This window comes from Leptolyngbya sp. FACHB-1624, from assembly GCF_047649235.1.
Taxonomy (GTDB): domain Bacteria; phylum Cyanobacteriota; class Cyanobacteriia; order Leptolyngbyales; family Leptolyngbyaceae; genus Leptolyngbya; species Leptolyngbya boryana.
On the sequence record NZ_CP180258.1, the window covers coordinates 1,845,491 to 2,076,176 of the forward strand.

At 47.3% G+C, this 230,686-nt stretch carries 207 protein-coding genes and 1 tRNA gene (1 of these 208 only partly in view); 96 read left to right on the top strand and 112 right to left on the bottom strand.

Going from position 1 to position 230,686, the window contains the following annotated elements; all coding sequences use genetic code 11:
- On the top strand, positions 1-454 hold the final stretch of the coding sequence (uvrC, locus tag ACMUEV_RS08545; RefSeq protein WP_017289506.1) for an excinuclease ABC subunit UvrC. 1,526 nt of this gene lie to the left of the window's left edge; 454 of the gene's 1,980 nt are visible here — the last part of the coding sequence; its start codon lies off the left edge, out of view; its stop codon occupies positions 452-454.
- A 470-nt stretch (positions 455-924) separates the two neighbouring features.
- Here uvrC and ACMUEV_RS08550 read toward each other — a convergent pair whose 3' ends face one another.
- Positions 925-1,626, bottom strand: coding sequence for a PHP domain-containing protein (locus tag ACMUEV_RS08550; protein ID WP_017289505.1), 702 nt, complete (start codon positions 1,624-1,626; stop codon positions 925-927).
- 365 nt (positions 1,627-1,991) lie between these two features.
- Here ACMUEV_RS08550 and ACMUEV_RS08555 point away from each other — a divergent pair, with 365 nt between their 5' ends.
- Positions 1,992-2,834, top strand: a complete 843-nt coding sequence (locus tag ACMUEV_RS08555; protein ID WP_190647619.1) for a sensor histidine kinase — start codon at positions 1,992-1,994, stop codon at positions 2,832-2,834.
- Here the strand turns inward: ACMUEV_RS08555 and ACMUEV_RS08560 are convergent.
- Both ACMUEV_RS08560 and ACMUEV_RS08565 read right to left on the bottom strand, forming a co-directional pair.
- Positions 2,812-3,513: a response regulator transcription factor gene (locus tag ACMUEV_RS08560; protein WP_017289503.1), complete on the bottom strand. Its 702-nt coding sequence runs from the start codon at positions 3,511-3,513 to the stop codon at positions 2,812-2,814. The genes ACMUEV_RS08555 and ACMUEV_RS08560 overlap by 23 nt on opposite strands.
- A gap of 27 nt (positions 3,514-3,540) precedes the next feature.
- Positions 3,541-4,488 (bottom strand): glycosyltransferase, encoded by a 948-nt coding sequence (locus ACMUEV_RS08565; RefSeq protein WP_017289502.1) that lies wholly within the window; start codon positions 4,486-4,488, stop codon positions 3,541-3,543.
- 33 nt (positions 4,489-4,521) lie between these two features.
- Between ACMUEV_RS08565 and ACMUEV_RS08570 the strand changes: the two genes are divergently transcribed.
- Positions 4,522-5,016, top strand: a complete 495-nt coding sequence (locus ACMUEV_RS08570; RefSeq protein ID WP_190647621.1) for a TIGR00725 family protein — start codon at positions 4,522-4,524, stop codon at positions 5,014-5,016.
- A gap of 72 nt (positions 5,017-5,088) precedes the next feature.
- Positions 5,089-5,349, top strand: a complete 261-nt coding sequence (locus ACMUEV_RS08575; protein ID WP_017289500.1) for a hypothetical protein — start codon at positions 5,089-5,091, stop codon at positions 5,347-5,349.
- A 130-nt stretch (positions 5,350-5,479) separates the two neighbouring features.
- Here ACMUEV_RS08575 and ACMUEV_RS08580 read toward each other — a convergent pair whose 3' ends face one another.
- From ACMUEV_RS08580 to ACMUEV_RS08590, 3 genes are all read right to left on the bottom strand, one after another.
- Complete coding sequence (locus ACMUEV_RS08580; RefSeq protein ID WP_190647624.1) at positions 5,480-7,630, bottom strand: CHASE4 domain-containing protein; 2,151 nt, start codon at positions 7,628-7,630, stop codon at positions 5,480-5,482.
- A 139-nt stretch (positions 7,631-7,769) separates the two neighbouring features.
- Entirely contained in the window at positions 7,770-7,976 is a 207-nt protein-coding gene (locus ACMUEV_RS08585; RefSeq protein WP_190647626.1) for a hypothetical protein, read from the bottom strand.
- 1,054 nt (positions 7,977-9,030) lie between these two features.
- Positions 9,031-9,453, bottom strand: a complete 423-nt coding sequence (locus tag ACMUEV_RS08590) for a hypothetical protein (RefSeq protein ID WP_190647630.1) — start codon at positions 9,451-9,453, stop codon at positions 9,031-9,033.
- Positions 9,454-9,611: 158 nt separating this feature from the next.
- Between ACMUEV_RS08590 and ACMUEV_RS08595 the strand changes: the two genes are divergently transcribed.
- Entirely contained in the window at positions 9,612-9,815 is a 204-nt protein-coding gene (locus tag ACMUEV_RS08595) for a hypothetical protein (RefSeq protein ID WP_190647632.1), read from the top strand.
- Between the two features lie 121 nt (positions 9,816-9,936).
- On the opposite strand, the gene ACMUEV_RS08600 is transcribed toward ACMUEV_RS08595, so the two are convergent.
- Together ACMUEV_RS08600 and ACMUEV_RS08605 are read right to left on the bottom strand one after the other, a co-directional pair.
- Positions 9,937-10,551: a hypothetical protein gene (locus tag ACMUEV_RS08600; protein WP_190647634.1), complete on the bottom strand. Its 615-nt coding sequence runs from the start codon at positions 10,549-10,551 to the stop codon at positions 9,937-9,939.
- Between the two features lie 68 nt (positions 10,552-10,619).
- Entirely contained in the window at positions 10,620-10,817 is a 198-nt protein-coding gene (locus ACMUEV_RS08605) for a hypothetical protein (protein ID WP_190647636.1), read from the bottom strand.
- 163 nt (positions 10,818-10,980) lie between these two features.
- Here ACMUEV_RS08605 and ACMUEV_RS08610 point away from each other — a divergent pair, with 163 nt between their 5' ends.
- Complete coding sequence (locus ACMUEV_RS08610) at positions 10,981-11,253, top strand: hypothetical protein (protein WP_190647638.1); 273 nt, start codon at positions 10,981-10,983, stop codon at positions 11,251-11,253.
- 39 nt (positions 11,254-11,292) lie between these two features.
- Here the strand turns inward: ACMUEV_RS08610 and ACMUEV_RS08615 are convergent, their stop codons facing one another.
- Positions 11,293-11,703 (bottom strand): nuclease A inhibitor family protein, encoded by a 411-nt coding sequence (locus ACMUEV_RS08615; protein ID WP_190647640.1) that lies wholly within the window; start codon positions 11,701-11,703, stop codon positions 11,293-11,295.
- A 59-nt stretch (positions 11,704-11,762) separates the two neighbouring features.
- On the opposite strand from ACMUEV_RS08615, the gene ACMUEV_RS08620 reads away from it, so the two are divergent.
- Both ACMUEV_RS08620 and ACMUEV_RS08625 read left to right on the top strand, forming a co-directional pair.
- On the top strand, positions 11,763-12,629 hold the full coding sequence (locus ACMUEV_RS08620; RefSeq protein WP_190647643.1) for a DNA/RNA non-specific endonuclease: 867 nt from the start codon (positions 11,763-11,765) through the stop codon (positions 12,627-12,629).
- Between the two features lie 420 nt (positions 12,630-13,049).
- A complete protein-coding gene (locus ACMUEV_RS08625) occupies positions 13,050-13,784 on the top strand; it encodes a hypothetical protein (protein WP_190647645.1) in 735 nt (244 codons plus the stop codon).
- Positions 13,785-13,965: 181 nt separating this feature from the next.
- On the opposite strand, the gene ACMUEV_RS08630 is transcribed toward ACMUEV_RS08625, so the two are convergent.
- From ACMUEV_RS08630 to ACMUEV_RS08685, 12 genes are all read right to left on the bottom strand, one after another.
- Positions 13,966-14,163, bottom strand: coding sequence for a hypothetical protein (locus ACMUEV_RS08630; RefSeq protein WP_190647647.1), 198 nt, complete (start codon positions 14,161-14,163; stop codon positions 13,966-13,968).
- Between the two features lie 923 nt (positions 14,164-15,086).
- On the bottom strand, positions 15,087-15,296 hold the full coding sequence (locus tag ACMUEV_RS08635) for a hypothetical protein (protein WP_144056294.1): 210 nt from the start codon (positions 15,294-15,296) through the stop codon (positions 15,087-15,089).
- Between the two features lie 83 nt (positions 15,297-15,379).
- A complete protein-coding gene (locus ACMUEV_RS08640; RefSeq protein WP_017291273.1) occupies positions 15,380-15,799 on the bottom strand; it encodes a helix-turn-helix domain-containing protein in 420 nt (139 codons plus the stop codon).
- Between the two features lie 31 nt (positions 15,800-15,830).
- The gene (locus ACMUEV_RS08645) at positions 15,831-16,340 is read right to left on the bottom strand and encodes a hypothetical protein (RefSeq protein WP_017291272.1); all 510 of its coding nucleotides are present in this window, start codon (positions 16,338-16,340) and stop codon (positions 15,831-15,833) included.
- A gap of 3 nt (positions 16,341-16,343) precedes the next feature.
- Positions 16,344-17,027, bottom strand: a complete 684-nt coding sequence (locus tag ACMUEV_RS08650; RefSeq protein ID WP_190647653.1) for a hypothetical protein — start codon at positions 17,025-17,027, stop codon at positions 16,344-16,346.
- On the bottom strand, positions 17,014-17,220 hold the full coding sequence (locus tag ACMUEV_RS08655; protein ID WP_190647649.1) for a hypothetical protein: 207 nt from the start codon (positions 17,218-17,220) through the stop codon (positions 17,014-17,016). Before ACMUEV_RS08655 ends, ACMUEV_RS08650 begins: the two co-directional genes overlap by 14 nt.
- 148 nt (positions 17,221-17,368) lie before the next feature.
- Positions 17,369-21,640, bottom strand: a complete 4,272-nt coding sequence (locus ACMUEV_RS08660) for a tape measure protein (protein ID WP_415354755.1) — start codon at positions 21,638-21,640, stop codon at positions 17,369-17,371.
- A gap of 2 nt (positions 21,641-21,642) precedes the next feature.
- Positions 21,643-21,822 (bottom strand): hypothetical protein, encoded by a 180-nt coding sequence (locus ACMUEV_RS08665; protein WP_190651129.1) that lies wholly within the window; start codon positions 21,820-21,822, stop codon positions 21,643-21,645.
- Positions 21,822-22,499 (bottom strand): hypothetical protein, encoded by a 678-nt coding sequence (locus ACMUEV_RS08670; protein WP_190651131.1) that lies wholly within the window; start codon positions 22,497-22,499, stop codon positions 21,822-21,824. Before ACMUEV_RS08670 ends, ACMUEV_RS08665 begins: the two co-directional genes overlap by 1 nt.
- Positions 22,500-22,541: 42 nt before the next feature.
- A complete protein-coding gene (locus ACMUEV_RS08675) occupies positions 22,542-22,730 on the bottom strand; it encodes a hypothetical protein (protein ID WP_190651133.1) in 189 nt (62 codons plus the stop codon).
- Positions 22,731-22,834: 104 nt separating this feature from the next.
- On the bottom strand, positions 22,835-23,365 hold the full coding sequence (locus ACMUEV_RS08680) for a hypothetical protein (RefSeq protein WP_190651135.1): 531 nt from the start codon (positions 23,363-23,365) through the stop codon (positions 22,835-22,837).
- A 41-nt stretch (positions 23,366-23,406) separates the two neighbouring features.
- Positions 23,407-23,628, bottom strand: coding sequence for a hypothetical protein (locus ACMUEV_RS08685; protein WP_190651138.1), 222 nt, complete (start codon positions 23,626-23,628; stop codon positions 23,407-23,409).
- Positions 23,629-24,133: 505 nt separating this feature from the next.
- On the opposite strand from ACMUEV_RS08685, the gene ACMUEV_RS08690 reads away from it, so the two are divergent.
- The 13 genes from ACMUEV_RS08690 to ACMUEV_RS08750 all read left to right on the top strand — a co-directional run bounded on the left by ACMUEV_RS08690 (position 24,134) and on the right by ACMUEV_RS08750 (position 34,982).
- A complete protein-coding gene (locus ACMUEV_RS08690) occupies positions 24,134-24,430 on the top strand; it encodes a hypothetical protein (RefSeq protein WP_190651140.1) in 297 nt (98 codons plus the stop codon).
- A gap of 281 nt (positions 24,431-24,711) precedes the next feature.
- Positions 24,712-25,698, top strand: a complete 987-nt coding sequence (locus tag ACMUEV_RS08695) for a ParM/StbA family protein (RefSeq protein ID WP_190651142.1) — start codon at positions 24,712-24,714, stop codon at positions 25,696-25,698.
- A gap of 376 nt (positions 25,699-26,074) precedes the next feature.
- Positions 26,075-26,404, top strand: coding sequence for a hypothetical protein (locus tag ACMUEV_RS08700; protein ID WP_190651144.1), 330 nt, complete (start codon positions 26,075-26,077; stop codon positions 26,402-26,404).
- Complete coding sequence (locus tag ACMUEV_RS08705; RefSeq protein WP_190651145.1) at positions 26,401-26,556, top strand: hypothetical protein; 156 nt, start codon at positions 26,401-26,403, stop codon at positions 26,554-26,556. The genes ACMUEV_RS08700 and ACMUEV_RS08705 overlap by 4 nt, the downstream gene beginning before the upstream one ends.
- A complete protein-coding gene (locus ACMUEV_RS08710; RefSeq protein ID WP_190651147.1) occupies positions 26,553-26,969 on the top strand; it encodes a hypothetical protein in 417 nt (138 codons plus the stop codon). Before ACMUEV_RS08705 ends, ACMUEV_RS08710 begins: the two co-directional genes overlap by 4 nt.
- Positions 26,970-26,980: 11 nt before the next feature.
- On the top strand, positions 26,981-27,847 hold the full coding sequence (locus ACMUEV_RS08715; protein ID WP_190651149.1) for a hypothetical protein: 867 nt from the start codon (positions 26,981-26,983) through the stop codon (positions 27,845-27,847).
- Positions 27,848-27,913: 66 nt separating this feature from the next.
- Entirely contained in the window at positions 27,914-29,743 is a 1,830-nt protein-coding gene (locus tag ACMUEV_RS08720) for a hypothetical protein (protein WP_190651151.1), read from the top strand.
- A 187-nt stretch (positions 29,744-29,930) separates the two neighbouring features.
- Positions 29,931-30,104, top strand: coding sequence for a hypothetical protein (locus tag ACMUEV_RS08725; protein ID WP_017291252.1), 174 nt, complete (start codon positions 29,931-29,933; stop codon positions 30,102-30,104).
- Positions 30,105-30,303: 199 nt separating this feature from the next.
- A complete protein-coding gene (locus ACMUEV_RS08730) occupies positions 30,304-30,594 on the top strand; it encodes a hypothetical protein (RefSeq protein WP_017291250.1) in 291 nt (96 codons plus the stop codon).
- The gene (locus ACMUEV_RS08735; protein ID WP_017291249.1) at positions 30,595-30,873 is read left to right on the top strand and encodes a GIY-YIG nuclease family protein; all 279 of its coding nucleotides are present in this window, start codon (positions 30,595-30,597) and stop codon (positions 30,871-30,873) included.
- Between the two features lie 156 nt (positions 30,874-31,029).
- Entirely contained in the window at positions 31,030-31,224 is a 195-nt protein-coding gene (locus ACMUEV_RS08740; protein ID WP_190651153.1) for a hypothetical protein, read from the top strand.
- Positions 31,225-31,434: 210 nt separating this feature from the next.
- Complete coding sequence (locus tag ACMUEV_RS08745; protein ID WP_190651156.1) at positions 31,435-34,662, top strand: DUF3987 domain-containing protein; 3,228 nt, start codon at positions 31,435-31,437, stop codon at positions 34,660-34,662.
- Complete coding sequence (locus ACMUEV_RS08750) at positions 34,659-34,982, top strand: hypothetical protein (protein WP_190651158.1); 324 nt, start codon at positions 34,659-34,661, stop codon at positions 34,980-34,982. The genes ACMUEV_RS08745 and ACMUEV_RS08750 overlap by 4 nt, the downstream gene beginning before the upstream one ends.
- A 1-nt stretch (position 34,983) precedes the next feature.
- On the opposite strand, the gene ACMUEV_RS08755 is transcribed toward ACMUEV_RS08750, so the two are convergent.
- From ACMUEV_RS08755 to pyrH, 6 genes are all read right to left on the bottom strand, one after another.
- Positions 34,984-36,093 carry a hypothetical protein gene (locus tag ACMUEV_RS08755; protein WP_190651160.1) on the bottom strand — a complete coding sequence of 370 codons (1,110 nt, stop codon included), beginning with the start codon at positions 36,091-36,093 and terminating at the stop codon, positions 34,984-34,986.
- A 357-nt stretch (positions 36,094-36,450) separates the two neighbouring features.
- Positions 36,451-36,522 (bottom strand) — tRNA-Lys (locus ACMUEV_RS08760).
- A gap of 135 nt (positions 36,523-36,657) precedes the next feature.
- The gene (locus ACMUEV_RS08765; protein ID WP_190651169.1) at positions 36,658-38,280 is read right to left on the bottom strand and encodes a PRC-barrel domain-containing protein; all 1,623 of its coding nucleotides are present in this window, start codon (positions 38,278-38,280) and stop codon (positions 36,658-36,660) included.
- Between the two features lie 9 nt (positions 38,281-38,289).
- A complete protein-coding gene (locus ACMUEV_RS08770; RefSeq protein ID WP_190651171.1) occupies positions 38,290-38,469 on the bottom strand; it encodes a hypothetical protein in 180 nt (59 codons plus the stop codon).
- 312 nt (positions 38,470-38,781) lie between these two features.
- Complete coding sequence (gene frr / locus ACMUEV_RS08775) at positions 38,782-39,303, bottom strand: ribosome recycling factor (RefSeq protein ID WP_206753990.1); 522 nt, start codon at positions 39,301-39,303, stop codon at positions 38,782-38,784.
- A gap of 13 nt (positions 39,304-39,316) precedes the next feature.
- Entirely contained in the window at positions 39,317-40,045 is a 729-nt protein-coding gene (gene pyrH / locus ACMUEV_RS08780; protein WP_017289493.1) for a UMP kinase, read from the bottom strand.
- A 153-nt stretch (positions 40,046-40,198) separates the two neighbouring features.
- On the opposite strand from pyrH, the gene purL reads away from it, so the two are divergent.
- The 3 genes from purL (at position 40,199) to ACMUEV_RS08795 (ending at position 44,921) form a co-directional block, all read left to right on the top strand.
- Entirely contained in the window at positions 40,199-42,526 is a 2,328-nt protein-coding gene (gene purL / locus ACMUEV_RS08785) for a phosphoribosylformylglycinamidine synthase subunit PurL (protein WP_190651174.1), read from the top strand.
- Positions 42,527-42,619: 93 nt separating this feature from the next.
- Positions 42,620-44,101 carry an amidophosphoribosyltransferase gene (purF, locus tag ACMUEV_RS08790; RefSeq protein ID WP_190651177.1) on the top strand — a complete coding sequence of 494 codons (1,482 nt, stop codon included), beginning with the start codon at positions 42,620-42,622 and terminating at the stop codon, positions 44,099-44,101.
- 106 nt (positions 44,102-44,207) lie between these two features.
- Complete coding sequence (locus ACMUEV_RS08795; protein ID WP_017289490.1) at positions 44,208-44,921, top strand: hypothetical protein; 714 nt, start codon at positions 44,208-44,210, stop codon at positions 44,919-44,921.
- 5 nt (positions 44,922-44,926) lie between these two features.
- Here the strand turns inward: ACMUEV_RS08795 and ACMUEV_RS08800 are convergent, their stop codons facing one another.
- From ACMUEV_RS08800 to ACMUEV_RS08845, 10 genes are all read right to left on the bottom strand, one after another.
- The gene (locus ACMUEV_RS08800) at positions 44,927-45,349 is read right to left on the bottom strand and encodes a hypothetical protein (protein WP_190651179.1); all 423 of its coding nucleotides are present in this window, start codon (positions 45,347-45,349) and stop codon (positions 44,927-44,929) included.
- A 3-nt stretch (positions 45,350-45,352) separates the two neighbouring features.
- Positions 45,353-46,726 (bottom strand): GH1 family beta-glucosidase, encoded by a 1,374-nt coding sequence (locus ACMUEV_RS08805; RefSeq protein WP_190651181.1) that lies wholly within the window; start codon positions 46,724-46,726, stop codon positions 45,353-45,355.
- The gene (locus tag ACMUEV_RS08810) at positions 46,719-46,910 is read right to left on the bottom strand and encodes a hypothetical protein (protein WP_017289487.1); all 192 of its coding nucleotides are present in this window, start codon (positions 46,908-46,910) and stop codon (positions 46,719-46,721) included. The genes ACMUEV_RS08805 and ACMUEV_RS08810 overlap by 8 nt, the downstream gene beginning before the upstream one ends.
- Positions 46,891-47,844, bottom strand: coding sequence for a PhoH family protein (locus tag ACMUEV_RS08815; RefSeq protein WP_017289486.1), 954 nt, complete (start codon positions 47,842-47,844; stop codon positions 46,891-46,893). The genes ACMUEV_RS08810 and ACMUEV_RS08815 overlap by 20 nt, the downstream gene beginning before the upstream one ends.
- A 29-nt stretch (positions 47,845-47,873) precedes the next feature.
- Positions 47,874-49,148: a histidine--tRNA ligase gene (gene hisS / locus ACMUEV_RS08820; protein ID WP_190651183.1), complete on the bottom strand. Its 1,275-nt coding sequence runs from the start codon at positions 49,146-49,148 to the stop codon at positions 47,874-47,876.
- A gap of 167 nt (positions 49,149-49,315) precedes the next feature.
- Positions 49,316-50,695 (bottom strand): FAD-dependent oxidoreductase, encoded by a 1,380-nt coding sequence (locus ACMUEV_RS08825; protein WP_190651185.1) that lies wholly within the window; start codon positions 50,693-50,695, stop codon positions 49,316-49,318.
- Positions 50,671-51,711, bottom strand: coding sequence for a threonine-phosphate decarboxylase CobD (gene cobD / locus ACMUEV_RS08830; RefSeq protein WP_190651187.1), 1,041 nt, complete (start codon positions 51,709-51,711; stop codon positions 50,671-50,673). Before cobD ends, ACMUEV_RS08825 begins: the two co-directional genes overlap by 25 nt.
- Before the next feature lie 34 nt (positions 51,712-51,745).
- A complete protein-coding gene (locus ACMUEV_RS08835) occupies positions 51,746-52,039 on the bottom strand; it encodes an HU family DNA-binding protein (RefSeq protein WP_263970850.1) in 294 nt (97 codons plus the stop codon).
- 708 nt (positions 52,040-52,747) lie between these two features.
- Complete coding sequence (locus tag ACMUEV_RS08840; RefSeq protein ID WP_242044412.1) at positions 52,748-53,455, bottom strand: Uma2 family endonuclease; 708 nt, start codon at positions 53,453-53,455, stop codon at positions 52,748-52,750.
- A 4-nt stretch (positions 53,456-53,459) separates the two neighbouring features.
- Positions 53,460-55,079 carry a DUF6930 domain-containing protein gene (locus tag ACMUEV_RS08845; RefSeq protein WP_190651191.1) on the bottom strand — a complete coding sequence of 540 codons (1,620 nt, stop codon included), beginning with the start codon at positions 55,077-55,079 and terminating at the stop codon, positions 53,460-53,462.
- A 126-nt stretch (positions 55,080-55,205) separates the two neighbouring features.
- Between ACMUEV_RS08845 and ACMUEV_RS08850 the strand changes: the two genes are divergently transcribed.
- The 7 genes from ACMUEV_RS08850 (at position 55,206) to ACMUEV_RS08880 (ending at position 60,831) form a co-directional block, all read left to right on the top strand.
- Entirely contained in the window at positions 55,206-55,631 is a 426-nt protein-coding gene (locus tag ACMUEV_RS08850; protein ID WP_317135188.1) for a HesB/IscA family protein, read from the top strand.
- Positions 55,632-55,703: 72 nt separating this feature from the next.
- Complete coding sequence (locus ACMUEV_RS08855; RefSeq protein ID WP_190651193.1) at positions 55,704-56,126, top strand: tetratricopeptide repeat protein; 423 nt, start codon at positions 55,704-55,706, stop codon at positions 56,124-56,126.
- A gap of 402 nt (positions 56,127-56,528) precedes the next feature.
- Positions 56,529-56,735: a hypothetical protein gene (locus ACMUEV_RS08860; RefSeq protein ID WP_017289476.1), complete on the top strand. Its 207-nt coding sequence runs from the start codon at positions 56,529-56,531 to the stop codon at positions 56,733-56,735.
- A 96-nt stretch (positions 56,736-56,831) separates the two neighbouring features.
- Positions 56,832-57,074, top strand: coding sequence for a hypothetical protein (locus ACMUEV_RS08865; RefSeq protein ID WP_190651195.1), 243 nt, complete (start codon positions 56,832-56,834; stop codon positions 57,072-57,074).
- Between the two features lie 269 nt (positions 57,075-57,343).
- Positions 57,344-58,552: a sulfite exporter TauE/SafE family protein gene (locus ACMUEV_RS08870; RefSeq protein ID WP_190651197.1), complete on the top strand. Its 1,209-nt coding sequence runs from the start codon at positions 57,344-57,346 to the stop codon at positions 58,550-58,552.
- Positions 58,533-59,048: a hypothetical protein gene (locus ACMUEV_RS08875; RefSeq protein WP_190651199.1), complete on the top strand. Its 516-nt coding sequence runs from the start codon at positions 58,533-58,535 to the stop codon at positions 59,046-59,048. The genes ACMUEV_RS08870 and ACMUEV_RS08875 overlap by 20 nt, the downstream gene beginning before the upstream one ends.
- A gap of 55 nt (positions 59,049-59,103) precedes the next feature.
- The gene (locus ACMUEV_RS08880) at positions 59,104-60,831 is read left to right on the top strand and encodes a succinate dehydrogenase/fumarate reductase flavoprotein subunit (RefSeq protein ID WP_190651201.1); all 1,728 of its coding nucleotides are present in this window, start codon (positions 59,104-59,106) and stop codon (positions 60,829-60,831) included.
- An 18-nt stretch (positions 60,832-60,849) separates the two neighbouring features.
- On the opposite strand, the gene ACMUEV_RS08885 is transcribed toward ACMUEV_RS08880, so the two are convergent.
- From ACMUEV_RS08885 to ACMUEV_RS08895, 3 genes are all read right to left on the bottom strand, one after another.
- On the bottom strand, positions 60,850-62,904 hold the full coding sequence (locus ACMUEV_RS08885) for an MASE1 domain-containing protein (RefSeq protein WP_017289470.1): 2,055 nt from the start codon (positions 62,902-62,904) through the stop codon (positions 60,850-60,852).
- Between the two features lie 297 nt (positions 62,905-63,201).
- Positions 63,202-63,414 (bottom strand): DUF2839 domain-containing protein, encoded by a 213-nt coding sequence (locus ACMUEV_RS08890; protein ID WP_017289469.1) that lies wholly within the window; start codon positions 63,412-63,414, stop codon positions 63,202-63,204.
- 51 nt (positions 63,415-63,465) lie between these two features.
- Positions 63,466-64,980, bottom strand: a complete 1,515-nt coding sequence (locus ACMUEV_RS08895) for an ATP-dependent DNA helicase (RefSeq protein ID WP_190651203.1) — start codon at positions 64,978-64,980, stop codon at positions 63,466-63,468.
- A 201-nt stretch (positions 64,981-65,181) separates the two neighbouring features.
- Between ACMUEV_RS08895 and psbU the strand changes: the two genes are divergently transcribed.
- Entirely contained in the window at positions 65,182-65,589 is a 408-nt protein-coding gene (gene psbU, locus ACMUEV_RS08900) for a photosystem II complex extrinsic protein PsbU (RefSeq protein ID WP_017289466.1), read from the top strand.
- Positions 65,590-65,671: 82 nt separating this feature from the next.
- Positions 65,672-67,300, top strand: coding sequence for an L-aspartate oxidase (nadB, locus tag ACMUEV_RS08905; RefSeq protein ID WP_190651205.1), 1,629 nt, complete (start codon positions 65,672-65,674; stop codon positions 67,298-67,300).
- A gap of 13 nt (positions 67,301-67,313) precedes the next feature.
- Here nadB and ACMUEV_RS08910 read toward each other — a convergent pair whose 3' ends face one another.
- Positions 67,314-69,071 carry an ATP-binding protein gene (locus tag ACMUEV_RS08910; protein ID WP_199329486.1) on the bottom strand — a complete coding sequence of 586 codons (1,758 nt, stop codon included), beginning with the start codon at positions 69,069-69,071 and terminating at the stop codon, positions 67,314-67,316.
- A gap of 190 nt (positions 69,072-69,261) precedes the next feature.
- Between ACMUEV_RS08910 and ACMUEV_RS08915 the strand changes: the two genes are divergently transcribed.
- Together ACMUEV_RS08915 and ACMUEV_RS08920 are read left to right on the top strand one after the other, a co-directional pair.
- Positions 69,262-69,684, top strand: coding sequence for a DUF1348 family protein (locus tag ACMUEV_RS08915; protein ID WP_190651207.1), 423 nt, complete (start codon positions 69,262-69,264; stop codon positions 69,682-69,684).
- A 110-nt stretch (positions 69,685-69,794) separates the two neighbouring features.
- Positions 69,795-71,309 (top strand): hypothetical protein, encoded by a 1,515-nt coding sequence (locus ACMUEV_RS08920; RefSeq protein ID WP_190651209.1) that lies wholly within the window; start codon positions 69,795-69,797, stop codon positions 71,307-71,309.
- 103 nt (positions 71,310-71,412) lie between these two features.
- Here the strand turns inward: ACMUEV_RS08920 and ACMUEV_RS08925 are convergent, their stop codons facing one another.
- Positions 71,413-73,344, bottom strand: coding sequence for an ATP-binding protein (locus tag ACMUEV_RS08925; protein WP_190651211.1), 1,932 nt, complete (start codon positions 73,342-73,344; stop codon positions 71,413-71,415).
- Positions 73,345-73,472: 128 nt separating this feature from the next.
- On the opposite strand from ACMUEV_RS08925, the gene ACMUEV_RS08930 reads away from it, so the two are divergent.
- The 7 genes from ACMUEV_RS08930 to ACMUEV_RS08960 all read left to right on the top strand — a co-directional run bounded on the left by ACMUEV_RS08930 (position 73,473) and on the right by ACMUEV_RS08960 (position 84,384).
- Complete coding sequence (locus ACMUEV_RS08930; RefSeq protein ID WP_190651214.1) at positions 73,473-73,868, top strand: GPW/gp25 family protein; 396 nt, start codon at positions 73,473-73,475, stop codon at positions 73,866-73,868.
- Between the two features lie 104 nt (positions 73,869-73,972).
- Complete coding sequence (locus tag ACMUEV_RS08935) at positions 73,973-76,174, top strand: putative baseplate assembly protein (protein WP_242044413.1); 2,202 nt, start codon at positions 73,973-73,975, stop codon at positions 76,172-76,174.
- A 13-nt stretch (positions 76,175-76,187) separates the two neighbouring features.
- Positions 76,188-77,189 (top strand): phage tail protein, encoded by a 1,002-nt coding sequence (locus ACMUEV_RS08940; RefSeq protein ID WP_190651216.1) that lies wholly within the window; start codon positions 76,188-76,190, stop codon positions 77,187-77,189.
- The gene (locus tag ACMUEV_RS08945; RefSeq protein ID WP_190651218.1) at positions 77,149-78,486 is read left to right on the top strand and encodes a hypothetical protein; all 1,338 of its coding nucleotides are present in this window, start codon (positions 77,149-77,151) and stop codon (positions 78,484-78,486) included. Before ACMUEV_RS08940 ends, ACMUEV_RS08945 begins: the two co-directional genes overlap by 41 nt.
- Entirely contained in the window at positions 78,479-79,540 is a 1,062-nt protein-coding gene (locus ACMUEV_RS08950; protein WP_190651221.1) for a c-type heme family protein, read from the top strand. The genes ACMUEV_RS08945 and ACMUEV_RS08950 overlap by 8 nt, the downstream gene beginning before the upstream one ends.
- A gap of 31 nt (positions 79,541-79,571) precedes the next feature.
- On the top strand, positions 79,572-81,710 hold the full coding sequence (locus ACMUEV_RS08955) for a hypothetical protein (RefSeq protein ID WP_190651223.1): 2,139 nt from the start codon (positions 79,572-79,574) through the stop codon (positions 81,708-81,710).
- Complete coding sequence (locus ACMUEV_RS08960) at positions 81,703-84,384, top strand: hypothetical protein (RefSeq protein WP_190651225.1); 2,682 nt, start codon at positions 81,703-81,705, stop codon at positions 84,382-84,384. Before ACMUEV_RS08955 ends, ACMUEV_RS08960 begins: the two co-directional genes overlap by 8 nt.
- Before the next feature lie 67 nt (positions 84,385-84,451).
- Here ACMUEV_RS08960 and ACMUEV_RS08965 read toward each other — a convergent pair whose 3' ends face one another.
- Positions 84,452-84,661: a Nif11-like leader peptide family natural product precursor gene (locus tag ACMUEV_RS08965; protein ID WP_017289452.1), complete on the bottom strand. Its 210-nt coding sequence runs from the start codon at positions 84,659-84,661 to the stop codon at positions 84,452-84,454.
- 182 nt (positions 84,662-84,843) lie between these two features.
- On the opposite strand from ACMUEV_RS08965, the gene ACMUEV_RS08970 reads away from it, so the two are divergent.
- The gene (locus ACMUEV_RS08970) at positions 84,844-87,120 is read left to right on the top strand and encodes a substrate-binding domain-containing protein (RefSeq protein WP_190651227.1); all 2,277 of its coding nucleotides are present in this window, start codon (positions 84,844-84,846) and stop codon (positions 87,118-87,120) included.
- Between the two features lie 201 nt (positions 87,121-87,321).
- On the opposite strand, the gene ACMUEV_RS08975 is transcribed toward ACMUEV_RS08970, so the two are convergent.
- Positions 87,322-89,427 (bottom strand): hypothetical protein, encoded by a 2,106-nt coding sequence (locus tag ACMUEV_RS08975; protein ID WP_190651228.1) that lies wholly within the window; start codon positions 89,425-89,427, stop codon positions 87,322-87,324.
- 234 nt (positions 89,428-89,661) lie between these two features.
- A complete protein-coding gene (locus ACMUEV_RS08980) occupies positions 89,662-91,377 on the bottom strand; it encodes a tetratricopeptide repeat protein (RefSeq protein WP_190651229.1) in 1,716 nt (571 codons plus the stop codon).
- 94 nt (positions 91,378-91,471) lie between these two features.
- On the opposite strand from ACMUEV_RS08980, the gene ACMUEV_RS08985 reads away from it, so the two are divergent.
- From ACMUEV_RS08985 to rpsN, 4 genes are all read left to right on the top strand, one after another.
- A complete protein-coding gene (locus ACMUEV_RS08985; RefSeq protein ID WP_242044415.1) occupies positions 91,472-92,731 on the top strand; it encodes a pentapeptide repeat-containing protein in 1,260 nt (419 codons plus the stop codon).
- Between the two features lie 178 nt (positions 92,732-92,909).
- On the top strand, positions 92,910-93,998 hold the full coding sequence (gene rseP, locus ACMUEV_RS08990; RefSeq protein ID WP_017289446.1) for an RIP metalloprotease RseP: 1,089 nt from the start codon (positions 92,910-92,912) through the stop codon (positions 93,996-93,998).
- Positions 93,995-94,681: an endonuclease III gene (gene nth / locus ACMUEV_RS08995; protein ID WP_190651233.1), complete on the top strand. Its 687-nt coding sequence runs from the start codon at positions 93,995-93,997 to the stop codon at positions 94,679-94,681. The genes rseP and nth overlap by 4 nt, the downstream gene beginning before the upstream one ends.
- Positions 94,682-94,752: 71 nt before the next feature.
- Entirely contained in the window at positions 94,753-95,055 is a 303-nt protein-coding gene (gene rpsN, locus ACMUEV_RS09000) for a 30S ribosomal protein S14 (RefSeq protein ID WP_026148789.1), read from the top strand.
- A 66-nt stretch (positions 95,056-95,121) separates the two neighbouring features.
- Here rpsN and ACMUEV_RS09005 read toward each other — a convergent pair whose 3' ends face one another.
- Positions 95,122-95,451: a hypothetical protein gene (locus ACMUEV_RS09005; protein ID WP_017289443.1), complete on the bottom strand. Its 330-nt coding sequence runs from the start codon at positions 95,449-95,451 to the stop codon at positions 95,122-95,124.
- Between the two features lie 78 nt (positions 95,452-95,529).
- Here ACMUEV_RS09005 and aat point away from each other — a divergent pair, with 78 nt between their 5' ends.
- The gene (gene aat, locus ACMUEV_RS09010; protein ID WP_190651234.1) at positions 95,530-96,108 is read left to right on the top strand and encodes a leucyl/phenylalanyl-tRNA--protein transferase; all 579 of its coding nucleotides are present in this window, start codon (positions 95,530-95,532) and stop codon (positions 96,106-96,108) included.
- A gap of 9 nt (positions 96,109-96,117) precedes the next feature.
- On the opposite strand, the gene ACMUEV_RS09015 is transcribed toward aat, so the two are convergent.
- Genes ACMUEV_RS09015 through ACMUEV_RS09025 form a run of 3 tightly spaced genes read right to left on the bottom strand, consistent with a single transcriptional unit; the run spans position 96,118 to position 98,459 of the window.
- Positions 96,118-96,660 (bottom strand): Uma2 family endonuclease, encoded by a 543-nt coding sequence (locus ACMUEV_RS09015; RefSeq protein WP_190651235.1) that lies wholly within the window; start codon positions 96,658-96,660, stop codon positions 96,118-96,120.
- Between the two features lie 26 nt (positions 96,661-96,686).
- Positions 96,687-97,493: a DUF3598 family protein gene (locus ACMUEV_RS09020; RefSeq protein WP_190651242.1), complete on the bottom strand. Its 807-nt coding sequence runs from the start codon at positions 97,491-97,493 to the stop codon at positions 96,687-96,689.
- A gap of 9 nt (positions 97,494-97,502) precedes the next feature.
- Complete coding sequence (locus ACMUEV_RS09025; RefSeq protein ID WP_199329488.1) at positions 97,503-98,459, bottom strand: cell division protein FtsX; 957 nt, start codon at positions 98,457-98,459, stop codon at positions 97,503-97,505.
- Between the two features lie 173 nt (positions 98,460-98,632).
- Between ACMUEV_RS09025 and def the strand changes: the two genes are divergently transcribed.
- From def to ACMUEV_RS09045, 4 genes are all read left to right on the top strand, one after another.
- Positions 98,633-99,196 carry a peptide deformylase gene (def, locus tag ACMUEV_RS09030; RefSeq protein WP_017289438.1) on the top strand — a complete coding sequence of 188 codons (564 nt, stop codon included), beginning with the start codon at positions 98,633-98,635 and terminating at the stop codon, positions 99,194-99,196.
- 57 nt (positions 99,197-99,253) lie between these two features.
- On the top strand, positions 99,254-99,457 hold the full coding sequence (locus ACMUEV_RS09035) for a hypothetical protein (protein ID WP_017289437.1): 204 nt from the start codon (positions 99,254-99,256) through the stop codon (positions 99,455-99,457).
- A 150-nt stretch (positions 99,458-99,607) separates the two neighbouring features.
- On the top strand, positions 99,608-100,957 hold the full coding sequence (locus ACMUEV_RS09040) for a PrsW family glutamic-type intramembrane protease (RefSeq protein WP_017289436.1): 1,350 nt from the start codon (positions 99,608-99,610) through the stop codon (positions 100,955-100,957).
- A 133-nt stretch (positions 100,958-101,090) separates the two neighbouring features.
- On the top strand, positions 101,091-102,023 hold the full coding sequence (locus ACMUEV_RS09045; RefSeq protein WP_017289435.1) for a hypothetical protein: 933 nt from the start codon (positions 101,091-101,093) through the stop codon (positions 102,021-102,023).
- 77 nt (positions 102,024-102,100) lie between these two features.
- On the opposite strand, the gene ACMUEV_RS09050 is transcribed toward ACMUEV_RS09045, so the two are convergent.
- The 10 genes from ACMUEV_RS09050 to ACMUEV_RS09095 form a co-directional block, all read right to left on the bottom strand.
- On the bottom strand, positions 102,101-102,925 hold the full coding sequence (locus ACMUEV_RS09050; protein WP_017289434.1) for a hypothetical protein: 825 nt from the start codon (positions 102,923-102,925) through the stop codon (positions 102,101-102,103).
- A gap of 58 nt (positions 102,926-102,983) precedes the next feature.
- Positions 102,984-104,108: an iron-containing redox enzyme family protein gene (locus tag ACMUEV_RS09055; protein ID WP_190651326.1), complete on the bottom strand. Its 1,125-nt coding sequence runs from the start codon at positions 104,106-104,108 to the stop codon at positions 102,984-102,986.
- A 218-nt stretch (positions 104,109-104,326) separates the two neighbouring features.
- Positions 104,327-108,361: a non-ribosomal peptide synthetase gene (locus ACMUEV_RS09060; RefSeq protein WP_190651244.1), complete on the bottom strand. Its 4,035-nt coding sequence runs from the start codon at positions 108,359-108,361 to the stop codon at positions 104,327-104,329.
- Entirely contained in the window at positions 108,348-111,647 is a 3,300-nt protein-coding gene (locus tag ACMUEV_RS09065) for a non-ribosomal peptide synthetase (RefSeq protein ID WP_190651245.1), read from the bottom strand. Before ACMUEV_RS09065 ends, ACMUEV_RS09060 begins: the two co-directional genes overlap by 14 nt.
- Before the next feature lie 14 nt (positions 111,648-111,661).
- Positions 111,662-113,536, bottom strand: coding sequence for an AMP-binding protein (locus ACMUEV_RS09070; RefSeq protein ID WP_190651246.1), 1,875 nt, complete (start codon positions 113,534-113,536; stop codon positions 111,662-111,664).
- 267 nt (positions 113,537-113,803) lie between these two features.
- Positions 113,804-116,092, bottom strand: a complete 2,289-nt coding sequence (locus ACMUEV_RS09075; RefSeq protein ID WP_199329490.1) for a Tex family protein — start codon at positions 116,090-116,092, stop codon at positions 113,804-113,806.
- 46 nt (positions 116,093-116,138) lie between these two features.
- Complete coding sequence (locus ACMUEV_RS09080; protein WP_190651248.1) at positions 116,139-116,810, bottom strand: hypothetical protein; 672 nt, start codon at positions 116,808-116,810, stop codon at positions 116,139-116,141.
- 155 nt (positions 116,811-116,965) lie between these two features.
- The gene (locus ACMUEV_RS09085; protein WP_190651249.1) at positions 116,966-117,325 is read right to left on the bottom strand and encodes a DUF86 domain-containing protein; all 360 of its coding nucleotides are present in this window, start codon (positions 117,323-117,325) and stop codon (positions 116,966-116,968) included.
- Positions 117,312-117,692 (bottom strand): nucleotidyltransferase family protein, encoded by a 381-nt coding sequence (locus ACMUEV_RS09090; RefSeq protein ID WP_242044418.1) that lies wholly within the window; start codon positions 117,690-117,692, stop codon positions 117,312-117,314. The genes ACMUEV_RS09085 and ACMUEV_RS09090 overlap by 14 nt, the downstream gene beginning before the upstream one ends.
- A gap of 158 nt (positions 117,693-117,850) precedes the next feature.
- Positions 117,851-119,422: a peptide ligase PGM1-related protein gene (locus tag ACMUEV_RS09095; RefSeq protein WP_415354756.1), complete on the bottom strand. Its 1,572-nt coding sequence runs from the start codon at positions 119,420-119,422 to the stop codon at positions 117,851-117,853.
- A gap of 84 nt (positions 119,423-119,506) precedes the next feature.
- Here ACMUEV_RS09095 and ACMUEV_RS09100 point away from each other — a divergent pair, with 84 nt between their 5' ends.
- Positions 119,507-120,046 (top strand): 5-formyltetrahydrofolate cyclo-ligase, encoded by a 540-nt coding sequence (locus ACMUEV_RS09100; protein WP_190651251.1) that lies wholly within the window; start codon positions 119,507-119,509, stop codon positions 120,044-120,046.
- A gap of 46 nt (positions 120,047-120,092) precedes the next feature.
- Positions 120,093-120,281: a hypothetical protein gene (locus ACMUEV_RS09105; protein ID WP_190651252.1), complete on the top strand. Its 189-nt coding sequence runs from the start codon at positions 120,093-120,095 to the stop codon at positions 120,279-120,281.
- A gap of 261 nt (positions 120,282-120,542) precedes the next feature.
- Here ACMUEV_RS09105 and ACMUEV_RS09110 read toward each other — a convergent pair whose 3' ends face one another.
- The 6 genes from ACMUEV_RS09110 to dnaN all read right to left on the bottom strand — a co-directional run bounded on the left by ACMUEV_RS09110 (position 120,543) and on the right by dnaN (position 125,661).
- Positions 120,543-121,535 carry a hypothetical protein gene (locus ACMUEV_RS09110; RefSeq protein WP_190651254.1) on the bottom strand — a complete coding sequence of 331 codons (993 nt, stop codon included), beginning with the start codon at positions 121,533-121,535 and terminating at the stop codon, positions 120,543-120,545.
- A gap of 395 nt (positions 121,536-121,930) precedes the next feature.
- Positions 121,931-122,854, bottom strand: a complete 924-nt coding sequence (locus tag ACMUEV_RS09115) for a phosphoribulokinase (RefSeq protein ID WP_017289421.1) — start codon at positions 122,852-122,854, stop codon at positions 121,931-121,933.
- A 97-nt stretch (positions 122,855-122,951) separates the two neighbouring features.
- Complete coding sequence (gatC, locus tag ACMUEV_RS09120) at positions 122,952-123,242, bottom strand: Asp-tRNA(Asn)/Glu-tRNA(Gln) amidotransferase subunit GatC (protein ID WP_190651256.1); 291 nt, start codon at positions 123,240-123,242, stop codon at positions 122,952-122,954.
- Between the two features lie 24 nt (positions 123,243-123,266).
- The gene (locus ACMUEV_RS09125) at positions 123,267-123,788 is read right to left on the bottom strand and encodes a photosystem I assembly protein Ycf3 (RefSeq protein WP_017289419.1); all 522 of its coding nucleotides are present in this window, start codon (positions 123,786-123,788) and stop codon (positions 123,267-123,269) included.
- Between the two features lie 83 nt (positions 123,789-123,871).
- Positions 123,872-124,408 (bottom strand): hypothetical protein, encoded by a 537-nt coding sequence (locus ACMUEV_RS09130; RefSeq protein WP_190651258.1) that lies wholly within the window; start codon positions 124,406-124,408, stop codon positions 123,872-123,874.
- A 116-nt stretch (positions 124,409-124,524) separates the two neighbouring features.
- A complete protein-coding gene (dnaN, locus tag ACMUEV_RS09135) occupies positions 124,525-125,661 on the bottom strand; it encodes a DNA polymerase III subunit beta (protein WP_017289417.1) in 1,137 nt (378 codons plus the stop codon).
- Between the two features lie 555 nt (positions 125,662-126,216).
- Here dnaN and ACMUEV_RS09140 point away from each other — a divergent pair.
- Positions 126,217-127,470 carry an FtsX-like permease family protein gene (locus ACMUEV_RS09140; protein ID WP_190651260.1) on the top strand — a complete coding sequence of 418 codons (1,254 nt, stop codon included), beginning with the start codon at positions 126,217-126,219 and terminating at the stop codon, positions 127,468-127,470.
- A gap of 362 nt (positions 127,471-127,832) precedes the next feature.
- The gene (locus ACMUEV_RS09145) at positions 127,833-128,642 is read left to right on the top strand and encodes an ABC transporter ATP-binding protein (RefSeq protein ID WP_190651262.1); all 810 of its coding nucleotides are present in this window, start codon (positions 127,833-127,835) and stop codon (positions 128,640-128,642) included.
- 175 nt (positions 128,643-128,817) lie between these two features.
- Here the strand turns inward: ACMUEV_RS09145 and ACMUEV_RS09150 are convergent, their stop codons facing one another.
- Positions 128,818-129,447 (bottom strand): class I SAM-dependent methyltransferase, encoded by a 630-nt coding sequence (locus tag ACMUEV_RS09150; RefSeq protein ID WP_415354757.1) that lies wholly within the window; start codon positions 129,445-129,447, stop codon positions 128,818-128,820.
- Entirely contained in the window at positions 129,444-130,592 is a 1,149-nt protein-coding gene (locus ACMUEV_RS09155) for a site-specific integrase (RefSeq protein ID WP_190651266.1), read from the bottom strand. Before ACMUEV_RS09155 ends, ACMUEV_RS09150 begins: the two co-directional genes overlap by 4 nt.
- Before the next feature lie 290 nt (positions 130,593-130,882).
- Here ACMUEV_RS09155 and hemH point away from each other — a divergent pair, with 290 nt between their 5' ends.
- The gene (gene hemH / locus ACMUEV_RS09160) at positions 130,883-132,049 is read left to right on the top strand and encodes a ferrochelatase (RefSeq protein ID WP_017289411.1); all 1,167 of its coding nucleotides are present in this window, start codon (positions 130,883-130,885) and stop codon (positions 132,047-132,049) included.
- On the opposite strand, the gene ACMUEV_RS09165 is transcribed toward hemH, so the two are convergent.
- From ACMUEV_RS09165 to ACMUEV_RS09215, 11 genes are all read right to left on the bottom strand, one after another.
- Entirely contained in the window at positions 132,038-133,348 is a 1,311-nt protein-coding gene (locus tag ACMUEV_RS09165) for a sensor histidine kinase (protein ID WP_190651267.1), read from the bottom strand. The two genes, hemH and ACMUEV_RS09165, sit on opposite strands and share 12 nt — an antisense overlap.
- Before the next feature lie 97 nt (positions 133,349-133,445).
- Positions 133,446-134,561 (bottom strand): DNA-processing protein DprA, encoded by a 1,116-nt coding sequence (gene dprA, locus ACMUEV_RS09170; protein WP_190651269.1) that lies wholly within the window; start codon positions 134,559-134,561, stop codon positions 133,446-133,448.
- A gap of 126 nt (positions 134,562-134,687) precedes the next feature.
- Entirely contained in the window at positions 134,688-135,314 is a 627-nt protein-coding gene (locus ACMUEV_RS09175; RefSeq protein WP_190651271.1) for a DUF2301 domain-containing membrane protein, read from the bottom strand.
- A 29-nt stretch (positions 135,315-135,343) separates the two neighbouring features.
- Positions 135,344-135,577 (bottom strand): gas vesicle protein GvpG, encoded by a 234-nt coding sequence (locus ACMUEV_RS09180; RefSeq protein WP_017289407.1) that lies wholly within the window; start codon positions 135,575-135,577, stop codon positions 135,344-135,346.
- Positions 135,578-135,582: 5 nt separating this feature from the next.
- Positions 135,583-136,320, bottom strand: coding sequence for a GvpL/GvpF family gas vesicle protein (locus ACMUEV_RS09185; RefSeq protein ID WP_190651274.1), 738 nt, complete (start codon positions 136,318-136,320; stop codon positions 135,583-135,585).
- 14 nt (positions 136,321-136,334) lie between these two features.
- Positions 136,335-136,769, bottom strand: a complete 435-nt coding sequence (locus ACMUEV_RS09190) for a gas vesicle protein K (RefSeq protein ID WP_190651276.1) — start codon at positions 136,767-136,769, stop codon at positions 136,335-136,337.
- A gap of 3 nt (positions 136,770-136,772) precedes the next feature.
- Complete coding sequence (locus ACMUEV_RS09195) at positions 136,773-137,135, bottom strand: gas vesicle protein (protein WP_051077878.1); 363 nt, start codon at positions 137,133-137,135, stop codon at positions 136,773-136,775.
- Between the two features lie 35 nt (positions 137,136-137,170).
- Positions 137,171-138,550 (bottom strand): gas vesicle protein GvpN, encoded by a 1,380-nt coding sequence (gene gvpN, locus ACMUEV_RS09200; RefSeq protein WP_190651278.1) that lies wholly within the window; start codon positions 138,548-138,550, stop codon positions 137,171-137,173.
- Between the two features lie 16 nt (positions 138,551-138,566).
- Entirely contained in the window at positions 138,567-139,595 is a 1,029-nt protein-coding gene (locus ACMUEV_RS09205; protein ID WP_190651280.1) for a hypothetical protein, read from the bottom strand.
- Positions 139,596-139,662: 67 nt separating this feature from the next.
- Positions 139,663-139,881 carry a gas vesicle structural protein GvpA gene (gene gvpA, locus ACMUEV_RS09210; RefSeq protein ID WP_009768191.1) on the bottom strand — a complete coding sequence of 73 codons (219 nt, stop codon included), beginning with the start codon at positions 139,879-139,881 and terminating at the stop codon, positions 139,663-139,665.
- A gap of 198 nt (positions 139,882-140,079) precedes the next feature.
- Positions 140,080-141,873 (bottom strand): AAA family ATPase, encoded by a 1,794-nt coding sequence (locus tag ACMUEV_RS09215; RefSeq protein WP_190651282.1) that lies wholly within the window; start codon positions 141,871-141,873, stop codon positions 140,080-140,082.
- 161 nt (positions 141,874-142,034) lie between these two features.
- Here ACMUEV_RS09215 and ACMUEV_RS09220 point away from each other — a divergent pair, with 161 nt between their 5' ends.
- From ACMUEV_RS09220 to ACMUEV_RS09245, 6 genes are all read left to right on the top strand, one after another.
- The gene (locus ACMUEV_RS09220; protein ID WP_190651285.1) at positions 142,035-143,885 is read left to right on the top strand and encodes an ArsA family ATPase; all 1,851 of its coding nucleotides are present in this window, start codon (positions 142,035-142,037) and stop codon (positions 143,883-143,885) included.
- 84 nt (positions 143,886-143,969) lie between these two features.
- Positions 143,970-144,839: a 6-carboxytetrahydropterin synthase gene (locus ACMUEV_RS09225; RefSeq protein ID WP_190651287.1), complete on the top strand. Its 870-nt coding sequence runs from the start codon at positions 143,970-143,972 to the stop codon at positions 144,837-144,839.
- Positions 144,840-145,409: 570 nt separating this feature from the next.
- A complete protein-coding gene (gene pilM, locus ACMUEV_RS09230) occupies positions 145,410-146,501 on the top strand; it encodes a type IV pilus assembly protein PilM (protein ID WP_017289398.1) in 1,092 nt (363 codons plus the stop codon).
- Complete coding sequence (locus ACMUEV_RS09235; RefSeq protein ID WP_017289397.1) at positions 146,502-147,392, top strand: PilN domain-containing protein; 891 nt, start codon at positions 146,502-146,504, stop codon at positions 147,390-147,392.
- Positions 147,389-148,267: a hypothetical protein gene (locus ACMUEV_RS09240; RefSeq protein WP_017289396.1), complete on the top strand. Its 879-nt coding sequence runs from the start codon at positions 147,389-147,391 to the stop codon at positions 148,265-148,267. The genes ACMUEV_RS09235 and ACMUEV_RS09240 overlap by 4 nt, the downstream gene beginning before the upstream one ends.
- A 51-nt stretch (positions 148,268-148,318) precedes the next feature.
- Complete coding sequence (locus ACMUEV_RS09245; protein ID WP_190651288.1) at positions 148,319-150,850, top strand: type IV pilus secretin family protein; 2,532 nt, start codon at positions 148,319-148,321, stop codon at positions 150,848-150,850.
- Positions 150,851-151,143: 293 nt separating this feature from the next.
- On the opposite strand, the gene nrdJ is transcribed toward ACMUEV_RS09245, so the two are convergent.
- Positions 151,144-153,474 (bottom strand): ribonucleoside-triphosphate reductase, adenosylcobalamin-dependent, encoded by a 2,331-nt coding sequence (gene nrdJ / locus ACMUEV_RS09250; RefSeq protein ID WP_017289394.1) that lies wholly within the window; start codon positions 153,472-153,474, stop codon positions 151,144-151,146.
- A 384-nt stretch (positions 153,475-153,858) separates the two neighbouring features.
- On the opposite strand from nrdJ, the gene ACMUEV_RS09255 reads away from it, so the two are divergent.
- On the top strand, positions 153,859-154,992 hold the full coding sequence (locus ACMUEV_RS09255) for a hypothetical protein (protein WP_190651290.1): 1,134 nt from the start codon (positions 153,859-153,861) through the stop codon (positions 154,990-154,992).
- A 138-nt stretch (positions 154,993-155,130) separates the two neighbouring features.
- Here the strand turns inward: ACMUEV_RS09255 and ACMUEV_RS09260 are convergent, their stop codons facing one another.
- On the bottom strand, positions 155,131-157,713 hold the full coding sequence (locus ACMUEV_RS09260; RefSeq protein ID WP_190651292.1) for a cyclic nucleotide-binding domain-containing protein: 2,583 nt from the start codon (positions 157,711-157,713) through the stop codon (positions 155,131-155,133).
- Positions 157,714-158,055: 342 nt separating this feature from the next.
- On the opposite strand from ACMUEV_RS09260, the gene ACMUEV_RS09265 reads away from it, so the two are divergent.
- Both ACMUEV_RS09265 and ACMUEV_RS09270 read left to right on the top strand, forming a co-directional pair.
- Complete coding sequence (locus ACMUEV_RS09265; RefSeq protein ID WP_190651294.1) at positions 158,056-158,859, top strand: glucose 1-dehydrogenase; 804 nt, start codon at positions 158,056-158,058, stop codon at positions 158,857-158,859.
- Complete coding sequence (locus tag ACMUEV_RS09270) at positions 158,828-159,739, top strand: SMP-30/gluconolactonase/LRE family protein (protein ID WP_190651296.1); 912 nt, start codon at positions 158,828-158,830, stop codon at positions 159,737-159,739. Before ACMUEV_RS09265 ends, ACMUEV_RS09270 begins: the two co-directional genes overlap by 32 nt.
- Positions 159,740-159,783: 44 nt before the next feature.
- Here the strand turns inward: ACMUEV_RS09270 and ACMUEV_RS09275 are convergent, their stop codons facing one another.
- The 10 genes from ACMUEV_RS09275 to ACMUEV_RS09320 form a co-directional block, all read right to left on the bottom strand.
- Positions 159,784-160,707, bottom strand: a complete 924-nt coding sequence (locus ACMUEV_RS09275) for a YihY/virulence factor BrkB family protein (protein WP_190651298.1) — start codon at positions 160,705-160,707, stop codon at positions 159,784-159,786.
- A gap of 99 nt (positions 160,708-160,806) precedes the next feature.
- The gene (locus ACMUEV_RS09280; protein WP_190651300.1) at positions 160,807-161,739 is read right to left on the bottom strand and encodes a transglutaminase family protein; all 933 of its coding nucleotides are present in this window, start codon (positions 161,737-161,739) and stop codon (positions 160,807-160,809) included.
- Positions 161,740-161,874: 135 nt separating this feature from the next.
- A complete protein-coding gene (gene rbfA, locus ACMUEV_RS09285) occupies positions 161,875-162,246 on the bottom strand; it encodes a 30S ribosome-binding factor RbfA (RefSeq protein ID WP_190651302.1) in 372 nt (123 codons plus the stop codon).
- Positions 162,247-162,300: 54 nt separating this feature from the next.
- A complete protein-coding gene (locus ACMUEV_RS09290; protein WP_017289386.1) occupies positions 162,301-162,507 on the bottom strand; it encodes a DUF751 family protein in 207 nt (68 codons plus the stop codon).
- 31 nt (positions 162,508-162,538) lie between these two features.
- Positions 162,539-163,753 carry an IS110 family transposase gene (locus tag ACMUEV_RS09295; RefSeq protein ID WP_017289385.1) on the bottom strand — a complete coding sequence of 405 codons (1,215 nt, stop codon included), beginning with the start codon at positions 163,751-163,753 and terminating at the stop codon, positions 162,539-162,541.
- A 479-nt stretch (positions 163,754-164,232) separates the two neighbouring features.
- Entirely contained in the window at positions 164,233-164,898 is a 666-nt protein-coding gene (locus tag ACMUEV_RS09300) for a hypothetical protein (RefSeq protein ID WP_242044419.1), read from the bottom strand.
- Entirely contained in the window at positions 164,883-165,143 is a 261-nt protein-coding gene (locus ACMUEV_RS09305; RefSeq protein WP_242044420.1) for a hypothetical protein, read from the bottom strand. Before ACMUEV_RS09305 ends, ACMUEV_RS09300 begins: the two co-directional genes overlap by 16 nt.
- 15 nt (positions 165,144-165,158) lie before the next feature.
- Positions 165,159-165,644, bottom strand: coding sequence for a hypothetical protein (locus tag ACMUEV_RS09310; protein WP_242044422.1), 486 nt, complete (start codon positions 165,642-165,644; stop codon positions 165,159-165,161).
- 30 nt (positions 165,645-165,674) lie between these two features.
- Positions 165,675-166,055: a hypothetical protein gene (locus ACMUEV_RS09315; RefSeq protein WP_347277605.1), complete on the bottom strand. Its 381-nt coding sequence runs from the start codon at positions 166,053-166,055 to the stop codon at positions 165,675-165,677.
- 204 nt (positions 166,056-166,259) lie between these two features.
- Positions 166,260-166,514, bottom strand: coding sequence for a helix-turn-helix domain-containing protein (locus tag ACMUEV_RS09320; protein WP_190651306.1), 255 nt, complete (start codon positions 166,512-166,514; stop codon positions 166,260-166,262).
- Positions 166,515-166,760: 246 nt separating this feature from the next.
- On the opposite strand from ACMUEV_RS09320, the gene ACMUEV_RS09325 reads away from it, so the two are divergent.
- The 4 genes from ACMUEV_RS09325 to ACMUEV_RS09340 all read left to right on the top strand — a co-directional run bounded on the left by ACMUEV_RS09325 (position 166,761) and on the right by ACMUEV_RS09340 (position 169,680).
- A complete protein-coding gene (locus tag ACMUEV_RS09325) occupies positions 166,761-167,024 on the top strand; it encodes a hypothetical protein (protein WP_190651308.1) in 264 nt (87 codons plus the stop codon).
- Positions 167,025-167,103: 79 nt separating this feature from the next.
- Positions 167,104-167,397 carry a hypothetical protein gene (locus ACMUEV_RS09330; RefSeq protein ID WP_190651309.1) on the top strand — a complete coding sequence of 98 codons (294 nt, stop codon included), beginning with the start codon at positions 167,104-167,106 and terminating at the stop codon, positions 167,395-167,397.
- Positions 167,394-167,621, top strand: a complete 228-nt coding sequence (locus ACMUEV_RS09335; protein ID WP_190651311.1) for a hypothetical protein — start codon at positions 167,394-167,396, stop codon at positions 167,619-167,621. The genes ACMUEV_RS09330 and ACMUEV_RS09335 overlap by 4 nt, the downstream gene beginning before the upstream one ends.
- Before the next feature lie 148 nt (positions 167,622-167,769).
- Positions 167,770-169,680, top strand: a complete 1,911-nt coding sequence (locus tag ACMUEV_RS09340; RefSeq protein ID WP_190651313.1) for an AAA family ATPase — start codon at positions 167,770-167,772, stop codon at positions 169,678-169,680.
- Positions 169,681-169,856: 176 nt separating this feature from the next.
- Here ACMUEV_RS09340 and ACMUEV_RS09345 read toward each other — a convergent pair whose 3' ends face one another.
- From ACMUEV_RS09345 to ACMUEV_RS09390, 10 genes are all read right to left on the bottom strand, one after another.
- Complete coding sequence (locus ACMUEV_RS09345) at positions 169,857-170,051, bottom strand: hypothetical protein (RefSeq protein WP_190651315.1); 195 nt, start codon at positions 170,049-170,051, stop codon at positions 169,857-169,859.
- A complete protein-coding gene (locus ACMUEV_RS09350; RefSeq protein WP_190651317.1) occupies positions 170,014-170,478 on the bottom strand; it encodes a hypothetical protein in 465 nt (154 codons plus the stop codon). Before ACMUEV_RS09350 ends, ACMUEV_RS09345 begins: the two co-directional genes overlap by 38 nt.
- Before the next feature lie 88 nt (positions 170,479-170,566).
- Positions 170,567-171,169 carry a hypothetical protein gene (locus ACMUEV_RS09355; RefSeq protein WP_415354758.1) on the bottom strand — a complete coding sequence of 201 codons (603 nt, stop codon included), beginning with the start codon at positions 171,167-171,169 and terminating at the stop codon, positions 170,567-170,569.
- Positions 171,169-171,780 carry a hypothetical protein gene (locus tag ACMUEV_RS09360; RefSeq protein ID WP_415354759.1) on the bottom strand — a complete coding sequence of 204 codons (612 nt, stop codon included), beginning with the start codon at positions 171,778-171,780 and terminating at the stop codon, positions 171,169-171,171. The genes ACMUEV_RS09355 and ACMUEV_RS09360 overlap by 1 nt, the downstream gene beginning before the upstream one ends.
- Positions 171,780-172,229, bottom strand: a complete 450-nt coding sequence (locus ACMUEV_RS09365) for a hypothetical protein (protein WP_415354760.1) — start codon at positions 172,227-172,229, stop codon at positions 171,780-171,782. The genes ACMUEV_RS09360 and ACMUEV_RS09365 overlap by 1 nt, the downstream gene beginning before the upstream one ends.
- Positions 172,226-172,507 carry a hypothetical protein gene (locus ACMUEV_RS09370; RefSeq protein WP_415354761.1) on the bottom strand — a complete coding sequence of 94 codons (282 nt, stop codon included), beginning with the start codon at positions 172,505-172,507 and terminating at the stop codon, positions 172,226-172,228. Before ACMUEV_RS09370 ends, ACMUEV_RS09365 begins: the two co-directional genes overlap by 4 nt.
- A 3-nt stretch (positions 172,508-172,510) precedes the next feature.
- Complete coding sequence (locus tag ACMUEV_RS09375; RefSeq protein ID WP_316426554.1) at positions 172,511-173,041, bottom strand: hypothetical protein; 531 nt, start codon at positions 173,039-173,041, stop codon at positions 172,511-172,513.
- Between the two features lie 121 nt (positions 173,042-173,162).
- Positions 173,163-173,996, bottom strand: a complete 834-nt coding sequence (locus tag ACMUEV_RS09380; RefSeq protein WP_415354762.1) for a hypothetical protein — start codon at positions 173,994-173,996, stop codon at positions 173,163-173,165.
- The gene (locus tag ACMUEV_RS09385; protein WP_415354763.1) at positions 173,996-176,527 is read right to left on the bottom strand and encodes a hypothetical protein; all 2,532 of its coding nucleotides are present in this window, start codon (positions 176,525-176,527) and stop codon (positions 173,996-173,998) included. The genes ACMUEV_RS09380 and ACMUEV_RS09385 overlap by 1 nt, the downstream gene beginning before the upstream one ends.
- A 66-nt stretch (positions 176,528-176,593) precedes the next feature.
- Positions 176,594-176,896, bottom strand: a complete 303-nt coding sequence (locus ACMUEV_RS09390; RefSeq protein ID WP_017290561.1) for a hypothetical protein — start codon at positions 176,894-176,896, stop codon at positions 176,594-176,596.
- 137 nt (positions 176,897-177,033) lie between these two features.
- Between ACMUEV_RS09390 and ACMUEV_RS09395 the strand changes: the two genes are divergently transcribed.
- Positions 177,034-177,480: a hypothetical protein gene (locus ACMUEV_RS09395; RefSeq protein ID WP_190652928.1), complete on the top strand. Its 447-nt coding sequence runs from the start codon at positions 177,034-177,036 to the stop codon at positions 177,478-177,480.
- A 317-nt stretch (positions 177,481-177,797) separates the two neighbouring features.
- Here the strand turns inward: ACMUEV_RS09395 and ACMUEV_RS09400 are convergent, their stop codons facing one another.
- Complete coding sequence (locus ACMUEV_RS09400) at positions 177,798-181,409, bottom strand: PAS domain-containing protein (protein WP_190652929.1); 3,612 nt, start codon at positions 181,407-181,409, stop codon at positions 177,798-177,800.
- A 593-nt stretch (positions 181,410-182,002) separates the two neighbouring features.
- On the opposite strand from ACMUEV_RS09400, the gene ACMUEV_RS09405 reads away from it, so the two are divergent.
- The gene (locus tag ACMUEV_RS09405) at positions 182,003-182,860 is read left to right on the top strand and encodes a DNA adenine methylase (protein WP_017289362.1); all 858 of its coding nucleotides are present in this window, start codon (positions 182,003-182,005) and stop codon (positions 182,858-182,860) included.
- 30 nt (positions 182,861-182,890) lie between these two features.
- Here the strand turns inward: ACMUEV_RS09405 and ACMUEV_RS09410 are convergent, their stop codons facing one another.
- Positions 182,891-183,697, bottom strand: a complete 807-nt coding sequence (locus ACMUEV_RS09410; protein WP_017289361.1) for an ABC transporter permease — start codon at positions 183,695-183,697, stop codon at positions 182,891-182,893.
- A 177-nt stretch (positions 183,698-183,874) separates the two neighbouring features.
- Between ACMUEV_RS09410 and ACMUEV_RS09415 the strand changes: the two genes are divergently transcribed.
- The 5 genes from ACMUEV_RS09415 to ACMUEV_RS09435 all read left to right on the top strand — a co-directional run bounded on the left by ACMUEV_RS09415 (position 183,875) and on the right by ACMUEV_RS09435 (position 190,604).
- Positions 183,875-184,588 carry a hypothetical protein gene (locus ACMUEV_RS09415; RefSeq protein ID WP_190652930.1) on the top strand — a complete coding sequence of 238 codons (714 nt, stop codon included), beginning with the start codon at positions 183,875-183,877 and terminating at the stop codon, positions 184,586-184,588.
- A 34-nt stretch (positions 184,589-184,622) separates the two neighbouring features.
- The gene (locus ACMUEV_RS09420) at positions 184,623-185,210 is read left to right on the top strand and encodes a DUF3172 domain-containing protein (protein WP_017289359.1); all 588 of its coding nucleotides are present in this window, start codon (positions 184,623-184,625) and stop codon (positions 185,208-185,210) included.
- A gap of 516 nt (positions 185,211-185,726) precedes the next feature.
- Positions 185,727-187,583 (top strand): response regulator, encoded by a 1,857-nt coding sequence (locus tag ACMUEV_RS09425; protein WP_190652931.1) that lies wholly within the window; start codon positions 185,727-185,729, stop codon positions 187,581-187,583.
- Positions 187,584-187,601: 18 nt separating this feature from the next.
- Complete coding sequence (locus ACMUEV_RS09430) at positions 187,602-189,551, top strand: ATP-binding protein (RefSeq protein ID WP_190652932.1); 1,950 nt, start codon at positions 187,602-187,604, stop codon at positions 189,549-189,551.
- Positions 189,552-189,635: 84 nt separating this feature from the next.
- Positions 189,636-190,604, top strand: a complete 969-nt coding sequence (locus ACMUEV_RS09435; RefSeq protein ID WP_190652933.1) for a hypothetical protein — start codon at positions 189,636-189,638, stop codon at positions 190,602-190,604.
- A gap of 37 nt (positions 190,605-190,641) precedes the next feature.
- Here ACMUEV_RS09435 and ACMUEV_RS09440 read toward each other — a convergent pair whose 3' ends face one another.
- Complete coding sequence (locus ACMUEV_RS09440; protein ID WP_190652934.1) at positions 190,642-192,831, bottom strand: SLC26A/SulP transporter family protein; 2,190 nt, start codon at positions 192,829-192,831, stop codon at positions 190,642-190,644.
- 396 nt (positions 192,832-193,227) lie between these two features.
- Between ACMUEV_RS09440 and ACMUEV_RS09445 the strand changes: the two genes are divergently transcribed.
- From ACMUEV_RS09445 to ACMUEV_RS09495, 11 genes are all read left to right on the top strand, one after another.
- The gene (locus tag ACMUEV_RS09445) at positions 193,228-193,704 is read left to right on the top strand and encodes a chemotaxis protein CheW (RefSeq protein ID WP_017289354.1); all 477 of its coding nucleotides are present in this window, start codon (positions 193,228-193,230) and stop codon (positions 193,702-193,704) included.
- Positions 193,677-194,915, top strand: coding sequence for a CheR family methyltransferase (locus tag ACMUEV_RS09450; RefSeq protein WP_190652935.1), 1,239 nt, complete (start codon positions 193,677-193,679; stop codon positions 194,913-194,915). Before ACMUEV_RS09445 ends, ACMUEV_RS09450 begins: the two co-directional genes overlap by 28 nt.
- Positions 194,916-194,917: 2 nt before the next feature.
- Complete coding sequence (locus ACMUEV_RS09455; protein WP_017289352.1) at positions 194,918-196,525, top strand: methyl-accepting chemotaxis protein; 1,608 nt, start codon at positions 194,918-194,920, stop codon at positions 196,523-196,525.
- Entirely contained in the window at positions 196,525-197,217 is a 693-nt protein-coding gene (locus ACMUEV_RS09460; protein ID WP_190652936.1) for a chemotaxis protein CheW, read from the top strand. Before ACMUEV_RS09455 ends, ACMUEV_RS09460 begins: the two co-directional genes overlap by 1 nt.
- Positions 197,218-197,221: 4 nt before the next feature.
- Positions 197,222-199,921, top strand: a complete 2,700-nt coding sequence (locus ACMUEV_RS09465) for a hybrid sensor histidine kinase/response regulator (RefSeq protein WP_190652937.1) — start codon at positions 197,222-197,224, stop codon at positions 199,919-199,921.
- A 5-nt stretch (positions 199,922-199,926) separates the two neighbouring features.
- Positions 199,927-200,949, top strand: coding sequence for a chemotaxis response regulator protein-glutamate methylesterase (locus ACMUEV_RS09470; RefSeq protein WP_190652938.1), 1,023 nt, complete (start codon positions 199,927-199,929; stop codon positions 200,947-200,949).
- Positions 200,950-200,955: 6 nt separating this feature from the next.
- On the top strand, positions 200,956-202,446 hold the full coding sequence (locus ACMUEV_RS09475; protein WP_190652939.1) for a response regulator: 1,491 nt from the start codon (positions 200,956-200,958) through the stop codon (positions 202,444-202,446).
- A 210-nt stretch (positions 202,447-202,656) separates the two neighbouring features.
- Positions 202,657-205,281, top strand: a complete 2,625-nt coding sequence (gene alaS / locus ACMUEV_RS09480) for an alanine--tRNA ligase (RefSeq protein ID WP_190652940.1) — start codon at positions 202,657-202,659, stop codon at positions 205,279-205,281.
- Between the two features lie 197 nt (positions 205,282-205,478).
- Positions 205,479-206,141, top strand: a complete 663-nt coding sequence (locus ACMUEV_RS09485; protein ID WP_190652941.1) for a DUF924 family protein — start codon at positions 205,479-205,481, stop codon at positions 206,139-206,141.
- Between the two features lie 483 nt (positions 206,142-206,624).
- Positions 206,625-207,851, top strand: a complete 1,227-nt coding sequence (locus ACMUEV_RS09490) for a hypothetical protein (protein ID WP_190652942.1) — start codon at positions 206,625-206,627, stop codon at positions 207,849-207,851.
- 54 nt (positions 207,852-207,905) lie between these two features.
- Positions 207,906-209,213, top strand: a complete 1,308-nt coding sequence (locus ACMUEV_RS09495; RefSeq protein WP_190652943.1) for a hypothetical protein — start codon at positions 207,906-207,908, stop codon at positions 209,211-209,213.
- Here the strand turns inward: ACMUEV_RS09495 and ACMUEV_RS09500 are convergent.
- From ACMUEV_RS09500 to ACMUEV_RS09510, 3 genes are all read right to left on the bottom strand, one after another.
- Positions 209,192-209,794, bottom strand: coding sequence for an NAD(P)H-dependent oxidoreductase (locus ACMUEV_RS09500; protein WP_190652944.1), 603 nt, complete (start codon positions 209,792-209,794; stop codon positions 209,192-209,194). The genes ACMUEV_RS09495 and ACMUEV_RS09500 overlap by 22 nt on opposite strands.
- Positions 209,795-209,906: 112 nt before the next feature.
- A complete protein-coding gene (locus tag ACMUEV_RS09505; protein WP_190652945.1) occupies positions 209,907-212,624 on the bottom strand; it encodes a PAS domain S-box protein in 2,718 nt (905 codons plus the stop codon).
- A 182-nt stretch (positions 212,625-212,806) separates the two neighbouring features.
- Positions 212,807-214,267 carry a leucyl aminopeptidase gene (locus tag ACMUEV_RS09510; protein WP_190652946.1) on the bottom strand — a complete coding sequence of 487 codons (1,461 nt, stop codon included), beginning with the start codon at positions 214,265-214,267 and terminating at the stop codon, positions 212,807-212,809.
- A 189-nt stretch (positions 214,268-214,456) separates the two neighbouring features.
- Between ACMUEV_RS09510 and ACMUEV_RS09515 the strand changes: the two genes are divergently transcribed.
- The 4 genes from ACMUEV_RS09515 (at position 214,457) to ACMUEV_RS09530 (ending at position 220,075) form a co-directional block, all read left to right on the top strand.
- Complete coding sequence (locus ACMUEV_RS09515; protein WP_190652947.1) at positions 214,457-216,664, top strand: transglycosylase SLT domain-containing protein; 2,208 nt, start codon at positions 214,457-214,459, stop codon at positions 216,662-216,664.
- 259 nt (positions 216,665-216,923) lie between these two features.
- Positions 216,924-217,925 (top strand): multicopper oxidase domain-containing protein, encoded by a 1,002-nt coding sequence (locus tag ACMUEV_RS09520; protein ID WP_017289338.1) that lies wholly within the window; start codon positions 216,924-216,926, stop codon positions 217,923-217,925.
- A 121-nt stretch (positions 217,926-218,046) separates the two neighbouring features.
- Complete coding sequence (locus ACMUEV_RS09525; RefSeq protein ID WP_017289337.1) at positions 218,047-219,048, top strand: helix-hairpin-helix domain-containing protein; 1,002 nt, start codon at positions 218,047-218,049, stop codon at positions 219,046-219,048.
- A gap of 82 nt (positions 219,049-219,130) precedes the next feature.
- Positions 219,131-220,075, top strand: a complete 945-nt coding sequence (locus ACMUEV_RS09530; protein WP_190652948.1) for an FTR1 family iron permease — start codon at positions 219,131-219,133, stop codon at positions 220,073-220,075.
- 86 nt (positions 220,076-220,161) lie between these two features.
- Here ACMUEV_RS09530 and ACMUEV_RS09535 read toward each other — a convergent pair whose 3' ends face one another.
- Together ACMUEV_RS09535 and ACMUEV_RS09540 are read right to left on the bottom strand one after the other, a co-directional pair.
- On the bottom strand, positions 220,162-221,091 hold the full coding sequence (locus ACMUEV_RS09535; RefSeq protein WP_190652949.1) for a patatin-like phospholipase family protein: 930 nt from the start codon (positions 221,089-221,091) through the stop codon (positions 220,162-220,164).
- A 237-nt stretch (positions 221,092-221,328) separates the two neighbouring features.
- Positions 221,329-223,626, bottom strand: a complete 2,298-nt coding sequence (locus ACMUEV_RS09540; protein WP_190652950.1) for a glycoside hydrolase family 31 protein — start codon at positions 223,624-223,626, stop codon at positions 221,329-221,331.
- A 149-nt stretch (positions 223,627-223,775) separates the two neighbouring features.
- Between ACMUEV_RS09540 and ACMUEV_RS09545 the strand changes: the two genes are divergently transcribed.
- On the top strand, positions 223,776-224,276 hold the full coding sequence (locus ACMUEV_RS09545) for an orange carotenoid protein N-terminal domain-containing protein (RefSeq protein WP_190652951.1): 501 nt from the start codon (positions 223,776-223,778) through the stop codon (positions 224,274-224,276).
- 78 nt (positions 224,277-224,354) lie between these two features.
- Here the strand turns inward: ACMUEV_RS09545 and ACMUEV_RS09550 are convergent, their stop codons facing one another.
- The 3 genes from ACMUEV_RS09550 to ACMUEV_RS09560 all read right to left on the bottom strand — a co-directional run bounded on the left by ACMUEV_RS09550 (position 224,355) and on the right by ACMUEV_RS09560 (position 227,000).
- The gene (locus tag ACMUEV_RS09550; RefSeq protein ID WP_190652952.1) at positions 224,355-225,557 is read right to left on the bottom strand and encodes a sensor histidine kinase; all 1,203 of its coding nucleotides are present in this window, start codon (positions 225,555-225,557) and stop codon (positions 224,355-224,357) included.
- Between the two features lie 50 nt (positions 225,558-225,607).
- On the bottom strand, positions 225,608-226,444 hold the full coding sequence (ylqF, locus tag ACMUEV_RS09555; protein WP_017289331.1) for a ribosome biogenesis GTPase YlqF: 837 nt from the start codon (positions 226,442-226,444) through the stop codon (positions 225,608-225,610).
- 157 nt (positions 226,445-226,601) lie between these two features.
- Positions 226,602-227,000: a universal stress protein gene (locus ACMUEV_RS09560; RefSeq protein ID WP_017289329.1), complete on the bottom strand. Its 399-nt coding sequence runs from the start codon at positions 226,998-227,000 to the stop codon at positions 226,602-226,604.
- A 114-nt stretch (positions 227,001-227,114) separates the two neighbouring features.
- Between ACMUEV_RS09560 and ACMUEV_RS09565 the strand changes: the two genes are divergently transcribed.
- The 3 genes from ACMUEV_RS09565 to ACMUEV_RS09575 all read left to right on the top strand — a co-directional run bounded on the left by ACMUEV_RS09565 (position 227,115) and on the right by ACMUEV_RS09575 (position 229,800).
- Positions 227,115-228,320 (top strand): phosphoglycerate kinase, encoded by a 1,206-nt coding sequence (locus ACMUEV_RS09565; RefSeq protein ID WP_190652953.1) that lies wholly within the window; start codon positions 227,115-227,117, stop codon positions 228,318-228,320.
- 69 nt (positions 228,321-228,389) lie between these two features.
- A complete protein-coding gene (locus tag ACMUEV_RS09570; RefSeq protein WP_190652954.1) occupies positions 228,390-229,166 on the top strand; it encodes a TrmH family RNA methyltransferase in 777 nt (258 codons plus the stop codon).
- 28 nt (positions 229,167-229,194) lie between these two features.
- On the top strand, positions 229,195-229,800 hold the full coding sequence (locus tag ACMUEV_RS09575) for a Uma2 family endonuclease (RefSeq protein ID WP_190652955.1): 606 nt from the start codon (positions 229,195-229,197) through the stop codon (positions 229,798-229,800).
- 73 nt (positions 229,801-229,873) lie between these two features.
- On the opposite strand, the gene ACMUEV_RS09580 is transcribed toward ACMUEV_RS09575, so the two are convergent.
- Complete coding sequence (locus ACMUEV_RS09580; RefSeq protein WP_190652956.1) at positions 229,874-230,563, bottom strand: hypothetical protein; 690 nt, start codon at positions 230,561-230,563, stop codon at positions 229,874-229,876.
- Between the last annotated feature and the right edge of the window lie 123 nt (positions 230,564-230,686).

A 230,686-nucleotide genomic window follows, 5' to 3' on the forward strand; every position in this document is an offset into this window, starting at 1 on the left:
TTCAGCGGTCGTCAAAGTACTGCGCGAGATGAACCTGCTCGAAGACATCAAAGTGATTAGCTTGGCGAAACAGCGAGAAGAGATTTTCTTGCCGGGTGAATCTCTCCCACTTGAAACCGAAGCAGAACAGCCTGGAGTGCAGTTACTTCGACGATTACGAGATGAAGCACACCGATTTGCAGTCAGCTTCCATCGTCAGCAACGCACAACTCGAATGCGACGATCAAGCTTAGATGAAATTCCCGGCTTAGGTCATCATCGGCAAAAGCTACTTTTAGCGGAATTTCGATCAATTGATTACATTCGCGAAGCAAGCCCTGAGCAATTAGCCACGGTTCCAGGAATTGGGATGGCGATCGCAAAGCAAATCTATCAATATTTCCATCCCAGTGATGAAGGAATCGACAACATTCCAGAAGCTGAACATTCTACAAACTCTGAAGTAGCTTCCTAAAGCAGCGATTTCTGACATGAAACATCGCTGAAATCTCACTGAAATCCCTGTGTCCTGATTGCTCGGTTACCAATCAAAGTGGCAATGAAAAGTCAATGAAAAACTGAGTTACGACTGAACCTTACATAAAGATTCATATCGAATTGGTAACTTAGATTACTTTTTAATTGCGACCATAGCGATCCTGATACTGTTAAAGAACTCGTTAAGACACAGGAAAACAAATATGCAGACTTCTAAGAAGCACTTGGGTCAATCTGTGGGAATGGCTGTGTTGTTTGCTATGGCTTGTATGATGCTGGTTACGTTTATGTCTCGCATGGGCTAAGTTCTTGCAAACCTAAAGCGCTGCATTTCAACATCACAAGTCTTGATCTTCATTAATTTTCTAGAATTTTCTAGCAATATTTCTCATAATTTAACGGGCAGAAGCATTTTCAAGTTGCTTTTGCCCTTCGCAGTCTTTAAGCCTACAATCTCTGCAATAAGCTCATGCCATGTGTATCTGTCCCACAGGTACTGAGCAACTGATACTGAGATTGCAGCTTTGCGACTCGGTAAGTTTCCTTCGGGCTAGGAGTCCAAGGCTTTGGATTGTTGTAGGCGTAGAACGTTTCCACGCCATCGATGCCAATCATTGCCGCCGCCGGAATTAATTCATCTGCCGATCGACGATATCGAGCTGGATGCGCCAAAACTGCGATGCCGCCTGCTTGTTGAATTGCCCCAACCACATTCACTGCATGAGCACGATCTCCTTGGGGAGCAACCCCGGTAAAATAAGACGCGATCGCAGAATGCCCTGGATTAAACGCAAACCCTAAAATATGAACTTCCGTATCGAGCAATCTAGCCGTAATTTCCGTTCCCGTCCATAACTGGGGAACCGCAAATCCCAAAGCCTGCTGCGCCTTCAAATAACGCTGAGCCGCTTGATTTCCAGAGATCTGATGGTGATCCGTAATTGCAAACCCTTGGAGAGACAAATCGATCGCCTGTTGCGCCAACGCTTCAGGAACTAACTGCCCATCTGAATGCTTGGTATGCATATGGAAGTTATAAGTACGCGGACAGCTTTCCGCTGTCAACGAAGCAAACACCTTTCTGAGAGCCACCGCATCTTGCGCGGCTGGAACGTCTACAATCGAACCGGGAGCAAGATAAGCAGCCATAAATCGCCTCAAACATTACTGGCAGGTTACGGGACTATATCTAATGTAATGTACAGCTTAAAAAAACGTTTCAGTAATCGATACCTAAGTCATTGAGTATAACTGATGTCATTGATTACTCTCATCAAAAAACTGTCACAGAAGGGATTTCAGCCCATGTACATTCAATGGTAGATTGCATACACAATCCCCCTAGTTGCATTTATTGATGTGTAAGTTCCTGTCCGCGAGAGTACTTCGGTAAGCAAGTTGCGAACATTTCGCACCCTATCCGAAGTCTCTGCGTCGGCTAATTGATCCGCCCCCTCAATCCGCCCTCGCAACGGCAAATCGGCTGATTTTGGTTGAGTTCCCTGAAAACGTGAATGATTTCTAGTCCGAGTAATAATGGGTTTTCCCAGCAGTTAGATGCCATTCGGCAACGTATTGCTGTCATTCGAGATCGAGTGTTATCGCAGTCTAATTTAAGTCTGTCCAGTGAGATTCACGAAGAGTTCCAGTCTGCGCTCAACGTGCTCGAAAGTGCTCAGACGGTGATTCAGCAAGCAGAAACGAGTTTAGACGTTGCTCAACTTCGAGCGTCTGTGCGAGAAAAAGAGATTTTACTGCGTGAGATTCACCATCGGGTGAAAAACAATTTGCAAGTCGTTTCGAGTTTGCTCGATCTACAAGCAATGCGAACACAAGATCCGACTGTGCAAACGATCTTGCGAAATAATCAGAGCCGGATTCGATCGATCGCGCTCGTTCACGAACGGCTTTCTCAGTCGAGTCAGATAACTCGAACCAATTTAGGCGAATACATTCAGAGCTTGACGGCAATTCTAGTGCGAATCTATGCGATCGAACCAAATCGCATTACCTTCCGGACTGAAATTCAAGGAGAGATTGAACTCTCCTCAAATCGAGCCGTTCCGGTCGGGTTAATTTTGAATGAGCTTGTTTCCAACGCTCTGAAACATGGCTTAGCGGGGGAATTTGGAGAAATTACCGTTTCATTGCGAATTACAGATGCTCAGATCACACTGATTGTCAGCGATAGCGGGGAGCGGTTTCCAACCGACTTAGATTTGATGTCGCCGCGATCACTGGGTTTTCAGTTGATTAATTCACTTGTACAGCAAATCGACGGCATTCTCACCGTCAGCCGCATTCCGAATACGATGATTGCCGTTCGATTTAGTGCTAATGACTTGCAGGAGTCGTAAGCCCGTGTTCTAATGCGAATCTGACTAATTCGGTGCGGCTATTTGTTCCCGTTTTGCTAAAAAGACGGCTGACGTATTTCTCGACATTACGAACGCTGGTGTCGAGCCGACGGGCGATTTCTTTGTTCATCAAACCATCGACGACGAGATCCAAAACGCTCTGCTCTCTCGGAGTAAAGTCAAGTTTCATCGGCGCGGGCGTTTGCGCGATCGCGCCCCGCTGCATCAAAATTGCTCGAATTTCTGCAATCTGGCGCGAGAGTTCTGCAATATCTGCATCACTATCGCCACTGGAGACTTTCGCGGCTGCGCGTTGTTTGAGAATTCGAGTGACGATCGCAACTAGCTCATCTGGATCAAACGGTTTGGGTAAATACGCATCACAGCCTGCGTCATAGCCTTGAATGCGATCGTTGGTCATCCCCCGCGCCGTCAGAAAGATCACAGGTAAGGTTTCAAATCTGGGATCGTCGCGGAGTTGCTTCAGGAATTCCAAGCCACTGACCTGCGGCATCATAATGTCAGTGATTACGAGATCGGGCATCACACGCTGAACAGTGTCCCAGCCCTCACGGGCATTACTGGCAGTATGCACGGTGTAGCCACTGTCTTCGAGATAGGCTTGCACTGCTTCTCTGAGTCCAGGCTCATCATCGACTAATACGAGTTGCTCCGGCATTGTTGATCCCTCTGACACGTTCGCTTTTTAATTTAACGAATTTTGGGGCTGTTGTATCAATGGCTCGATTGTGTGTGCTTGTGGTGAGAGGGTTGCTTGTCGCTGCCCTTGGGCACGGGCATGAAGACAGAACAATCCGATCGGAGTGTTAATCAAATCGACAAACGCCGCTTTGCCTTTGATTAAATTCAGCGTTGCGATCGGAAATTCTTTCAAAATCCAACGCAGCAATCGATATCGATATTCTCCAAACTGGGGTTCGCGCATTAAATCGATGCCATGTAAGTCATGCAGATAGCGATTTGAACGTCCATATCTGCGCCATTGGCTTTGCAGTTCGGAGAACGTCGTACGATGACGGTGACGAACGATCGCAGTTTCAGCAAAGCGCAGTTGCCAAGCCGTCTCGCGCAGAATGCGCCAACAGATATCGGCATCGCCACCCGTTGTCAGGTAGGGGCGGAATAATCCAACTTCTTTGAATGCTGCGGCACGAATGGCAAGATTTGCAGTTTGTCCGTAAGCGCAGAAAGGATGATTGAGCGTGTGTTTTTGAGACAGGGTTTCTTGTCGATCGGCGTATTGTTCTAATAATGTATTGCCGGGTAATGCTTTGATTTCGCCTGCAACGAGTCCGACAGCGGGATCGCAAAATGGCTGAATCAAATCTTCTAGCCAATTGGGTTCGGGACGGCAATCTGCATCCGTAAAGGCAAGAATTTCACCTTTGGCGTTTTGAATTCCGAGGTTTCTTGCGGCGTAGGAGCTTTGAATTTCGGATTGCTTGAGCGATCGTAGTCTTGGATCTTCAATCTCATTTAATAATTCTGCCGTACGATCGTTGCTATTGTTATCTACCAATAAGCACTCAAAATTAGCATATGTCTGCGCTTGTAGGCAGGCGAGGAGCGGCGGTAAATCTGCTTCACCGTTATAAATTGGCACAATCACAGAAACAAAGGGTAAAAAGCTCATGCCAAGTTCTCAGAATTCGATTCTGATGTCAACATGCCCAAAACAATCATTGGGGTAATGGGAGCGGGCGAACATGCAACTCCGCTCGATCTGCAAAATGCTTATGAACTGGGTCAGCGCATTGCTGAAGCAGGTTGGATCGTGCTGAGTGGGGGGCGCAATGTAGGGGTGATGGATGCAGTCAGCCGTGGGGCAAAAAGTCGTGATGGATTGACGATCGGGATTTTGCCTCGGATCAATTCTGCGATGTCAGACGCGATCGACATTCCGATCATCACGGATATGGGCAACGCGCGAAACAATATTAATGTGCTGTCGAGTCACGCAATTGTCGCCTGTGGAATGGGAGCGGGAACAGCTTCAGAGATTGCTTTGGCGATTAAAGCGGGTAAGCCTGTGATTTTAATGACAGAAGATCTGCCAGCGCGGGAATTTTTTCGATCGCTCAATCCAAATTTAGTCAGCATTGCAGAAACAGCCGCGATCTCGCTGGAACAACTGAAAGTGATTCTCTCTACACAAAAATAATCGTGTCCTACTTTTCGCCTACTAGGGTAGACATTAGGATAGGGGTGCACCTCTATCGTGTAGGGCTGAATCGTGACGAACAATCCAGACCAAAGAAAAGAAGAGTTCTTTTATCCAACCGCACACTATCGAGGAGAATTCACACCTGAACGCCTCGCATTTAACGCAAACTTACAGGAATTTGCTCAGCGCGTATCGTTACTCTGTGGTTTGGAAACTTCAGGCAAGATTCCTCCAGGAGACGCTTATAAGCAGATCAAAGAATTATGGCATCAGCTAAAGGAGTCTAAGAAAAACTTGCTTGATCAAACTAGCGGATCAGAAGAGAGTTAGAACCTTCAAAAACTAAGATGGCGATGACTTCTGAAGCATCGAACTCGGTTCGTCCTCAGCATAAGAAGTCATCGTCCACCAAGCTTATTTAAGACAGACACTAGCGCGAGACGCAAGACTACCCAACATCTCAGACGGCAGAATTCGGGGGCAAGCATTTGGGAAGTCCGATGATAAAGGTCGTGCCCTGCCCAAGCGTTGAGTCACACGCTAACGTTCCGTCATGCTGTTCGACAATAATTTGATAACTCAAAGATAGACCTAACCCAGTTCCTCGCCCTACAGGTTTCGTGGTGAAAAACGGATCGAAGATTCGACTTCGGACTGCTTCGGACAAGCCCACACCCGTGTCTCTAATAGCAATCTCGATCTTGTCATTGTTTTGGCAACGGGTGCGGATCGTAATCGTGCCAGCGGGATTATGAGTTTTCAATGATGAAGCCTCATTCGATTGAGCGGCGATCGCTTGTCTAGCGCCGCTTGCCTCCTCAATGGCATCGATCGCATTCGCCAGAATGTTCATAAAGGCTTGATTCAACTGCCCAGCGTAACATTCAACCAAGGGCAGTTGCCCGTAATCCTTCACAATTTGAATCGCTGAATTGCTCCCCTTCACGGTCAATCGGCTCTGTAAGAGCAACAAAATACTATCGATACTGGTATGGATATCAACTACTTTGACTGTCGCTTCATCTAGCCGTGAGAATGTTCTGAGTGATGTCACAATCTCCTGAATTCGCTCGGCTCCGGTTTTCATCGAGGTGAAGGCTTTGGGCAAGTCGGTGATCACGAATTCTAGATCGAGCGATTCGATCGCAGATTGCAAAGATGGGGGAGGAGTGGAATACTCCTGTTGATATAAGCGCAATATCTGCAAGAGGTCGTCAACGTAATTTTTGGTATGCTCGAGGTTGCCGTAGATGAAACTAACGGGATTGTTAATTTCATGGGCAATGCCAGCGACGAGCTGCCCCAAGCTGGACATTTTTTCACTCTGCACTAACTGCATCTGCATCTGCTGCAACTCCGATAGCATTTGCTCTAAAGAGTGCGTCTGGTGTCTCAATTGCTCTTCGGATTGTCGCAGTGCGTCCTCGACTCGCTGTCGCTCCCAGATCTCGCCCTGCAACTGTTCCACGACCGTTTGTAGTTCCCCATTGGTCTGTGTGACTTGATCGAGTGCTGATTTTGTTTCTCCTTGGGCTTGCTCCAGCGTTTCCAGCAGTTCATTGATGTTCTGGGTCAAACTCGAGATTTCATCCTGTCCTGCTCCGGTCAGTCGGTGAGCCAAGTTTTGACTGATGCGAATACTATTGACACCGCTACTTAAACGAAGTAGGCGAGACAAGACTAACTGTTCCGAGAGAAAGATGGTGATGCCCCCGAACGTAATCCCAAGGAGAACGATCGCGATCATTAGCTGCTGTTGGCTTTTTGCTGCTTCCTGATAGAGCTTGCGAGGAATCTTAACCTGAAGGAGAAGCGCAGGTTGGTTACGCAAATCCGTTACTCGCCCGTAGCCGACAAGCGTTGTTTCAGTCAACGGATGAATAAGAATGGGATTCTGTGCGGAGAGCGCGGAACGAGCCGCCGCCGCATCGGCTGGGAGATTTGAACTCTGAAGGGAGTAGATCTGGAGGGGAAAGCGAGTGATTTTAGATAAATTGGTAATGGCTTCTGCATCAATGTAGCGACCGAAGATAAGCGCGCCTCGTACAGGACCTTTCCTCTCGGAAGTTAGAATCGGCTGACATGTGATTAGCATCGGACCTTCTGGCAGCACAAGAATCCCGGTCATAGCTCCTTTTGTCTGAGCCTGCTCGAGAAGTAACTGATTCGTAAACAGTTTGGGCAGTCCTGCGGGGATGGGTTGGAAGTGCTTGGTCTTCAGATCGAACCCTGTCCCGTAGACGGTTCGACCTCGTGTATCGATGAATAGCACCAAGTTAACCTTCAAGTTTGTCAGTTGCTCAGGAATTAGGTTGGATTTGCGGTAAGCCTCATTGCGATCTTGAATGAATTGGTAGGTATCATCCCAAGCCGACCAATCACTGTAGCGCACCGTGAAGGCTTCTTGGTCTTTGGCGAAGACATTGAAAACACCTTGGAGCGATTCCCGAGCGCTTTGTTCTTCAGCAATTTTGAGGCTACCCAACAGGATGGTAGATGAGGCGAAGTAGACGACTCCGGTTAAGCTCGCAAGTGTGAAGCTCAAAACCAGTAGGGTTTTCTCACGCAGCTTCAACTTATTGAGGAACCGGATCGGAGGAGACTTCATCATACCGCTGGGTTTTAATGCTTCCTTAGCGATTGGCTTGATTGACAACGAACGAGCGCCCTAATTAGAGCAGGAACATCTCAATTAGACTCAGTTCTACTCAAGCAGAGAGAGCAACTCTATCTCTACAAGATGAGCTTTGTCAGACCAAGCCCCAGTTTTTGCTCAGGTTGACGCTTCGCTGTAGCCTAAATGGACGAAATGGAGTTGCAATGACCGCGACAGCGGTTTCCTTCCCAGCCAAGAATTCCACTCCTGCATCCCGTTCTAACATTTGTAAAAATTTTGCTATGTTGGGATAAAAACGGGATGAGTAGCGCGATCGCTCAGAAATCAAAGTTTCTTCCACACCGATTTAGAAGCGCTGCCCTATACAAAACTAAACCTATACGAAATTAAAAAAGCGCCAGCAAATCAATTCTCTGAATCTTGCTGACGCTTTTCTAAATTAAGTACCCAAAAACTAGACTGAAAAGTTTTATCCTCTTTTCATGCAGGCTTTAAGGATTATGGGTCGCCCGGGATTCGAGCCGGAGGACAAGCGGGTAAAGAGCCTATTCAGTGGAGGTTTTATAAATCCTGAATCCTATGTACTTAAAAACGTGCTTAGAACTAAGACAGAGTAAATAGAGTAAGAAAGATAGAAATAGTGTCTACAATGTCTACAGTTATTATATTTATTTCTACATCCTATATATATCAATACTTTCAGCTATCTAAAACTGTAGACACACCCTGTCTACAGTTGTCTACAGTTTTGGAGTAGAATCGCTGAAACCTTTACACAGCAACGTTTTTAGTGTGTCTACAGTTTTGTCTACAGTTTTTTTTTTTTTGGCAACTCAACCCCTTAGTCGGACAAGGTTGACAACCCGGTTCAGTAATGGCGGCAAGTGCTTGATCGGGGATGGTATCCCCGGAGAAAAGCTTTTATGCGGCACCGTCGAACCGCGTCCTACAAGGGTTTCAGTTAACCTGGAAGGCTTTGTGCAGCACCTTGCATCCACGAATCAGCGAGGAATCTCCTACGTCACAAATTTGAGCAGCGCCCCGAATTGTGCGTTTTGCAATTGTTGAATTCAGCGGCAAGGTCACTCCCAGTCGTCCAGGGTTTCCACCTTCGATCTCTCAACTGGTTGTTCGTTCTTTACCTTCTGGCTCTTGCCCGGAGCAAAGGCGTTTTTACAGAACGAGCAAAAGAAAAATGCTCCCGATAACCACAGGATCGGAACACCAATTAATAGAGGGCTGAAGAACAGTCCAACGATCAGGCAGATCATCCCCCAAGTGAAAAGCATTGACGTGCCCCTGTCTAAATCGCAACGCTCTATCTTGCCGCCCCTGCCTGGGTGCGATCGTAAAGTGATGGTGAAGTTTCGGAATTTCTACGCTGGCTTCCGGTTTCAACCTGGGTCAGTATTCTCGCTTTTCCTTCTTTCAAGTTCTTCAAGAAGTTGCTGAAGGAATCGAGAGTGGCTTTCGTCTTCGGACAGTATGCGTATACTGCGACTGACGTACATCGATAACCCATGCTCGTCTGTTTTTGGCGACAAATTAGCGACCATGTACCGAAAGTCCTTGTCCGGCTCTTTTCGTTTCCTACCCCTTGTTGGAAACTCGTGAATTTCTTCGATTGCGTAGGAAATGAAGAGTTTTTCTGGCGTAAGTTCTGGGGCGACTGCTTCTGATATCTGTTGACCAAGCTCTAGTAGTTTGGCTACTGTTTTTTCGTAGAGAAATTTGTGGATTTCTGCGTCTTCCTTCAACTTGACGTACTCGTCAAGTTTTGCTCTCAAATCCGCATCAATCTCTTTTATGTCTTCCATGTCGCAATCCTTCGGCTGGCAACAAATCAAGATTATCGACTAATAACTGGCGCTGCTACGGTAGGGGCATCGTCAAAAAAAAACAAGACCGTAGATTTTGCGATCGCACTTCCAAGTCTCAATCTGGGAATCCTGAAGCCGTTCCCTACGACACAGCGATGAAGAATTCCCCGTGGCAAGTAAGACCGAGTGTTTTGATTCCGGCGTTGGCAGTCATCATCCCTTCAACGATTGTGCTTGTCGTGGCGGGCTGTCTTGCCTATCATCCGGTGCGCATCTGGTTAGCCGATGGGTATTGGTGTGTTCGATTCTCCCCGTCTGGTACAAGAACGATTCTCTACGGCTCCGAATGTGATCGATGAAGATTGGGAATTCTGAACGGGCAACGCACTGCTAGTTTTAGACCGTGAAGAAATTACTGCTCTTGTCTGCGATCTCGTTTGTGTTGTTTGCGCCCTCGGCGATCGCTCTTTGCATCATCGGTTAACTGCTCAAAAACTCTTGAATCACTGCAAGGACTTCCTTACCCGTTTCTGCATCCCACTCTTCCCAAACCACAAGCGGTGGGTGTTGCTCAAAGATCAATGCCAGGAAATAAGCGTTGCCATCATCATGATCTAGATACCTCCGCAGTTCGACCCGTTCCAGTTCGTCGAGGGCATACTGCTGCATCTGCCTGCTGAGCAGATGCTGGCAACGGTAGCGCAACCGATTTTCCCCTTTGTCAAAATCGAGTTGAACGACTCTGAGCGCAGGGGCAAGGAGCCATAGCCCAGATCCTAGAATCAGCGGCAAGCCAATCCCTGCATTCACTTGCTGGTGGAGCTTTTGCTCAAAGGTGGGTTGAGATGCGGTCATCCTGATCAACCCGACCGACATCGGACTCGTTAAAGTCTGCGCTGGGGCGAGGTGAAGCATTTGCTTGTGCTGCGGGTCAACGAGAGTCAACAGGTCAGCATGTTGCCCAGAGCTTATATAAAGAAATAAGAACAAGGCAGTCCACATCACAGCAAACAGGGTGTGCCAAATTCTCTCGACTCGATGCGGTTGGAGTTGTAGGGTCAGCTTCTTGGAGTTGTGCCGCAGGATTGTGAGCATAAGAAGGACTCGTCTGAAGTGGAGGAGTCAGGCGGAACCCAGTCGCGAGATAAGGGAGCAGTCCAGTGCTAAGGGACAAAATGAGATTCATCTACCACCACAGCAGCAACGACTAAAGTTTGGCGATCCACATCTACATCGATCACTGCCCATGTTGCCCGTCTGCCCCGCTGTCTCAGCGCAGTCTCAATGGCTTGCTCGGTCTCTTCGACTGAATCTTGCACTTTGATTTCAAGCTGGACTGACTGTTCGTAGATAGGAGACATGGCTTGGAATGAGAACTATAAGAGTGATCCTACCGAGAGCGGGTGAGGAAAGCAAGCCATAGAGACTGAATCTGCGCTCCTTCTGCTAAATGTTGTTTAGAAAACAAGGAATTGATACATTTCTCCATAAGCTGTAGATATACAGAGATGCAGAGGTTGTGATATGCGGACAAAATCAGCGACAACCAAGGAACTGCTGGATCAAGCAAAGGACTGGGGATTTGTTGTGGGGGAAACTCCACAGGGAAGCTTACAAATCGGTTGTTCTGCATCAGTGCTGTGGAGGCTAGAACACAGGCAGCTTCAGAACCAATGGATTCTTGTGGTACGAAACGTGCCTCAAATTCGATTCTCGTCCACGGAAGCGATCTCGTTTCTCGCTCGACTCGACCTAGTGTCGGGGAGACTATCTCAGCAGAGTGAAAAGGTAGCGTAAGTAAACAGCATTGCGTCAAGGAATGCGGGATCGCTGTGCTCAAGTTTCAACAACCTGGGTTGCAATTCCTATCACGTTTTCCTCACTCAGCCCCACCACATATACATCTATTTCTACCGCTCCGACTCGGTACACCTTGAGGTCTGTGAGATGCTCTCTGAGGATCGAAAGCAGCGCTCGATATTTTGCCGCAGTTTCTCGTTCTTCTTCCTCAAACCAGTCCTGCTCAGTCACGACTGGAGCAAAGAACTGATCCACCTCGACCACTTCTACCGGAGTGGTCTTTGAGTGCTGCGTCTGCTCTAGAAGCTGTTCGTTCGACGGGATCACCCCTCCATTCTTCCAACAGAAAACCTGAATCGGTGCATCGGTTTCACTCATCCACATCAAGTTCTCGGTCAGTTCTTTCAGCACTGTAACTAACTCGCAGCTTTGATAATTTTCTTGCATAGATTTATACAATTCCTTCTACAATACTCGTGCAAAGCGTTGCAATCAGGGAGTTTGAGATGTTCATTAATGTGTTCCAGACGACAAAGATTAGAAGACGGGCTTCTGTCTGGATCTTCAGTATTCTACCCTTCGCATTCATTCTCATTCAGCATGGTATCTCCGAAGCCCGCAACAATGGCAGTATTCATCTGATTCTGGGAACGCCCACGGCTGCCACAATTGACCCAATGAATGAAAATGATTACCTGCTGCTGCGGCGGCAATATGCTTTGTCTTACAACAACAGCCAGCGCATTGCAAACTGGGTGAGTTGGCAGTTGAATGCGTCCTGGCTCGGTAATGTTGATCGCTGCTCCAGTTTCAGCCCCGACCCTGACCTCCCGAAGAAGTTTGTTGCGGTTCGCCCGACCGACTACACAGGCAGTGGTTTTTCGCGGGGGCACATGACGAGATCAGGGGATCGTTCAGCTAGTCAAAGCGACAACTGTGCGACCTTTTATATGACGAACATCTTGCCGCAAACCCAAGACAATAACGGTGGTCCTTGGTTGGAACTCGAAAACTACTCCAGGGAATTGGCGCAGCAGGGCAAGGAACTCTATATCATTGCGGGCGGCAATGGCAAAGGTGGAAAAGGCGTGAAAGGTTTCGCCACTGAGATTGGGAAGAACAAAGTGACGGTTCCGGCAACGCTGTGGAAAGTTGTCGTCATCCTCGATCGCCCCGGCTTAGGGAATCGCGGAGTGAATGAGAAAACGCGAGTGATTGCGGTGAACATGCCCAATGTTACGGGTATTGCCAACAAGAGCTACAAGGACTACTTAACGACTGTAGATGAGCTTGAGAAGCTAACGGGATATGACTTTCTCTCGGATGTGCCGGAAGCGATTCAAAAGGTGATTGAAGCGAAAAAGGATAACTAGCTGTCGAGTCAGGTCTATACTCTAGCCAACCTAGTCATTGGGTTTTATCAACTTCAGCACTAAGCTGTTCAACCCACTTTAAATGGGTTGCCTTTTAGGAACTTCTGCGGACGGACGCAGAAGCGCAAATCCACTAGAAACGCTGAAACCTCTTTCATAGATAGAGTTTCAGCGTTTTTTGCATGAACTAAATCCGAAATCCCAGTCTCACGAGTTTCTTAAGCTGTAGCCGCCATACTACACGTAATACAAAACTCAGCAAGTCCAAATTTAGTCCAGGCATGTAGTACGAGATTTGAGACTCAGATTAAGACTGTGAGATATGCCAATGACTTGCTTCCCAAAAAACATCATGTTGTTTAAGCAGCAGCATAATGACATAGATGCGGTGGATAGATAAGGATGTGAGGAGGAAATCTGATGACACGAGGAATTCTAGCAAGGTTGAGAAAGTTACCTGCATGGCTAAAGCGATTACGTGATGCAGGTATGGAAGAAAAATCAAAGCTGCCTGGGTTTATTGCTCCCTTGTTAGAGCCAAAGCTAGACGAGATCGTGGATGATCCAGTTGTGAAGATGATTCCGGCACTAAGCTCTGCTGTTAAGATTGCTGAGGCAGGATTGAGTGTTAGGGATCGCCTCTTCCTCAAAAAGATTGAACGTTTTCTCTCCGGACTAGAGCCGACCGCAGGGCTAGAGGCTCAGCGCTTTGCTGAAGAAATCAGAAATGGAAATGTTCAGGCATCTCGGACTGCCCAAACTTTGCTTCTTGCACTTGATAAGGCTGATGATCTTGATAAAGCACCAATCCTCGCAGCACTTTTTCAAGCCTTTCTTCGAGGAGAGATTAGCAGTGCAGAATTCCGCCGACTAACAGCAGCAGTTAACTCAGCGATCATAGACGATTTACGGGAGCTTGCCGAACTTGGTCCAAATCCCGTTGGTGACGCAAAAGAGCGCTCCGAGCTAATTGAAGCACTGAATCACACTGGACTCACTGGTTCGGCATCTGATTTCACCTTATTGATTGATGGTGGACCCACGCTCGATCAAGCTATCCCACCGCTGGGCAAAACGTTTGTACGTATTCTAGAAAGACAAGGGCAGGCTGGGCAAACAACAGGCGAATCTGCAAGTTCAGTAGACGAAGCCTGAAACTTGTTGAAAGCAGACATAACGCCACACGTCATCATTGAGCAGTACTTGCCAGAGTCACGGGAACCACGGCAGCAATTTTGAGCAAAAGCGCAGAAGTTTACAGAGTCTCGAATGAGCGGCGAATCTGCCGCTCAACGTGAGAAGCAATTAGAGCAGCCGCACAGCAAGCTGTCCGAACCTACTTAGAAGCTTCGATCAACTTCGTCAACAGAAACACAAATACGCAGATGAAGGCAAGAACAGCAATTGATCCGCCCTGTTTGATCAGTTCGACCGCCACAGGTGATGAATCAAGTTGGGTCGTTAGAGGAACTTCGACGAGAGAGCGCGAAGTATTCGGATTCTCTTTTTGATGAAATGCTTTAAAATCGGACATAGAAAAGTTACCTCCTTTGGGGGCTAATGTTGGAGAGGTGGTTAAATGGCTTCGCTGGCTGGTAACCGCCTCTTTGATTTTCATCCTATACTCGAAACCTGAAAAATTTTGTTCTGGTTTGATTTTCTAATATCAATTCGCTTCTTTTTTCGTCATATTTAGCAGAAATCCTCAACCTAAAAGTGCTCAAATATTAATTATAAAAAATACGCTTATCCCTTGCGTGACATAGCTTTGAGCAGTTATTTTTTATATTTTGTATAGTTCTTGTCCAATTTGCGACGTGTCGCAAATCAATTTACGACACGTCGCAAATTTGGATATTTATTGACGATATCTAATTTCGTTTGAATGCCTTCAAATATAAAGATTTCAGTTGATTTATTAATGCTTGCCAAATTTACGACGTGTCGTAAATTTGGATATTTATTGACGATATCTAATTTCGTTTGAATGCCTTCAAATATAAGGATTTCAGTTGATTTGTTAATGCTTGCCCAATTTACGACGTGTCGTAAATTTGGATATTTATTGACGATATCTAATTTCGTTTGAATGCCTTCAAATATAAGGATTTCAGTCTATAAGTTTTTCATATACAAAGCAGAAAAGCCTCGGAGGGATTTCCGAGGCTTTTCTCTTATTTGTCCAACAGCGCAACCGCAGGCTGAACAATTTCGCGTAGATACCGCCCAAAATCGAAATTGCCGAGTAGATCATAAATCTCGTCACAAACATAAAAGCGATATCCCCAAAGCCCGGCACAGACGATTCTCAAGGGGGCGATTCCCTGGATTGTCCAAAATGCGGATCAGGAAATATGAGATTTGAGGGCAAAACCGAAATTAGGAGTGATGAGAGCCAAGGTCAGCGCATCTTCTGCAAAGCTTGCAAGAAAAAATCAACAATTGGGTTGATACTGTCTACCCCAGTTCCGCACTATTGGAATCCCGACAGATTCCCAGTTCCGCACCATCAAGGGATGAAGCGTCGTCAACGTCACGGTTCTTGCCACCGTCTTCAGGATCGCATTGAGGTTCAGGACAAGCAGATCTTTGTGACGCTAAAAATTCATCCATTGGCATAATTCTCTCTGCTAACTCTCTGAGAATTAATGCCGTGGCTCTACTCATTCTGAAAGTCATTAAATCCTCCCGATTAAGAGACGGCATCTATCTTGTCGCCTAAAGTCTACCAAACGTCACAGTTCTTGCCGCTAAGACTTGCTACCTCGGCTATTGTCCGGCAGCATGACAACGACTTGCCCGTGAGATTCTTCGGCAGGCGTAACCGTGACACTGCCGGGGGATGTTGGCGGATTCAAGATTTGATGCGCTCGGAAAATTCGATCGACGACGGCAAGCTTATCTTGCGTTTCCTCGGCAGTTCGCAGAAGTCGCCCCAGTTCATCTAAAGCCGACACAACTAGCGCTGCCGACTCAGATCGAGCTTCTAGTAGCGTTGAGGAGATCGCATCGTCATGTTCTGCCAAAAGACCTGAAAATTGAGCCTTCCAACGCGATACCGTCCGCTTTGGAACTCCTAGTTCTTGTTCGATTTCCGAATAGCTTCTACCCGCGATTAGGGCGCGGACAACAGCTAATTGTTGATCGGTAATGTTTTTTCTTTTCGCCATAGCCAAATCGAGCCAAATCAAGCCAATTGTTCTAACTCAAACTAATTTCAAAACCGCAATCTGCAAGAATCGCGTTCAATTCTTCAGTCTCGGTTTGGGAGAAATCTTCTGGCATCCCAGCGCGAACCACTGAGAGCGCAAATAGCAGATCATCAACATTTCGGCTCGTCCCCAGCGCAAACAGCAGCAATGACCAGGCGTTGACGGCACTGGTTAGCATTGCTTTGCCGAACAACGGCGTTCCCCGCAGTCTTGCTTGAAGCTGTTCCCAGTCCGCGTGCGCCGGATTGAGTTCTGCAATCTCTTCTGGCGTTGCACCTTCCTGCCATTGCATTCCATCGAATTTGGGGCGATACAGTCCTGGAGTAGGATGCAGTTCAGTGCAATCGTACGGAACTGGAGGCACTGAAAATTCTCCTGTCTCCGGATCGTGGGGAAGTCCTAAGACAATTGCTTCTTCGATATTTTCGGGGATTTCCATGACTAATGGCTCAGCCAAAAATCCCTCGGCATCGAACTTGTAAACTTGTTTCGTAATCATCGTCTAAACCTCGAAGCGAATCCCATCTAAAACAACAAAAGCCGTCGCGGGTGGACTTCCTGAGCCTGTGAAAGTGAACACAATTGAAACATCACCTGACGAAGCAATGTCTATAACTGCTGGAACCGTATCCATGCTTACAAAGCGTCTAGTTGCGGACGGTCGGTAGCCAGTAGGCAGTGTGAAGATCACGCTATTTGCTGGAGTTGTTTTAGTTGCAACGCCCTGTAAAACAACAGCACCAGTCGGGAGTTTGCGATATGCGATCGTTGGGAATCCCCCGCCTGTACTGGATGTCCAGCCATTGATAAGAGCCGCAGTCTGCCACGATGGATTATTTGCGATCGCAGACTGAACAAAAGCGCAGTTTGCAATCTGCGTAGTATTCGTCCCTGCCGCTGCCGTGGGAGCCGTGGAAACACCTGTCAGTGCGGCATTGTTCGCCGTAGCCATACCGTCGTTCGTTGTGTCGCCATAACCGACGACAACCCACGCATTGTTCGTTGAATTTCGCCTTTTGATCGTTGCAGGCGATGTCGAAGTATCCACCCATCGTTGAAACGGGTATGTGATTGGCGGCTGACTGTTCCCGGAAAATTCCGTAATCAACGCCTGAAATAAATTGTTCATGTCCGCCCGAAAAGACGGGAAATTCTGATCATCAATTACGCCATCATGCGTTGCCATTTTCGCCGCCCTCCCACAAATAAATCGCCTTCAGATATTCGGCTTGAGCCGCCCGGATGTTTTCTCGCAGGAATGCGGCGAACTCTAGATCGCCTTGTAATTCAGCCTGGGCGATTTTATTTTGAAGCTGTTGTTCTTGCTCAGGACTGAGACGCAGGACTGCCGGGGGAATTCTTGCAAATTCTTGTGCCATAGATTCCAGTCAATACATAATCAATACTTTAAGTCTACAAACAAATATATAAGATAAGCTTATATGAGCAACTGAAGTGTCTAAGATACAGTCGAAGGAAAAAGCCGCCGTAGTCCTTTGAGGATTGCGGCGGCTTTTCTTTGTAGACTCACCAGAACTGTCCGCCCTGTCGCTTCTGGCGGATGATTTCATCGTTAACGGTCGCTCTGACCGCTTCTGACAGGGATTTCGGATCAATGTTGCTGTCGCTGCCAACTGTGACCGGAACGTTGATGATTGTCTGCCCTGAGCTACCCCCTGGTACGATCGTTGCGATTCCCCCAACGTCCCCGCCCATCGCAAAGTTGGCAACGCTGCCGATTCCGTTCGGGAATAACTTGCGGTATGCCATCGCCTCAGTGATGTTCAAGACCTTCTCACCAGGGGTCAATGCCGCCAGAATCGAGTTGGAGCCTTCCCTCTTGAGTGCAGCCGAGATTTCACCGTAGCCACTTCTGAATGAGTTACCGCCGATCGCTGGCACGTCGCCGCCAGATGCAAAGTTCAGAATGGGCGAAGCGATATCGGGAATGCCTGCAAATCCTCCACCAATGCCGCCGAACAGTTTCCCAAACAAACTCGTAAACAGTTTGTTTACTGCCAGTTGCGCGAGGTTCTGAAGCAACGATGAGATCATATCTTTGAACGCATCGCCGACAGATTTAGTACCCTGCCACATCTCAGTCACGAAGCTCTTAAACGGCGGCAAAACATCGTCATTAATAATCTCGCGAGTTTCGTTGAACTGCTGATTGATGCTCGCTAGATTCACAGCGTTAAGCTGCTCTGCTTGATCCGTCAAATCTTTCAGGGTTAGCCAAGAAATCTTGCCCTGCTCATGCAGTTGCTTTAATCCGTCGATCTGATCCTCGAAGCGCAGAGCTTCTTTCAGTGAAGCCTCCTCTCGCTGCAATTCACGGGTGTCACCGCCGATCAGGTTGCCGAAAGAAATCTGACCTTGCAGCAATCCCAGCCGCCCACTGGCTAGAGTATTGCGGCGTTCCCCGCTGGCAGAGATTTGATCGATGCGCTGTTGCTTCTGGCGTTCCTTCTCTGCTTGCTCCTCTAATGCGCTGGCGCGTTCGATGGCGCGTTTCTGCCCCTCATCTAGCCGTTGAAGATTCGCTTCATTGCGTCCGATAATCGCGCTCAGTTCGGCACTGGGAGCGACCGCCGCAAGTTCCTTGGCAGATTTCAAGGTTTCGTTGATGCGCTGCTTCTGGGACTCATACGCCGCATTAATAGAGTTCAGATTTTTGATGTGTTGAATCGCTGGTGAGTCGCCATTTTCGTATTGATTCGCCATCTCGAAAACAGCATCGCCGCCTTCGTTCGTCGCCTTAGTTAGCTTTTCCAGCGACTCAGTAACCTTGTTCGCCCATTCAGCTTTGGGAGCCTCCGACAGGCTTGATTTCAAGCTTTCCAGTGAAGCAATATATTTTTTCTGATTCTCGATCGCTTTGCTGTAATCGATTCCGCCCTCGGCTCCATCCTGAACCTTGGCAGTTCTAGCGGCAATTAGATCAGCAAGGTCATCCTTCGCCTTCTGAATCTGATCCTCTGCGGCGCGGTTCTTCTGGGCGATCTGGGCTTGATTTTGAAGTTGTGACTTGAGTTCAGGATTTCGAGTTTTAGAGATCGCGGATTCGGACTCAGCATCTTCTCGCTGTCGCTGCAATGCCAGGTCACGGTCACGCTCTAACCGCGCACGGTCTGTCGCTTCCTTATCCTTGGCTCTGCGCTTTGCGAGAAGTTCCCGCGCTTCTTTCGCTGCCTCTTGCTCTGCCTGCAAGTCGGTGAGGGCATTGCTGCCTGCTGCTGTTCCCTGTGTCGGGGAATTAATTCGCTTGTAGCCGAGTAGGAACGAAGGGTCAATCGACTGCCCATTCTTCGATGCTCCTAAATGCAAATGTGGACCGGTTCCGTCGCCTGAGCTACCAGTTTTCGCAAGAATCTGTCCAGCCTTAACCTGTTCCCCGACCTTGACTAAATTTTGAGACAAGTGGGCGAAGAATGCCGTTGTGCCGTCCTTGAACGCGACTTCGACTAATCTGCCGTACCCGCCGAATTCGCCGTCCTTGCCCTGAGTGCCACCAGAACGAATTACCTTGCCGTCCATCGGACTAACAACGGGCGTTCCTATGGGTGTTCCCAGGTCAATACCATCGTGAAAACGAATGCCGCCTCTCGTAGGATGCTGACGATTGCCATAACCACTGGTAATGGGGAAATTTCCGATCACCGGATAAATTTTTTCTTGCTGCTGTTGCGGCGGCGCGGCATTGAAATCAACGCCTGAAACGCCTTTCGATGTTTCAGTAGAAATAGATCGAGACGATGTGTTGATGCCGCCAGAAGCCGAGCTATTGTCACTCATAGCGCCGCCTGACTGGGGAGCATTGCCGCTTTGATTGAGATTGCCTAACTTTGCTGCGATCGGTTTGTAACGCTGCAAGACTGACAGCGTATAATCCCGAATACTTGGATAAGACTCGCCGCCATAGCTTTGCGGTGTCGGGTCATCGTATAAGCCTTGCTGCCCTGAGTACCACTCAGACGCGACCTTACGAACTGCAATATCTTCATTCCCACCAGAAGAATTCATCGCTGTTCTAAACATCGTCGCCATCTGATGATTGGCGATCTTTGTTTGCAATTTTGGGTCATTCAGGAACTCATCAGGGGAAACCTCTCGACCTACCGCCGCTTTACTCCATGACGGAAGATTATCAGGCATGATCTGGTACAAGCCAAGTGCGCCGCTCTTGGTGTTTACAGCCCTGTGATCGCCACTGGACTCCTGACCCATGATCGCGTCTCGCAATGCCGCCGCCTTCGAGTCTGGGCGTTCATTCCCGGTCTGCTTAAGGTCTGAACTCATACCTGTGGCGTTCGCCATTGTGCTGACGATGCCCTGCCAAGTTGTCAGCACTGACTTGGAATAGTCCAGAAACTTATTCACGCCTTCAAGCAGGTTCCCAGAGCCATAGAGAACTTCATTGGATTTTCTCAGCCATTCATTCCAGGTCTTGAGGTTCCCTGCAACTTCGCCACAGAATCGAACCACGTCTGCAACAATCTTTCCGAAGTCTGCGATCTGGGCAATCCCCTGTTTGATTGCATCTGGATTCTTTTCAAGATACTGCAGGAGACGTTCAGCCTCGGCAACTAGCGCCTTCATTCCGGTCGTTAGTAACTCATCCAGCGCGGAGCCAAGCAACTTTGCATACTGGGGATTTTCCTTGAGGAAGTCTGCGAACTTAGTCGCCTCGGCATTTAGCGCATCGAACGCTGTTGAGTTCTGAATTTCGGCTAGAGTCTGGGCAAGGAACTTTGCGCTGGCAGTTGTCGCAGGCTGCAATCCCTTGCCAAGATTCTCTTGGAGCTTTTCGATTTGATTCTGCAAATTCGTTGATGCAGCCGCCGCAGTGTTGAGTGCCGCAGGAACAGCACTGCCCATTTCTTTGTTGATTTGCCGTGAAAACTTCGTCAGGGCATCGGCTCCGACCTGCCCTGACTCAACCATCTTGGTAAACTGCTGGACAGAAACGCCCATCGCACGGGCAAAGATTTGGATCGCCGATGGAAGGCTTTCACCGAGTTGCCCACGTAATTCTTCCATCGACACGATATTTTTCCCCGCCATCTGACTGACAGCTAGGAGTGAATTTTTGATTTGTTCGTTAGACAGTCCGAGAGTTCGACCTGCTTCGACGATCGAGTAAAAAATGTTTCTCGTTTCCTGTCCTTCTAGCTGCGTTCCCTTCGTCGATGCTGCCAGACTATTGAATCCAGGAATCAGCGTCGTCAGGCTGTATCCCAGTTGATCAGAAGCATCGCGCAGAAACTTAATGTTCACCACGGCTTCCTGGGAGTTGCCGCTGACATATTTCAATGCAGTCGTCAGTGCTTCGATCTTGTTCGCCTGTCCAACTGAATCCCCAATAAAGCTAAATCCGCCGCCAACCATCCCAGACAAGGATCTAAAGATTTGCTGCCCAACTCCCTGAAAGATGCCGTTAATAATGTTCTGGAGTGCGCCTGTACTGGCTTTGAGAGATTGCTGGATTCCGTTGGAGATACCGTCGCCAATCTTCTTGCCGTGGGATTGATGCTGCGACGAATTCCCAAGGGAATCTTCAACGGCTTTAGATGTTTTTGATCGAGCATTCTTTAGCGAAAACTCAATCCCGATCACAACACTGTCGCCAATCTGCTTGCCTTTGCCGCCGAAATCGCCGCTAAAAGCCAGTTGAATCGACTTATTGATAGACTCTGACTTCTGCTTAGCAATGCGCTCTGATGCCTCGATTTCGGCTTTGAGCTTTGAAGCATCCGCTGTTAGCTCAAGCTCTAATCTGCCAAGGGAATTGTCGGACATGGCTATTCGATGATGTTTTTATAGTTTTGAATAAATGAGCCAAAGAAAATCCCGAAGTGAATTACGCAAAGCATTACAGCAATGCGTTTTTCTTCGGGACTGCCAGTCTCCAGTCTTTCAATCTGGATACTGGCATGAGCGATCGCGTTAAGGATTCCGGGGTCAAGATCTTGCTCTTTCATCAGACGATCCGGATGTTTCCGTTTTGAACATTTTTCAGATAGCCGCCCTGCTCTGACCATTCAGCTTCAAGCTTGCGTGTGAAGTTGCGATTCATCGCTTGAGCTTTGGTGATCTGAGTCGTTCGCTTCGGCGCTGGCGCTGGCTTTGCTGTAGGCGCTGGCTCTGCTTGTTTTGGTGCAAGGAATTCCTGAATTTCGGCAACGTGCTGCACTGCCTTTGAATTATTAACAACGATTCGCCCATCTCTAATTGCCGTCAAAATCTCGGTTCCAGCCGCTCGCATGAATCGGCGATCGTTGAGTTGAGCCTGAGACACATACAGAACATCAGGGGTTGCCGCTGCCCTGGGCGCTGGCGAAGAATCTTGCTGAGTTTGGGAAGGCGCTGTTGATTCTGCATTTGCTGCGTTGCGAGCTGCAAAGTTGAAGAAATGCTCCTCGACTTCAGGAGATTTTCGCTCACGACCCACGTAAAAATCTGCAAGCCGTCCTCCAATCGTGATTTGGTGGTCTTCCGTCAAGACGATTTCACTTTGTCGCGCCCGCTCCCAGAACTCAGGGAATTTCTCTGACTGCCCTCCGTGCCTTGCATAAGCGCGTTCAAGGACGATCTGAGCATATTGCTGAGTTAGCTGCTCGATCTGCTGTTCCGTCGTCAATTCTGTTTGCTCTGACATAAGCCGCGTCTAATAATCTATATCTATATTCTATGAAAAATACTATAAGATAGGCTTATCAGAAGCGATTTCTGTTTCGCTCGGATGAAGCCCAACGTCTACAAAGAAACGACGATACCCAGCAGGCATCGTCGTTTCTTTTTCGGGAAAGGCTTGTATCCTTTTCTTGGTGATAAATTCTCTGAAAAGCCGTGCCTGGGCGACTGGGCGCGGTTTTTTGGTTTGAGCCACTTGCCGGAGCCAGTAAGTGCGGCGCTAACTGCTGCACAAAGCGTTATTGGAATCGCAATAACGCTTGCCCTAACTAGGTTTCAGGGTGCTGCACCAGTGCAGCGCTAACCCGCTTCTCTCCATCCGAATCGCCGCAAAAGTTTGATGATGCTTGGAAGATGTCCATCCTCAGTCGCTTTGCGAAAATCACTCTTGCTGCCAGTTTGCTCGTGTCCTAGCGCGATCGCATTCTCAATTTCTGTCGCAAGCTGGCAGCCTAAAAATTCGTAGACCTGCTCACGGGAAACCCCTTGCGATGCCAACAGTCGAGCTTTGCGAAGATCGTCTTGCGTCGGGGCGGGGAGCGAGGCTAGGTAGTCGTGCAGTGAATAATCGCAGCGGTGAACCTGAACATCGCTATCAAGAAGCCAGAACTTCAAATCGGAGCGCTCAAAGCCAAAAACTTGAACTTCCTCGTCCGAGATCTTAATCAAGACTGAATACTCAACCCAAAAATTCAGTGGGTCGTAATTTTCGATGAAGCTTGGCAAATTATCCAGGACTCTCCAGCGGATGTTTTCGGGAAAACTCTGAAGCCATTGCTGGATTTCTGGGCGTTGAAGCCAAGCTGAGATGTGGGAGTGGAGTGGGTTCACGATTCAGTATCCTCCGTCTTGGGTAGTGCTTAGGGTTGTCATTAATTAGCACCATCCTTTCTGGAATACTCCTTGTCTCGTTCTGTTAGATTTCCCTCTTTGTCTAGATATCCCAGGCTTTTAAGGGCATCTGTCAGCAGTGCGTTCACTACATAGTTGTCACTGCGATCGTCCTTGGTTGCGATTCTCGCGATCGCTTCCAAGCAGTTCTCATCAAGACGATACGACACCTTCTTTTTAGCCATTACCAACAGTTCGTTCATTTTTCGCTCCTACTCATTAAACATTACATCTCCCATCCTAATCCACTTGTCCCACATTGTCGGACAAGTTGACTTATAACTTTCAAGGGTTTCAATAAGAAAATTTGTCCGACATTTACACACAATGTCGGACAACGTGCGCTACATTAAATATGTGAGCGAGGCGAATAGGTTGCTGGGTGAACCGAAACCCAGGCAGAGACTACATAGCTGTGAGAAACGAAACGCTTCACTCTCCTGAGTTTGGATATTTCAATGACCTATTTCGACGGCATTTTTTATTACTGCATCGAATCTGATACGGGGTTTTGCCGTGTTGAGGATCGATGGGATCGACTCGAAGTTTGCACCGAGGATTCATTGCAAGAGGCTCTTGCTGTGACTGGCTCCAGCTTCGATGATTTGATGCCTGCTTAGAGATTTCAGAGATTGCCTTTGCTTATTCCGCAAAGCGATCCTCTGGATTCTTCCAGTACTCACTCAACTCATTTCAGGAGGCATTCAAATGCTCACTCTATTAATTGGTTTGTCGCTTGGAGCTTACCTCTCGCGCAGAATCACATTTCATGTTGACGACTTCGATCAAGCATCTACAACACTCGACTACAAAACGATTTGGGAAAACATAGTTGCATTCTTTGCGGCAATCGGCTTCGTCTGCAACTGGGGGATTTCAACTGGGCGCAAAACTCGGAACTACTTCAACAACGTGCTTTCGCCTTGGCTAGAAGGATTCGGAATCAACATCAAGATTCCAGCTCTGCAACTTCCTACGATGCCCACAACGGCGCAACTCGATTAGCCAAATCAAAAGGCGCGATGCCTTCCACAGCAAAATCGCGCCTAGCTCAACAACCGTCAAATCATTGAGGTAACTCTATTATGCTGAAAAGCTTTCTACTTCTGGCTGTGCTTGGAGCTTGCGCCTTTATCTACCTAAGTCCCGCGAAGTCGCAAACCAAGCAGGCTCCACAAGATCGTCCGCCGATCACGAGCCTTGACGCGAAGCGTTAAATCTCTCAACTGGCTCTGACTCAAGGTTGGAGCCATTTTTTTTGTTCATATCAATAACAGGAAAGCATCATGGCTTCAACAATGACTGAACTGCAGAAAATCAACCGAAACTATCAGGCAATTCGTGAAACTCTCTGCGTTAATCCCGGCAACCGCTTTACCGAGTTCATTAATCCCAAAGGTCAAATCATCCGGCTACCCTCGGTGGTTCGCGATTTTGACCTGAGCTTTGAAGATTATCCGCAACACAACGACTCGACAGTAGTAATTGAGCGTGGCGATCGAGTCTACGCAGTAGGCTCACTGGCAAAATCTCTGAAAGGTAAAGCTGCATTCGACAAAGGCAAGATCGCAATGATGGCTGACTTGGTTTTTGCGGCACTGGAGCCAAATCAAGGCATGGATATCCTGCGGATCGAAAACCTCATGATTGCAGTACCAGATGCGCGAAACGATGAAGCAATCAAAGCTGTGAAGTCTCTCGAAGGCACTCACGACTATAAGCGCAATGGCAAGGATTTAATCGTCACAATTGCCAAAGCGACAGCGATCGAGGAAACAGCAGCGGCTTATCGCTATGGCATCCGAAACGGTTTGTATCAATGGACGGGCGCAATCAACGGCGTAATTGATTTTGGCGGCGGCACAAGTTCAGGACGGCTCTACGCTCCAGATGGAACACCAATCCGAGAAGCATCAATCACCCTTCCAGGAACAAACGCGCTAGGACATAGCATCCAAGCAAGGCTTCTGAAAGCTACCGGACAATCAGCAGGCATCGGCTCAATTCTGGACGGGATTGAAAACGGAACCTATACGACTGGGTGTAACGGTGTAAGTTTTGCGGCTCATTTCGATGGATGTGTTGAGGAATGGTTAGACAATATTCGCAGCACTGCGCGAGGGCAATGGGCGGCATACTTCGCTGATTTGGGCGAGGTTTTGCTAGTTGGCGGTTCTGCTCCACTAGCGACCGAGATTGAGCGATCGACAAGCGGACGTTTCAAGATTGCAGAAAACCCGCAAGACATCACGATCAAAGGGATGTCTTTATGAGCCAAAAGAAAAACAGTGTTCAGCTAAGCGCTACCGCAATTGCAAGACTTCAAAAGTTAGTTGACTCAGGCGAGTACTGCTCAATTGATGACGCTGCTAATCATGTCTTGATGACTGCTCTAGGCAGTACCAACTGCGTAGCGACTGATTCTGGACTCAAAAACATGAGTACTCACCAGTACTCACCAGTACTCACGAAAAACGAACCTGAACCAATACCGAATGAGGCGAGTACTGGCAACGCAAAGGCTAACCCTTCCAGTAAACCGCCTCCATTTGCAGGACTTTGACACGCAAAAGCCGATCACTTTGCCCTAGGAAAGTTCAGTGATCGGCTCCACTCCCACAACTACAAAATCATCGGAGCTTTTTCATTATGAAGCCTGACCTGAGTTATTACTCTCAATCACTTGCAGATGCCCTTGCCCCGACCTTCGGCGACAGGCTAGAACAACTTTTCTACATTGAGAAGGTTCAGTTAGTCGGAGCGATCGGAATGTGGATTTCATTCCGCATTGACGGAGAAATCGACGACGCAAGTTTTGGTGATTACGTTGAAGAGTTCACGCTAATCAATCCATCTTTCGATGCTTGGGACATTGCAACAATTCACACGAATTTTAGAGTTCCAGATGACGCAATGCCTTTACTCAAAGCGCTTGTGGCTCAACTTGATCAGCGTATCTGGATGGAGCAAGAGTCATGAGCAACTATCACCGTGATGACGGCTCGATGATGAGCGGAATTTTCGTATTTGGCTGTGTCCTGCTTGCTTTCATTTCTGGCTATTGGGTACGCGACCAGGGCGTTCGATTCAAGATTGATGTTCCCGCGATCGAGCAACGGAGGGCGAAATGACTTTGCACAAACAACTCTACAAAGGCTCTCGAAACCTGGGTATCGGGTTACTGCTATTTTCTGCTGTCATTGGTGGCACTCAGCTATTCATCAAAGCAGGTAAGCAGCACCAAACCGACCTACGAACCTCTGAGATTGAGCAGCGCGCCCAAATTGCAGAGAAGCAAGCCGATGCACAAAACCGAGAGGCTACTGCATTTCAGAAAGCAGATCAGTTGAACATTCATCGCCTGATTATCAACGATGTCGGACGAGAGCAAATCAAGCCAGGGCTTCCATTTTGGAAAACGCAACCGACTCAAACTCGACTGATTTTCGACAAGTTCGAGCGCTGTGCAGGGATCTGGAAGGATCGCAAATTCACACCAGATACAACCGTTTGCAATAACCCTGATCACCCATTACTCAAATAGGAGCAACACTCATGGCACTTCGGAATGCTCAAAACAACTCAACTCAGCCCAAAGCCACTGGGTCAGATTCAACTCAGCCCAAGCCGAATCACAACACTGAACCGACTGCTGATGAGGTATTCGGTTCGATGGCTGATTCGATCTCGTGGTTCTTCTCCCGTCCAGCCGCCCTTTACAAATGGTGTACGGCTCCAAAGGGAGGGCAGAGAATCTTTCTCGGTTCAATGGCGATCTACTTCTGGTTATGCTCTGCCGAGTCTTATTGGCAAGCACTCGCTATCGGTAATTACTTCTCTAAGACGGGCAAGTTTGATGGCTCATACATTGCTGAAACTCACCCGTCATTCATGCCGAAGCCGTTCAGCCCTAACAATGGCAGTATTCAAAATATTGGCATTGCATTCGCTGATCCAAACTTCTACGTGACGGGCATTATCTCGATCGTCATTCTGGGAGTTCAAGCCAACTTGCAGCGCGGTAAAAAGTCTGTTGCCAAGGCAAGGCAGGACTATGAATCGGTGAAGAACTTCCGAGTGGGTGACGTTCCAAAAGAAGCGATCGACGTGGTGAAGATTGAGGCGAAAGCCTACAAGGAAGCAGGCACAGCTAAGCACAAGAAGATTGCGGGTACTGTCCGAGCTTCCTATGTTGTGGACATTGCATCAGCCGTCGCACCGCTTTATCGGTTCATGTTCCTTAGTCCTAGCGCGTTCGTCACTTGTGCAATTTGGACTTACATCAATGTGTTTGTCGCAGAAAAGTTTGTGGCACTGTGGCAAGCCAACGAGGACATCGTGAAGGCTGAGGGAGAGTCGAAGCGATTCCCCAAAGTACTGAACTTTAGAAAACCTTCTGCCAACAAATCTGAATCTGCATAGATACGACAAAGGGGAGCCATCACACTCCCCTTTTTTCCATTCAAGTTCCCCGGTGAGGTAAATCAAATGGCTCTAGACAAGTTTAATCCTCAATTAATGCACGATGATCAGCTTCTCCCTGCAACCTTGCTGGAGATGGGCGACACGCTCAACTTCATCGAAACCCGTAAACATACCCTACGCAATGAGATCAAGACATCCAAGATTGATGCTGGAGTGGGCAAGGTTTCAGGGCTTACAGGAATTGCAGGAGGGAGCGCGCTACTCATCCTCAGCAATCCATTAGGCTCTCTTGTTGTCGCGGGTGGCGCGGTTGCTTATTCAATGGCTGTATTCGCTCAATGGCTACAGACTGGCAAGCTGCAACTGATGCCACTGTCCAGCAAGACCCAAGCAGAGCGCGATATTGAGTTATCCGGTTCGACCGAAACTGGAAACGCTTACGATGTCGCTGCAATTCAAGGGCAGCGAGATTCGATTCGAGAGGATGCTGCCTACTTGAGCGATCGCGAAAAGATTGAGTATGAATTGCTCCACTTCTCACCAGAAGGCTTGCTATCGGCAATGAACCATGTTCACCCGACACAACGATGGGCTTGCTATCAGTTCCTCATTGATGCTTTTCTTGCGGGTACGATTCAGAGCTACTTTGCGAATCCTCAAGCATTGCGAGATGTTCTAGGCAATCCGCAAATCTATACAAGCCATCTACCAGAAGCGTCGAAGCGATTCCCTCAGTACGGATTACAAAGCGCAGGTGCAATCGTAGGGGATGAAGCGAGAGCATCATTCCAACCCCCGCAGATTGGCTCCAGTACCCGCTTAAACGCGGTAGAGGTGCAATCATCGCCAATGATTCAAAGTGTCGCTTCTGTGGCTCAAAAACAGGCATCAGAGGACATTGCGAAATCTCTCGCTGAACATCTGCAATCGACTTTGATCGTCGGTCAACCAGGGGCGGGTAAAGGACTCACAATCGCGTATGCAACTCGCTGGATTAAACAGTTACACCCTGATTGCCAGATTTGGGCGATTGATCCTAAATCAGACCCATCAGAGGTCGATTACTGGAAATCATGCGATCGATTACTGCAATGTCCTATTCGTCCATTTACGCCTGCTGAGGACATGGAAGCTATCCAAGACGCAATCGATAACTTCATTGCAGAGTTTCAAAACTTGCATGCACCAATGAAGCTTCTGATTTTCGATGAAGCCTTGGCGGTGAAGGAAAAGACCGGGCAGTGGTTCAAGGGACTGATGGCAGGATTCAACGCGCTGTCTTCGATGGGACGGAGTTCTAAACAATATGGATGGTTGGTTTCTCAATCACCTAACACTAGCGACTTTGGCATCAGTGGCGGAACTCGCAATGTTTACAGACGGGTGTTGTTATTAGCGAAATCGAATCAAGGTTTGATTGCCAATCGCTCGACTTTCTTCTCTGGTGAACCGACTCAATCCCAATTGAACGAAACCGGACGAGTGTACTTTGACTCGATTACAAATTCGTGGGGAATCACTCCGGTTTATCACGATTTAGTTCGAGATGTTCCTGCTAAATCAGAACCCAAAATAGAGCCAAAATCTCGCAGGATTTCGCTCGAATCTTTAATGCAATCGACTGAAGCCGAACACCCAGTTGAGCAGTTCTATCATGGTGACTCAATGCCATCTGATGACACGGAATCTGACTCATCAGAACTCGCAATCAGAACAGAAATCAAGCGATTCTTACTGGCGAATGGTGAAGGATCTAAACCTCGTGATTTGTCCGCTAGAGCGAGAAAGCCTGTTAAGGGAATGTCTACCGATGACATCAAGCTTTATCTGGATGTAATGACGCTCGAAAGTGAAATCTACGAGATTGACGGAACCTTCTTTGCTAACAGTTAGCAGCCTCCTGTATCACTGTATCGGCTGTATCGAAACGCCCTGTATCGGCACTGTATCGACGAAGATACAGGCGATACAGCCGATACGATACAGCGATACAGTCGATACGATACAGAATCCGATACAGACGATACAGAATTAGATCTCGCTACAATCAAGCTATCAAGTTATCAGGAGAAATCCCAAAATGCACACCAAATTCAAACAGAAGCTAATTGCTCAAGGATGGCGATTCAAACGTTTTGCGAAAGGCTCACATCAGCTTTGGAGCCATCCAGAACGAGGCATTGTTTCGATCAGCGTTAACGCTGCAAGAGGACAAATCTCAAAAGCAATCGAAGCAAAATTATTTGGGTTTTGAACTATGAAGAAAGACGATGATCAGCTTGTACTAATCGAGACAAAACCGGAAGAACCAAGCGTTCTAAGACCGGGACAAAAGTTGAAGCGCTGGCGCGACAAAAAACCTCGCTGCGTAGCGAAGAAAGATTGAATAATGTGTGAATTCCCGAACAAGATACTCGGATGTTTTGAGGTGAAATTTATGTGGATTAAAGACGATGAAAGTTTCGGAAATTATCAACATTCTTGCAGACAAGAGCTTTCAAAATATTGAACTTTGCAGGGACGGAATCCTGGCTTCAACAGGGTTAGATTGCGGCGCATATGGAATCACAATCCAACCTGAAGCGGAACTACTGCGAATCACTCTCTGGGAGGCATGGAGCGGAAGCGCGATCTCTGATCGCCTCTACCAGGATTTGAATCAGGCGATCGCAGAATTAATGCTCTGTGCGGCGATCGATTTGGCGATCGAGAGCGAAGAACTTTCAATGATTTCGGAGCGCTGAATGATTTATTTGTTAGAAAGCAAAAGACAGGCGGCTTTGAAGATCGGCATCACAAACAATATCGATCGACGGCTCCAGCAGTTGCGGACTTCCTGCCCGGACTGGGAATGCTTGAGGATCGTTGATTTGGGGTCGCTAGCAACCGAGGGAAGAATCGAAGCGAAAATCATTGAAACATTTAAGTTCTACTCGATCGGCGGCGAATTATTTAGGTACTCGCTCCGGTTGTTAGGTGATATTGGACGACTTCTGACTTCTTATGAGCAGGGCGAGGTTTGAAGTAAAGCCGTCTACCCCTGGACGGTACGAAATGTTTCGCAGTGTTCAGGGGTAGACGGCTTGATCCAAAATCAAACTCAAAAGATTTTTTTTTGAGTTGTTGTTACTCCTCACGGAAAAGTCCGTAAGTTTATCTCAGTGAGCTAACTAATCACTATGAGCAACAAGAAAACAACAACAGCACGGCATGATGGTGGGTCGCCCGTGACCCTATCAAAAGCAGACATGGAACTGATCGACGGAATGTTTCCCGAACTGAAGAAGCGTTCCGAAAAGGTAAGACTCGCAATCGGTCTAGCAAAACAATTCATTGATCAAAATTCTGATCGGATCAGCATTATTGTTCTTTAGCGCTAGACTCGAAACAATCATGGCGCGATGCTGTGAAAAATATTTACCTTACCTTACCCGTCTGGATGAGTGAGCGCGATGCCGCCAACGGGAGCCGACCAACATATCGGCAAGGGCGATTCTGAGGAATTGCCCATTGAAAAACCCGCCTTAGCTAGAAATTTCCAGAGACAGCTAAGAGCGGGTTGAGAAAAAACTTTCGTAACACACATGAATACTAACTCAACTCTAGCGCAAGAGCAAGGTTCCTTTGACATTCGGAACTTCCTCGATCGACTCAATCCAGTAAAAGGCAAGAAAGATCGCTACTACTGCCCAGTCTGCAATGGCAACAATCTCACAATCAATCCCAACACTGGCGCGTATCAGTGTTGGAATAGCTGCGAGAATCACGACATCCGCGAAGCAATTGCCCCCTGGAAGGACAAACAGCAAGAAGCTAAACCAGTTCGCCCCAAAGCAAGCCGCGCATGGACGTATACGGACGTTGATGGTAAGCCGTCGATCCGCACACGCCGCGTTGATGACGGCGAAGGTGGGCGGAAGATCTGGCAAGAGTATCTCGTTAATGGACAGTGGGTTGCTGGCAGCAAGCTTAATGATGATGCCAAGGAACCACTCAAGAAAGCACTCGCCCTGTATCGCCATCAAGAAATCAAAGCGGCGATCGCAGAAGGTAAGACAATCTACTTCGTTGAAGGTGAAGTCTGCGCTGATGCAATGTGGAAGCTAGGACTTCCGGCAACAACTTCGATCGGCGGAAGTGCATCGCTCGACAAGTACGGCGACTACTCCGAGTTACTTAAAGGCGCATCGCTAGTAATCTGCCCAGACCGCGATCAAACAGGCGTTAAGTACGCTGAAGCGGTCGAAGCAATGTATCCGGGTGCTAAGTGGCTCTATGCCTTCCCTGAGTCGCCTTTGTGGAAAGCGCTGCCGAAAGACAAGGGCTTGGACGTTGCGGACTGGATTGAGTCTGGCGCATCCGTTGAACAGATTGTTGGCGCGGTTGAGGAAAAGCGGAATCTCGGTAGTAAGGCGAAAGCGCAAACAGCTACGGAGGTGCTGTCGATCGAACAGGTTCAAGCCGAAGTTAATGATCTGTGCGAGCAATCCCTGTCGAAATCCGATCTGACTGTAAAAATCCTATCCCTGGCAGAGCGAAGCGGACGGCAAGCAAACCATGTTTGGTCGCTTTACTATGCCTGCGAAGAGGACGCTAGTAAGGCTGAAGAAGTCAGTAACGTCAACGAACTTCTAGAACTACAACAGTCCACTCTCAAAGCAAAAGACATCTTGCACCCGGTATTGGCGGAACTTATCGAAAAAACAGCGAGAGCAATGCCAACATCTGGAGCGTGGTTGTTGTCTACTCTGTTCCCGGCACTAGGCAGCATGATGGGTAAGGGTCAGAGATTAGTCATCAATCCAGACTCGAAATATGTTGTTAGCCCGATTTTCTGGGTCGTGATTATCGCCAAATCGGGACGCAAAAAGACTCCCACGCAGAGCGCGATCATCAACCCCCTCTTTGAGATGCAGTTGAAGGCAAACAAGAAATTCGCCAAGGAAAAAGAGGCGTACCAAAAGGCTTGTAAACAAGCAGCAAAGGGTGGATCGGATGAAGAGATCACACTTCCGGTGAAAGAACGATTCGTGGTTACCGGAGCAACTCCTGAAGGATTAAAAAGAGCGATCTCCGAAAGCCCAAACCTACTGCGCTATACTGACGAACTCAAAGGAATGTTCTCCTTCGATCAGTACAAAAAGAGCGGTTCTGAAGAAGAGTTCTACCTGAGCCTCTTTAACGGAAAGCCCGATTTTGAGGAACGCGCAGACGCTGATCGATGTACAGCGACTGACTACTCCTGCGTCGGAATTACTGGATCGATCCAATGGGGGGTTCTTGAAAGGCTTCAAGCAAAACGCGGATTCAATGACGAAAACGGGCTGATGTCGCGATTCTTATTCTGCTGCGAGGATGCCCCGCTAGGCTACATCACACGAGGAAATGGAGACAATCCCGTTCAACAGCTAGAGATCGTCCTGGAGGATTTGTATGGTGCGTTGCGCGACATGAAAGAACAAGATTACCTCTTGTCTGATCAGGCATGGGATTTATGGGAAGCCTGGCAACATCACCTAACCAAACTTATCAACGAAGAAGTCCACGAGGGACTAGAGCTTGTCTATCCGAAGATCGAGACCTACACGGCACGATTCGCGCTGCTGCTACACGTCGTCAATGCAACACTTGACAGCAAAAGACCCGCCCCTGTTGTTTCTGCTGAAACTATGCAAAAAGCAATCCTGCTTGGTCAGTACTATCTAACCCAAGCGAAGATTGTTTACGGCACAAACGACCCTGAATCCGAACAAGACAAACTACTGACGAAAATCCTTGAACTTGGACGCAAAAAAGGCACTCTTACCGCTCGTGAGGCATCACAAGGAGTTAGAGCGCTTCGGGATCAGAAATACACCCCCGCACAAATCCGCGAACTGTTTACAAGACTTGTGGAGATGGGTCACGGAACGATCGAGGGAGATGGCGGCAGAATGAAGTGGGTTTATGCAGCACAAAAGGCTGAAGCGCCAAAATCCACTAAAGAGACGAAGCCAGAGATCAAAGAAGCGGAGCATCCATACAGGCGGATTATCGAAAAGTGGGTGATAGACGCAGGGCTGACGGTGGACGAAGCCAGGGAACTGCGCCGGAAGCTTTTTGGTGAAAAGTGGAAGCGATGGAAACAATACACTCCAGATCAGATGGAGCAACTGAAGAAAGCAATTGTGGAGGCAGGAAGCCAGAAGAGAAGCCAGAGCGCAACGCAAGAAGAAGGGCAGGTTTCTGGTGGATACACCCTTTCACCTGAGCAACTGGCGGAGATTAGGGCTGAAGCGGCGCTTCACGACAGAATCCTTCCGGCAGTAATTGAAACGTACCGACAGGAGTGTAGAGAGTCCGGCAAGAAGCCTGGAAAAATTGATTATCACAGATCGATTGTGAGAAATGGGTTCGTTCAGCTTGCAGCCGATGGGGTCAACGTGCAGCAAGTGACATATCGTTACTTTGAGCATCCTTGCAGAGGAGTCGAGGTCGCTTCAATGACTGATAGTGATTGGAAAGACTTAAAATCACTAAACGAGGAGCTTTTCCCTACCTCGCCGGAGTTGAAAAAAGCCAGAGAAGGAACGCTGGAAGAGTACAAGGAATTCCAAATTGGAGATCGTGTTGAGGTTACGATCGAAAAACTCCCATCGGGACAAGAACCCTTAATCAACAAGGACAAAATCGGCGCGATAGGCAAGGTTACTGGATTTGAACCTGGCAATCAATGGTTCCCTGAATGGCTAAGCATCGTCGTCACGATGCAGGACGGCTCAACAGAACGCTATACGGAGTTCTACCTGAAAAAGCTTGAGGTGACAGCATGAGCGCACCTTTACCAGCAGAACTCAAGGAATTTATGCGGAAACTCGCTAGAGAAGCCGTCAGAGAAGTGATGATCGAAATGCTCGGAGGAGTTCAACCAAACACACCTGATCAATGGATAGATCTTGAAGACGCATGGGAGAAGCTTGGCTACCCAAGCTACAGCGCTCTCTACAAAACAGTTCAGTCTGGGCTATTCCGAGAAGGCAAAGAGGTACGCGATCGCAGAAAACCAGGTGCAAAGAACGCAAAATGGCAGATCAACATTGAACTTGCCAATAAGCGATTAATGCAAGCAGGCGAGAAGCGTTCTAGACGCTAATTCAGGGGACGATCGGCGGTTTTGGTCGATCGTCCTTCGCCATGATTCGACGGGCGGTTTCCTGGTTCTGCTTAAGGCTGATATGCCTGTGGTAGCGCTTCAAATGAATATCTGGGCTATGTCCCATCAAAGCAGCAGCAGTCGTCGGTTGGAAGCCAAAATTGACGGCTCTGATTCCATAGGCGTGACGTAGTGCATAGGGTGTAAACGGAATTTTGTATCGACGGAATTGCCGCGCTACCCGATCACCTAATTCCCCTTGTTCATAAATAAGATCGGCATCCTGAATTTTTGGTCGCTGGACATTTCTCAAATCAAACTCGTTAATCCATTCAGGGTAGAGTGCTTCAAAAACAAGTCTCTGCCCTGTTTTCCCTTTGAGGACAAACAAACCATCGTCGCGCCATTCACAGAAGAACGCTTCATGATCTCGCAGTCCAAACGCAGCCATTGCACCATAGATCCACTTCCAGCCAGGACTGCGGATACTGCGCCAATAACGAACGATATCCTCGTCAGAAGGGATTTCACGGGGCTTAACCTTTGACGAGCCGTAAGAGCCTCTGTACTGCCGTAGATCGGCTTCCAGTCCAATATAGTCAGCCAGTTTTTGAAGTTTATTGCAGGTTTCGAGGCGAACGCGGGAATCACGCTCGGTCCTGAAGACGAGTCTCAACATTGCGTCAAGATTCAAAGGCTTATCTTGGTCCAACCTTCTGTAGATTTCTTGATAGTCGGTCTTCCATGTCTTCTCAGACAGCGAATGAGTCTCGAAATAATGTCTCTTGAATTCATCGACCCACGATCGCGCAGTGCGATTCTCTGGCAAACGATCGCTGTTAATATATTGGCTCCAGTCAAATTCTTTTGATATCAGGCGAGAACTCAACAACCTCGCTTCATTCTCTGCTCGCTTAAATCCCGCCTCAGTTGCGGGTAGACGCAGGGAGATCTTCTGTTGATAGGGTTTTGGGCGTTCACTACCAGGCTTAGGCGGCAACGTTGCTTGTAACCAGAGCGTGTTCTCACGAAGGTAGACCCGCGCCTTGCAACGACTCTCCTTCAGCCGTTGATTCACGGCTTCGAGCGTGTATTCGAGTTTCGCAGACATAATTCCCTAAAACTGTAGACAGAGATGTGAAATCCTACAATTCTTGCATAGCAAGGATTTCAACCGTGTAGACACAAACTGTAGACAAACTGTAGTCAGGTGTAGACGCATTTATGTCTACACCTGAAACATCCACACAGCAACGGATACAGCCTCTAAAACACAAACTGTAGACACTGTAGACACTTTCTATAAGAGATATTTCAGAATATCAGGTAGGCAAGAGAGGCTTAAACAGAGGTTCTTAAAATCGTGCTTAAATCTCTGGAAAATTTGGACGATTCTAGGACATTTCAGGGATTGCCTAGGATTGCATTGAAAAAGCCCTAGCTGTTTAGGACTAGGGCTTTATCGGTATGGGTCGCCCGGGATTCGAACCCGAGACCAGTCGGTTAAAAGCCGAATGCTCTACCGCTGAGCTAGCGACCCGCTTGTTGCTCAACCTTAGCTAGAATAGCACATTGTTTTAAGATTTCAATCAAAAAGATCGACTTTTTTGAAATGCAAAATTTTACGGGCAGCGAGAAGTCGGAGTTTGGTCAAACTCCGACTTTGATGCGATCGCTAATTCACTTGGGGAACGCCATTACCGGAACGGGCATGTTCTCGCTCTAGCGATGCGATGCCGACCTCTGGGGCGCGGAGTTCCTCTTCACGAATAGTCGGCTCTTTGGTGTAGACCGAACTCAGCAGAATGTTAATCACTCCACTGTCTTCGGCTTGCCGAATCGCCTTGTGAGTAATAATTTCACCCACATTCAAAATCACATTGTCTTGCGCATCTAAAATCACGCGATTGACAGGACGACCTAAAGCCTGTTCAACTCGATTGCGATGAATCGCTTTCTGACTGCGCCCTTGATACTCTGCAAATTTTTCTTTGGTGTTATTCCAAAGCGTTCTGAGATTTTCACCTGCGATCGCAGCTTCTTGCTGAAATTGACTGGTCGCCAACGATGCCTCTCGCTGAAATTGGTGTTTTGCTAAGGTCAAAGATTGGTTCGTATTGCCGCGTAGAGCTTCTGTTGGCTGCAATCCTACTGCATCGAGAAGCGTGATTTCTTGCCCTGCGGCGGTCGCTCTTTGAATCACAATGTCTGTGACGATTTGCCCCGGAGCGACGATGATTGCACCCGTGTCGGAGCGAATCATGCGATCGGCACGTCGCCCTTTCGCTTGCTCAAGTCCCAATCGCGCTGTGAAACTTGAGAGGCTTTCATTCGCTCTCTGACTAAGGCTCTGAAACCCGGTGTTGACACGATCGCTAATCTCTTGAAATCCTGTACCGACGCGCTCATTCACATCCTGAAATCGACGATTGAAATCAGGGGTCAAACTGCCACCCGTCGCCCGATAAAGGTCGTCTAAGGCATCCGCGAGACGAGCATGTTCTGCAATGTCGATCGTAATCACCTGATCTTTCGCAACGAGCAATTGTCCTTGATCTGTAAAAACGTCTCGATCGACGGTTTTGCCAATGATGTAGGCGAATTGTTCATCTGGATCAATGAAGCGATCGCGCAATCCGTGCGTTGCAGATTGCAGTCTCAAATGAGCTGCTTCTGAGCCTTGTTGAATTTGTTGATTTGCTGCTTGCGCGGCTGCTTGAATTCTTTGTCCTGCAAGTTCAGACGATTCTTGCACGCGAGTCGATGCAGTTTGCATTGCGCCTCGAATTCCACCGACTTGCTCTTCCATTAATGCCGCAGTTTCAGGCGGAACAAACGTCACATCTTCGCCGATCCGCAGCGTTTGGGGAGCAGGAATAAATGATCGACCAGAATAAGCATCCGCAAAAATCCCACCCGAGGCTTCATATCCCTCGATCGCACCAGTTTGCTCATCAAAGAAGAAATCGACAACCGAACCAAGGAACTGCCCATCGGTTGTGACAATTCGCGTGCCTTTGAGAATAATATTGCGATCGAGAACTCGATAAATCTGCTCACTATGTTTTGCAGAAATAATGTCATCTCGACTTGAAATAATTAAAGTATCCGTTCCAATCGCTCGGATTGCTCCCAACTCGATCACTTTTGCGGAGTGAAATAATCCCGCTTCTTCTACCAATACACCTAACAAGCGATTCGTTTCTTGATCAAAAACTAGATCGTGAACCCGTGCCACTCGCTTTCCTGTATCAAAAGCGATAATGCTTTTATTTAGAATGTCGCTACCTTTTCTCATGATTTCCTTTTAAATTTCAGAAGGTTCTTCCGTCTGGCTAATCATGGGAGAGGGAGTCGTGCGCCCAAAACCTGGCACGACATTGATATAGCCAAAATATTCGAGTGAAACTGCCGCCGCCGCCGCAAGAATTGCAATCAACGTGAGCGCTGGAGTTGGATTTGAACGTTTCCCAATAAGACGTGGCATTGTTATAGTTTGAAAGATGAGCTACTAAATAAAAAAGCAAGCTTTAAGCCGATTAATTCAGATACTCTTAGTGTATTTTCTGATTGATTTCTTGCCGTCAATCGACTGATATAAATCATTAGAAAGATGCACTCTATCTAGAAGTAGAGATTGAATAGAGTAAAGTTTTTTTACTGGCTTAGAGTTTGATTCCCTTGATTTAGAAAAGGAGAAGGGAGGCTTCAAGGCTTGTTCCGACCACATTTATCTCAATAAAAAAAGGAGGGATCGCCGAACAATTCAGCGGTCGCTCCTTTCATCACAAAATTCTCACTAAACGGTCGTAATATCTTTTTCTTTCTCTGCTAAAACCTTATCGACTTCAGCAATATATTTGTCCGTCAGCTTTTGAATCTTATCTTGAGTATCACGGGCTTGATCTTCAGAGATTTCTTTTTCTTTCTCCTGTTTCTTCACCGTATCGACTCCATCGCGGCGGATATTGCGAATTGAGACTTTGCCTGCCTCTGCATATTTTGCCGCTAGCTTCACCAATTCCTTGCGTCGATCGCTCGTCAAAGGTGGGATATTCAATCGAATGGATTGACCATCATTATTCGGAGTCAACCCAATATCTGAGAGCGAAATCGCCTTCTCGATCGCATTCATACTGCTGCGATCGTACGGCTGAATTTGAATCGTCGTCGCATCGGGAGTCGAAATATTGGCCAACTGCTTGAGCGGCGTTTCCGATCCGTAGTACTCGACCGTAATCTTATCCAGCAGGCTTGAATTCGCGCGACCGGTGCGGATTGTATTAAAATCGCGACGCACCGCATCGATCGCCTTTTTCATATGGTCTTCTACATCAGCAAACTTCACAAAAACCTCCGACAATCGTTCCGATAGATTCTCCTGCGACCGCCCGCTTGATGTTGCCCCGCACAGACAGGTCAAAGACAATGATAGGAATATCGTTATCTTTGCACAACGCGATCGCGGTACTGTCCATCACCTTTAGATCCTGTTGCAAAACATGCGAATAAGTCAAACTCTTAAACCGCTTCGCGTCTGGATTCTTTTTCGGGTCAGAATCGTACACCCCATCTACCTTTGTAGCTTTAAACAGCACTTCTGCATTAATCTCTGCGGCTCTCAGTGATGCAGTAGTATCCGTCGTAAAGAACGGATTTCCTGATCCGGCTCCAAAAACCACGACTCTTCCTTTTTCCAAATGTCGAATCGCGCGGCGACGGATATACGGTTCCGCGACTTCTTGCATCGCGATCGCAGTCTGCACACGGGTTGGAATGCCAATTCGTTCTAACGCATCTTGCAGCGTCATTGCATTCATTACCGTTGCAATCATTCCGATATAGTCTGCGGTGGCGCGCTCCATCCCGGCTGCTGCACCCATCATGCCTCGAAAAATATTTCCACCGCCGACCACGATCGCAACTTCAATGCCTTCGTTTACGAGTTCTGCCACTTCCTCAGCGATACCATGAACTACGGCAGGATCAACCCCATATGAAAGCTCTCCCATTAGAGCTTCCCCGCTAAGCTTCAGCAGAATCCGCCGATACGTGACTCCCATGTATTTATTTTTTGTCGTAGTTGTGTCCAACTAAAGATAGCAGTTGATCGGAATTTTGTGATCCCTTTGTCAATCTTTAACTCGATCGAGAATTCACGCAAACTCGTCTGCCTTGCCATAGAATAAGTACCTGTTCTTTCCAGGCTAGGGTTTATGTCTGTCCTGTCATCTGCGCCGTTCTCCGCTGCCGAAATTGCATCTGAAGGGATTCAGCCCGAAGAGTATGAAGAGATTGTGCGTCGGCTCGGTCGCCATCCAAATAAAGCTGAACTGGGAATGTTCGGGGTGATGTGGTCGGAGCATTGTTGCTATAAAAATTCGCGTCCATTGTTGAAGCAGTTTCCGACGGAAGGAGCACGAGTTTTAGTCGGCCCCGGTGAGAATGCAGGAGTCGTTGATTTGGGCGACGGGTTGCAGTTGGCATTTAAGATTGAGTCGCATAATCACCCATCGGCAGTCGAACCTTTTCAAGGCGCAGCAACCGGGGTAGGCGGGATTCTGCGAGATATTTTTACGATGGGGGCACGCCCGATCGCGCTTTTAAATTCGTTGAGATTTGGATCGTTAGAGGATGCTCGCACACGTCGGATTGTCAATGGTGTCGTCGCTGGGATCTCCCATTACGGGAATTGCGTCGGGGTTCCGACGGTCGGCGGAGAAGTCTACTTCGATCGAGCTTATTCAGGAAATCCCTTAGTCAACGTGATGGCATTGGGATTGATGGAAACGACTGAGATCGTCAAATCAGGTGCGAAGGGTTTGGGAAATCCAGTTTTATATGTGGGATCGACGACCGGACGCGATGGCATGGGTGGAGCAAGCTTTGCGAGTGCCGAGTTGAGTGATGAATCGATGGACGATCGACCCGCTGTGCAAGTTGGAGATCCGTTCTTAGAGAAGTCTTTGATTGAAGCTTGCCTAGAAGCATTTAAAACAGGTGCAGTCGTTGCGGCTCAAGATATGGGAGCCGCAGGAATTACCTGTTCAACTTCCGAAATGGCGGCAAAAGGGGGAGTGGGCATCGAATTGGATCTCGATTTGATCCCAGTTCGAGAAACCGGAATGGTTCCGTATGAGTATTTACTTTCTGAATCGCAAGAGCGAATGCTGTTTGTTGCAGAGAAAGGAAGAGAACAAGAACTGATTGATATTTTCGAGAAGTGGGGACTACATGCAGTTGTCGCGGGGAAAGTGATCGAAGAATCGATCGTCAGAATTCTCTTCCAAGGTGAAATTGCTGCCGAAATTCCCGCAACCGCTCTTGCCGACAATACGCCGATTTACCATCGCGAATTGCTCAGCGAACCGCCTGAATATGCTCAAAAAGCTTGGGCTTGGACAGTTGAGAGTTTGCCGGATGCTACAACTCAAGGCATTCTGGGTCACAGTTGGAATGAGGTTTTGGGAAAAGTTCTGAAGTCACCAACGATCGCTTCTAAACAGTGGGTCTATCGCCAATACGATCACCAAGTTCAAAACAATACTGTTTTACTTCCCGGTGGTGCAGATGCCGCAGTCGTCAGAGTTCGACCGTTAGCAGATTCCACGTCCTCATCGGTGACACCGAATCCGGCTGCACTCACGAAGGGCGTTGCAGCAACCGTTGATTGCAATCCTCGCTATGTTTACTTGCATCCTTATGAAGGTGCAAAAGCGGCAGTTGCAGAAGCAGCGAGAAATCTGAGTTGTGTCGGTGCAGATCCGATCGCAATTACCGACAACTTAAATTTTGGTAGTCCAGAAAAGCCGATCGGATATTGGCAACTGGCAGAAGCGTGTCGCGGATTGTCCGAAGCCTGCCGAGAATTTGAAACTCCCGTCACTGGCGGCAACGTTTCGCTATACAACGAGACCCTCGATTCTCAGGGCAACCCCGAGCCAATTTATCCGACTCCAGTTGTGGGAATGGTCGGATTTATTCCCAACCTCGATCGCATTGCTGGACAAAGCTGGAAACAAAATGGCGATGTCATTTACCTACTCGGTTCCGATGCGTTGACGTTGGGTGGATCAGAATATTTAGCGATCGTGCATCAAACCATTGCTGGAAAGCCCCCGATCGTGGATTTTGATTTAGAGCGAAAAGTGCAAGCCGTTGTGAGATCAGGAATTCGCAGTGGATTAATTCAATCCGCACATGACTGTGCAGAAGGAGGAATCGCGATCGCACTTGCTGAATCGTGCTTTGGCAATCAACTTGGAGCCACGATCGACCTTGCCGCAACCGACGCGCGGCTGGATCAAGTCTTATTCGGAGAAGGGGGAGCGAGAATCTTAGTTTCGGTTCAAGCTGACTCGGTTGCAGAATGGGAAGTGGTTCTTCAGAAAGAAGTCGGCGACCATTGGCGAAAACTAGGAACTGTAGGTGGGGATTCCTTGAAAATATCGATCGCCCAAAACCTAGTTATCGACGCTAGGATCTCAGAACTATTCGCAGAATGGTCAAGTGCGATCGAGAACGGACTTGACCCTAACGAATAGTCCGAACCGTTGTGTGAGATATTTAAGACAATGTTAAGGATTGGGAAAATTCTTAGCGTTCCGATTGCTGTCTAACTACGCAAAACCAAGCCTATGTTGCCTGATGACACGTTTTCTGTAGATCCTGCTGAGCAACGTCCCGACAAACCGGAAGAAGCTTGCGGGGTGTTTGGGGTTTTTGCTCCAGGCGAGCCTGTCGCAAATCTTGCCTATTTTGGGCTGTTTGCGCTACAGCATCGCGGTCAGGAATCTGCCGGAATTGCTACGTTTGAGGAAGGAGATGTAATTCATCTCCACAAGGATATGGGGTTGGTTTCGCAAGTCTTTAATGAAACCAAACTCAAGGATTTGCCAGGATATTTAGCGATCGGGCATACACGCTATTCGACAACGGGATCGAGTCGCGTGGTTAATGCTCAGCCTGCACTCGCAAAATCGCGATTGGGAACGCTAGCATTAGCGCACAATGGAAATTTAGTGAATACCAGCGAACTCAGAGCCGAGCTAGCTGAGACGAATCATGACTTCATCACCACAACCGACTCCGAAGCGATTGCATTAGCGATCGCTGAAGAAGTGAATCGAGGCAACGATTGGGTGAAGGGAGCGATCAATGCGTTCAAACGCTGTCAAGGTGCATTTAGTTTAGCGATCGGGACTCCAGACGGCATGATTGGCACTCGTGATCCCAATGGGGTGCGCCCGCTAGTGTTAGGAACATTGGCACAAGAATCTCACGATCAGCCCTTGCGATATGTGCTGGCTTCAGAAACTTGCGGACTCGATATTATTGGAGCCGATTACGTTCGAGATGTTCAACCCGGTGAACTGGTCTGGATTACCGAAAATGGCATTGAGTCGATTATGTGGGCAGAACAGCCTGTGCGCAAGTTGTGCATTTTTGAAATGATCTACTTTGCGCGTCCCGATAGTGTGATGCACGATGAAACTTTGTATAGCTATCGGTTGCGGATCGGGCGGCAATTAGCAGCAGAATCGAATGTTGATGCTGACATTGTGATTGCTGTGCCGGATTCGGGCGTTCCTGCTGCGATCGGGTTTTCTCAAACGTCTGGAATTCCTTATGCAGAAGGTTTGATCAAAAATCGCTATGTTGGTCGGACTTTCATTCAACCGACTCAAGGGATGCGAGAAGCCGGAATTCGCATGAAGCTCAATCCGCTCAAAGATGTGCTTGCTGGAAAGCGGGTGATCATTGTCGATGATTCGATCGTGCGCGGAACCACCAGCCGCAAGATTGTGAGAACCTTGCGCGATGCAGGAGCGATCGAGGTACATATGCGGATTTCTTCGCCGCCTGTGACGCATCCTTGCTTCTATGGCATTGATACTGACAGTCAGGATCATCTGATTGCAGCAACAAAATCGATCGAGGAAATTGCGAAGCAGATCGAAGTCGATTCATTGCAGTATCTCAGTTGGGAAGGGATGTTAACTGCAACCCGCGAGAACCCGGAGGAATTCTGTTCAGCGTGTTTTACCGGAGACTATCCGATCGCGATTCCGGAGACGATTAAGCGATCGAAGTTGATGCTGGAAAAAGCTGCAAAATAAAGCAACCTACTCTGAGGTTTGTGCAACCTCAGAGTAGTTAAAATCTTTCTTGATCGAGAATCTGCATGGTACACTGACCAACAATTCGTAGTGACAGTCGGCATCTATGCAAGTTCAATTTAGGCTCGCTGGGAATCTTGTTGTAATTGGATTGTTAGGCGGATTTTTTGCCGCATCTGAGGTACAGGTGCAATCCCAGACCTTACCACCCCCCCCAAATGTTCCTGTCTTTCCTCCCAGTGCGCCTTTACCCTCTGTCAATCCTGCACCGATCATTGTCCCCCCTCGGATACCTGATAGTCCTCCAGCACCCAATGATCGAGTCTATGCTCCTCGCATCAACTCAGTGCAGCCGATCAGGGGTCAGTTCCGGATCTACATCGATAGCGCCAGTCCATTCATCTTGCAGCAGGCAAGGATGATTCAGCCGGATGCTTTTTTTCAGAACCTTGCAGGGCGACGGGTGATTCAAGCAGGACTGTTTACGGATGAAATGAAAGCTCGTCAGCAGCTTTCAAGATTCGCAGCCCAGGGACTTGAAGCTCGAATCTCAACGCGATCGCCGCAATCAAACTTTGAACCCTCGGCACCTCAGCGCGGTTACTATGCGATTGTGCCTGGGAATCGCAGTGAAGTTGAGGAATATCGAGAGCGTGCTGTGCGTTTAGGAGTGACGCAATCTATCTTGCAATTGCGCGATCGCCCTCGCGGCTTACATCTCGCAGTTGGCCCTTTTGCCAATCGCAGCGAGGCAGAACAGGTCGTTCAGTATTTGCGCGATCGCGGCAGTTTGGATGCAAGATTGTTTTACGATCGCTAACAATGCTACATATACATTGCCATGACCCAACCGAGTCCCAGTCCCATCCATGTAACAATGATCAGGACTGCTAAAGATGCAAAATAGCTGAATTCTGCTGTTTGGAGATCAATGCGTACTAATGCTTCTGCACACAGAACCATAATCACTGGGATGAAAATTTTAAACCAGTTGAGCAAGATCGAGGCAAAGGCTGCGAGCATGAGCAATGACAGAAATGCGATCGTGTCCGAGCGAAACCATTTGGTCAGGATCTTTTCAGAGTTTGTGAGGGGACTCATCAACATCAGTGCGAGGAAAACGCCCAAAATTGCAGCAGAAATGATGGACGACCAAAGATGCGAAGTTGTGATGATCAATTTGCTAAAGATCGCATAAGCGATCAAGAGCAGCGATGCTGAAAGCCAAGGAAACTTTCTCACAAGCATGGATTAGACCACTCGATTTTGACGAATACACTCAGCGTACCAGTGATAACTCGATTTCGGAATTCTCTGCTGAGTCTTGTAATCGACATAGGTGATTCCAAAGCGTTTATCGTAGCCGTATGACCATTCAAAATTGTCCATAAAGCTCCAGATAAAGTAGCCCAATATGGGATAGCCTTCGATCGCGGCTCGATGGACGCTTTGCAAATGCTGACGCAGGTAAAGAATACGATCGAGATCAAACACTTCTCCCCGAGCGGTCAGATCATCTTGAGCGGCACATCCATTTTCTGTAATAAAGAGCGCTAAATCAGGACGATTCAACGTTTCGCTCACATGGCGAATTCCCCAATACAAACACTCTGGCACAATCTGCAACCAAGGCATATTCAACGCTGGATAGTTTTTCGGAAAGTTAATCCATTCACAGCCTTGCCAATTGTCAGCAGCCCGAATGTAAGTTCCGGTGTAAATATTTAATCCCAGAAAATCGAGAGGTTGGTGAATCGTTTGGAGATCACTGTCTCGAATATCTGGAGCATCATTTTTCAATTGTTCTAACAATGCGGAACTATATTCACCTGTTAATGCTGGATAGATAATGCCACCATTGCCAGCGTGATAAGGAAATGCTTTCTTTGCCGCTTCGATATGTTCGGGAGATTCATAAAGCGGAACCGTTACGCCAAAATTATCGACTAGCCCGATCGAGCAAGATTTCGGAGAATTAGCACGAATCGCTTGACACGCTAATCCATGCGCCAGTAAAGCATGATGAGAGGTTTGCCAAACTTCTTTTTTCGATCCGACTTTGGTTCCAGGAGCATGTTGAGGCGTTTTTGCTACGCCATATCCCATGTGGGTAAAGCAGGTGATCTCATTCAGCGTCATCCAGTTTGTAATGCGATCTCCCAAGTTTGACACCACGACTTTCACATACTCTGCAAAGTCTTGCGCCATTTCTCGACTGCGCCAGGAGCCGTATTTCGTTTCTAATGCTTGGGGACTGTCCCAATGAAATAACGTGGCGTAGGGGGTAATGCCGTGATCGAGCAAACAATCAACTAATCTGCGATAAAAATCAAGCCCTGCCTGATTCACAGCACCGCGTCCGTCGGGCACAATTCGAGACCAGGAAATACTAAATCGATAGGTCTGGACTCCCAGTTCTGACATCAGTTTGATGTCGTCTTTGTAGCGATCGTAATGTTCACAAGCGATCGCGCCCGTTTGTCCTTGAAACGTTCTGCCTTTGGTCGCGCTGAATGTGTCCCAAACGCTGGGCTTACGTCCATCGCGATCGACTGCGCCTTCAATCTGATAGGCAGCAGTCGCGGTTCCCCACTGAAATCCGGTTGGAAATTGCTGGCTAGTCATGTTGATTGAGTAAAAGAACGATCGCTAAAATTGCAGTCGGAGATAACACTGCAAATAATACATTCAATGTCGTGGGCGGAATCTCTGCAAATGGAGCGAGATATTTAATCACGATCGACAAGATTAAAGATGCGACCATGACTTTGACAATCACAGCCAGCGTATCAAGTTTCGTAGCGTTCATAAGCTTCGACAATTTTTTGAACAAGTGAATGGCGCACAACATCTCCTTTCGAGAGATTACAGAATGCGATCGACTCGATCGGTTTCAAAATCTTCTGTGCCATTGCTAAACCCGATTCTTGATGCATCGGCAAATCGGTTTGAGTCAGGTCGCCTGTGACCACCATTTTCGATTTAAATCCAAGTCGAGTCAGCAGCATTTTCATTTGCGCTGGCGTGGTGTTTTGTGCTTCGTCAATGATCACAAAAGCATTGTTTAGAGTTCGACCGCGCATATAAGCGATCGGAGCCACTTCAATAATCCCACGCTCCATCAAACCGCCGATCTTCTCCGGTTCGACAAATTCATAAAGCGCATCATAAAGCGGTCGCAGATATGGATCAATTTTCTGCTGCAAGTCTCCAGGCAAAAAGCCCAATCTTTCGCCTGCTTCAACAGCGGGACGGGTCAGGATCAGGCGCTCATATTGATTCGACAACAGCGCTTGAATCGCCATAACGGCTGCGAGATAAGTTTTTCCTGTTCCGGCAGGTCCAATACAAAACGTCAGATCATGCGATCGAATTGCCTGAATATACTGTCGCTGCCGAAATGTTTTGGCTCGAATCGCTTCGCCGCGTCGAGTTCGTCCTAGCACGTCCTGCTGAATCGTTTGCAATTCGCCTTCTTGATGCGTATCGAGCGCATGTCGAGCCGTGAGAATATCGACACTAGAAACCGCTTGTCCTTTGCTCCACGTATCTGCCAGCGATTCGATCAGCCGTTTGACCAGATCGACCTGATTTTTGGTTCCCGTAATCAGGAGATCTTGACCGCGCATCACCAGCTTTGCGCCAGTCTGATGAGCTAGCGTTTTCAAATTGTCTTCTTGATTGCCAGAAAGCGCGATCGCACTTTCTGGATTCGGCAGTGAGAACGTAATGGTTTCGACCATGCAATCCTAAATAAGTACTCTGTCTCAGTCTAGGCGTTTTCCTCGAATTGTTGCCGTAGTGTTGCAGGATTATTCATTAATTCAGATTGGGTGATCTCGCTTTGCGCTCCAGATTTTAACCATTTCAATTGAGCCGTGCCATTTTCCGCTTCTGAATCTCCGAGAATCAAACATGCGATCGCACCCGATCGATCGGCACGCTTAAACTGTTTTCCAAAGGCGCTGCCGCTCATGTCTAACTTCACGGTAAAGCCAGAACGACGCAAAGAGTGAGCAAGGTTCAACGCTTGAGCTTCAGCTTTCTCACCACGCGAAACAACATAGAGATCAACAGGATTTACAACAGATTGCTGAATTTGCTGCAATAAGATCACTAATCGCTCTAATCCCATTGCCCAGCCGACCGCAGGCGTTTCTGCTCCGCCTAACTGTGAAACTAATCCGTCATATCTTCCACCCGCACAGACAGTGGCTTGTGCGCCTAAATCATCGGATTGAATTTCAAACACAGTATGCGTGTAGTAATCTAATCCACGCACAAGCCGAGCATTGATATTACAAGCAATACCTAAATCTTGGAGTAAGGCTTGAACGCGATCGAATCTCTGCTGCGATTCTGAACTGAGATAATCCAAAATACTCGGCGCACCCTGCAAAATCTCTTGAGTTTGTTTGTCTTTCGAGTCCAGAATTCTCAACGGATTCTTGGTAAGCCGATTTTGAGAATCTGGATCAAGTTTCTCTTGGTAAGGGGTGAGATATTCAATCAATGCGGTTCGATACGCTTGACGATCGTTCGCATCTCCGATCGAATTCAATTGCAAGGTGAGATTTTTTAAGCCAACTGATTGCAGAATATCTGATGCGATCGCGATTGCTTCTGCATCTGCTCTTGCATCTGCACTGCCTAAAACCTCAACGCCCAATTGATGAAACTGCCGTTGCCGACCCGCTTGCGGACGCTCATACCGAAACATCGCGCCTAAATACCATAAACGCTGCACATCTCCTTGAGTGTGCATTCCATGTTCGATATAGCTACGCACTACACCTGCTGTTCCTTCGGGGCGTAAGGTAATTGAGCGATCGCCTCTGTCTTTGAAGGTGTACATCTCTTTTCCGACAACATCAGTTGTCTCACCAATGCCACGTTCAAACAGATCGGTTTGTTCAAAAATCGGGGTGCGAATTTCTTGATACGCTGCTCGCCCTAAAATCTCTCGTGCGATCGCTTCTACTCGTTGCCAATTTCCAATTTCTTCTGGCAAAATATCTCGCGTTCCGCGAGTCGCTTGAATACTCATATCAAAACTTGATCCGTTTAACTCACTCGCGAAATTCCCTAGCAGTCAGAGATTAGCGCTAATTCCTGACATATCTTATGACAATTCCTTGCCCGGTTTACACTTTCATCAATCCTGTTCGATGTGTAAATAGGCGTGTCTAGTAGTTGAACACAATAAATTGACAACTACTTCACCCGTCCCCGCTGCCAAGCCAAATAACTTTCTCGCAAATCCTGTAAGAACTGATTGCGGGTTGAGGCTTGCCATTCTTGAGCCGCATTACGCAATACTTCTGACATGGCAGGAGACGCAGGAGAAAATCGCTCGAAGCATTGCACCTTCAAATTCTCGGACATTGCCAGGGAAATTGCATTGATCATCTCGATCGCTCCCGATCCGACAATATGCGCCCCCAAAATCTCACCACTCCGCCGCACAATCAACTTACACAGCCCTGTTGTCTCTCCGGTAATTTGTGCTTGTATCAAGGGGCTAAACGGTTGCCGCAATACCAAAACATCTTTACGATAACGTCGATGCGCTTGCGACTCGTTTAAGCCAATCCAAGCGCATTCAGGTTCAGTCGCCACGGATTGAATTGCTCGATCGTAATCTACTTTGAAAATCGGTAGAGATGTCAGATTTTTCAGAACTACATCCGTTTGATAGCGGGCGATCGATTGCACTGGATGCGCGATCCAATAAACTCGCGGATGATTGGTTTGTAAGCGATCGTTGAGTTGGATCGGTTCGTAAATCTCCATTGCTTCGAGATTCAGATCTGAGATCATAGGTTGCCAACCAACCGTGACAAGTAATTCATCTGCCTCGATCGTATAGTTCTCAATCTCGATCGCTTTTTTTGGACCCACTTGCTGAATTTGCTTGATATGCAGCGCATTAATGATGCGAATCCCTTCAGCTTCTAGAGCCGCTTGAACTAAGAAAGCGGCTTCTGGATCAGCCATCGTCAGCAAATGAGGTTGACGCAGCAGCATCGTGACTCGCGACCCCAAGCGGGCATAGAGCTGCGCAAACTCTATCCCAATTGGATCATCGCCAATAATTGCGATCGATTCTGGCACTTTGAGCAAAAGCTGATCCGCCGTCAGATAATTAACACTTGATAAGCCAGGTGGATCAGGAATGGCAGATCGATAATCTTTTGCAATCAAATAGGCGGATGATCTCAAAAGTCTCCCATTTACGACAAATCCGGTCTGTGGCTTGCGACAGAACTCGCCTGCACCTGGAATAAATTCAATCCCTAAAGTAGCTAATTTTGCCGGATCATAGAATTCTTGATGCGATCGATCCACCACATTCATGTAGTGCTGGATCGATTCAAACGAAAGCGATCGCACCTCAGAATTAAAAAAAGAACGGGAACGATTCACTTGATCCAACTTCTTAGTCAAGTTGGAGAGAATATGCACGTGGGGAAATTTTGGCTGACAATTTTGCGCCACAATTGCGACTCTGGCGCGCTTTCGTGCTGCTGCGATCGCAGCATAAATTCCAGTTTCTGAGTATCCAAGGATTACGACATCATATTCAGCAGACATGTGCTTAGCCCATCGATCAATCGTTGATTTTCCGAGGTGAGGCGTACTGCAACTCGAAAATAGCGATCGCCTAATTCCGGAAAACTAAGACAATCTCGAATAAGCATCTTATCGTGTTCGAGCAGGTGTTTCTGTAGTTCTGAAACTGAACACTCCGATTTGACTAAATAGAAATTCGCGGCTCCGAGGTGTGGAGATAAGCCTGGAATTTGATTTAATCCTTCAAATAACTGTGGACGCGCCACCTGTAGCCAGTCAAATGTTTGTTTCTGGAACTCAATATCTTGGAGCACTGCCTCTGCTGCTTTTGCTGCCAAAATATTCACTGACCACGGATCACGCCGCTCTTGCCAAATTTTCAAGCGATCCGGATGAGCAATTGCATAGCCAAATCGTAATCCTGGCAAACTGTAAAACTTTGTCAGCGATCGCAAAATCACTAAATTTGGATACTCTTGCACGTCTCCAATCAAACTTTGCGATTGGTCGGGCGGCAAGAAATCCATAAAGGCTTCATCGACAACCACCAGTTCAAATCGGTGCAGCTTCTCTAAAATCCACGATCGATCAAACAGGTTCCCTGTGGGATTGTGTGGATTATTGAGCAATAGACCTGCATTCCCGGTGAGATCTGCCTCGATCGGACATGTTTTTATCTCAGCACCAAAGGCTTTCAACGCGCGGAAATAGTCCCCAAACGCTGGAACAAACAAAACGGTATTCGCCAATTCTGCTAAATCCCAACAGGCCCAGGTAAGCAACTCAGCCGAACCATTACCGGGAAGAATCCAATCCGGGGAAAGCTGGTGGATCTGAGCTAGCATCGATCGCACCTGCTGATAATTTGGATCGGGATAATCCCGCAGTAAAGGCAATGCAGCTTGGATCGCTTCAATTGCCGATCGCGGTGTTCCTAACGGGTTAATACTGGCAGAAAAATCAAGAATTGCATTGGGGGAACAGCCAGCGAGACGTGCTGCCCAAGATAAATTTCCCCCATGTGCTGGACGAGCCAATGATTTTACCTGCCTGTTTCTATCGGATTGAAATTTATTCCGGAGCAACTTTTTCTTTGAACAGTTTACCTGCCGAAAATGCAGGCACGCGAGTTGCAGGGATTTCCATCTTATCGCCAGTTTTGGGGTTACGTCCTTCGCGCGCTTTACGTTCGCGGGATTCAAACGAGCCAAAACCAACCAAGGTCACTTTATCACCTGACGAAACTGCCTCAACGATCGTTTCGATCGCTGCGGACAAGACTGCATCAGCTTGCTTTTTCGTGACACTTGCTTTTTCTGCCACTGCATCAACGAGTTCACCTTTGTTCATAGCCTTTCTCCTCAGAGAGTGATGAATGTTTTGTTTGTCTCAAATGAGACTGTTTTGTCGAATGCCGAAGATCGAATTCAGATCGGCTGAAACTCCGATTCTCTCGAAATTTCAATTGCTCATTCTATAGTCTGTTTCAAAAAAGTGAACGTCCGAAACGACTAATTTGTATGGATTTTAGGAACTTTTTTCTATTTTTTCAGTTTTAGCTGAGTATTTGTACCCAAAAAATCAGATTTCCTGATCAAACGTTGCTGAAGTTTAACGATTTTGCAATATTCATCAGCGATCGAGCGCGATCTTGATTCTCAAGGTTTCAGTCTCACGTGAGACAAGCTCGGCGCAAAATTTATTGGCAAATCAGCGATCGATTGGAGTGGGAAGTTGGGAGTGAGGAGTGGAGAGATAGGGAAAATCTGAAATCTATAGTTGCCGATTTCCATCTCGCCCTTCCGAAAAGTAAGTAGGTGGGTGTAATTCAACATCAGTTCGGCAAGTTCTCTCGCTTCGTTGCTCACCCGCCCCGGAATGAATTCGGGGCTAACGCTGCGAAGTCCACTCTGGGACTAACAGCCGATAGAAAACGCCTTCTTCAGTGGGTTTCAACCCAGTTCGCACCGTTAGCCCTGGAATTCCATTCCGGGGCGGGACGCAAACGAGAGCAGCTATCTTTCAATTCATTTCACCTCCCTACTTAAATGCAGTGGATGAGTAGCTCTCTTCTTAAATCTGATCTGGATCAACTCCCATCTGCCGCAATCGTTCTGCAAGTTGATTGGCTCGTTGCTGAGCTTGTTCTGCCTGTTGCTGAGCTTGTTCTACTTGTTGCCGAACCTGTTGAAGTTCTCGATCGAGTTCGTCATAACTTAAGAACTTTTCACCATTTGGGCGGTAAATCTGCATTGGATTGACCGTGACATCAAACCAAATCCCCAAACGAGGACTGACATAATTTGGAAAATCGTCAATCTCTTCTAGCGAAATATCAGTTCTGAGCCAACCGCGCAATCGGTTTGTGTCTGGATCGTAGAGATAGTATTCTTCAACCTCATAGCGATCGTAGAACAATAATTTTTGATCCATCTCCTTCTGCGTGTTGCTTGGAGACAAAATCTCGAACACCACTTGAGGCGGAATGTTGCCTTCTCGGTGCTGGACATAAGCGCCCCGTGCTGCCCCTTTGACTCCAAACGGATCACCTTTCGGTCTGCCAAAAACAACCATCGCATCCGGTGCAACTCGAATATTGGCTTTGCCTTCGACTGGATACCAGAGCAAATCGCCTGCAACAAAAATATTCGGGTAGTTCTGAAATAGAAGATCGAGATTCTTTTTGATCAAAACAATCCATTCAAACTGCTTGGTATTATCCGACATTGGCTTGCCGTCGCTTTCCGGGTAAGTTAGGTCTGCTTTGATGTCAGAAACCATAAGTTTAGAATCCATCAATTGCAAATTTGCGTTCTAACGTACCTAAGCCGAGATCTTCTGAGGTCAGCGATCGCACTTCATAGAGCGCCATCATGTCTTTTAGCCCTGGATTGCCCCGGCTGCCTCCGGTCAAACCTTTAGCAATCAGCAAGCCACAAATTCCCTTGGTTTTCTTACATCGCTGATCCCATTTTTTCCGGGCTTGAGCGTGCGTGGGATCGTCTTCTTCAAACTCGCCGAATAAATGAAGTTCCTGATTCTGCGTTTGCAGCAGCCCTAAATCATAGCGATCGTCCACAAAGGGATCAGAGCCAGGATTAAAGCAAATTCCGTTCAAGCCACCTGCGGCTTCAATTTCCTCGATCATCTGTTTCGCTTTGGGACGCGACGTTTGGATCAAAATAATCGGCAATCCTTCTCCGGCTTGAGTTGGCGCTTCAAGTTGGAAATGCTGAACCGACAATCGCATCATTTCCACCATGTCCCACGGCACAACGCCTAAGCTGAGAAACGAATTCTCAGGAACCAGATCATCGCGAATGATTGGCATTGCGCTCAGATCTTCGTCTTCGTCCTCGACCATTCCATACAGTTCTTCTGCAACCTCCGGCAGCGTTGTCACTTTGACTGAAATTGTCTCGCCATCGGGAGCGGGAATTTTAAATTTACTGCTGAGCGCCGGGAAATCCTCGTTCATCAACTTCCGGCGATGCTGTTTCAAAAACCGATGCAGCGCTTCTAAAACGGTGATGAATGCCATCGCTTCTTCATCGTAGAGAAACGATCGAATGCCCTCTAAAGGATGCAAATTCCCAAACACAGGCTGCAAGATTGGCTCAAAGCGATCTAAATCTAAATCGTCTTCGTCCTCAAAGTCGTCTTCATCCTCGGTTTCATACGTGAGAAACAAACAGTCCTGGGCTAAAAATGCCTCTTCCATCCGCTCCATCGAGTCGTTAGAAAGCACACGCTGACGAAATTGGCGCAGAGAATCGAGCGATCGATAGAGCAAAATTCCATACTCCATGCCCAACATACCCATGACCGAAGCATAGACACAGCCTAAATCCCAGCGATTTAACTCAATCTCAATGATTTTATGGTCGGGCAACACTGACCAAGGTGCGTCCTCCCAGATCACATCTGCTTTCGCTAACAATTCCTCGGCAAATTGGGGTGGAATAGAGGGCGGACGAGAATTCGTTGCATCCTGAAAACCGCGAAAAATCTCATCAATTAATGGCAAATCGGGAACGTAATCAAGTGCGATGTCGAGATCTTGAAGCACACCTCTTAAATAGAAGAGGATTTCACGATCGCGCACGACAATTTTCTGCGGTCGGGCAGGCTTGGCTGGACTATGCGGATGTTCCATTGCCCGCAACAACGTTCGGACGATCGCTTCATGTCCGGTCTCTGGCGGCACGACATCCATCGCTCTGACGACCCCTTGCGAGCCATCCACCCAGAGAATACATTCGCCATCACTGGGTGTACTGGAATCAGACCAATTTGCCTCGATCGGCACACCAGACGAGAGCGCACGGCGATCGCCTTCCCACACCGATTGGATTTGGGGTAACTCTAACAGCCGACGATAAGTAGAGGGGTTGAGACCAGTCATAACCAAACCAGTGAACACGGTGAAGCAGTAGATTTTATCTTAGTCTGTTCCTCTTGTCTCAGCACCGATTCGCTTAAGGTTCCGCAATGTTTATTGCCAAGGCGCGTCGGGCATAGAGTTGCTAAGATGAAAGTGAATGGTCAAAGGACTTCACCTCTCCACCTTTCTACAGGAGCGATCGCATTTCTCATGACACAAGCAACTGAAACCAAAACTCCCCAACGCGGCATTCTGATGACCGATGCCGCACTTAAACATGTCCTCACGCTTCGAGAACAGCAAGGAAAAGATCTTTGCCTGCGCGTAGGTGTGCGGGGCGGTGGCTGTTCTGGCATGTCCTACACAATGGACTTTGAAGATCCCAGCAATATTCGAGACGACGATCATGTTTACGATTACGATGGCTTTAAAGTCGTCTGTGATCCAAAAAGTCTGCTCTATTTATATGGATTGCAATTGGATTACAGCACTGCCTTGATTGGGGGTGGCTTCCAATTTACGAATCCCAACGCTGACCAAACTTGTGGTTGCGGCAAATCATTCTCAGCTTAAACTAATAAATTGTTAGATCTTAGGGGTTAGTGGCAATGCTGCTAACCACTTTGTTATTGGTTGTAAATTGTCATGACTCAAACGGTTGAAACCCTTTTCGATGAAGGATTAGAGCGCTACAAAGCGGGGGAATCTCCTGAAACGTTGATTCCCGTATTTAAAGAAATCTGCGATCGCTCTCGTAAAACGGGCGCAGCTTGGACTTGCTTGGCATGGCTCTATCTTTTGGCAGATAAACCCGCTTTAGCGTTCCCTGCGGCGCAAAAAGCGGTGAAACTTGTGCCACAAGATGCTCAAGCTCGAATTAATTTAGTCTTAGCAATGTTGGACTTGTCTAAACCTGGGGTGAGACCTCATGTTGAAATGGCGCAGCAATTGGTTTTTGCTGTAGAAGAATTGCGCGAAGAAGTTCAGCAAAATATTGAAGATGGATTGGCAAGAAAACCAGGTTGGAAAAGTATGGAACGCGTCAAAGCCTGGCTATTTGAGTCTTAATTTACTTCAATTTTCTTCACATTCTTGTAGAGTCAGACGTGAATTCTGGCTCTTTTTTATTGAAATTGTGCGCTCGTAAATGAGCATTTACAAACATCAGAATAAATGCGACGAAATCGTTGCATTTTTGAGTTGAAAATCTACAGATTACTTTAATCGTTGTAATACAAACATAAATAAGTTAATAGAAAACTTAGAAAGACAGTGATAGTATTTGAAGACTAGGTTAAATACCTCTGTCTTTTACAGTCTTTTCGTCACTTCAGAGAGCAAGTCAAAGATTAACTTGCGTGCTTTATTTCGCAGTGTGCGAGTTTAGTTTAGCAGACTAAACTCACGTTTTCTCATTGCTTTTTAGGGTGTCGATCGACGATTTTCTTGTAGCTTAAGGAGCGGATTACCATGTCTATCGATCGAGTCGGTGTCAAACCTGGAACGCGCAATCACAAAGGCTATTTCGTACAACATGCTTCGGGATATCAATTAGTGGAAATGCACCAGTCGGGTTGGGCGGTAATTTGTTTGAATGATGCGGTATGCCATTACGTCGATCCTGAGAATCTGCAAATTTCACGCGAGAAGGATTTCCCATCGGTTCATGAACTCTAATGTATTGACTTTTTTAATGTGCGATCGGGTTGTGCTGTCTTCAGTTTCAACCCGATTTTTGTTAGGGTTAGAATCGCTGATGCATTGTGTTGGGTGATGAAAGAAACGGTTTTTAAGTGGCTGAATACAGCCTTGATGCTGAATTTATTTTTTGTGCTGCTGTGTTTTGGCTGGTTTGCGATCGCGCTCATTGGCAATGCGGCAAAGTTTCCTGTGGGGCTGAATCTTTGGCTTTCACTTTGGACTCCGGTGGTTCAACCTGCGTTAGGAATTTTGATGGCAGGCGCATTAATCAGTGGATTAAGTAGCTGGGTGATGAAACGCCTGAATCCAAATTAATTAAGCCCATGTGCACCAACCTGCGATTGCGATAGCCACTCCCCATGCGGCAGTTGCTTCACGGTCTTGTTGGGATACAGTTCCATTGTTTCAAGGAGGAGCCTCGTAGCGTCCTTCGCTCCAAGATGGACGACCTTCATTATCGAGCCAGATCAGTCTGCACTGACCTCTTCATCACAAACCTACACCTGTAATATCCCCTCGCTCCAAACGCTAAAATCCAAAACACAAGTACCCAACCCGATTTCAAATCGCGATAGCATTGGAGGATGTTAGATCTCTTGTTAATGGCTAGTGTTGGGTTTTTGGGCAGCTTCGGGCATTGTCTGGGCATGTGTAGTCCGCTTACCGTTGCATTCTCGCTGTCGAACGATCGCACTTCTCGCTTTGCGCAATTGAGATTCAATCTTCTCTTGAATGCTGGACGGGTGATGAGCTACACCCTAGTCGGAGCCGCGATCGGGGCGCTTGGATCGGTGCTGATCGCGGGTGGACAACTGGCTGGGATTGATAGTGCCTTGAGACGAGGACTCGCGATCGTGACCGGGTTACTGCTCATTTGGTTTGGTCTTGCGAATATCAATCCAACTTGGCTGCCGCAAGTTCCGATTCTGCATCCAATTCAAGGAAAATTGCACGATCGCTTGAGTCAACGCTTGGGCGACTTTTCACGATCGCGAAAATGGTGGACTCCGGCAATCCTTGGTCTAGTTTGGGGGCTGATTCCCTGCGGATTTCTCTATGCGGCACAGATTAAAGCCGCAGAAACTGGCAATGCCTTACAAGGCGCACTGACGATGCTGGCATTTGGCGGAGGAACTGCGCCAATGATGATTAGCACTGGATTATTTGCGGGGGCATTGAGTCGCGATCGCCGAAGTCAACTGTTTAAATTAGCGGGTTGGATAACTTTGACGATCGGTCTTTTGACCTTGTTTAGAAGTAGCGATATGGTGGACTACACTGGACATGCTGCTTTAATTTGTTTAATGCTCGCGCTGATTGCGCGACCGATTAGTCGGATTTGGGCGGCTCCGTTGCGGTATCGGCGAGCGTTAGGCGTGGGCGCATTTGTGCTGTCCTGTGCGCATATGGGACATTTTTTGGATCACACGTTTAACTGGAATATTTATGCGATCGCATTTCTGCTTCCCAATCAACAAATTGGAATGTGGGCAGGGATAATTGCATTGGGATTAATGACTCCCCTAGCGTTGACAAGTTTCGATTTTGCTGTTGCTAAATTAGGCACGGCATGGCGAAAAATTCATCTCGTTAGCATTCCTGTCTTAATTCTCGCTGTGATTCACACGAGCCTTACGGGATCGAATTACTTGGGTGAAATTAACTCTGATTTTATTCATCGCTTCCGAGTCGGAATTTTAATCTTTCTTGTGATTACAGTCTTATTGATTCGACTACAAATTTTTTGGTCGCTCTTCTCTTTAGAAAAGTTCTATGCTGCATCTAAACGATAATTTAATTGCTCATAATATTAAAACTTCTGGCAATGTTGCTGCGACTTTTCACATCGAGCCAAACCATAATCCAAAAGTCGGTGAAGTTTCACAAGCTTGGTTTGCACTGACTAAAGCGGGTGGAGAAATCATTCCGCTCGATCGCTGTAACTGTCAACTCAAAGTGATCTCTAAGAATACAATCCTCAAACAACCGCAATTAAAAGCTATTTCAGCCGAGCAATATCAAGGCATTCCAGGTGCAGACATTACGTTTCCAAAAGCGGGAATTTATACCCTGGAAATCAGCGGCACTCCTAAGCAAGCAGACGACTTTAATGAATTTCAATTTGCTTACGAGGTGACAGTTCAAGCTGGAACTGCACCGCAATCTAGCCCTGTCGCTGCAACTCCGATTCAAACTACCCCACAGACGAATTGGGTTTTGCCTGTCGGACTGAGTGCGATCGTGCTTTTAATCGCTGCTTGGATTGTAAAAAGAACCCTTAAAAAATAGCAGAACCCAAAATTCGAGTCACAATGAGAAATGCCGAATTTTCCGAATGTGACCCATGATTGATCACGATGTCATTATTGTTGGGGGCGGGCTGGCTGGATCACGTGCAGCGCTGGAAATTGTCCGCACCAATCCTAGTCTCAGCATCGCCGTTGTTGCCAAAACCCACCCGATTCGATCGCACTCGGTTGCCGCACAAGGTGGCATGGCAGCGTCTCTTAAAAACGTCGATGATACTGACTCCTGGGAAGCACATGCCTTTGATACTGTTAAAGGTTCGGACTATTTAGCTGACCAGGATGCAGTCGCAATTTTGACGCAGGAAGCTCCAGATGTCGTGATCGATCTAGAGCATATGGGCGTGCTGTTCTCGCGACTGGCGGATGGTCGCATTGCTCAACGCGCATTCGGTGGACATTCTCACAATCGCACCTGTTACGCAGCCGATAAAACAGGACATGCGATTTTGCATGAATTGATTTGTAACTTGATGAAGTACGGAGTCAAGATCTACGAAGAATGGTATGTGATGCGTCTGATCTTAGAAGACGGTCAGGCGAAAGGGGTGGTGATGTATCACTTGCTCAGCGGACATATCGAAGTCGTTCGCGCCAAAGCCGTGATGTTTGCAACGGGAGGCTATGGACGGGTTTACAACACCACGTCTAACGATTACGCTTCGACAGGTGACGGGTTAGCCATGACTGCGATGGCAGGATTGCCGCTCGAAGACATGGAATTTGTTCAGTTTCATCCGACGGGTTTGTATCCGGTTGGGGTGTTAATTTCTGAAGCTGTTCGGGGTGAAGGGGCGTATCTGATTAACAGCGATGGCGATCGCTTTATGGCAAACTACGCTCCGAGTCGGATGGAACTTGCCCCACGCGATATTACCTCGCGTGCGATCGTGTCTGAGGTGCGAGCCGGACGTGGCGTTAAACCCGATGGAAGTCCGGGTGGAGCTTATGTTTATCTCGATTTGCGACATATGGGCAAAGAGAAAATCATGAGTCGCGTCCCCTTCTGCTGGGAGGAAGCACATCGCTTAGTCGGGGTCGATGCAGTGACGGAGCCAATGCCAGTTCGCCCAACGGTGCATTATTGCATGGGCGGTATTCCCGTCAATACAGATGGACGAGTTCGAGCGAGTGCCAACGAGCTAGTCGATGGATTTTTTGCAGCAGGCGAAACGTCTTGCGTCTCGGTGCATGGGGCGAATCGATTAGGCAGTAACTCGCTGTTAGAATGCGTCGTGTATGGGCGGCGAACCGGAGCCTCGATCGCGAAATTTGTCCAAGGTCGGAAAGCTCCGGATCTGAATGCCGATCACTATATCACAGAAGCAAAAGCCCAAATTCAAGGCTTATTTAATCAATCTGGACAGTACCGGATTCACGAAATTCGCCAAGCTTATCAAGACTGTATGACCGAGCATTGCGGTGTGTTCCGGACTGATGAAGCCATGCAAGCTGGATTACTCCAATTGCGGGAATTGCAGCAAAAGTATAGTCAGATTCGCCTCGACGATCGGGGAACAAGCTGGAACACGGAATTGATCGAAGCGTTGGAACTGCGATCGCTCTTTGTCGTCGGTGAGATGATTCTGTTCTCGGCGATCAATCGCAAAGAGAGCCGAGGCTCCCATTTCCGCGAAGACTATCAGCAGCGAGACGATGCTGCATTCCTCAAACACACATTAGCTTACTATTCAGCAGCAGGCATTGATATTAACTATCTACCCGTGGTGATTAATCAATTCGAGCCACAAGAGCGGAAGTATTAAATTCGGCTGTGTAGAACTTTAGCGCGGAATCTGAATGATAAATTCTGTCCCATAATCCAGCACCGAATGGCATTGCAAAGTGCCCTGATGCCGTTCGGTAATGATTTGATAGCTAATCGATAGACCTAAGCCAGTGCCTTGACCCACAGGTTTAGTCGTGAAAAATGGATTAAAGATATTTTTGAGGGTTTCTTCTGTCATCCCTGGTCCGTTATCAGCGATGCGAATGACAACAGACTTTTCTTGCAGTTCCGTATCGATGTGAATGGTTGGAACAGAATAAGTCTGGAGTATATCGAATAGCTTCGTGCCTGGTCTGTCTGTCCGTGCTGCGAGTGCATGACAAGATGTGTTGGTGCGAGTTGCTTGCTTATCAGGTGCAATTGCTTCGATCGCGTTGACCAAGATATTCATGAAGACCTGGTTGAGTTGACCGACATAGCACTCGATGAGGGGAATCTGTCCGTAAGTCTTGACAACTTGAATCGCAGAGCGATGATTTGTTGCTTTTAATTGATGGTCTAGAATGACGAGCGCATTATCGATGCCTTCATGAATATTAGCGGGTTTGAAAGCTGCTTCGTCTAAACGGGAGAAGTTACGCAAAGACAGAACAATCTGCTTAACTCGGTCTGCCCCAGCTCGCATTGATGAGAACGTTTTGGGGAGATCAGCTTTGAGAAATTCTAGATCGACCTCTTCAAGTTTGGCTTGAATCGCGGGTGTCGGTTGATCATAAGTCGTCTGGTAAAGCTCCAACAGATCGAGTAAATCTTGTGTATAAGCGGTCGTGTAAGTAATGTTGCCAAAGATGAAACCAATCGGATTATTAATCTCGTGGGCGACTCCAGCGACCAATTGACCGAGAGAAGACATCTTCTCGGTTTGCACGAGCTGTAATTGAGCTTGCTTGAGACTTTCGTGCGTATGAGTCAGTTCGGCTAATGCTTGGCTCAGACTGGCTGTACGTTCTTGGACTTGCTCTTCGAGATAATGTTTTGCTAATTGTAGTTCTGCTGTTCGAGCCTCAATTTTAGATTCGAGGTCGGCATTTGCTTGTTCAAGGCTAGTTTTTGCTTGTTCTCGTTCTATGATCACAGCAGAGAGCACTAGCATCATTAAGGTGATTGCACCAATAAAGGCTTGCAGCAACAACAATGTTTCGTTCAGCGTGCTGCGATTAAAAGAACTAGTTCCGTGAATTGTTCCTGCGAGTGCAAGTCCAGCAACTAGGAGAATCGAGTAATTTGTGAACCGCTGCCCAAATCGTAGTGCTGCCCAAACCAGTAAGGGAACGACCATATACTCGATCGGATATGCCATACCAAAAGCAATAATCCCGACGATCGAGATCAGCACTAACCAAATCCCAACTTCTCGCAACTGCTTAAATTGTCGAGAAGTTTCAGGAGAATGATCTGGGTGCACCAGCAGGCGAGCAATAGATGCAATATCCAATGCATTCTTTTGAGCTGATTTGAAAGTTTGTCCTAACCATTGCCAGGTTGCAATGCGATCGAGCCACATCAAAATGAGGAGCGGCGCAATCACCAAGACTCCAATGTAGTCTCCAAGCCAGAACGTGATCCAGCTATTGAGAAAGTTATTCGGTGAAATGAGTCCACACAAGAGCATCGTTCCGGCTCCAAGGGTGGGGCTAATCATGCAGCTGAATAGTTCAATTCCCGCAAACTTGAAGACGTTCTGAGCTTTTTGAAACAATAGGTCTGCTCCAACCCAGCGGCGAAGTAACCATGCTCCTACTAATGCTTGCAAAACAGAACCCGTTGCAATGCCTAATCCTGACACCATCGACATTGCCCCATTGCCCGTATTCACCCACAGAGGCCACGCTGCTGCGATTAATGCAGCAATCCATATCCCGACTGCAAGCTGATCCCCCCAGCACAACAGCACTGCAACGGCAATGCCAGAGGGGGCGTAAACAGGCGTAATAAAGCCAGGTGGAATGGCGAGATATTGCCCCAATTTGGCTGTAATGTAGTAGACTAATGCGGTTCCGACTAGTCGATAAATGAATGCAGAGGGCTTAGGGGCTGCGATAGAGTTCATTGAATCTTGGTGATAGACACAGTTGACTAGTAGACTGAATGGAGACTGAGCCGAGCAGTTTCAATATTCCCAGAATCAGTTCAAGGTAAGCATTGCCAACGATGTCTAAAAGCTACTATGCAGCTATGAGATTACTTTGCGCCCAAAGACTTGGATCACTTTCTGTTCAACGAGGCTCAATGGCTGGTGATCTGAATTCGGATAAAACGATTGCTGGATGAATTGTATAGCGCTAGAAAGCGATCACAACAAAAAAGGGGATCAAGTTGATCCCCTTTCAAAGTCAATTCTCTTAACTTAATTCACGGCCCACCAGCCTGCTGCCGGACCGACAAATCGAATCACGAGCCACGCCACAACGAGCAGGATAATTCCAGTCCATGCCCCCGTCGTTGTCCAATTCATAAATTTTTGGGTTTGAGTCTTTGTGACTGGCAGCCAGGGAGCAATCTTTTGCTCTTTGCCATACTCTTCACCCAGCGCTTCTTTACGACGTTTTGCTTCTCCCATAAGTTTGAAAAAAATGTTTGAGTGTATTGATTCTGATCATATCGCGAATGCTTATTCGTCTACAGGGTTGAACAAGCTCGAATCCAAATAAGAAATCCGCGCAAATGGGCTGAGTGCGGTCAAAACTTGAGCACCATAGCTTCGGTGTAAAACGCGGCTATCTAAGATTGCGACAAACCCTTGACATTCTCGCACCGGAGCAATCGATCGCTGTAGCTCACTTAGCGCTTCTGGTAGGAGATACAGCCGAAACCAATCTTGACGATGCTGTTTGTAATAGGCAACGCGACCTGCAACCAGCGGATGTTCGAGCGAAGGAATCGGTAAAGTCGCGATCGCGAATACATACGGTGCAGGCAAAACTCCCTGATGCTCTCGCCAGAACTCCCAACCCGTGACTAAAATCCCATTTTCTTCTAAACACGTGCGCTCAACTTGCACTCTCGACCCAAACTCAGCCGCCAAAATTGATCCCACTTGCGATCGCAGCGGCGTATCCCCGACCAAAATCACGGTTAATCGCTGAACCGAGGCGGACAGACTCAGCAACGATCGCAATTCTTTCAGCAACGCTCCTTGAAACTGAGGCGTATTAGGCAGCGGAATTCCTTCGGGCTGATAAAGCTGAATCAGATCTTCTTGGCGATCGAGGGCGAATTTCAAACAGGTCAAATCGTCACCTAAGCCCACATTTGATCGATAAATCTCTGCATCTGTATCGAGATCCAACGCGCCCCCAATCAGAACCGTCGGCTGCTGTGTCCAAATCGGCTCTAGAAACGAAGCAATCTTCACCGGAGTGCAATGTAGCGAAAACTGTCCAGCTTGCCGTAAAATCGTCACCCAAACTAAGCGATCGTTTTGCTGTAACTGCTCAAAAAAATGCGCCCAATTTGGCGGCAATGTCTCAGTTAAGTAAAATTTGAGTTCGAGTAAAATATCGCGTTCAGCTTGCTCAATTAAATAGCATTCGTAAGGATTAGCAGGATGTTGAAAAATTGCTCGAATCAGTTGAATCCGAGAATCTCGAATCAAATCGGCTTGCGCTGGACAAGCTAGCATCAGCGCCTCCCAATCTGCCGAGTCAAGTTGCACGGTTAATAGATCGCGCGTCCAAGATTCGAGATCATCTACCCCATCGATAATCGTCGGAATCCCAGTCGGAAATCTGCCCGCGGAATTTAAGCGATCGCTCAACCAAGCTTCAGGCGTTGTAATCAAAATGCCTTTGTAATCGGGAGCCGGCCAGCGATCGCCCGTTTGAATCGGTTTGGGATACTCAATCCACTGCCGCAATCGGGGAATCTCGACTCTTAAAATCCGTTGCTGAATCGCTTCCGGCACGACCAGAACCACTGGTTCTTGCCACATCAGCAAGGGCACAAGATAACTGAGGCGATACCGTCCCTGAAGATCACCCGGTGTCCCGGTTTGAATCAAGGCACTCCGTCCAATCCGAAGCGCCCGCGCGACCAGACGCGCCATCGTCAAATGGTGCGACCAGTACAATTCGCCTTGTTCTCTGAGAAAGGCGCGGAGTTGTTGATGGACTTCTACCTCAATCACAAAGTCACCCGATTTGGAACTAAATCATCATTTTGACACACTCATTCAAAACCCTGCGGTAAGTTAATTTGCTTTTGGGGAGAGTGGGGAGTAGGGGACTTCCCACCTCATCTAAAAGATTCTCAATCGCGGTCGCAAAATGATAGGCTCTAATAAAAGCTGTGTATTGCGTTTGCTCGATCCAGTTGGGAGGGATTAACAATGAAACGTTTGATTCGCGTTTTGGCGATGGTGAGTTTGGTGGTGGGCTGTCTGGGCTGGTTTTCCCAAGCGGCAGTCGCAGCAAACTTGAATGGAGTGACCGTGTTGGCGGCTGAGTACCGCAATGTGGTCGAAGATAAGATGGCAACCGAATTCGGTAAGAAACTTGACCTGAACAATACAAACGTTCGGGCTTTCCGCGAATTGCCAGGGCTATATCCGACTTTGGCGGGATTGATTATTAAATATGCGCCGTATGAATCTGTGGAAGATGTTTTGGATATTCCAGGACTGAACGACAAGCAGAAAGAAGTGCTGCAATCGAATTTGGATAATTTCGTTGTGACCGAAGTGTCCAAAGAACTCGTTGAAGGCGGCGATCGCTATAACAATGGCATTTATCGCTAATTGACGATCGAGAAACTTGTCAACTCGACGCTCTCTACAGAATTCAATGTCTGTGGGAGCGATTTTTTTATATAGGAAGCGTATGTTGCAGTCTGCGTATGATGTGCTGGTGGTTGGAGCGGGGGCGGCTGGGTTATATACGGCGCTCTGTTTGCCGTCTCAATATCGGGTGGGGCTGATTACCAAAGATTCGGTGGCACGCTCGGCGAGTGATTGGGCACAAGGCGGCATTGCGGCGGTGATCGATCCTCAAGATTCAACCGATTTGCACATTGCGGATACGCTCTCGGCAGGGGCAGGGCTGTGTGATGTCGATGCCGTGACGTTTCTGGTGGAGCACGCAGCAGACTGTATTCACAATTTGGTGGATTTGGGGGTGGCATTCGATCGACATCACAATCAGTTGGCGCTGACGTTAGAGGCGGCACATTCTCGACGGCGAGTGCTACATGCCGCAGATACAACGGGTCGCGCCGTCGTGAGTGTTTTGGCAGAGCGAGTGCTGGAACGAGAAAATATTCAGACGTTAGATCAAACGTTTGTTTTAGATATTTGGCTGGATGAGCAAAATCGCTGTCAGGGCGTTTGCTTGATTCACCATTCTCAAGTCCATTGGATTCGCGCTCAGGCTGTGATTTTGGCAACAGGCGGAGGCGGACAGGTTTTTGCCCAGACGACAAATCCGGCAGTCAGTACAGGCGATGGAGTCGCGATCGCGCATCGAGCCGGAGCTTTGCTTCGCGATCTAGAATTCGTGCAATTTCACCCGACAGCTTTGACGAAACCCGGTGCGCCGAGATTTTTGATTAGCGAAGCGGTGCGGGGGGAAGGAGCGCATTTAGTCGATCGAACTGGACACCGATTTGCGTTTGATTACCATCCAGCCGGGGAATTAGCGCCGCGCGATGTGGTAAGCCGGGCAATTTTTAATCACATTCAGAAGACGGAATCTGATCCGGCGAGTGCCAATGTATTTCTCGATTTGCGTCCCATTCCCGTTGAGACGATTCAGCATCGCTTTCCAAATATTATTCAAGTCTGTCAAAAATGGGGGGTAGATGTTTTCCAAGAACCGATTCCAGTCGCTCCAGCGGCGCACTATTGGATGGGTGGAATTGGGACGGATGTGGAGAATCGAACCTCGATCGAGAATTTATATGCAGTCGGTGAAACGGCCAGTACTGGAGTTCATGGCGCAAATCGGTTAGCCAGTAATTCGCTATTAGAGTGTTTGGTGTTTGGCGCGCAATTTCGATCGCTTCAACTTGAACCGATCTCAGCTCAGACAGTTGAACCGCTCGAGTCCATTGCAGATGTGGAATTTACCTCGATCGAGCACCTGCGGGCTGTCTTGCCGCGATTAGTGTGGCAGAGTGCAGGCATTTCGCGAGAGCAGAAGACTTTAGAAAGTGCGATCGCTCAAGTCGAACTCTGGCAACAAGAATTTTCGCAGCTTCCATTGAGCCAAATTTTGATCAATCTTGAGCCAAAAAAATCTCTGAAACTGGGAATTTCTGCTTCAGATCTTCGAGATTGGGGAGAGTTGTACAACTTACTCGATGTGGCGCATTTAATCCTGAAAAGCGCTCAATTGAGAACAGAGAGCCGAGGGGGACATTATCGATCGGACTTTCCGAACACATTAGAGGAGTGGCAGGTGCATACGATCGTGCAAGAGGAGAAGTGGTCTACTGCTCCAATTCGCCACTAAGACCGAGTAGCAGCTATACACTCTTGTGCTTTGAGTGAGCTTGATGAATTGGGATCTCGATGATAAAGTCAGTGCCTTCACCCACGGTGGATTGGCAGTAGAGCCTTCCCTGATGTTGGGCAATAATGCGATAGCTAATTGACATGCCTAATCCCGTCCCTTTACCAACAGGCTTCGTGGTGAAAAATGGATCGAACAATCTCGTCTGAATCGTTTCCGGAATCCCCATCCCGTTATCAGAAATGGTGATGCGAATTTGTTCACCCTCGATCTGCTCAGTCCGAATTGTAATCTTTGGAGGAATGGACTTAGTTTGATGCTTTGGATCGCCTACAATCGCATCGATCGCGTTGGTCAAAATATTCATAAACACCTGATTAAGCTGCCCAGCGTAGCATTCAATTGGGAGTAATTGCCCGTATTCCTTCACAACTTGAATGTCCAAGCCATCCTCCTTGAGTCGATTTGTGAGAAGCACGAGTGTATTATCAATGCCTTCTTGAACATTCGCAATCTTGAACTCGGCCTCAGCGAGTCGAGAAAAGTTGCGCAGGGATAAGACGATCGACTGAATTCGCTCTGTACCCATTTGCATCGAATCGAACAAATTTCGGACATCAGATCGCAGGAACTCTAGGTCAATTTCTTCGATTTTGTCCTGAATTGCAGTCGTTGGTTGGTATTCCGCTTGATAGAGTTCGACGAGTTCAAGCAGGTTGTGACTGTATTGTGCCGCATGAGACAAATTACCGTGAATAAAGTTCACCGGATTATTAATTTCGTGAGCCACTCCAGCGACTAATTGACCCAGACTCGACATCTTTTCGCTCTGAATCAGTTGCGCTTGGGATTCTCGAAGATCTGCTAGAACAGCTTTCAGAGCTGTATTTTTCTCTTCTAGTTCAGTCGTCCGCTCAGACACTTTAACTTCTAACAATGCCCGTTCTTCCTTCAAAGCTTCCTCGCTTCGGCGAATTGCTTCTTGCTCGACGATCGCCAGTTGCATTCGTTGATTCGTTTGACGATATTGACCAAAGATCAGACTGATGATGCCGAGCAGGGAGAGATTGGTGAAAATGATTCCCCAGAACGCAATCAACTCGGTAGTTTCTGATGTCCAGGTTACCTCTGTACTGGTCTGTTCAACAATTTTGTGCAGCTTTTCGTAATTTGGATCAACGACGGTTTCATCATGTTCTTTAGCTTCTTGTAGGTTTCCTGACTCTATGAGTTGCAGAAGTTGATTGACTGATTTTTCGTATCTGTCGTAAGCTGCAACCGTTTTTTCTAAGCTTTCTGGCGAAATTGCAGTTGTTCTCAGGGCATTTAGGGTCGTGGCGGACTGCTGGCGCTGACTATCTAAGGCTTCTTTTAACTCAGATTCGATTTCCTTCTGGGCGATGACTCTCCACTCTAAAGAATCTAATCGATTCGTTGTTGCTTTTAAGTCAGTGAGGTGAAATCTGTATGCGCTGGCTTGGTTTGCCCAGTCTCTCAGTTTTGTTGTTGCGATCGTAGCTGTGACTACAGAGAGCGCAGTGACCCCTATAAATAGCCAACTGCTTGCGCGATATTTCTGAAATGTTGCACTTACCATGAAAACTCTCTGTATTGATGAGTTGAGATTATTTTGTGGGTGTTCCAATAATTCCCAACGGTGCTGGAGTTGAGATCGCTCATCGAGTTGGGGTAATGCTTCGTAATTTAGAATTCGTGCAGTTTCACCCGATCGCTTTGACGAAATCGGCGCACCAAGATTTTTGTCTTCCAAGAACCTGACCTCTGCTCGACTCAAGGTTGAAAATCTTTAATAAAGAAAAGGGGATCACGCCGGATGTCGAGCTTGGATAAGAATCGAACAATTGTACTGCTTTATCTTCTGATAAGTTTTAAGCTTTTTGTTCCTTGTGAATTGCCGCAAACCTTCTAAGATGCGATGGCGACAATTTTGGATGCGAGACATGGAAATGAAACCGCCTTTACCCCCGTTCACTTTAGAAACTGCAAAAGCAAAAATTCAAGCGGCGGAGGATGCTTGGAATACCCGCGACCCCGATCGCGTTGCACTGGCTTATACCGAAGATTCGCAATGGCGGAATCGAGCAGAATTTTTGAGCGGACGAGAAGAAATTCGAGCGTTTCTCAGACGCAAATGGAACAAAGAATTGGACTATCGGCTGAAAAAAGAACTGTGGAGCTTCACTGAAAATCGTATCTCTGTCAAATTCGCCTACGAATGGCATGACGATTCTGGGCAATGGTATCGCTCTTATGGCAATGAGCAGTGGGAGTTTGCAGAAAATGGGCTGATGCAACGACGAGAAGCCAGTATTAATGACTTGCCCATTCAAGAATCCGATCGACAATTTCGTTGGGAACGTTGAACTCCAATTCACGATCCTAAAAGACGGGGCAATTTTGGTGCTGCATTTTGAATAAGAGCAGATACACTCTGAGATTGTGCTGAACTTGTCGAGTTCCTCTAAATTCATCTATGCGCGTGAGTTCTTTTCGTCGGTTTCAACTGGGATTCGTGTTTGCGATCGTCACAACCAGTCTGCTTGCCCAGGGTGTTTGGCGTACGGTTGCAAAGGCAGATTTTCTCCCATACTGTCAGCAAACTTCAGCGACGATCGCACAAAAAGATGCGGCGCGTCGGGCAGCACTCAAGGGCGGAGCAGAAGCTCAGCAGAAATATCAGCAAATTCTCACGCAACAGGCTAATCAGTTACGGCAATGTCGGAATCAAAACTGGCTGAAAACTCAGGGTATTTGGTTGCGCTTGTATGCCTGTGATGCAAGACCTGGAGGGATTGATGAAGTCCTCGATCGCATTGTCGATCGAGGCTATAACGAAGTGTATGTCGAGACATTTTTTAATGGCATGGTTTTACTACCAGCGTCGGACAATCCGACGGCTTGGCAGTCGATGCTTCAGTCTCCAAGTAATGTAGATCTACTGGCACAGATTATTCAGAAGGGTCGCGCGCGCGGCTTAAAAGTTTATGCCTGGATGTTTAGCATGAACTTCGGGAATAGCTATGCAAATCAGCCAGAAAAGCAGGTTTCACTGTTACGAAATGGGCGCGGGCAGACCAGTTTGACGGCAAATACATTGGCAGGGTTAAGCACAGAACTGGGAAGTTTGAATCCGAATGAAGCGTTTATCGATCCGTATAGCTTGCCTGCCAAACAAGACTATTACCGGATGATGCAAGCAGTCCTAAAACGTAAACCGGATGGGGTGTTGTTCGATTACATTCGCTATCCGCGTAGTCAAGGGACAGCATCGATTGCCACGAAGGTTCGAGATCTTTGGGTGTTTGGAGATGCGTCCCGGAAAGCGTTAGTCGATCGCGGCTTGAATAATAAGGGACGAGAACTGATTAAACGGTATCTCGATCGTGGTGCGATCAATGCGAGTGATGTGGCAGCAGTCGATAAGCTCTTTCCGAGAGAGAAAGTTCCGATGTGGCAGGGGCGCACCTCGGCAGCGATCGATACCCGTGGGTCTGTCGCGCAGCGGGCGAGAATTTTGCAGATGGATCTGTGGCGGTTGAGTGTGGCTCATGCGATGCAGGGAGTGGTCGATTTTCTCAATGTTGCAACTTATCCGGTTCAGCAAGTAGGACTGCCTGCGGGTGCTGTATTTTTTCCAGAAGGCAATCAGATGGTTGGGTTGGGATATGATTCGCGGTTACAGCCTTGGGATCGGTTTCCCAAAAATATTGCTTGGCATCCAATGTCGTATGCGACTTGTGGCAAGGCGGATTGTGTTGTGAAACAAGTGCAGCGCGTATTGTCGCTAACACCTGCGGGCACAGAGGTGAAACCTGTACTGGCTGGAATTTGGCAGATGTCTGTGAGTAATCGTCCGCCGTTAGAAGTACAAATGCAGGCATTGAAGTCGCTTTCGCCGCGAATTACTTCGATTAGCCACTTTGCTTATTCTTGGCAAGAACCGCGATCGGATCAAGATCGCAAATCTTGCTCACAGCGGCAGTTGTGAGGAGATTTCCCAAGCTGGCTCGTCGAAGTTGAAACTTGCTAGAGTAGTTTCCTGGGCAAAGAAAGGCATTTGCTCAGGGCTAGTTGGGAAATCTTTTCAGCCTTCACACCCATCCCCGTGTTTCTGCATCGGTCAAAGGTCGCTCTAGTTTGACATATTCGTTGCGAGCCGCTGCCAGGATGTGCTTCATCTGTACTGCCTCATCTGCATCTGCTGCAATAAAGGCTGCATTAACGGCAATATTGCGAATGTTTCCACCTGCGACTCCTAAGCGGGCGAGCTTGTCGAAATCTAGATTTTCAGTCGGTGTATCTTTAGGAAAAACTCTGCGCCAAATTTCTGTTCGCTGTTGCTGATCTGGAAAAGAAAACGGAACTACAAATCGAATGCGCCGTAAGAAAGCAGGATCGATCGAGGCTTTCAAGTTCGTCGTCAAAATTGCTAGTCCGCGATATGATTCCATGCGTTGCAAAAGGTAGCTAACTTCTAAGTTCGCATAGCGATCGCGGCTATCTTTGACTTCACTCCGCTTGCCAAATAATGAATCTGCCTCATCAAACAGCAAAACTACGCCCCCTGCTTCAGCCGCATCAAAAATACGGCGCAAGTTCTTCTCAGTTTCACCAATGTATTTACTCACAATTGTACTGAGGTCAATTCGATAGAGATCAAGCTGCAATTCGTGAGCAATGACTTCTGCGGCTGTTGTTTTACCTGTTCCACTGGCTCCAGAAAACAAAGCAGTAATTCCTAAGCCGCGCGCACTTTTACTGCCGAATCCCCAAGTTTCATAAACACGCGATCGCTGTTTCACATGAGCAATTAACTCGTGCAAGGTTTGCTGTTCTTTGTCGGGAAGTACTAGATCTTCCCAACCCATCGAACTTGAGATGCGCTGAGCTAGTTCATCTAAACGCGGGCGGGCTTGTTCTCGGCAAGTTTGCCAAAGGTTGCTTGCTAACTCATCACTCGAAGTGATGGGCAGAGATTGAACTTGCAGACAAGCTGTCTCGATCTCATCAGGAGAGAGATTAAACTGCGAAACCAAAGGAGCTAGTTGATTTGTGAGATTTGGTAAATGCTGATGCCACAGCGATCGCTGTTCAGCAGGAGAGGGTAGATCCACATCAAAGCTGAGATAACGACGCTGACGTTGACGACGACGATCAGAGGTTGCCAGGATGACGGGGGCAGCAAGTTGATCGATCAAACGAGAGAGCAGGTTTGCTTGAGTAGAACTGAGATCAGGTTCTAAGGTGCAGTCGATCCAAAATGCAGCTTGACTGAGCAGATATTCTCGTTCACATAGACGCATCAAGAGATGAAATTGCGCGATGTCGGTCGGAAGGGTATCAATCGCGATCTCAAAAAGATTGAGCTGAGATCGCGCCGCAATCGCAAGTGCAATCGCTTGTAAGCTGATTCGATCTTGACCACAGAGTTGAATGACCGGAAGTTGCTTTAAGGATTGTTTCTGCGCAAATTGTATCCAGGATTGATAGCTCTGTTTGACAATCCGTTGGTGTGATTCTACAAGCGCGATCGCATCAGAAGCGACTGGTGTAATACATCCTGCTAATCTTTCGTCTTGCTGAGGTAGCCCGATTAAATAATGGAGAATGCGCTCATCAATTCGGATGGGGCTTTGAGTGAGCGCATTACCTGCTCCAATCTCAATTAAATGCCAGTACCGCAAAGGTGAATCTGGTGCTAAAGCACTCCAATGGGGATCTGCGAGCGTAGCTAGTGCTAAGCTCAATGTTGGATAAGGCTTTTGTGCATCGTTTTGAACAGTGGCACAGAGCGTTGCCCATTCGCCATCGAACTCCATACCTGCACAGAGGACTAAGAGATCGCGCTCATATTCAGACAGTCTGAACATTCGGCAGAGTGTCACAAGCGCAGGTGGAGCTTCTGGAGAGAATGCGACAGGTTCAAACAATGTCGGATCTTGTTTAAGCTGCTGCCGAACATGCGCGATCGCGGTTTGCAAATACTGTTGATTGAGTTCAGCCCAGGAAGTTAGAGAAGTCATCGTAGAGAAATTTGCAAACGCACACACCTGCTCTTATCTCTAAATTCCAAAACGGATGAAACCGTAGGGCTACGGAAGTAGTTTCACGATCGCAGTGAAATAATCATCTCAAAAATATGCATCAGGTTATGATTCCTCCAAATCATTTGGGTCAAGGCTGGGCGTTTCCGCTACAGGTGAGCGTTCAAGGTGGGTTACATCTCAGCGCAACTTATCAAAATATTGAAGAATCGATCCGAATTATCTTAGGCACAGAACTGGGAGAGAGAGTGTATCGTCCTGATTTTGGGTCGCGATTGTCGGAGTTAACTTTTGCACCACTGAACACTCAAACACTGTTGCTCACCCGAGTCTATGTGCAAGAAGCATTGGAAAAATGGGAGCCGCGGATTGTCGTGGATAGCATTCGCACTGAGCCAGATCCGATTCGGGGAAGAATAGACATTCTCGTGGAATATCACCCGAAAGAAACGCACGATCGCCGCAGTCTGGTTTATCCATTTTACCTACTGCCTGCAAGCTAATCCGTAAAATTACGGCATCGCTAAATCCGGTGATTCACTTATTTGTTTCAGTGTTAAATTGACTTAGCTCATCGCTATTTACTCTGATTTGCGATCGCAATTTTATGGATATGGAATTTGAGTTTCTGCCTAAGTTACCCAAATCAGATCTGGACGATCGCACCTTTGAAGATCTGGTGAATGAATGTATTCTCAGGATTCCTCGGTACTGTCCCGAATGGACAAATTTTAATCCGGGCGATCCTGGCATTACGATGATTGAGCTTTTCTCCTGGTTAACTGACCAGATGCTGGTTCGGTTCAATCAAGTTCCACGCCGCAATTATGTTGCATTCTTAGAGTTACTAGGCATTCGTCTTTTACCTCCTACTCCTGCTCAGACTGAAGTTACTTTTTACCTGACGGCTGCTTTGCCAAGCACGTATCAAATTTCACCGGGTACAGAAGTTGCAACGGTTCGGACTGAATCCCAAGACGCGATCGTATTTAGTACCGATCGACCCTTAACGATTGGTACGCCTCGGATTACGCATTTTCTGACTTCTGAGACCGCCGATGCTGCGCCCGTCATGTTACGCGATCGCTTAACGAACTTTTGGACGGAAGAAGATGGGCAATGGGAAGGACAAGCACAGTTTATTTTCAACGAGCGTCCTCAGCCTGGAAATTGCTTTTACATTGTGTTTGATCCTCGCTCTGAGATTGAAGGAAATGTGCTAGCTTTGACGCTCAAAGGCGAAGTCGCTAGCTCAGTTGGGATTAATCCTAACCAGCCTCCGCGCCATTGGGAAGCTTGGACTGGTTCATCTTGGCAGCCCATTTTGCTGCAAGAAGACGACGATGCAACGTATGGATTTAGCTTTCGAGAAGCAGGGCAAGCGGTTCGGAATGCGATTCGAGAAGCTGATGTTACGCTGCATTTACCGCTGGTTTTTCCAGTGTCGTATTTTGGCGCATATCAGGGGCGCTGGTTGCGGTGTGTATATACTCAACCGCAAATGGGACAGTCTGGATATGCACGCGCTCCAGAACTACTAGGAATGTCGGCTCGAACGATTGGAGGGACGATCGAGGTTCATCAATGTACGCTGATTCGAGATGAATTGCTTGGAGAAAGCAACGGCACACCGGGGCAGACGTTTCAGCTTCAAAGTGGCTCGATTTTGCCGCGTCGAGAAGGCGAGCACTTAATCGTAACTCCGCCAGGAGGATTGCCTCAAATTTGGCGAGAAGTGAATGATTTTGCAGATTCTGGTTCAGAGGATTTGCACTATACGATCGAGTCTTTGACCGGACAGATTCAGTTCGGTCCTTTGATTCGAGAACCTGGACAACTCAAAACCCAAACGAATGTCCGCAGCCGCAATCAGCTCACACTTGGCAACTCAGCACCCCCAAGTTACTCAGAAACTCGTCAGCAAATGGAGCGGCAATATGGAGCGGTTCCCGCACGCGGGGCGACGATTCGGATGGCAGCCTACCGAACTGGAGGCGGACGCAAAGGAAATGTACAAGCAGGAACGATTCAAATTGCAAAATCTGCTGTGCCTTATATCGATCGCGTGATCAATCATCGCTCTGCGCATCATGGGGCTGATGCAGAATCGCTCGAAGATGCAGTGATCCGAGTGCCACAGATCTTGAGAACTCGCGATCGCGCCGTGACTCCAGAAGATTTTGAAACGCTAGCCGTGCAGGCAGGACAAGGATCAGTCGCGCGCGCTTTATGTCCAATTCGCTCGACTCAAGACACAACGCCTGGAGTCGTCGATTTGCTGATTGTTCCTAAAGCAAACCTAGATGGAATTGAAGCAGCGATCGGCATCGCACCGAGCCAATTCAGTCTGACTCTACCTTTGAAAACGCAAATCCTCAGCTATTTGGATGAGCGACGATTGCTTGGTGTGCAAGTGAGACTGCAAGAGCCAGAATATGTAGGCGTGTCTGTGCAAGTCGAAGTTGGATTACTGCCTGAATATCAAAATACCCAAGCACAGCAAACGATTCTTCGACGATTACAAGTTGAACTATATCGATTTTTGAACCCGCTCATCGGTGGCGTGGATCGATGCGGGTGGGAGTTTGGCTGTCCGGTTTATGTTTCGGACATTGTGAGTTTGTTCCAATCGATTGTGGGGGTGCGGTATTTGGGAGCAGTCTTGTTGTTTGAACTGCGGCGGCAAGGTTCAGGCTGGATACGCACCCTAGCGCAAGACGGCATGATTGATCCAGGCAAGACAGGATTGATTTGCTCTTGGGCAGATCCTCGGCTGCGATCGAGCCATGCGATTAGCTTTATGAATTGAGGGAGGATGTTAGATGCGTTCTAGTTCAACTCTCAGCGTCAATCTCACTCCCATGCAAACGCCAGATTCGGCGCGATCGCAAGGCTCAATTCCTCAGTTGCTCCTTCGCCCAGGTGAGCCGAGTGAGCTAGTTGTACAAGTCAGAAATACTGGCTCAGAGCCGATGCAAGTCTCTCTACAGGTGGAAGGGAATTTTCCGCAAGACTGGTGCTGGGTAGGGATGGAAGGCTCAGAGATCTTGCCGCATCAAACGATGGATGCCGTGCTTTATTTTCGAGTGCCTGCGGACTTTTTTGAAGCTGCTGAAGCATTGCGCGATCGACCTCATCTCAACATCAATTACCAAGGTAGAATCTGCGTTCATGCTTCAGAGATTGAAACCGCAGACTTTCAGCTTTTTCTGCGTCCTCGCAGTTTGTACCTTGATTTTTTGCCTGCGATTTATCGAGAAATCGATTTTGTGGGGCGCTTTCTCAAAATCTTTGAAGAAACCTTTGAACCTGCGGTACAGAGCCTAGATGCGCTCTGGGCTTACCTCGATCCGCTGACGGCTCCAAAAGCTCTGCTGCCTTTTCTCTCGCACTGGGTCGCTTGGTCAGCAGAATCTCAGATGAGCTTAGATCAGCAGCGGCGATTGATTCGGAATGCAATGCAGATCTACCGATGGCGAGGCACAAGACGAGGATTAAGGTTTTATTTACACCTCGCTACAGGCTTACCTCTCGATGAGCATCTCGCTGAAGAGGCAAAGCACATTAGTATCTTTGAGCTTTATCAGCGGGGATTTGTGTTGGGTACAACGCATTTAACCGAAGATGCCATTCTTGGAGGAGGTCGTCCGTTTCATTTCTGTGTCAAATTGCGTCCAGACCCAGATTTTCCGATCGATGAAGCGCTAGTAAGACGGGTGATTGAGCAAGAAAAACCTGCGTTTTGCACCTACGATTTTTGGATTGAACCCCGGAGCCAGACCCATGACGATGCCTTTTCTTCAACGATCGCTACAACCCTTTGAGCGGCTGCAAATATCAGATGGATTGTTAATCACGGCAAAACGCTGGCAGCAGGCGCATTCCTATCATCGTCAGCGGCAAAATCTCCTCCATCAATCTGTGCATAGTCCTGGGATTGTTTGGGGACTCGGAGTTTCTGTGATTCGTGCGCCAGAGACGATCTCGTCACAATACCGCGATGGTCGTTGGGTACAAATTCAGCCGGGGCTAGCGATCGACAATTTTGGCAATCCGATTGTTGTACCTGCTCCTATTGAGTTTCGCATTGCTTCAGAGGCTTCTGCTAAGCAACCTGTTGAAGTCTTTCTGATGTTACACTATGTCGATCCCGATAAATTACAAGCGCTACCGGAACAAGAAACGATTCAAGAAACGTTTCGGATTGATGAAACAGTGACTCTGCCGCAAGTCGATGAGATTGAACTCTGCCGAATTTGCTTAGCTCCGGGCCGTCATCAACTCAAACCAGCAGAAAATGTGATGTTTCCCGGGTTGAATGAACTTGACTTGCGCTTCCGTCCTGCGGCGCACGTCCGGCAAACAGAATGGGTCGAGGTGGGATGCTTTTCTGCTTCCGCAACCGCGCAGTTTCGAGCCTTACTGCAAAGCGCGATCGCACTTTATCCCAAAATGGCTGGACGGGTTGAACATCTGGCATTTCCCCTCAATTCCTCTGTGACAAAATACCATCTGTTGTATCTGACAAAAGCTCAATTTCTTGCGTTAGATGAGGCTTCGATGCGTGGATTGCTAAGCGCGATCGCGCAAGGCACGACAATTGTCGTGGCGGAATCGCTGAAAGGATCAGCGATCGCCGAATTACAGACGGTTCGGCAACAACTCACGGATGCTTTGCTGGAAACTTCTGAATCTGAGGAAACGTATCTAGCAATACAATGCGAACTGTCTGCTGTTACAGAGCAACTTCAGGAATATTTGCAGCAGCAGCACGCAGAACTAAGCTTTCACTGCCATCAGTTGGGGATTGCAATCAGTCAGGCAGAATTGCTTGCATCCCGTCATCCGTTGAAGACAGAACCTTTCTTATTTTCTCAGTTTCCGACGCTAAGACAACAGCCGATTACGCTGTTAAACTCACAAGGATTGATTCATCTACTAGGTGACTTAAGTGTAGCTTGGGATGGCGAAGTGCCATTTCCCAGGGAAGCCGTGCGAACTTCGCAAGAATTAGGAATTAACGTGTTGCATTTTGCTTGGCAAAGGAAGCAGCGAACTACATTACAGGCAAGTACCGCCGCTCCAGAGCAATCTTCTCAATTCGTGCAAACTTATGCTTAATAAATTCCGACTTCAATTTAAATTTACGCTGTTGCTGAGTGTTCTGTTTCTGGCAAGTACTGGCTTAAGTGCCTTATTGATCTCAGGGCAAGTTCAAGACCGTGCCTCTCAGCAAGTTGTCGATCGAGCCATGACCTTAATGGAGACCATTAGCTCGGTGCGGGATTACACCTCGCAGAAAATCCAGCCCCTTCTGGCTGAGAAAATTGAAACAAAAGAGGAATTTGTCGCAGAATCGGTTCCGGCTTATTCAGCCCGCGAAGTGTTTGAGAGATTGCGACAGAAGATGGGTTACGAGGACTTTTTCTACAAAGAAGCAGCTTTGAATCCGACGAATCTTCGCGATCTCGCGAATGAATTTGAAACCTCATTAGTTGAGCGGTTTCGCCAGCAGCAAGACATTCCAAAACTGTTTGGGTTTCAAACCATCGCAGGCAAGCAGCTATTCTATGTCTCACGACCCCTGAGAATGACTGATCCAAGTTGCTTGCGGTGTCATAGTACCCCTGAGGCTGCTCCGAAAAGTCACCTCAAAACTTACGGGAATGAGCGTGGATTTAACTGGAAATTGAACGATGTCGTCGCAGCGCAGACCCTCTACATGCCGAGCGATCGCATTGTGCAAAGTTATCAGCACCAATTTTTGATCGCGTTTGGTGCTTTTGTTGGGATTTTTGCGCTGATCATTTTGGTGTTGAATCTGCTGCTGACACGATCAGTGATTCAGCCGTTGCACCCGATCGCCAAAATTGCGAATGCACTCAATCAGGAAAATGCTGATATCAAAGACGAAGATTTACAGAAACTCAATCGTTTTATTCAGCGTAGGGATGAAATGGGGCAATTAGCCCGCTCATTTCGACATTTAGCAACTTCGATCTGGGAGCGAGAAAATTCTTTAAAACAGCAGCTAGAAATGCTCCATCAGGAAGTTCTCAATGCTCGATCGCCAGATGAAACTGTTGGAACTCAATCGCAAGTTCAAGCATTACTGGCAAAAGCAAAAGTGATTCGGTCTGCACTCAAGGTCAATTCAACCCATTCTCAGTCCTAACCTATCCGCCCTAATCTCTCAGCCCTAACTTATGTTAAAAGAACTGATTAAAACTCAGGTTTCCACGAAAGAAATTGCCTTTAAGCCGGGTGGTGATCCAGTTGCTTTTGAAGTCAGTGTGCTGAATCATAGTACCCAGTTTGCGACTTTTCAACTGGAAATACTCGCAGCAGGGGTGGATGAAGTCGATCATCACTGGTATCGGTTGTCGCCAGAGGTTTGTAGTAAAACCCCACCCGGCGATCGCACAGTTTTCCAAGTCAAAATTCTCAAAAATCCGATTCCAGGATTTGTTGGACAAGTGAATCTTACAGTTCGGGTTTTCTCGCTCGATCTGGCAACCGAGACGAAACAATCAATACGCTTGACTCTAGAGCAAGGTTCTGAAGCTGTTCCCTTGGTGGTTGATCTGCTTTTAAACAAGATTCAAACTTATTCGGGCGATTTAATTGAGCTTTTAGTGCGCACAGATAATCCTGGACAGGTGCCTGTCCGTGCGACGCTGCGCTTGCACGGATTAGCTCCAGAATGGTTTGCTCATGGCGTGGAGCAAACTATTCAAGTCCAGCCTGGACGAACATTAGAATCTATTTTTCTCTGTCAGCCTCCGGTCGAAACTGCTCAAAGTCAGGTGTATCCGTTCCAGGTCGAAGCGGAGATCGAAAATGGTGTGAGTAGCAGCGATTCAGGCACGCTTGAGATTTTACCGACAGGTGCGGCTGATTTTCGCTGTACAGTTCGTCAGCAAAAGATTCCCTTACACTTCCTCGAATTTTTCCAACGGACTGGAACTGCGACTTATCGACTAGAGCTAGAAAATGCAACGAATGTGTCTCAAGATGCTCATATTGAAGTAGATTCTGGCTTTGTTACTTCTGATGAGATTGAAGTTCTTCCAAAGCTAGCTGAACTTCATCCCTATGAAACTCAGCAGTTTCAACTGATAGTTAAAAAACGTCGATCGTGGATCGGACGAACTCAATCTGGAATGCTATCTGTTCGAGCAGTGTGCTCAGACGCTCGGATTAGAACTCAAAACGAATTGCAAGCTTTAGAGTTGAAAGTTGCTCCGATGATTTCGGTGTGGTGGCTTTCTGCGATCGCATTTTTTACAATCCCTGTTCCGCTCTGGATTTCCTCTTGTTACAATCCCCACAATCCGCGCTGTGGGCATTCAGGAGCCGTTGCCTCAGTTCAGTTTAATGGCACCGCAGAACAGGCGATTTCAGGCTCGATTGATCAATCGCTCAGGCGCTGGTTGACTGCCGGATTCTTTAATCCGCTTGTGTCCCAAGAAATGGGCATTGTTTCAAAAACCAGCCAGGCAGTTCGAGTGATCCGCTATCAACCGATCGACAATAATCGCATTGCCGCAGGTCTAGAAAATGGAGAGATTCAACTGATCAATCTGCTCAAACAGAATTCTGCGCCCGATAGTATCTTTAGGCTAGGAGCGGGCGATCGCGTTTTTGATCTGAGATTTAGCAACGATTCTCAATACCTATTCAGTGGTCATGGTAGTGGAGCCGTTGCCCAATGGAAACTGAGCAGTGCGAGTCTGAATACCAAGCCCGAACAAACCTTAACGGTCAATTTTGCGGTTTCTGCTTTAGCGTTAGTCGGAGAGCAACAATTAGCGATCGCGGGACGATTCAATCGCTTAGAACTTTGGAATTGGAGCCGTAAACAACACAAGCCCATTCGCTACCCGGTTGCAGGAGGGCAAAACCAATATATTCAAAGCCTAGCAAGCGCGAAAGCAAAACCTAACCTCATGGCATCTGCCGATAATCAAGGAACGATTACGCTTTGGAACCTGAAGGAATGCCTTGATTCGCAGCAGCCCTGTCAAGTCATCGAACAGTGGTCAGATGGGCATGGTGGGCAACCAGTCCGCAGTGTCGCCTTGAGTCCCAATGGTTGCTATCTTGCGAGTGCTGGTGCAGATGGCACAGCAAAGCTATGGGCACTTTCGCCGAATGGTCATCGGGCTGAACATCCTGACTCTGGCAAAGTCATCCAAAAGTCGTTGCGATCGACCGCCGGGATTGAGAGTGTGGATGTGGCGATTGTGAAAGATCAGGTGTTGGTGCTGAGTGGAGGTGCAGATACTCAGGTGCAGATGGATCAAGTGAACCGATTTAAGAATTTGGAGTGCGATCGTGATTAGTGCTGCGAAACATCCTAGCTTAGAAGAACTCTTGCAGTTGCCCATTCACCAACGTCGCCTAGTGAATTGGCTGATGCGTCATTCGGGTTCGACACTCTCGGAAATTGCCACAGCTTTGGGAGGGCAGCGGGCTGAAATTCAGCAAGAGTTAGAGGCTCTGATTGCACAGGGATTTTTGCAAGAAACCCGTTTTGCAGGTCAATCTCTGTATAGCTCTAATTTGCAGCCTATTCGCGATCAGGATGCTCATACTGATCAAAATTTACCGATCTCTAAGCCATTAGTTGCGATCGTCAATTCGTCGGGTCACGATACTGTCATTCCCGGCACCTCTTTTACGCTAGATGTCAGTATTCGCAACCAAGGCGATCATCACGCCATCATTGATGTGTCTCTAGAAGAGATGGCTCCAGAACTTGCAGCGTGGTGTCTTAGTCCGCAAGAATCTCTAGCACTCGGGGCACAGCAGGCAGGAGATGTGTCTTTTGAATTTCACATTCCGGCGGCAGCATTTCCAGCGACGTATAGTTATACGATCGTGGTCGATGCTCTCCAGCATTATCCAGAGTTTCCAGCGATTCAGTGCCAGCAGAAGCTAGAAGTCTTAGCAGCAGTTCAAGCAAGCGCGAGTGCGAGTGATCCGACCTTTGCAATTCAACCTGCGACGAGTGTAACTCAGCCTGCGATCATACAGCCTGGCGCGGCACTGCAAGTGCAAATCATGGTGCAAAATCGCTCTGATCGCGTCGATCGGTTTCGATTTGTCTGCAATGACTTGCCGCAAGCCTGGTGGAAAGTCATTTATCCGCAGGCAGTTCAACTGTCTGGATTTATTTTAGAATCAGACTGCCTCAATCTAAATCCAGGCGAGCAAGATCAAATTCTACTGATTGTGACTCCGCCGCTGACTGCAACCGCAGGCAATTATATTCCAACGCTGCAAATCAAATCTGATAACTATTCCGATCTTTCATTCGTTGATCTGCTCTACTTGCAGATTACGCCTGTCTACTCACTTCAGGCTGAACTGCGGACACTGAGCAATCGCATTAAGCAACAAAATGGATTGTTCCAGGTTCGCTTAACGAATCAAGGAAATACTCAACGTCAGCTTACGATTCATGCCCAAGAAGTTGACGCGCAAGCAGTCTGTAACTATATTTTAGACTCTCCAACCGTTGAGCTAGCGGCTCATAGTACGGCAACGTTAGATTTGAGAGTCCAGCCTAAACAAGGGTGGCGCAGACCTTTAGTCGGTGGCGGGCAGGTCATCAATTTTAACGTCAACTTTCAGGATGAGCAGAAACATCCGATCATGCCCGAAACGGCTCCTGGGTTGGTGATTTGGGAAGCTCGCCCATTTTGGCAAATTCTACCTCTGATTTTGGCAGGAGTCTTAGGGGTTGGAGCTATCGCATATCTTCTCTGGTTTTTTCTCATCCGCACTCCCGAATCTCCGAAAATCGTAGACTTTGCTCCAGAAGATACACAGTACGCAGCCCTGAGCAGCGATGTCGTGCACCTCACTTGGCGAATTCGTGAACCGCATCGAATTCAAGCGCTCAAGCTCGTCGGCTTAACTACTGATGGCAAGCCTGCAACGCTGCCGACCGTTTATGATTTTAGCCGTGGGCTACCCGATGTGCTGAAACCAGTCTGTACGATGCAAGTTGATTGGTTAGTCTGCCGGAATGTTCGCACGAATGCGCGCAAAGCAGGAGAGTATGTATTTGAATTGACGATCGAGCCGAAACCGTTTCGCAATGCGACTGGAGAGAGTAAGAAAACGCCTCCTGTCAAGATTGAACCGATGCCGACGGCTCAGATTGTAAGTTTTGCTTCGACACAGCCGATCTATCAGGAGGTTCCGAAATTTGATCCAAGCGATCCAAAAGTTAAAAATCAACCCAAGTTAGAGCCTGCTGAAGTGCGGTTAAATTGGGCGATCGCGAATCCTGCTCAATTGCAAACGCTGCAATGGATTGGACGTACGGCAGATGGAGCCGTGGTTAGTCCAGTTCAATCTTTTGATTTTAGTCAAGGTGTGCCTGAGCCGCTGAAACCTTTTTGTAAGCTTGATGCTCAGTTAGTCTGTCAGGCCGTTAAAACGGGACTGGGCAAGCCTGGAGACTATGTTTTTGAACTAACGACGATTTCTAAGACGGGGGAAGTTTCTCAGCCCCGTAAAAGTGAATTGATTAAAATTCTACCGAAGCCCCCTCGAATTCTGAGTTTGAAGCTCAATGGTCAGGAAGCACAGCCGAAATATGTTGTTGCGATCGTTCCAGGTCAGCCGAATTTAATGGTGTCTCTGGCGTGGAAAATTGATACGAGTGCAGGAAGTAAAGTTGAACTCCTGCCTACACCTGGCAGTATTCCACCGGAAGGATCGGTGACTTTGCCACTGGCAGCTAAACCCGGAAATCTGATGTTCACATTGCAGGTTACTAGCCCGACGGGGCAGCAGGTTGTCAGAGCGATCCAAGTTGAGATGTTCGATCCGAATGCACAAGATCCAGCAGCAGTGGCAGCAGCAGCAGCGACAGCCGCCTTATCTGCAAAGCAGGCGGAAGCAGGTACGTCGGATGAGAACGGAGGAAATAGCTTGCTTCCCGTTCCTTCTGTGCCTGATATACTCTCTCCTTTAGAAGCTCCGCCTGAGTTTGGGCAGTAAAAACTTAGCTTCTGGTGGAATTTGGAGCGATACAAATTCCACTAGAAGCATCAACGCAATAGGTTGACTAGATTCCAGGAATTTCTGAGACGTGGCTTTTCAATTCTTCTACTGAAAAGCGCACGACTTCTTGCCATTCCTCAGTCGTAAATTCATAACCTCGCTCACCCGCAAGTTTGACAAAGGTATCGACATCCGGTGCTGTATTTAACTCATCTCGCAAACTTGGATTCATTTGCGCTGCCCGAAATAGCTTGACTACTTGTTCCTTTGCCATGATTGACTCCATTTGCTAAAACTGCACGGATTGTTCTCGATCGAGTGCTTTGACAATCTTATTTCAGCAATCCAAAACTGCAACAAACTTTTTCTCCGTAATGCTATCGTTGATGATCTTTCAACATACATCTACCCTTCAGATCGAGATTGTATGTTTCTTCTTAAGTAGGTATCGGGCGAATGCTGCCGATCATTTCTTCTATCCAACAACGAATTTTCAATTCCTACTTCCGGCAGTCTCCCGCTGAACTCCGCCAAGCTAGATTTGATCGGCTCTACACAGTGGCTCTGTTCCGCCCTGATCTCGATGCAATTCGATCGCAATGGTTCCCGCCCGAATCCGTTCAACCTGAACTGGATAAATCTAGCAGTCATTCGATTTTTGATTCAATTTATCAACAATATCGCTGTACTCAAGGTGATCCGCTCCGCTGTCGAGAAACCTCCAAAACCTTACACTGCGAAACCTGTAAATTCCCCACTCAACTGCCTCAACAATCCCGTATTGCAGGTCAATTTGGTCAATATCAAATCGAACATTGGATCGATCGACAAGGCATGGCGAGAGTCTATGCTGCTACCCAAACTGAGACGAAGCAGGCGATCGCATTAAAAGAATATATTTTCCCTGATCAATACTTCAATTCAACAGATCGCTACCGTCAGAAAGATACTTTCAAACGACTGTCCGGATTAACCCTAGCAGATGGGCGCTCCCAAGATGCTCGATTACTCTGCCCGATTGAAACAATTGCTGATCCAACGACTGAACGCTGCTATTTAATTTTCGACGATCGCTATCATTTCCCGACGCTAAAAGCGTATTTATCAGAAACAGGTGCCATGCCTGCAAAGTTAGTACAGCAAATCCTGAATCAGATTCTACAAACGTTAGAACTGCTTCATGTACAACGATTTCGTCTTCCGGCTGGACAACTTCAAGCTGGAATGGCTCATGGTAATTTACGGCTCGATACTATTCGAGTTGCTCAGCAAGACGATTCACTCGGGTTGATACCCCCTACTGCACACGCATCCCCCACACTGTTTCTCTATCTTTCAGACCTAGCATTATGGGAAGATTTGAGCGTTCCGCCATTCATTAAGCTTCCGCCTCGAACGGTTGCGAGTGACTTAGTTGCAGTTGGACAAATTGGATTTTATCTTCTTCTCGGTGGACAGTTTGATGCCGCCGGAAAGCCATTTGATCCTGGTTCTCCAGAGCATTGGATGAATGTAGAGCCAGCGTTTAAGCACTGGCTATTACGATCGCTCGAAATGGAATCTCCGTTTGAAAGTGCTGCGATCGCTCGTCAAGCTCTACTGGATTTAGCTTCAGAACAGCAGATTGCCAAAGCTTCGGCTCAACTTGCTCCTGAGCCAAAAGATCGAATGCCAAAATTGGCGCTTCTTCTGCTTGGACTGGTGGGTGTTGTGGCACTAGGTGTGATGGCTTGGCGATTTTTGCCCAAAGCAGAATCAGCGGCAACTCAGTCTCCTGAAGCGCCTGCTCCTTGCTGTATCAATGCGGTTAGCATCCCACAAGGACAGTTCAAATATACCGCAGTTAAAAATGGAACTTGGAGCTATGTCCTGCAACAGCCTGATCTGATTGAGCAGGGTCAAACGCTAGAAGCAAAATTAAAAGCTGCCCAACCTAAATTGCAATTAGCATTAGAGCTATCCGATTCGATCGATCAAGCAGTTCAAAAAGTTCAGGCAAGAACAGTAGATTTTGCGATCGTGCCTCTTCCTCCGAACCAATCCGCAGACTTAGAGTATCAAGCGATCGCTTATGACGGATTAGCGGTCGTCGTTGCTTTTAGCTATGTTGAACGTCAGCAAGGGCTACCTAGTCAATTAAACGGGCAGCTTCATTTCGATCAATTAAAACAGATTTATCAAGCGAGAGTGAGTAACTGGCAGGAGCTTGGCGGATCTGCCTTACCGATTAAACTCTATGCTCCAACCGATGTAGAAGCCGTTCAGCTTTTTGAGAATCGAGTGTTGCAAGGTAAAAAACTTCCGAGCCAAGACGCAATTTCGGGTCAAGGCGTAACTCAACAGTCGCATTTTCCAATGTTGCGATCGATTCTCCGGGATTTTGAGGAAGGCAGAACTGGAGGAATTGGATTTGCGCCTTTGAGTAAAGTATTTGGACAATGTGCGGTTTATCCTTTATCTCTTCAAACCAAAGAGCACAAAGCGATCCAATTGCTCAAGCTTCCTCAAGAGCCAATTCGTCCAAGTACGGATTTGTGCAATCAAAAGGGAAGCTATTCGGCAAATCGCGAAGTGATGCGATCGCAACAGTATCCGCTGACTTATCCAATCGTGGTGATTTACTCGAAAGACAACGATCGATCAAAGATAGGCGCGAAATTTGCGGAAATTCTGAAGACTCAGGAAGGACAGAAATTACTCGCTCAAACGGGTCTAGTGCCATTACAAGATTAAAATTTTTGCCCGATTGCAGGTAGAAAACCATTTGCAGTCGGGCAAAAATTTGGCGATAGGAGAGTTGCTTTGAAAGTAGAAGAGTGTAGTTGTTTGCAAGTTATCAATTTGCTCTTTTTGACCCACAAACACATGCCTCGCAAACTCTAATGTCACGCGGTCAAGATGAAAATCGCAAGTGATAACGGAATCAAGAACGTTTTACTTCTTTTGTATCCAAACTTGTAAGCCTTCAAGTCTGCGCGATTCACCTCGCGTGCCACAAAATTGACCATTCGATCGCACAGGGGTATCGCCAATATCCTGTAAGTGGCAGAAGTAATTGACGTTATAGTTTGCGGCGGCAGAACCCGTTAACCGAATAGCAAAGCCTTCTAACCTTTGAGACTTGCCTCTTGTTCCAACGAATTGACCACTTCCTACCCAAGGTGTATCTCCTATATCCTGGATGTGCGCCATATACTCAATGCCCAGACCCGGGATTGAATCAGAAATTTGCAGAGAGAAGCCTTCTAAGCGTCGTGATTCACCTCTTGTTCCCGCAAAAGCATCATTCTGAAATGGGACATCACCGATATTTTGCAGATGCACGATTCCTCGTAAGCTTACCTTTTGAGGTGTAGTCGGAGGATTTACAGATGCATTGCCAGCACAAGCGCCTTTTTCACCAGGTTGTTTCATAAAGATCTGACGATAAGCATTGCAATCTTGGGCAAAGACCATTCCGCTTGCCCACTGATTGTCCCCATCCAAAGTACTAATAAAGCCGAGCATGACATTAGGTTGCTGAAGGCGCGCGGAACTCTTCAAATCGCTGAGTAGGCGATTCACTTCGCTTTGACCCAGTAGGATGAGTTTGCTCATCACGATCGTATTGTAAGCCGCAGGAACGACATTGGCATTGAAGGATTCGCTCGGGTTGGTGTAACCTGTGTCCTTAATTTTTAGGTAATTGGCGTTGAAGCTTTTCAAGTTGGTATTTTCTCCAGATCCACGACCTAACACCTGATCAAAGTATTTGTCTGGACTTGTGAGATACTCCTTCAGTTCTTGCTTGGTCATCCCGATCGCAGATTTCAGCATTGTATTCAGCAGATCTTCCTTCAGTTTACGGATCGGTTCTAAGAGAAAGTCTGGTGTAATCGCATCGACGATACTGCTGATGGCATTAGCTGTCAAACCCACAAAATCAGGCGCTCCCGACATGGAGAGCAAATGATCAGTGACATATTTCTGTAACACTGCTTCAGCTCGCTGCGTATCTGCCGATCGCGAAGTATTAAAAAATAATGCTTTTGCAACTTCATGGCTGACCCCAGGCCAAGCTTTCAGACCACTATCAATATCATCCCGCCAAGCTTCTTTGTACGTGACTTGAATTCCGTTCGTCGCAACGTAAGTACCTTTTTCAGCCAGGATCGCAACTCGGCTACAGCTAAAATCCAGAGGTTTGCAGGCATTAGCGCGGCGATCGTAGTCTGCCTTCTTGGCATAGTAAGCACTGATATCGCGCTGAAGATTAGCCCGCAGCGTTGAATAAATTCGAGGAACAGACAGATCTGTACCTGTTCCTCCGGCTCGTAGCAACTGACCATCGAGAACTGTCCCTGGTCGAGCGTCGATCATGTTTTGATAAATGAAATCGCTGACTCCATCAATGCTGACATTGAAAAAATTCCGATCCATTGCGCGGGCATCGACTCGTTTGTCAGTGTAGCCCTCTACGACAATATGCTTTACTGCATTAGCAGGTCCCTCAGGAGGTGTGATGGCAAAGGAGCCGCCTGAGAAATTATTCACAAAGGTATGTCCGAACATATCTCCTGCTGCATGAGTGAGATAGCCGACTGTAAATGCTCGGATTGCTGAAGTATTTGCAGTGTTGGCTCGACCCCATAAGTAGGCTAACCATGCATTAGGTCCTCCTGCAATTTTTGTCTCTGAAGCCGATGGGTGGATCACTTGCTGTCCGGTCAAAATATCGGGATAGGCATCAGGACCCAAAATTCCAGCTCGGTATTGAGGTGCATTGCTCCGGAGAGCAGCAAGAATTGTGGGATCAACTTGGTAAGTTCCGACTTCTCCAGTCACTTGCCCGTTATTATAGTCCACGCGAGGAATTGTAACTTTGCCGTCATCTAATGCATCATCCAGTGCTTGTTTGCCCAGATAGACGTGAGTTGTTGGCTTCCAAGCCCAAGCTGCTGCGGGGTATGATACTAAACTGATAGCAATAGCAATAATAATAAGTAAGCTAAGATTACATACCTTCAGTCTATGCCAGAGAGAATAAAACGTTGGTAGCATGATGATTAGGTCGTTACTAAATTGTAAATGCCCCCAAGTCATGTAAGCTCTTAAGAACTCGCAATTTCTAGGAAATGCTTCCTAAGCCTACTGGTTACTGCCGTAAATTATGGGTGTTCTTATTTATACTTAAATTTCGCGATCGAAATATCGATCTGCCGAGTTGAGTGAGAATTGAGAATTCCGTTAGATTCCAAAAATCTTGAAGACGAAAGATTTCTTGTCACGAAGAAGTTACGGAGAAGAGAACTTCGGCCACGACGGATCAAGAGCTTGCTTCGGCTCGCAAGGTTTACTTTTATCAACACAAACTTTCGGTTGCTTAGCTCGTTGCTCCTCTGCGATCACCAACTTTAAAGTCGATTGCGCGATCGCTTGATTCGGATTTAATTTCAACGAAGCTTGCAAAGTTGCCTGTGCCTCTGGATATTGTTTCAAATTCCACAATGCAACACCTTTCCCCGTCATTGCTTCTGCACTTTTCGGATTGAGCTTCAACACTCGATCGTAAGCTACAATTGCATCTCTGTACTTGTTCATCGCAGTAAGTGCGATCGCACGATTAAACCAAGATGGAATGAATTGCGAATCTAATGCGATCGCGCGATCGGCTGAATCTAAAGCTTGTTCATACTGTCTCAAATGCCAGAGTACGGCACTTCGATTTGCCCAAGCAGAAACGTGGCGCGGATTTAATTTCAAAACTTGATCGTATGCTATGACGGCATCTGCATAATTTTTGGTTGCTCTGAGAATCGTCGCTCGATTAAACCAAGCCGAGACATAAGTTGGATTGAGCCGAATCGCTTCTTGAGTCGCCGCGATCGCTTCTGGATATCGCTGTAAAACCCACAGTGCCACACTGCGATTGCTCCAAGCTTCTGCATAGGTTGGAGCAATCCCAACGGCTCGATTTGCTGATGCTAATGCTTCTTCTGCTTGTCCTAAATTCAACAAAGCCTGTCCACGCTGATCCCAAGCTTGAGCTGCGCCCCATCGTCCCCACTGTCTATCTCCCTGAATTGCTTGATCACAAGCTGTCAATGCTTCTTTAAACTGTCGCAAGCGATTCAACATGGCACAGCGTCCGACCAATGCCACTGATAGTTTCTCTTTCAGTTGAATCGCTCGATTGTAAGATGTGAGTGCTTCAGCAGTTCGATCTAACTCTTCTAAAACCAGGGCTTGAGCATTCCAAGTTAAGGCATCATTTGCATCAAACTTAATCGCTTGATCAAAAGCCGCGATCGCAGAAGTCAACTGATTCGATAACCGATAGGCATTTCCCGCATGATACCAAGCAAATGCAGGACTCTTATCTCCCCAACGTCCATTTCCAGCTAAAGCAGTTTGACAAGAGATAACCGCATCTTCGTAGCGTTTCAACTGCGTTAATGTTTCACAGCGATATGCCAAAGTAATTGAATCTTTTTCTTCTAGCAGTAATGTGCGATCGTAAGCATTCAAAGCTTGCTCAAATTGTCCTTGCTGGCTTAAAATCATGCCGCGATTTAGCCAAGCTAGATAAGGAGATTTTCGTCCCCAGTTTCCATCAATCTTGAGTGCTTGGTTACAGTTATCAAGTCCTTCATCCTGGCGATTTAACGCTGAAAACGCCATACATCGATAGGTCATCGCGAGGGATATTTTTGGATCAAACTTTAAAGCGCGATCGGCAGATGCGATCGCATCAGGATATTTTTTCAGCTTTAACAAAACATTGCTATGCTCTGCCCAAATTCCAGCATCTTTTGGACGGAGTACGATCGCTTGTTCACAAGCAGCTAAAGCTTCCTCATACTTTTCTGAATCGGCAAGTAACCCACATAGATTTGACCAGTAATCAAAGTCTTTCAGTTTATCTTGAAGTGCAATTGCCGGAAAAGACAAGGCGACCTGCATCGCAGCCATCCACAAACCAGCACTAAGAAGGCGAAGAATATCCTGCATGATCAGTTTTTAGAACTTTGTTCTGGTCAAGTTTATCCACAGTAATATGGTAGCTCTGGGCACTCAAATTCAAGCATTTTTGAGTAAATATACGATGAAAACAATGCTCCTAGCTCTGATTGGTTTTGCAATGCTCTGTACATCCGCTATGGCAGCAAAACCAGAACATATCAAACAGTTAAAAGAAACTCGGCAATGTGCTGGATGCAACCTAGAAAATGCGGATTTACGAGGCTTTTATCTGCGAGGCGCACAGTTACAAGGGGCAAATCTCCGAGGTGCGAATTTACGGAATGGTGATCTTCGAGGTGCATTTCTCAATCAAGCAAATCTCACGAATGCTGACCTGCGAGGTGCCAACTTAGAAGATGCTGATTTAGACAAGGCTCATCTCGAAGGTGCGCAGCTTAAGCAAGTTAGATTTAGCGATCGTACGGTCTTAGCTGAGAAATGGCGGTTAGTACATCAATTGATCAATCGTCCTAGAGAAGTTACGGATTTACAAAAAGTAGATTTAGCAGGCGCAAATCTCAATGGAGCAGATTTGAGAAATGCAAATCTTACTGGAGCCAATCTAGAACGAGCGACGCTGGAAGATGCACTGATCACGGATGCAATCTTAGATTCAGCACAGTTAAATCGAACCAGCTTTTTCATCAGTGATTTAAAGAATGCGAGTTTTGTCGCAGCAAACTTACAGCGATCGAATCTTCGAGCAACGGATTTACGTAACGCTATTTTTCAAAAAACAAATCTCAGCCAAGCGGATTTAAGTCATGCTTACCTCAGCGGCATTCGTTTGACTGAAAGTAATTTGAATGCAGCGAATTTAATGCGATCGACGCTGACCCATAGCCGCATTGAGCAAAGTCAATTGCGAGGAAGTAACCTATTCATGGCTGATCTTCGCGATGCCAGACTGATCGGCGTAGAGCTAACAGGAGCAAATCTACGCGGAGCGGATCTGAGTCGATCCGATCTCGCACACAGTAACTTTCAAAGCATCCAAATGCAAGGACTGAAATTACGTGGAGTCAATCTCAGAGGAGTCAATTTAAGCGGATTAAATTTGCAAGGCATTGACTTCAGCGGTGCAGACCTAAGTCATGCGGTCTTGAATCGAGCCAACCTAAGTGAAGCCAATCTGAAGGGTGCAAATCTCACTCATGCGAACCTGACGGAGGCAAACTTAACCAAAGCCGATCTCAGTGATGGAAATCTCAGTTATGCAAATCTCACTCGAACCAATTTTTCCCAAGCAAATCTAGACAAGGTGCGACTGAACGGCATTCAGCTTGAGTTTACCAACTTCTGCCAAGCAACGATGCCGGATGGTCGGAAGGCAGGGTGTTGAGAAGGGGGGATTATTGATTTTGCGGGGAGTGGGGAGATGGGGGAGACGTACGATCGCGATTCTTCTGCATGATTCATCTACTCCTTTTATCGGATTTCTTGACGCAGACTCCATGACGACAAGATTAACCCTTTAGAATAGAGAGAACGTATCTCATCGTGGCTTAATCTCACTGCTTATGTCTGTTCTGGCGGTAATCCTTCTTTTAGCGGTTCTGATTTTTGTTCATGAACTCGGTCACTTCCTTGCAGCAAGACTTCAAGGTATCTACGCGAATCGATTCTCGATCGGATTTGGTCCGATTCTGTGGAAATATCAAGGCGAGCAGACAGAATATGCACTCAGGGCTTTGCCACTGGGCGGATTTGTTGGCTTTCCCGATGATGATCCAGACAGCACTATTCCGCCCAATGATCCGAATTTGTTGAAAAATCGTCCGGTGCTTGATCGCGCAATTGTGATCAGCGCAGGGGTAATCGCAAACCTCGTTTTTGCTTATTTCATCTTGGTCGGACAGATGGCATTCGTTGGACTGCCGACGATCGACTACAATCCTGGCGTAATCGTGCCAGAAGCGATCGCTGAAGGCGTTGCAGCCGCAGCAGGTGTGCAAAACGGGGATGTCGTCACCGCCATTAATGGCAAACCTCTCGGTGCATCGGAAACGGCAATGAATACGTTGCGGCAAACGATCGAATCGAGCCCAGGGACACCGCTGCAACTCTCGATCGAGCGGAAAGGACAGCCCGTTAACGTCACTTTGACTCCCAAAGATGAAAGCGGTAAAGGCAAAATTGGAGTCAAATTACAGCCGCATTTCAAGACACAGCCGAACGGGAAAGTTGTTTATTACAAACATCCGTCTAACCCGATCGCGGTTTTCACAATGGCATCAAATGAGTTTCAGCGCATTGTAGTCTTGACCGTCGGTGGATTTGGACAACTCCTGAGCAACTTTAGAAATACCGCTGAGCAAGTCGCAGGACCAGTCGCGATCGTGGCAACCGGAGCGAGAATTGCCCAAACCGATTTTGCGAGTTTGTTCAACTTCACGGCTCTGATCAGCATTAACTTGGCGATTATTAACATCTTGCCTCTGCCTGCATTAGATGGCGGTCAACTGGCGTTTCTGCTCGTCGAAGGACTGCGAGGAAAACCCGTTCCTTCCAAAATCCAAGACGGCGTAATGCAGACCGGATTAGTGCTATTACTGGGATTAGGCGTTTTTCTGATCATCCGTGACACGGTGAATCTCATTCCACAGTGACAAGTCGAATTTCCGCAAAAAAACAACGAGCCTTAGAAATTCTGGCGCGGCTCAAACAGCTCTATCCAGAAGCTCCTTGTACTTTAGATTATGAAACTCCGGTTCAACTGATGGTAGCAACGATCCTTGCGGCTCAATGCACCGATGAACGAGTGAATACCGTAACGCCTGCCTTGTTTCGCCGTTTTCCTGATGCGGTGGCATTGGCAGGCGCTGACGTTTCTGAGTTAGAAACTTTAGTGCGATCGACGGGCTTTTACCGCAACAAAGCCAAAAATATCCAAGCCGCTTGTCAAATGATCATGGAAAAATTCGGCGGAGAAGTTCCGCGCTCCATGAAAGATTTGACGAGCCTGCCTGGAGTCGCCCGCAAAACGGCAAACGTGGTTTCGGCTCATGCCTTTGGCGTAAATCTGGGCGTAACGGTCGATACCCACGTGAAGCGATTATCGTATCGATTCGGGTTAACCAAACATACAGAACCCGTCAAAATTGAGCAGGATTTGATGAAACTATTACCCCAACCCGATTGGGAGAATTGGTCGATCCGCTTGGTTTATCATGGTCGTGCCGTTTGTAATGCGCGCAGTCCGCAATGCGATCGCTGTGTTCTCGTCGATATCTGCCCATCCGCCCATGTGGGGCAGCCCACGAAGAAGGTTGCGAATTTATCTGGAAATTGACTCACTAGAAACGAGCATTATTGAGTAGAATCAAAAATAGTGTCTTTTATCAAAGGGTTCAAAATTCATTCATGGCTAAGAAGAGCATGGTTGAGCGCGAGAGAAAGCGCGAACGTCTCGTTGAGAAGTACGCCGAAAAGCGTGCAGCTTTGAAAGAGCAGTTTGCGGCAGCTACGTCTCAATCTGAAAAGCTGGAGATTCACCGCAAAATTCAACAGCTTCCCCGCAACAGTGCAAAAGTTCGGGTGCGGAATCGCTGCTGGGCAACCGGTCGTCCGAGAGGCGTTTATCGTGATTTCGGGCTGTCACGCCACTGCATTCGCGAAATGGCACACGCGGGATTGTTGCCGGGTGTGGTTAAGTCAAGTTGGTAAGACGAGTTTAGAGTTTGGATTTTGGATGTCGTGAGATCACAGGCTTGCAGTCCAAAATCCGAAATTCTATTGTCCGCAACAGCGATCGATGCCTAAGCTATCCATTAACAGATCACTAACCGCGTTGGCGATCGCAAATTCACCATAAAAACTGTCAGAAAAATCATACGCCTGCATCTCTGAAATAATCGCGATCACCAGCGATCCGAGATCGTTTTCGTCTTCCATGCGTTGACGCATATAAATTTGAGCGGCGCGTTCTGCAATTCGATGATTTGCGGGTTCTGGAAGAAACTCTTCATCGAGCCACTGTTGCAATTTCGCTTGTAGCCAAACCGCCTCCTGCTCCGGATGTTTTGCAGGCGGTAATGTGATTGGTGGAATGGGTTCGACCATTGTGCGTTCCCCAGACTAACAAGATAATTCAAACTATATCGTAGATTCTTTATTTCAAAGCCTCCCCGGAGCCAGGTTATGCAAGTCGATGTGTCCTCGATTCTCGAAGGCTATGCTCAAGGCTATTTTTTAATGTCTGATGAGTCAGGTAAAGATTTAGCTTGGTATACCAGCCGCGAACGGACTCTAATTCCCCTCGACGATCAATTTAGATATCCCAAGTCGCTGCGGCGGGTATTGAATCAGAATCGCTTCACAGTTGAGATTAACAAAGCATTTATGGAAGTCGTAGAGGGATGTGCCAATCGCGAAACGACTTGGATTTCTAATGATTTGAAAGAAATTTATTGGATGCTATATCAGGAGGGATGGGCGCACAGCTTTGAAACTTGGCAAGATGGCAAGTTAGCAGGCGGAATTTTAGGCTTAGCTCTGAGAGGGGCGTTTATTGGGGAGTCGATGTTTTTTCGGATTCCAGATGGCTCGAAAGTGGCGATGGTGAAGCTAGTGGAACACTTGAGAGCGCGGAATTTTGTGTTATTTGATGCTCAGATGATGAATCCGCATCTAGAACGATTTGGCGCTTATGTGATTAATAATCGCGGCTACAAGGATCTGTTGCGGCAGGCTTTGGAGAGAGAGTGTTCGCTGATTTAATCCAGCGATTTAATCAAATTTGGGTGACCAAAGATCTTCGACTTTGACTTCCCAACCGGGGAGGAGTTCGGGGACGGTGATGATATCGCCATTGTGAAGGACGATCGCTTCTTGATTACTGCGACGAATTTCAACCCATTCTTTTTCGGGATTGATCAAGAGTCCGACTCTGGTTCCGAGGTTGAGAAAGTCATCGATTTTTTTTCTGAGTCCTGAAACACTATCACTTGGCGATTTGACTTCGACGGTGAGATCGGGAGTGATTTCAGCAAATTTCTGAGGACTGCGGCGTAATCGCTCGGCTTGAACAAATGAAGCGTCTGGAGCGCGGGTGTCAGAATTCGGCAGGGTAAAACCCGCACTCGAAGCTGTAACTCTTCCGAGTTTTCTGGGTCTGACCCAATTGCCAAGCTGCCGGATCATTTCGGCTGCAACTTCATCAGATTCGTAACCTGAAGGACTCATAACAATAATTTCTCCATTCACTAGCTCCATTCGATAGTCAGGGCAGTGCTGCTGGAGTACTTCTAAATCCTTAACGGTAAGTGCCATAACTGTTTTTAGAGTTTCTTCAATTATCAGCTAATTTTCTGCTCTGTGACTAATGTGAGGCTGACCCATTCCCCTTTATGGCTGTAGCTTCGCATCAAACGCTGACGCAGATCGGGCTGCAATAACCAACCTACTTCTAAAACAAAGGGATATCCTGATTTCACTTCGGTTGGGCAATTGGAAGAAGCTCCATCAGGGAGCATGACAATCTGACTGCCACTGTCAAACTTGAGAATCGTTCCTTCAATTAAGGCACTGGTTGTGATCGTGCGCCCGAACTGTAATTCTTGATTCAAGCGATCGCCTTCTCGCCAAACCTTTAAATCTGTTGTGTAAGTATCAGGAGATCGCCAATCTGGATAAATCGTCGTTGCGGCTCCTTTCCAAGTTCCGATCAAATCTTCAACCTGAAGCGGCGGACGTTCTAGAGTCTCGGATTCTGCAAGCTTTTCGCGAATGAGTGTTAATCCAGAAAGCTGCGATTGTTTGTCAAAGAGTTGAACTAAACGCAATCGACGATCGCCATGAATCAATCCTAGCTCTGCCCCAAATTCGGAAAAAGGCGCGCGCTGAATGGAGCCGAACGAAAACGCGCCGTTCTCAAAGAACAGAATATTTCGACCGAGCGTACTGTATTCCAGAACTTTCTCGCTTACGGGCTGATCTGCTGGCTCTAGGCGGACAATTTGCCGCATGGTTCGATTGTCATTGAGTCCCGTGAAAGACACGATCGAGGGAGTATCTTCAATCAATTCCCCAGAGGGCGAAAGCCGTGTAAATGAACCATGCCAAGCCCCTAGATTCTCCAGCAAACAGTCCCATTGAGACTTCATTCAATGCTCCTAAATTTTTGCAAATCGCCGCACAGCGAAGATACTACCCAGGAGTCCAACAAGTCCACCAAACGTCAGCAAAATTAAAGGTAGCGCAATCAAATCGATCGGGCGAGTGGCTCCCGTCGTCAGAAATTGAACAAACTCAGCTTGTCCACTCAGTTGATTGCGAATCAGTTTTTGAATGCCTTGAATCAGAGCAAATGCGATCGCCGAGCCAAAAATCCCAAATGCCACTCCCTGCGCCAAGAATGGCAAATAAATCCAGCTTCGAGTTGCGCCAACTAACTGCATAATCTCAATTTCTTTTCGACGTGCGACCACGATAAACCGAATCGTTGTATTGATCACCGCGATCGCAGTTGCAGTCAACAGTCCCACGATCGCCGTACTGACTCGATTAAATCCTGTGTTGAGTTGAGCAATCCGCTGCACGGCTTCACTCACGTACTGCACTTCATCGACTCCGCGCACTTTTTTTAATTTCTCTGCCAGAGCCGGAACCACTTCCGACGATCGCGCTTTCACTTTCAATTCATCGACCAGTGGATTGCCTTCAAGCTGCTGCGTTGCATCTCGTAAATTCGATAAGCCGAGTTCTTTTACCAATCGGCTCCAAGCTTCTTCCTTGGTCACATCCTCAACTGACGCAACTTCAGGAAATCTCTCAACAGTCGATCGCAACACATCTGCTGACACCCCGGTTTCGAGATAGGCTGACACTTCAAGCTGGCTACCAAACTGAGTTAATAAACTCTCTAGTTGCCAAGAAGCCTGTAAACTCATTCCGAACAAAAACAGCAGCACAGTCACCATACTGACCGCTGCCCAATTCATCCAGCCTCCACGTCGCAATCCTAAAAACGTTTCCCGCAGCAAATACTCTAACTTTGTGAAGAACCGCATCGCGCCATGTCTCTCTTTCAGTGCGAAGACCCTTGTAGCCTGCTCAATTGAATCGGGCATCCGAAATTGCCGTGGGATGCGAGATGTTTTCAACTGAAACTTCCTAGTTTTGGGGGATTTTAGCGAGATGAACTTGCGCACACCCAAGCCAGCAAATTCATCAAACTGACGCTAAAATAGAACCAACACGGAATCACTCCGACCTTCGATCAGATTTTTAGGTGAAACATCCCATGCCCTCCTCAGTTCTAGTTGAGAAGAAAAAGTTAGAAAATCCGCCCTTACAGATGCACCATATGGGCGATCGTGTGTTGCGTCAGCCTGCAAAACGAGTCGCTAAGGTAGACGATGAAATCCGTACGATCGTGCGCCAAATGCTGCAAACGATGTATAGCGAGGATGGGATCGGGTTGGCTGCACCGCAAGTTGGTATCCACAAGCAAATCGTTGTCATTGATATCGACCCCGATAAACCTGAAGCTGTGCCGCTGGTCTTGATTAATCCGGTGATTAAGAAATTCGGCAAAGAAACCTGTTCTGGTCAAGAAGGCTGTCTCAGCATTCCGGGTGTTTATCTGGATGTCGAACGTTCTGAAATGATCGAAGTGTCTTTCAAAGATGAAACGGGTCGGATGCGAACCTTGCAAGCGGATGGATTATTGTCTCGCGCGATTCAACATGAAATCGATCACTTGAATGGCGTATTGTTTGTCGATCGCGTGGAAAATCAAATTGCGCTGAATCAAGAATTGAAAAAACGCGGCTTCTCGGCAAGCGATGTCCGCCACATCGGATAATGGTTGTTACCGTCAGTCAATTCTGGCGGTTTTTTAATCATTTAAGGAATTGATATTATGATCATGACTCCTAAGAGCGGCATTCTGCTAGGCGGTTCTTGTGTTGCGGCGATCGCAGCAGTGGGCTGCGTTTTTGAACTGACTTCAGGTAATCCTGAATACGGCACGCTGGTTACAGGTATCATTTTGGCAGTCAGTGCGCCGTTAACTGTCATTTGCTTTCTAGCAGCGGTCGCAGATGCGAGAGCAAATAATCAGTAATTTTAAAGATTTTTAGGGATTTCCTGTTTGTTCTAGCTAAACGTGATAGATCCCTGAAGATAGGTATAGAATGTTGCGCTAGAGTTCTACCTACAATTTCATTTATCTCCTATTTTTCTCTAGCGAACACCCCTTGTTCCACTCCCTTCTATGACGGGCGAAATTAGTCCCATAGCTTGCCTCCGACAACTGTCGATCGGCAATAGTTCTGATCCAAAATTAATTGTTCACGCTTTGTCGATCGACGACACGACTGTGATCGGACGCGATCCTCGTTGCCAAATTGCCGTCGATCCAGTTTTATTTGGGTCGGTCTCGCGTCGTCATGCAGAGGTTCGTCCTTCAGAACAAATCGAAGATGCAGACCGCCCGACCTGGTGGGTCTGCGATCTCAATAGCTCGAATGGAACTTACCTGAACGGCAAGCGATTGCGGGGATGCCAAATTTTGCGATCGGGCGATCGTATTTCATTGGGAAACGATGGACCTGAATATATTTTTGAATATCTAGCAGATTTCAATACTAGTCGTGCGGCGGTAACGGAACGCGGTGCAGTCGTCCCGCCCGCTCGTGAATCAGTCACGTTGACGCAGCTTTTCCCAATTGTTTCAACCGGACGAGATTTAACCAGCAAGGCGTTCTTAGTTCCGGGTATTGTCACAATCGGATTTGTGGTGTCGCTATTTGTTGCTGTTGGACAACCGATTTTGTTCAATCGCTTGTTAGCGGGATACATTGCACTCGTTGGACTGTACTTCGTCTATCGACTATGTGGAAAGCGAAAACCGTGGTGGGTGATGGTGATTGCGGCAATGGGCACTTACTTCTTACTGCGGAGTCCAGTGCTGCTACTGTTTGCAGAATTTTTTAGATCGGTCTTACCTGGACAAGTGACCGCGCCTGGAGAATTGATTAATCCGTTGACGCTGTTTATCCGCATGTTCTTTGGTGCAGGGTTGATGGAAGAATTGCTGAAAGTGATTCCGATCGCAGTTTTGTTTGCGATCGGGCGATTTTTGCCTGCGCCTTGGAACGATCGTGTTGGAATTTGGGAGCCATTGGATGGAATTCTTTTAGGGGCGGCTTCGGCAGTTGGATTTACCCTGGTAGAAACGTTAGGGCAGTATGTGCCCGGAATGATCGAATCGACCTCTCTGCAACTCGGACAAGAAGGCGGATGGGATCAGCTTCGAGGCTTACAAGTTTTGATCCCAAGATTGCTCGGTTCGATTTCGGGGCATATGGCGTATAGCGGATATTTCGGCTATTTTATTGGACTTGCGGTATTGAAGCCTCGGCAGAGTGGGCTGATTTTATTGATTGGATATTTCACGGCTTCGGCGCTACATGCACTTTGGAATGTCATGGGAAGCGTGAGTGAGATTTTATTAGCGTTAGTTGGAATGTTGTCCTATGCGTTTTTGGCAGCGGCAATTCTGAAAGCTCGAACTTTATCACCAACGCGATCGCAAAACTTTGCAACTCGCCTAAAATCGTGACAACAGAAAAATCGCACCTCAGATAGAGACTCCCTGAGCCTTGAGAAGGACGTGATTTCATAGTGCAATGATTACGCTCGAATGGCAGGCATAGATACTGCCTGAACACACATATAGATGTTTCCATTCGACTATGACTTCCTTAAAACTCAAACTGCTTTTACCACTGACGTTTATCTCGATCGCATTTTTTTCAGGCGAACTCAAGGCGAATGCTAATGAAAAGCCGGTCACCTCGAACGGGGCTGCTCTCTTAGGTCAACCGTCGATCGACGTGAATGAATTGGCGGATCTACAAACGGGGCGACTCACCGTCGCTCAAACGACACCTTCTACTCCCAGTGAAATCGCTCCGGGTCGTGCAGTGCCCGGAAGTACACCTTCTGGGACTGAAACCAACCCCGCAGATGTGACACCGAGCAATACAACGCCTGTCACTCCGCAAAATACAACCCCGATCACACCGAACACGACAACCCCGACTACGCCAGATACCTTCACCCCTGGCACAACCCCAGTTACGCCAGATACGACAACCCCTAGCACAACCCCCGGTACAACCCCGATTACGCCGGATAGTACGCCAGGTACGACAACACCAACACCCACTACGATTCCGACTCAAGAATTCGTTCCGGGTCGAGCGACTCGCTCAGGTTCGAGCTATGTTGGAGTTGGTGGCAACATTGGGATTGGCGATGGTGATATTTCGCTAGGGCAAGGAAGCTTTGCTGTCATTAGCAAAATTGGCTTGACTCGCAATTTCTCAGTTCGCCCCTCTGTCCTGTTTAATGATGATGTTGCAATTTTGATTCCTGTGACCTATGACTTTAGCTTTGGCGAGGGTCCGACAGAGGGATTAGGATTTTCAGCGGCTCCTTATTTGGGCGTGGGTGCAGCAATTTCAACAGGCGATCGCGGCAGTGTTGGACTGCTGTTGACGGGTGGTGTTGATGTTCCCATTTCTTCTCAGTTCACAGCGACTGCTGCAGTGAATGCTTCTGTAACAGGACAAGCAGCCGTTGGCATTATGCTTGGAGTTGGCTATAACTTTGCTGGCTTCTAGGTTTGGTTCAGAACAGTAAGAAACTCCGGGTCTCTTCCAAAACTCGGAGTTTTTTGCTGTTTAAATCGCCGTGATGGTTAGAGCGCGGTCATGACTTGCATGAGTTCGTTGGAGAGATCGGGAGTTCCAAAGCTGGAATGCTTGAACAATACGCCTGCGAGGAAGTAAATATTTTGAGAATAGAAGGCTTGTCCTTGCTCGCGTAGTTGTCCAATCCACTTTTTCACTTTTGGCTCAGAACTATAGCAGCCAAACTTTAACGGAGTGACCATAAAATCTGCAACGGTATAGCCTTGACCTGCTGCCCATTGTAATGTTTCGATTGGGTTTGAATAGCTCGATATCAATAGCATCACGTTTGGATAGTCTAAAGTGAGCAATCGATTGGTAATGGTTGCACCATCTGTTCCGCCATGCAGTAAAGGCATCCGAATCTTGTTGTCAGGAGCGGGGATGTAAGGCGGGTTCGCAATCAAATAGTTTGCATCTGTTGAAGCAAAGTCAAAGAAAGACTGATTGTGCAAAATGTACTTGTCCTGCAAGTTACATTGATCAACTCTAGATTTGGCAACCTCATAAGCTGCTGAGTTTAATTCAAACCCATGAATCTCACTCTGGAAGTGCGATCGCATCAATGAATTAATTACCGGACTGCCATCACCTGCACCAAATTCAACAATCAAATCGCAGTCTGTACATTGAGAAAAAACCAATCGCTCTAGACAATGCGAATAAAAATGAGACTCTTCAGGACAGAAGAAGACTTCGGGTGCTGTGATATTGCGTATAAGTGTTCCAGTCAAGATATTATCCTCGTTTGTTGCAAATTGCTGTGAAAAATGGTGGGGAGATAGGGGAATAGGGGCATAGGGAGAAAGGTAGAAGTGGTTCTTGCTTCCCATCTCCCTATCTCCCTATGCCTCTATCTTTCTCAATTTGACTAACTCCTAGATCCGCTCCCTATCCAATGGTGGGAAGTGACGCTGTTTGAACCCCATGGCGAATTGTGTTGACGATCGCTGCTCCCGCTCGATCGCCCATCAATTTCTCTTGGTCGTATCCCAAGACTAGCTGCCATGCTTGTTCGGGGTACATGTCTACAAGCGGCAAAGTCACGTTTTCGATCATCCAGCGTCCGTGCCGTTCATCTTCTCGGATATGGAGATCCCAATATCCCATTGCACCATCGGATAGCTCTAACCGCTGTGCTGCTGCGAGATAGTTTCGATACGCTGAAGGACCTGCTACTTCAAAGTAGGCTAATCCACCGTTGTATCTGAGAAAATGCCGCTTACACTCGGTCAGGAGAAAGTTGTGATTCGTGGTTGCGAGTGCTTGCCACGGAACGAGATCAAAGTAAACTTCAGGCTGAGTACTCAAGCGCAACTCAGTCATCATTTGTGCAAAGAAAGTCGAATGCTTGCGAGCGAGACGACCATTCCCGTACTCTTCCAGTAATACCTTGGTTAAAGTTGCTTGCACTTCGTTGGCAGCACCCCCAAGAATTCGGGAGAGCCGACTTGCTTCGACTAAGCCATCAAAAGAAGTGATCGCTAGGAGATAGCGATACCCTTCAAAGGGCATGTGCTTACGCAGGTAGAGTGCATCTTCTGATAAGGTCGGATCGAGATCGGCAGCATAGCGATCGAGCAATGCCTGTTTGATATCAATATCGTGGTACGCCTCAACACTAAGGTGTGCTAATTCCCAGTCTTGCCAAGCCGTTTCGATCTGATTGCGAATTTTTTGGAGATAGAGCGATCGCTCGTTTGTATAATGCGTTAAGTCGTCATACCAGAATAAATTTAAGCGATTAATTCGATAGAGAACGCGCTGCAAAAATAGATGCGCCGCATCGCTACTTTGTGATTGCTGATAGGCTTCTTTGATTGCTGAATTGAGCGCAGTTTCAAAGTACCGAACTTGGGAATCAAATAAGTTCAATCGTTGATCTAAGTTCTCAACTTCGATCAAATTGCTTAACGTCTTTTCAGCTTTATAGTATGGATTGCTTTTGACATCTGCCTCGATCTCGTCTGGTAGTAACACTTGCGCCGACGGAGGCGTAACTAAACTGCCCTGCATGTATTTCTCTGAATCAACTATTTTCGCTCTCATCATGATTGATTTGAACAAAAAGATTCATCCTCCCAAGATAGAGGGTAAATCTTTCTTGAGAGGGGTTTTCAACTTGATCCTGACCGAGGGAAATTGAGTATTGATAGCAGTCGAAAAGCCTATCAATACTCAATTTATACCTTTAAAAGATCTTTTAAGAGGATGTTTCAAGAGTATAAAACCCTCTAAGTAAGATCGAGTGAATCGATCGTCGCTTTAATCGCTTCTGCCAGCCTTTGCACATCAGGTTCTCGCATAATACTATGATGATCTCCGGCAAACACCTCAACTTCAATCTGATCAGAGACAAACTTCTCCCACCCAGATTGTTCAATCAGTGACTTAGATTCATCTGTGATCTGACTGAAGTAGAAATAGATCCGACCCGGATAAGCGCAAGATGGAATATAACTGTGAACAGCCTCCCCTCCTCGAAACATCCATTCTCGTTGTGCCTGCTGTGCTGGCGACTCTGGCTTGAACACCCGCTTGATTGAGGTAAGCAGGCGATCGATGAGAGAAGGAACTCGCTTAATCTCGTGCACAACATAGTCGAGCCGATCAGAAGGCTTCAACCCGATTAATTTCTGAGAATGGAAGTACAGCGTCCGAATCACAGGCAGTTCTGGGAGAGGTTTGGGTCTCTGGCGTTGCATCTGTGAAGCTAACCAGCTTTCTGCTAACGCGAGGAATGCAACTTCCTCGCCTTGAGCTTGAAGTTGGAGGGCTGTTTCAAACGCGACCAACCCGCCCATACAAAACCCCCCTAGTAGATAGGGGCCTTGAGGCTGAAGTCTTTTGAGTTCCGCAAGACAAAGCTTTGCTCGATCGCGAATGTGTTCGGCAGGTTCTAGAACCTCCAATAGTCCAGTATCTAGATAAATCAAAGGTTGATCTGCTCCAAGATGCTGAGTGAGTGCAGCGGCTTCAGTCGGATGCTGAGAATACCAAAATAGCGATCGCAGTTGAGTTTGGGCAGCATCAAGCTTGATTTGCTCTTGCTCTAATCGCTGCGCCATTTGCTTGACTGTTGGCGCTTGAAATACGGCAAATAAGGGGAGTTTTCTGCCGATCAGTTGTTCGATCGCGCTTTGAAGCCGCACAGCTAAGAGCGAGTGACCGCCAATCTCAAAGAAATTATCATCTGTGCTAAGTGACTGCATTCCTGAAACGCTCTGCCAAATCTGGAGCAGTTGTGTTTCTAAAGGACTGGTGACTAAATTCGGATTTGCACTATCAGAAAGGTTTTCAGATGACTTGAAATGGTGGAGTTTCGCGCGATCGACTTTACCATTGGGGGTGAGTGGGAAAGCTTCTAGAACATGGAATGCCTGTGGCAGCATATAATCGGGCAGAGTTTGTTGAAGAAACTGCCGTAATGCTTTCGGAGCAATCACTTGCGTAGATGTGAGATAAGCCTGCAAGGATTTGTCTTGAGTGTCAGTGTGCTCGATGACAACGATCGCATCTTGCACATCAGGATGCTGTCTGAGTGCTGTCTCAATTTCTCCCAACTCGATCCGAAATCCCCGCAGCTTAATTTGATGGTCGAATCGTCCTAAAAAGTCTAGATTGCCATTCGGCAGATAGCGCGCTCGATCGCCCGTTCGATACAGTTGGACTGGAACTCCATCAATTTGAGTCGAAACAAACTGTGAAGCATCGGGACGATGGAGATAGCCCAATGCTAATCCATCTCCCGCGAGACAAATTTCACCGGGAACCCCAACTGGAACGGGTTGAAGATGTCGATCGAGTAAAAAGATTTGCGTATTTGAGATCGGGCGACCAATTGGCAGCGTTGAGGAAACTTGCTCAACGCGATACCAGGAAGAAAAAGTCGTGTTTTCCGTCGGTCCATACACATGTAAAAATTGCTCAGGTGCGCCGCACTCGAACACTTGATTGACCCACTGTGGATCAGTTACTTCTCCACCTACAAGTAGATATCGCAGAGTTTGGAATGCAGTAGGAACATGCTGAGCGAGTTGATGAAACAATGCAGTGGTGAGAAACAACACTCGAATCGAGTGAGTCTGCAATGCTGCTGCAAATTCGTTAGGCGAGAGAAGAACAGCTTTGGGTACGATCGCGAGGGTTGTGCCATTGAGTAAAGCACCCCAGATTTCAAACGTAGCGGCATCAAACGAACAATTTGAAACCTGAGCGATCACATCTGAAGCTTGTAAATCGACGTAATTCGTATTCAGGACTAATCGCATGACTGCACGATGTGGAACCATCACACCTTTGGGATTGCCAGTAGAACCAGAGGTGTAAAGGATGTAAGCCAAATCCTGTGCAGTATTGACAGGAGCGAGATTCTCTGGAATGTTCTCTAGCTGGAGCGCATCAAGATTGATCACTTGGCAGTTCGAGAATGCTGCCGGAAAGATTGATTCACTCTCATGCAGAAGAATGCGAGCTTGGGTATCTTCGAGCATGTAGCTCAAACGATCGACTGGATAAGTGGGATCGAGTGGGAGATAAGCCCCTCCTGCTTTGAGAATTGCCAGCAGCGCAATGATCAGCTTGGGCGATCGCTCTAAGTGAACTGCGATCGCTTGATTAGGTTGAACGTCTAAAGTTCTCAAATAGTGTGCAAGTTGATTCGCTTGCTGATTAAGTTCGCGATAGCTGTAGCGCTGCTCGTCCATGACGAGTGCGATCGCGTCAGGAGTTTGTTCGACTTGAGCTTCAAACTGTTGATGAATGCAAGTCGTTCGAGGATAGTCTGTATGGGTTTGATTCCAGTCTAGGAACTGCTGTTTTTCAGAAAGTGTAAGAATTGGGAGTGTTGCGATCGACTGATCCGGCGCAGCAATAATTCCGTTGAGGAGCACTTCAAAGTGCTGACTCATTTGCTCGATCGTGCTGCGTTCAAAAACCTCTGTGCGATAGAGCCATGAAACTTTTAATCCTTGAGTGCTTTCGGTACAAGACAGCACCAGATCGAATTTAGCCGTTTCCGTGTCGATCAAAATCGGAGTTGAATTGGCAATGCTCAGAGACGAATCAGATGCATTTTGCAGCACAAACATGACTTGAACTAAAGGATTCTGATTCAAACGGCGTTCTGGTTGCAGTTCTTCAACGAGCTTCTCAAAGGGCAAATCTTGATGTTCGTAAGCAGAGAGAACAACATCACGCACTCGACTCAAGAGCGATCGAAATGTGGGTTGACCGCTCAAATCTGTCCGAAGGACAAGTGTATTGACGAAAAAACCAATTAAGCCTTCAACATCAACCCATTTCCGATTCGCGATCGCAGAGCCAATCAGCATATCTTCTTGCTGAGTATAGCGGTATAGCAATGTTTTGAAAGCAGTTAGTAACATCATAAATAGAGTTACTTTTTCTTGCTGCGCGAATTGCTGAATGGCTTGAGTGAGTGTTTTGGAGAGAGTTAGAGAATATCTTTCACCTGCATCAGTTTGAACTGTTGAACAACTTGGGGTTGCCTTTGTAAAACAGTTGGAAAGTTCCAGAACGGGCAATTCTCCGACTAGGCGTTGCTTCCAGTAATCAAGCTGTTGGGTTAAAACGTCGCCGCTGAGCCATTGTCTTTGCCATTGAGCAAAATCAGCATATTGGATCGGCAGTCTAGGGAGTGAGATCGGATTACCCGCTGTAAACGCAGTATAGTAGGTATCGATTTCGCGCAGGAGAATGTTCCCTGACCAACCATCTGAAGCAATGTGATGGAGCAATAAGAGTAAAGCTTGTTCACCATCAGGAAGACGAAATAGCGTAGCTTTGAGCATCAAATCCTGACGCAGATCAAATGATTGCTGAGCCGCTTGATTCAACGATCGCTGAAGTTCACTTTTCTGCTCCAAATCAATGATGACGAGATTTACAGGACGCGGCGGATGAATCACCTGAACAGGTTCATCTGCAATCAGATCAAATGTGGTACGGAGGACTTCATGACGCTCCACGATCGCATTGAGCGCTTGCTGTAAGGCAGAAAGATTCAGTTCAGATGGAAAGTGCAGTGCGATCGGAATATTGTAAATCGCACTCTCCGGTTGCAGTTGCGCGAGAAACCAGAGCCGTTGTTGAGCAAAAGAAAGCGCACAGGGGGATTGCTGCGATCGCTTTGGAATTTGAGGACTCGCAGGTTTTTGCTGTTTTTTGAAAATCTGTGCTTCCAGTAAGGCACGTTTTTCGGGCGAGAGTTGTGCCAATCGCTGGTTGAGTAAATCAGTTGACCGCATCAGAACCGTCCTCAAGTAGATTGAGTAGTTGAAGTAACTCTTCGTCCTCTAATGTTTCAAGCTGCTGTTGAGTGATGGTGATCGCTAACTCTGCGATCGTCGGTGATTCAAACAAGCAACGCAGCGGCAAATTGATTTGCAACTCAGCATCAATGCGGGTGATGATTCGAGTCGCCATCAAGGAGTGTCCTCCTAACTCAAAGAAATTATCATTGACGCTGATTTCTCTGAGTCCAAGTACCTGTTGCCAGATCTCGGAAAGCTTGGCTTCGATCGGCGTGCGCGGTAAAACGGCATCACTCTCGAGCTTCTTCGGTGGAGCCGGAAGTGATCTCCGATCAATTTTCCCCGTCGGAGTGAGCGGCAGGCTGTCGAGAACCACGATCGCGTTCGGGATCATGTAATCGGGCAACTTTGATTTCAGAAACGATCGCAACTCAGCGACATCCACAGGCTGAGCAAGTCCGACGTAGGCAACGAGCGTTTTTTCGTGAGCTTGATCTTCTCGTACGATTGCGACAGCGATTTGTACTGCGTCTTGCTCCATGAGTACAGATTCAATCTCACCTAGCTCGATCCGAAATCCGCGAATTTTCACCTGATGATCGATCCGACCTAAGTACTCAACATTGCCGTCCGGGAGGTACCGCACTAGATCGCCCGTTTTGTATAATCGGGTTCCTTTGGCAATGTCTTGCAAACTGGGTGGAATGGGAATAAACCGTTCCGTGGTGAGATCTGGACGATTAAGATAAGCGATCGCTAAGCCATCCCCACCAATGTGCAGTTCACCAGGAACGCCAATCGGCAACGGTTGTAAATGTCGATCAAGAACATAGAGCTGCGTATTCGCGATCGGGCGACCAATTGCAGGTGATTTTTCAGCCGTTCTCACTCGATAGAGGGTGGAATAAATGGTGGTTTCGGTTGGTCCGTAGAGATTCCAAACACAATCACTCTGAGCAAGAAGACGACTCGCGAGATCTTTAGATAAGGCTTCTCCACCACAGAGGATTTTCAAGTGAGGCTGGCTCTGCCATTGAGATCCAAGTAAGATTTGCCAGGTTGCAGGCGTAAAATTTGCGATCGTTGCCCCGCTCGACTGCATTAATGCAGCAAGACGCTTGCCATCTCGCACGACATCTTGTGCAGCAATGACGAGTTTTGCGCCTGCAATTAAAGGCGAGTACAGTTCAAAAGCAGCTACATCAAAGCAAAAAGACGCAACTGCGACCCAAGTATCGTTGGGAGTGAGGGAAAAAAATCTCTGTCCTGCCCAAACTGCATTGACCAGAGATTGATGAGCAATAACGGCTCCTTTAGGCTTTCCAGTTGAGCCAGATGTATAGAGGAGGTAGGCTCGATCAGTTGTGGCTGTCGTGACTCTAAGATTGTCTGAACTCAGAATCTCCCGGGATTGATCGAGGCAAATAAGGTGAACGGGATACGCATCAAAAGCTTCAACGTGCCAAGATTGCGTGACTAAAATCGAGAGTTGTGCGTCCTCTAACATTAAAGCGAGTCGCGATCGCGGATAAGTTGGATCGAGCGGCACATAAGCTCCCCCCGCTTTGAGAATTCCTAGCATTCCAACAATCATGTCAAGTGAGCGATCGACACACAATCCGACAAATTGGTTCGGAACAACTCCCAATCGTTGCAAGTGATGGGCAAGTTGATTTGCGCGTTGATTCAGTTCTCGATAGGTCAGGGATGCTGCTGAAAATTCAACAGCGATCGCATCAGGTGTTTTCTCAACTTGAGCTTCAAATAATTGATGGATACAACAATCTGGATAATCGCTCTCAGTCTTATTCCATTCGATTAAAGACTGATACCGTTCGGTTTCTGTGAGTAAAGGCAGTTCTGATAACGTGCGATCGCAATTCTGAACAATCCCGGAAAGTAATGTGAGTAAATGCCCACTCATGCGCTCGATCGTTTCTGGCTCAAATAAGTCTGTGTTGTACTCAAACTTTGCCTGTAACTGTCGATCGACTTGGCTCATTTCCAATGTCAGATCAAACTTAGCGATCTCTCTGTCTAGAGACATGGGGTGCAATTCCAGTCCAGAAAGAGGTTGCACTTTTTCGGGTAGGTTTCGCAGTGCAAACATCGTTTGGAACAGAGGATTTTGACTTAGACTCCGCTCAGGCTGCAAAGCTTGTACTAGTTTCTCAAACGGAAAATTCTGATGGCTGTAAGCATCTAATGCCATGTCTCGCACGCGTTTGACCAAAGTGCGAAACGTCGGTTGCCCACTCAGATCTGATCTCAGCACGAGCGTATTGGCAAAAAAACCAATCAAGGGTTCAGTCTCGATCCGATTTCGATTCGCGATCGGGGTTCCAATCCAAAGGTCTTCTTGCTGCGTATAGCGATAAAGTAACGTGTTAAACGCTGCTAAGAGTACCATAAACAAAGTGGCTTGCTCTTGCTGCGCGAGTTGAATCAATGTTGTGGTTAACGCCTCTGGCACTGTGAAACGGTAGTGTGCGCCTGTGAAGGTTTGCACGGCTGGACGGGCGTGATCTGTGGGTAGCTCCAACATTGGAATTGTTCCACCCAATTGCTTTGTCCAATACTCAAACTGCGATCGCAATTTTCCCGTTTCAAATTGCTGGTGTTGCCAGACTGCAAAATCTCCATACTGAATCGGTAATTCAGCAAGCGATGAGGGATATTGATGTAAAAGTGCTTCGTAGAGTTCACCCAACTCTTGCCAAAAAATCCCGACTGACCACCCATCAGAGATCAAATGATGCTGAACAAGTAAAAGCACAGATTCAGCTTGATCGAGCCGCAGTAAAACCATTCGCCATAACGGTTTTTCAGCCAGATCAAACGGTTGGCAGATCACTTGCTGAATGTGCTGTTGGCAGATAATTTCCCGCTCAGACTCAAGCTGAGATCGCAAATCAATTTCAGCAAACTCGATCGCGGGGTCGCCTACAATCTGCACAGGTTCGCCATTGTTCAGTCCAATTGTGGTTCGTAGAATTTCGTGCCGTTGTGCGATTTCGCTTAATGCCTGTTGCAACAGCTCAACGTTCAACTGTCCTTGCACTCGCACCGCATCAGCAATGTTATATACCGGACTCTCTGGCTCTAACTGTGCCAAGAACCACAATCGCTGCTGTGTGAACGAAAGTGGAATGGGCTGTGCTGGATCGCGATGGGGAATAGTTGCAGGTTTAGCGCTCTGTTCCTGCTGCTGAAGTTTTTGTTGTAGGAGCGTGCGCTGTGCGGGAGATAGGTTGGCAAGGCGTTGGGCAAGATCTTTCATAGGTCTGGGGACTTTTACAACGATAGGTTCTCGATGAGTGCTAGGCGTTCCGCTTCGGGTCGATCCTGCAATTGATTGAACAGCGACATTAGCGTGCTAGACTCCGCACATAAGGCATCAATTCTTTCTGCCTGCTCCATGAGAGTTGGAGATTGAAATAAGGCGACCAATGGCATCTCAATCTCGAAGATCTGAGTAATCCGTACGATGATTTGAGTTGCTTTGAGTGAATCTCCTCCTAAGGCAAAGAAATTGTCGTGTCGTCCGAGGTTGCAGTCCGTTCCTAAAACTTCAGCCCAAATAACAGCAAGTTTCTGTTCCGACTCAGTTCGAGGAGCGACAAACTCAGGTTTCAATTGATCAACGAGCTTTTCAAACAAACCGATCCGTTGTAGCTTTCCAGTTGCGCCTGTGGGAATGGCATCGACCATCACGACTTGACTGGGCACTTTGAAATCTGCAACCTTTTGGAACAAGATCTGGCGAATTTCTATTGCACTCAAATTAGCTCCCGGATGTAGGACAACTGCGGCTGCAACATCTTCGCCCAGAGTCGGATGCGGGACTGCAAATGTCACCGCTTGAAAGACTTCTGGAATGTCCATCAGCACGGCATCGATTTCCAAGGGTGCAATCTTTTCTCCACCCCGATTGATGATTTCTTTTAATCGCCCTTGCAAGAATAGAAAGCCATCGGCATCGAAATAGCCTTGATCTCCGGTTCTAAACCAACCTTGAGTCAATGCTTTTGCTGTCGCTTCCGGATTCTGTTCATATCCAGATGTGACATTTGCACCTCGAATCACAACTTCCCCGATCGCACTCGGTTGAAGCAATTGTCCTGTTTCATCCATGATCGCAACCTCTAGCCCGATCGCTTTTCCGACCGAGCCAGCTTTACGATCGCTAGGTGACAGCAGATTACTGGTCATTTGATGGGCTGCTTCGGTCATGCCATACGCTTCGATGACAGGAACCTGAAAGGTTGTTTCTAGTAAATTTTTGACCTGAGTGGGGAGTGCAGCAGAAGAAGAACGAATCAAACGCAGAGCCGAATGCTCAAGTCGATCACGCTGTTGTTCGGCTTGAGCCAAAATGGCTTGATGAATAGTAGGAACTGCACTGTACCAAGTCGGCTGAAAAGTTTCAAACCAGTCGAAAAATCGAGCGGCTTGAAATCCCGGTGTACAAATCACTTGCCCACCTGCTGCGATCGACGCAAGTAATACGCCGACCAATCCATGAATGTGAAACAGGGGCATTAAACTCAGACAGCGATCACTTGGCGTTAATTCCAAAGTTGTCGCCACATTGTTGGCAGAAGTCCATAGGTTGCGATGGGTGAGGGGAACCATTTTTGGACGAGAGGTTGTGCCTGAGGTGTGCAGGATCAGTGCGACATCATCAGGTTTTGCAAACTCAGGATGTCCATCACACACTGCGTGACCTTCTAGCTCAAATTGTCCTGCTGAGGTTGGAATGAGGTCGAGAATTGGAATGTTGCGAGCCTGGGCGCTCGAACGTGCGGGTGAGGGTTGTCCGGCGAGAATGATCAGTGCTTTTGCTTGCAAGTCGTCTAAATAGAAATCAAATTCTGCACGTTGATAATTTGGATTCAGCGGCGCACAGGTAGCACAACTCGCGATCGCGAGAAAAACAACTGCCATTTCCGTCCCATTGGGTAGCACAACTGCAATCCGATCGTTGGGCTGAATCCCGTGGGCTGTGAGGATGTGGGTAACTTTTGTAATCTGACTGTGGAGGGCTTCATAGGTTAAGCCAGATTGCGGAGGTTCGTAGACAGATCGAAGCGCGATTGAGCTAGGCTGACATTCCGCTTGAACTGCAACGAGATGATGAAGCGTGAGATTCGCATCGCTGTATCTCAATAGAAACCTCCATGACAGAAGTTAAAATGACAACATATTATACTGACGGACTCTCAGATGACCCGGAAATTGCGATCGACGAATCTGAATGCCAAATCATGTCTTGATTGCGACGCATGATGCCTTGGCATTCAAAAATTTCAGATATACAGATTAAACTAGACTAAACAGAGATTTGAGCGATTCAATTCTCCCTCAATATACAAGCCCTAGAATCCCATTCCGGTACAGGTGAATGGGTCCCAACGATTACCTGCAAAATATTCTCTAAGCCTTCTTACCAAACTTTGACTTCAAATCATCTAACGACGCTGGCTTTTGCTGCGATTTCGATTTTTCTGGGGTTCTTCGTTCGGGTTGTTTCTGTCCTGAGGTCTTCACTGCTTGAGAGCCTGTTGAACCCGATTGTTCTCCTGACTTCATTGATAAACTGATTCGTTTCAGTGCTTCATTCACTTCTAAAACGCGCACTTTTACAACCTGTCCAACTTTCACAATTTGATTCGGATCGCTGACAAAGCGATCGCTCATTTGCGACACGTGAATCAAGCCGTCCTGATGCACACCGATATCAACAAATGCTCCAAAATTCGCCACATTGGTGACAATTCCTTCGAGTTCCATGCCGACTCGGAGATCTGAAATTTCTTTGATGCCTTCTTTGAAGGTTGCGTACTTAAATTCAGCACGCGGATCACGTCCAGGTTTTTCTAGTTCTGCAACGATGTCGCGCAGTGTCGGTTCTCCGATTGCGTCTGTCACATACTTCTTCAAATTCGCTTTAAGTTGCGCTGCGATCTGAGCCGTTTGGGTCAGAGGGACGTTGAGATCTTTAGCGATCGCTTCTAAAATTGCGTAGCTTTCTGGGTGAACGGCAGTATTGTCTAATGGATTTTTACCGTCGCGAATTCTCAGAAAACCCGCAGCTTGTTCAAAGGTTTTTGCACCCAATTTTGGGACTTTGAGCAATGATTTACGATCTTTGAACGCACCATTCTGATTGCGATAGTTCACAATGTTATTCGCAACCGTTGAACTCACACCAGAAACAAACATTAATAGCTCTTTCGATGCTGTATTGAGGTCAACTCCGACATAGTTTACGCAACTTTCAACCGTTTCATCTAGCTTTTTCTTCAGTAGCTTTTGATCCACATCATGTTGATACTGTCCGACTCCGATCGATTTTGGATCAATCTTGACTAATTCTGCTAACGGATCTTGCAAACGCCGTCCAATGCTAATTGCGCCTCTGACGGTGATATCAAGTTCGGGAAACTCTGCGATCGCAACTGGACTTGCTGAATAAATTGAAGCACCGGATTCATTCACAATCACTTTAATCGGCTTGCGTTCTAAAGTCGTTAAAACTTCTGCGACAAATTCATCAGTTTCGCGGCTCGCAGTTCCATTTCCGATCGCAATGAGTTCAATTTGATATTGCTCAATCAACTTCTTCAAAGACACGGCTGCTTGCTTGCGCTTCTCAGCCCCAGTGTGTGGAAAGATTGCTTCGTATTTGAGAAATTGACCCGTTTGATCGAGGACTGAAACTTTGCAGCCTGTTCGGAAACCCGGATCGACGGCGAGCGTTGGCTTCATTCCAGCCGGAGCCGAAAGCAGTAACTCGCGCAAATTAGTTTCAAAGGTTTTAATCGATTCGATATCGGCTTCTTGTTTTTTCTGCGATCGTACTTCTGAAATGATCGAAGTTTTCATCAAGCGATTGAACGCATCTTTGAGCATCGATTGATAAAATTCTCGAACAGGTTTTGCCTTTGTCCGAATCGTTTCTGACTCTAGATACTGCTGTACCGAATCCTCATCAAAGCTGAGATCAAAGCTCAGAATTCCTTCTGCTTCTCCACGGTATAGAGCAAGTAGGTTATGAGGTGCAATCTTAGTAATCTTTGCTTGATAGTTGCGGTACATTTCAAACTTCGTACTGCCCTCGGGATAGTCATCTTTGATCCGCGACACAAAGATTCCAGACTCCAAGAAAAACTCGCGCAGATACGCCCGAAATTCAGCCTTCTCGGCAACTTCTTCCGCCAAGATATCCGAAGCTCCTTGCAAAGCTTCCTCGATGGTTTTAACGCCTTTTTCTTCAGATAAATACCGCTTCGCTTCGTCTTCTAATGATGCGACAGATGCGTTGGGCTGATTCAAAGCAGCGATAAAAACAGCCAACTCACCTAAGTCTTTCTCGCGTGCGATCGTCGCTCTTGTTCTGCGCTTCGGACGATATGGCAGGTACAAATCTTCTAGCTCATTCTTCTGCAAACAGGCTTCGATCTTGAGTTTCAATTCTTCCGTGAGTTTGCCTTGAGACTCGATCGAGTCGAGAATGGTTTTCTTGCGTTCTTCTAATTCGGTCAGATAAGTAAAGCGATCGAACAAATCCCGCAACTGCACCTCGTCCATTTCGCCAGTTCGCTCTTTGCGATACCGTGCAATAAATGGAACCGTTGCCCCTTCTGCAAACAGTTCGAGTGCATTGCTGATCTGAAACGATCGCAGTGAGAGTTCTTCTGCCAGAAGTTGAGGGATATTCATGATCTCGGAACCCACGCTAAAAATTCTGCTGAGTTCCGAGTGTACCTTAGAATCGCTGAGGTGTCACAGTTCCCGGAGTTGTTGCGGGTGGAGCAGGCGTACTGCCGCCAGGAGAGGGCTGCACCGGAGAGGGAGTAACGGGTGTAGGTAATGTGACTGGCGAAGTATTCGTTGCCCCGGGTAAAACGGTCGGCTGCAAATCGCGGGTAATATCACTCGCGCTGATGCAAGCCGAGATCGATTGCTCGGTGGTCAATTTCAAGTCCCGACTCAAATCGACGACACAATTAGAAAACCGAGCAGGGAGCAAACTTTGACGGCAGCCATTTAAGACATTGACCAAAGCAGTTTGCGGCGCGCGACGACGAATATCGACAACACAGGTCGAAGCTTCTACTGGGCGGCGGACTTGCCGACAGACTGAGAGTGCATCCTCGGCGGACACTTCATTGCGGGTAATACGATCGACACAAATCCCTAAATCTTTGGGACGGATCGCTTTTGCACAGGCATCCGCAGCAGTTTGAGCTTCGACTTTTCCACGCGTTAAATCCCGCGCACAAGCTCCAAAATCGGCTTCATCAACACCGGGACGAATAAATACGTCATCCAGCACGCCTGCTTTCACAGGTGATGCTAATGCGATTAAAGTTCCAATCACTGTCGATGTAATCAGCGATCGAGTGATTTTAGACTGCATCATTTTTGAGATCGACATCCTAAGAGTCCTCGCCCCACAGGTATACAGGAGAATTGTGGCACATTGCTGCTGAGTAGCGGCTATCAAATCAGTTTGTTCACTAAATGTTAAAAGCTAAAGTGCAATTACAAGGCTAGATTTTGCGTACGATCGCAAAAATGCAATAGAAAACTTTAAGATGACTGCCCCGGCAATTCCGACAAAAAACGCTCTACGTTTACAAGAACCTCCGGCAAGACCGTATTCATAATGTCCCACAGAATTTCATGATCAACCTGTTCGTAGCGATGAGCAATAATATTCCGTAATCCGATCATATTCCCCCAATCTACGTCAGGATGTGCCCGTTGAAACTCAGTTGAAACCCGACGAGCCGCCTCACCTAAAATCTCAAAATTGCGCTCGACTACACGACGTAACCATAGTGTCTCTAGATATTCCATCTCAGAGACTCCAGCCATAAACTGTTGAATCTCTCGAATTGCTTCAGCTATATCCCAAAGTGCCGCAGCATCACGATCATGACTTTGCATAAATGATCTGACAGGTGCGTAAAATTTCTGCTCGACGATAAGGATTTGTCAAAAGCTCTTTTCGGACTAAATCCACTTTCCGCCCAAACAACTGCTCCAACTCAGTTTGCAAATTCTGCCAAGCTCTCCAAGACAGCCGATAACCTCTTTCAAACACCACTAAAACATCGACATCACTCGGATCGTTGCCTGTCACTCGAAAGTCATCTCGCAGTACCGATCCAAACACCCCAAATTCTGCAATGCGGTGACGATCGCACAATGCTTTAATCTCTGACACCTCTATTCTCAGACGCGCTTGCAACAGTTCCGCAATGGGTTGTGTCTGCAAAGCGATTGGTGCTGTTGTAACTGGCTCCATCGTCATGACGTGAAATACCACTCCTGTGTTCTACAGATCATAGCTAGCTTTGGAAAGAGTCAGTGAAAGTCTCACGACCCTGATTTTTGAGTAATGTGCAGCATTGTTATCGTGGCATCTTGTTTCTCAACAAACTCACCGAATTTCTGAAGTGCGAAAATGCTTCAATAGCCGCTATTCCAACGCATTGAAGCGATCGACGATGAGGTGAGATGGGAAGAGTCTGAGGTTTTCGTTTCATCGTCGATCGCTTTCACGACTCGCCGATACAAATCCTCTGCCTGCTGCGGAGAATTGCCAATACTGGTCAACCCCAATTTCCCAAATTCAGACAGACATCCCATCAGGTGAAACACTGTTCCCGTTTCTGTACTCGTATCGAAGTGCAATTCATGATACGCAATGATATCCATCAAATCATTGGGTAATAATCCCCGGTATTGCGATTTCTGTAAATTATCCGTTGCCATATAGTACTTGGGTCGTCCCTGTTGGCTATAAAATAAGCCACTTGAAAGGTCATAACGCCCGTTGGTCAAAAACTTCAGCGTCATGAATGGGTGAGTTGTGCCACCTTTTCGGAGATTGATCTCGATCGCATAAACTTTCCATCCTTCTTCCTCGCGTACTGCGACAAAATCCACGCCGAATCGCTCCAGTGCTCCTTTTGCGGCTAACGTCCGCCCCACGTGCAAGCTCAAATCCTGAATGCTCATTCGGTACGCTTCATCTGCCGGAAAACGACAGCCGAGATAGATTTGTCCATTCAAAATCTGGTCGTGAGTCGAGAGGATTTCGACTTCTCCATCGGGTGTGACGCGACCCTGCACACTTGGCGAAAACTTATGGTCTCCTTCGATAAAGGCTTCTGCGATCGCGCCGAGTTCTGAAATTCGACCGCCATAATTTTCCCAGGTTTCCGACTTTGCCTCGAATTTGAGGTGAGCAAAGTGATCGTAGATCTTTGCCACTCGCTGTTGATGCGAAATGGTTCCAGGCTTCACTTCTCCTAATTGTCGCAGATCTAAAATTGCATTTCCTTCTCCTGAAAATCCTTCATTCAGCTTAATCACGACTCGTTTTAATTCGGGATTGCGTTCCCATAACTCAGCGGTGGCAACCGCTAGATCTTTTGCATTCCAAACTAAATCACTGCCGTCTGGAAAAGGAATGCCACTTTCGGCAAAAATCTGCCGACTGCCGCTCTTGGTTCCCCAGTGCAGAAGGGTTGGATCAAGTGCATACAACGGAATTCCTAACTGTACTGATAGATCTCGCTCACACGCTGTCGAGTTGTAGCAAATCATGTATGCCCGCTCTGGGTTTACTGCTTGTCGAATCCGATCAAGTAAACGCGGTCGATCCAGAATTTTCTCAGTCAGAGGTTTCGTTGACGAATCATAAGTCGAAAGCAACAGCAAGCGATCGCGCGCATGGGAAAATGGAATACCAGGTAATAGCTGAAGATAATAATCGACGACACTCGGATGAATCGGTTGCGAAGTCACATAAACCAACCGAGTCCGAGGATTTCGCAATCGAATCAGCGAAAAGAGCAGTCGTTCTTCATAATGCAAAAAACCTTCAATTTTGAGCAGTTCATGCTGATCAATACTTAGCGACGGAATGACGATGATATCCGCATCACTCGTGTCAAACTCAACTACATTGCGCCAGCGATCGCGCAACTGATTCTGTAACTTCTGAAACTCAAGGGTTGGGTCAAGCATGTTCATGGCGCACAATTCGCGATCAAGCTGATACTCGCGATCATATCTACTGAGATTAAGGCACAGTGAAAATAGCAAGAAAGCGTAAAAATGAATAAATCAGACTTAAGAAAAATCTATCTTCAGAAGCGTCTTTCTCTCTCTCAAGTGGAGTGGAAATCAAAAAGTCACGCGATCGTTGAACATCTCAAAATTTCAGAGCAAGTACGATCGAGCCAAACGATTCTCTCGTATTGCAGCTTCCGCCAAGAACCTGATTTAAGCGAATTGCTGACGCTGCCGAAAATTTGGGGACTCCCGCGCTGTGTGGATCAGTCTCTCTTTTGGCATGTTGCTGGCAGTCTACGATCAGGCAAGTTTGGCATTCAGGAACCTGATCCCGATAGTCCTCAAATTAATGTTTCAGAAGTAGATTTAATCCTTGTCCCTTGTGTGATGTGCGATCGAAAGGGCTACCGATTGGGATATGGTGGGGGATTTTACGATCGCTTATTCAGTCAACGGGAATGGCGCGAGAAAAAGGCGATCGGGATTCTATTTGATTTTGCAGTTGTGGATGAATTAGCGATTGAAGCGTGGGATCAACCGTTAAATGCAATTTGTACAGAATCCGGACTCACAGCAAATTGAGTCATTAGAATTAGGTCATGAGGTCGCTTCGGAGTTCATTCTTCTGATGGAAAGCAACAGTTCCCCACACCCGCCCCAGGAATGGTTTGATCGGGGCAAAGAAGATGCTTGGTCAGGTCGCTCAAAGCAACCCCCTGAGCATGATCCACAGGCTGCTAGTTTTTACGACTTAGGTTACAGCGAAGGCGAAATCGAACGCCCACACACGAGCGAGCCACAGATCAAAGTAGACTAACTATCGAGCTGAAATCGCTATAGATCTGAGAAGCTTCCTAAATCCCTACGAATGAGGGACTTCAAGCCAAAGGCAGTATCGGATTCTCAAAGTCTCCCATTTTGGGGATTGTAGGGGCAAAGGATCTGTCGCATTGACAAATTAATTTGATATGAGTCCCTTTAGTGGACTTCGCACCGTTAGCCCCGACTCTCAGTCCGGGGGCGGGTGAATGTGTCTCAACGATTACTTTTAAAACATCCTCTTAGTATAAAATGTAACTTACGAGGCTATCTCGACTAATTTGAAGTTATCGTTGATGGATATTGTTCTATCAAATCGAACTGTTTTAGACAAGAAACTGTGGTTACTAATTGACTGGTGTTCAATAAAGAATAAAGAATTCTCACACCACTCTTCTACTGCAAGATTTGTGGTTATGACAGGAAAACTAGCAATAAAATTACCTTTATCGCAGTTCACAGGAACATAACCATGAATTTTCAAATTTCCGAACGACTGGTCAATTTTTACTTCATTGCCTTCGCTATCTACGTATTTGGCTTCACTATGCAATAAAGATGTTTTATCGCAGGAGAGTCTGCATTCACCACTTCTACCACTTTCGAGGTCATACTTTGTATTGTGTATGAGTGTCAGAACACAGAGGATAATTTTATCTCCTTGCTTAGTAAGCTTATCTTCTTCGAATACCAAACTATTATCCTTCATTACTGAAAGAAGTTCGCTTAAGATTTGTTCTTGAGTATATGCTGGAAAACTTGCAATAAAACTTAGTAGATATTGAAGTATTTCTAAGTTAGAACGGCTGATTTTACTATCTCTCAGGCATGCCATTTTACGTTTATTGTCATCCTTAAAAAGATTGTCAATTTTCGACTTTAACCCTCCTTTTGTTGCATTGAATCTATTTCTTAACTGCTGTTCGTCGCATTTATCGACTTGATACTTCATCAATTTCTTAATGTAAGACGGGAATGGAATTGTGATATCTAACCCTAAGCTAGAAAGTGTATATTCCATAAGATATTTTTGAGATAAATAAAACGCTTCTAATGAGCAATATGTTATTCCTTGATTTCTTAAATCATTATGTGCTATGTAGTCTGCTATTTCTCTAAAAATCGTGTAATTGCCTGAGAATGCTCTTAACCCCATAAATAGATGGTCAATAGTACGAGCATCAAATTGCTCAGTAACAATGTCATTTATTGTTTTTTGGATTTTTACTTTTTCGTTGCCTTGAATTTTCATACATTCAACCCTAAAGTGAAGACCTGCACTTTTACAATTCGGCTTTACTAATAAGTAATGCTCTATTTATTCAACCATAAATCATTAATGCCTCTTCAAACTCGGCGTCCCAAAATGATTCACAGCATGATGTCTAATCCGAATCACTCAAGATTGAGCATTATGATGCTTTTCAAGGAGCAAATTGGTCACAGTAGTGAGTGCTGCATTGACTTCAAAAGTTTCAGCCCCAATATTGAGGGAACAATCTTCCCCTTTATTTCTAGCTTCAACCTGTTGCCGAATGTCGACCTCGAAGAGTTCTTGCGCACGTCTAGCTAATTTTTCCTTAGTGTAACGACGTGCCGGACTACCATATGCTTAATCTTGTTGCAACTTTTCAATTTTGTCTCACTTCAAATCGCTTTCGTTGCTTTCAGCATGTGATACACAATCAACAACTGTGTCATAGCTAACGGGTAGCTCTGAATCATCTCCCCTGTTGTTCCTGAAACTTTTCCTAATTCCGTATCGCTTGTCGGATTACAAACATTCGATAATGCTGGCAGCTCATCACAGATAAAGCGCTCTAAATGCACAACTTGATCCTTCGTGGCATGTCCATCGATTTCTAGCACATCGACAGGCTTACCCATATCTCGATCGAGTCCTAACCGAATCGCCGATTGCGTAGGCGAATCTTCTCCAACGACCCGCGTTAACTCAGGATGAGGGATCGTCGGACGCAGCACTAATTTCACATCCAATTGTCCATTTGAATCCGTTGTCGATGGGCAAAAACTCACGACTAAATCTGACCAGCTTCGCTGCGGACGAATGTAAGCTTCAGAATCTGGCTCTCGCTTCTGCAACTCTTCTAAAACCTGTTCTTCTGTGTAGCCCCGCTTTTGCGTATCTCGCTTAACTTTCCACTGTGCTCGTAACGTTTCGGGTGGAGCAAGATAAACTTTCACATCGTAAGCGTCTCTTGCCACCCGAGTTGAATATCCAAGCAGTCCTTCTACAATGACAAACTTGCTCGGCTTGATATAAGTTGGGGCTTCAAAGGTTCCCGTCTTATGGCTGTAATTCGGCTTCAGAATCGGCTGCCCCGATCGCAGCAGCGATAAATGCTGCTGCATGATATCCAAGTGATTACAGTCAGGATGCAAGGCTGTAATTCCAATCTGAGCACGTTGGGTGCGATCGTACTTGTGATAGTCGTCTGTACAAATTGTCGTTACATTTTCTTCACCCAACACCTGAGCAATCCCGCGTGTCAGTGTGGTTTTGCCTGCTGCACTATCTCCCACAATGCCGAGAATGATTGGACGCGACATGATTTCTCCTAGGACTTCACAAGGGCAATCTATCCTTGTAAGGAAAGCACTAATCTCCCTAAATGGAAAGTGACGTGAATCAAATCTTTAAGAAGATTCAGTCTCCAGTGACAATCTTTGGCACTTTGAAGAAATCGCCGTCGCGATCGGGTGCACCTTCGAGAATGGTTTCGCGATCGGGATAGGGTTGAAGCCGATCGACTCGCACCACATTCGAGACATCGATCGCGCGTGTGGTGGGTGGTACATCACTGACATCCAACTCACTCAACTGCTCAAAGTAGTCGAGAATATCGTTCAACTGGGTTGTAAATTTCCCCTCTTCTTCAGGAGTCAATTCTAGGCGAGCTAAGTGCGCGACTTTCTGAACCTGTTCGCGATCGATCATACAAACTCTCTCAAACTAAATCGCTTAGAAGTATACATCCATCCCCGATCGACCGGTTGTTTTTAGCCAGTTCTGAGCTTCGATATAGTTGTTCGGAGCTTGTAGAATTGCCCGCTTCCAGTAGTCTGCGGCTTGATCAAAGAATTTGTCGCCTTCGTCGTCGTTGCCTTCTTCTTTGGCTTTCTCGCCCAAATAGTGATAAATCACTGCAATGTTATTCAAAGCTTGAGGCAGGCGAGGATTTTCATCAATCGCTTCGTGGTATAGGGTCAAAGCTCTGTCGTGATCCCCATTGCTGGCGTAGATCAAGCCCATGTTGTAGAGAATGTAGCTACGATCGTTAGAATCTTCTTCGAGTTTCAGTGCTTCTTCATAGTTTTCAAGGGCTTCTGCATATTCCCCATCAGCCTGTGCAGACATGCCATCTCGATAATAAGCAAAAGCTTCTTTTTCTTTGCGACTCGCCGGAAAGACCTTCAAGATCAAATCCGCCATGACGGTGAAGCTTTTATCGATGAAGTTGTCGTTACGTTGAGATCTAGGCATAAACGTTTGTTAAATCGTGAGACTGTCTTTCAGTTTAGCGCCTTAATGAACCAGCCCAAGCAATCGATCCGCTCATCATGATGTCACGGAACCGTAGAAAGTCCGGTATCAGGTTCTGCTTCTGTCCCAAAATTGGGTTGAGGAGAGAGCGGAGAGCATGGAACGCTGATGGACTGTCCACCGTCACCGCGTGAATCCATTCGGACGAATAAATAGGCAAGATTGAGATCGTGTAAAGTGCCCGTGACAAACTCAATATTGTCCAACGACCAATATTGTAGAACTTTCAAATCATCAACTGCACTTTCGTAAAATGCCGTAACGGCGGAAGTTGGATAATTGAGTATCGCTTTTGCAAGAAAACTTTTAGGTTGAAGCTTGGTCTGAATCACTTGTTCTTGCATCTGATGAATCACCTGCCTGCGTAACTCTTCTTCCGCAAGTGAGCGAAATGCTTGTTTAACAAGATCTAAGTTCTGCGTAGCAAATTCTAGTGCTTGTGATTGACTGCAAGAAATCCTCTGCTCTAATAACTCTGTCACAGCGCAGTATCGATCGAAAACTTCTGCATAAGGAGCTGTAATCGGAACACCCAGAATTGCAAACGCATCTGACTGCATTATTTTTCACAAAACTCTTTCGTCGATTATAGCGACCTTGAAATTTATAAAGAGGCATATCCCTGGCTACAGCAGAGATATGCCTCTAGTTGAAGTCTAAAATTTCTGAGCAAATCTTACGATCGTACTTGGACTGGCATGACCAAATACGTCATCTTCAAGCTACCCAGTGGCGATAAAATTACTGGACTTGTTGACGTGTTCAATTGCATTTGCACTTCTGCGGTATTGATCGCCTTCAATCCGTCTAACAGATAGCGAACATTAAATGCAATCTCCATGCCTTCGCCCGAAATCTGAGCCGGGATCGCTTCTCGTCCACTTCCGACATCTTGAGCATCTACCGACAAAGTAAGCTGTTGCGCGGCAGGATCAAGATGGACTTTCACAATATTATTCTTCTGATCTGCGAGTACCGAAATCCGCTCTAAAGAACTCAAAAACAATCTGCGATCGATAGTCAATTGATGCGTAAACTGACGTGGCACAAGCTGCCGATAATTCGGATATTGACCTTCTAGCAGTCGGCTCGTCAGACGCTGATCCGCCCACTCAAACACCACTTGACCTTGATCAAAACGGACATCCACCGCATTGCCATTTTGACGATCGAGCATTTTCATCAATTCCTGCAACGCCTTCGCGGGAACCGTAACATCTAATTGTGGCTCGGATTCAGACTTTGCATCTTCCTCGATCGTTTTCACCACAGCAAGTCTGTGTCCATCAGTCGCTGCAAACTCCAAACCGTCCGGCTGTAAGCTCACATGAACTCCCGTCAAAACTTGCTTCGTCTCATCAGCACTTGCCGCAAATAGCGATCCCCGCAGTCCATCTACTAAAGCATCTGCAACGAGATGCGTCTGCTCACCTTCTTCAATCTTCGGCAACTCAGGAAACTCCTCAGCTCCCATTCCCCGAACTTGATAGCGTCCCGATGCAGAAGTCAAAGTCGTGACATGACTGCCTTCAGCATCGCTCTCGATCGTCACATCGCCATCCGGCAAACGCGAGATAATATCGCTCAACAATTTCGCAGGCAGAGTTAACACTCCACTCTCTTCAACCTGTGCCGGAAAGCTTGTTTGAATTCCTAAACTGAGATCAAATGCGCTCAAAATCACACGCTGTGTCGACTGATCCGCTTTCAACAATACATTTGCCAAAACCGGATGAGTCGGGCGCGAAGAAACGGCGCGACTGACAAGAGACAGATGAGAATTAAGATGGGTTTGGGCGCAGACCAGTTTCATGGCAGTAGTCAGGTTATAGGACGAAGAGAAGAGGCTGTGGAAAAAGTAGTAATAGCTCTATATCAAGGGAAGACGTGAACCTTTAGTTCTACATCTAGCGTTTTCATGTGATGCTTGAGCATCGTAACACTAGATAGCCAGATCGATCAAAGATCAAATTTCAAGCTAAATAATATGGTTTTTCAGTACTATTGTACGACCTGTGGAAAATGTGGAAAACTCAGCGATCGACGATTTTTTCACAACAAATACGATCGCAGCCTGTGGAAAAACTTTCCCAGGCTCACATCTCAAGCTAAAATTTCCGCAGATTTAGCCCAATTTCCCACAAGTTTTTCCACAGAAAACTGCAAGTTTTCCACAGAAGCCGTTGATTAATAAGGAAAAACTATAAATTTCAGTAGTTAGATTAGTGTTGATTTGCCATAAAGTACCCTACGCTGAAGGAACGCTCAGGCTTACCCAGCAGTCATACGATCAACTTCTAACGTTTTTCCTCGTATGACAGTTCACACTGATCGCCCTCTTCGCCTTAATCTGCCGACTCTCTGCCCTATGGCTTCGATCGCCCGCAAAAATCTATTTGAAGATATTCCCCGTTTTCTCGTTGCTCAAGCCGGCATTATTTTCGCGGTCAGCCTAGTCACGATCCAGATTGGAATTCTTCGCGGTTTCAGTCGTTCCACCGCTCGCATCATTGATCAGTCCAGCGCTGATCTCTGGGTTGCCTCGAAAGATATTGTCCATCTCGAATTGTCTTCTCCCATGCCTGCTCAGCGCGTTGAAGAAGCGCAGAAAGTTGCAGGAGTTGAGCGTGCAGAAGCGTTAATGATTCGATCGAGTATTTGGCGCGATAGCCAAGGGCGAATTACGCCAATTCGGATTTATGGCTTTGATCCCAATAGTCGGCTGTTTGCAGGTTGGCAAGTGACTCAGGGTAAGCTCGAAGCCTTGAATCAGCCCTACACCGTCATTGTCGATTACAACAGCTTAAAAAATTTGGGACTCCAGGAACTAAACGAGCGCGGCGCAATCGGCGCATTCCGAGCATTACCTGCTCAATATGTAGGCTTGACCCAAGATACGCAGTCGATCGCATCTAGCGCTTTTATCTATACGTCTTTAGAGAATGCAAATGCTTATGGGTTAGGCGGCACAGACACAGGCGTAACCTGCACCCGGCAATCGAACGGCGAAATAGCTTGTACCAGTCAAAATTCTTCTTTCACATCTCCTGACCCAAATCCTGCTGCACCTCGTCGCGTCAATGTCCAAGATCCAATTTCCTTTGTGCTGATTCGGGCGCAGCCCGGACAAGACCTCCAGCAGCTAAAACAGCGATTAGAATCAGCCCTACCGGACACTCGCGTCTATACCCAGTCTGAAATCGCAGAACTGACCCGCTCTTATTGGACGAATCGGACTGGAGTTGGTTTTGTCTTGGGATTAGGTGCAACAGTAGGATTTATCGTCGGCATGGTGATTGTCGGACAGATTTTATATTCATCTGTTTCCGACCATATTCGCGAGTTTGGAACTCTCAAAGCAATGGGCGCGTCAAACTGGATAATCTACAGCGTGATTTTAGAACAAGCGCTTTGGATGGCAGTCTTGGGCTACATTCCCAGTATTGCGTTCTGTCTCGGTTTGGGTATGTGGACACAGGCGGCTCAAGGCATCATGATTTTAATTACTCCCGCCACAGGCGTTGGCATTTTTGTGCTGACGGTTGTGATGTGTGTCGGTTCAGCAATGTTTGCGGTGCAAAAAGTGACCCGAGTCGATCCCGCGATCGTCTTCAAGGCATGAACTCTATGGAATTTCCCTGAAATTGCGAAGATTCAGCGTAGAATCTTGAATAATCATTACGCATCTATACATAGAATGATATCTCTCGCAATCTGGAATGACGCTAATTATTCACATAGCTGTCACATGAATTCATCCCGTAGCATAATTTGACCTCATACAATAGAGCAATAGAGTTTCTCCTTTTTGAAGGTGATGGATCTGCTCAAATTGTTTAACGTTTTGTTGAACCTTGGTACAGACTCGACCCTTTATCTGGAGTTTGGCTCGATCTGCCTGAAGTCATGATCGGAAAAGACTGTTTCGACACTCCTCCACACACCCTCTCCTTATAAACTGTTTTCCTACCGTTTGTTAAACGAATGACTGCAACCCCGATTGATTTGAGTTATCAGACTGAGAGCCGGGTGATTGAACCTTGTTCTAACAGTTTGGATGGAGCAGATAACGCAATTTCTGCCTGTGGAGTAGAAATGGTCTATCAGACTGGTGGCGATCGCTATCATGCTCTGCGCCATGTGGATTTGACAGTGCGATATGGCGATATTCAGCTTCTGATGGGTCCTTCAGGATCAGGAAAGACCACACTGTTGTCAATTTTGGCAGGAATTCTGACTCCCACTGCGGGCAGTGTGCGCTTGCTGGGACAAGAAATCACAAAACTGTCGAGCTCCAAGTTAGCCCAATTTCGCCTCGAAAATATTGGCTTTATCTTTCAAGGCTTTAACTTGTTTCCAGCGCTGAGCGCGATCGAGAATATTGAAGTCGCGCTTAATCTCAAAGGGATTCGGGGATCAGCAGCGCGTCAGCAAGCGATGCAACTGTTAGATCAAGTTGGACTTGCCGATCGAGCAAAATTGCATCCTCAAGATCTCTCTGGTGGTCAGAAACAAAGAGTTGCGATCGCACGTGCCCTAGCTGGAAATCCAACGTTGATCATGGCGGACGAACCGACTGCGGCATTAGATTCGCACAACGGTCATGCCGTAATTGAATTGCTGCGAACTTTAGCAAAAGAGAGAGGGCGGACGGTTTTGATCGTGACGCATGACCCTCGGATTGCGGATGTCGCCGATCACATTGCCTACCTCGAAGATGGGATTTTGACGAATGGCGAGCGATCGGAGATCAGTCGGATGCGAGAGTCTCTGATTGCGAATAACCTATCTTGAGGTGGATCGATTTAACAGGTGAAACCGGATACTTTATTCATGTGAGCAAAACGAGTTGAATAACTACCTAGTTCACAAAGTTGTACCGTTAATTTCTCGCTATACAGAACCCATTAATTAGTTTCAAAAACGCTATATCTAAACCCCAAAGCGCCGTCTTGTATGATGGCGCTTTTTAACGTTTTCTTGCCTGAATGACCTGAAGACTTCCACCTGCATAAAGCTGTTGGGTTTGAATTTCAAATCCAATTTCTTCTAGTAATTCGATCAGATTAGTTTGAATCAATTGCCAAGCGGTTTCTGTCTCAAATAGCCAGAAAAATATCGCGAGTCCAGGAATAAAAATCGGATTCGTCGGAGCATGGAAATCGACCATTGTAAACACGCCCTGCGGTTTCAAAACTCGATGCACTTGTTCCAAAATTTGCCGTAATTGTTGAGGCTGCATTTCATGCATCGCTGCACTGGTATGCACTAAATCAAATGATTGATCCGGTAATGGATTCTGCTCGGCAAATGCCTCAACATATTCTGCTTCTGGAACATTCTTTTTCGCGCGTTGAATCGATAAAGGAGAGGCATCTAAGCCTGTCACATGGCGCGATCGCTGCACCAAAAATTGCGTAGTCTGCCCACTGCCACAGCAGAGATCCAGCACTTTCGTCTCTGGCTCGATCGTCAATCCCTGTAAGGCTAATTGTCGAAATCGGGCTTCTCCGCCAACACTCAATGCTGCAATCCTCGAAATCCCGTCATACAGCCATTGATATTGATAACTCCAATCTCTCAAAATCGTTGCCATCATTCACCTCGCATTCGCTTCAATGCATGATCAACTGCCATTTGCTGATCTCGTTGCGTTATCCATTGATGATAAGTCCGCGTGTGAACCAGTACCGAATGCCCCATCATTTTTGCTGCTACCGTATCCGACAGCCCAAAATGAATCGTTCTGACTGCCCAAGCATGACGTAAATCGTAAGGAGAAAAGGGCACACCATACCGCCGAAATTGTGCCGTGACCCGTTGCCCAACTTGTCGCAACGTGGTCTTATTTAAGGCTGTTTCAACAGGTGGGAGTTGAATCTCTCTTAAATTAAAAGTTTCAATCCACTCTGGATAAAACGCCCAAACCTGATGGCTTCCCGTTTTTGTTGTGGGCAGAACTTCGATCGAGGTTTCCCCGCGCTTTAACCCATTCAAATTGCAGTAAAACACCTCATGATTTCTCAATCCAAACGTTGCCATCATTCCATACACAAATTGCCAACCTGGATTCGGGATCTTTTCCCAGGCGCTCAAAATTTCCTGATCAGAGGGCAACGTGCGGGCTTGAGTTTTGCTCGCGCCATATCCGCCGGATAGCTTTTTCAGATCTTTGGGCAGCGTCAGGTTGAGAAATTCGGCAAATGCGCTGAATGTGGTGCAGCAGAGTTGGCGGCTTCGGGAATTAAGGGGGATAGATTCAACGGTTTTGTAAATCGCTTCGATCAGCGTAAGAGTGGGAGACTCAGCCGCGATCGCGCTTAACTTCCGTAGATACGGGGCATAAGCGCTAGACCAAGTGGTTTTCGTCGCAGCAGGATTGATGGCTCGCTCAGGCTGATTTAAAAAGTCTTGCTCAAAGGCGGCAATCTGCTGGCTCAGATCTTGCTGGCTCAATCGCTTTCCGTCTGTGAAGCTCAGGTACTCTCGCCAATCGAATTGATTTTGAATTAACTGGGCGGCAACGATTTTTGCTTCTTGCTCGATTTGCTTCAATCCTGCCGTCGTCGCTGGAATTCCTAAACTCAGACGCTGTTGATACGGGCGTAATTTAGAACTTCCAGGACGCGGGGGCAAAGTTCCTCGCAGCGCGAGTTTTACGCCACGCCGCTCGATCTGAAGTCCGAGTTGGGCTGCTTTGAGACGTTGATTCGTCTGAACAATTCGAGCATCTAAATCTGCCATATGCGATCGCAAAAAGCCTGAAACACCAAAACGATAGAGCCTGCAAATCAAGAATCTGTGCTGTTGTCTAACCTATTCCAGTTCAAATCTAGACTCTAAAAGCGACCCTTTTGTCAAGGATTTCATTCTAATGGGGGTTGAGCAAATGTTAACCCCAGTTGATATTTGTTCAGAATGTTCAATATGATCGAATTTTTCGCTGAGATTTAGTTAATTTGCTTCGGTGTAGCTCAGATTTTATTGTTAAAATCGGTAACGAAGCTGAGAATAAACAAGGATTTAATATCGCTATGGGTCGAGTAGGGGTCTTATTACTGAATCTTGGGGGACCGGATAAGATCGAAGATGTCCGCCCCTTTCTGTACAACTTATTTGCTGACCCGGAAATCATTCGTCTGCCGTTCCCGTGGTTGCAGAGTCCATTAGCCTGGTTGATTTCGACCCTACGCGCAAAGCGATCGCAAGAAAATTATATGCAGATTGGTGGCGGTTCTCCGCTGCGTCGCATTACCGAAGAACAAGCACAAGCCCTGCAAGACCAACTGCGCCAGCGCGGACAAGACGTGAGCGTTTATATCGGAATGCGCTATTGGCATCCGTTTACCGAGGAAGCCATTTCTCGGATCAAGCGCGACCAAATTGAGAAATTAGTGATTTTGCCGCTCTATCCACAGTTTTCGATTAGTACCAGCGGCTCCAGCTTCCGACTTCTAGAACAGCTTTGGGAACAAGACCCGGTGCTTCAGAAGATCGACTACACCGTGATTCCAACTTGGTACGATCGACCTGGCTATCTCGCCGCCATGGCAGACTTGATTGCCCAAGAGATCGACCAATTTGAGAAACCTGAAGATGTGCATGTCTTCTTTAGCGCACATGGCGTTCCGGTGAGCTATGTCGAAGAAGCAGGCGATCCCTATCAGCGCGAAATCGAAGAATGTACGTCGCTGATCATGAAGACGCTCAATCGATCGAATCCGTATACCTTGGCATATCAAAGTCGAGTCGGTCCGGTTGAATGGCTGCAACCTTATACCGAAGAAGCGTTAGAAGAGTTAGCGGCTGAAGGGGTCAAGAACTTAGCCGTGGTTCCGATTAGCTTTGTCTCTGAGCATATTGAGACGCTGCAAGAAATCGATATGGAATATCGTGAGATCGCTGAAGAAGCTGGAATTGAGAAATTTGGACGGGTTCCTGCTTTGAATACGCATCCCATCTTTATTCAAGAATTAGCAACCATGGTGACGGATGCGTTAAATGCGCCGTCTGTCCATTTTTCAGAAGTGGCTCATCCTCAGAAGCGAGTCAAGATGTATCCCCAAGAAGGTTGGGAATGGGGCATGACGACTTCAGCCGAGGTCTGGAATGGGCGAGTTGCGATGATCGGGTTAATTGCTTTGGCGATCGAGATGCTCTTAGGGCGCGGTCCACTGCACGCTTTCGGGTTACTCGGCTAAGACAGGAAGCTTGATCGTGAATTCTGTTCCGACAGCGGGAGTAGATTCACAGATCAGCTTTCCTTGATGTTTTTCCACAATAATCTGGTGAGCGATCGCCAGCCCTAAACCTGTCCCTTTGCCGACAGGTTTTGTTGTAAATGAGGGTTTGAAAATATCTTGCTGAGTGGCTTCGCTCATGCCAATGCCGTTATCTCGAATGCGGACGATCGCAGTACTGTCTTGAAGTTCAGTGATGACATGAATCTGGTTCGGATTCGCGGCAATCTCCTTGTAAGAACGACCTTGATTTGCTTCTTCGATCGCATCGATTGCGTTGGCTAAGAGATTCATAAACACCTGATTGAGTTGCCCTGGATAGCACAGTACAGGTGGAAGATCTGCATAGTCTCGGGTAATTTGAATCGCAGGACGCTCGGGAGTGGGATTGAGTCGATGTTGTAACAACAGCAGCGTACTGTCTAATCCGTCTTGCAGATTTAGCTCGATCGTATTGTCGTTGTCGCTGCGAGAAAAGGTTCGGAGTGCTCGACTGATATGATTCATCCGCTCGGTTGCAACTCCTAGTGTACTGAGCAATCGAGGCAAATCCTGCATCAGAAAAGGGAGATCAATCTCTTCAGCATTGTGAACGATCGCTTCGGCAGGATTGGGATAGTGCTGTTCATAGAGATGCAGATGGTGGATTAGACGTCGGAGATAGCGCTCTGCATGTCTGAGATTACCCGTCATTGAGTTGAGGGGATTATTGATTTCATGTCCGATGCCAGAGACAAGTTGCCCGAGCATCGACATTTTTTCTTGCTGAACCAGTTGGAGTTGAGCCTGTTGGAGATCGTTGAGCGATCGCGAAAGTTGATGCGTTCGTTCTGCGACCCGCTGTTCTAATTGCTCATTCAGGTCTTTGAGTTGCTGAGTTTGGCGGCGGAGTTTGATATGGGTTTTCACTCGCGCCAGCACTTCGACTTGTTGAAATGGTTTCGTAATGTAGTCGATTGCACCCAAGTGAAGTCCTTTGACTTTATCCTCGGCATTTGCCAGTGCAGTCATGAAGATAATCGGAATTTCTTGGGTGAGGGGATTGGATTTGATGCGATCGCAGGTGGCAAATCCGTCAATGCCCGGTAGGAGTACATCTAACACAATCAAATCTGGCAAGATAGTTTCGAGTTGCTGTAAAGCATCTTCGCCGCTTTTAGCCGACAAGACAGAGAATCCTGCTGTTTCAAGCACATCTGCTAAGATACGCACATTCGTTGTGCTATCGTCCACGATTAAGACTAAATTTTGGTCAGACATTTCAACAGCTTCCTACCTCTGCATTACGATATCCGCGTTCGTCTATTTTGGCTGAGTTATTTCGTAAGAAATTGACTCAGATCATCGAGAAATTGGCTCAGATCATCTGGTATCGCATTCCAGGCACTTGCGTAATTAAGCCGAGCAATTCTAGATGCATTAATGAGCTAGAGACGGATGCTGTTGGCATTTCCGCAGTTTGGACAATCAAATCAAAAGAAACAGCCGCGTGCTCAGAGCGTTGTGCGATCGTGTGAATGGTCTGCAACACTTTTGCAAGGCTGGGATCTAAATTCGCCAGCGTCAGTTCGATATCCGGATTTTGCGGCTGATCGAGGGCTGGAATCGTGCCAATCATTTCTAAAAATTGTGATGTCCCTAAAATGATTTGTGCGCCTTTGCTGATCAGGGTCAGACAGCCGATCGCATTCGGGTTATCCAAGCTGCCCGGCAGTGCGTACACATCTCGTCCATAATCATTGGCAAGATTTGCGGTGATCAGTGCGCCTGATTTTTCTGGGGCTTCAGTCACGATCAGGGCGCGGGATAATCCGGCAACGATGCGATTACGCTGAGGGAAATGTCTGCGATCGGGCTGAGTTCCGGCGGGATATTCGCTTAACGCTAATCCGGTTTTGAGTAACTGATGGTAGAGTTGGCGATTTTTGTAGGGATAAACGACATCTACGCCTGTTCCCAGAATGGCCACTGTTTTGCCCCCGGCTTCTAAGCAACTCTGATGTGCCTCGGTATCGACTCCCGCTGCCAGCCCGGAGATCACGATAAACCCGTTATTGGCTAGAGTTGCGCTGAGTTTTCGTGTCCAACGTTTGCCATATTCGGAAGGTTGGCGAGTTCCAACGAGAGCGATCGCGCTTTGGCGATCGAATTCTCGAATTAGCTCGATTTGCCCTCGATAATATAAAACTGGAGGCGGGTCAGGGATTTCAAAGAGTAATCGAGGATAGTCTGGATCGGCGGGAGTGAGAAAATTTTGGGATTGATCTAGGCGATCGACTGAAATTTGATCGCGACTTGTACAAATTGCGATCGCGCTTTGCGCTCCGATGCCCTCGACTTGAAGCAATTCTTCAGGTTTGGCTGTCCAAGCCGTTTTCAAACTGCCAAATTGAAGGTAGATGCGTTTCTGCAAGATTGGACCAACTCCTGCAACTCGCGACCAGGCTAACCAAAACGCACGTTCCTCACTCAAGCATCGATCCTCAAATCATGAAATCAGTGTTCCCGCACTGATCCCCAAGGTCAAAATTCGTTTTTGAGATCGTAAGTTTTCCGACGGCAAAAGCTGGCATTTTAGAAGCAAGCTGTTTTGCGATCGTCAGGCTTGCTTATGCTTGAGGTATTCAAATACGCTTTTATCTCCGATATCGGGAGGGATGGGTTGAATCAGTTTTCGGATTGCAAATATAGCAAATAAGACTGCCCAACCGCCCAGTAAAACTTGCTCCCAGACCAAGGGCAATATGCCACTTAAATGCCCAAGCAGTAATGAAGGCACGATCGGAGTCAGAAATTTGGTCTCAAAACGATTAAAACAGAATGCTTCTTTAAAGAAAATTCCAGTCAAAGCAGCGAAGGTAAACCCGATGCCAAAAATGGTGATCGGATGCTGATACACATACAGTGCGAGCGGTTCAGAACTCAGCAAGAGCATTCCAATCGAAGCCACTCCGCCAATTGCCCAGAATGCCTGAAGTGCGAGGTGCAACGGTTTCAGGTAAATATGAATCGTGAATAGGCTCACGCCTAACGCCGTCCAAAATACAAAGTAAAGCGGCGTTATCCAGGCAAATTTTTGCGAGAATGCTAGTCCAACCGCGATCGCAAAACTCAAAGCAGCGATCGCTAATCCGCTGCGATAAAGGATCACGCCCTGGCGATCGTGATCATCAATGCTAAATTCTCCGAACTGTCCTTGGTATACGATCGGCTCTTGAGTTTGCATAGGACATTCATAACTCGATTTGCTCTATGCTACTGCGATTCTGCCTGTTCGTCCTCAAGCGCCTGAATGGCTAGCAATAATTCTTCTTCTTGTGCTTCAAAGTCTGCTTCAGAAATCTCGCCCATATCAAACGCGAGCTGTAATGCCAGAAGTCGCTTACTGAGATTTTCGGTTTGATCGAGTTCTGTATCGACTCGTTCTTGAATCTGTTCTGCAATCCAACCAATCCCAGTCACAGGCGCAAATAAAAGGCGTAAAACCATAGAATTTACTCCCGCTCGAATTGAGCAAAGTTATACGGTGCAGTGAAATCGTTGTATCGAATTTTCAAGCGCCCGTCGAATTGTTGATCTAGTCTTTCCACGGCTTGACTAAATTCTGATTCGGATTCCCACGGAATCAGGTAGGCAGCGTTGTAAATCATCGCTTCAGTCAGGACATCGTTCTCAACAACCTCGATCGCCATTGCATTCAAAGTGGTTTGAAACTCAGTAATAATGGCTTCGCGTCGATCGCTCATCGCATGTTCGATCGCTTGCCCGATGCGGACAATTTCATCCATGCTCAGCGATTTTCCTTCTAAGCTATCGCGCTGCTCTCGAAGTTCAGCATTCTCTGCCATCAACGCTTGTAATTCTTCGGCACTGTCCCAAAACAGTTTGATACTAACTTCGCGCCGTCCATCTAGCTTTTCAAATAGAGTTTTTAAATGGTCAAAATGCGGAGCAGTAAGTTGATCGGAGACGGTTTCCCAAGTCTCGATCGTTAATCCAAACTGAAGCGGTAAAAGTGTCCGATAGCCTGCCTGCATTGCTTGCTCTAACACTTTTTCATGCCCAAGCAGGTTCCGACGACTCGCGAGATAGCGTTGCTGCTGTGCTTCCGAGTAGAGGAACGCAAACCCATCTACAATCTGAGTCTGTACAGGTTTTTGATCGAGTCCTTGCAGGTCGAGATCTTGAGGACCGGGAGCGGGGAAAATGCCGTACAAATATAAATTGCTCATCGTTTCAACCGGGGCTAAATGGGCTTTGCAGTCAGAACTAGCTGGAGTTTTGCGTGAATCAGATCGATTTGAGCGAGACCGAGATCAACATTGCCTTCGAGAACGACACCTGTGTTGAGTAAGCGATCGAGCAACTCTAAAATCGTTGGACTGGTCGATCGTTCTCCAGGATAGTACCCGCCCTGTTTCGGAAGTAATGTGCCAACTTCACCGAGATCAATGTTGAGATCAGCCGGATCAATCTCAAATACATCGCACAATCGCAATACTTGTGCTTCGAGTTGACGAAGACTATCTGCGGCGCGATCGAGATCCTCATCACTCAGATCTCCGCTATCCATCCGACGAATCACTTGCGCTTCCATCAATTGCCGAATCAGTTCGACTACTGTAAGAAGCAAGGGAGCAAGACCTGCATCGGGCTTAGCTTTCGGGGCAAGAGAAGACATAGCTTACAGATCTTGGAGCAGTGATTTCAAGGTTTCGGCTGGGGTCGCGGGTGGTTTTGGCAGAGATGGCGAAACTGCTGGACGCAAAGCTTTTAGCTCTGTTTCTAGCGATTCTACTCGCTCCATCAGTGCGCGATTGGCTTCGAGCAGCTCTCTCGATTGAGCACTGTAATGGGGATTGTTCTCCCACCAGTTGATTCCCATCTCACGTGCCTTATCGACTGAAGAAATCAACAATCGAATCCGAATCGTCAATAATTCAGTCGTCGCAACGGAAACTGAAATGTCTCCAGCAATTACAATTCCTTTGTCTAAAACACGCTCTAATACATCTGCCAAGGTGGAACCTTGGGTGGCCGTGGGCATCGGTCTCTGAATGCTCTTCGTCGGGGTCGTCACACTTAGCTCTCCAATGCAGGCTCGACAGCAAAGAAACGTCGATCGCGGTGAATGACTAAACCTTGAATGGTCAAAGCTCGAATCGATTCGAGCAGTTCAGTTCGGACGAGACTGAATTCACTTTCAAGGTCTGAGAGTCCTGCACCTTTCGATCGAAGTAAATAGCGATAAATTTGCTGCTCTTGAGAAATCTCATCGGCAATCTCATTCATCGTACTCGCTTCTTCCAGTTCTGGCAGATCACTTAAGAGCGCTTCGACTTGTTGGTTGAGAGGAGCCGCTGCGAGTGGCTCTTGAAGTGCTAATTCTGCACGTTCTTCTGCATCTAAAAAGGGTGCTTGCACGGGTTGAGCACTTGCAATTTGCTCAACTGCTGCTTGTATCGTTGAAATTACAGGGATTTCAATTGCTTCAGTTTGCTCATTGAGGGATGCTTGAACGGTTTGAGCAATTTGCTCAACGGTTGCTTGTGGGGTTGAAATGACGGGGATTTCAATTGCTCCAATTTGCTCATTGAGAAGTGCCCACAAAATTTTGGTTGCATCTTCAAGCGCGATGCCAATGCGTGAGAGCAAGACATCTGAGCAGATATCCCGAAATTCTGCGTCTTCAGGGAGGACAGCAATGTGATGTTCTTGGCAGACTTTTGCAATCATCAAGCACGATCTCAAGCCAGAAGCTTTCTCTGCGCCTGTTTTTTGTCGAAACGATCGCACAAATCGCACAATAAATGCAGCACTCGATCGCTCAATTTCTGTCTTCTGAATCAGAATTTCTTGCTGCGTCAGTTCATCTGGCTCAGGCATATTGATGGTGACCAAGCGATCCATCAAAGCGTCCTGGGTCGAATGCACGCCACAATATTCTTCTGGATTCGAGGTAAGAATCGCTCGAAAATGTGGATTGACTCGAATGTATTCGGTCTGATTGCTCGTCGGAGGTAAGACGAGTAGCTTTTCTTCTAAGGCTGAGAGCAGCACATTATTGACTTCAGGACGCGATCGATTAAATTCGTCATAGACGAGTGTGAATCCTTCTCGGCAAGCTAATGTCAATCGAGAATCTACCCAAGTGTGTTTCATCTCGTCTTCAACCTTCATCACACTATGAATGAAGTTATCAACGACTTTCTTACGGGTGTAGCCTGCTTGCGCGCCAATCATGTCTGAACTTTTTGAATCATCATCGCCATACATCAGCATGATGGGACGCGCCAGCAAATCAGCTAAGTGCAAGGCTAGGGTCGTTTTACCTACCCCTGCACAGCCGCGCAAGTGAACTGAAAAACCAGATTGCAAATAGCGTAGTGTGCGCAGCGTAATGCGATCGAGCGCGGGCGTACTGACAAAGTGGCGGGGGCTAGCTCTTAATACAGTCGTCACAGGGCGTGTCCTTTCCTTATTGATGGATCAAATAAACGCGATCTTTCTGAGTGATTTTGCCTTGCTGAATGAGCGATCGCAGTCCTTCTACAGCCTGAAGTCGAGTGATGCCGAGTGCGGATTCAATTTCAGTTAATCGCGCACCTTGCATGTCTTCGATGTAGTCATAAATTCTCTGCTCATCTGAGGAGAGTGTAGGAGCTTCCTCTACCTTGATTGCAGGTTTGGGAGAAGCTGATGTTGCTGATGTTGCAACTTGGAACCCTCGCCCTCTCTTTTCGGGCTTTTTCAAGACAATAATCGGCTTAGCAGCAGGTTTTACGACAGGAGGTTCTACAGATTCTACAACTGCTACAGGCTTCGGTGTAGCGGGTTGGGCGGGTTGAGACGCTGGCTCAGAAAGGTCTCCCCAAACGCTATGGGAAAGTTCAGTGCGATACTGTTGTAGCTGTGCTCGAAATTCAGCAAATTTCTTGAACAGTGCGGCTAATTCAGTTTCGCGGTCGAGTTGAGCTTGTGCTGCTTTTTCCTGGCGCTCTAAGGCACAATCTGCGAGAAATGCGTCAACAGTTGTGTGAAGTTGCTCAACAAAGATGCGTAGGTTTCGCGAGTGTCGAACCTGATTTTTGATTCTCTGCTGGCGTGCGTCATCTAGCTGCGCTTGAACTTCAATCTGAAGGATCTGAAGATCGGCTTGAATTTCTCGCCGGAGTGATTCTACAGTTTGCTTGAGTGTGGTTCGAAATGCACTGAGGTCATGTCTCAACTGTTGTGAAATGAGACTGCGCTCAGCTTGGGCGACCGCTAAAAATTCTTGAGTCTGTTCTTGGAGCGTTTCACAGAACTGATGCAAATTTTGACGGCGCAAGCTGGTGTCGTAAGCGAAGGTTTCGCGAAATAAACTCAGATCACTTCGGAGTTGAGACGCATTCAGTTGACGTTGTTCATGCGTTGCTTGGAGGAGCGCAGAAACGGCTTGACGACGCTGTGCTACCTGTTGCAGTCTTACTTGTCGTTGCTGTTGCCAGGAATCTTTGAAAGCCATTGCTGTAAGTACTTGAGTTTAAAATTGAAAAAACAGAGGAGATCTCGATCTCCTCTGTTTCGTAAAACTATGCAGCAGGAACTGCAGCTTGAGCCGTCAAGCCGACAGCTTCAGCATATTTCAAGTAGGTTTCTACAGATGCGATGACGACGCGAGCTTCAATTGCTAACAATTCAATCCCTACGAGCGAAACACGCACCCAAGCATCAACAACAATACCTTTGTCGAGAATGCGATCCACAACTTCTGCCAAGCTCGAAGAAGAGTTTACTTTTTCAACAGCCATGATGGTTTGTAATTCCGTGATTAAGAGTAGTTGAATGTGGAAGTGTTCCGGCTCAGATTCTGATGGATTAGTCTTCCACACTTAACATGGACAGATTCTGATTTAAGACTATCGAGAACAATCACGTAATCTTTATATTTCAAGTCTTTCAGTCCCGCAGTTTCACGGATTGTGCTGCTATTCGATAGCAGCACACTTCTACCGACGTTGGCTTAGGAGTGCTTGATACGCGATCGCGAAGTCTTCCCCGTTAATTGCTAGATTTTCTGGTTCAGTCATTCCTTGAGCACGATAGCGTCGAATCGCTTGCAGTGCTGCTTGATTGCTTAAAAGTGCTAAGTCCGCCCCGTTCCAGCCTTCGGTCTGAGCTGCGATCGCGGCTAAGTCAACTTCGGATAAAGGTCGATCGAGATTGTGAACTCGCAAAATTTCTAAACGACTCGCTTCATCGGGTAAATTGACTTGAATTTGCAAGTCCAAACGTCCTGCACGTAGTAACGCAGGATCAACCTCATCCGGGCGATTGGTCGCTGCAATTAAAAGAATCGCACCACAGTCTTGTAACCCATCAAGTTCAGTTAGCAATTGACCGACGACGCGATCGCTGACTCCCGAATCGCCGTTAAATTTGCCACGGACGGGAGCGAGCGTATCAATCTCATCAATGAACACAACACAAGGGGAAGCCTGACGTGCTTTGTTAAACAGATCTCGAACTTCTTGTTCTGCTGCTCCAACCCAACGACTCATCAATTCTGCACCGTTCACCGAGATAAAATTCGCTCTTGCTTGAGAAGCGACCGCTTTCGCGAGTAAAGTTTTCCCGGTTCCAGGTAATCCCCACAGGAGAATTCCTCGCGGTGCTTTGGCTCCTGTTTGTTGATAGAGTTCAGGATAAAGCATTGCACCTTCTGCTGCTTCTTGTAAGGTGCGTTTTGTGGCTTCTAATCCACCGATTTGATCCCAATTGACCTGCGGTGATTCGACTTCAACCGATCGCAGAACAGACGGTTTTACTTCTTTCAAGGCTTGTAGAAAATCGGATTGGTCGATCGTTAATTCATCGGGAACTGCATTTAATGAGGGAACTTGCCGTCGCAAGGCTGTATAAGCTGCTTTTTGACAGACTGCTTTGAGGTCTGCGCCGACCATGCCAATCGTGAGATCGGCAACCGAGTCGAGATTGACAGATTTGAGAGGCATCGATCGCGTCAGAATTTTGAGAATTTCCAAGCGTCCATCGCGATCGGGGACGCGGAACTGAATTTCTCGATCGAATCGTCCCGGTCTGCGTAATGCTGGATCAAGATGATCCGGACGGTTGGTTGCTGCGAGAACAATTACACCTTTTGTCTGTGCAAATCCATCCATTAAGGTGAGTAATTGGGCGACGACTCGCTTTTCGACTTCGCCTTCGACTTTGGCACGATCAGGCGCTAAGCTGTCGATTTCGTCGATAAAGATAATGCAAGGAGCCGACGCTGCCGCTTTCTCAAAAATACTGCGAAGTCGCCCTTCTGCTTCACCGTAGTATTTGCCCATTACCTCAGGAGCAGCGATCGCGATGTAATTGACACCCAACTCTTCCGCTAGTGCCCGTGCAGTCAAAGTTTTTCCGGTTCCTGGCGATCCGGCTAGCAATACACCTCGAATCGGTTCAAGTCCCAATTTTGCGAGAACTTCTGGACGTTTGAGGGGCAATTCAACTAATTCTCTGAGTTCTTTAAGAACTTCACCCAGTCCGCCCACATCCTGAAGTGAAGCAGTCGAATTGGCAGGCGGTGGAGTCACGATTACATCTTGAGTCGGAGCTTGAGGAGAACGATTCACGCCCATGCCACTCACGCCGATGCCGCCTGTGTTGCGGGGAATGCTGCTAAAAGCGGCACGATTGACTTGAATATTGGCTTTGAGTTCACCTTTTTCGGCTTTTTCTTCTAGTACTTTGGCAAGTTCTAAAAGTTGCTCAAATCCTTTAAATAGCTCACTCATTGGGTGGTACTGGGTGGGAAGACTACAAGTACTGATTGGATCAGGGGTGGCGATGCGTGTTGAGCCTCTTCAGTCTCTGCACTGAGAAGAACTTCTCAAAAATTGCACCAAACTCGAATTCATTCAGTACAAGGATTGTGCCCAAACTCGATCGCAGAACTATGTTGAATTCGTTTGATTCTCTCCATCTGGCAATGTTTAGCGGTAAAGGCGGTGTTGGGAAATCGACACTATCAAGCGCATTTGCTTGTCGCTGGGCAAAACAGTTTCCTAACGATCGTATTTTGCTGCTTTCCACTGATCCGGCTCACTCTTTAGGTGATGTTTTGCAGATGGAAGTTAGCAATACGGCTCAAACCATCGAGAGCTTGCCGAATTTAAGCGTCAGGGCATTGGATGCTGAATTGCTGCTAAAAGACTTCAAAGCGGAATATGGGGAGATTCTAGAGCGATTAGTCGAGCGAGGCAGCTTTGTTGGGCAAGGTGATTTAGCGTCAGTTTGGGAATTGGGCTGGTCGGGCTTAGATGAATTGATGGGGATTCTTGAAATTCAGCGATTATTGCGCGATCGCGTTGTGGATCGGATCGTAGTGGATATGGCTCCAAGCGGTCATACGCTGGCACTGTTTAATCTGATGGAGTTTCTCGAAGAGTTTTTATCGGCTCTCGAACTCTTTCAGCTCAAGCATCGAACAATGAGCGAGGCTTTTACAGGTCGCTACACACCGGATGAAGTCGATCTCTTTCTAGAATCGATGCGCCGAGATTTAACCGACGGTCGCCAATTACTTCAAGATTCAGCAAGATCTGCTTGTTTTGTTGTCGCGATCGCAGAATGGCTCAGTTTGCTGGAATCTCAGAGATTAATCAAAGCTCTAGAAGCGCTTAAAATTCCTTTTGGCGGAGTGTTCCTCAATCAAGTTCACGCTGAACGGGAGGAATTGGTTCGCAAGTTTCAAGAGATTGCAGATCCGGTGCTGACATTCTCACAACAGTCTCAGGAACCGATTGGAATTGCAGCCCTTGATCGCTTAATTACAACTCATTCAGAATTCGTCCCTTCAGCGATTCCAATTGCACCGTCTCAGTCTCTTCCCGATTTCATCCTAGAACAGCGTAAGTTAATTCTGGTCGGCGGAAAAGGAGGGGTGGGCAAAACGACAGTTGCAGCCGCGATCGCGCTCAATCTTTCTCGGCAGCATCCGGATCGAAAAATTCGAGTCATCTCGATCGATCCGGCTCATTCCTTGGGCGATGCTTTTGGCACTCAGCTTGGACATGAGCCAACTGACATTCTTCCCAACCTCAGCGCTCAAGAAGTTGATGCTCGAACCTTACTCGATCGCTTTCGGGAAGAGTATCTTTGGGAATTAGCGGACATGATGAGTGGCAAAACTCAAGATGAATCGCTGCAAATTGCTTACACGCCAGAAGCATGGCGCAAAATCATGGCTCAAGCCCTTCCGGGCATTGATGAAATGCTCGCGCTCCTCGAAGTTATGGAACTGCTGGAATCGAATGCACAAGATCTGATCATTCTCGATACAGCTCCGACTGGGCATCTCTTGCGCTTTCTCGAAATGCCGTCTGTGTTAACGGATTGGCTCACCTGGATTTTTAAGCTCTGGCTGAAATATCAGAACGTCGCGGGACATACTGAACTGATGAGCCGCTTACGCACGTTAAGACTGCGAATTATCAAGACTCACAAACAGCTTCAAAACGCTGAGCATACCGAATTTATTGGCGTGGTTCAGGCACGATCGACGATTTTTGCCGAAACCGAGCGCTTAGTGCGATCGCTCGAACCATTGCAGATTCATCAGCGGTTTATCGTCAATAATCGCGCAACTCAAAGATTAGAAGAATTCGCTGGTAAAACAGTTGTGAATCTTCCCAACGCGCCCAGTGATCTTGCTCCAATGGCTCAAATCGAAAAGATTTCAGAATGGCTGATCGCGCCCAACTCTATTGCTTCACTCGTTTCTTTCAATCCACAATCCCAAATCTAAAATCCAAAACGCCGATGAAAGTCGTATCCTAAGAATAGTGTGAAGTTTTTTAAACTGAACGCTTAACCCTTTCTCCAAGACTCTATGAAATGTATTATCGATCGCCGTGCCCAATTTTCGGCAAGTCATCGGTACTATCTGCCGGAACTCAGCGAAGCGGAGAATATTGAACGCTTTGGGGCATGTACTCGGTTTCCCGGACATGGACACAACTATGTGCTGTATGTCTCCATGTTGGGAGATTTAGACGAATACGGCATGGTTCTAAACTTGTCTGATGTGAAGCATGTCATTCGGCAAGAAGTGACCAGTCAGCTTGACTTCTCTTACTTAAATGATGCGTGGCCTGAGTTTCAACAGACTCTTCCCACCACCGAAAATATTGCTCGATCGATTTGGAAAAGGCTGGAATCGCATTTACCGATCGTCAATATCCGGCTCTACGAACATCCTGAACTCTGGGCAGATTATCTAGGAAACAATATGGAAGCCTATCTCACCATTAGCACTCACTTTAGTGCGGCTCATCGTCTCGCTCGTCCTGATCTGAGTTTTGAGCAAAACTGCGAAATCTACGGCAAGTGCGCTCGTCCGAATGGTCATGGTCATAACTATCATTTAGAAGTCACGATCAAAGGTGAAATCGACCCCCGCACCGGAATGATTGCTGATCTCGTCGCCTTTCAGAAAGCAGTAGATGACTATGTTGTTGAGCCATTTGATCATACGTTTCTGAACAAAGATATTCCTTACTTTGAGAAAGTTGTGCCGACTGCGGAAAATATTGCCGTGCATATTCGCGACTTACTAGAAGATCCCATTCAGCAAATTGGGGCACGCCTCTATAAAGTGAAGCTGATTGAAAGCCCGAATAATTCTTGTGAAGTGTTCGGTGCTTCTGTCAGTGATGTGATGCCCCTGTTAATGCGCGAACCTGCATTTGCAGGTGCATAATCTCACACAATTTGTTTCTCAGCAAAAACAGCCGATCGTGGTTTCAACGATCGGCTGTTTCCGTATAAATTCTATGTCTTAAAAATTAGTCGTGCCATTTTTCAAATCGCGTGTAGTATGCACAAATAGGTGTCTCTAATCATACAGACGAGGTCTAAGTATCGACGCTGAACTGATTGAAACAACACCTTTTTAGGATTGCGAAATGCGATCTCTCATGTGCGCAAAAAGCAACGAAACAATTACATCAAACTGATCAAATTAGAGTAGTTTCTTATCTAAAACTGCTCCATTTTCATTGCTTAAAAGTACCGTAAATACTGGGCTTTCAGGATTTTTAACTTTTTGGATTGAGATGTTTATTCTTGTAAAAACCTGGGCAGTCTAAATTCGTTACACCAGATGTTTGTTGAACTCAATCATTCATAAAATAGCAGATTTTTCCTGTTGTTTTCCGTATGATTACCCAGAATTTTCTGAGTCGAGTTCAGCACCCAAACAGCAGCAAACTTGCAATATTTTTATTGCGAAACCTGTCACTCATTCACTCAATAGCGGGCTAACAAAACTGTGGTTAACGGTATCAAGAGTTTATTCTCAAAACAGTCAAAGGGGGTTGGCATTGAGTTAGCCGCCGATCGCCTCAACATTGCGGTACTTCGCAAGCAGGGGCAAGGATTTCGGCTTGGCACTTATGCAACCGTTCCCATTCCTGAAGGTGTCTTTCATGAAGGACAAATCACCGATCCGCCTGCAATGGCAGAGATCATTCAGTCTGCGTTAGCCGAACACAAAATTAAAGTGAAACAGGTGGCAACTGCGGTATCTGGTGGACGTGATACGGTGACTCGAATTATCCCCGTTCCAGCAGAACTCGACGATCGAGAACTGCGCGAAATGGTGCTGAATCAAGAAGCGGGTCTATATCTTCCATTCCCTCGGGAAGAAGCGGACGTAGACTATCAGAAATTAGGGCTATTTATCGATGAAGATGGGATCGAGAAAGTCCAAGTCTTACTGGTTGCAACTCGGAAAGAGGTAACGGATTCGTATATCAATACGTTCCAGCAAGCAGGGCTGAAAATAGATGTCTTAGAAGTTAGCAGTTTCTCACTGATTCGTACGATTCGCGAACAATTACGGCAGTTTGCTCCTCAAGAAGCTGTTGCGATCGTCGATATCGAATTCGAGAGCACTGAAATCTCAATCACAGTAGATGGTGTGCCTCAATTCTCGCGAACGGTTCCGATCGGAACTTATCAAATTCAATCTGCACTCTCTCGTGCGATGAATTTACCGCCTTCGCGCAACATTGACCTGCTGCAAGGTATGACGATTCCAACGGCTGATTCTAATCGTCCAGGTGGCAATCCGGGTGCAGCAGCCATGCTGCGAGTGTTGGGCGAGCTAGGAGATGAACTGCGGCGATCGATTGATTTTTACCTGAATCAAGGCGAGAACTTAGAAATTGCTCAATTGATGTTAGCAGGACCTGGAGCCGCAATCGGACAGATTGACGAGTTCTTTACCCAGCGATTGAGCTTGCCTTGTAACTTAATCGATCCGATCTCAGCCCTATCGATCAGTGGGGAGGATATTCCAGTCAATCTCCGTCCAGGTCTGGGTGTCGTGCTGGGTTTAGGACTGCGGGAGGCGTGGTAAATGTACAGTTTAGATGTCAATTTTCTCAACGATAGACCGGATATTAAGCCCGATAAGCGACGGAGTGTCGGTCGTCCAAAACCGACAGGTTCACCTGAAGAAAAGCGTCCTTTATATTTTGGGTTTGCGGCACTGATCTTTTTCCCAGTGCTTGCAGGTGTCCTCTTCGGGATTCTCACCTTGCGCAATGGCGACTTAGAACGTCAGCAAGCGGATCTCGATACTCAACTCGGTAATTTAGAAACTGAGAAGAAGAATCTCTCATCGATTCAAGCGGAGACGAAACAGGTCGAAGAAGAAGCCCAGGCACTCGCATCGGTCTTTAACCAAATCAAGCCTTGGTCAGCGATGACCCAGGATATTCGCGATCGCTTGCCTTCGAGTATTCAACTGGCATCGATTACTCAGCAGAAAGTCGAGATCAATCAGGCTCAACCTGCTCCAGCCGCCCCAGCAGCAGGAACTCCGGCAGCAGCAGCAAAACCTCCCGTTTCTGGGCAGATCGAAATCAGAGGGCTGGCGAATTCGATGAATGATGTCAATGATTTCTTGTTGACGTTACAACAGTCGAACTTCTTGAAAGCAGAAGCAACTAAAGTGGTCAGTGCGGAGTTGGGTGAGGAGAAAACGCTGCAATTACCCGATTTTCCTGGGCTGAAGCGCGAAGGTGAGATTAAGCCGCCCCGCTTGCCGAGAAAAGTGCAATTTGTCATTTCAGCCGCGATTAACGATGTGCCTGCTTCGGAACTGATTCGAGAACTCGATCGTAAAGGGGCAGTGGGTCTTGTGACTCGGATTGAATCTTTGAAAGAACGCGGTGTGATTTCGACGACCCCCAAAGCACCTGCTAAACCTGATGCGACTGAAAAGAATGGAGCGAAGAAGCCATGACGACTGATTTTATGACGGAATCGGAGTTGGAGAATTCTCCAAGCTATCCGACTGCGTTTGGAGTTACTTTTACTCCAGCAATTGGCGGAGTGTTGTTAGGAGTGCTCGGGCTTGTTGCAGCAGGTGGCATCGTCTCTTATCTGGTCATGCCTGCTTGGGAGACGAATCAATCCTTAAATAGCAGCGTTAGAGAGAAGACCGAACAGCTTGAACAGCAAGGAGAAATCCGGAAACAGATTCAGAATGCAAAGGATCAATTAGCAAAAGCCAAGCAAAAGCGCGATCAGGTCTATGGCTTGTTTGCGAGTGAAAAAACGTTGAATACCTTGCTGCTCGATCTCAATCAACTGATTGAAAGAAATAATGCAGGTTTACTAGCTGCGACAAATACCAAGCTCAATGCTTGCCCAGTGTATGTGCAGCAGTTGTTTGCGACTCCGGGTGGTGCTCAAGAGTTTAAAGATAAGTTTGGAGATTTAGTCGCTGAAGCCAAACTCAAGCGGTTTAAGCCGGATGAGAAAGGTGCTGTGGTGATTAGCGATGGTTCACTCGGCACACCGATTAACGGGAAGTTAAAGCGACAATCGATCAGTATTGATATCCGAGGTAACTTTAATCAGACTCAATCGATTTTTAGAACGATCGAGCGACTTCAGCCGTTACTGCTGATTCGCAATCTCGATGTCAAAGTGATCGATAACAAGATTTCGGAAGGGTTGTATGAGATTCAGCCGGATGGCACGATTCGCTACTTGACGAACTGCCAACCGGACAACCAGATTGCAACCACATTCGAGATGGATGCGCTGTTGCCGTTGACCGATGCTGATCGTAAGGCACTGCAAGCTGTTCCGCCTTTAACTCCGGCGAAATAGCTAAAGATTGAACCTTTATTTCCTATTTACCCCCAAGAGGAGTGTTAACTCGTGAAAGAGCTTCGAGCAATCAGTCTAGCAACTGCCGCGACCGTTGCCTTATTCAGTGGTCAAGCTGCATCTGCGAATCCGACGCAAGTCACTAATGTTCGCATCAATCCGAATGGTGCTGGCTTTGATGTGATCCTAGAAACCCAAGGTGGAAAAGCGCCTCAAGTTTTCAATGTCAATCAAGGCAATACTTGGAATGCTTACGTTTTTAATGCTCAAATTAGCCAACCCTTCCGTCAGGCAAATCCTGCGCCTGGAATTGCTCAAGTTTCTGTAGTTCCTTCGGGTGCGAATGGGGTGCAGGTAACGGTTGTGGGAACAACAACTGCACCGATCGGGCAAATTGCGAGCCGCAATGCTCAAGGTGTGATCTTGAATGTGTCGGGTGCGGGGGGTGGCAGTGCGCCGGATGCTCCTGCGAGTGTTCCAGCGAATGCTCCGACTGCTGCGGTTCCGTTGAATGTTCCGCCTGCTCCGATGGCTCAAGCAGCGCCTTCGACATCGTTACCCGGAACTGCGATCGCGCAAGCAAGACCGACTTCGACGACTCCGGTGACTCCATTTGTGCCGAGCGCGCAAGTTCCGAGTCAAGCTCAGCCAACGGTTCCAGTTGCCCCGACTCCACCTCTGATGAGACGAGCAGTTGCTCCTCCTGTCGGCGATCAAGCGGTGTCACAAATTGATGCGTCTCCGACGACCATTGACCTGGGAACGAATGAACGAATTCCACGATTGGTCTTGAGAGATGCACCCGTTCGGGAAGTGCTTTCTTTGCTAGCACGGGCAGCGAATCTGAACTTGGCTTATAGCGAATCTGGTGCAGGAGCAGCGGCAGGAGCAGCAGGAGCAGGACAGGCTGCAAGACCCAATGGACCTACGATTTCTTTGGATATTCAGAACGAAGCGGTTCAGGACGTGTTCAACTATGTGTTGCGAGTTGCTTGTATTCCGGTTGCAAATGCAGGACCAGCAGCAGGCGCAAATGGTGGTGGTGCATGTGCAGCACTCGATGTGAATCGAGTAGGACGAACCATCTTTGTTGGTCCTCGCTTGCCGGATGATGCGCGCAATATCATTACTCGCACGATTCGTCTCAACCAGGTTTCAGTTGCAGATGCTTCAGCCTTTTTAACGACACAAGGGGCAGAAACACAGCGTCCTTTTGAGCAGGTGCAAATTCAGACGATCGGAGAAGGTGCAGCAGCACGAACGATCGAAACTCGCACTCCTACGATTTTGTCTCTCAGAGCAACAGAAGGCAGCGCACCACTCGTATTACGCGGACTCGCTGTTTCCTCGAACGATCGATTAAATTCGATTACGTTGACGGGTTCACCTCGTAAAGTTGAAGTTGCAACTCGCCTTTTGGGTCAACTTGATGCCCGTAAGCGCCAGGTTGCACTGAATGTGAAAATTGTAGATGTTAACTTGCTGAAGACCGAAGACTTCAACACGAGTTTCTCGTTTGGGATTGGCAACAATTTCTTTAACGTCGATCGAGGAGCAGCCGTCTTTAACTTCGGCTCGACGCGACCAGCAACGAATGCAGAAGCAGCAGGTAGTTTGACAGGTCGTCCGACGATCGATAATCCTTATTCAGGTGCTAACATCTTCTATGATCTGAATGGTCAACCTGTTACTATTGCGAACACCGCCCCAGGCACAAGAATCATCAATGGAGATCAGGTTACTGAGAATCCACCGCCTCTCAGCATTCGAGATGGAAACTGGTACAGTCAGCGCGCTGGGATTTCGTCTGATCCATTTCAAGCAGGGATCACTGAAGCAACCACAGCAACACCAACTGTAATTACTAGAACTCCTGGGACAAATGGTTCCCCTCCGACTGTAACCGTTACACCGGGAGCATTTGGAACGGTTACTGGTGCTCTACCATCTTTATTTCAGTTTCCAACCCAATTCTTAGCTCGCTTGCAATCTCAGGTTACAAGTGGTAACGCAAAGATTCTTGCTTCTCCAACGGTTGTTGTTCAAGATGGAGAGCGCTCGACGGTTCGGCTGACGCAAGAAGTCTTCAGCGGATTTAGAAGAAATTCTCAGGTGAATGGAACGCAGAGTACTGAAACGAATGAGCCAATCATCCGGGAAGCAGGTTTGATTCTGAATCTGATTGTCGATCGTATTGATGACAATGGTTTCGTTACGTTGCGCGTGAACCCTGTCATTTCTGCGCCTTCTAACGCAGTCAATTCGCCTCAAGGTCCGATTACGCTGATCAGCGGTCGGAGTGTTGAGTCGGGTGCGATTCGAGTCCGCGATGGACAAACGCTGATTCTTTCTGGAATCATTCAAGAGACCGATCGAGCTTCTGTCACGAAGGTTCCTATCCTAGGAGATCTGCCGTTACTCGGAGCATTGTTTAGAAGCACGAACCGCAACAACACTCGTCAGGAAGTTGTGGTGATGGTCACTCCACAAGTCATTGATGATGGCGATCAGGCTTCTTTCGGTTATGGTTATGTTCCAGGTAGAGAAGTGCGTCAGTTCTTGCAACAGCAAGAAAGTCGCTAATCAGATGGTGCGATACGTAATCTGATCTCACTGAAAATGTTCACTCAATACCAGAGTTCAGTAAAGACTGAACTCTGGTTTTTTTATGCGATCGTTTGCGGATGAACAATGCGGAGATTTGCGATCGCTGTGAAATCATTCGGATTGAAGGTTAGTCAATGATCAACACTATGCACTAGCATCACAGCAACTAGGCAAATATTATGCGATCGCTTTCCCATCACGCAATTTGAGTTGATCAAAAAAGCCTCCAGGATACTCTGGAGGCTCAGTTCTATCTATCAATACTCAAGCTAAGATTCTTTCTTTGTCTCAGAGAACAGACACTTATCAGAATCACATCCTGCTGGGCCTGCTTCAATCAAGTCACCACCATCATGTCGTACCAAAGCTGCATAGAAGTCATCGGTCGATCGACGTTCTAACACTTCAGCCTGCAATTTCTGATAGGTCGCTTGATCGATTTTCTCAAACGGCAGGCGAGGGAAAGGAGCATCAAAGCGCGCTAGTAACGCTGCACTAATGTAGCCTTCATCGTTTTCGATCGCTTGATGAATTCGATGTGCTAATCCTTCTACTTCATCTTCTCGAAGCTCGATCGTAGCGCTGGTATTGTGAGCAGTATAGTATTTCTGAACTTGGAGATAGAAGTCCATTTGAGCGAGAGCCGAGAACTTCTCAATCTCAATCTGGTCGGCTCCTGGAATGTTTGCCCAAGGCACTTCCACGGGAATCTCAACTAGCCATTCTGTACACCGTGGATCAAATGGATCATTCAACAAATTGCCGTTTTCATCCTTATCGGACTGAGACGGAACAATGCTGTATCCATAATCCAAACACGCCAGCGCAACCGGATCATTCTTCCGGAAAGTAATGCGTCGAATAAAGCGCTGAGCTTTGGGCGGATGCCAACCTGAACTCGCACCTGTTAACAACGATTTTGTTCCAGCAGGTTGAACCGTGGTACAACGATTCGGGCGACGAATCCCTTGGCGATCGCAGTACTCACCAACCACCCGATGCACAATCTCTTTCCAGCGCGATAGATATTCTTTTTCGCGCTCTTTGAACTGCATTCCAGTCAAAGTATCGGGTCTACCTGCTTCCCACCATCGCAACCATTCTGTTCCGAATGCATTCACAAAGAAGTCAAACAGTCCGGTGAAGGAAACTCCAACGATCGGATCTACTTCTCGCGAATACTGATAGCGAGGCTCAGCAAATCGGTGATTGAGCAAAGCTGCAACTGAAAGTGCGCCTGCTGTAAATGCCTGCTCTTGAGCTTCGTAGTCCAGCGGATCAATCTGATTGAGGTGAACCTCAGACAAGTTACAGTGGAAGTCTTCACCAAGAATCTCTCCACATGGATTCAGCCCATACCGTCCCAACCGATGCTCAAGTTCCTTGAGCGGCATGTTTGGATGTTTGGCTTGAATCCATTGCTGCCCATTGCCTGCTTCATACGCCCGAAGAAACTCGGATTTTAATTCGGGAGTAGTCAGAATATCAGCATTCGATCGAGCAATTGCTTCTGGAGCATACTGAATCGCACCTTCGCCCGAATAGAACTGCTTGCGAACTGCTTCTACACATTCTTCTAAGGTTGGCTTGTGGTGATAAACCCGAGTGTGATTTGCCATGCGGAGCACGTCACGATCGGGATCAATTCGCCAGTTTCCTTGCTCATCTTGCTGCCAGAGGTTGTCTTTTGCACCAGCAAACTCAGCATCTTCACTGCTGCCTTGACGCATCCCGGCAGATCGTCGAATGTTACCAGCAACAACACAAGCGGCAGCTTCATCAATCAGTAAGCAGCATTCAATTGGGCTAAGCTTGCGACCGAGTGCGCGATTGAGAACTTTGGCACAACGTGCATAGAGTTCAGGTAATTTGATCGGATTCGCAACGCCCCCAAATCCTTTCAATCTTTCACCTGCGGGACGGACATGACCTAAATCGATCGAGACTTCGACATCGCCTGTAAACCGCTCATCGGTTGAGAGTTCTAGCAAACTCTGATAGGACTTCACCCAACCTTGACGACTATCACCCACTTGAATCGTGACTTGATTGCCGTTGATCTCAAGCTCGGTTGCTTCTTCTCTTAAAAAGTCCGCTACTTCGCCAATTTCGCGGGTTACAGTCACATTCAAGCGATTGCGAATGGCAGGTAAACGATCGGTATATTTCGGTTCTAATATTGCCCCTGTTCCACTGCCCATCATGGCAAGATCCATCATCAGACCAAAGGCGCGCCAGTCGATCAGATTCGTACTCGTACAGTTGTACGATCCTGAGAAATTTTCTGGTTTGGCAATCCAATTTGTTCCACCGACCCAGAGCCACCGACCCGACGGCAAACAGTGCAGCGATCGCTGCATCTGTTCGATCAATTCTTGTTCTTCTGGGGTAAAATTGCCAAGGTCAGCGAGTCCTTGGATCGTCCGCTGGCTGACTTGTGCCCAAGACTCGCGACGAGTTTCGCTCAGCTTGCGGCTATAGGTTCGGTAAAAAACCGGATTTGCGGCAGGAGCCGAAGCCGGAAATTGACTGTTCTTTGAGTCAAACTCTGGCAAATCAGAGCCAGACGACCCTATTGGGCGTGCGATATCTTGAACCATGCGAAACTCCCTTTGTCTAGGTCTAGCGTCCTGAATTGAATTAAAGAGATGAGCAACGCCATATGTAGCGTTTTGTCTAATAGCGATCTACTCTACACCATCTTTCTCGAAAGTGGATCATTTTTTCTTAGTTCGAGCGTACTAAATTAGCGTAGCAGGAATTTCCTCGATCGTATATTTGTTCTATAAAATCGGATGCGACCTTGCTTCCGTCTAAGGTTTTGTCTATGATTTGGCGTTAAACAATCCTGGTCAAATCATTAATCTGTTGTAAAAGAGAATAGTTTTCGTTTCCATTTCACGAACCTGACACTCGATTGTTCGATCGCTGTCCTAAAATGCTGAGATAGTCCCACATGCTCGATCGCTGAACCCCGACTGCATATGATGTCTTCTTCTGCCTTCTCCAACTTTCTCCGCGACCTTCCCGAAACCCTCCAGCAACCTGCGGCGTTGGCGATGCTCGGCTCTGTGGGCGCACATCTGATCCTGTTTGCGACTCTGCCTGCCTTTACTTCCTCCCCAGACCCTGCGCAGTCCGAGATTCGCCGCGTCCGTCTGCTCGAACCTCCTCAGAGCAGCAGCGCTCCTCAAGCTTCAACTTCCCGTCTTGGACTTCCTCCTATCCCGAACACTGCTAACAGCAAAATTCAACTTCCTCAAGCTGGACAGACGATTCCCCCAGTTCCAAATCCCCTCTACACGCTTCCTGATCTCACGCCGCTGCCGATTCCTTCTTCTCCACTTCCGCAGCGGCGCAACCTGGGTAGAAGTCTGACGCAAGCAGAGATTGACGCGATTCGAGAACGCATCAGAAAATTTCAAGCGCTTCAACAGCCTCCAACTCCTCCTCAAACCAAGCCCACAACTCCTCCCGCAACTCCTGCCCCAACGAACCCACAATCTCCTTCAGGGCTAACTGAGGCGAATCCGGCTGAAGTGGCACGAGGTACGACTCCAGTTCCGCCTGGAACCCCCAATCAGTCTGAGCAACCGCAACCTTCTACACCGCCTACACCCGTTCCGCAAACCCGTACCGATCAACTTCTCGCACTGACGCGCTACAATCCTCAAGGCACGACAAACCAAGACATTGCTGTCAATTCCCAAAACTTTACGCAATCTCTGAAAGACAAAGGATTGGTGTGGGAGCGGATTCTGCTGAGAAAGCCTGACGATCCGATTCAAGAAGTTCCTTTTCCTGATGGTTTTGTGCTGCAAAATTATCAAGAACGTCAACATCCTGCTGCGATCGCGGTACTTGTGGACAAAGACGGCAAACTGTTAGACAAGCCTCAGCTTCTTGCAAGTACTGGCTATGGGCTTTTGAATCAGAAGGCAGAAGAAATTGTTCGAGCCAATGCAACTCCAGAGAAAGTCGTCGATCTGATCCAGAAATACGAAGCGGCAAAAGCAGAGAACGATAGAAATAAAGCTCAAGCCTATCTTTTGGTGTATGAGCTTAAGTTTAAAGTTCCTGAGAGATCAACTGCTTCGGTCACACCTCCAGCCAATTAGATTTTTAGGATCACCCTGAAATTGCCGCGATCGCATGTCTCAATGATGCTGATCCGAAACTGCTGATGAATTCTCATCCCCTAGAAGTCGAATCGTGAAACCGCGATCGCGATCGCAATTGCTGAGCTTCCTTGAGGTTTAAGCTCGCACAAGTCGCTGAAGTTGGCGGCTCTCTAGCTCTAAAATGCGTCGAGCAAAATCAGGATCACGATCGAGTAAATCATCGATCGCATCGATTGGAATAGCAAGGATGCGGGTCACTTCGCTTTCTGCAACGATCGTATTTTCGGAATTGCTATGCGTCAGCACCTCTAGCTCATCTAAAATCTGTCCAGGATGCAAATGCTCAACCCGAACTCCGTTCTCGGATGAGTAGTGAATTCCTGCTGCACCTTCTAGCAGTAGAAGCAATTCGCGGCAAGTATCGCCTGTCTCTGTGATCACCTCTCCTTTTGAATACGGCTTGACTTGGGAGCGCTGCTCAATCTCGATTAAAGTTTGAGACTGAATTCGGTGGAAGAAATCACTGTTTGATAAATAAACTAACTTCTCAAGCGTCGGGAGCTGTCTGAGATCTGAAGATGGGAGTTGTTTCGCAGTGTCTTGAACAAGAGGATGATCAGGAAGCTTGTGCGCCAACGATTGCACGCGATCACCATTCAATTGAGCGATCGCAAAAAGGGTGGCTGCTTGAACAATTGGATTGTAATGTGAAAGCAATAGCTCTAAGTAGCTGATCGTATCTTGAGTTGAGATTTCTGCTGAACTCGGTTGCACTGAGGTCGCATCTGAATTCTGCTTCCTTAACTCTACGACGATTAACTCCTGTTTGCGCTGAACTGTGTCTTTGAGGACTTTGAGCACTGCTGCCTGACTTTGAAGCACCGGATGATTCAAAGCTCGATCGCATTCGATCCATTCGGACAATCGCGCCTGCAAACCTGCTAGTTTCTGATCTGCTTCTGGAGAAAGACCGCTCTGAATCCAATCTTCCTCTTGTTGGCTAATTGAGTATTGTTGATTGAGTGTGCGAATTGTTGCACCATCTTGCTGTTGAAGACGCATCAAGCGTTCAAGCGATTTTTGATAGCCTGTTAATCGGATTTGGTTTTCGAGCGATCGCTGACGATTTGGATTCAAAATCTCTGGATCTTCAATTCCCAATTCTTCTAGCACTTCACGGTGTTCATCATCGGAAACGCCCAACTCTTGCCGCATTTGCTTTAAGACTTCTAAGCTACTAGAGTAGTTCACATACCCTTCTTCTAATGCCTCTTTCACGACACCTTTGTAAGCTTCATGGCGTTTCTCACGGGTGAAACCGGGCAGAATTTTCGCAAGAACATACACTTCGTTAGTATGCAGATCATCGAGCGATCGTCCCTCTAGATACTGCGAAACATCAATCTGTAATTTTGCTAACTGCTTGCGGAAGCGACTCGCTAAATTCTCACGTGAATAGAGATCAGAACTCCGTCGCCAAGCCTGTTGTAACCACAGTGTACTGAGAAAAACGATCGCAATATCAAAACTCGCTTGCACCCAGTATGGCATCAGTCGCAGTAAAGGACGACCCGCGAAAAAGAAGAAAAAGTTAAAAACACCGAATGTACAAATTACAAAAATGCGATGCTGAATGATATCAGGATGCAGCTTGAGTTGAGATTTGAGACGGTGCTCGATCAATCGTCCCATGAAATAAGCGATCGTAGTCGATGCACCTAAGACGAGAGGAACTGCCAAAATCTTAGGGATTGGAAGGGGTTGCCCGTTCAAGTACAGCCCAGGACTCATCAAAGATGCAAGCTGATCAGCATCACGATTCCATGCTCCAGAAAAGTAATAGTCCCAATTACCCGCATAGAGATAGTAGTAAACAAAGTAACCGATCACTAAGCCAACATAGCCATATCGAATCAATGATTCTTCCGGCTTATTCAAGCCATCCCAGTAAGTTCGCTCAGAGTCAATGTCAAGACAAGGGCTTTGACAGGCAACACACGCACTTTTTTCTTTGCCATCGGTCTCGACTGTCCGACACATCGATTGCGTAATTTGGCTATCACTCATGTGCGCTTTACTGCCAAGTAGTCCTCTCGGCTCACTAAAAACAGTCTGTACCGGAGCCATCGGACAAAAGTACTGACACCAAGATTTGCCGCTATAGAAATAGCCAACTGCGATCGCAGCAATGATGGTAAAGACCAGCCATAAGCCCAAAACGAAGCGATCGGCATTAAAGAACAGAATTCGTCCACACAGTCCTACAAACAGCCAGCCAAACTGTACATAAAGATAGTTCCGACCGAGCCACGAATCAGAATTGACCTTTGCTAACTCATAGCGGGCTTTCCCTGTTTTCTGATTTTCCCGTTTGAACTGACGCTGCCAACCGAGGGCGCGTGGAATTTGAGAGAGAAAACTCAGCGGACAGATGCGCCGCCAGAGTTCGTGTCCAAACACAAGCAGGATAAAAATTCCAGCAGGAACGATCGCCCCCCAAAATAAGATGGCTCCGATCGCGTAAGGTGCTTCAGCAATACAGGTTCCTTGAACTTGCACACATTCTCCAGTCAGGCGCAATGGACTCCAAGGATGACTTTGTTCTGTCAAGGCTGGAGTCCAAGGGTCATAAAACAGAGAGGCAATAACAAGAAGCCACCCGATCGTAAGAACCCATCGAATGACGTGCATTTGACGTTCTGGCAGTTGTGCAAACATTAGGTCGCTCCATTCAATAGAGAACTGTTGATAGCTTTCTTCAGAAGGACTCAGTGTTCAGCCCTTCTTAAATCACGTTGGGAATTTTCCCAAACGATTACGAATCCGAATGAATGGATTTCAGCATCATAACTTTGTACTGCTCTCGTTGTATGGCTTAAGTTCTCCAGATGACTCATAGAGTAGAATCACTCCTCTCAAGGTGGATTCACTCTGGAACTTCCATGCTTCAAGTTGAGCGTGAGCTAAGCCTCAAGAGCGATACGAATCGCTTCGCATTTTCATATTCTATGCTGAGAGCGATTTCGCCCTTGTGGCATTCTACTTTAGCGCAGAGGATACATGAAAGGATTAGCAGGCAAGACGGTTTTAGTGACGGGAGCAAGTTCTGGAATTGGTCAAGCGATCGCGATTCGTTTTGCTCAAGAGGGCTGCAATGTTGTCCTGAACTATCGAAGTGATTCTGAAGAAGCAGAACAGACCGCAGCGATCGCGCAACAGAGCGCAACCGAAGCGGGACATTCTGTGCAAACGCTTTTAGCTCAAGGTGATGTTGCTCAAGAAGCTGATATTCTGCGGATGGTGCATTCTACAATCGAACAGTTTGGAGGCTTTGATATTCTGGTGAATAATGCTGGCATTCAATCAGAATTCGCGTCTCACGAGTTGCCCACTGAGAAGTTTGATCAAGTGATCAATGTCAATTTGCGAGGAGCCTTTCTCTGTGCGCGCGAGTCGATCAAGCATTTCCTAGCACAACACCGTTCTGGTGTGATTCTGAATGTTTCTAGCGTTCATGAGATCATTCCCCGTCCGATGTGTTTGAGCTATTCCATCAGTAAGGGTGGAATGGGCAACTTGACGAAAACCCTAGCGCTGGAATACGCTAGTCGCGGAATTCGCGTGAATGCGATCGCACCTGGAGCAACGATCACTCCGATCAATGAGAGTTGGGTCGAAGATCCGCAGCAAAAAGCGATCGTCGAAAGTCATATCCCGATGGCGCGAGCGGGATATCCTGAAGAGATGGCGGCTTCGGCTGCATTTCTTGCATCTGAGGAAGCGGCCTATATTACTGGGCAAACACTATTTATTGATGGGGGGCTGACGCTGTATGCAGATTTCCGAGAATCCTGGTCAGCCTAGTCCAGTTGTTGCGGCACGTGCCCGTTTGGGCGAATGTCCAGTGTGGGATACCGAGCGACGAGTCTTATTTTGGGTCGATGCTTACAATCATCGAGTGCATCAATTTGATCCAGCAACTCGGAGAAATCGCTATTTGGAAACGGGCGATATCGTCAGTGCAATCGTGCTAGCGGGTCAAGATCGCTTACTCATCGCATTACGCGATCGGCTTGCTTTTCTCGATGTAAACACAGGCGCGATCGAGGTTGTGTATCCAATAAAATTCCCTTGCCCGAACACTCGCTTCAATGATGGCAAGTGCGATTCTCAAGGACGATTCTGGATTGGTGCGGTGAGTGATGCGCCAGAGCAAGCAGAACTTTACCGCTATGATCCTGATGGTTCGATGCATGTGATGGAAACGGGACTGACGATCTCAAATGGATTGGGGTGGAGTCCGGATGATGCAACGTTCTATTTGACCGATTCGGCTAAGCACTTAATCTATGCTTATGACTTTGATGCGAAAAGTGGCGCGATCGCGAATCGTCGTGTCCTGATCGATTTGAGCAAGGAGAGTGTTGATGGTGTCGTAGTTGAACCAGATGGCATGACGATCGACCAAGCCGGAAATCTCTGGATAGCCCTCTGGAATGGTTGGCGAGTCGCTTGCTTTAATCCGAACGGTGAAGAGATTCACAGCATTCAATTACCTGTTCAGCGACCAACGAGTGTTACCTTCGGCGGGGCTGAACTCAGAGATTTGTATATTACCAGTGCTTCAGTGGGATTGAGCCAGAAAGAAATTCAAAAAGGATTTAACGCAGGAGATCTGTTTTGTGCTGCGGGTCAAACCGCGATCGCAAAGCCAAACTTTAGATTCGGACACGATCCCTTGTAATCACTCCCCACTCCCCAAAGTAAATGCCCTCAATAGCAACCCAATCACTCGATCGCTCTCCCCTGCCGACTGCCAAACAGATGAGCATACACATAAGTAAACACACATCCAAAGAGCACAATCTGAAACGTCAGAAAAATCCACAGCATCAAAATCATCACACTGCCAATCACACCATAAGATAGAAAAGCAGCCCCAAGCGAGATCACACTATTACTGACTAACTGTTGTAATCCGATTAATCCAGCAGTCGTCAGTAATGCTCCTAACCACACATCTTGCCAAGCCACCCGCACCGAGGGCAAAATCTTGAACAATACACAAGTTGCTAATGCCAAAATAAAAAATGCTGATCCAGTTTGCAGCCCTTGGCTCAATTGTGATTCGTCGATCTGGAGAAAAGCAAAGGTCGCTTGAAACGTAGACACAAGTTGCAGAATTGCTTTAATCGCAATGCTAGTTATCAGCGAGGAGAGCAGCAATAAACCTGCTCCCATCATCAATAAAAACGAAAACAATTTGTTCACAATAAAGAAAAGCACGATCTTTGGAACTGAGCTACTTTCAGGCGATCGACTGGACGATCGCCAAATCTTATTCACTGAAGCTCTCAAAATCTCAAACACCGAGCTAGCTGTCCACAACAGCACTCCAAACCCAATAATTCCAGCGCCAGCACTATTTCTGTACAGTGCAAGCAGTGTGTTTCTGACTAAGCCATGAACTTCAGGGGGTAGAAAACGCTGTCCTGCTGCTTGAATTTGTTGAAATGCTTCTGTTCCGGGTTGAACCCATGAGCCAATCACGCTCAAAAGCACGAGAAGCATAGGGAACAGAGAAAACAGTGCAAAATAAGACAGAGAAGCTGCCATTCCAGGGCAATTATCGTGATTCCACTTCATTCCTGTCCGAATCAGCAATTGGGCAGGCTTGGAAGGCAGAATATTCGATCGTAGATAGTGCAGCATTCTAGAGCGCCATCAGTGAGATAGGTTCAATGTCTGGATCATAGCTCATCAGATCGCGTGCTCTTTGAGCGATTGCCGCGCTGTGATCGGAATTGACTTTCAGAGTGGGGTAAACATCGGAATTGCCTGAGATTCATCAAATTCAGGTAGCGTTGCTAGCTTACGAATCGAAACATGAACATCCATATTCAAGTAATCGCCAGTTTCGCCAAACCATGATCCCGACAAAGGAATCACCTGCCCTGGATGCCGTGCGATCGCCACTCGAATCAAATCATATCCTGCTGTAATTCGGTTCGTGGGATCATACGCTCGCCATCCCGCACCGGGTAAGTAAACCTGCACCCAAGCATGAGTCGCTCCTGAACCTGTCATTCCAACTTCACCGCCATCTAAAGCAGAATCATAGAGATAGCCACTGACAAATCGACAAGCAAGCCCCAATCGCCGCAATGCTTCAATCATGAGCCAAGCATAATCCCGGCAAGTTCCCGACTTTAAGCGCAAGGTTTCCGCTGGACTCTGAGTTCCTTCGACTTCGCGCCCTTGATAAGTCAACGTCTGGTTAATGGCATCCATCATCCGGTGCAAGACATCCAAGGTATTGTCTTGATCCCCTGCGACAAAATGTTTTGTCCATGCAGCGAGATGACCTTCGGGATCTTCAGTGTGGGGACGAATGAAACTCGATAAATCATTCCATTCGTCTGGTGTGTATTGAACGGGAATCTCTTCTGCACGGTGATCGAGGGGAAAATCCGCGATCGCTGGAATCCCAAAATGCTCGCCTCGCATTCGGTAGGTCACGATCAATTCCTTGGCAGGCTGGCTAAATGTTAGTAACGTCACATTATTCGAGAGCGTATCCATCATCCAGCGCATCTCACAGGGAATATTCGCCTCTAATGAATAGCTAAGGATGCGCCCACCAAATCCCATACTGGGCAAAAAAATTGCTCGATGCTCCCCAAACGTTACCGGGTTTTGATACCGATACGTGGTGATGTGTTCCAGATCGTAAATAACACTCATAGTATTTCATCAGAATTTACTAGTAACTGAAGTCTGTTCTGCCCGGCTTGATGAGGGTTCTCTCAAAGACCATACGATACAGTAAAGCCTCAGCGATCGCGAAGTCCGCTGAGGCTCTGGGTTCAATTGAACAGGCTAAATTTCTTCGTCTTTGCGGTCTTGGCTGAGGCGATTGATCAAATTCAGGACTTGATCGCCGCGCTCTAGGGATCGATCTTCGATAAAGATGACTTCTGGGGTGCGGCGCAGCCGAATCCGTTGTCCTAATACACTCCGAACATAGCCTGTCGCAGATTTTAATCCTGCCATCGTTTCGGCTTTGGCTGTTTCGTCGCCGTAGATGCTGACAAAAATCTTGGCATGTTGTAAATCGCCCGAGACATCGACATCAGTGACGCTCACCATACCCGTTCCGACGCGATCGTCTTTGATGCCATTTAATAACATTTGACTCACTTCGCGTCTGATCGATTCTGCGACACGAGCCATTCTTCGATCTGTCGCCATAACAATTCGTTCCTATGAGGTGCTTAAGGTTTTGATTCTAACATTTCCGATGTTCTACACAGGATTTAAGCCCAACATCGCCCGTAAGGTGAAAGAAAGAAAAGCAAAACTCGCGAGGAGGATGCCAACGGTCGCGATCGCGGTAACAGGGCGTTTGAATAGAGGTGCAAAGGGTGCAAGCACGTTGAGAATGACACCGAAAATGACACCAAAGATAAAACGTGGATACTTAGAAACAGTATTCCAAAGGTCTTGCATCATAACGTTAGGTTCCTAAACTATTCTCACTTTATCAATTTTGTCCACTCGTAACTGCTTTGACTAATGCATCAAACAACCAAATCGACACCTTGCGGCGAGTATAAGCCCGCGCCAGCTTAACTTTCACGCCTTTGGGTTTTTCGTTGCTGTGTAAACTGTAGCGATCAAGTGCAGCTTGATGCAGTTGGCGCGCTTCCAGGATGCGAGCATTGCTCGTTTTAGTGCTCGTTTCAATCCGGGTGAATATCCATAGCCAGAGAGCTTTTCGACACAAGGATGAGCCGCCGGCGCGCGATTTTTTGCTACTGCCTGAGTCTTCACGGACTGGAGCACATCCGATCGCTTTTTGAAATCGTCTCAGCGACAGATAGCGCGTGGTGGGATTGCCTGAATTTCTGCCCTTGCGAATATGCACTTCTGGTTTGCCATTGAGTAGAAAGTCTTCGAGTGGATAGATCGCTGATAGCAATAGGGCTGAAACTTTTTCACCGAAGCCAAATTCTGCAAACACTTTCAAGTAGGGTGTGAATTGCGGATCGCTCTGCACTAAGTGGCGCAGTTTTTGGGTGATGAACTGCTCCTCTCGAAAGCAGGCGGTGAGCGCTTTGGCTTGTAGCTCAATTTCGTCGGTAATCCCAAACCCGATCGACTGCTCTAGCAGCCTATCGTAGCGCTTTGAGTTGCGTTCTCCAGCGAGCCAGCCCCAAAATAGCGGCGCACCATCGCAGTGTGCGTTCATCTTCTCCGGAAAGGCTTGCGCCAGATCTTGCCGCAGTCGATTGACGATCGGGTTTTTGCGGCGATCGAGGTGCTGGAGCCGAAGAACGAGTGAGCGAATCTGTTGAATTTTAGGCTCACGTTTTCTCAGATAGTCGAACTTGCTTTGTTTAAATGGATCGAGTCCATAGCAAGCAAGTGCCAGCGAGTCGGCAAAGTCATCCTTGTCGGGTAGCCCTAATGATTTACGGTAAGCTCGCGCCTTGCCGTGATCAACAGCACGACACTCAACTCCTGCTTCTTCGAGTCGCGCTACCCACAACGCAGAATAAGCCGTTCCGGTGGGTTCATAAATCGCGATCGCGGGTTTGAGAGCAAGCAGCTGATTTAAGCCCTCTCGATTGAGGGTGAATTCATGAAAGTCGTATTGCTGGTAAAAGGTCTGCGGATGCGTGGGGCGCTCGGTGAGTAGGCACGCAACAATTTTGCCGGAACCAATATCGATTCCGACGACGCGGGGGCTGTTCATACTTTCTATCCGGGGACTAAATTGAGTGGAATTGTGTCAATCAAGCCTACGAGTCCCCACAATCGGTGAGATTAATTCACTTTTCAGGCGTTGAGATTGACAAGTTGAAAGACTTTGAGCCGCGCTTAAGGGAACTAGAGGCACATGAGCCTACTTCATCATGAAAGCGCTTAGCTAAAAGCCACGGGACGATCAACCGCGCTTAGGAGAATAGAAAGGCAATATGCCTACTTCACTTTGAAAGCGCGGGACTCATGCCGCGACAGACATAATCAGGCATTCAATCGAGGGATTTAAACATCCGAATTATGTCTGTTTCATTTGCTGAGTTTGGCAAAATCATCAGGCGGACTGAAATCGGAAAAGTATCGGACGGATTTCGGAAAAGTATCGGAAAACCTGATCGGATGGAAATCCGCTAGGCTTTTCTGTCCGAATCCGATTTGTCCGAAAATCCGAAGTTTGTCCGAACGGACGGGTCAAAGAGTTAGGAGAAGTCGCCATTCTTTCTGGTCAGAGTTGCGCCATTCGCCTGCTTGAATTCCGTTTAATGCTGTTAGCAATTGCCTGACTTGATCAGTGTTCAAGCCGTATTTTTTAGCCCAGTTTGAGCGCAATTTCTCAACTGAAATCCATCCTTCTTTGTCGCAGTATTGCGCGCCTTGACTACTCAAATACTCAACACATAGCCATCCGATATCCCCACATGCTTGCATCACGTCTTGCTTGAGTTTGAGTAGGTAGGTGGCTTGTTCTGGTGGTGCAAGTGCAGAGTGTGGGGTTACACCCCACTCCCCACTCTGCTCCGGATAGAGGTTGCCTAACTCCTGCATCTGCTGATTGTGATCAAGATCCATCGTTGCTAGGTTTCGGTGATGCTGGTTCATCATGCTGTGCGAGATTTCTCGCTCGATCAGTGACTCGGTGAGTTCCTGTCTGCGTCCTTCCTTCTGCCACTTGGGGAGAATGTGCAGAGCGTGGATAAAGCAGAGAATCGGAACCAGAAAAGTGAGCAGCTGGATCGACGGCGGCAAGAGTTTGGCAAAGCAGATGAGGATAAACCAGGTAAAACAACCTGCACCAAACGTGACTGCCCATTGTTGCCCGTAGTCGGCTTGAGGCATCCAGGTCATGAAGCGAGCCATCCGATTAGACCTCCAATCATGAATACCAGGAAAAGTGCGATCGCTAAACCGAGTGAGGTGTCCTCCCCCCATCCAAAATGCTGATCGAGCAGTGGACCCGCGAAGTAACTCATGAGGGTGAGAGCCAGCAGGATGAGAAGAACGACCCATAATCCGACTGTGAGCGGGGGAAGGTGGCGCGCCATTAGCCCAATAAAAGAACTAATGGCTAGACCTAACCCCAATAGGGTCGCGAATCTAGCCATTTTGAACATATTCGATTAGCTCCAGCGGTTGCTTACGTCAGAGTAGAGCGCTTGGTATTCCGAGACTTTCATCTGAGCATCGTGGTGAGACGCGCCCAGGCTGTAGCCCATTTGAGCGTATGCCGGGGTGAGATTGTAGAGCGTCTTCGCCTTGCTGACATCCGCTTTTTTCTTGGTGGCAGCTGTGCGAGCCACGGTCGTTTGATAAGCGCAGAAGCTGGATTGATCAGCTGCATCTGAGGATTCAATCGATCGCAATGCCTGATAAGCCTGACGATTGTTTTTCGCCTGACGTTTGCGAGTGGCGGCGGTGATTCTCAGTTTGTCCGCTTCTTCTTGGGTGAAGTTGCGATGCTTGGTAACGACTTTCTCGGTGCGGACTTCGCTACTGTCGCCAGGATTCCAGGGAGTAGGCGCGCCGCTGGCGACATTCATCACGTCGTTAGGGGTCATGATTTGATTGACTTTGGACATTTTGCCGTTTGAACTTCCGAGTCTCATTTGATTTGCTCCTTAATTTGCAGAATGAATTTAGCGATTGCAGAATGCAAGGCAGTTAGTCGGGACCACCTTTTCTTGAGTGACGATTACAGGCTTTTCGATAATTTGCGGCTGAGCCGTGGCGGCAGCTGGCGGCGCGAGCAGGTTGATCGCGACGTGAGTGACGGCGGCGATCGCCACGGCACACATCCCCACTGCGAACCAGAACAAGCCGTCTTTATCGGAGAGAAGCTTGATCAATGCAGAGTCAGGAACCAGGCGATAGTCTGTGCCGTTGTGGCGATAGACCGGGTAATCGGTCGGCTTGGTGCTGTGCCATTGAACTGGCTGATGTTTGGTTAGATTTGGCATGATAGGAATGATTAATTTTTCAACAGGCAAAGGCGATCGCGCTTCCAGTGGAGAAAGCACGATCGCCTGTTTCGTTAGTATTCATTTCGGTTTGTAGCCTGCATAATTGGATTGCTCCGTGTCTGGTTTGGACGCTAGACGGGGCTAGGGGGAGTTCACCTCCCCCGAATTGAGAATTTTTAGTTTATGGCTGCGATTTCACCTCCTATCGAGTTACTGTGTGCGCTGAAGTGTAGATGAGAGCTACGCTTCAGCGTTTTATGTTTATGCCGCTTCATACGCGCTTTCCCAGCGCAGGAAGTCCTCAATATCCCAGTCAACACTTCGCAACTCTCTAACCAGAGAGAGCATTTGCGGAACCGTCAGAGACATAGGTTTGGCTCCGCGCTCCCACCGACTGATCGAAACGACGGAAGTGCCTAAACGTCTAGCAAGTTCTTCTTGGGAGATCCCAAGTCTTTCGCGTAGTGCTTTCAAGGGTGATCCGCCTTCCTCGGATTGCAAGTTTGCTTCTATCATCTTATCATCGGGACTAGTCCCAAAGACAAGTCTCTAAGACAAGTTTTTGGGTGTGCGATGCGACACGGGCAGAATTGGAACCTCTCCCGTGTCGCTACCCAATGATCCAACGAAACAGGGAATCACGCCTGATTCTCTCTACCACCAATAGAAAACACGACCGAATTAAGTCCAAAAAAAAGCGAGATCGCACTTTCCCCGAAGAAATGCGATCTCGCGCTTACCTGAATTGAGGCTATCTCACTCATGACTAACCAAGAAATCATCGATCGCTTACGCCGACTGACCACATGGCTCGCAGAAGACCAACAGGAACAGGCAGCCGACTTACTTGACGAACTGAGCAACCGACTCAGTGATCAGGTCATAACCATGAATCTTGGCATCACGGGCAGTCCAGCAATTCTGGCAGCCGCGATCGGCAAAATCATCACGGACAACACCAGCGAAGCCGATTTAGAACAACTTCGCAACGACTTGATGTTGAGCCTTGCCAATCGACCGGACTAAGAAAAAAGCGATCGCACCACTTCCTGGCAGTGCGATCGCTCAAAAAACAATTCTTGACTTTGTAACCAAAGGATAGCTTATGCAACTCCAATCAAGACCAACGAATCGCGACGCTGATATTTTGGCGGCGATCGCGCTGGAATTTGGGGACTACCTTGAGTTTTTCACCCCAGAACAGCGCCGTGAAGCCTTACTCCTGATTTCGCTCACAACCTATACAGGCTCGATCCACCTGGCGGCAAATCATTTTGCCCTGTCCATTTCCACGATGTCGCTCCCCCGAAAATTCGGTTTACTGGCGGGGCGGTTGTCGCGAAATGGGCTGCTCACTTTGTCGATCGCGCTGGCTCAATCTCTGAAGGACTATCCATGAATGATTTAGAACAAAATCGCATTCGTCGGTTAGAAAACCAAGTCAACATCTTGATTACTCAGCTGGCGATCACAAACACTGATTTATGGCACGTGGTCGGAGAACTTTACAACCTCTACGATCCGAGTCATCCGAGGGCAATCGAACTGAGTAAGAAACAGCTTTCAATTGGCAATCGGATTGAAGCGATTCGATCGCTCAATCCTCAGCCCAAAACTTTCTAACACCAAACAAGCCAGCGGGAAGATTGGAGCCTTTCCCCGCTGGCTTGTTCCATAACACTAATCATCTACCGACCCAACAAATACTCGCTTGCTGGCAATTTCGCACGCGAGAAACCACGTAACCGCATACCCCTATGAGGCTAGTCAAATGGTAGCAAGCCATAACACCCCCGTCCAACCTGAACCGAAAGTTTTACCAATCAATCCTCAGCAAGATGGGCTGATGATGATGGAATTACAGGCGAGGCAGAACTTTGAGGATGAGATCCTCAAGAAGTCGCTGCAAACCATGTGGGAACCAGCGCACCGTAAGCACTATCTCACCCAGATCGCCCGCTCTTATGACACGTCGATCGAGGCTGTTGAAGAAATTGCCCAACTCCTCACGAGTGGAATAGGCGTAGACCTGGAAGAACAGGAATTCACCTCAATGGTGCAAACCGTGCGGCAAATCGAGTCGATCGTCGATGAGGGTTTACGCAACTTCAAACTCTCTCGGCTCGCGAAGCGCTTGAGAATGCCGAAGACCGACATGATGAATTCGTACTATAAGGCGCTGATTAATCAGGCTCCCTTTGTCGATTACACCCTTGACCAACTCGATCAGCTTTGCACCCAGGTTAAAGACTGGCTTGTAAGTGGTTGGATTCCCCAAGGCATCGTCATGCTGCTCCATGCCCTCGGCGGCGCTGGCAAATCACTCATGATTTACGAGTTGATCGAATGCGTGGTGAAAGGTCAGCCGTGGAACGGCTATCAGGTCAAGCAGGGCAGAGCGCTCATCCTGCAATCGGATGAACCCGTCATCGTTACCCGCGAGCGTATGCAAATTCGCGAACTCAGCCGCGAGTATCCCGTTACCGTCGTACCCGGCTGGCAAGTGGAAAACATGGCGCGATTGGAAGCGCGGCTGAAAGAATATGCCGCAATGGGCGATCCAGTCAGGCTGTGCATGGTGGATTCTGTAACGGCTATCAACCGAAACACGCTGATCTCCGAGAATGACACCGAGTATGCTCGCTTCATGCTGCAACTGAATGACCTGGGCGATCGCTACGGTTGCACCTTCATCGTCGTTCACCATTCCAACTCTGATGGTGAATCGCGTGGGACGAAAGCCTTATACAACTCAGCTTCCGAAGTTTGGGGCTTGATGGTTGCCGATGAATCAACAGGCGATCGCATTTTGCGAGTGCAGAAAACGCGCATGGGACGACCGCCAGGGCGCTATAAATTCCAGTTTGAAGAGGAGAATTTCACCTTCACTTACTTGGGGCGTGAGGGTGACGAATCTGGAGAAGAAACAGCCCACACCGAAAAGCGGATCGAGCTTTGGCTGAATGAAGATGAGCATCGCGGCATTGGCTATGAAGTCGAAGAAATCGCCCAATATCTCGGACTGAATAAAAATACCGTCCGCAAAGTTTTGAAGGAGATGTGGGCAAAGGGTTCTGTGATGAGGTATCCAAAGCGACAAGGAAACACAATGGTCTACTACGTGGGCGAACGTCGATCGCCAGATGAGGCGAGATCGACTAGCGATCGACCCTGCGATCGACACGAAAATCCAGCAATTCCGGTAAAAACTGAGGCTAGTGATCGGTCGATCGCGAAAAGTGAGCAAATTTCACTGTTGCAAAACCCTCAAAATGGCGATCGACCGATCACTAGCCCGGTCAAACCCTTGAAAAATATAGAAAATGATGTCGATCGCGAGGTCGATCGCACGTCGATCGCAGGGTCGATCGACACTCCGCTTATTGAGAACGCGATCGACTTGATTGAGGTGGGCGATCTGGTCACTCCTAATGCAACTTCTACGTGGCACAGTAGCGGAAGTGACAAGCTACCCTGGCGAGATATCCCTAAGCCTTACACCAGCAGCAGCAAGACCATTCCGGTTAATGTCATTGAGGGCAAGCTTTTCTTTGAATTAACGGACGTAAGCCGTGTGATTGCCATCAACGGTGAACGAATCAAGGTTCGCAATCAAAAGACCGGGCGCAATAGCGTCTACCAACTGGCTGACGTTTCGTTGCTGAGGAAACGCAATGGTTAGCTGGACTCAAATTGAATCTGCTCGCGAGGTATTGCAACGAATGGCGATTGGTAGGCAGCTGGCATTGCCGCTCGCCGTGGAAGTTGTGCCCAGAAAAAAGCATTTTCCCTCACGCCGGGTGAGGGAGCCGCGACGATATGAGCAGTTGAAACTGTTTTAAGGGTTGAGTGCAATCGTCACTCAGATGTGAATGCGGGATACTCTGCGATCGCAGTTCTAGAAGCTGCGATCGCTCGATACTCTTGAGCCAGCTGCTCTAATCCCAACGCAAGTTCTAAATGTGAAATGCCGCCTATCTCCGGCAAGTGAATCACTAAAAATCCAACGTGAGTCTTAACGGCTCTCACGTTCTCCGGGTCCATATTTTCCATTGGTTGTCTCAGATGTGGTGAGGCGATCAAGTTTTTCGTTGAGTAAACTCATCTCTTGCTGAATTTGATGAAGGGCGTGGAAAATCTCAGTTTCCGTCCGTTTGCTCATCTGCAGGGCGAGATTAATATCTGTCGTAGCTGCACCCATTCGCTCGATCGCGAGCGCAATTTTATCGTGACTGCCCTTCAGCTGGATCAGCATTTCGGCTTGCTGTTTGAAGTGGATATTGCGATCGTTGCGAACATCCTCAATCAAAATTGCCATCAGCTTTTCTTCGCTGGCATCTTTCTGTTTGAAAAACCCTACGCCTTCTTTGATCAGGTAAACCACGATCGCCACCATCAGCCCACCTTCCATCAGAGGAGGGGCGGCAGTTGGAAGAGGTGAGGCAGTGGGTTGAACCTGGGCGATGAAGGCTGTACTCATAGGACAATGAGAAAGACAAGAGGGAACAGAATTAGAAAAGCGACGGCGATCGCCATCGCTAAGAGAAGAAAGAAATTGAGTTGGATGTTCACGTTGCTTGCCCCCAGAGCAGCATCTCACCGACCGAAACGTTTACGCCGCCTGTGCTGTTAGAGAAGACAAACGTGTAAATCGTGTGAGCGGTGTTGAAATCTGTATCACTAGCGAGGTTGATCGTTTGGACTGTGGATACAGTTGCCAGAGTGCCAGAGTATAGCGGTGTGCCAGCTGTGCTGGTAACAGCGCCAGCAAAGATGCTCAAATCTCTAGGATGATTGAAATTTCCGTTGAACTGCCCTAACCAAAGCTGCACTTGATTAAGGTAGACAGCGGTTGAAAACTGCACTTGTACGAATACCGTTGAAGCATTCGTCACCATCATTCCAACCGTGTTACTACCATCACGCAAAGCGCTCATTGTGTAGGCTGTGCCGTGATAGGTGTAGCTTCCGTTATTGATCGGTGTGTAGGTCAGCGGGTCAAGCTGTGCTGTATTGCGGCTTGAAATTGTGTTAGACACTAAACCCGCATTTCTCAAGCAATCTAGAGTCGCCACGATCGTTGTCCTCAATTGCTCGTTAGTTGGGTTCGCTGGAGGATTTGAAATTGTGGGCGGCGTAGTAGAAGCCCTAGCAGCGCGGGTTACTGGCATTAGACAAACTCTCGTACTAAAGCGTTTCCACCCGTAGCCGACCAAATCCCGGCAATGTTGCCTGTATAAGCGATCGGAAGCTCATACAAATCGCCATTGTTAAGCGAGATAGTAAACGCAGAAGTCGAAGCGGTTGCACCTAGCTCGACATACAAAATGCCAGTGCCGTTGTTCAAGATAGAAGCGCTCTTTCGGTTTGCGTTTGCAGCGAGCAGCTGGACAGAAGTTGTCGAAGCTGTGACAGCCGAAGCTGCGACATTTGAGCTAGTCGGAGTATTTACAGTGACTTGAGTTGCGCCACCACGAGAAATGGGCATAGAAGAAACCTCAATCTGAACATCAAAGGGCGTTGCAAAATTCGGCACTCTGAGGGCAAGAGCGCGATCGCTGAAAAATGGGGGCGCTTCAAATTCGAGAATCCGGGCGTGAGGGGTTGCAGTAATGCGGCGCTCGTCATAGATAGCAGTGGAGTCCGGATCAACTTGAGCAAGCCAAACCGGAACACCAGCCGTCTCAAACGTAAGCCTGACATAGCCTAGCTCTGAGCTAATTACTGGAGTAGATTGCCAGTCGTGTCCTGCGGTAATCGTTGCGATCGTTGTCCAGGTCATCAGAATAAAAGTTGAACTTGCGTTTGGAGTTCTCGAATCAAGTCTTCAGTACTATCGCTTTCTGAGCCGATGTACTCGTACAGAGTCAAAGCGATCTCGCTAAACCACCACGGGCAACTAAACTTCAGTTGATAAGTGGTTGAGAACTTCGGAAAAATCAGCAATCTTGCACCATTGCAGGGCAGTTGATAGCGATTAAGCGCCAGCTGCCCAATGTCAGAAACGCCAGAATCGACTAGGGGCGTGAGTGATCCGCCGCTTTTCCAGGTTGATCTGGCGTACTGACTGAACGTTTTAGCCGCCAGAATGCGCGATTCTGCTTGCACGGGTAGCACCGTATCAGGAATCAACGATCGCTCTCTTGCACTAATTTGCTGAGTCGTAAATTGGTTCTGATAGAGCAATCGCCAGTTTGTACCGTTAGCGGGATTGATGATTAATCGGCTCATACATGAGGCAACCAGATGATCGTGTCTGTATCCTCTAGAGCCGTTCCCTGATCAATCACAGCGTCAATGTTCTCGTCAACGATGCCCCAGTACTCATCTGGCTCTACGCCAAATTGAGCGAGACAGTCTTCCAATTCATCGATCGTCGCTTCTCCCTTGAGAAACTTCTCAGTTAGGCGTTGAATCGTGAAATGAGCATCAATTTCAGCTGCAATATCGCTTTTGTTGTGATCTGGGGTGAGTCCCAGATCAAGCAGGAACGGCTCTAGAACGTGCATGGATTAGACCTTCTCTTCAACCAAGGTGAATCTAAGGTTAGTCGAAGACCCTTTCGCCTGCGTTGCGATTTCGTTGAATGCGTCAACCATCGTATCGGTTGCGCCTTTCTTGCCAAATGGAATCGAAGCGCTTTCAGTGTTGTACTTCAAGTACTTCAATCCGGTGAGCTTCGAGGTTGCTGCAACGCCAGTCTGACTGGACTGCTGACGACGCACCACGCGAGCAGGGCGGTAGGTGCTCATCTTGATCGGGGTGTTCGTGCCCAAGGTTGCCGTGACACGGCTGCTGACCTCGCTCAGTGAGCTAAACAGATTCCAGGACGGAACCAAGGCAGAGGACTGAATTTTGACCGCAGTGCCGAGAGGTAGAGCAAAGGGGTCAAGGTAGAGCTTAATCGAGTCTGGGCGGTTGCCTTTCGTGCCGATTCCCTCGCCTTGTTCAGCCAGTCCTTGCAAGTAGTTAAGGTATCTGGTGCGAGCGGTTGCGCCACGCATTCCGCGTAGAACGCGGGAAAATCTCGGTGCTGTTGACATACGTTGTAAAGGTGTTTGAGGTTGAGTAGCTATGTGAGAAGCGTGACCTCAATTTACCCACCCGAAAACACCTATACGAGTTTCTGGAAAGGTTGAACCTTTCCCAGTGATACCGAAAATTTTAGGTTCGATAGCTTGTCACCAAAGCGCTGTCATACCGTCCAGAACGGTCGAATAAGTACACGGGTTGCGCTAGACCCGCGAGCTTCACCGTGGCGTATTGAAACCGCACGTCAGCAATCGGGCGACGGCGGGGAAGACGGCGGGATTTACCCAGAATTGTCTCTCTGGGTGGAATGGTGGGAAAGGCTTCAGAAGGGCTACCGTTTTCGATACGGTTGAAGAACTCCCAGTCGGGTGTGTGCGATTGCAGGTCTAACACTTTGCCGATAAGGGTTCGCGCTTCGGTTTCATTGCGGGTGAGCAGTTGAAGCTGATAGCCTTTGTCCCAGTCGGTGTAAGAGCAAAGTTCCTTGCCCTTGCGCCACACAAACCCTTGACCTGTGCCGAATTCGGTTCTGATTTTGTTGGCAAGGGCGAGCGCTTCGGAATTAGAAAAGGTTGTACTCGTTTGAGTCATCAGACGAAATGAGATTTCGCCTGAAACGGGGTCATAACCGGGTTCAACGTCCTCTAGGTCTTCCAGAAAGTAGAGCGTCACTTGTGGACGAGTGCGACGCAACACGCGGTAATTCAAATCGCGATCGCTGCTCACTATGCCCTGATTCCATCGCTGTTTAATCAGCATGTCAAAGAGCAGCATTCTCGATAGGGTCATATCCATCGTGTCGTTCTCAACATGAGTGCAAGCGGTTTTAAGACTGCCTCTAGAAGTACTGATGTCCGGGTCATCAGTTGTGATATCAGAAAACCATTCGCGCACCTCGGGGTTATAGGTGCGTCGGATGGTGTCTTGCAGGTGTTCAGCGGGGCTGAAATTATTCGGTAAAGGCATTACTCTGCATCTCCTTTTGTGCGGTCTGTTGGTTGCAGAGTGGGCGATTTACTTGCGGCATTCGACTGATCAGCAGTGGCTTTTGTCGAATCGTTATCGGGGCGACTGTTGGGCGTTGCTTCCTTGATTGCCTTGTCAAAGGCTTCTTTCTGCTCCCTAAATTCGTTCACTTCTTCAGTGATCGATCGAACCTCGCCCACAACACTAGCAATTGAGCTTGCGGCATCATCTAGGTTTTCTTGACCATCCCTAAATTTCTGCATTCTCTGTTGCCATTTGCTCTGGGCTGTAACCCGCTCTGGCATCCAGGGATAAGCATTCTCGCCCACGACTCGGAAGCGTTTCAGCGCGTTGCCAATCTTCCCGGTATTCTCTGCCGTCCATTCGGCAATTTCGCGGGATGAGTCAGCGATCGATCTGACTGTCCAAACAATTTGGCTCGCAGTGGTGACAATGCGATTGAGCTTAGTAAAGGTTGCTTTGGTTCCGTTCCAGGTTTCTGCCCCTAAAGCGTTCTCCATTGTTTCGTTTACTGCCTTGCCTAGCACTTCGTTAAAGTCAAAAGCTTCGGCGGCGGTCTTATCTACGCCAAACATCGGGGCAAAGGTTTGGACGGACTGCGTAACAACATCGCCCATAGTCTGACCCAGGTTTGCAGACAGCATCGCGGCATTATGCAACGATGCAGCTGTGCTGAGTGTGTTCATGACTTGAGTGAGCCGCGCTCGCAACTCTGCCAAACCAAAGCGCGATCTGATGTTGGCAGTGCGATCGCCCATCATTTTTGCGAAGGGTGCAAGATCAGACGGAACTTGCACCGGTTCCTTGATAAACACTGCGCCTGTCAAACTATTCCATGTCACAAAGCGATCGACCATCACCGCTGTCATTTGTCGCTGCTGATTTTGGGCTTGCTGTCCAAGCTGCAAATCCGCAATACAGTCGTTCTGACATCGCCCAGGCGTAGTTTGATCGGGTTCAACTCGCTTCTCAGCTTTGCCTTGAATTTCCTGAATTTTGTCAGATTTCAATCTGCCGTCTTTGAGAAAGTCAGTAGTAATCCTTCCATCTAGTTGCTGTCTTAGCCCAATTTCTGGAGCAAAGTTAGGGCGCTGATTCAAATTGACTTCTGGAGCAAAGTTAGGGCGCTGATTCAAATTGACTTCTGGAGCAAAGTTAGGGCGCTGATCTACTCTGATTTCCTGGCGAACTTCAACGCGAGGCTTAGGATCAATACCGGGTTTAATTGGTGGGCGACCAGGGGGCGGCTCAAGTCTTCGATTAGGCGGCGGAATTTCAATAATTCGCACTGGGGGATCAATACCTCTGCGATCGGGTGGTGGGACAGGCTCGATTCTGCGATCGGGTGGTGGGACAGGCTCGATTCTGCGATCGGGTGGTGGAGCAATAACGGGCGGTGGAAAAACCGGGGGCGGTGGAAAAATAACTCCGATTGGCGGAGGTTCAGGACGGGGTGGTGGAAATGGATCGATTCCTGTGCCTGGATCAGGAACAATTGCAGGACTTCCAGCATTCAGAATCACCCGAAAGTTACCGAATTCTAGGACAGCGGTATTTACGGGCTGTCCAATCATTTCTCGCACTTGCTCGCCGCTTGCTCTTTTCCAAACTAGAAAAAACGTGTTGACAATTCTGCGCCCACTATCAGCAACCGTGTTTGGATCTGTACTGTCTGGGTTCGATTCATCCGTGGTGAATCGCTGGATTGCAAGGGGTGTTCCGATTCGCTCGTCATATGACGAAACTGGCAGACTATCTTCACCAGAGCGGGGCGTAAGTTCTTTTGTGCCTGGATTTCTCACAGATCCAGCATCGCGATTATATCGAGTAGCGATAATCCCGATTCTGAATGTATGGGGCACTTCGGTAGGTTGAAAGTTGACGGTTGATGTACTGTCTCTTCTTCCGCGCTCTAATCGCCAGTCAATATTTGTGTTTGGTGGTCTCCCTTGCCGTCGCCTTATCAACTCCTCCCATTGTCGATATTCGGTAACGGGATCAGGAATAACACTGCGTCTAAAACTTTGCCAGTCAAACCGCCCTTCTTTAAAGGCGTTGATCACTGCGTCCCCCAGAAACCCTACAGCAGCAACCGCCACACTTCCCCTGATAACAGTGCTGGTTCTAATTGTTCTGGAGCCATCACCGCTCCGATTTAAGACAACCTCAGATGCTCTAGGAAACGGCTGTGGTGAAGTAAATCCACCTTCGATTCTTCCTTGAGGGGTGCGATTATATCTTTCCTGGGCGCGCTGCCGTACCAAATCGCCATAGCCAGAGAATTTATCTCTAATCGCTTCTCCTGCGGTTCTTCCCCGTCGCTGCCCATTGTCTAGAATTTGCTGGACTCGATTCTCAGTTGGCTTTCCCCCAAACATCCCACCCCGATTAGAAGTAGATACAGAGGAAGGATTTGGATTGTAGTTGGTTTGGCGAGGATTGTAGCCCCAATTCATGTTCGGGATGAAGCCGGATGAGACTTTCCCGTTATTGATAGATATGTTCGGCATTCTTTTACCCCAAAAAAAACAAAATCGAGGGGTATTCCCCTCGATCGCCAGAAAACAGGATTGAAATTAATTGCTGGTGAATGACGCGGGAATGTTGCCACTTCCCAGTTCATCAACGCTCATCCAAAGCTTGCGCGTGTCGGTAATATAGGCAGGATCAAGCTTGAGAGACAGCCTTAAAAGTAATTGAGTCGTTTCTTCAGCAGAAGTAAAGATTCCAGTCTGAACTGAAAGTTCTCGGACGGTTTCACTCTCTAAAACCGACTTGTCGGGATACATCCTCGAAAGCGTGAGCGCTCCCCAGGCGACTAGCTGCTCTAAGGTGACGATCGAATTGGGGATTTGGGTTGCGATATTGAGTGCAGTCATTTTGGATTAAGCCTTGCTACGGGTTTATTAATCCCTGCAATGACGCAAATCACAGCGATCGACGAAAAAAGCCTGCAACTGAACCGTTACAGGCAGACGGGAATCATAAACGCGACGGGTTTAGATTCCATAAAATTATGAACAGAATGACCGAATGGCTGAACGGATTAACAACCAAGCTTGCAATCGCGCTCATGCTCGCAACTGGACTTCTCTTTGTCTTGAGAGTCTGCAAGTTTCATATTGAACGAGCGAATTTAAGTGAGGCGGCAGCGATTGCGGAGAAAGAAGGGGTGATACCAGAGCGAGCCTTCGCATACAGAGATGGTAAGGACTACACCCAACAAGAGTTAGTCAAGCCTTACGACATTGCACTAGACCAGTTGCAGCAAAAATGCCAGGAATCTCGAATGGAGATTGCGGGAATGGTAAGCGCGATCGTGAAACACGAGAAGCAGAAAGGAACTCAAACAAATCATATGGAAGAACTCAAAGGGTTTTTACACGTAGTTGAAAGTGGTTTTGATCGGCATCCAGCAAAATGCCTACAGGCTTACACCGCTATTGTTCAAGCAGAAAAGTAATAACCTCGCTTCTAAGCAAAAGTGAGACCGATTGAACTGGACTAAAAATGGCTTAAATCGCTAATCAGTTATGAATAGAAAAGCCCATTCTTTCATGAGTCTCAATTAGACTCAAGCACGAAAGAATGGGATTTTCAGTAGGGACTTCTGCGTTTTAGAACAGACGTTCAGAACACATCCACTTGTTAGAAAAGAATAATTTCTTGAGACAACAGCAAGTGTTACCGACAGTATCTATCCTTCAAACGAAGCAAATTTTTGTACACGAGGTAACAGTGAGATCGCGAAAGAGAATGAAGTCAAGCCCGAATCCCGGGTCAACCTGATCCACGGACAAGCGTTACTATTACTTGCACGAGTCGCTCAGGTTCTAGGGGTTTTGTCACCTGCTGTTGAAAGCCACTCGTGATAGCGCGCTGGTGATCCTCTTCTCTCGCATAGGCAGTCAAGGCGATCGCTGGAATTTGTCCACCTTGTTCAGGGGGCAGGGCTCGGATTTGCTGGATCAAGCCATGACCATCTACCTCTGGCATCCCAATGTCGCTGACCAGGATATCGGGTTGGAAGGACTCTAGGGCGATTAAGGCTTCAGCCGCAGAAGTCACCGTTAAAACTTCAGCCCCATACATCGTCAACACCATCGCTAATAACTCACGGGCATCGAGTTCATCATCAACGGCTAGAACTCGAACCCCTGTTAAATCGAGATCGGGCACAGGGTTTAGTTCCGATAGCTGCACCTCTGGTTCTATATCCAGTATAGGGAAGCGAACACTAAAGGTTGCCCCCTGCCCCTCACCTAGACTATCGGCAGTGATCGTCCCTCCATGAGCCTCGACTAGGGAACGCACGATCGCCAACCCCAATCCTAAACCGCCATACTTGCGAGTCGTTGAAGCATCTTCCTGGCGGAATGACTCAAAAATGTGAGGGAGAAACGCGGGATTGATCCCTTTGCCAGTATCGCTCACGGTGATTTGGGCTTGGTGATCAATTCGCTCTAGTCGAATATCGACCCGTCCAGAGGTAGGGGTAAATTTGATGGCATTGGACAGCAAGTTCCAAACAATTTGCTGAAGTCGGGCGGCATCCCCTGATACTTGACCAATTTGGGGGAGCACCGCATGGAGGGTAATTTCTTTTGCGACTGCTGCTGTCCTCACCGTATCGATCGCTGCCTCTATCACAAAGATCAGATCGACCGGAGCCACATTCATACTGAGCTTACCGCGCAGAATCTTCGCAACATCTAGCAGATCATCAATTAACTGGGTCTGAAGTTTAGCATTGCGTTCAATGGTGGCTAAGGCTGCATTCGTTCTGGTGGTGTCGAATTTACGGCTTTGCATCAGCTTTGTCCACCCCAAGATTGGGTTAAGGGGCGATCTCAACTCGTGAGAAAGAACGGCTAAAAACTCATCCTTAATGCGATTAGCGAGTTCGGCAGATTCCCGTGCCGCTTGTTCTTGCTCAAGCAGACGACCTCGTTCTATTTCAGACTGTTTACGCTCGGTAATATCTAAATTGATGCCGCTTAATCGAAGTGGCTCACCCTGCTCATCCAAGGTGAGTTGTCCTAAGCCTAACAACCAGAGAATGCCTCGTTGAGGGTGGACAATCCGGAATTCAGCCCGAAAGCCTGGCAGCTTTTCCTCAATGATGCGTAAGACTTCTGCTTTAGTGGATTCGCGATCGTCCGGGTGCAAGGTGTTGTACCAGGTCTCGTAGGATGGGAAAGTGGTCGCTGGATCAATTCCATACAGCACATAGTTCTCAGGCGACCAGGTCACTTTTCCAGTGGGAATTTCCCAATCCCAGGAACCCGCCTGAGCACCTGTCAGTGCCAGCCGCAGCAGTTGTTCATTGTCGCGCAGGGCTTCTTCTATTTGTTTGCGCTCTGTAATATCACGCCAGGTGGCAATATAGCCATCACCCAATTTAGCAACGCGAATATCAAACGCTCTGATTAAGCGTCGTTGCCCGTAGTCATCTTCGTAAATCAGGCTGTCTTTGACCAGCGGTTGTCCTGTTTCAACCACCTGGCAATACTCATCAAACAAGCCACTATCGCGATGTCTTGGCAGCAACTCACACAATCCTCGCCCGATCTGTTGCTCCCGTGTCATTTGATTGTTGAGGCAAGCTGCATCATTGACATATTCAGTCCGAAAATCAACAATTTCTCCCTGCTCATTCCGAATTGCCTGATAGATTGCAAAGCAATCCAGCATATTTTCAACTGAGGTGCGGAAGCGTTCTTCACTCTCTCGTAAGGCTTGTTCAGACCGTTTGCGATCAGTGATATCTTCGGCAATTCCAGTAAACCGATAAATTTCTCCTAATTGATTGTGAAGGGGAAAGCAGCGATCTCGCACCCAGCGAGTCCGGCCATCTGGTAAGACAATCCGGTATTCTTGATCAAACTGTCCAAGTGGGGATTTTTCATGAAAGGCTCTGTCAGTCACCTCTCGATCGTCCGGATGAATGTAGTCAATCCAGGATTGCTGGCTCTCATACAATTTCTGTGGATCTAATCCCCAAAGTCGTTCATAGGCAGGACTGACATAGCTGACTCGGTCCCCCGCCACTTCTTTGATCCAGAACACCACATCAATATTTTCTGCTAACTGACGGAACCGTAATTCACTTTCTTGTAAGGCGTTCTCTACTTGTTTGCGATCACTAATATCGGTGACCGTCCCAACGTAACCGATCAAATGACCTTCACTATCTTGTTCAGCCGTGACTTGTCCAAGCACCCAGGACACCTTACCATCGGGTGCTTGAAATCGATATTCAGAATAGAAAGGCTGATTTAATTCTGTAGCACGATACCATTCGGCAAAGACACGATCGCGATCATCGGGATGAAGTGCCCTCAGCCACCCTTTTCCCTGTGCTGTTTCCGGTATTAGACCTGCCAGTTCACACCAACGCGCATTGGTGTATAGGCAATCGCCATGAATATCCGTATGGAAAATGCCTACCGGAGAAATCTGTGACAAGGTGGCATAGCGTTGTTCACTCTCGCGCAAAGAGGCTTCTGCCCGTTTGCGTTCTGTGATATCAATATCATTACCCGCCATCCGCAGCGGCTGCCCCTGCGAGTTGTAGAAGACTTTGCCTTGGCTCAGTGCCCATCGAATGGTGCTGTCGGGGTAGACCACTTGGAATTCAATGTTGTAGTCTTCCCCAGTCGCGATCACACGCTCAATCTCCGCGAGAACGCGATCTCGATCAGCCGGATGTAGGAAACTGGCAAACATTTCAAAAGAGCCGTCAAATGCTCCAGGTTCTATCCCAAACATGGCTTCCAAGTTGTCTGACCATTGAATGTGTCCGGTCTGAATATTCCAGTCCCAGGTGCCCATGCGTGAAGCTGTTAACGCCGATCTCAACTGTTCTTTGCTCTCGCGCAGGACTGCCTCGACCCGGTAACGTTCTGCCAGATCCGTTTGAGACTGCTGAGCGAGTTCGGCTTGGCATAGATTGACAATGCGCTCCTGTTCAATCCGAGATTGCAGTTCGGTCCGAAGCTGTACGGTTTCAATGGCCCTATGAATCGTCAGGTGTAACCGTTCTGGGGTGATCTGCCCTTGAATTAGGTAATCCTGGGCACCCGCTTTCATCGCTTGGACAGCGCTCATCTCATTGCCCTGATCTGCTATCACAACCACGGGTAAGCAGGGTTGCGAGGTTAGCGAAGGCAGTTGAGCCAAAAACTCCAGCCCATCCAGGTCTGGTAAGCGGTAGTTAAGCAACACTAGATCGGGTCGCTGTTGTTGCCATAGCTCCAATCCTTGCCGTCCCGAAGATGTTTCCAAAATGGTGTAGGAATAGTCCGAGTCTCGCTGCAAGTAGCATTGGTAGAGTTGGCAGTCTTCGGGCGAATTATTCACAATGAGGACCGTGCGTGAAGGTTGTGTCATGCCTGAGCCTCTAGATGATGGGACAGCGTGTCACTTTAAAGTCGTTATTCTATGACTTTTCTGAGCATTTTCTTGCCTGGGAGAAATTTCTAACAATCGTCGCACCACAACTCCAATGACTGTAAGCTTAGCAGTTTTCATATCGTTCAGAATTTACTGGCATAGAACTCTGCTGTCTGGATTCATCTGCGTGAGTGCCTAACCTATTGCAAAGGGCAAAATCGGCACAGCGAAGTGCAGTTTCTGCCGACGTTAGATGACTACATTGATTGATGCTGGAAAGCCCGTGCGCTTTCTGGATGCCTTCGTGGATTAACTGGATTTAGCCGCATGGGAGATCTCTGATCTCAGACCGCTAGGAATAATTGGCTATGCTAAGAAAATGTCATCGGTTCTCACCAAGAAAAGAAAAATTCCGATTGGCGCAGCTTTCTCAGTTTTCATACAGTCTGGTGTTGGGCAGAAGTGCAATTACAAAAATTGGGGACTCATCATATCGAGAAGACGATCAATTACGAAACCTGATCAAATTGCCGTCGCGATTTATAGAATTCTGATCAGATCAAATGTATTTTAGATGTTAAATAATAGTCATGATGACTCAAGTGAAAACCCCGGTTTCGCCGCGTCCTTTTATTAAGTGGGCAGGCGGAAAAACTCAACTAATTTCGCAGTACGCTGACTATTTTCCCGATCGCTATTTGAATTACTATGAGCCATTTGTCGGTGGCGGTGCGATCTTTTTTCACCTACAACCGACGAGCGCGGTATTGTTTGATATTAATCTCGAATTGGTGAATGTGTATCGCTGTGTGCGCGATCGCCTGGAGGAATTAGTCGATCGCTTAGAAGAACATCACGAACAGCATAGTTCTGAACATTACTATGCCGTGCGTGCTGCTATGCAAATCTCAAAATCCGAAGATTGGTTTGCTCAAGGCTCGAATGTTGATCGAGCAGCACGATTTATTTATCTCAATAAAACTTGCTTCAATGGGTTGTATCGCGAAAATTCTAAAGGGCATTTCAATGTGCCGTTAGGAAGTTATAAGAACCCGGCGATTTATGATCCAGAGATTTTGCGAGCAGATTCGATCGCGCTTCAGTCGGCTGAGATTCAACCGGGATCGTTTGATCAAGTGCTGCAATATGCTCACACGTCTGATGATTTTGTCTATTTCGATCCGCCTTACTACCCGATTAGCCCGACGAGCAATTTTACAGCTTACAATCGCTATGCCTTTGGCGAAGAAAAGCAGATCCAGCTGCGCGATGTGGTGAAAGAATTAAGCGATCGCGGCGTGAAGGTGATGTTATCGAATTCCGATTGTGAGTTTGTGCGCGACTTGTACCAGGATTTCAATATTCATACAATTCACGCAACTCGCAATATTAACTGCAATGCTGAAAAACGTGGCAAAATCACCGAAGTCTTAGTGACAACCTATTAGAAATTTTGGGTTGAGAGCAAGGAGATTCCATCAATCCTGCAAATGTGAAAATTGATAGGCTCCAATGCCGGATAGCACGATCGCCATGACGAGCAGCACCGGAATTACAAACCAAGGAAATTGCTGAATCGGCAAGTAAGCTGCCGCCCGCATTCCTAAGGTTGTGTAAGTCAGTGGCAGTAAATAGACGATCGCTTTGAGTGCGATCGGTAAAGTAGAAGCGTCAAAAAATGTCCCCCCTAGAAAAGACATGGGAACAATCACAAAATTGTTGTAAATCCCAACGCCTTCGAGCGATTTCACATTCAGCCCAACAATCACCCCTAATCCAGCAAACACAGCACAATTGAGGGTGAGTACCAGCAAAAATAGCGGATTCAGAAAGCTCCAAACTTTTCCTGTAAAGATGATAGCAACCAGAATCACTGAGCTAGCTGTGAGTAATCCCCGCAGAATTCCCGCCATCATTTTGCCCAGATGTACTGCTAACGGGTGAACGGGCATCAATAGCATCTCCTCAAACGTTTTCGTAAATAAGCGATCGCCACAGATCGAAAACGTCGTTCCTCCAAAACTAATCACCATCGAAGACAGTGCAACCATTCCCGGCAGAATGAACTGCAAATAATTGTCCCCGGCACTCGGCTTCGTCACAGTATCTAAAGAACTGCCTAGACCTAATCCAAACGCCAAAATATAAATTAAGGGCGAAACCAGCCCCGAAGAGACAATCTGCACAATCCGCACCCGCAAATCCAGCCAATCGCCCCAAAAGACAGTCAAACTATCTTGCAGCAAGGTAGACAACGGAGAACGACGCAGTTGAGCAGAACGCATAAGTTGTGAATCTGTTGATAAATCTTTACGGTGAGGACATTTTCGCATTATTTGGGAGCGTTTCTGAATCAGTTCACCCCCACTCCCCACTCCCTACTCCCTACTCTCCACTCCGCAGGTAGCATAATCCCCTTCAAATTCGTCACAATAGGCAGAAGAAAGTTTGGAGATGCCTCGGTGAACTTGCTGCTTGTTCTACTTACAATAGGCGCGATCGCATATTTCTTTCTGTCTCACCACAATCGCCAAATTCAAACGGTTCGAGACAGTGATGTTGTCGTGGTCGAAGGCGCGATCGATCGCTATCCGAATTTGCCATTGGGAAATTTTGCTGTTCCGAATCGATTTCGCAGCCCTGATCGGGTTCAAGTCGTTTTCCCCATGCTCACCGACGCAGGCGACGTGGAATATCTCTACTCTTGGCACAGTCTGCGGGCAGTGACTCCGATGACGTTATCTCGTGACCATCGCCAAAACAAAGTGCGAGTCATGGCAGAACTTGCCCCCTTGATCAAAGAACATCTACGGCTCGAACTCGACCGGGTTGCGCTGGAAAACCAAATGACTAAAATTCAAAAACTTGCGGAATTAGTTGCAGTCTCTGACCTCTATGCATCGCAACTCGGAACTTATGAAAGAGCGATCGACGAAACCGAAAAACTGATCTGCAAAGTTGAAGAACTCAGCCGCATCTATGTCCGTATGGTCAAAGAAGCCTTAATTGGAACTCGAATTGCCGAATTTAATCCGGATCTGCTTTTGGATCTGCATGTTCCTTTAGACGAACAATACACTCGCGTCAAATCCGAATATCAATTCATGAAAGACTCAGCCCAAGCCTATTACGACCTGCTGAAAGAGAGCCAAGGCGCAACAGACTTGACTTCTTAGATAAAATAGAATCCACCCCTTCTCAATGACACCTATGAAGCGTAGACCTAGAGGCAACTCCTACAACGACGATCGCTACGACGATCGTTATGATGAATACCTACCCCCTAATCGAGGAACTCCTCCTGTGAACAAGACACCCTCTTGGTTCAATGCAACCGCGATCGCGGTGATTGCAGGTATTTTCATCTTAGGAATTGGTGTTGGGATTGCTTTTAGTGCTGCAACGCCGACGAATCCCACGAGCGTCGTCACGAACTTACAAATTGATCAACAAGCTCCTAATCCCGAACTTTGTATCCAAAACGGAGCCAGTGCGATTTCGGTGAATACGCGCCTGTATGTTACCCTGAACCCGTTCAAAGTGTTTGTGGCTCAAGCTGCAATGGAGCCGGCTTGTATTTTGAGACGCGCCAACTGGACAGTCTTAGAGCAGCGTAAATTGCTGACTTCTGATCAGACTCGCGAATGCCGTCAGAAGATGAACACCTTCGGCTATGTGGGCAATCTCGACAATAAAGATAAAGTCTCGATCGATTGCGTCTACCAAAGCGACAATGCCAAGAATCTCTTCCTTGGCGGCGCTTCAACGCCCACAATTGGCAACGACGATCAGTTCTAACGTCGTCTTTCTTACAACTTCAGAAAGCACTGCCGATATGCAGTGCTTTTTTCTTGCGGTGGCATCGGAACATGGCGCGATGGAGGGGAGATTGTATGTTTTTAGCGATCGCATACCTCAGAAAAATTAAGAGAAGAAAACACCTATACATGCGAGATTTCAATCTCTTATGCGTAGTATCTAATGACGGTCTTGTAATAGGCAATAGATTGATCTCAATAGATAAGTATTTGACCTGTTGCAAAACTTAATGGTTTATTCAAAATCCCTTCAAATTTGGTGTTTAATCTGCGCGATATAACCTGAAAAAACAGCTTGCAACTGTAGTTCTCCTCTTTTCGGGCAACACTTTATTACGCATCCTGTTTGTGCAGTTCATGGTCAAAATGCCTACAATTTACTCTCTTTCTACACAACTTCAGCAACTCAAAGTACTCAGTTGTAATGGTTTTGGAATGGCTCAGTTCTTCTATCACTCCTTCTCTAAGTAAAGTATCGTTCGGATGAGGAGCTTGTGTGAGAATTCTGTTGATTGAATCCGAATCCCAAACAACTGCTGCGATCACTACTGCTTTAAATGCTCAACAGTATGCGATCGATGCTGTCGATCACGGGCAAGTCGCGATCGAAATGGTGCAAGCTTATGAATATGATCTGCTGATCATGACCGCTGGAGTAGAACTTGCGGAGATTCGTTGGTGTCGAACATTACGATCGCAAAATTACTCTGCGCCGATTCTGATGTTGATGACGACGAACAATAGTCGCGATCGTGTGCTCGCCCTTAATGCAGGAGCAGACGATTGTTTAGCCAAACCCTTTGATATTGCAGAACTTGTCGCACGAGTTCAATCCCTGCTCCGCCGTCGGCAAGCAGTCTTTACTTCAAGCCTAGACTGGGATGCGCTTAAACTTTATCCCGATAGCCGTCGGGTCACTTGGCAAGATAATCCCCTGAGCTTGACAGCGAAAGAATTTCGGCTGTTGCAGCTTTTTCTTGAAAACCCACTGCGAATTTTTAGCAAAGATGTCATTCTCGATCGCTTGTGGGACGCTTCAGAAGCACCGGGAGAAGGAACAGTCGCATCGCATATCAAAGGACTTCGACAAAAGCTCAAGGCAAGCGGGATCACCTATGAAGTGATTGAAACCATTTATGGACTGGGATATCGGCTCACGCCACCCCCGGATGCAAAAAATAAGTCTACTCTTTCATCTCCCGATCGCGCTGTCTTACAACAAGAAGTTTTAGCAGAAGTCGCTGCAATGCAAGCCGACTTGAGAGAAAGCTTGGATGAAGAAGTTGCCATCTTTGAGCAATTTGCAGCGAAATTAGTGGCTGGACAACTTAATCAGAGCTTGCTGTCGCAAGCCCAATATCAAGCCCATCAACTCATCGGTACGCTCGGCTCGTTAGGGCTTTCAGAAGGATCTCAAGTTGCCCAGCAAATCGATCAACTTCTCCAGACCTCGGGATCATTAGGACAAGCTGACGCAGAGCGTCTCTTACAACTAGTGGCGTCACTCTCGATCGCGATCTCAGCAGCACCCGCGATTGCCATCCCCGCTCTGAGTCCCAACGTGGATTCGATTCGACTCCTGATTATCGATGATGATACAACGCTGACCAAAGTGCTGAGACGAGCCGCGATTGCGACTGGATTTGAAGTAGAAGTCGCAACAACCTTAGAGCAAGGTCGCGCGGCATTACGTCGCTCCTATAGTGGAGAAATTCCGCCTCCTGATGTTGTCTTACTTGATTTGATTTTTGCAGATTCCGAGGAAGATGGATTGAGCCTACTATCAGAATTGGCTGCGCAAAATTCAACCATTCCAGTTGTGGCATTAACTGTGAGAAATAGTTTGCGCGATCGCCTTACAGTCGCTCGTCTTGGTGGACAAGCTTTTCTGCATAAACCCATTTCACTCACGGAGGTGTTGCGAGTTGTGACCAAACTGCTAAACCCGGCTCCACCTTCAGAAGCAAAGGTGCTGGTTGTCGCTCATGAATCACAAATCCTCGAACAGATTATTGAACTCCTACCTCCGTGGGGGTTGCAAGTTACGACCTTAGCTGATCCCGAGCAATTTTGGGAAATCTTGACGGCAACGGTTCCTGACTTGCTGATTTTAGATGTCGAAATGCCAGAGTTTAGCGGCATTGAACTCTGTCAAGTGGTGCGTCAAGATCCGCAGTGGGCAGATTTGCCCATTTTATTGATGACGAGCTATGGCGATTCTGAGGTGATTCATCGCGTATTTGATGCAGGAGCCGATGACTTTATCGGCAAGCCGATTATTCCGCCAGAACTTATTGCTCGCATTAACCGCCGCTTGGAATGGGCACGCCTGCGCAACCGCAACCGACAATAATACCTAGAGTGACCTACTATGGCAGACGATTATCGCAAGATTCTGATCGTAGATGATTCGCTCACGGATCATGAAATCTATCGCCGCTATATACAACAAGATTTCTGTCAGACCGCTCAAATTTGGCAAGCAGAATCCGGAGCGATGGGATTATCCCTTTGTCAACAGGCATTGCCTGATGTCATTTTGCTGGATTTTTCACTGCCCGATATGACAGGATTAGAGTTTTTGCGGCAGTTACAGCAGCACCAGGATCAGCAGTTAGTTCCTGTGATTATGTTGACGGAACACGGCGATGAGGAAGTTGCAGCCGTTGTCCTGAAAAGTGGGGCATCTGACTGTTTCGCAAAAAACAAAACGACACCAGAGAGACTGAGACGAGCAGTAGATCAAGTCATTGAGCGAGCCGAATTGTATCGGCAACTAGAGCGCAGTCAGCGTCGTTTTTATACGTCGATCAACAACATGCTAGAGTGCTGTGCAATTTATCAGAGTATTCGGGATGCTCAAGGAAAAATTGTTGATTTTGTAGTGGATGATGTCAATGCTGCAACATGCGCTGCAAATCAAATGAATGCTAGCGAACACGTTGGCAGATCACTGTCTGATTTTATTGCTGAGGAACATTATGAAAATATCTTTGCAGCCTGTTGCTCTGTCGTTGAAACTGGAAGACCACAGCGACGTGAGTTAGTGTTTAGGAATCGCTCCTGTGATTCAGCGGCTCAAGCATTTGAGGTCAGCGTAGCAAAACTTGAAGATGGATTTGTGGCATGTTGGCTTGATATTTCTGAAAAAAAGCGGTTCGGACTTGCGTTGCAGAAAGCGAACGAAGACTTAGAACAGCGCTTCCGCGATCGCACAGTAGAACTTCTCAAAGTCAATGTTCAGTTTCGGCAAGAGTTGCGAGAACGGCAACGCGTAGAAGCTGAGTTCCGCGTTTTGAGTGAAGCTGCTCCGGTTGGCATTTTTCGCACGGATGCTCAAGGTGGCTGTATCTATGTCAACCCTCGTGCTCAAGCAATTTGTGGCTATACATTTGAAGGAGCCTTGGGCGATGGATGGCAGCGATCAATTCACCCGGACGACTTTCGGCAAGTGCTACCACGCTGGATAGAATCGACGAAAGCTCAAGCTGAATTTCTGGAGGAGATTCGGTTTGTTCATCCCGATCATACTGTGCATCTTGTGCGAGCAACAACGGCTCCAATTTTGTCGAATCAGGGTGAGGTGATTGGGTATGTCGGCACGATCGAAGATGTGACTGAACGCGATGTGATCGAGCGAATGAAACGTGAGTTTTTGTCGATCGTGTCGCATGAATTAAAAACGCCCCTGACTTCGATGCGAGGAGCGCTAGCACTTTTATCGAGCGGTCGTTTATTAGATGATCCCGAAACTGCTCAAGAAATGCTCGAAATTGCGAAAGTAGATACAGAACGGCTCGTGCGCTTGGTTGATGATCTGCTCGATCTAGAACGTTTAGAGGCTCATCAGCTAATTTTAACGAAACAATGGTGTGATACAGCGAGTTTAATGCGTCGATCGATTGAGAGTTTGCAACTTCTGGCAGAAGAGTCACAATTAACCCTAGTTTGCCAGCCGTTGAACGTCGAAATTTTTGTCGATGGCGATCGCATTGTACAAACGCTGATTAATCTATTAGGGAATGCGATTAAATTCTCCTCTGAAGGCAGTGAGGTCTATTTGAAGGCAGAATTGGTCAACGGCGATCAGTGGGTACGTTTCCAAGTTAGAGATTGGGGCAGAGGAATTCCGCAAGATAAGCTTGACCTGATTTTTGAGCGATTTCAACAGGCGAATGCCACGGATGCGCGACAACATGGAGGGACTGGCTTGGGATTGGCAATCAGTCGCGATCTGGTGCAGCTGCACGGTGGGCAAATTTGGGTAGAGAGTACGCTAGGTGAGGGCAGCACCTTCTATTTTACTGTTCCGATTCGCTAACCTTGTTTCTTCCTCCTGCAAAAGACACATGCGACGAATTGCAATTCAGCAGATAATTGATCTGCGGTGGGGGAGAAAGATGTTATGAGCGGAGACGAACAGCCAAATTTGTCAAACTTAAATCCTTCGTCTCAGATCTCCCAAACGTTTGCAGCAACGATTGATCATTTGACAACAAGGGTGCTCGATCGGTTTGCTCAAGAAACAGCCGAGAAACAGCTTTTTTATCACAACCAAGACCATGTTCGAGATGTGCAGCGACGTTCGCAGCAGATTTTTGCTTTGATTGCTCCGACGCTTACTCCTGAAATTGATCGAGAGCGGACTCTATCGCTGCTCGATTTTTGTGCGATCGCGCATGATCTAGTGCAGCAGTTTGACCCGAATTCTCCACCTCATACGACTCGTCAGCGGCAGCCTGGTGTCAGTGAAAGAATGACGATCGAGCAACTCATGCGCCTGATTGATCAGCACAATCAACAGACTTCTGACCGTGCTGCACAACTGACTGAGACAGATATTGCAGTCATTCAACAAGCAATTACAGCCACGATTTGTACTTATAATTTACAAGAACAAGCCATCTATCAACCTTTACTGTATAGTGGCGAACCTTTGTCGATCGTCAGTCGAATTCTTGCTTTAGCAGACTTAGGAACTCTGGGAATTGATGGGATTGAAGTTTACAACCGAGAAGGTAGCTTACTGTTTCTAGAAGAAAATCCTGATGTTGTTTCTCTTGTGCAAAGTGGTGAAATCTATCAGCTTGTGGAAACTGACCCGACACTTGCTGAGAATATTCGTCAGCGTCTACTCAAGCGATGCCGTTTCCAGGTCAATTTTGCCAAGAGTCGTTTGTCTCACCTAGAACAAGAGCTTCAAGGTTTTCCCGCAGCGATACACCCTGTATTACTAACCAAGATATTTCGGCATCTATCTCCTGCAACGATTCAGACGCTCGAAGCGATCACACCGACTGAACCGGATACTGCTTTGAATGTTCTACTCAAGTTCTTTCAGTTTGAAAAATATGTGCCGCGATCAACGGAATAACGTACTTCTGAATCGATTCAACCTCAAATCCAACGATTTAGACGGATTCCAACAGGTGACTGAGTTCATTCTCCCGATGTTGGAGTCGCTCAGCGAGTAAAGCCACAATAAAACGGTGAATGTTCGATGCCAGCATTGGGTCAGAGGTTTCAATCCGCTCGAACGTTTCAGCCGATAAGAAATACAAGGTGCTCGGCTTATCAGCAACCACAGATGCCATGCGTGCTGTGCGACGATAAAGCCCCATTTCCCCGATCGTGTTTCCGATGGTGTAGGTTCGGATGCGTTTGTTCTGTTCATCGCTGAAATTTAGCACCACACTGACTTGTCCCGACGCAACAAAATACAATCCATCAAACGGATCGCCTTGATGAAAAAGATATTCTCCTTCTGCTAAGTGGCAAACTTCCAGGCAACTCATTAAGCGATCGACTTGTTTTGGATCAGAAAAGTCAGCTTTGAGATGAGCCGCTAACGCCGCTTCGGGTGTCAGTCCTTGATCTTCACACAAGGGATGATATTGTTGCAGCACTTTGCCTTCGTACCATTCTAGCCCTCGGTCTAAATCTGCAAAAAGATGGCAGAACGGATCAGCTTCCTCAAGACATTCCCCCTGTTCCAATCGCCGTTTTGCTTGCGTAGACAGATGAGTGTAGACCAGATGAATCTGCTTTTGGGTTGCAACCTGCTTGAGTTTAGCAAAGCTCAGAACGGCTGAAGCATCGAGATCTCTCACCATCCGAAAATCTAAAATCACATAGCACACAGGCGGTAGCTGTTCGTCATGAATGCGATCGCGCACTTGATTCAGCAACTTGTTAGCTGTCCCAAAAAAGATCAAGCCCTGTAATTCGACGATGTAAGCTTGGTTTCCTTGTGCTTCAAGGGTTTCTAGCTCATCAGAAGTCCACAACACATTGCTGTGATGGTAGGCTCCATTGCTAATCCGACGAATCACCGTCAGCCGACTGTAGCTAATCACAAACAGGACAATCGCCGCCACTAATCCTACGCCAATGGCTTGGAGAAAGCCAACCGTCACCGTCACAATCACGATCAGCAGAATGATCGCATAATCGGCACGAGCAAACTTAAACCAAGCTTCATAGAGCCATTCGTTAAAAAACTCGATCGTAATCAGCAGCGGCATCCCAATCAAAATAAACTTGGGAAAGAAAGAGAGCAATGATGCTCCGCCTAACAGCATTGCAAGACACAGTGCTGCAACGATCCATCCTACTAATCTGCCTCGCGCTCCTAACTGGTGAGACAAAGCATTCTCCCCGGCACTGGCAAATCCGCCGACTCCGCCTCCCAATCCTGCCAACAACGACGCAATTCCTGCGGCTTTCAATTCCTGATTGAGGTCGAGATCCCGCGATGCAACCAGTTCAACGCCATTACAGTGCAGCAGCAGCGCGATCGCGGAAACTAACCAAAGCGCTGCCAGCGTCGGAACCTGCTGAATAATTACATTCCAGTCTGCCTGCTGAATGGCTGCAAAACTAACAAAGCGATACAGCCCATCACTAGGAACATTGCCTAACAGCCAGCCTCGTTCTGTTGCGTCAGCGATCGAGGTTCCTGTGACTGCGAGAGCCGCATAAAACAGTGCTACTGTTCCGGCAATAATGCCGGGATAAACTAAGACATGCGTAATTCGCTGCGGTAACACAAACATCGCTACAGCAAACAATGCTCCTGGAAGCCATTGCAGCACCGCATTGGTTTGAAAGAAAGCTGCCAGCGAAAACGGCTCTAGATCTAACCCCGATACAGTCTGAAATGCAGCGACCAAAAGCAGCGCACCGATACCTGCGAGAAAGCCACCCACAACTGGATAGGGAATAAATCGGACAAAACTGCCGAGTTTGAACCAGCCCAATCCCAGAAAAATGATTCCGGTCACTAAACTATTAATCGCTAACGTTGCGACAACGGTCATCAGCTTTTGCTCTACCGATGCATCTGGCATTGCCGTCACAATCTGGCGAGCAATCAGACCAAAGATCGGAACTGTCACTTCTGCGATCGTCGCCACGATCGCAGGATAGGAACTGAGGGCAGAAATCACAGCACTGATGATCACCGAGCTAAAAAGAAGTAGCCCGATTCCAAACGGCATATAGGGTTCTAGCTCTCCTGAGAAGATAAGCGCCCCAAACGATACTGCACTCGTCACGGTGAGCAGACCCATGATTGCGCCTGCAATACTATTTGAGATCATAAATCCTGTAGCTGCTGATTTGGACTCTGCGATAGGAATCACTGCGATTGAAGAATAAAAATAGAAACTTAATCTAGATGTGCTTATCCTATAGAACTTCGTACAAGTCTAGACTGTTCAACTTGTAATTTCCTACTTCGGACATATTTAGGATAAAACGGAAATTTCTGTTGAGATACAAATTTCCAACCTCAAGGAAGATGTAGGCAATACTCAGCTATGGATAGGATTACACAAGTTATCTTGACTCAGCAAAATTGAGAGGGCGCTTTAAACGTATAAAAAGGCTCTGCGCTCCCAGTATCGTTCTAGGGAGGCGAATGTGTATCAGCAATAACTCTCAAAATGCTCTTTTAAGTTTTAATCTGACTAAATCTGTAAATTGTCTCTAAAGCAATGCTCCTGCTCCTGTTTCACATTGGAAACAATCTCTGTGCGATCGACACAAGTAAGATCGTTGAGATCCTACCCATGGTGATACTGAGAAGGATTCAACTCGATCGTAATTCTGTGGTCGGAGTTTTCAACTATCGTGGGCGAATGATTCCTGTCGTTGATCTGTGTCATCTGATCAGCGATCAGCCTAGCCAGATTTGTTATCGTACTCGAATTATTTTGGTACAAAGTACTTCTGCTGCAAGACCGATCGGTTTAATTGCAGCCCGAGTCACTGAAACCTTAAAAATCTCGATCGAAGACGCAGAAACAGCAGAGTTCATTACGGAATCCCCTGAACTGGGCAAACTCTTACTCACCGAACAGGGGATGGTTCAACTGATTCACTGGGAGCATCTTGTCTCAGATGTGCTTGCCGCACTCCCGAATGAAGCCAAGGAGGGTGAAGAGTGCAAGACTCGATTGAACTCATTCTGAAACAGAAGTTAGGACTCGATGCGAATAGTGTAGGTTCGCGAATCATTGCCCGTGCGATTGCACAACGACGGACTGCGTGCCAGATCGCGGATGATGCAGCTTATCTCGCTTTAGTTCAATCTTCGCCTCAAGAACTTAATCAATTGATCGAAGCCGTTGTGATTCCGGAAACCTGGTTTTTTCGAGACCAAGGAGCGTTTGCAGCGCTGCAAGAATATGCAGAAACGCAAAGAATTTGCCATCCTCAGCAGAGGATGAAACTGTTAAGTTTGCCCTGCTCGACTGGAGAAGAACCTTATTCGATCGCGATAACACTGTTAAAAGCAGGATTCACTCCTGATCAATTTCAGATCGATGCGATCGATGTGAGTCAACATGCATTAGCGAAGGCAGAACGAGCAATTTACAGTCAAAAGTCATTTCGAGGCAACAGTCTTGCAGAGTGCGATCGCTATTTTCAGCAGACAAATGACGGTTATGCAGTGCGCTCAGAAATACGTAAAACCATCAATTTTATACATGGCAACATTTTGCAACCGCATTTCTTGATTGCAAAACAGTATCACGTTGTTTTTTGTCGCAATTTATTAATTTATCTCGACCGCTCTGCTCGCCTGCAATCGATTGATGCACTTGACCAAGTTCTTTTGCCCCTCGGGTTACTGTTTTTAGGAGCGGTCGAAACTCCCCAACTTGCTCATCGAGCTTATCAATTGATCCATTATCCTGCTGCATTTGCCTTTCAGAAGCAGTCTCCAGACAATCGGTTACTTACACCCGACTCTAAATTGATCAAGCAGAAACAACCTCATCAATCCTCAAATTTATCGAATCTCATCAGACAGCAATCGAATTCGATCGCTCTGCCATCTCCGCAGTCTGCACCTACTTTATTAGAGACGGCTCAAGACCTCGCCGATCGCGGAAAACTCCTATCCGCTGCAGAACTCTGCGAATCCTATATCAGAACCTATCCAGGGCAAGCTCCTGCATACTTGCTCCTCGGACAGATTTATCAAGGACTCAATCGGCTTAAACAGGCAGAACAATCGTTTCAAAAAGCACTCTATCTGAACCCAGACACTTACGAAGCATTAATCTATCTTGCGCTGTTGAAAGAGCAGCAAGGCAATAACATAGAATCACAGCGGTTTAGAAAGCGAGCAGCGCGGCTGATCAATTCAGGATATTCGTCTTCATCAGGTAGTTAACAATGATTCGATCCATGTGGAACAACAGCACAAATCGCATTTTACTCGGTTATTCTATCCCGCTTCTCGCTTTGTTGGGATTGAGTGCGATCGTGTATGGCTCAACCACACGCACTTTTCAACTTCAGCAGGAAAGCAATCGCATCGAGCGGCAAATCCGCAACGTCAACGGCTTAGTCGATGGGCTGAATCGGATGATTGGTCATGCTCGCGCTTATGTGATTTTTCCGGGTGATCAGACTGCGACCAATGCTTATGAGGATGCGCGTCGATCGTTTGCAGAAAATGCCAGAAATGCAGCCACGGTCGCAGATGCTCAAACCCGACCCGACGTCATCAGCTTGACTCAATCAGGTGAGAACTATGATCGAGCCTTACAAACGGTGTTTCAGCTTGTGGATGAAAAACAGATCCCCCAAGCAAGAGCAGCAGTCCGAAAATCTCGAATTGTCGATGCAGTTGCTCAGCGCGATCGCGTTGTGCAAGAACTCCAAACTCAACTCGATCGCAACAATCAAGCAGTTCAAGATGCACAAAATGGTCTACTCAGGTTGATTGTGATTGGAACTGGACTGACCTTTTTAGCAACTTTAGTGGCTGCCTTAGCAACAACGTTACCCTTGCGGCGACAGCTTCCTCCCGTTGTCGATGCAGCGACTGCGATCGCGCAAGGTGATCTGACTCAATCGATTCCCCACAGCACCGACTCGACTGAAATTGGACGATTGCTGAGAGCCTTTGAGGGCATGACCAAAAGCCTCAATAGTCTGATTAGACAATCTCAGCGATCGGGAATTCAAATCAGTACTTCGACGACACAAATCGCAGCAGCAGGCAGACAGCTTGAAGCGACAGTCAATGAACAAGTTGCCTCAATGCATGAAGTCAAAGCAACGTCTCGTCAGATTGCAGCGACCAGTGGAGAACTCGCAAAAGCGATGAATGATGTCGAAGACATTGCTCAAGCGACTACTCAAGCTGCCTCAAGTAGCCAGGACAATCTCAACAAAATTCAAACAGCGATGCAAGGCTTAGTCAGTGCCACGCAGTCGATCGCGTCCAAACTCAAAGTGATGGATGAAAAAGCAAACAGTATTAACAATGTCGTCACCACGATTACAAAAGTCGCGGATCAGACGAATTTACTCTCGCTGAATGCAGCGATCGAAGCGGAAAAAGCAGGAGAATACGGAGCAGGATTTGCGGTCGTGGCAAGAGAGATTCGTCGTTTGGCGGATCAATCTGCTTTAGCAACCTTAGAAATTGAGCAGATGGTCAAAGGGATGCAAACGTCTGTGTCTTCGGGAGTGATGGAAATGGATCGATTTAGCCGCGAGGTGACGCAGTATGTCTATGAAGTCGGAGACATTAGCCACCAGATTGCGAGCTTTATTCAAGAAGTCCAAGGACTTGCGCCCCAGTTTGCAACGATTACTCAGCGTATGGATGAGCAGTATCATGGTGCCGAGCAAATTAGTATCGCGATCGCTCAATTGAGTGATGCTCACTTGCAAACAATGCAATCCCTTCAAGAGACGAATAATGCGCTGACTCAGCTTGATGATGCAGCGCAGGGGCTACAACGAGAAATTTCTCAATTTAAAGTGTAATGGCGATCGAGAACTGCTGGAATCAGATTGGTGTTGAAGGCGATCGCTCTTGTGAACGCCTAGAGAACTTGCAGCATTGTCGAAACTGTCCGATGTACAGCGCAGGCGGACGTAGCTTACTCGATCGTGAAATTCCATTCGATTACCTGCAAGAATGGACACAAACGCTGGCACAGCCGCTCGAATCGCAGCTTTCCAGATCACAATCCGATCTGCTTGAAATCAGCCAGGTTCGACAAACTCTATCTGCGATGATTTTTCGTCTTGGGAGTGAGCGTTTTGCCTTACCTGTGTGTCTTCTGCAAGAGGTTATTCGTCCTATTCCCATTCATACGCTGCCGCATCGCAGTAATGACCTGTTTCTAGGATTAGTCAATTGTCGAGGCGAAATTTTACCCTGTGTCTCATTAAGTCAGTTTCTCCAAGTTGAAATGCCGATTGATCCAACTTATAGCCGTTTGAACTTAAAGCGAATGATGGTCGTCGGGCAGCACAGACCGCTTTGGGTCTTTCCAGTAGACGAAGTGTATTGTGTGCATCGATTTGATCCATCTGAACTGCGAGATCCACCTGTTGTGATTGCCAAAGCAAGCCAAGCCTATACCGCAGGGATGATTGACTGGACTAACGGAAAGGTCAATTATCTGGAGATTGATTCTCTGCTCGATACTCTCGATCGTCGGTTACTCTAAACCTATGTCCGACTACTCGATGCTAGAACTATTTCGCCAAGAAGTGAAGGTTCAGGTCACCCGCCTGAAGCAGAATTTTATGCTGTTTGAGCATCAGTCTCCGTCTGCCAATGAGATCCAAGATGCACTTCATGCTTTAGAAACGGTGCATGGGTTAGCGCAGATTGTCGAAGTAGAAGCAGCCGTTACGCTCTCTGAAGCGATGCAGAGCCGATTGAAAATCATTCAGCCTGAAAAGAGTTTGGACAGTATAGAGTGCGATCGCTTGATTCAATCAGCAGATTGGCTACTTGAAATGAGCTTATTAGAGGACTCAGAGCGTCACAATTGGATTGCAAATCACCAGCAAGCGATCGTAGAAATTCAGGCAAGTCCGACAACAGATTCCTTACCTCTTACTCCAGATTCCCGGACTCAAAGCAATGTTTCTCTTGCTCTGATTGATTCCCAGATGATGGATCTGTTTCGTTTAGAGGTTGAAGAACAAGCCAAAACCCTCAATCAAGAGTTACTGACCTTAGAAGCAAATCCGACAGTAACCCAACCTTTAGAAGCATTAATGCGTGCGGCTCACTCGATTAAGGGTGCAGCGCGCATTGTCGGCATTGATGCGGCAGTAGGTTTAGCTCATACGATGGAAGATTGTTTTGTCGCGGCTCAGAATCGTAGCTTAACCCTGACTGCTGAACTAGTTGATTCATTGCTGAGTGGTGTTGATCTCTTGCAGTATCTTAGCCAAGTCAGTGATCAGGATTTACCGAACTGGATCGAGCACCACCAAGCCGCGATCGCGGCTGTACAATCGAGCATTCAAACCCTACGAAAATCCCCCACACAAGTCTCTGATGTTGCCTTACTCCCGATAGCATCGCCGCAGCAGAGTCTCAACCTGAATCAGCTTTCTCCGATCCAAAATGGCAAAGATCTGAACTCGTCTGACTCATCAACTCAGGATAGTGCTCCCTCTTCTCAGCGAGTTGTGCGGGTGAGTGCAGATAATCTGACTCGGATGATGGGACTGGCAGGAGAATCGCTGATTGAGGCAAATGCTTTACCTGGTTTTGCGGATAGCTTGAGGCAGGTACGATCGCGACAAATTGAACTCTCAACGACTCTAGAAACCTTAGAGCAGCATGTAAATGTGATGTCGAATAAAGTGACTCAAGCGTTATTTGAGACAGTTCGCCAGCAAGAGCAGCAATGCCGAAATCTCCTCAGCGATCGCTTATCAGAACTCGAAGACTTTATTCGTCGTACCACCAATTTATCCGAGCGTCTTTACCAGGAAGTCATTACTTCTCATATGCGACCCTTTGAAGAAGGAATGCAAAACTTTCCGCGGATGGTGCGTGATCTAGCTCGTAGTCTCAATAAACAGGTCAAACTAGAAATTCTCGGTCGAACAACTTCGGTCGATCGTGATATTCTCGCCAGATTAGAAGCCCCGATCACGCACATCTTACGCAATGCGATCGATCATGGGATTGAGTCCCCTGAAACGCGCGTTGCAGCAGGCAAATCTGCTGAGGGAACAATCCAGATCGAGGCCGCTCATCGGGGTGGAATGCTCGCGATCGCAATTACGGATGATGGAATAGGAATTGATACTCAGAAATTGCGGCAAGCAATCATTGCCCGACAGCTTGTAGCTCCAGAGATAGCCGCAAAACTGAGTCACAGCGAATTGATGGAATTCCTATTTCTACCTGGGTTCTCTCTATCAGAACAAGTGACTGAACTATCCGGTCGAGGCGTTGGACTCGATATTGTTAAAAGTATGGCGCAGGAAGTCGGCGGAACAGTGCGGGTGACTTCTCAGCCAGGCAAAGGAATAGGGTTTTACTTTCAGTTGCCGCTGACACTCTCAGTTGTCCGAACTTTACTCGTCGATGTCGCAGGAGAAGTCTATGCATTTCCATTGTCGCGCATTGATCAGATTGTCACAGTAGAACAGTCTGAGATCTTTACGGCTGAAAATCGTCAATACTTCACCTTTGATCAGAATAATATTGGACTAATTCCGCTCTACCAGGTACTAGATTTATCTCGTCTAACTGGCACTTCTGAACGCTATTGGGTGGTGATGCTCAGTGATCAATCTGCTACTTATGGTTTGATCGTCGATCGCTGTTTGGGAGAGAAAGAACTGGTTGTGCGTCCGCTTGATCCGCGACTCGGAAAAGTTCAGGATGTGAGTGCAGCAGCGTTGATGAACGATGGTTCTCTTGTGCTGATTCTAGATGTGTCTGACCTCATTCGCTCCACCAATCGACTCTTACAAAATACGCGCCTTGCAAAAGTCAGCGAACCCCGATCTCTGCAACATCAGCAGAATGCAAAACGAGTCTTAGTCGTTGATGATTCGATCACCGTGCGAGAACTCGAACGGAAGCTACTTCAAAATCATGGCTATGTCGTCGATATTGCAGTCGATGGTATGGAAGGATGGAATGCGGTCAGGTCTTACCCTTATGATCTCGTGATTAGTGATATTGATATGCCGCGAATGAATGGCATTGAGTTGATCAAAGCGATTAAACAACATTCCCGATTTCACGCAATTCCGGTGATTGTTGTGTCTTATCGCGATCGCGAAGACGATCGAATGCAAGGATTAGAAGCAGGGGCAGATTACTATCTGACTAAAAATAGCTTTCATGACGATACGTTGATTCGAGCGGTTACTGACCTAATTGGCGAGTAGAAGAGATGAGAATTGCAATTGTAAACGATATGGTGATTGCGATTGAGGCGATGCGGCGAGTTCTACTCTCTGTCGCGGACTATCAAGTCGTTTGGATTGCAAAGAACGGGGCAGAAGCGATCGCGAAATGTATTCAGGACACCCCTGACCTGATTTTAATGGATTTGTTCATGCCTGTGATGGATGGCGTTGAAGCAACTCAGCAGATCATGCAGAAAGCTCCCTGTGCGATTTTGGTTGTGACTGCCGACATGAAACAGAGTGCAGCAAAAGTATTTGAGGCAATGAGTTATGGCGCGCTAGATGTCGTGAATACGCCGATTCTCGGCAGTTCCGGCGATCCCGAAATGACGCAAGCCCTGCTTCGTAAAATTTCAACGATCGAGAAACTGATCTGCAAATCTGCTCACCCTTCTACTATGATTCGCACAACTCCGACTCGGTCTTTTATGCCGTCTGTTTCTACTGCACCTGATCTAATAGCGATCGGTGCATCGACAGGTGGTCCTAAAGCTCTAGCAACGATTCTGGCTCCCCTACCCGCTAGCTTTGATGCAGCCATTCTGATTGTTCAACATATTGATGCACAGTTTGCCGAAGGGTTGATCGATTGGCTGAATGATCAAACAGCACTGACGGTAAAAAAAGCTATGACCGGAGATCGATTGACGAGCGGCGCAGCCTTTGTTGCCTGTACGGATGATCATTTAGCGATGCAGTCAAATCGTACTTTAGCTTATGTGAAAGAACCGCTTTACTATCCTTACCGTCCCTCTGTGAATGTTCTGTTTAAGAGTTTGGCACAGTACTGGCGACCGCCTGGAACCGCAATTCTATTGACTGGAATGGGGCGTGATGGAGCCGAGGGATTAAGCCTGCTTCAGCAACAAGGTTGGTACACGATCGCTCAAGATGAAGCGAGTAGCGTTGTGTATGGGATGCCAAAAGCGGCGATCGAGCTACATGCCGCATCAGAAGTTTGGACTCCAACAGAAATTGCTCGCCACTTAACTGCAAAACATTCGTGATGTCCTATGAACGAGCCGATTACAGTCTTACTCATTGACGACCAAGCCATCATTGCAGAAGCAGTGCAGCAGATGCTTGCTTCAGAACCCGATATCAGCTTTCACTACTGCAATAATCCACTGCAAACATTAAAAGTGGTGCAAACTTGCCGTCCGACTGTGATTCTCCAAGATCTCGTCATGCCCCAAATAGAAGGGCTGTTGCTCGTTCGACTTTTACGATCGTCAGATGCACCCACCCATCAGATTCCTTTAATTGTCCTATCGAGCAAGGAAGATCCCGTGATTAAAGCTCAAGCTTTTGAGTACGGGGCAAACGATTATCTGGTTAAATTGCCCGATCGCGTTGAACTTCTGGCTCGAATCCGCTATCACTCTAGAGCTTACACCAACTTGCTCAAGCGCGAAGAGGCAGAAGCGCTACTCCGCCAGGAAAATGAGGAACAGGCGCTTTATATTGCACAAGTGAATAAAATTACGGACGCAGCTTTTGCTGTGGAGCAAAATCAGTTCGAGGCAAAGCAGTTAGATGAAGTAGTCGATCGACAAGATGAGCTAGGACAACTGGCACGCGTTTTCACCCAGATGGTCAAAACGGTGAAAGTTCGAGAGGCTGAACTGGAGCGATTAAAGGATTCTCTAGCTCGATTTTTTCCAGAGGAGTATCTACAATTTCTGCGAAAAGATAGTGTGATTGATGTTCAGCTGGGCGACTTTGTCAGTAAAACAATGGCAGTGATGTTTAGTGACATTCGTTCTTTTACGACGATTTCTGAGAACATGTCTCCCCGCGAAAACTTTGACTTTATCAATGCTTACCTCAAACGAGTCAGCCCTGAAATTCGCAATCACTATGGCATTATCGTCAAGTTCTTAGGCGATGGCATGATGGCAGTTTTTCCGGATGGAGCCGATGATGCGATCGCTGCTGGAATTGCCAAGCATCAGCGCGTTTGGGAATATAACCAACAGCGTTTAGCAAGAGGCGATCTCCCTATCCGGATTGGCATTGGAATTCACGTGGGGCATATGATGCTCGGCATGGTTGGGGAAAGTAACCGCATTCAAGGAGATGCTTTTTCTGACAATGTTAATCTCACGTCTCGATTAGAAGGTCTGACGAAAGTTTATGGCAGTGCTCTCCTGATTACTGGGCAAACGCTCGAACAATTGAGCAATCCTGAAGCGTATGACGTTCGTTTTCTAGCCAATACGATCGTGAAAGGACGGACTGAGCCGATTTCTGTGTATGAGATCTTGAATGCTGAAGTCGAAGCCGTGCGATCGCTAAAACTCCATACTCTACCTCAGTTTCAGCAGGGGATTGCTTACTACCAAGATCGCGCCTTGACAGAAGCTAAAACTTGTTTCGAGCAGGTGCTTAGCATTCATCCTGACGATCGTATGGCTCAGCTTTACTGCGATCGCGTTGACGCTTTACTATCACAAGGGATTCCTGAAGACTGGCAGAACGTTGGGTCTTTTGAATCGTTCTGATTGCGAGCCACAAAGCCCAGAACTGACGATTCTATGAACGAATTGCGCGATCGCACTGGCATGTCTAGATTTATTGACATTGCAGCATTCGGAGAAACGGGAAGAAGGCGATCGTTAACCTGGCTGCCAGTTTCCCTAAATTGCCAATCAAGTCAATCAACCTGCGGCAAGATAAGATAAATATCGCACTTATCAATTTTTTGGACTTCAATGGCTACTCCTCTCAGCGGCGCTCAAATCCGGCAAACATTTCTTGATTTCTTTGCACAGCGCGGACATCAACCGTTGCCTAGTGCGTCGCTTGTGCCTGAAGATCCAACCGTTCTGTTAACGATCGCGGGAATGCTTCCCTTCAAACCGATTTTTCTGGGTCAGCAAAAATCGGAATTTCCGCGGGCAACGACCTCTCAAAAGTGTATTCGGACAAATGATATTGAGAATGTCGGACGGACGGCTCGACATCACACCTTCTTTGAGATGTTGGGAAACTTTAGCTTTGGAGACTACTTCAAGTCGCAAGCGATCGCTTGGGCATGGGAGTTATCGACGAAAACGTTCGGCTTGCCTCCGGAGCGGATTGTCGTCAGCGTTTTTGAGGAAGACGACGAAGCCTTTGCAATCTGGCGAGATGAAGTCGGAATTCCCGCTCACCGAATTCAGCGCATGGGTGCGAAAGATAATTTCTGGAATTCAGGCCCTACAGGACCCTGTGGTCCTTGCTCAGAGTTGTATTACGACTTTCATCCAGAATTGGGAGACGACCACATCGATCTCGAAGATGACACGCGATTTATTGAGTATTACAACCTGGTTTTTATGCAATACAACCAGGACATTGATGGAAACTTAACGCCACTCCAGAATAAGAACATTGATACTGGAATGGGCTTAGAGCGGATGGCACAGATTTTGCAGAAAGTGCCGAACAACTACGAAACGGATTTGATTTTCCCGATCGTTCAAACTGCCGCAAAGATCGCTGGCATTGACTACTCAACCTCAGATGAATCAACAAAAGTCTCGCTCAAAGTCATTGGGGATCACATTCGAGCAGTCGTGCATATGATTGCAGACGGCATCACGGCATCGAATGAAGGGCGGGGCTATGTGCTGCGGCGATTAATCCGGCGGGTCGTTCGACAAGGGCGATTGATCGGCATTGATCGAGATTTTACAACTGATGTTGCCGAAACTGCGATCGCGCTTTCTGAATCGGCTTATCCGAATGTCCGGATGAAAGAAACGGTTGTGAAATCGGAACTCAAGATCGAAGAAGAACGGTTCCGTAAAACGCTCGATCGCGGCGAAAAACTACTCGAAGAAATTCTGAACCGAGAAACCAAGCAAATCTCTGGCAAAGATGCGTTTGAGCTATACGATACTTACGGCTTCCCGGTGGAACTCACAGAAGAAGTCGCGATCGAGAAGGGCTTAACGGTCGATATGAAAGGCTTTGAAGCTGAAATGCAAGCCCAACGTCAACGCGGTCGCGATGCTCACAAAACCATTGATTTAACCGTTCAAGGAACCTTAGATACCTTAGCTGAAAACTTACAAGGCACTGAGTTTCTAGGCTACAAGCAACCTTCTACTCAAGCTGAAATTCAACTCTTGTTAGTCAATGGTGAACCTGTTGATCGAGTCGAAGCGGGTACAGACGTTCAGGTGATCTTAAATCAGACTCCGTTCTATGCAGAATCGGGCGGACAGATTGGCGATCGCGGTTATCTCTCTGGCGAGGATCTGGTGATTCGAGTCGAAGATGTGAAGAAAGAATCGGCTTTCTTTGTTCACTTTGGACGAGTCGAGCGTGGCACAGTTCGATCTGGCGATAAAGTCACGGCGCAAATTGATCTCTCGTGTCGTCGTCGAGCGGCTGCAAATCACTCTGCAACGCACCTGCTTCAAGCGGCACTGCGGAAGATTGTCGATGAAGGCATTTCTCAAGCTGGATCGCTAGTAGACTTCGATCGCTTAAGATTCGATTTCAACTATTCCAAGCCACTCACCTCAGAGCAAATTCAGCAAATTGAAGAACAGATCAATACCTGGATTGCAGAAGGTCATCAAGCTGAGATTGCAGTCATGCCGATTGCCGATGCTAAAGCAAAAGGTGCGATCGCAATGTTTGGTGAAAAGTATGGCGATGAAGTTCGTGTCATCGATTTTCCTGGCGTTTCAATGGAACTTTGTGGCGGAACTCACGTTGCGAACACCGCTGAAATTGGACTCTTCAAAGTCGTGTCTGAAACAGGCGTTGCAGCGGGGATTCGTCGAATTGAAGCAATTTCCGGGGCATCGGTACTGGAATATTTGAATGTTCGAGACAGTGTGGTCAAAGATTTGAGCGATCGCTTTAAGTCGAAGCCTGAAGAGATTCCCGATCGCATTACTGCTCTACAAACCGAGCTTAAAAACACTCAGAAGCAACTCGAAGCCGTTAAGGGACAATTAGCGATCGCGAAAGCTGATCAACTTCTGGCTGAAGTTGAAACGGTTGGTGACTTTAAAGTGCTCGTTTCTCAGTTAGAAGCTGTTGATCCCGCTTCTTTACAAAAAGCAGCCGAGCAATTGTTGCAGAAGATGGGTGAAGGAGCAGTCGTTTTAGGATCTGTCCCAGAAGCCGGAAAAGTCAGCTTTGTGGCTGCCTTTAGTCCGGCTGTTGTCAAGCAGGGAATGCAAGCTGGAAAATTAGTCGGCGCGATCGCGAAAATCTGCGGTGGCGGTGGCGGCGGTCGTCCAAATCTTGCACAAGCAGGTGGACGAGATGCAAGTAAGTTATCCGAAGCTCTGACAGAAGCAAAGAATCAACTGAAAGCTGGATTAGTCAAGTAGAGTAACATTGGTTTTTCACGAGGGAAACGATTGAGTCATTGCATTTCGACTTTGCTCAACGCTCAAAATCCGAGGGATGTGTGAGTTGAGTGAAGTCGAAATCCAGACCCAACCAAGGAGCACAACTCAATCAATACGCTCCTGAAGAGGAAGCATTCAAGGTACAAGTTAACCCCAATAGTTCAAACAGGTAGAACATGAACCAGCCTACATCAATGCATCAAGTTCTGAACTACTGGTTTGAATACTGTCCCTCGAATGCCGTTCTTGCTCAGTTACCGAATCTAAACGACTCCTTCGATCGCTGGTTTGGGGGCAAAGAAGACGATATACAGCAATCCCTGTGGGATTCAGTATCGCCAGAGACAGAAACCTGGACGGATACACTTGAGGGACAACTCGCCAGAGTAATCCTCTACGATCAAATTACTAGAGGTTGCTTTCGGCGGACTGCAAGAGCATTTGCTTTTGATGAGCAAGCACTTTTTTGGGCGAATCGTTTTCTAGAATCTACCCATCCTGGTGACATGGGCTTAGCTTCTCCGATTTGTCTCAGTCATCAATTCATGATTCTCATTTGCCTGAGTCATTCAGAAAACAAAGAAACTCAGGAACGCTCTCTTCATCTAAGTCAGCAGTTTGCCCAAGAAGTACTGACTCAGAACTGGTTGAGTGAGAAGGTCAAGCAGCAACTCGCTCAAGTTTATCCTGAAGCACAACAACACCATAAAGTCATTCAGCACTTCGGCAGATTTCCTCATCGCAATCGCGCATTAAATCGACAATCAACCCCCGAAGAAGAGCAGTTTTTACAAGGTAATTTACCCCAGTGGATGTATAGTCAACAACAGTCACTATAATTGCTGATTTTCTGCCGAAATAATTGTTTCTTTTCTTACAAAAACGAATCAGTATTCTCCTCGATTTGTACCATTGTTTAATAGCTTGCGTCTTTAATTTAACCTTTTAGAGAAACATTTTTTGCCTTTTCAAGGGCAAGCCTGATGTGATTGTTATTATTCTACTTTGCGGTATCACATACTAAGTGTCCCAATAGTCTTCAGGCTTTACAAAGTCTGAAGACTAATGCTAGAAAGTTTCTATAACTACATAGTGTATCTACCTAAATCAAGCCTATTCGATAGCTCACTTCGTTCAAGTGAGTATAGGGGGCTTAAATAGCAATTTTCTACCGTCATTTTCTACTGCTGCTCTAGAGGCTAAAGCACTCAGGCTATAGTTTCGTTGCAACGTGAAGCGATCTCTAACGTCAGAAGCAATGGAAGCAGTTCGATCGATTGGATTGCTTCAACGGTCTTATCCCTAACGACACGACAGCACTTATGGAAGTAAAGGATTTAACACAATGTCCTGTCAAGGACATTGTGAATGTGTATCTGTCTAAATCTGCGATGAATCGATCGAAAGATCCTCGGCAAAATCGCCTTTTCTATTCCATGTCTCCCGTTGGTCATCGTTTTCTAGAAAACATTGATTCAGAAGATCCTCAGTTTGAAGCGATTTCTTCGCTAGCAAAACAGGTTTCTAAAGTCCTTGAGAGCAACTGTAAACAGGGGTTTGAAAATCGCCTCAAAGCTTACTGGGCATCGAATCCACCAGCTTATCCTGTTTGCTCGATTCGAGATTCTGCTTTTGGTGCGGTCTTGGATGAAGTTTGGTTTGCGTTTTTTGCTAGAGCCTGCCCTAACCCCGATCTTGTAGTCAAAGCGGCTCATAACATCTTGATGGTCGTCAAGAACAGGGAAACAGTTGATATAAAATCTAGGCGAAATGCGATCGCATTAGTGGCTGATGCTGTCAAGCTAGGACTCAACCCTCAATTAGAGTTGCAGGAAACTTTTACTAACATTCATGAGGTGATCTTTGCACTCATTGTTTCGAGTGTGGATGAACTGAGCGAGGGCTTTGCACATACGGTGATTGCTCTCGCACAACATGCCCCAACTCCGACAAGTTTGGATGAATTTGCACTCGCTTTTTATGAAGCATTGAGGTTATATCCGTTATTCACGCGATCGACAAGACCTAGCAATGATAGTACCTGTCTATACAGCCTCAATTACGTAAACTATCACCGTCGAACTGATATCTTTGGCAAAGATGCGCTTCAATACAATTGGCAGCGCTGGCAAGCTAAAAACTGGCTTGGACAAACGTTTATTTTTGGTGTTGCCAGCAATCGATCCTGTCCGGGACGCGGCAGCGCGATCGAGATGGTTCCGAGAATGGTTCAAGTTTGGATGCAGACTTACCAAACGCAGAGCTACATTCGCCACACCAGAAATTTACCCTGTGGCGGGCTTGCGATCGTAACTCCAATCGGTAAACGTGTGCCTTGGTTCTTATCCTGGCTGCATTTTGGGGCATGGATTTATTCACATGCAAGCTTTTGCTTGATTCAAAGAGCTTGGGTTAATCATCAAAATGCTAAAGCTTCCAACAAACGCCGTGAAGCCGATCGCTATTATGCATCGCTCAAGGCTTTGCGAATTCCAGCAGCAGCTTCACACGGTTCGGTTCAACCCTCTCGTTTATCCGCAAAGAGCTAGGTCTTTTGCACGAGGTTATTGTCAAACTGAACATTATTTAGGTGCCGTCGAACCATGCAAGTCACTGTAGCAACCAATCAAGGCGTATCAGAAACTCTAGCGAGCCTCTCTCAATTCAATACAAAGTGGGGAGAGCATTGGCCTTTTATTGCAGAGCATCGCCTGATTTCAGCCTGCGATCGCCAATTTGTCAGAGATCAACTGCCGCAAATTTTAGCCGCAGAGGCAGATCCAAGAGCCGCGATCAATTCGTTCTTGCAAGACTTTCATCCTGACATCACGGATAATCCCAACCAATTAGCGGCTTATCTTGCCCTGCTGACCTATTTAGCATTAGGATTTCGTCGCCCTTATATCGAAAAAGATCCTGAAAAGCTAGCAGCCACCCCGATCGTCAGTGAGCAGTCAATTCAATTTCCAGAAAAGCTATCGACGCTCTGGACAGTCGTCGCAAATCGCTTGGGAATTGAAGCATCTACCTCGCTCACCGCGCTGGTTTACTGCAACTTTTCCTGTAACCTATCCGATCTGCCGATTTATACCGATCCGTTGGAGGAACTTCACAATATCGATCGCTTAATTCTGCATCAGCGAACTCGGTTAGCACAATCTGCGATGCAGTTTTGCAATCACGAGAATGTTCAGCATCGACAGATGTATTGCGAATTTCTCAAGATATTTCTGTACTCTGAAATTGTGGGTCGGCGAATTTGTGCCTGGGCTGAAACAGCCCTGAACGCTTTCGTCACACATCAATCTCCTGAAAGAGTGGCAGATTGTTTAGCAGTGATGATTCGATGGTCGATCGAAGCATTGACGCAGCACTTAGAAGCAAACCAAGACATCCCTAAAGAAGCACTCGCGATCGCTCAATTTACTCCTGCAATTAAGCTTTCAGAACGTAAAAGCACGCCTGGTGTCACAGGATTTTTGGTTCCTTTTCTGGATGAGTTTTTCGGCTTTACGTCTGAGTCAAGCCCGTACCTGGAGAAAGTAAGAGCATCCCGCTCTTTTCTCCTACCGGAACTGGCTGCAATCTTAGAGTCTTGTCAGACACATGCTCCATTTGACACAATTTGTGCTCAAATGCCGCCTGCACAAAAAGCGCAGCTCGAATCCCTAAAACTTACCTTATGGGAAGTGATGAAGGAATGGCGCATTTTTCATCGCAATCAAGTGGGTCGATTTCTAGCAAAAGGTGTGGAATCTCAACACACTACACCCAGACTCAAGACCTTTCTCCGCAATTTTATTCAAAACATGAATGAACGGATGCGAGCATTCGAGGCAGAGCAAAAATCCGAAGCCTATTCTCTGAACTATGGCAGTCAGGGCAAAGCTCATGAGGCAGACCATTTGTGAATCGTTTTCTGAATCTGCAAACAAAATCGCTCAACTTTTTCTTGAGTCAGCGACTCGGCTTCGTAGCAGGTCAACATTCCAAACCGACACCTAGGAGCACACATGCCCAAAATTGCCATCTTGAGCACCCGTTTCACAGGTTGCCACAACAGGAGGTAATCAACCCACCAAGGCGAATTGAGCGATGTAATCGCAAGCGCTCTCTGAAGGTTGTGAAGTTTTGGCTGGAGTAAACCACCCGGCTGAGGCGCATGGTCGAAAGCAAGACCCGGTGACCACACTCGATCAAACCAACCTTTGAGAATGGCAGGTAGACTAAACCACCAGGTTGGAAAGACAAGCACAACTGCTTCAGCAGCAAGCAACCGTTCAACCTGTGGCTGAACAGTCGTTGCATCGAACGGAGGCTGAAAATAGCTTTGACGTTCACTGCTCGTGATCACTGGAGAGAAGCTGTTTTGATAGAGATCCTCGATTTCGACTTCGTGACCTGCGGCAGTGAGTGCCGCGATCGCAGAACGTGCCATTGTGTAACACAAGCTATCTGGAAGTGGATGAGCAATCACAACAAGACATTTCATAGCAAAATCAATTGATAGAACTTGAAATTTGCAGTACACGCTGATGAAAATGGATGGGCAAAAATGTCAGCATTTTTGGACAAGATGCTGCCCCTGCCTATGCACATTCAGCTTAGTTCTGAAGGTAGATTTGATGAATCGGAATCTGAATCACAAATTCCGTTCCTTGATCAGGAACGGAGTGACAGGTGATCTGCCCACCATGCTTTTCAGTCACAATTTGATAACTAATCGACATGCCCATCCCTGTTCCTTGACCGATCGGCTTGGTTGTAAAAAATGGGTCAAAAATTTGTGCTTGAATCGATTCTGGAATTCCAATCCCATTATCTGTAAAGCGGATAATCGCTTGCTGATCCTCGGTGACTGCCGTAGTAATCTGAATGGTCGCAGGATGAGATGGAATTCGCGATCGCTTCTCTTCCACAGCATCGATCGCATTGGTGAGAATATTCATAAACACTTGGTTGAGTTGTCCAGCAAAGCATTCAATGAGGGGAAGTGCCCCATAATTTTTGATGACTTCGATTTCAGAGTCACTTTGCCTTGATTTGAGACGATTTTGTAGAATCATCAACGTACTCTCAATCCCATCATGAAGATTGACAGGCTTAAATTCGGACTCGTCCAACCGAGAAAACAAACGCAGTGATTTCACAATTTCTCGAATTCGCTCAGTGCCAACCTGCATCGAGTCTAAAAGCTTAGGTAAATCGTGGCGAACAAAATCGAGATCTAGGTCTTCGATTTTCTCTGAGATTGCATCCGTCGATTCGGGGTAGCTTTGCTGATAGAGCGTCACAAGCTCTAATAAACCGCGAGCGTATTCATCCACATAATTCACATTGCCATGAATGAAGTTGACCGGATTATTGATCTCATGAGCAATTCCTGCGACCAACTGCCCCAAACTCGACATTTTTTCACTCTGAATCATCTGGGCTTGAGTTTGCCGTAGCTCTTTCAAGGTTGCTTGGAGTGTCTTGCTCTTGCTCCGACTTTGCTCATAGAGATCGGCTTGATTAATTGCGATCGCGAGTTGATCGGCAACTGCCTGAACTAGCTCAACTTCTCGATCTGTCCAGGTATGCTGCTGTTGCTGATGGTCACAGAGAATCATGCCGATCTGTTCCCGTTGAGTTTGAATGGGAACACAGAGCCGTGACTGAACTCCCGATGCCATCAGAGAGGCTCGATGGCTCGGTTCTTGATAGCTCTCGGCTTGATCAATGCGAATTGTATCTAGGTGGGGGATAATTTCATCCGTTGAGCCAATGAGATCAGGTGAACAGGAACCCACCAAACTCGATTGATGATGAGATTGATCAGCGACAACCTTCCAAACCGCAGGCGTTACGCTTGGATCGTACCAAGTAAAAGCGCACCAATCGACTTGGAGTAATGTGTAAAGCTCCTGAATCGTAGTTTCGAGAATACTGTTCACATCGAGTGAATTCCGGATCTGATTCGTTAACCGATTGATCAAGGCTTGACGTTCCGCATACTCTCTGAGTGCAGCTTCGGCAGTATTCCGCTCCATTTCTACGCCAACTCTTGCCGCAAAAAGTTGCAAAATAGATTGAGCGGTTTCCACATTCTCGGCGAAATGTCGCGTATCGATGACCCCGATCGTTCCGATCGCTTGACCTTGAGAATCGGTAATCGCTGCACCGAGATAGCTTTCAGCCTGTAAAGTCGCGAGATTGGGGTCATCTGGAAATTGAGTTTGCAGCGATTCTAGAAAGAGACCCACTTTGTTCTGCAACACATATTCGCAAGGTGTTTTCGCCAGATTAAAAGTATAAGGCTCGGCAAAGTGTTGCCCTGTCCAGAGCACCAGCATGTCACACTGAGAATAAGTTTGATCAGTACACTGAGTAATAAAAGCGTACTGCGTTTGAAAAATTTCACTCAGCGATCGCACACAACTGCGAAAGAACTCGTCTCCAGTTTTCGACACGGTTTCTTCGACAATGAAGCGAAGTGCCGCTTGCTGCTGTTTGGAGGCATGAATATCTCGGATAATGCCTTGCACGGATGTGATTGATCCGTCTGCATCTTGAATCGGCACCATATTGATCGATGACCACAGCCAGTTCCCTTGTTGGTACTGTCGCCGAAACTCAATACCTGAATGTTTTTTGCCTGTTTCAACCGCTTGTTGACTTGCCATGAGACATCCAGGCAGATCGTCAGGATGAGCAAGTGGAGCAAACGATCGACCGACCCACTTGTCGGGTGAATGACCGTAAAGGGTATAAAAACCGGGAGAGAGGTAAGTAATCGTACCGTCTAAAGTCCAGGTTGTGATTAAATCATTCGCATTTTCAACTAAATGACGGAATTTTGCTTCACTTTCTGCCAGAGTGGCATAAGCTTGCTGTTGTTCTATGTCTATTTGGATGCGATCGCTGATGTCAATTGCGCTAATCAGGACTTGATCAATCTGTTCGTCTTGATTTTTCAGAGGATTGATCGTGATCTGCCACCAACTTTTCTGTCCATTGCGATCAAAGCTTTGTTCAAAAGTAATCGGTTGATTTGAGTGAATACACTGCCAACAACAGTCATGATAGATTGGGGCGGTTTCTGTTGGTAGAGCTTCGTTGAGAGTTTGACCGATTAAACGTTCAATATCAGTAGAACTCATCGCAGCAAATTTTGAATTTGCTGCGATATAGCGAAATGTTTGTTCTTGCTTTAAGACTTCTAGCAGAGCAAGCCCATAACTTACTCCTTCCCAAAGATGGTTCAGAAGTTGAAGCGGATTTTGTTTCAGACCGATGGGAAAACGGTGTAGCTCCAAGAGCCTGCGGTTGTCATCTGCCATAAGTAAGAGAGAAGGAGTTTTACCCAGAATTCCCTTCTTGAGAAAAGAGTTGAACTTTTCTCAAGAATTCTTGTCTGGGGAGAGAACTTAAGTCATGCTCTTACATCAAGTAATGGTTTTAACTCAGTACGAATCTTGGTAATTTGTGAGATGACTCAGTTCATCTCACAAATTACGATCGCTTAACTCATCACCCAATCAACGAGCAATCTCACTCCATATCCAGTCGCGCCTGCTCCGTTGTAGCCATTCTCTTTATCTGCCCAAACGGGACCTGCTACATCTAAATGCGCCCAAGGCGTATCTTTGACAAATTGCTTCAGAAAGATTGCGGCGGAGATAGCACCACCAGCACGCGCACCCGTGTTTTTCATATCTGCAATGCCCGACTTCATACTCTCAAAGTACTTCTCTTCCATCGGCATCCGCCACAGTTTTTCACCGGACTCTCCACTGGCTTTGAGCAGCTGATCTGCGAGTTCATCGTTCGGACTCCACAAGCCCGCAATGTTATCACCCAAAGCAATCACACAAGCTCCGGTCAACGTTGCGAGATCGACGATCGCGTCTACTTCCAGTTTCTCGGTATATACCAATGCGTCTGCAAGGGTTAATCGTCCTTCTGCGTCGGTGTTATTGATCTCGATCGTTTTGCCATTTGAGGCGGTGAGAATGTCGCCTGGGTGAATGGCTCGCCCGCTGATCATATTTTCAGTGACGGCAGTAATAAAATGCACTTCGACATCGGGTTTGAGTTGAGCGATCGCTTTTGCAGCTCCTAAGGTTGCGCCCGCTCCTCCCATGTCGGTTTTCATCATTTCGATGCCGCTACCCGCCCCTTTAATATTCAAACCGCCCGAATCGAAGGTCAGTCCTTTACCGATAATCGCCAGTTTTCGTCTCGGCGTGCCTTGCGGCTTGTAGGTCAGATGGATAAATTTGGGTGGCAAATCAGAAGCTTGAGCAACGCCAAGAAATGCGCCCATGCCAAGTTTTTCACAATCCTCTTTTTCGAGAATTTGAATTTCTAAACCATGCTCATTGGCGATCGCTAACGCCGTTTCTGCCATCGTGATCGGCGTAACGTAATTTGCAGGAGCCGCAACGAGTTCACGGGCTAGGAATACACCCGAACAGATTTGGCGAGCTTTTTGAATCGCCGCTTCTTGACCTACCAAACCTAGCAGTTCGACGGATTCGATTTTGCCATTTTGATCCGGCTCTGACTTGAAGCGCACATCTTTGTATAACGCCAGTTCGAGTCCTTCTACGATCGCTTGCGTCGTCGCTGCTGCATCCTCAACGGTCGGGAAACTGAGTGCAAGCGTTTTACACCGTTCGCGCTTTGCCAATTTTGCAACCGATGCAGCCGCTTGGCGGAGCTTTTCTAATTTCAGATCGTCAGGGTTGCCGAGTCCAACTAATAGGATCTTACGGATAGAACTGCCTGCGATACGAGTTGAGGCAGTATTGCCTGATTTTCCCTTAAATTCTACCTCTGCGATTAATTCTGCGATCGCACCGGACAGTTTTTGATCGAGCGCAGCGACATCGCCAGATAATTCTGCGCCTTCAAATAACGCGATCGCTAGACCATCTCCTGACCAATCGAGGAGCGACGTTCCCGTGACTGTTACGTTCATATCTATCCCTAAACTGTGGGTTCTTAATGTCTGATATTCAGTATCGATCAAAACGCTCGAAACCGTCGCGAAATGTCATACGTAATACTTTCATTGAATGTGCTGATTTATTCCTCATCTTCGGTGAATCTTTGCTATAACTGCTTAGAGTTCTGCGTAGATCTGCCCCCTTTTCCAGGAAGAGTTTGAATGCTGAAGCAACTGTTGAAAGAGCGGCGTTTTTGGTTGATGTTAGCGGGTGGCGCGGGTGCGATCGGGTTGATTGCAGGAGCGTTATTACCCGTTGAGAAACTCAAAGAAGCGTCTCAAGCACCGAATGGCTTGATGGGATCGCTCCAGTCGTTTCAGGGACAATCTGAGGGGAGCGGAATCGGCACACCGAGCCAAGTCATCAGTCCTTTGGTGACAAAGCCTGCAGGAGAACGGACAGACGCTCTAAAGTTTGCTGCCGATCGGTCGAGCACGATGCTAGAGCGCAATCGCGCCCGCTATTTGTTAGTAACAGATTTTATTTCACAAAAGCAAGGCGATAAAGCGCTAGAGCAGTTAAAAGATTTAGAGCAAAATTATCCAGTTTTGGCAGCGCAGATTGGGGTGAAACGTGCTCAGGCATATGAAGTCGCAGGCAAACGCCAAGAAGCGGCTCAGGCATGGCAAGCAGTCGTGAAAAAATACCCGAAAGAGCCTGCCACGGTAGAAGCTCTCTTTGAGTTAGGCAAAAAAGATCCTCAATATTGGAATCAAGCGATCGCTCAATTTCCCTCTCATCCGAGAACCGTTGAGATTGCTAAAACGCTTTTGAAGAAAAATCCGAAACAGCTTCCATTGCTGATGCTGGTTGCGAAATATGGCATCACCAGCGACGGGTATACGGCATTAATGGATAAATTGGTTGCAGAGTTTGGTAGCCAGTTAAAGCCTGAAGATTGGGACGCGATCGCATTTGGATACTGGGAAAATCAAGTGTATGACAAAGGTGCGATCGCGTATTCGCGCGCGCCTCAAACTCCCTTAACGGCTTATCGATCTGCGAGAGGATTACATCTCAGCGGCAAGCCGGGGGGAGAGCAACGCTACCGCCAAATGATTCAACAATTTCCGCAGTCGGATGAAGCCGGATTAGCCTTGACTCGGTTGGCTCAGTTAGCAGAAACGCCGCAAACCGCGATCGCATATTTGGATCAAATTGCTCAGAATTTTCCCGATCGTGCGCCGACTGCCTTAGTTGAGAAGTCAAAACTCCTCGACAAAATGAAAAGCGAAAAGACAGCTGCTCAAGTTCGTCAGTTGGTTTTGACTCAATATGCTCAATCCGATGCTGCCGCAGAAATGCGCTGGACTTATGCTCAGCAAGCTGCCAAAGCAGGCAATATCAAACTGGCAAAACAGTGGGCAGAGCCAGTTCTGACGAACAATCCGACCAGTGAAGTTGCCGCTGAAGCTGGATTCTGGGCGGGTAAATGGGCACAAAAATTGGGCGACAATGATCAAGCAGCCCAACTGTTTCAGAAAGTGCTCAGTGAGCATTATGAGTCTTATTATGCTTGGCGATCGGCTGCAATTTTGGGCTGGAATGTCGGCGACTTCAATACGGTACGATCGCTGAATCCAAAAGTAGAAAAACCTAGTCTCCGAGCCGAATTACCAGCCGGATCTCCAGCGCTAAAAGAACTTTATCAGTTAGGTCAAGAACGCGATGCTTGGTCGCATTGGCAGATTGAATTTCGGAATCGAGTTCAACCTTCGATCGCCGAACAGTTTACCGATGGTGTGATGCGATTGGGTGTGGGCGAAAATCTAGACGGACTGTATATGATTGGGAGTCTGCGCGATCGCGAAAAAGCAGAAGAAAAAGCTCAGTATGAACAATTGAGAAAACAGCCTGCGTATTGGCAAGCACTGTATCCTTTTCCGTTTGTGAATTACATTGAAAACTGGTCACAGCAACGGCAAATGAATCCGATGCTCGTGACAGCTTTGATTCGGCAAGAGTCTCGATTTGAGCCAGATATCAAATCGAGTGTGGGTGCTGTGGGATTGATGCAGGTGATGCCTGAGACGGGAGCTTTCATTGCAAATAATATCAAGGTGAAAGAGTACAAACTCAGTGATCCTGAAACGAGTATTCAGTTTGGAACCTGGTATTTGGATCATACGCATTTGGAGTATAACAACAATTCGATGCTAGCCGTAGCAAGCTATAATGCTGGGCCTGGTGCAGTTGCAGGCTGGCTTGGCAAAGCAAAATCGCAAGATCCAGATGAGTTTGTTGAAGCGATTCCTTATCCTGAAACCTATGGATATGTGAAAGCAGTGCTCGGTAACTATTGGAACTATTTGCGGCTGTACAATCCTGAAATTTCTCAGAAAGTTGCTCAGGTAAAACGCGATCGATAGAAATAGATTTGCTTTGGTTAAAGTCTACTCCAGTGATCCCGTTCAGTCTCCCGAATCAGTCCGCTTGACTTGATTCGGGATCAAATTTGATCGGCATCAAAAGTTGACTGCAAGCACGTTAGAAATCCGAAAGGCTGAGCTTTTCGCAAACATTACTGACAATAATTATTAATACACTTGATTCCAGATCCAGAATAATTGATAATTTTGAGCGACGAAGTTTGAGCGATCGACTTCTCGTTTATTCTCAAAATCTGCGATGCCAGCTTCTAATCTTTTTCAACATTTAAGCCGACGACAATTGATCCAATTAGGGCTGTTATCCGGTGTAGGACTCGCTGGCTCAGCTTTTGGAATCAACCTGCTCGCTCAGTCAAAAAACCGTCAAAACGTGATTGTTCCACCGTTTGACATTCCTCAAACCAAAGATGCAGCGAATCCGGCGGCTGTTCTGCGCGATTTTGATTACGGCACAGTCACTCAGGAAAATGGGCGAACGGTTAGAGAATTTCGAGTCGAAGCCCGCACCTCGGCGCTGCAACTCAATCAATCCACGTCTTTTGTCACTTGGAATCTGAACGGACGAGTTCCAGGACCAACCTTTCGGGCAACCCAAGGCGATCGCATTCGCGTGATTTTCTACAACAAAGCCGGGCACTCGCATTCACTTCACTTTCACGGAGTCCACTCGGCTGAAATGGATGGCGTAAAACCTGTCAAACACAATGCTGTTCAGATCTACGAATTTGACGCAGAGCCATTTGGCGTGCATCTTTATCACTGTCATATCGAGCCAATCTCGCGACATGTAGGCAAAGGTCTATACGGTATGTTCATTGTTGATCCCCCGACTCCGCGACCGCCTGCCGATGAAATCGTGTTGATCATGGCAGGCTATGACGTCAATGACGATCGTAAAAACGAGCTTTTTGCTTTCAATGGCTTGCCGGATTACTACATGAAGCATCCAATTCCCATCCAGCAAGATCAACTGATTCGGCTCTATGTCTTGAATCTCATCGAATTCGATCCAGTTGCAACGTTTCATCTCCATGCCAATATGTTCCGGGTCTATCGCACAGGACGCACCTTAGAACCGAGTGAAGAAACCGATGTGATTACGATGGGAACCGCAGAACGGCATATTTTAGAGTTTAGTTTTCATCACACGGGCAAATTTATGTTCCATCCGCATCAAGACTACATCGCGGAATCTGGCTGCATGGGCGCGTTTGAGGTGATTGCGAATTCAAAAGCTTAGCTGAACTTAATAATCACATTATTGACAAAGATTCTACTTAAGCTACACAATGACTAAATTCAATCCCTGAGATAGGTTTTTTCCTATAAAACGATCTCTTTCTGTCTTCATCAACACCATCATGCTGAAACAACTTAAATTCCTTGCTTATTTCCTATGCGCTCTAGGATTGAGTGTGCTCATCGCCTGTAGTTCTCAGACTGCGAACAATACAAGCTCTGCTCCTACAACAACGACAACCGCGAGCCAGCCTGCACATGGCGGTAGAAAGATTAACATTAACAGTGCGATCTTGTCCGAGCTAGATAAGCTAGAAGCAAAGCTCGGTGTTCCTGCGCTTTCTAATAAAATCCAAGCAAGTCGTCCCTATGGAAAAACGGAAGAGTTAGTTGCTAAAAATGTGATCAATCAAGCTCAGTTTGATCAAATCAAAGACATGGTGACGATCGAGGATATTAAACTCGAAGGTGAAGCCAGAGATGTTGATTACATGACGAAGCTCGGTTTGATGAAAGGGCATCTCTATGTTGCAAAAGAGCTACTTGACCTGCAAAAGCCGGATCAAGCAGAACCTCATATTGGGCATCCTGTCGAAGAGATTTATGCCGATGTGGAAGAGCAATTGAACGATCGCAAAGTTCCAGAATTCAAAGATCCGCTGATTGCACTGCAAGATGAAGTCAAGGCAGGTGCAAAAAATGCGAGTAAAGTTGCTTCTGGCTATGATACTTCGATCAAGGCAATTGATACCGCCATCAATGCGTTACCCGAATCGCAACGTCAAAATCCTGCCTTTGTCTTGCAAGTCATCAATGGATTATTAGATACTGCAAACTCAGAGTATGGAGCCGCGATCGCAAACAATAAAATTACTCAAGTGATTGAATACCAGGATTCGCGCGGCTTTGTGCTTTATGCAAATGAACTCTATAAGGGCATTTCTGATGCAATGCTGAAGACGCAGCCGGACGCTCATCAAGTCATTTCAACGAAAATGGCTGAACTGACCACAACCTGGGCAGCAGTTACGCCTCCTGCAACTCCTGCTAAAACCAGTGATCAGGTTTCAGCGCTCGTCAAAGAGATTGAGGGCAACACTCAAAAGGTAGCCAAGGCTTCTTAAAAGCTAAATTCTATATGTGGCAAGGAGTCAGAGTTCTTGTAAAACTCTGACTCCTAAGGATTGAATGTTATTTGGAGTGATTATGGATCTGAGTTCTGCAATCCCTACCTTTGTGATTACCCTACGTGAAGGTGTTGAAGCTGCTTTAATTGTTGGCATTGTTTTGGCATACCTGAATAAAGCGAATCGACGGAATTTGAAAGGTTGGGTTTGGGCTGGCGTTGGTGTTGGGCTGGCTGCAAGTGGAATGATTGGAATGTTATTTGGATGGATTGTAGAACAGGCAGGCACAGCAGGAGTTTCGATCGAGCAATTTTTAGAAGCCAGTTTTAGTGTGCTTGCGATCGCTTGTTTGAGTTGGATGCTGATTTGGATGACTCGGAATGCCCGATCGCTGAAGCAGGATGTGGAAGGTGCGATCGCATCAACCATCAAACAAGATGCTCAAGCAGGTTGGGGGATCTTTGGACTGATCTTTTTTGCCGTTGTGCGAGAAGGATTTGAAACCGTTTTATTTATTGCAGGGAAGTTTCAGCAGGGAGTCGTTCCAACTCTAGGAGCATTGGCTGGTATCGGGTTTGCCACTGGTATTGGAGCACTGCTGTTTCGATATGGAGTTCGGCTAGATATCCGGAAGTTCTTTATGATCATGGGCATCTTGCTGTTGATGATTGTCTCGGGCTTAGTTGTCACAGCACTGGGACATTTTGATGCTGGCATGAACGCATTAGCTCAAGTCGATCGCAAATCGGCTTCGCTTTGTTTTTACTATGAACGATTTGCGAAACCTCAAGATCGAGATTGTGTTTTAGGTCCAATGGTGTGGAATTTCAGCAAGATCATGCCTGCTGAACAGTTTCCAGGCTCAATTTTGAGCGCATTGTTGGGGTATACCGATCGCTTGTATTTGGTTCAAGCGATCGCATATTTCGTCTTTTTAATTACAGTTGGTGGAGCCTATTTTCAATCGTTGTTAGGACGATCTGTATTTCCCCTACGCCGTAAACCTACTAATTCATCCCAATAAATCTGATAGAGAGAACCCACCTCCAACTTGCTCTCCACTCCCCACACTCAATACACGTAACGGCTAGACCCCGAAAATTTCGATGCCTATAGAATGCTACACAGTCTCTGAATGTCATCTTGATGCTCTTTGAGCAAAGTAGCAGCTTCAGATTTCAGGGCTGCCATGTTTTCATCGCTCACATTATCCATCTCATCTACTGCCTTATCCAGCCAGGTTTGCAGGCGGTAATAATTTCCTTCTAGTAGTAGGCTCATTTGATAGTTGGCTGCATCGCAGACTCCATCAAACACACAACTCAGCAAGGGGTTGAGCCACTCGACGATTCCCCAATCTTTTGCTTGATGGTACGGAATCGGTCGATTTAGCTCACCTGTTCCCAAAGAAACGACTAGAAAATCTTTCTCATCTGGGAAAATCCTTAAAGCTTCAACATATGCAGACACCGACGGCGTATTGATGAAAATGCCGCCATCAATCAGCACTCTATCTTTGTTTTCGATCGACATGTTCACAGGCGCAAAATAAGTCGGAGCCGCCGAAGTTGCACGTGCAGCATCAACCGATTTAATGGATTGATGTCCGGGTCGCCAGCTTTTTAGAAAGAGGGGTTCACGATTTTGAATATCATATGCAGTGACTACCGTTTTGGTCAGACATGAGCCGAGCCGAGCCGAGCCAAAGTAGTTTGCCAGGACTGTATCAATGCCTTCTCTGGGATATTTTTCGTCTGCTAGACCACACAGGGTAGAAACATCTTGCCACACTGATTTAGGGAAAATGTTTTTTCCTTCTTGCTCGTAGAGCTGGATCAGATCTTTGGCGGAATACTGAGGATTTCCCTGTCCGTCGTCTTGGCTCAATGCTAGAGCTAAAATCCCCCCAGTTGAAGTGCCAGCAATTAAGTCAAAAATTTCTGAAGTCGGCTTGCCAATTTTTTGCTCTAATTCTGCGAGAACCAGCGCAGGAATAATTCCCCGGATTCCACCACCATCAATGCTCAGAATTTTTTTCATCTGTCCCCTGAAATCGCTGAGTTCGATTATCTAAACAATTAAGTTCAGCGTTCCCCGGTTGTACGGTTCGATCGTCAGCAGATTTTTGATTTTGGAGCAGAAATGGATTTGTGTCGATTACATAGTGACTTGAAGTAATGGTTTTGGCTTGGGTAACGATAACTCATTGCAACGCATTGCAATGAGTTTTAAGTGAGACATTGCTACTGAGTAAAAGAATTACAATTCAGCTTGTTGTTAGGTATGGGAATGAAAATTCAATTGTTTCGCACTGCCATCTTCTGAAACTGATTGTTCGCCCACTCCGACCATTTCGACCAGCATTGTGCGATCGCGAACGGCATGACTCGGCTGAATTTTGACGATCGTATCGTTCACCTGGAAAGTAGTCGTTCGATAGTCTGGATTCAGCGATCGACCATCATCTTCGTACAGCGTAAACTCTCCTACACCTGGATAAATCCGGACTTTCAGTTGAGCGATCGGATGTTCATCCACATACTGCATGACTGGCTGCATGGGAATAATTGCTCCTGCTTTGACATACATCGGCATCCTTTCTAGTGGAGCATGAGCCAAGATATGTTGATTGCCCTCATATTTTTCACCTGTCCACCAATCAAACCAAGTTCCTTCGGGTAAGTAAACTGCTCGACACTCTACGCCAGGACGATACACAGGAGCCGCCATGAGATACGAACCGAGGAGTAATTGATCATGCAGATGGTAGGTTTTTGAATCATTCGGATATTCATAAAGCAGAGGTCGAAGGATCGGTGCGCCCGTCTGAGAAGATTGCCAAAACAAGGTATAGAGGTAAGGTAGCAATTGATAACGGAGTTCGATATATTCGCGGCAAATGGCTTCAACTCGTTCTCCAAATACCCACGGTTCGTGTTGTGCAGTTGTCAGCGAAGAATGCCCGCGCATCAATGGATAAAACATTCCGATTTGCATCCACCGAGCAAAAAGCTCTCCCGTTGCATTGCCAGCAAATCCACCAATATCCGAACCAACAAAGCTCACTCCAGAGAGTCCCAAATTCATCAGCATCGGCAATGACATTTCGAGATGTTCCCACAGCGATTGATTGTCTCCTGTCCATACAGCCGACCAGCGCTGAATTCCAGCAAAGCCAGAGCGAGTTAGCACAAACGATCGCTGATCTCGAAGCTGTCTTAATCCTTCTGCTGAAGCTCTTGCCATGTTATAGCCATACAGATTATGCGTTTCTGCGTGAGTTCCCCCTTCTCCAGGATTGCCTTGAGGCGCATCCATGGGAAAAGGAATATGGACTCCTTCATCACCGAAAGGTCGATCGGTGAGAGCAGGTTCATTCATATCATTCCAAATGCCTTCGACTCCGACCTCTGTGAGCGTACGCTGCCATTCTCCCCACCATTGCCTAACTTCAGCCCGTAGGAAATCCGGAAAGACAGCTTTATCAGGCCATACGTACCCATAAACTAAGCTGCCATCTGCATTTCTAACAAAGCAATCTTTTGCTAAGCCTTCGTGATAGGGAAGATAGTCTCCATCTGGTTCATACTTCACGCCTGGATCAACGATCGTGACGGTTTTAAAGCCTTCTTGTTTAAGCTGTTGGATCAACTTGGCTGGATCAGGAAATCGCTTTGGACTCCAAGTAAACACTCGATATCCATTCATATAGTCGATATCGAAGTGAATTACATCACAGGGGATTTTGCGCGATCGAAATTCATGCGCGATTTGCTGCACAACCTCAGCCGTTTCATAGCTCCATCGACATTGATGATAGCCAAGTGCCCATTTTGGCGGCAAAGGCATCCGTCCGGTTAAAGCGGTATACGTTTCTAAAATTTGGGCTGGAGCATCACCGTGAATCACGTAGTAGTCTAATTCTTGGCTTTGAGCTTGCATTCGCCATATTCCTGGCTCAGACGCACCTAAATCAAATTGGCTGAGGTGTGTAATGTTGAGAAAGATGCCATAGGTAAGCTGCGGACGGAGTGCGATGAAGAATGGAATAGCTTGGTACATTTCATCGTCGATCGCGTCGTAATCTAGCGCATCTTTTGTCCAATTGGTCTTGACTTCAGATCGCTTATCTAACAGTCCCGCTCTCTCTCCGAATCCATAGAAATGCTCTTCTGTTTCAATCCGCTTCCAGCAGGCAATTTGACCCATTCGCCAGCCCATGTCTGTATCATGCGCGAAGGGTTGCCCAGATTGATCAAACCATTGAATCCGACAGGGCGATCGCTGAATCACGACTCGAATTTGAGAGGTTCTAATTTCGTTTTCTTCTAGCTCAAATGGTACTTGCTCCCATTCTTCATCGGGTCGATTGACTGCCCACGATCGCCTTGGAAGAAATTCACCTTGGGGTGCAAGTTGAACTCGAACGAGGTTAGCAGCTAGAATCGTGAGCCTTAGCTTTGCTGTGCCACAAGTGAGAATTACTCCGCGATCGTGCTTTTCAATGTGATCGACGTTTCCTAAGGAAATCCAAGGCTGTCGGGTGGTCGGGAGCTTTCCAAAAACTTGAGGCATAAGTCGAAAGGCTGAAACATCGCTTTCTACAGTGCTGAGGATTCCGGGATCATGCCTCTGTCTTCAGTTAGGTTAAAACGTCTGTCTAATGCGAGTCGAGCGAGTTTGTTCGCTTTGTTACGGTTTTGGGGTCGAATGAGAATTATTTTATGTCTTACGTAACTTCAAACACTGCTAGCGATTTAGTCGAAGCATTTCAGGGATTAGATGCGGATACACAGCTTGCATTGTTCTATTTTATCTACAAGGAAATGGGTGGAGCAGTTACGCCTGCTGCTCCTGGAGCTAGTACGGTTTCTCCAGCGATCGCAGAAGGATTGTTTAATCAAGTCAAAGATCTGCCTCGTGAAGAACAATTAAACGTTCAGCGTGATCTGATCGCTCGTCGAAATACTCAACTGACTCGGGAATACGGTGCAGTGGGAGATACAACAAAATTGCTGTTCTGGTATCTCTTATCACAGGGAATGGACAATGGAACGATCATCCCGATGCCAGTAGATTATCAGCTTCCTCAAGAGGCACAGCAATTGCTCGATCGTGTAAAAGCAATGGAATTTGAGCAACAAATTACTTTCTTCCGGAACTATGTTGCACCGATGGGCGTTGACCCGAACGCTGTCGAACACGATTCTGAAACCGGATTGTAAATAGCTGCATTTCGGCTTCGCTTCGCCCTTTGCATGGGGTGAGCGGAGTCGAAATCCAAATCCTACAAGAGATTGAGATTAATCAATTTCTATCGGCAAAATCACCGTAAATGTTGAGCCTTCGTCGAGTTGCGATGAAAGATAAATCTGACCCTGCAATAGTTCTACTAGCCGAGCTACGATCGCTAATCCTAACCCCGTACTATCCGGCGACTTGAATGACCCAACCTGTTCAAATGGGACAAACAGACGTAACTGATCTTCTGGCGCAATGCCAATTCCAGTATCAGCAATAGAAATCGACCATCGATTATGACTGAGTTCTTGGCAGGTTAGCGTGATCGTCCCTGTCTCTGTATAGCGGACTGCATTACTCAACAGATTGGTCAGAACTTGCTGCAATCGTAGCGGATCGCTAATGACTTGTTTCGGTGCAATCTCAAGGTTGACCTTTAGCTGCAACTTGCGATTATCAACTAAGGGCTGAATCACTTTCACCACCGCTTGCATCAACTCTGATACTTCGATCGCTTCTGGAATGACCTGCTTTTTCCCCGCTTCGTATCGCGATAGCTCCAGCGCATCATTGATTAATCGTAGTAGTCTTCGCCCACCTTGTAGAACTTGCTCAATGTGATCTAAGCTCGAAAGCGAATCACGGTCACGTTTGCGGATGCCAGAGGTATCATGCTCCTGTTTCGATTGTCTTAAAAACAGGTCGGCATATCCAATAATCGAGGTCAGCGGCGTTCTCAGTTCATGTGCCAAAGTCGCGAGGCTATTTTCATTCGATCGAGCTAATCGCTTCAATTCTGAAACCGTCAACGAAAGCTGACTTTGAACTTGCTCAAGTTCCTGTAATCGCTCATTCACATAGCTTTTAAAACACTGTGAGATCGCAGAATCAATGACAGAATCAATCACATTGACCGCTCGAAATAATTCTTCAGCCGTTCCTTTGAGCAATTCAGATCGGATACTCTCAAAAATGACTTTTCGCAGCAAATGATATTCTTGGGCGATTTCTGTCGGATCAAATCCCTGATTCGCCCGCAGTACCCCATGAGAAATACTAGCTGCCTCAACTGCTGCGGTATCATCTTCTTCAATCTGGGACAATGCTTGTGACATTGCGACTAAGACTAAATCAATGTGATCTTCGATCGCAGTTTGACTCAGACTTTCTGCGCTGGGAATTTGGCGATCGTGAGCGACAGCATCTGCCCAGTCATGCCGAATTAAATCCACTTTGTCTTTGAGTAACTGACTAAAATCCTGCATGCGAAGATTGTAGGTGAGTCGAAAAAATCCAGAGCCTATCTAGCGAAAGATTAATCTTCGGGAGGCATTTCTAATGCGATCGCGCCTAAATTGCCTTTGCGAAAATCCGTCAAAATCTGCCGCGCTGTCCGCTCTGCATCATTTTTATAGTTCGCCTCTGCCAAAGCTTTGAGATAACTTTCTCCGGTTAAATCTCCAAGTTCCAATCCATATCGGGTCTCCAATGCCGAAGACGATCTGATCAGTTCAATCAACTCTGAAGCAACTCGCTGATTGTCATACGCGGCCTCTCCAATATCATCACAGATGGCTAACTTAATTGCTGCCTCCTGATTCGTCAATTTATTCGGCAAAACTCCCGGTGCATCCAGTAGCTCAATCTGATCGGAAATTCTCACCCATCGCAATTGCCGAGTCACGCCAGCGCGCCGAGCACTTTCGACCACTCGCTTTTTCAGCAACCGATTAATCAAAGCCGACTTACCGACATTCGGGAATCCAATCACCACTGCACGAACCGGACGTGTCAACATTCCTCGATCGAGCCGTCTTTGATTCATTTTCACCCCGGCTGCCTGAGCCGCCTTGGAGATCGCTTCAATTCCTTTGCCATGCTGAGCATCTGTGAATAAAGGCTCCTCTCCGCGATCGCGAAACCACTCTGTCCACTGCTCTTTAGCTTTCGGCGGGATCATATCCATCCGATTCATCACCAAAATCCGCCCTTTCTCTCCAATCCACTGATCGACCTGCGGATGATGCGTCGAAAGCGGAATCCGCGCGTCTCGAACTTCTAGCACGACATCCACGCGCTTCAACTGTTCGAGCAGCGCTTTTTCAGCTTTGGCAATATGACCGGGATACCATTGAATCGGCGGGGAAGACATAGCAAAGATCTAGAGTGACAATCCATGCTAGTACGATCGCGCTCTTATCGGTTAAACAAATGCTTCGACCTCAGCACGGATTGCGGAAATTGAGAGTGAAAATTGAGCGGAGACGATTGCCCGCTTTCCCTGCAATTGCCCGACTTTTTTTATCCGATTAAGGAACGACTAAAACAGGACAAGGAGAAAGACTGATCACCCGATTCGTAACGCTATCCGATGCGCCTTCGGTCGTCAGTCCCAATCCTCGACAGCCCATGATAATGAGATCCGCCCCTATCTCATCTGCAACATCGCAAATCGTAAAGGCAGGCTTGCCCTCACGCTCGATCGCTTCTGCTTCAATTCCACTCTGAGAAAATACCGATTTTGCATTTTGCAGCAAATTCGCTACCGCTTCTGCCGAAGCCATTGCATCGGGGTGATCAGAATTTGCTTCCACCACAGATAATAAAATCAGGCGACTCTGGTGAAATTTGACAAGCTCTACAACAGTCTCGACGGCTTGACGAGAATCGCGGCTTTCATCGATTGGAAACAACACAGTTTTAAACATAATGTCCAGAATTTCTCAACTTACTTATCAGCATCGCAGAATCTTCGATCGTAGGTGACGCGATTAATGGAAAAATAAGAAATAGGTAGAAAGACTCACTTAGGAGCCAGCACTGTGCCGAAGAAAACTATTAATGATTTATCGTCCGCCGATTTACAAGGCAAGCGTGTTTTGGTTCGCGCAGATTTTAACGTACCGTTAGATGAACAAGGCAATATCACTGACGATACGAGAATTCGTGCCGCGCTGCCAACAATCAACGCTTTAACTTCCAAAGGCGCAAAAGTGATTTTGTGCAGCCATTTTGGTCGTCCGAAAAACGGTCCCGAAGATAAATATCGTCTCACCCCCGTCGGCACTCGCCTGTCAGAACTTCTGGGTAAACCCGTCGTCAAAACCAATGATTGTATTGGCGACGAAGCAACGGCAGCCGTGAATGCAATGCAGCCCGGTGATGTCGTTCTGCTCGAAAACGTTCGGTTCTACAAAGAAGAAGAAAAGAACGATCCTGCATTTGCTGAGAAATTGGCATCTGTTGCTGATCTCTATGTTAACGATGCATTCGGAACTGCGCATCGGGCGCATGCTTCGACTGAAGGGGTCACGAAGTATCTGAAGCCTTCGGTTGCAGGTTTGTTGATCGAGAAAGAGCTAGAGTATTTGCAAAGCGCGATCGAGAACCCCAAACGTCCATTAGCTGCGATCGTCGGTGGCTCGAAAGTTTCGAGCAAAATCGGTGTCATCGAAACCCTACTCGACAAAGTAGACAAACTGCTAATCGGTGGCGGTATGGTCTTCACCTTCTACAAAGCGCGCGGCTTGGCAGTCGGTAAGTCTTTGGTTGAAGAAGACAAATTGGAATTGGCAAAAGCCTTAGAAGCGAAAGCCAAAGAAAAAGGAGTAGATTTACTCCTCCCAACCGATGTTGTGGTTGCAGACAATTTCGCGCCTGATGCGAATACCCAAACCGTCAGCGTTGACAACATTCCCGACGGCTGGATGGGCTTAGACATTGGTCCCGATTCTGTGAAAACCTTCCAAGCCGCTTTGGAACAGTGCAAGAGCGTGATCTGGAACGGGCCGATGGGCGTATTTGAAATGGACAAATTCGCGAAAGGAACCGAAGCGATCGCACATACCCTAGCAGAATTAACTCCCAAAGGAACCTCCACGATCATCGGTGGTGGCGACTCTGTTGCAGCCGTTGAGAAAGTTGGCTTAGCGGATCAAATGAGCCACATTTCTACAGGTGGTGGTGCAAGTTTGGAACTGCTCGAAGGTAAAGAGCTTCCAGGAATTGCAGCGCTAGACGAAGCGTAAGTTTGTTGGGGAGTAGGGAGTGGGGAGATAGTATTCTAGATTCTTGCCCCCCACTCCCTACTTTCTGTCATGCTCACCAGTCTCCAAAATCCATTAGTTAAGCAACTCCGAAAGCTGCATCGCGCCAAAGAACGGCGAGAACAGCAGCTTTTTTTATTGGAAGGAACGCATTTAATTGAAGAAGCCTGTGCAGTTGGGGTTGAGCTGAATACGGTTTGCTATACCGAGCATTGGCAGCAAAATCATGAATCGCTATGGCAAAAGATTCAAGCTCGATCGAGCCGCATCGAGCAGGTTTCACCGGAAGTTTTAAAAGCGATCGCAACCACCGTTGAACCCGATGGAATTGTCGCAACTGTCGATCGCTTTCATACTCAGCCCGTTCAGTTTACAAAACTCGGTCTAGCGCTCGAAACGATTCAAGACCCTGGCAATCTCGGCACAATCATTCGCACCGCTGCTGCTGCTGGAGTAGAAGGACTTTGGCTGAGTGCCGATTGTGTGGATTTAGAAAGTCCAAAAGTTTTACGATCGTCTTCTGGGCAATGGTTCCGCCTACCGATGTCTACTTCGGATCTCAGAACTGATATTCAGAAAGCAAAACAACAGGGAATGCAAGTCATTGCAACCGTTCCAACTGCAACTCAAACGTACTGGGAAATTGATTTTACTCAGCCGAGTTTGGTCTTGATGGGAAATGAGGGAGCCGGATTGTCTGATGAATTGATTGAACTCGCAGATATTCAAGTCACTATTCCATTAGCTCCAGGAGTAGAGTCTTTGAATGTTGCGATCGCGACTGCTTTGATCCTGTACGAAGCCCGAAGACAGCAAGAAAAGATATGATATCGATCGAGAATAGAGGCAGCTTTCTATGGCATATACACCGCTCAGACTGCTCAGTTTCGAGGAATTCATTCAACAGTACAGCGATCAGTTTCGCTACGAACTGGCGAACGGCGAAGTCATTGATTTGGAACTGACAGGATCTCATGAAGCGGTCGCAGGAAAAGTTGCCAGCAAAGTGAGCTTAGAAATCGATCGACAAAACTTACCGTTCTTGATTCCAAAAAGCTGCATCTTGCGTCCTTCAGGAGACGAGGCAACTGCCCGCCGTCCAGATATGATTGTGCTAGACGAAGCCGCATTAATAAATGAACCCTACTGGCAGCAAGAACCCGTGATCGTGCGCGGTGAATCGGTCAAATTGGTTGTTGAAGTTGTCAGTACCAATTGGGAAAATGACTACGCGCGAAAAGTTGAAGAATACGCGCTGATGGGCATTGCTGAATACTGGATTATCGACTTTCGTGGGCTTGGAGGCATCCGATTCATCGGTGATCCAAAACAACCTACTTTTACGGTCAATCAGCGAGTTGGGAAGCTCTACGAACCGCAGCAATTTCGCTTAGGTGAAAATATTATCTCTCCTTTGTTTCCTCATATCAATTTAAGACTGGACGATGTGTTACCTCGCTAATCAAGATCACAAAAAAGGAGGTCAATCGACCTCCTCATTCCCTTAGTTCATCCTAGGTTTCTGAACGTTTCGATTAGCGTTGCGGTGTGTACCATTGAATCAAATTGTTGACTTGACCAGAGCGACGTTGAGCATTAAACAAATCAACTGCCGTCTTGTTGTTATCAGAGTTGATTTTCACTTGAGCATCAATTCCATACTTGTTCACGTCAGCATTGATGTTTGCGATATCTTTTGCAGTCCGGTTTGTATCAACTGTCGTAATAATTGCAGCAGCAGCAGCGTTGTTAGAATCGCAATCTTTCACTTGCCCAACTGCTACGGTAGAAGTACTACGATCGCTGTAAGAAGAATTGCTAGAGCGGCTGGAGTTTTGAGCAGCATTGTTCCGACCGTAAGCGCTGGAACTGCTCGACTTGCTCTCTTGGCTGCCTTGTGAACCACCTGATCCACCCACGCTGAACAATCCAAGCACACTCACCGATCCGCCACCGCCATCGTTATGCGTTTTCTTGCCCGATTGGCTGTTCGAGGCATTGCCCCAAGCCGAATTGCTGTTAGAAGCCGCAGATTGACGAGAAGAACTGTTGCGTTGAATGTTATTGCGAGTATTGTTACCGAGCGCAACATCCGCTGTACTGCACTGAATCTTGTCTGCCAATTTCCCGAACAAATCATCATTTGCACGAGCCTGCATGGGAAGTAAACCAGTAAAGAGAGTCGAAGCAAGAACCAAAGCGCTGGAGAATTGAATGAGTTTCATGATTGTTTCCTCTGATTGAGTGTGTGTTTAAGGCGTTTCATCCTCTACACTCACTCAGTAGGGACAGCGATCGAGCTTTATGCAGATTCGGCAAAAAATTATTTTCAATCGTCGATCGTCTCT

Bases quoted from the DNA above. Each gene is read 5' to 3' on its own strand.
- ACMUEV_RS09280 (WP_190651300.1), bottom strand. From the start codon at position 161,739: ATGAGTGTTATTTACGATCTGGAACACATCACCACGTATCGGTATCAA.
- ACMUEV_RS09045 (WP_017289435.1), top strand. From the start codon at position 101,091: ATGACTTCCTTAAAACTCAAACTGCTTTTACCACTGACGTTTATCTCG.
- ACMUEV_RS09130 (WP_190651258.1), bottom strand. From the start codon at position 124,408: ATGCAGTCAGATGCGTTTGCAATTCTGGGTGTTCCGATTACAGCTCCT.
- ACMUEV_RS09335 (WP_190651311.1), top strand. From the start codon at position 167,394: ATGAATGATTTAGAACAAAATCGCATTCGTCGGTTAGAAAACCAAGTC.
- ACMUEV_RS09460 (WP_190652936.1), top strand. From the start codon at position 196,525: ATGGCGATCGAGAACTGCTGGAATCAGATTGGTGTTGAAGGCGATCGC.
- ACMUEV_RS08810 (WP_017289487.1), bottom strand. From the start codon at position 46,910: ATGAACGCTACGAAACTTGATACGCTGGCTGTGATTGTCAAAGTCATG.
- purF (WP_190651177.1), top strand. From the start codon at position 42,620: ATGTTGCCTGATGACACGTTTTCTGTAGATCCTGCTGAGCAACGTCCC.
- ACMUEV_RS08950 (WP_190651221.1), top strand. From the start codon at position 78,479: ATGCTTAATAAATTCCGACTTCAATTTAAATTTACGCTGTTGCTGAGT.
- ACMUEV_RS08635 (WP_144056294.1), bottom strand. From the start codon at position 15,296: ATGAGTAGAGCCACGGCATTAATTCTCAGAGAGTTAGCAGAGAGAATT.
- ACMUEV_RS08620 (WP_190647643.1), top strand. From the start codon at position 11,763: ATGTTCATTAATGTGTTCCAGACGACAAAGATTAGAAGACGGGCTTCT.
- ACMUEV_RS09090 (WP_242044418.1), bottom strand. From the start codon at position 117,692: ATGACGATGGAGCCAGTTACAACAGCACCAATCGCTTTGCAGACACAA.
- ACMUEV_RS08560 (WP_017289503.1), bottom strand. From the start codon at position 3,513: ATGCCGGAGCAACTCGTATTAGTCGATGATGAGCCTGGACTCAGAGAA.
- ACMUEV_RS09255 (WP_190651290.1), top strand. From the start codon at position 153,859: ATGATGTCTTCTTCTGCCTTCTCCAACTTTCTCCGCGACCTTCCCGAA.
- ACMUEV_RS09500 (WP_190652944.1), bottom strand. From the start codon at position 209,794: ATGAAATGTCTTGTTGTGATTGCTCATCCACTTCCAGATAGCTTGTGT.
- ACMUEV_RS08670 (WP_190651131.1), bottom strand. From the start codon at position 22,499: ATGTCAGAGCAAACAGAATTGACGACGGAACAGCAGATCGAGCAGCTA.
- ACMUEV_RS08695 (WP_190651142.1), top strand. From the start codon at position 24,712: ATGGCTTCAACAATGACTGAACTGCAGAAAATCAACCGAAACTATCAG.
- ACMUEV_RS09065 (WP_190651245.1), bottom strand. From the start codon at position 111,647: ATGAAAGATCTTGCCCAACGCCTTGCCAACCTATCTCCCGCACAGCGC.
- ACMUEV_RS08870 (WP_190651197.1), top strand. From the start codon at position 57,344: ATGTTAGATCTCTTGTTAATGGCTAGTGTTGGGTTTTTGGGCAGCTTC.
- ACMUEV_RS08865 (WP_190651195.1), top strand. From the start codon at position 56,832: ATGAAAGAAACGGTTTTTAAGTGGCTGAATACAGCCTTGATGCTGAAT.
- ACMUEV_RS08935 (WP_242044413.1), top strand. From the start codon at position 73,973: ATGGATATGGAATTTGAGTTTCTGCCTAAGTTACCCAAATCAGATCTG.
- ACMUEV_RS09060 (WP_190651244.1), bottom strand. From the start codon at position 108,361: ATGCGGTCAACTGATTTACTCAACCAGCGATTGGCACAACTCTCGCCC.
- ACMUEV_RS08815 (WP_017289486.1), bottom strand. From the start codon at position 47,844: ATGGTCGAAACCATTACGTTCTCACTGCCGAATCCAGAAAGTGCGATC.
- ACMUEV_RS09115 (WP_017289421.1), bottom strand. From the start codon at position 122,854: ATGTCGCGTCCAATCATTCTCGGCATTGTGGGAGATAGTGCAGCAGGC.
- ACMUEV_RS09265 (WP_190651294.1), top strand. From the start codon at position 158,056: ATGAAAGGATTAGCAGGCAAGACGGTTTTAGTGACGGGAGCAAGTTCT.
- ACMUEV_RS08565 (WP_017289502.1), bottom strand. From the start codon at position 4,488: ATGAGCTTTTTACCCTTTGTTTCTGTGATTGTGCCAATTTATAACGGT.
- ACMUEV_RS08875 (WP_190651199.1), top strand. From the start codon at position 58,533: ATGCTGCATCTAAACGATAATTTAATTGCTCATAATATTAAAACTTCT.
- ACMUEV_RS08550 (WP_017289505.1), bottom strand. From the start codon at position 1,626: ATGGCTGCTTATCTTGCTCCCGGTTCGATTGTAGACGTTCCAGCCGCG.
- gatC (WP_190651256.1), bottom strand. From the start codon at position 123,242: ATGATCGATCGCGAACAGGTTCAGAAAGTCGCGCACTTAGCTCGCCTA.
- ACMUEV_RS09145 (WP_190651262.1), top strand. From the start codon at position 127,833: ATGACTGCAACCCCGATTGATTTGAGTTATCAGACTGAGAGCCGGGTG.
- ACMUEV_RS08805 (WP_190651181.1), bottom strand. From the start codon at position 46,726: ATGACTAGCCAGCAATTTCCAACCGGATTTCAGTGGGGAACCGCGACT.
- frr (WP_206753990.1), bottom strand. From the start codon at position 39,303: ATGAAAAAGGCGATCGATGCGGTGCGTCGCGATTTTAATACAATCCGC.
- ACMUEV_RS09455 (WP_017289352.1), top strand. From the start codon at position 194,918: ATGATTCGATCCATGTGGAACAACAGCACAAATCGCATTTTACTCGGT.
- ACMUEV_RS09360 (WP_415354759.1), bottom strand. From the start codon at position 171,780: ATGACCTGGACAACGATCGCAACGATTACCGCAGGACACGACTGGCAA.
- ACMUEV_RS09180 (WP_017289407.1), bottom strand. From the start codon at position 135,577: ATGGTTTTACGCCTTTTATTTGCGCCTGTGACTGGGATTGGTTGGATT.
- ACMUEV_RS09350 (WP_190651317.1), bottom strand. From the start codon at position 170,478: ATGAGTACAGCCTTCATCGCCCAGGTTCAACCCACTGCCTCACCTCTT.
- ACMUEV_RS09495 (WP_190652943.1), top strand. From the start codon at position 207,906: ATGCAAGTCACTGTAGCAACCAATCAAGGCGTATCAGAAACTCTAGCG.
- ACMUEV_RS09545 (WP_190652951.1), top strand. From the start codon at position 223,776: ATGTCTTACGTAACTTCAAACACTGCTAGCGATTTAGTCGAAGCATTT.
- ACMUEV_RS08555 (WP_190647619.1), top strand. From the start codon at position 1,992: ATGATTTCTAGTCCGAGTAATAATGGGTTTTCCCAGCAGTTAGATGCC.
- ACMUEV_RS09150 (WP_415354757.1), bottom strand. From the start codon at position 129,447: ATGATGGCAACGATTTTGAGAGATTGGAGTTATCAATATCAATGGCTG.
- ACMUEV_RS09305 (WP_242044420.1), bottom strand. From the start codon at position 165,143: ATGGCTAGATTCGCGACCCTATTGGGGTTAGGTCTAGCCATTAGTTCT.
- ACMUEV_RS09490 (WP_190652942.1), top strand. From the start codon at position 206,625: ATGGAAGTAAAGGATTTAACACAATGTCCTGTCAAGGACATTGTGAAT.
- def (WP_017289438.1), top strand. From the start codon at position 98,633: ATGCCCTCCTCAGTTCTAGTTGAGAAGAAAAAGTTAGAAAATCCGCCC.
- ACMUEV_RS08985 (WP_242044415.1), top strand. From the start codon at position 91,472: ATGAAAACAATGCTCCTAGCTCTGATTGGTTTTGCAATGCTCTGTACA.
- ACMUEV_RS09155 (WP_190651266.1), bottom strand. From the start codon at position 130,592: ATGGCAGATTTAGATGCTCGAATTGTTCAGACGAATCAACGTCTCAAA.
- ACMUEV_RS09240 (WP_017289396.1), top strand. From the start codon at position 147,389: ATGACGACTGATTTTATGACGGAATCGGAGTTGGAGAATTCTCCAAGC.
- ACMUEV_RS09220 (WP_190651285.1), top strand. From the start codon at position 142,035: ATGTTGAATTCGTTTGATTCTCTCCATCTGGCAATGTTTAGCGGTAAA.
- ACMUEV_RS09005 (WP_017289443.1), bottom strand. From the start codon at position 95,451: ATGGTCGAACCCATTCCACCAATCACATTACCGCCTGCAAAACATCCG.
- ACMUEV_RS08730 (WP_017291250.1), top strand. From the start codon at position 30,304: ATGAAAGTTTCGGAAATTATCAACATTCTTGCAGACAAGAGCTTTCAA.
- ACMUEV_RS08965 (WP_017289452.1), bottom strand. From the start codon at position 84,661: ATGGCAAAGGAACAAGTAGTCAAGCTATTTCGGGCAGCGCAAATGAAT.
- ACMUEV_RS09215 (WP_190651282.1), bottom strand. From the start codon at position 141,873: ATGAGTGAGCTATTTAAAGGATTTGAGCAACTTTTAGAACTTGCCAAA.
- ACMUEV_RS09260 (WP_190651292.1), bottom strand. From the start codon at position 157,713: ATGTTTGCACAACTGCCAGAACGTCAAATGCACGTCATTCGATGGGTT.
- ACMUEV_RS09035 (WP_017289437.1), top strand. From the start codon at position 99,254: ATGATCATGACTCCTAAGAGCGGCATTCTGCTAGGCGGTTCTTGTGTT.
- ACMUEV_RS09325 (WP_190651308.1), top strand. From the start codon at position 166,761: ATGACTAACCAAGAAATCATCGATCGCTTACGCCGACTGACCACATGG.
- ACMUEV_RS09340 (WP_190651313.1), top strand. From the start codon at position 167,770: ATGGTAGCAAGCCATAACACCCCCGTCCAACCTGAACCGAAAGTTTTA.
- ACMUEV_RS08925 (WP_190651211.1), bottom strand. From the start codon at position 73,344: ATGACTTCTCTAACTTCCTGGGCTGAACTCAATCAACAGTATTTGCAA.
- ACMUEV_RS09485 (WP_190652941.1), top strand. From the start codon at position 205,479: ATGAACCAGCCTACATCAATGCATCAAGTTCTGAACTACTGGTTTGAA.
- ACMUEV_RS08915 (WP_190651207.1), top strand. From the start codon at position 69,262: ATGGAAATGAAACCGCCTTTACCCCCGTTCACTTTAGAAACTGCAAAA.
- ACMUEV_RS09050 (WP_017289434.1), bottom strand. From the start codon at position 102,925: ATGGGAAGCAAGAACCACTTCTACCTTTCTCCCTATGCCCCTATTCCC.
- ACMUEV_RS09420 (WP_017289359.1), top strand. From the start codon at position 184,623: ATGAAGCGTAGACCTAGAGGCAACTCCTACAACGACGATCGCTACGAC.
- dnaN (WP_017289417.1), bottom strand. From the start codon at position 125,661: ATGAAACTGGTCTGCGCCCAAACCCATCTTAATTCTCATCTGTCTCTT.
- ACMUEV_RS08920 (WP_190651209.1), top strand. From the start codon at position 69,795: ATGCGCGTGAGTTCTTTTCGTCGGTTTCAACTGGGATTCGTGTTTGCG.
- ACMUEV_RS09040 (WP_017289436.1), top strand. From the start codon at position 99,608: ATGACGGGCGAAATTAGTCCCATAGCTTGCCTCCGACAACTGTCGATC.
- ACMUEV_RS09470 (WP_190652938.1), top strand. From the start codon at position 199,927: ATGAGAATTGCAATTGTAAACGATATGGTGATTGCGATTGAGGCGATG.
- ACMUEV_RS09365 (WP_415354760.1), bottom strand. From the start codon at position 172,229: ATGAGCCGATTAATCATCAATCCCGCTAACGGTACAAACTGGCGATTG.
- ACMUEV_RS09270 (WP_190651296.1), top strand. From the start codon at position 158,828: ATGCAGATTTCCGAGAATCCTGGTCAGCCTAGTCCAGTTGTTGCGGCA.
- ACMUEV_RS09085 (WP_190651249.1), bottom strand. From the start codon at position 117,325: ATGCAAAGTCATGATCGTGATGCTGCGGCACTTTGGGATATAGCTGAA.
- ACMUEV_RS08980 (WP_190651229.1), bottom strand. From the start codon at position 91,377: ATGCAGGATATTCTTCGCCTTCTTAGTGCTGGTTTGTGGATGGCTGCG.
- rpsN (WP_026148789.1), top strand. From the start codon at position 94,753: ATGGCTAAGAAGAGCATGGTTGAGCGCGAGAGAAAGCGCGAACGTCTC.
- ACMUEV_RS08700 (WP_190651144.1), top strand. From the start codon at position 26,075: ATGAAGCCTGACCTGAGTTATTACTCTCAATCACTTGCAGATGCCCTT.
- ACMUEV_RS09290 (WP_017289386.1), bottom strand. From the start codon at position 162,507: ATGATGCAAGACCTTTGGAATACTGTTTCTAAGTATCCACGTTTTATC.
- ACMUEV_RS09275 (WP_190651298.1), bottom strand. From the start codon at position 160,707: ATGCTGCACTATCTACGATCGAATATTCTGCCTTCCAAGCCTGCCCAA.
- ACMUEV_RS09345 (WP_190651315.1), bottom strand. From the start codon at position 170,051: ATGGAAAATATGGACCCGGAGAACGTGAGAGCCGTTAAGACTCACGTT.
- ACMUEV_RS09375 (WP_316426554.1), bottom strand. From the start codon at position 173,041: ATGTCAACAGCACCGAGATTTTCCCGCGTTCTACGCGGAATGCGTGGC.
- ACMUEV_RS09400 (WP_190652929.1), bottom strand. From the start codon at position 181,409: ATGACACAACCTTCACGCACGGTCCTCATTGTGAATAATTCGCCCGAA.
- ACMUEV_RS09570 (WP_190652954.1), top strand. From the start codon at position 228,390: ATGCTCACCAGTCTCCAAAATCCATTAGTTAAGCAACTCCGAAAGCTG.
- ACMUEV_RS08945 (WP_190651218.1), top strand. From the start codon at position 77,149: ATGACGATGCCTTTTCTTCAACGATCGCTACAACCCTTTGAGCGGCTG.
- ACMUEV_RS09015 (WP_190651235.1), bottom strand. From the start codon at position 96,660: ATGGCACTTACCGTTAAGGATTTAGAAGTACTCCAGCAGCACTGCCCT.
- ACMUEV_RS09105 (WP_190651252.1), top strand. From the start codon at position 120,093: ATGGAAAGCAACAGTTCCCCACACCCGCCCCAGGAATGGTTTGATCGG.
- hisS (WP_190651183.1), bottom strand. From the start codon at position 49,148: ATGAGTATTCAAGCGACTCGCGGAACGCGAGATATTTTGCCAGAAGAA.
- ACMUEV_RS09355 (WP_415354758.1), bottom strand. From the start codon at position 171,169: ATGCCAGTAACCCGCGCTGCTAGGGCTTCTACTACGCCGCCCACAATT.
- ACMUEV_RS09320 (WP_190651306.1), bottom strand. From the start codon at position 166,514: ATGATAGAAGCAAACTTGCAATCCGAGGAAGGCGGATCACCCTTGAAA.
- ACMUEV_RS09190 (WP_190651276.1), bottom strand. From the start codon at position 136,769: ATGTCTTCTCTTGCCCCGAAAGCTAAGCCCGATGCAGGTCTTGCTCCC.
- ACMUEV_RS09100 (WP_190651251.1), top strand. From the start codon at position 119,507: ATGAATAAATCAGACTTAAGAAAAATCTATCTTCAGAAGCGTCTTTCT.
- ACMUEV_RS09520 (WP_017289338.1), top strand. From the start codon at position 216,924: ATGCCAGCTTCTAATCTTTTTCAACATTTAAGCCGACGACAATTGATC.
- ACMUEV_RS09225 (WP_190651287.1), top strand. From the start codon at position 143,970: ATGAAATGTATTATCGATCGCCGTGCCCAATTTTCGGCAAGTCATCGG.
- pyrH (WP_017289493.1), bottom strand. From the start codon at position 40,045: ATGGGAGTCACGTATCGGCGGATTCTGCTGAAGCTTAGCGGGGAAGCT.
- ACMUEV_RS08595 (WP_190647632.1), top strand. From the start codon at position 9,612: ATGAAGAATTCCCCGTGGCAAGTAAGACCGAGTGTTTTGATTCCGGCG.
- ACMUEV_RS08955 (WP_190651223.1), top strand. From the start codon at position 79,572: ATGTTAAAAGAACTGATTAAAACTCAGGTTTCCACGAAAGAAATTGCC.
- ACMUEV_RS08975 (WP_190651228.1), bottom strand. From the start codon at position 89,427: ATGCTACCAACGTTTTATTCTCTCTGGCATAGACTGAAGGTATGTAAT.
- ACMUEV_RS08660 (WP_415354755.1), bottom strand. From the start codon at position 21,640: ATGTCCGACAATTCCCTTGGCAGATTAGAGCTTGAGCTAACAGCGGAT.
- ACMUEV_RS09110 (WP_190651254.1), bottom strand. From the start codon at position 121,535: ATGAAAATTCAAGGCAACGAAAAAGTAAAAATCCAAAAAACAATAAAT.
- ACMUEV_RS08880 (WP_190651201.1), top strand. From the start codon at position 59,104: ATGATTGATCACGATGTCATTATTGTTGGGGGCGGGCTGGCTGGATCA.
- ACMUEV_RS08745 (WP_190651156.1), top strand. From the start codon at position 31,435: ATGAATACTAACTCAACTCTAGCGCAAGAGCAAGGTTCCTTTGACATT.
- ACMUEV_RS09575 (WP_190652955.1), top strand. From the start codon at position 229,195: ATGGCATATACACCGCTCAGACTGCTCAGTTTCGAGGAATTCATTCAA.
- ACMUEV_RS09525 (WP_017289337.1), top strand. From the start codon at position 218,047: ATGCTGAAACAACTTAAATTCCTTGCTTATTTCCTATGCGCTCTAGGA.
- nrdJ (WP_017289394.1), bottom strand. From the start codon at position 153,474: ATGGTTCAAGATATCGCACGCCCAATAGGGTCGTCTGGCTCTGATTTG.
- ACMUEV_RS08580 (WP_190647624.1), bottom strand. From the start codon at position 7,630: ATGATGAAGTCTCCTCCGATCCGGTTCCTCAATAAGTTGAAGCTGCGT.
- ACMUEV_RS09025 (WP_199329488.1), bottom strand. From the start codon at position 98,459: ATGCCCGATTCAATTGAGCAGGCTACAAGGGTCTTCGCACTGAAAGAG.
- ACMUEV_RS08940 (WP_190651216.1), top strand. From the start codon at position 76,188: ATGCGTTCTAGTTCAACTCTCAGCGTCAATCTCACTCCCATGCAAACG.
- ACMUEV_RS09515 (WP_190652947.1), top strand. From the start codon at position 214,457: ATGCTGAAGCAACTGTTGAAAGAGCGGCGTTTTTGGTTGATGTTAGCG.
- ACMUEV_RS09530 (WP_190652948.1), top strand. From the start codon at position 219,131: ATGGATCTGAGTTCTGCAATCCCTACCTTTGTGATTACCCTACGTGAA.
- ACMUEV_RS09185 (WP_190651274.1), bottom strand. From the start codon at position 136,320: ATGAGCAATTTATATTTGTACGGCATTTTCCCCGCTCCCGGTCCTCAA.
- purL (WP_190651174.1), top strand. From the start codon at position 40,199: ATGTCTGTCCTGTCATCTGCGCCGTTCTCCGCTGCCGAAATTGCATCT.
- hemH (WP_017289411.1), top strand. From the start codon at position 130,883: ATGGGTCGAGTAGGGGTCTTATTACTGAATCTTGGGGGACCGGATAAG.
- aat (WP_190651234.1), top strand. From the start codon at position 95,530: ATGCAAGTCGATGTGTCCTCGATTCTCGAAGGCTATGCTCAAGGCTAT.
- ACMUEV_RS09540 (WP_190652950.1), bottom strand. From the start codon at position 223,626: ATGCCTCAAGTTTTTGGAAAGCTCCCGACCACCCGACAGCCTTGGATT.
- ACMUEV_RS09395 (WP_190652928.1), top strand. From the start codon at position 177,034: ATGAACAGAATGACCGAATGGCTGAACGGATTAACAACCAAGCTTGCA.
- ACMUEV_RS09435 (WP_190652933.1), top strand. From the start codon at position 189,636: ATGAGCGGAGACGAACAGCCAAATTTGTCAAACTTAAATCCTTCGTCT.
- ACMUEV_RS08850 (WP_317135188.1), top strand. From the start codon at position 55,206: ATGAAAGTGAATGGTCAAAGGACTTCACCTCTCCACCTTTCTACAGGA.
- ACMUEV_RS09380 (WP_415354762.1), bottom strand. From the start codon at position 173,996: ATGCCTTTACCGAATAATTTCAGCCCCGCTGAACACCTGCAAGACACC.
- ACMUEV_RS08685 (WP_190651138.1), bottom strand. From the start codon at position 23,628: ATGAACGAACTGTTGGTAATGGCTAAAAAGAAGGTGTCGTATCGTCTT.
- ACMUEV_RS09055 (WP_190651326.1), bottom strand. From the start codon at position 104,108: ATGCAGGGCAGTTTAGTTACGCCTCCGTCGGCGCAAGTGTTACTACCA.
- ACMUEV_RS08690 (WP_190651140.1), top strand. From the start codon at position 24,134: ATGCTCACTCTATTAATTGGTTTGTCGCTTGGAGCTTACCTCTCGCGC.
- ACMUEV_RS08630 (WP_190647647.1), bottom strand. From the start codon at position 14,163: ATGTCCGATTTTAAAGCATTTCATCAAAAAGAGAATCCGAATACTTCG.
- ACMUEV_RS08625 (WP_190647645.1), top strand. From the start codon at position 13,050: ATGACACGAGGAATTCTAGCAAGGTTGAGAAAGTTACCTGCATGGCTA.
- ACMUEV_RS08970 (WP_190651227.1), top strand. From the start codon at position 84,844: ATGCTGCCGATCATTTCTTCTATCCAACAACGAATTTTCAATTCCTAC.
- ACMUEV_RS09465 (WP_190652937.1), top strand. From the start codon at position 197,222: ATGTCCGACTACTCGATGCTAGAACTATTTCGCCAAGAAGTGAAGGTT.
- ACMUEV_RS08640 (WP_017291273.1), bottom strand. From the start codon at position 15,799: ATGGCGAAAAGAAAAAACATTACCGATCAACAATTAGCTGTTGTCCGC.
- ACMUEV_RS09195 (WP_051077878.1), bottom strand. From the start codon at position 137,135: ATGCCCACGGCCACCCAAGGTTCCACCTTGGCAGATGTATTAGAGCGT.
- ACMUEV_RS09510 (WP_190652946.1), bottom strand. From the start codon at position 214,267: ATGAACGTAACAGTCACGGGAACGTCGCTCCTCGATTGGTCAGGAGAT.
- ACMUEV_RS08855 (WP_190651193.1), top strand. From the start codon at position 55,704: ATGACTCAAACGGTTGAAACCCTTTTCGATGAAGGATTAGAGCGCTAC.
- ACMUEV_RS08645 (WP_017291272.1), bottom strand. From the start codon at position 16,340: ATGATTACGAAACAAGTTTACAAGTTCGATGCCGAGGGATTTTTGGCT.
- ylqF (WP_017289331.1), bottom strand. From the start codon at position 226,444: ATGTCTTCCCCGCCGATTCAATGGTATCCCGGTCATATTGCCAAAGCT.
- ACMUEV_RS08665 (WP_190651129.1), bottom strand. From the start codon at position 21,822: ATGAAAGAGCAAGATCTTGACCCCGGAATCCTTAACGCGATCGCTCAT.
- ACMUEV_RS08860 (WP_017289476.1), top strand. From the start codon at position 56,529: ATGTCTATCGATCGAGTCGGTGTCAAACCTGGAACGCGCAATCACAAA.
- ACMUEV_RS09165 (WP_190651267.1), bottom strand. From the start codon at position 133,348: ATGTCTGACCAAAATTTAGTCTTAATCGTGGACGATAGCACAACGAAT.
- ACMUEV_RS08770 (WP_190651171.1), bottom strand. From the start codon at position 38,469: ATGCCACGTCTTATTGGGAAACGTTCAAATCCAACTCCAGCGCTCACG.
- ACMUEV_RS08740 (WP_190651153.1), top strand. From the start codon at position 31,030: ATGAGCAACAAGAAAACAACAACAGCACGGCATGATGGTGGGTCGCCC.
- ACMUEV_RS09385 (WP_415354763.1), bottom strand. From the start codon at position 176,527: ATGCCGAACATATCTATCAATAACGGGAAAGTCTCATCCGGCTTCATC.
- ACMUEV_RS09550 (WP_190652952.1), bottom strand. From the start codon at position 225,557: ATGCAGGATTTTAGTCAGTTACTCAAAGACAAAGTGGATTTAATTCGG.
- ACMUEV_RS09405 (WP_017289362.1), top strand. From the start codon at position 182,003: ATGATGACTCAAGTGAAAACCCCGGTTTCGCCGCGTCCTTTTATTAAG.
- ACMUEV_RS09125 (WP_017289419.1), bottom strand. From the start codon at position 123,788: ATGCCTAGATCTCAACGTAACGACAACTTCATCGATAAAAGCTTCACC.
- ACMUEV_RS09175 (WP_190651271.1), bottom strand. From the start codon at position 135,314: ATGCAAACTCAAGAGCCGATCGTATACCAAGGACAGTTCGGAGAATTT.
- ACMUEV_RS09580 (WP_190652956.1), bottom strand. From the start codon at position 230,563: ATGAAACTCATTCAATTCTCCAGCGCTTTGGTTCTTGCTTCGACTCTC.
- ACMUEV_RS09535 (WP_190652949.1), bottom strand. From the start codon at position 221,091: ATGAAAAAAATTCTGAGCATTGATGGTGGTGGAATCCGGGGAATTATT.
- ACMUEV_RS09295 (WP_017289385.1), bottom strand. From the start codon at position 163,753: ATGAACAGCCCCCGCGTCGTCGGAATCGATATTGGTTCCGGCAAAATT.
- ACMUEV_RS09075 (WP_199329490.1), bottom strand. From the start codon at position 116,092: ATGAATATCCCTCAACTTCTGGCAGAAGAACTCTCACTGCGATCGTTT.
- ACMUEV_RS08800 (WP_190651179.1), bottom strand. From the start codon at position 45,349: ATGCTTGTGAGAAAGTTTCCTTGGCTTTCAGCATCGCTGCTCTTGATC.
- ACMUEV_RS08725 (WP_017291252.1), top strand. From the start codon at position 29,931: ATGCACACCAAATTCAAACAGAAGCTAATTGCTCAAGGATGGCGATTC.
- ACMUEV_RS08930 (WP_190651214.1), top strand. From the start codon at position 73,473: ATGATTCCTCCAAATCATTTGGGTCAAGGCTGGGCGTTTCCGCTACAG.
- ACMUEV_RS09440 (WP_190652934.1), bottom strand. From the start codon at position 192,831: ATGATCTCAAATAGTATTGCAGGCGCAATCATGGGTCTGCTCACCGTG.
- ACMUEV_RS08650 (WP_190647653.1), bottom strand. From the start codon at position 17,027: ATGGCAACGCATGATGGCGTAATTGATGATCAGAATTTCCCGTCTTTT.
- ACMUEV_RS09330 (WP_190651309.1), top strand. From the start codon at position 167,104: ATGCAACTCCAATCAAGACCAACGAATCGCGACGCTGATATTTTGGCG.
- ACMUEV_RS09370 (WP_415354761.1), bottom strand. From the start codon at position 172,507: ATGCACGTTCTAGAGCCGTTCCTGCTTGATCTGGGACTCACCCCAGAT.
- ACMUEV_RS09430 (WP_190652932.1), top strand. From the start codon at position 187,602: ATGGCAGACGATTATCGCAAGATTCTGATCGTAGATGATTCGCTCACG.
- ACMUEV_RS08710 (WP_190651147.1), top strand. From the start codon at position 26,553: ATGACTTTGCACAAACAACTCTACAAAGGCTCTCGAAACCTGGGTATC.
- ACMUEV_RS08825 (WP_190651185.1), bottom strand. From the start codon at position 50,695: ATGTCTGCTGAATATGATGTCGTAATCCTTGGATACTCAGAAACTGGA.
- ACMUEV_RS08590 (WP_190647630.1), bottom strand. From the start codon at position 9,453: ATGGAAGACATAAAAGAGATTGATGCGGATTTGAGAGCAAAACTTGAC.
- ACMUEV_RS09505 (WP_190652945.1), bottom strand. From the start codon at position 212,624: ATGGCAGATGACAACCGCAGGCTCTTGGAGCTACACCGTTTTCCCATC.
- ACMUEV_RS09205 (WP_190651280.1), bottom strand. From the start codon at position 139,595: ATGGCTTTCAAAGATTCCTGGCAACAGCAACGACAAGTAAGACTGCAA.
- ACMUEV_RS08610 (WP_190647638.1), top strand. From the start codon at position 10,981: ATGCGGACAAAATCAGCGACAACCAAGGAACTGCTGGATCAAGCAAAG.
- ACMUEV_RS08720 (WP_190651151.1), top strand. From the start codon at position 27,914: ATGGCTCTAGACAAGTTTAATCCTCAATTAATGCACGATGATCAGCTT.
- ACMUEV_RS08845 (WP_190651191.1), bottom strand. From the start codon at position 55,079: ATGACTGGTCTCAACCCCTCTACTTATCGTCGGCTGTTAGAGTTACCC.
- ACMUEV_RS08715 (WP_190651149.1), top strand. From the start codon at position 26,981: ATGGCACTTCGGAATGCTCAAAACAACTCAACTCAGCCCAAAGCCACT.
- ACMUEV_RS09080 (WP_190651248.1), bottom strand. From the start codon at position 116,810: ATGTCGATCTCAAAAATGATGCAGTCTAAAATCACTCGATCGCTGATT.
- ACMUEV_RS09300 (WP_242044419.1), bottom strand. From the start codon at position 164,898: ATGGCTCGCTTCATGACCTGGATGCCTCAAGCCGACTACGGGCAACAA.
- ACMUEV_RS08705 (WP_190651145.1), top strand. From the start codon at position 26,401: ATGAGCAACTATCACCGTGATGACGGCTCGATGATGAGCGGAATTTTC.
- ACMUEV_RS09235 (WP_017289397.1), top strand. From the start codon at position 146,502: ATGTACAGTTTAGATGTCAATTTTCTCAACGATAGACCGGATATTAAG.
- ACMUEV_RS09310 (WP_242044422.1), bottom strand. From the start codon at position 165,644: ATGAGACTCGGAAGTTCAAACGGCAAAATGTCCAAAGTCAATCAAATC.
- ACMUEV_RS08795 (WP_017289490.1), top strand. From the start codon at position 44,208: ATGCAAGTTCAATTTAGGCTCGCTGGGAATCTTGTTGTAATTGGATTG.
- ACMUEV_RS08605 (WP_190647636.1), bottom strand. From the start codon at position 10,817: ATGTCTCCTATCTACGAACAGTCAGTCCAGCTTGAAATCAAAGTGCAA.
- ACMUEV_RS09140 (WP_190651260.1), top strand. From the start codon at position 126,217: ATGGCTTCGATCGCCCGCAAAAATCTATTTGAAGATATTCCCCGTTTT.
- ACMUEV_RS09475 (WP_190652939.1), top strand. From the start codon at position 200,956: ATGAACGAGCCGATTACAGTCTTACTCATTGACGACCAAGCCATCATT.
- ACMUEV_RS08655 (WP_190647649.1), bottom strand. From the start codon at position 17,220: ATGGCACAAGAATTTGCAAGAATTCCCCCGGCAGTCCTGCGTCTCAGT.
- ACMUEV_RS08600 (WP_190647634.1), bottom strand. From the start codon at position 10,551: ATGCTCACAATCCTGCGGCACAACTCCAAGAAGCTGACCCTACAACTC.
- ACMUEV_RS09020 (WP_190651242.1), bottom strand. From the start codon at position 97,493: ATGAAGTCTCAATGGGACTGTTTGCTGGAGAATCTAGGGGCTTGGCAT.
- ACMUEV_RS08735 (WP_017291249.1), top strand. From the start codon at position 30,595: ATGATTTATTTGTTAGAAAGCAAAAGACAGGCGGCTTTGAAGATCGGC.
- ACMUEV_RS08755 (WP_190651160.1), bottom strand. From the start codon at position 36,093: ATGTCTGCGAAACTCGAATACACGCTCGAAGCCGTGAATCAACGGCTG.
- psbU (WP_017289466.1), top strand. From the start codon at position 65,182: ATGAAACGTTTGATTCGCGTTTTGGCGATGGTGAGTTTGGTGGTGGGC.
- ACMUEV_RS08750 (WP_190651158.1), top strand. From the start codon at position 34,659: ATGAGCGCACCTTTACCAGCAGAACTCAAGGAATTTATGCGGAAACTC.
- ACMUEV_RS09445 (WP_017289354.1), top strand. From the start codon at position 193,228: ATGCTCCTGCTCCTGTTTCACATTGGAAACAATCTCTGTGCGATCGAC.
- ACMUEV_RS08840 (WP_242044412.1), bottom strand. From the start codon at position 53,455: ATGGTTTCTGACATCAAAGCAGACCTAACTTACCCGGAAAGCGACGGC.
- ACMUEV_RS08890 (WP_017289469.1), bottom strand. From the start codon at position 63,414: ATGGGAGAAGCAAAACGTCGTAAAGAAGCGCTGGGTGAAGAGTATGGC.
- ACMUEV_RS08570 (WP_190647621.1), top strand. From the start codon at position 4,522: ATGCCCAAAACAATCATTGGGGTAATGGGAGCGGGCGAACATGCAACT.
- gvpA (WP_009768191.1), bottom strand. From the start codon at position 139,881: ATGGCTGTTGAAAAAGTAAACTCTTCTTCGAGCTTGGCAGAAGTTGTG.
- ACMUEV_RS08615 (WP_190647640.1), bottom strand. From the start codon at position 11,703: ATGCAAGAAAATTATCAAAGCTGCGAGTTAGTTACAGTGCTGAAAGAA.
- alaS (WP_190652940.1), top strand. From the start codon at position 202,657: ATGGCTACTCCTCTCAGCGGCGCTCAAATCCGGCAAACATTTCTTGAT.
- ACMUEV_RS09095 (WP_415354756.1), bottom strand. From the start codon at position 119,422: ATGAACATGCTTGACCCAACCCTTGAGTTTCAGAAGTTACAGAATCAG.
- ACMUEV_RS09410 (WP_017289361.1), bottom strand. From the start codon at position 183,697: ATGCGTTCTGCTCAACTGCGTCGTTCTCCGTTGTCTACCTTGCTGCAA.
- ACMUEV_RS08885 (WP_017289470.1), bottom strand. From the start codon at position 62,904: ATGAACTCTATCGCAGCCCCTAAGCCCTCTGCATTCATTTATCGACTA.
- ACMUEV_RS09390 (WP_017290561.1), bottom strand. From the start codon at position 176,896: ATGACTGCACTCAATATCGCAACCCAAATCCCCAATTCGATCGTCACC.
- ACMUEV_RS09560 (WP_017289329.1), bottom strand. From the start codon at position 227,000: ATGTTTAAAACTGTGTTGTTTCCAATCGATGAAAGCCGCGATTCTCGT.
- ACMUEV_RS08765 (WP_190651169.1), bottom strand. From the start codon at position 38,280: ATGAGAAAAGGTAGCGACATTCTAAATAAAAGCATTATCGCTTTTGAT.
- rseP (WP_017289446.1), top strand. From the start codon at position 92,910: ATGTCTGTTCTGGCGGTAATCCTTCTTTTAGCGGTTCTGATTTTTGTT.
- rbfA (WP_190651302.1), bottom strand. From the start codon at position 162,246: ATGGCGACAGATCGAAGAATGGCTCGTGTCGCAGAATCGATCAGACGC.
- nadB (WP_190651205.1), top strand. From the start codon at position 65,672: ATGTTGCAGTCTGCGTATGATGTGCTGGTGGTTGGAGCGGGGGCGGCT.